The organism is Aeromicrobium sp. WCS2018Hpa-31, assembly GCF_031843905.1.
In the GTDB taxonomy this organism is placed as follows: domain Bacteria; phylum Actinomycetota; class Actinomycetes; order Propionibacteriales; family Nocardioidaceae; genus Aeromicrobium.
In genome coordinates this window covers 1-223592 of the sequence record NZ_JAVTJF010000007.1, presented here as the reverse complement: position 1 = coordinate 223592, position 223592 = coordinate 1, and the positions used below count along the sequence as shown (strand labels likewise).

Sequence of the window (223592 nt, the reverse complement as noted above, 5' to 3'; positions counted from 1 at the left end):
GCCCTCCTGGACCGCATGCCCTACGTCCGCGACCTGCCGATCCCCGGCCGCCGCAAGGTCGAGCTCACGTGGCTGCCCACCGCACTGCGTGACGCCGGGCTGCAGGTCGAGGCCACCGAGGGCTGGGCGGACCGCGGCCGCCCGTGGGCGTTCGACCCGTCGGGCGTGCTCGTGCACCACACGGCGTTCCGTGCCACCACCGCCGACCCGCACCCCGCGCTGGACACCGTGGTCGACGGCAGGACCGGACTGCGCGGCCCCCTGTGCCACCTGCTCATCGACCGCGACGCCGTGTGCCACGTGATCGCAGCAGGGCGGGCCAACCACGCGGGCGAGGCGCGCTCCAGCGGCCCCATGCCCGCCGGTGACGGCAACGCGTCCTACGTCGGCATCGAGATCGACTACGCACCTCAGGAGCCGTACGGCCAGCGACCCACCGCTCAGCAGGGTGAGGCGGCGGTGCGCGCCGCGGCGGTGATCGTGGCCCGGTTCGGCACCGGCGCCGACCACGTGCGCTACCACTCCGAGACCAGCACCGCCGGCAAGTGGGACCCCGGGAACACGGTCGATGCCGACGAGTTCCGACGCCGTGTCGCAGTCGAGCTGGGCGACCGGTCCTGAACGTCTTTCTCGGGTCCCCGCGCGCGCCGCGGTGGCAGGGGGCAGGATGTGCCCATGAGGTGGCGTGACGAGCTCGACGCGCTGACGTTCGAGTCCGTGAGCCGCATGATCGCCGGCGGCATCGTGCTGGGGGGTCTGGTCGGCGCGACCCTGGTGGGGACGGGCACGGTCGGGGAGCGGTCGTCGGTGTCCGCCGCAGCCGAGCCGGTCGTCGAGACGAAGGAACGCTCGCCCGTCTGCCTGCGGGTCGACCCGCAGGAGATCGGCCTCAGCACACCGCTCGAGGCGGCGGTCATCCAGGCGTTCCCGACCGCCGGGGACGACCTCTTCTCCGGCTGGCCGCAGCGGGTGGACGGTCGCTGGCGATGGGACCGGAGCACGCCCGACGACTCGGGCGAGGCCACGTCGGTGGACGTCGGTGCCACCGCCAAGGACTCCCGCGAGGTGGCCTGGACCTCCCTGAGCTACGACCTGGTCGACGGCACGGCGGGACTCACGAAGAACCTTCGACTGGTGGTGCCGGCCGGCTACGTGGACGACGACCCGCCCTCCTCCGGCCTGCCCGGTTCCGACGACCCGGTGCAGATCCCGCCGGGGGGCTCGCTGGTCCTCGAGGCCGACGCGTTCGAGGCGGCCGGCGACGCGTCGCCCCTGCGCGGGCTCGCCGAGGACCTGCCGGGCGGCGGGGGCGACGAGGTGGCCGTGGCGATCACGCCGATCGGCTCCGACGACGTCGTCGTGACGATCGGGACCGCGGCCGCCGTCGAGCGGACCACCGTGCTGTGGCCTGCTGTCACCGACGCGCACGCCGAGGTCGCGCCGGAGAAGGACCTGCCTACCTTCGCCCTGCGTCAGGTCGTCCTCGACCTCTCCGGCGACCCCGGGCGGGAGGCGTACGCGGCGCTGCTCGACGGCGAGCTGCCGGCCGAGGGGTCGAAGGCCGTGCGCGCGACGTCGCTGGTCACCGGTGGTGCGCCCGCCACGGCGCGGGCACGGACGCTGGACTCCGGCCGCCTCGACGTCCCGCCCTCGTTCTTCGCCGCGGGGGTCGAGCGGACGGTTCGCGAGGACGGTGACGGCGCAGTCACCCTCACCCGCTCGATCGACTCCCGCCAGGGACGGCTCCGCTTCGGCGAGGTGTTCGGAGCCGACGGGCGGGCCCGCGGCATCGAGGCCGCCATCCGCGTGCGCGACGTGAGCTCGGCCGTCGCCTCGACGTACAACCAGTCCTTCGCCGGCCGCCCGGCCGAGGTCTCGGGCTCGGTCAACCTCGTGCTCGGCCTGGACTCCGAGGACCTCGCGACCATCCGGTCCGACGCCCTCGAGGTCGCTGCCGACTGGTTCAACACCGACGGCGACGGCCGACGCTTCGCGCGTGACGTCCTGCGGCTGAAGGGTCTCGCGGAGGCCGACGACGTGGCGGCATGGATGGAGCAGGCCCAGCCCGCCCTGGTCGACCGCATCGCGGGCACGATGGCCGCCGGCGGTGGTGGCACGCCCGACCACGCGGCCGGCGAGGTGCTGCGAGCGACGTCCGCGGACGGTGAGGACCCGTGGGCGACGTACGTGGCGTTCACCGGGGCCATCGACGACGCCGCAGCCGGTGTCCCGACCGCGCTGAGCCAGTGGGGGGCCGCGGTGCAGCGGGGGAGCCGGTCGGACTACTCCGGGTTCGGCGACGCGACCTGCACGAGCGTGAGCTGACAGGACGCACGACGTCACACCGACTCGACGTGCGCCCCGTCGCGCGCTCCTGCAAGAATGTCCGGCGGAGGGGAGTATTCCTTCGCTGCAGTGTCGTCATCACGGTGGTCGTCCGACCGTCCGGTGCTGCGGACTCCGGGGGACCGCTCCCGGGGTGGAAGAGACCTCCGGTACACGTCTGTCGACCGGAGGAACCTGAGTGAACGTCTCGACCATGGAGTGGTCCATCACCGTCGGTGTGACCATCGCCATCATCCTCTTCGACGTGTTCGTCGTGGCGCGCAAGCCGCACGAGCCGTCGATGAAGGAGTGCGCCACCTACCTGAGCATCTACGTCGGCCTGGCGATCGCCTTCGGCATCTGGACGTTCACGTACCACGGGTCCCAGTACGGCGTGGAGTTCTTCGCCGGCTGGTTGACCGAGTACAGCCTGTCGATCGACAACCTGTTCATCTTCATCATCATCATGGCGAGCTTCAACGTGCCGCGGAAGTACCAGCAGGAAGCGCTGATGGTGGGCATCATCATCGCCCTGGTCTTCCGGGCGATCTTCATCGCCGTCGGCGCCGTGGCGATCAACAACTTCTCGTGGGTCTTCTACCTGTTCGGCGCGTTCCTCATCTACACGGCCATCCAGCTGATCCGCGACACCGACCACGACGACGACGCCGAGAACGCCGTCGTCCGGCTGGCCCGCCGCCGCTTCAACCTGACGGACCGCTGGGACGGCCTCAAGCTCGTCGTGAAGGAGAACGGCCGGCGCGCCCTCACGCCGATGGCCCTCGTGATCATCGCCCTCGGCACCACGGACCTGCTGTTCGCGCTGGACTCGATCCCGGCCATCTACGGCCTGACCCGCGAGCCGTACCTCGTGTTCACGGCCAACGTCTTCGCCCTGATGGGCCTGCGCCAGCTCTACTTCCTGCTGGGCGACCTGCTCAAGCGCCTGGTGTTCCTGTCGCAGGGCCTGTCGGTGCTGCTGGCCTTCATCGGCGTGAAGCTGCTGCTGCACGCCCTGCACGAGAACGAGCTGCCGTTCATCAACGGCGGCGAGCACGTCCCCGTCCCGGAGATCCCGACGCTGGCGAGCCTCGGCGCGATCATCGTCATCCTCGGCACCACCGCGGCGGCCAGCCTCTGGTACGCCAACAAGTACCCGGAGCGCGTCAAGGACCACGCGGCCCCCAAGGCCGACGGCCACGAGGCCCACGAGCAGGCCACGCCCGACGTCGACGAGACGCCGGAGAAGGACGCCCGGCGCGGCGACCAGTAGCGGCACGCAGCACGACGCGGGGAGGGTCCGGCTAGGCCGGGCCCTCCCCGCTCACGTGGTAGCGCCGCACGTGGGCGTCCAGCACGTCGGGGAGGGCGGTCCCGCCGGCCTCGCCGTCGTCGGGGAGCGCGCGGAACGCCATCAGCGAGGACTCGTCGGTCCACTGCTCGTGCACCACGACGAGGCCGGGGTCGACGCTGTCGGCCGTGACGGCGAAGGCCAAACACCCGGGTGCACGCCGGGCGAGCTCGACGGCGTGACGGCACGCGTCCACGTACGCGTCGCGGTGGGCGGCGTCGACACGGAGCCAGCCGGCGACGACGAGGGTGGTGGAGCCGTCAGCCACCCAGGCCCTCGACGTCCTCGAACGAGCTGTCGGCCGTGCCGGTGGCCTTGTTGATGAAGTACGTGACGACCCACAGGGCGATGCCGATGAGCATGAGCGCCCCGGCGATCTTGTAGACCTCGGGGTCGCGGTCGACCCACGGGCCGGCGAGGAAGAGGCACAGGAAGGCGGCCACGGCGGGCAGGACCCCCGGCGACATGAAGTGGTTCCGCTCGGCGCCGGTGGTGTCGCGCCGCAGGATGAGGCACGCGACGTTGACGATCGCGAACACGCACAGGAGCAGGAACGCGGTCACGTTCGAGAGGTTCGCGACCACGTTGCTGTCGGCGTCGCGGGTGACGTAGAAGATCAGGCCCAGAGCCAGGACCGTCGAGAACCCGACGGCGACCCACGGGGTGCGCCGTCCGGGCAGCACCGCTCCGAGCTGGCGGGGGAGCACCCCCTGCCTGGCCATGCCGTAGAGGAGCCGGCTCGCCATGAGCATGTTGATGAGCGCGGTGTTGGCCACGGCGAACACGGCCAGGAACGGGAACACCCGGTCGATCGGGAAGTCGGGTGCGCCCTTCGACACCACCTCGAGCAGCGCGCGTCCCTCGGAGTCGGCGATGTTCTTCAGCTCGGGGGCGGTGAGCACCGCCACGACCGAGACGGCGACCAGCATGTAGAGGATGACGGCGATGCCCAGACCGGTGAGCATGGTGCGGGGGAAGATCTTGTTCGGCTCCTTGACCTCCTCGACCATGTTGACCGCGTCCTCGAAGCCGACCATGGCGAAGAACGCGATCGACGTGGCGGCGGTGACGGCCAGGAAGAGCCCGCGGTCGTCGTAGTCGCGGAACGTGACGATCTCGCCGAGGTCGGCGCCGTTGCGGGTCATGGCGTAGAAGCCCACGCCGATGACGATCGACAGCGCGGCGAGCTCGACGATCGTCAGCACGACGTTGAACTTCACGCTCTCGCCGACGCCACGCAGGTTGATGATCGCGAGCAGGACCATGAAGCCCATGGCGATCGCGACGATCGTCCCGCTTCCCACCTCGGCGTCGATCCAGCCGTTGATCAGCAGACCGCCGGTGAAGTTGTCGGCGAGCGTCTTGGCCGACGTCGAGGCGCTGGTGATGCCCGAGCAGACGACCGCGAAGGCGATGAGGAACGTCACGAAGTGGATCCCGAAGGCCTTGTGTGCGTACAGCGCGGCGCCCGCGGCCTGTGGGTACTTCGTGACCAGCTCGAGGTAGGAGAGGGCCGTCATGGAGGCCACGACGAAGGCCAGGAGGAACGGCAGCCACACGAGGCCGCCGACCTTGCCGGCCATCTGTCCGGTCACCGCGTAGATGCCCGCACCCAGGATGTCGCCGACGATGAAGAGCAGCAGCAGCTTGGGTCCCATGACCCGGCGGAGCTCGGTCGGTTCCTGGACCCCAGCGGTGTCGGTGCTCATGTGGCTCCCTCGCGTCGTCACCCCCGGAGCGCTGCGCCCCGAAGCAGAGTTTGGAGGACACCTTCCTCCGGCTCCGCCTCCAGCGCAACACCAGTAGTAGGTTCTGTGGGGTGATGGACGTACGCGCACGGCTCAGCTCGTGGTTGGGGAGCGTCGTCGTCCGCCGCATACGCCGCAAGGGCATCGACCTCTCGCGCATGTCCTTCATCCCCGAGGAGACCAAGGTCCCCCTCCAGCGCGACGGCACCGACCCGCTGCCGCGGCTGGCCGAGATCCGCGGCCAGGAGCGCCTGCACAAGCTGGCCCTGCCGTTCTCCTTCAACGCCTACCTCGTCTCGGGGTACGACGAGACCCGTACCGTGCTCACCGACCGCGGGGCCTACTCCAACGACATCCGGCACCTGTTCCACGGCGACGGCCCGGCCACGTCCGACGACATCGGCGGGCTGGGCTTCACCGATCCGCCGCTGCACACCCGGTTGCGCAAGATCGTCACGCCCGAGTTCACGATGCGTCGGCTCTCCCGGCTGGGTCCGGTCATCGAGAACATCGTCGACGACGCACTCGACTCCTTCGAGGCCTCCGGCTCACCCGGCGACCTGGCGAAGCACCTCGCCTTCCCGGTGCCCTTCCAGACGATCTGTGCCCTGCTCGGTCTCGACTACGAGGACCGCGAGGCCTTCGCCGCGCTGGGCAGCGCGCGCTTCGACGCGACGAACGGAGCGGCTGCCGCCTTCGGCGCGGTGTCGGCGCAGCGGGAGTTCCTCTTCGAGGCCGTCGCCCGACAGCGGCTGGAGCCCGGCCCCGGCCTGATCGGCCAGATCATCCGCTCCGAGGGCGACGCCATCAGCGACGTCGACCTCGCCGGGCTCGCCGACGGCGTGTTCACCGGTGGCTTCGAGACCACCGCCGGCATGATCGCGCTCGGCACCATCGTGCTGATGCGCGACGAGAAGCACGCGGCTCTGGTGCGCAACGGCACGTCGCAGGACGTCGAGAAGGTGGTGGAGGAGCTGCTGCGCTACCTCGCCGTCGTGCAGGTCGCGTTCCCGCGCTTCGCCAAGGAGGACATGACGCTCTTCGGTCGGCGGATCCGCAAGGGCGACGTGCTGCTCGCGTCGCTCAGTGCGGCGAACCGCGACCCGGTCGGCGCCGGCGACGAACCGGAGGAGTTCGACCCCTTCCGCGTGCCGCGCAGCGCTCATCTCGCCTTCGGCCACGGCATCCACCGCTGCATCGGCGCCGAGCTGGCCCGCATCGAGCTGCGGACGGTGTTCCCTCGCCTGCTTCGTCGCTTCCCCGACCTCGCCCTCGCGGTGCCGGAGTCGGACCTGACGTTCCGGCAGCTGTCGTTCGTCTACGGCGTCGACGAGCTGCCGGTCACCTTCTGAGCGACCGCCGGTCCGACGTCAGGCCTCGGACTCCTGGCCGGGGGAGTCCTCCGGCTGCGCGTCGCCGCACTGGCCGAGCGTCGTCGCCTGGTGGCGCTTGAACTCCGGTGAGCTCTCGAACGCCTTGCGGTAGTCCTTCGCCGGCAGGGTCGCGTAGTACTCGACGGCCTCGAGCAGCTCGTCGGCGCGCTCGTCGTCACTGACCTCTACGAGGTCCCGGGCGGGCTCCAGCGCCGCCTCGAACCGTTCGACCGTCTCGGCGTAGTCGTTCTCGTTGAACGCCGCCACGCCCGAGCGCACGAGCGAGCACGTCCGGTCGAAGGCCTGCTGGGAGGCGTCGGGGTCGTCGGACCCACCACCGATCGAGCACGCGCTCGCGAGCACCAGGACCATGGACGCGGCGGCGATCGACCTCATCCGAGGAGCGTAGGCACCGCGGAGCGTTCCCGCAGGCGAGTGGAGGCACCACGTCAGGTCGAGGTCGTCCCGGTCGTACTGACGGACACGTACGACGCGTCAGGAACCCCACTCCTGCATCGCGTCGGCGACGAACTGCCAGCCTGCGATCTGTTCCTGCAACGAGTCGGACGGATGTCCGTGGCGCGCGGCTTCTGCCTGTTCCTGCTCCAACCACGTCGCGACGCGCTTCGCGTGCTCGCTGATGCTGCTCAGAACTGCTGGATCGAGCTCTGGCGGGTCGGGGCTGACCTCATCCATGCATCACCATCCGCGATCTCTCCACTCCGGGAGGTGTGGGCGCTCCGCGCCGAGGGTCGTGTCGTTGCCGTGGCCGGGGTAGACGTGCGTGTCGTCGGGGTGGCGGCCGAAGATCTTGGTCTCCACCTCGTCGATCAGCGTGGCGAAGTCCTCGGGCGACCAGGTCTTGCCCACACCGCCGGGGAAGAGGTCGTCGCCGACGAACAGGTGCACGACGCCGTCGGGGTCGTCGTAGGCCAGCACGATCGAGCCGGGCGTGTGCCCCACGACCTCGGTGACCTCCAGCTCGCACGAGCCGACGCGGACGCGCGCGCCGGTCGAGACCAGCCGGTCGGTGGGCACGTCGATGCCCTCGGCGTCGTTCTCGCCGGCCACCGTCTCGGATCCCGTGGCCTCGACGACGGCGGCGAGCGCCTGCCAGTGGTCGCCGTGGCGGTGGGTGGTGACGACGCGGGCCAGGCCGTCGTCACCGACCAGCTCGAGGAGCCGCTCCGGCTCGGCGGCGGCGTCGACGAGCACCTGCTCGCCGGTCAGCTCGCACCGCAGCAGGTAGGCGTTGTTGCTCATCTCGCCCACCGCGAGCTTCGTGATCCGCAGGTCACCTGCGTGCTGGACGTCGGCGGGACCGCCGACCTCGACCTCACCCGTGTACGTCATGCTGTGATCCTAGGCGGACGGGGCTCGCCCGCTCGTGGGACGAGGGGGCAGACGTGGACGGCGCAGAGCTGGCAGGACGACTGATCGGGCTCGTGCTCTTCCTCACCGTCCCGATCGCGATCATCGTCGTCGCGAGGCGCCGCAGGACGACGACGGCGGGACAGAAGGGCGGCGTTCTGCTCGCCGTCGGCATCGTGCTGCTGGTGCTCGTGGTGCTGGGCATGCTCGCGCAGGCCGGGCAGGTCAACCAGGTCTGACCCCTGGTGGGTGAGGTCACCGTCGCTCGAGGTGTTTCTGTCGGCGGTCGCCACTAGGCTCGAGACGTATGCCTACACCTGCTGCCGGAACCTCGGAGGGATGTCCGTGACGTCGGACCGCATCGTCGTGCGCGGAGCGCGCGAGCACAACCTCAAGGACGTCTCCCTCGACCTCCCACGTGACTCGCTCATCGTCTTCACCGGCCTGTCGGGCTCGGGCAAGTCGTCGCTCGCCTTCGACACGATCTTCGCCGAGGGGCAGCGTCGGTACGTCGAGTCGCTGTCGGCGTACGCGCGCCAGTTCCTCGGGCAGATGGACAAGCCCGACGTCGACTTCATCGAGGGCCTGAGCCCGGCGGTCTCGATCGACCAGAAGTCCACGTCGAAGAACCCACGGTCCACGGTCGGCACCATCACGGAGGTCTACGACTACCTCCGCCTGCTCTACGCGCGCGCCGGTCGTGCCCACTGCCCCGACTGCGGCGAGCCGATCTCGCGCCAGACGCCGCAGCAGATCGTCGACCGCATCCTCTCCCTCGAGGAGGGCAGCCGGTTCCAGGTGCTGGCGCCGGTGATCCGCGGCCGCAAGGGCGAGTACCTCGAGCTGTTCAAGCAGCTGCAGCAGCAGGGCTTCAGCCGGGCGCTCGTCGACGGCCAGGTGCACAACCTCGCCGACGAGCCGCCCAAGCTGGCCAAGCAGAAGAAGCACACGATCGAGGTCGTCGTCGACCGTCTGCAGGTCAAGGCCTCGATGCAGCAGCGGCTCACCGAGTCCGTCGAGACCGCGCTCGGCATCGCCGACGGGCTGGTCCTGGCCGACTTCGTGGACCTGCCCGAGGACGACCCGCACCGCATCCGCCGGTTCTCCGAGAAGCTGGCGTGCCCCAACGACCACCCGCTCGCGGTCGACGAGCTGGAGCCCCGCTCGTTCTCGTTCAACGCACCGTTCGGCGCGTGCCCGGAGTGCCACGGCCTGGGCACCCGCATGGAGGTCGACCCCGAGCTCGTCGTGCCCGACCCGACCGCGTCGGTGGCCGACGGCGCCATCGCGCCGTGGAGCTACAACCAGGTCTCCGAGTACTTCCTGCGCATCACCCAGGCGCTCGCCGAGGAGATGGGCTTCTCCACGTCCACCCCCTACGGCGACCTGCCGCAGAAGGTGCAGGACGTGCTCATGCACGGCCACCCCGACAAGGTGCACGTCACCTACAAGAACCGCTACGGACGTCAGCGCTCGTACTACACGGCCTTCGAGGGCGCGATCGCGTTCATCGAGCGTCGCTACGCCGAGACCGAGTCCGAGACCAACCGCGAGCGGCTCGAGGGCTTCATGCGCGAGGTCGCGTGCGGCGAGTGCGGCGGCAGCCGGCTCAAGCCGGTCATCCGCGCCGTCCTCGTCAACCACCCCGAGCTGGGCCCCAAGAACATCGCCGAGGTCAGCAACCTCTCGATCGCCGAGGCCGCCGAGTACCTCTCCGGCCTCGAGATGACCGACCGCGAGCGCCAGATCGGCGAACGGGTGCTCAAGGAGATCCACGAGCGCCTTCGCTTCCTGCTCGACGTCGGCCTCGACTACCTCAGCCTCGACCGTGCGGCCGGGTCGCTGTCCGGCGGCGAGGCCCAGCGCATCCGGCTCGCCACGCAGATCGGTGCGGGCCTGGTCGGCGTCCTGTACGTCCTCGACGAGCCGTCCATCGGCCTGCACCAGCGCGACAACCACCGGCTCATCGAGACGCTCGTGCGCCTGCGCGACATGGGCAACACGCTCATCGTCGTCGAGCACGACGAGGACACCATCCGGGCCGCCGACTGGGCCGTCGACATCGGACCGGGCGCGGGCGAGCACGGCGGTCAGGTCATCGTGTCCGGGCCCGTCAAGGACCTCTACAAGAGCAAGGACTCGATCACCGGCAAGTACCTCTCCGGACGGGAGAAGATCCCGCTCCCCGAGGTCCGTCGGCCGCGTCAGAAGGATCGCGAGATCACGATCCACGGTGCTCGCGAGCACAACCTCAAGGACATCGACGTCACGTTCCCGCTCGGCCAGCTCGTCGCGGTCACGGGCGTCTCGGGCTCGGGCAAGTCGACGCTCGTCAACGACATCCTCTACACCTCGCTGGCTCGCCAGATCTACGGCGCGCGCACCATCCCGGGCCGTCACCGCTCCATCAGCGGCGCCGAGCAGATCGACAAGATCATCCACGTCGACCAGTCGCCCATCGGTCGCACACCGCGATCGAACCCCGCCACGTACACCGGCGTGTTCGACCACGTGCGCAAACTGTTCGCGCAGACGCCCGAGGCCAAGATGCGCGGCTACCAGCAGGGTCGCTTCTCGTTCAACATCAAGGGTGGTCGCTGCGAGGCGTGCTCCGGCGACGGCACGATCAAGATCGAGATGAACTTCCTGCCCGACGTCTACGTGCCGTGCGAGGTCTGCCACGGAGCGCGGTACAACCGCGAGACGCTCGAGGTCCGCTACAAGGGCAGCACCATCGCCGAGGTCCTCGACATGCCGATCGAGGTGGCCGTCGAGTTCTTCGAGGCCATCCCTGCGATCGCCCGCCACCTGCGGACGCTCGTCGACGTCGGACTGGGCTACGTGCGACTCGGTCAGAGCGCCCCGACCCTGTCGGGCGGCGAGGCCCAGCGCGTCAAGCTGGCCTCGGAGCTGCAGAAGCGGTCCACCGGTCGCACGCTGTACGTCCTCGACGAGCCCACCACGGGCCTGCACTTCGAGGACATCCGCAAGCTCCTCCTGGTCCTGGGCCGGCTGGTCGACTCCGGCAACACGGTGGTCGTCATCGAGCACAACCTCGACGTCATCAAGACGGCCGACTGGCTCATCGACATGGGCCCCGAGGGCGGCTCCGGCGGCGGCACCCTCATCGCCGAGGGCACCCCCGAGCACGTCGCCACGGTGAAGGCCAGCCACACCGGCCAGTTCCTCGCCCCCCTCCTCACCTGATGGTGTTCGCGATTCCCATCACCTGATGGGAATCGCGAGCTCACCATGGTTCTCTCCCGCTCACCACGGGATGCACTTGAGGGTGAGCGAGGGAATCCCATGGTGAGCTCGCCGCAGTGTCAGGCGATGTGGGTGCGCGAGCGCGTGTAGAGCCGGCGGGACCGCTCGAGGTCGCGGCGAACTCGCGTGGCCGTGTCAGCAGACCACTCCGGCTGGACCTCCACCCACGTTGCGCGGCTCAGGCCGTTCCCGAGCTCGCGAATCGCGTCCTCACGTATCTTCTCCCTGACGACGACATCGCTGGCGTCCTCACCCCGTCGAAGGTCGCGCCAGTACTTGCGCAGCCCGTCGAACTCCCCTAAGTGACAGTAGAGCTCCCAGCCCAGGTCGGTGCGCGCGACGAAGGAACCATCCGGCCGAAGGATCACGACCTGCGTGTCGGGTGCAGGGAGCCCGTTCTCCCAGCAGAGGTAGCGCATCAACGTCTCGCCCGGGTTCTCCGCGCCCCCGTCTGCCAGACGCCCCATCAGGCGCGCCACACGTGATCGAGGCCATCGCTGGAAGCGATGGTCGGGATCGGAGAGGTCGTGCTTCGTCAGGAGCTGATGATGCAGTGCAGAGTCCATGATGACGAGCGCTCCTTGTCGGGTGCCGCTGCAGGCGACCTCCCACACGGCTCGCTCCGGGTCGACGACGAGTCGCCCGTCCAGCTGCACGAGCTGGTCGTCGTCGGGACGGACGTCATGGTGGATCACACCCGCCTCGCGACGACCGCAGCCTCCGTCGAGACGGACGAGGTGCACCACGCCGAGGTCCACCCCGTAGACGTCGAGGCCGTGGGTGAGGGCCGCGCTGTGGTGCGAGAGTGCGACCGAGCCGGGCTCGAACTTGTCGATGACCGACCTCGCGAGGACCACGTGCTTCTCCTCCGGTGTCAGGGCGTCGTGGACGTCACGGAAGACGTAGGTCCCGACGCGAATGCGGCGCAAGGTGCCTGTGGCGAGTGCGGAGGCGATCATCGCGTCGGTCCCGCCGAGATCGAGGATGTGCGTGCGGTGGAGGTAGCCGCCGAGAAGCGTTGCGAGGCGGCGAAGGCTGTCGTCCATGGTCCGAGGTTGGATGCAGGCGGCGGTCTTTGCGAGACCGCCTCGAGAGGTTGTGGACGGTGCTCGGTGGCACTGCCTCGCCTGTGGATGGCGCCACTCACCATGGGTCTTCCTCACTCACCTCGGAGGGTCCTCCATGGTGAGTGGAGGAATCCCGAGGTGAGCTCGCGATTCCCATCAGTTGATGGGAATCGCTGGGACGGAGGCGGACGGACGGGTGTGTCGGTGGGGGCTCGTAGGGTGGGGGCGTGGCGGATCCAGCGACCTACCGGCCGGCGCCGGGGGAGATACCGGTCGAGCCGGGGGTCTACCGCTTCCGCGACGCGCAGGGTCGGGTCATCTACGTCGGCAAGGCCAAGTCGTTGCGGGCGCGGCTCAACAGCTACTTCCAGGACGTCGCGGGGCTGCACGAGCGCACGGCTCGCATGGTCACCACGGCCGCGTCGGTCGACTGGACGGTGGTCACCACCGAGGTCGAGGCGCTCCAGCTCGAGTACACGTGGATCAAGGAGTTCGACCCACGCTTCAACGTCAAGTACCGGGACGACAAGAGCTACCCCTGGCTCGCGGTCACGGTCGGCGAGGAGGTGCCGCGCGTCCAGGTGATGCGCGGTGCCCAGCGCAAGGGCGTGCGCTACTTCGGTCCCTACGGCCACGCGTGGGCCATCCGCGACACGGTCGACACGCTGCTGCGGGTCTTCCCCATGCGCTCGTGCTCGGCCGGCGTCTACCGTCGCGCCCAGGGCATCGGTCGGCCGTGCCTGCTCGGCGACATCGGCAAGTGCGCGGCACCGTGCGTCGGGCGGGTCACGCCCGAGGAGCACCGCGGCATCGTCGACGACTTCATGGCGTTCATGGGCGGGCAGACCGCCGGGTTCACGCGCTCCATCGAGCAGCGCATGAAGGAGGCCGCGGCGAACCAGGAGTACGAGCTCGCCGCGAAGTTCCGCGACGACCTCGGTGCCCTGAGCCGCGCGCTCGAGAAGCAGACGGTCGTGCTCGGCGACGGCACCGACGCCGACGTCCTCGGCTTCGTCGACGACCCGCTCGAGGTCGCCGTGCAGATCTTCTCGGTCCGCGGCGGGCGCATCCGCGGCCAGCGCGGCTGGGTGGCCGACAAGGCCGACGAGGCGGGCTTTCCCGAGCTCGTCCAGCGTGCCGTCATGACCCTGTACGAGAACACCGCCGCCGAGGCGATCCCGCGCCAGGTGCTCGTGCCGCGGCTGCCGGCCGACGTCGAGGCGGTCACCGAGCTGCTCACCGAGCTGCGCGGGGGACCCGTCCGCATCCGCGTGCCGCAGCGGGGCGACAAGAAGCGGCTCCTCCAGACGGTGGAGCAGAACGCCCAGCAGGTCATGGCGCGCCACAAGCTCAAGCGTGCCGGCGACCTCACGGCCCGGAGCAAGGCGCTCGAGGAGATCCAGGAGTACCTCGAGCTGCCCACCGCGCCGCTGCGCATCGAGTGCTACGACATCTCCAACCTCCAGGGCACCGAGATCGTCGCCTCGATGGTCGTGTTCGAGGACGGCCTTCCGCGCAAGGCCGAGTACCGCCGGTTCACCATCCGCCACGAGGGCCAGAGCGACGTCGCCGCCATGCACGAGGTCATCACCCGACGCTTCCAGCGGCTGCTCAAGGCGCGCAAGGAGGGCGACGAGATCCCGGGCATCGACCCCGAGACCGGTCTGCCGCGCAAGTTCGCGTACGCACCGGGCCTGGTGGTCGTCGACGGTGGTCCGCCGCAGGTGGCGGCCGCCCAGGCCGCGCTCGACGAGCTCGGCATCACCGACGTCGCACTCTGCGGACTCGCCAAGCGGCTCGAGGAGGTCTGGGTGCCGCACACGGAGCACTCGGACGGGGGCGACCCGGTCATCTTCCCGCGCACGAGCGAGGCGCTGTACCTGCTGCAGCGCGTGCGCGACGAGGCCCACCGCTTCGCCATCGCCCACCACCGCCAGCGTCGGGCCAAGGCCATGACGGGCAGCGCCCTCGACGACGTCCCGGGCCTCGGCCCCACGCGGCGCAAGGCGCTCATGGCCGCGTTCGGCTCCGTCCGGAAGATCCGTGCCGCCACCGTCGACGAGGTGGCCGCGGTGCCCGGGTTCGGCCGGGCTACGGCAGAATCCGTCGTGGCGGCGCTCGCCGCCGACACCCCAGGGCCCGCCGTCGACATGGCGACGGGCGAGATCGTGGAGGACCGATGACGCCGTTGACCACGTTCGTGCTCGTGACCGGCATGACCGGCGCCGGGCGCGGCACGGCCGCCAAGGCGCTCGAGAAGCTCGGCTACTACGTCATCGACAACCTCCCGGCCAGGATGATCGAAGGCGCCGTCGACGCCGCGGAGGGCGCCGACGTCGCCCGGCTGGCCGTCGTGGTGGACTCTCGATCCGGGGCGTTCTACTCCGGGCTGGTCGATGCGCTCGAGACGCTGCGCCATCGCGGCATCCGCGCCCGGGTGCTCTACCTCGAGGCAGCCGACGAGGTCCTCGTCCGACGCCAGGAGGCTGCGCGCCGGCCCCATCCGCTCAGCATGGAGGGCCGCCTGCTCGACGGCTTCGACCGCGAGCGCGAGCTGCTCCGTGCCGTCCGTGGCCGGGCCGACATCGTCGTCGACACCTCGAACCTCAACGTCCACCAGCTCGCCCGGCGGGTGCAGGCCGCCTTCGAGGAGCCGGGGGCCACGGGGCTGCGTGCGTCCGTCATGTCGTTCGGCTTCAAGTACGGCATCCCCATCGACGCCGACATGGTGGCCGACATGCGCTTCCTGCCGAACCCCTACTGGGTCGACGAGCTGCGCCCGCTGAGCGGGCTCGACGCCCCGGTGAGCGACTACGTGCTCAGCCAGCCGAAGGCGCCGGAGTTCCTCGCCGCGTACGAGAACCTCGTGGACATGCTGACGGACGGCTTCCTCCACGAGGACAAGCGGTTCCTCACGATCGCGATCGGCTGCACGGGCGGGCGGCACCGCAGCGTGGCCATGTCGGAGGCGTTCGCGGAGCGCTTGAGGTCCCACGGGGTCCGGACCCTCGTGGTGCACCGCGACCTGGGGCGCGAGTGAGCGGGTCGACCGCACCGACGTCACCGACCGCCCCGAACGGCGGCGTGCGGGTCGTCGCCCTCGGGGGTGGTCACGGGCTGGCGGCCAGCCTGTCGGCCCTCCGCCTGCTGCACACCCGGCTGACCGGCATCGTGACGGTGGCCGACAACGGCGGTTCGTCCGGTCGGCTCCGCGAGGAGCTGGGCGTGCTGCCTCCCGGCGACCTGCGCATGGCCCTGGCGGCCCTCTGCGCCGACGACCAGTGGGGGCGCCAGTGGGCCACGGTGCTGCAGCACCGGTTCCGGAGCGGCGGCGCCCTGAACGAGCACGCCGTCGGCAACCTGCTGATCGCCGCCATCTGGGACATCCTCGACGACCACGTGGCCGGCCTCGACCTGGTCGGAGACCTGCTCGGGGCACGGGGTCGGGTGCTGCCCATGGCGGCCGTCCCCCTCGACATCGAGGCCGACGTGCGCCTGCACGCCTCCCCGGACCACGTCACGGTGGTGCGGGGCCAGTCGCAGGTCGCCTCGGTCGACGGGCAGGTCATGGCCGTGCGGCTCGACCCCCAGGACCCGCCGGCCTGCCCGGAGGCGGTGCGCGCCGTCGAGGACGCCGACTGGGTCGTGGTGGGCCCTGGCTCCTGGTTCACCAGCGTCATGCCGAACCTGCTCGTCCCGCAGCTCCGCGACGCCCTCGAGCGCACCCCGGCACGCCGTGCCCTGGTGCTCAACCTCCAGGAGCAGGAGGGCGAGACCGAGGGGCTGTCGCCCACCGACCACCTCGACGTCCTCGCCGCCCACGCGCCCGACCTGCGCATCGACGTGGTGCTGGCCGACCACTCGCTGGTCGACGACGACGGTGTGCTGGAGCGTGCGGCGCGCGCCCTCGGGGCCCGTGTGGTGGCCGCGGAGGTGGCCGCCAGGCCCGGCGCCGACCAGCACGACCCGGGCCGCCTGGCGGAGGCCTTCGAGGGGTTCTTGCACCCGGGCATACAGTGAGGGCTGACTGCCCGCGACGACGTTGGAGGACGCCCGGATGGCGATGACGGCCCAGGTCAAGTCGGAGCTCGCGAGCACGACGATCTCGAAGGCGTGCTGCCGCAAGGCCGAGGTGGCCTCGATGCTGCGGTTCGCCGGCGGCCTGCACATCGTCGCAGGACGGATCGTCGTCGAGGCCGAGCTCGACACCGGGGCGGTGGCACGTCGGCTGCGTCGTGACATCCAGGAGGTCTACGGACACGACAGCGAGGTGCTGGTCGTCCAGGGGACCAACCTGCGCAAGGGCACCCACTACGTGGTGCGGGTGGCCAAGGACGGCGAGGCGCTGGCGCGTCAGACCGGTCTGGTCGACGCCAGCGGGCGCCCCGTCCGCGGTCTGCCGCCGCAGGTCGTCTCCGGTGCGTCGTGCGACTCCGTGGCGGCCTGGCGCGGCACGTTCCTCGCGCACGGGTCCCTCACCGAGCCGGGCCGGTCGTCCGCCCTCGAGGTGAGCTGCCCCGGACCCGAGGCCGCCCTCGCCCTGGTGGGTGCTGCCCGACGCCTCGGCATCAGCGCCAAGGCGCGTGAGGTGCGTGGCGGCGACCGGGTCGTCATCCGCGACGGTGAGGCGATCGGCGCCCTGCTCACCCGCCTCGGTGCCCACGAGACGCTGCTCGCGTGGGAGGAGCGCCGCATGCGGCGCGAGGTGCGCGCCACGGCCAACCGGCTCGCCAACTTCGACGACGCCAACCTGCGCCGCTCCGCACGTGCCGCGGTCGCCGCCGGCGCACGCGCCCAGCGCGCGCTCGAGATCCTGGCCGAGGACGTGCCCGACCACCTCAAGATGGCCGGCGACCTGCGCGTGGAGCACCGCCAGGCCAGCCTCGAGGAGCTCGGCCAGCTGCACGTGCCGCCGCTCACGAAGGACGCGATCGCCGGTCGGATCCGCCGCCTCCTCGCCATGGCCGACAAGCGTGCGTCCGACCTCGGCATCCCCGACACCGAGGCCAGCGTCAACGAGGACTCCCTCCCTGAGGCCTGAGTCCGAGACCGGACCTACGGTCGAGGCGCTCGCCGCGCGGCTGCGAGCCGCAGGCTGCGTCTTCGCCGAGGACGAGGCACGCCTGATCCTGCAGGCCACCGACGACGAGGCCCTGCGCGACGAGATGGTGAGGCGACGCGCCGACGGCGCCCCGCTCGAGGTGCTGCTGGGCTGGGCCGACGTCGCCGGGGTGCGGGTGAGCCTGCGACCGGGCGTGTTCGTGCCGCGTCGGCGGTCGTCGCTGCTCGTCGCGCAGGGGCTGGGCGCGCTGGGCCCCGACGGCGCCGTGGTGGTCGACCTCTGCTGCGGGTCCGGAGCCCTGGGACTGGCCCTGGCGCGCGCCCGACCCGACGTCGAGCTCCACGCGGCCGACCTGGACGAGGTGGCGTGCAGGTGTGCGGCCGAGAACCTGCGCGGCATCGGCGAGGTGCATCGCGGCGACCTGTTCGAGGCCCTGCCGGTCGACCTGCGCGGCCGGGTGGACCTCCTGCTCGTGAACGCTCCCTACGTCCCGAGCGACGAGGTGGCGCACCTGCCCCGTGAGGCGCGCGACCACGAGCCGCGCGTCGCGCTCGACGGAGGAGCCGACGGCGTCGACGTGCACCGCCGTGTGGCCGACCGGGCAGGGGAGTGGGTGGCACGCGGTGGGACGGTCCTCGTCGAGACCTCCGAGCGCCAGGCCCCGAGCACCGCCGGGGCCTTCGACCCGGACCGATGGACCGTCGAGGTCGTGACCGACGACGAGATCGGGGCCACCGCCGTGCGGGCGACTCGCCGGTAGCCACGGCGACTCGATAGGCTGCAGACGATCATCACCTCGACCCCAGTAGGAGCAGGTTTCATCGTGACCGTTCGCGTGGGCATCAACGGCTTCGGCCGCATCGGCCGCAACTTCTTCCGGGCGGCCCGTGCCGCCGGCGCCGACATCGAGATCGTCGCCGTCAACGACCTGACCGACAACAGGACGCTCGCGACGCTCCTCAAGTACGACTCGATCCTCGGCCGCCTCGACGCCGACGTGTCCTTCGACGACACCTCGATCACCGTCGGTGACCAGAAGATCGCCGCCTTCGCCGAGCGCGACCCCGCGAACCTGGACTGGGCCTCCGTGGGCGTCGACGTCGTCGTGGAGTCCACCGGGTTCTTCACCGACGCCACCAAGGCCAAGGCCCACGTCGACGGCGGTGCGAAGAAGGTCATCATCTCCGCGCCCGCGAAGAACGAGGACGCCACGATCGTCATGGGCGTCAACCACGAGACCTACGACGCCGACGCGCACACGGTCATCTCCAACGCCTCCTGCACCACCAACTGCCTCGCGCCGATGGCCAAGGCCCTCAACGACGCGCTCGGCATCGAGCGTGGCCTGATGACCACGATCCACGCGTACACGCAGGACCAGAACCTCCAGGACGCGCCGCACAGCGACCTGCGCCGCGCGCGCGCCGCCGCGCTGAACATCGTCCCGACGTCGACGGGTGCCGCCAAGGCCGTGAGCCTCGTGCTCCCCGAGCTCAAGGGCAAGCTCGACGGCTACGCGCTGCGCGTCCCCGTGCCGACCGGCTCGGCCACCGACCTCACGTTCACCGCCTCGCGTGAGACGTCGGTCGAGGAGGTCAACCAGATCCTCAAGGACGCCGCCGAGGGGCCCCTCAAGGGCTTCCTGACGTACACCGAGGACCCGATCGTCTCCACCGACATCGTCACCGACCCCTCGTCGTGCATCTTCGACTCGGGCCTGACGAAGGTCATCGGCGACCAGGTCAAGGTCGTCGGCTGGTACGACAACGAGTGGGGCTACTCCAACCGTCTCGTCGACCTCGTCAAGCACGTCGGCGCCTCTCTCTGACGTGGCGGTCCAGACGATCGACGGCCTGCTCGACGAGCGCGGCGGGGACCTCTCCGGCACGCGGGTGCTGGTGCGCAGCGACCTGAACGTCCCGCTCGACGGCAGCACCATCACCGACGACGGCCGGGTGCGCGCCAGCGTACCCACCATCCGCTGTCTGGCCGAGGCCGGCGCGCGCGTGCTCGTGATGGCCCACCTGGGTCGTCCCAAGGGTGCGCCGGACCCGGCGTACTCCCTGGCCCCGGTGGCCGAGCGGCTGGCCGAGCTGCTCGGCAGCCCGGTGCTGTTCGCCAACGACACCGTCGACGTCGAGGCGCAGCGGATCTCCGCGGCGCTGCAGGACGGACAGGTCGCGGTGCTCGAGAACGTCCGGTTCAACGAGGGCGAGACGAGCAAGGACGACGCGGTTCGTGGCGCCTTCGCGGACCAGCTCGCGGCGCTGGCCGACGTGTTCGTCTCCGACGGCTTCGGTGTCGTGCACCGCAAGCAGGCCAGCGTCTACGACGTCGCCACGCGGCTCCCCGCCGTGGTCGGCGGGCTGGTGCAGGCCGAGGTCGAGGTCCTGCAGCGGCTGACCGAGACCCCCGAGCGGCCCTACGTGGTCGTGCTCGGCGGCTCCAAGGTGTCCGACAAGCTGGGCGTGATCGACAACCTCATCGACAAGGCCGACAGCCTGCTCATCGGGGGCGGCATGGTCTTCACGTTCCTCAAGGCCGCCGGCCACGACGTCGGCTCCTCGCTGCTCGAGGCCGACCAGCTCGACGTCGCCCGTGAGTACGTGGAGCGCGCCGAGGCGAAGGGTGTCGAGCTCGTGCTGCCGACCGACGTGGTCGTGGCGCCGGAGTTCTCCGCCGACGCGCCGGCCACCGTCGTCGCCGCCGACGCGATCCCGTCCGACCAGATGGGTCTCGACATCGGTCCCGACAGCGCGGCCCGCTTCGCCGAGGTCGTGCGGGGTGCGCACACGGTGTTCTGGAACGGCCCGATGGGGGTGTTCGAGTTCGACGCGTTCGCCGCCGGCACCAAGGCGGTCGCCCAGGCCCTCACCGAGGTGGACGGCCTGTCGGTCGTCGGCGGTGGCGACTCCGCCGCAGCCGTGCGTCGCCTCGGCTTCTCCGACGACCAGTTCGGCCACATCTCCACCGGTGGTGGAGCGAGCCTGGAGTACCTGGAGGGCAAGACGCTCCCCGGCCTGCAGATCCTGGAAGGGGATGCATGATGGCACGGACACCGCTCATGGCGGGCAACTGGAAGTCCAACCTCAACCACCAGGAGGCCGTCGTCCTGGTGCAGAAGCTGGCGTGGACCCTGCAGGACAAGAAGCACGACGGCACGCGCTCCGAGGTCGTGGTGATCCCGCCGTTCACCGACATCCGCAGCGTCCAGACCCTCGTCGACGGGGACCGGCTGTCCCTGCGCTACGGCGCGCAGGACGTCTCAGAGCACGACGGCGGTGCGTACACCGGTGAGATCACGGCGGCCATGCTGGCGAAGCTCGGCTGCTCCTACGTGGTCGTCGGGCACTCCGAGCGTCGCGAGTACCACCACGAGACCGACGCCGTCGTGAACGCCAAGACCAAGCGCGCGCTCGCCGCCGACATCACCCCGATCGTCTGCGTCGGCGAGGGACTCGAGGTCCGGCAGGCCGGCGAGCACGTGGCCCACACGCTCGCGCAGGTCGACGGATCCCTGGCGGGTCTCTCCCCGGAGCAGGTCGCTGGTCTCGTCGTCGCGTACGAGCCCGTGTGGGCCATCGGCACCGGCGAGGTCGCCACGCCCGAGGACGCCCAGGAGGTCTGCGCGGCCATTCGTGCCCGCGTGGCGGAGACCTGCTCGTCGGAGGCTGCGGACGCAGTGCGTATCCTGTACGGCGGATCGGTCAAGGCGGCCAACATCGCCGCGATCATGGCGAAGTCCGACGTGGACGGCGCCCTGGTCGGCGGTGCCAGCCTCCAGGCGGAGGAGTTCGCCGCCGTCGCCCGGTTCTACGACATGCCGGCCCTGCCCTCCTGACGGAAGACCCACACTGTGATCATCCTGTTCTCGTCCGTGCTGACGATCGCGAGCCTGCTCATGATCGTGCTGATCCTCATGCACAAGGGGCGCGGCGGCGGCTTGTCCGACATGTTCGGCGGCGGCATCTCGAGCTCGCTCGGAGGCTCCTCGGTCGCCGAGCGCAACCTCGACCGCATCACGGTCGGCATCGCCGTCATCTGGGCGATCTCGATCATCGCCCTGGGGCTGCTGCTGAAGGTGAGCAACTGACATGGCGGCAGGAGCCATCCGCGGCAGCCGCATCGGCTCGGGGCCCATGGGCGAGGCGGAGCGTGGCGAGGCCGCGCCCCGTCAGGCCGTGACGTACTTCTGCATCAACGACCACACCACGCTGCTGCACTTCGCCCTCGAGGCGACCGTGCCGGAGACCTGGGACTGCCCTCGGTGCGGCATGCCCGCGAGCCACGACTCCGCCAACCGTCCGACGGCGCCCAAGACGGAGCCCTACAAGACGCACCTGGCCTACGTGAAGGAACGTCGCAGCGAGGACGAGGCCCAGGTGATCCTCACCGAGGCCCTCGACTCCCTGCGCGCACGCCGCAAGTCCGGCGACGTCATCTTCTGACCCGCCTCCGGCACGGTCAGACCTCGACGCCCTCGTCCCACGGGACGGGGGCGTCGGCGCGTTCCGGGATCGAGCTACCGCAGGGCGCTCGCCGCAGCCTCGTCGAGGAACCAGAGCGTCTCGTCCTGCCCGTGGGCCCCACGTGCGGGGGTCTCGTCGATCGATCCCTCGTCGGCCCGGGCGCGGGCCACGGCATCGGCCTTGCCCTCGCCGGAGACGAGGAACCACGTGGCCCGAGCGTGGTTGAGGGCGCCGAAGGTGAGGCTGATGCGCTCCGGAGGTGGCTTCGGCGAGCCGAACACCTCGACGCACCGGCGCTCCTGCTCGTGCAGCTGAGTGAACCCGGGGAACAGCGAGGCCACGTGCCCGTCCGGTCCGAGACCGAGGAGCACGACGTCGAACGGCTCGTCGGGCAGCGTGGCACCGTAGGCGTCGGCCGCCTCGGCCATGGACGTGGAGCAGCCGTGCGCCGGCATCGACCGCACGTTCTCGGCCGGGACGCCGCACCGGTCGAGGAAGCTGTCGCGCGCCTGCCGGTCGTTGCGGTCCTCGTGGCCCTCCGGGACGAACCGCTCGTCACCGAACCAGTAGACGACGTCGGCCCAGCGCGCGGCGTCGACGTCGAGCCGCTCGTAGATCTCGATGGCGATGGTCCCGCCGGTGAGCACCACGTGCGGGACCCGTCCGTCCGCCTGGGCCGCGGCCACCCGCTCGGCCAGCCGGGTCGCCACCGCCTCGGCCAGGGTCGCGGCGTCGGGGTGGACGTGGGTGACGGGCTCGGGTGCCGTGGGGCTCATCAGGACTCCAGCAGGTGGGTGATCGTCTCGTGGTACACGTCGTCGGCGTCGAGCCGTCGCAGGTCCTCGGCGAGGAGCTCGGCGAGCGAGCGGGCGCCGAGCGGCACGTGGCGGGGTGCCGATCCCGGGATGGAGAACAGGCAGGACTCTGCGTCGATCCGCTCGATGGTCACGTCGCCGGTGGCCGTCTCGAGCACAACCCGCGCGATCTGCTCGGTGTCGCTGCGTCGCTGTGTGATCGGGACGCCGAGCCGGCTCTGCAGCCAGGCGGTCAGCAGCGTGGCGGCAGGGTTGCCGGACCCGGCCTCGACGACACCACGCTCCACGGTGCCGGTGGCCTGGTCGAGGGCGGCAGCCAGCAGGGCGCGCCAGGGCGTGAGTCGCGTCCAGCTCAGGTCGGTGTCGCCCGGGGCGTAGTTCCGGGCGGTGCTCTTGAGCGTGCGCACCGGGGAGTCGGTCGCCTCGGCATCGGTCAGTCGGCGCTGGGCCAGCTGACCGATCGGGTCCTGCGACGGGCAGGCCGGTGGCTTGCCCGGCCACCACACCACGACGGGGGAGTCGGGGAGCAGCAGCGGCAGCACCACGGACTCGGCATGCCGGGTGAGCGGCCCCGACAGGCGCAGCAGGATCGACTCTCCGGCGGCGTTCTCGCCCACCCGGACGGTGGCGTCGACCCGCGGGTGTCCGCGCCCGTCGCCCAGGACGATGCCGATGACGCGTGACGGGTGCTCGCGCGAGAGCACCGCGGCCGTGCGCAGCGCGTCGCCCACGGTCTCGTCGTCGGTCACGACCAGGGCCGTGAGCACCATGTCCATGGCCGGACTGCCGGAGTCGACTCGCGCGCGCACCATGGCACGCGCGATCTCCGGTGAGGTCGTGTCGTCGAGGTTGATCTGCATCAGGGTCGCCTCCAGACGCGGCCGTCACGTTCCATCATGGCGTCGGCGGTCGGTGGTCCCCACGTCCCCGACGTGTAGGTGTCGATGGAGCGCTGCCGCGTCCAGTGCTCGATGACGGGGTCGAGGATCTTCCAGGACAGCTCGACCTCCTCCTGCTGCGGGAACAGCGGTGGATCACCGAGCAGCACGTCGAGGATGAGGCGCTCGTAGGCCTCCGGGCTGCTCTCGACGAACGCGCCGCCGTAGGCGAAGTCCATGAGCACGTCACGGATCTCCATCGTGGTGCCGGGCACCTTCGCACCGAAGCGCAGCGTGACGCCCTCGTCGGGCTGGATGCGCATGACGAGGGCGTTCTTGCCGAGCTCCTCGATGTCGTTCTTGCTGAACGGCTGGTGCGGTGCCGCCTTGAACACCACGGCCACCTCGGTGACCCGACGACCGAGCCGCTTGCCGGTGCGCAGGTAGAACGGGACCCCGGCCCAGCGGCGGGTGGCCACGTCGACGCGCACGGCCGCGTAGGTCTCCGTGCGGGACTCCTGCGGGATGCCCTGCTCCTCGAGGTAGCCGACGACGTGCTCGCCGCCGGCCCAGCCGGCGGTGTACTGGGCCTGGGCCGTGTGGTCGGCCATCGGCGTGGCCGGGCGGGCGTTGGCCAGGATCTTCTGCTTCTCGATCCGCAGGCTCTCGGCGTTGAAGGAGACCGGCTCCTCCATCGCGATGAGGGCCATGAGCTGGAGCAGGTGGTTCTGGATCACGTCACGCGCGGCGCCGATGCCGTCGTAGTAGCCCGCGCGCGTGCCGATGCCGATGTCCTCGGCCATCGTGATCTGCACGTGGTCGACGTAGTGGCTGTTCCACAGCGGCTCGAACATCCCGTTCGCGAAGCGCAGCGCGAGGATGTTCTGCACCGTCTCCTTGCCGAGGTAGTGGTCGATGCGGAACACGCTCTCGCGGGGGAACACCTCCGAGACGAGGGAGTTGAGCGTCCGCGCCGACTCGAGGTCGTGGCCGAACGGCTTCTCGATGACGACTCGACGCCACCCACCCGACTGGTCGGCCAGACCGTGCTGCTTGATCTTGCCGACGACCACCGGGAAGAGGCCCGGGGGGATCGAGAGGTAGAAGGCGTGGTTCCCGCCGGTGCCCTGCTGCTCGTCGAGCTCGGCCATGGTGGCGGCCAGCTGGAGCCAGGCGGCGTCGTCGTCGAACTCACCGGGCACGAAGCGGATGCCCGCCTCCAGCTGCGCCCAGACCGTGTCGCGCCAGGGCGTGCGAGCGCCCGCCTTCGCCGAGTCCTTGAGCATGTCGGCGAACTGCTGGGTGCCGAAGTCGTGGCGGGCGAAGCCGACGAGCGCGAACCCCGGCGGCAGGAGACCGCGGTTCGCGAGGTCGTAGATCGCCGGGATCAGCTTCTTGCGGGCGAGGTCGCCCGTGACGCCGAACATGACGACGCTGCAGGGCCCGGCGATCCTCGGGAGCCGACGGTCGCGCGGGTCCCGCAGCGGGTTGGAACCGGTGCTCGTGTCGGTCATGCGAGCAGGTCGCGCACCGTGGCGGCGGCAGCCTCGGGGTCGGCGAGGTGGAGCCGGAGCACAGGTCTGCCGTGGTCCTGGAGCACCTGCGCGTCGCCGGCGGCCTGGGACGCGATGAACTCACCGAAGGTGAAGTCGCGACCGGGCACGGCGAGGTCCTGCGCGGCGTCGCTCGTGAGCTGCAGGTAGACCCCGGTGGCCGGGCCACCCTTGTGGTACTGCCCGGTGGAGTGCAGGAACCGCGGCCCCCAGCCGAACGTGACGGGGCGGCCCGTGCGCCGGGCCAGCAGCTCCCGCAGACCGGCGTAGGCGCTGAGCTCCCAGCGGTCGAGGTAGGCGTGCACGGCGACGTAGCCGTGCTCGGGGTCCAGCTGGTCGAGGAGCCCCTGGACCGCGTCGGTCAGGGAGTCGGCACTCGTGCCGAAGGCGCTGACGAGTCCGTCCGTGACGTCGGCCGCGACCTCGTCGTCCGAGCCGCCGCTGAGCTTGTCGCGGGCGGCCTGCTTGGCGCTCTCGACGTCGGGCTGGTCGAAGGGGTTGATGCCGATGAGGGCACCGGCCACGCTGACCGCGACCTCCCAGAGCAGCATCTGCGCGCCGAGTCCACCGGTCACGCCGGCGGACCAGCCCGAGGTGCTCGAGGGGGGCTGGGCCGAGCCCGTGACGACCAGGAACGAGTCGGGCGTGCTGGGGTCGACGTTGACGGCGTGCGTGCTGGGCACGACGACGGGCAGGATCCCGCGACCCTGCTTGCCCGTCGACTCGGCCACGAGCTGCTCGATCCAGTCGCCCACGCCCCACGCCCCGGAGGTGCCGGCGTCGTGGTCGAGCAGGACGAGCTTGTCGACCGCGGCCCGGTTGGCGACGCCCAGTGCCGCCCCGAGCCGCAGCGCGGGGTTGGCGGCGTCGTCGGCGAACAGCTCCGGTCCGGCCGACTCGGCCTCGTCGAGCAGGGCGCCGACGTCGGCGCCGGCGAGGCCGCTGGGCACCAGCCCGAACGCGGTGAGCGCCGAGTAGCGGCCGCCGACCTCGGGGTCGGCGTGGAAGACGCGGTACCCCGCGGCGGTGGCCTGCTCGTCGAGCGGCGAGCCCGGGTCGGTGACCACCACGAGGTGGTCGGCGGGGGAGAGACCCGCGTCGCCGAAGGCCTGCTCGTAGGCACGACGCTGGCTGTCGGTCTCCACGGTCCCGCCGGACTTGCTGGAGACGACCACGACCGTGCGCTTTAGACGGTCCGCGAGCGCGGACCGCACCATGTCGGGCTGGGAGGAGTCGAGCACGGTCAGCTCCACGCCTGCGGCGGCGCAGATGACCTCGGGCGCCAGCGACGACCCACCCATGCCGCAGAGCACGACGTGGTCGAGCCCGCGCGCGTGCAGCTCGGAGCGCAGCGCCTCGATCCGCCCGACGAGGGGCCGTGACGTCTGGGCCAGCGTGGTCCACGAGAGTCGCTTCGAGGCCTCGGACTCGGCGTCCGGGCCCCACAGGGTGGCATCACCGGCGAGCAGGCGGGACGCGAAGCGATCGGTGACCAGGTCGCCGAGCGCAGCCTCGAGGTCCCCCTCGTCGCCGACGGTCAGGGTGACGTCGGGTCGGGACACGGCTCAGGCCTTCTCGAGCTCGGCGGTGACGGTCTCGAGCAGCTCGGCCCAGGACGCGTCGAACTTCTCCAGGCCCTCGTCCTCGAGGACCTTGACCACCTGGTCGTAGGAGACGCCGGCCTCCTCGAGCGCGGCGATGACTGCCCGCGAGTCGTCGTAGGTTCCGTGCACCGTGTCGCCGGAGACCTCGCCGTGGTCGCCGAACGCCTGGAGCGTCTTTTCCGGCATGGTGTTCACCGTGCCGTCGACGACCAGCTCGCTCACGTAGAGCGTGTCGGGCAGCGCGGGGTCCTTGACGCCGGTGGAGGCCCACAGCGGCCGCTGCGGGTTGGCGCCCTTGGCGCGCAGTGCCGCGAAGCGCTCGCTGCCGAAGACCTCCTCGTACGCCTCGAACGCCAGACGGGCGTTGGCCAGGGCGGCCTTGCCGCGCAGCTCGTGTCCCTCGCCGAGCTGCTTGTCGACCTCGGAGTCGACGCGGCTGATGAAGAACGACGCCACGGAGTGGATGGCCGACAGGTCGCGGCCCTCGGCCGCCGCCGTCTCGAGACCCTCGAGGTAGGCGTCCATGACCCCGCGGTACCGCTCGAGGGAGAAGATCAGCGTGACGTTGACGCTGATGCCCTGCCCGATCGTCTTGGCGATCGCGGGCAGGCCCTCGACCGTCGCGGGGATCTTGATCAGGGTGTTGGGCCGGTCGACCCGCTCCCAGAGCTTGCGCGCCATGGCGGCGGTCGCGTCGCTGTCACGGGCCAGGCCCGGCTCGACCTCGATCGAGACCCGTCCGTCGACGCCGTTCGTCGCGTCGTAGACGTCGCGAAAGATGTCGCACGCCTGCTGCACGTCGGTGGTGGTGATCTCGAAGACCGCCTCGTCGACGTCGGCGCCGGCGGCCTTCAGCTCCTTGACCTGCTCGGCGTACTTCTCGCCCTTCGACAACGCCGAGGCGAAGATGGTCGGGTTCGTGGTGACGCCGACGACGTTCTGGTCACGGATCAGCTCGGCGAGGTTGCCGCTCTCGATCCGCTCGCGGGACAGGTCGTCCAGCCAGATGGACACTCCGGCGTCGCTGAGGTTCTGCAGTCGCTCGTTCATGGTCGTCTCCCGATCAGGGTTGAGGTCTCGTGACGTGCTCAGGACTCGCGGTGGCTGCCGCCACCGGGTGCGTCCTGGTTGTCGCCCGGTCCCACCGGTCCGGAGGGGCGGGCGAAGAACGGGACGCCGCCGGTGTGCTGCGACGCCTCGATGGACTCCTTGGCCGAGGCCACGACGGCCTCGGCGGTGATGCCGAACTTCTCGTACAGGGTCCCGGCGTCGGCCGAGGCACCGAAGTGCTCGATGCCGACGAACCGGCCGGCGTCGCCGAGGACGTCGCGCCAGCCGAAGGACACGCCGGCCTCGACGGCGACTCGGGCACGCAGCTGCGGGGGGAGCACGCTGTCGCGGTACCCCGAGTCCTGCTGCTCGAACCACTCGCGCGACGGCATCGAGACCACGCGGGCCTGGATGCCCTCGGCGGCCAGGAGGTCGCGGGCCCGAACGGCGAGCTGGACCTCCGAGCCGGTGCCGACGAGGACGACGTCGGGCTCACCGTCGGTGTCGAGCAGGACGTAGGCGCCGCGGGCGGCACCGTCGGCGGCTGCGTATCCCTCGGTCCCGCGGGGGAAGGTCGGCACGTTCTGGCGGCTGAGCGCGAGGGCGACCGGTCGGTTGGTGATGCCCATGAGCGTGCGCCACGCCACCGCGACCTCGTTGGCGTCGGCGGGTCGAACGACGTCGAGGCCGGGGATGGCGCGCAGGGCTGCCAGGTGCTCGATCGGCTGGTGGGTGGGACCGTCCTCGCCGAGGCCGATCGAGTCGTGCGTCCAGACGTAGGTGACCGGGAGCTCCTGCAGCGCCGCCAGGCGGACCGCAGGACGCATGTAGTCGCTGAACACGAGGAACGTGCCGCCGTACGGGCGGGTGAGCCCGTGCTGGACCATCCCGTTCATGATGGCGCCCATCGCGTGCTCACGGATGCCGAAGTGCAGCACGCGGCCGTACCAGCCGCCCTGGAACTTCTCGGTGGACCACTCCGGGGGCAGGAACGACGGCTCGCCCTTGGGGGTGGTGTTGTTCGAGCCGGCGAGGTCGGCCGAACCGCCCCAGAGCTCGGGCAGCTCGGGCGCGATGGCCGTGAGCACGTCGCCGGACGCCGCGCGGGTGGCCACGCCCTTCTCGCTGGCCTCGAAGGTCGGGAGAGCCGACTCCCAGCCGTCGGGCAGGACCCGGTCGGTGAGGCGCTGCAGCAGGGCGGCGCCGTCGGGGTTGGACGTGGCCCAGGTGTCGAAGGACCTCTGCCACTGCTCGCGCACCGTGGCGCCCCGGTCGCGCGCGGACTGCGTGTGGGCGATGACGTCGTCGGCGACCGCGAAGGCCTGCTCGGGATCGAAGCCCAGCAGCTCCTTCGTGGCCTTGATCTCGTCGGCGCCGAGGGCGGACCCGTGCGAGGCGCCGGTGTTCTGCGCCGACGGTGCCGGCCACGCGATGATCGTGTGCAGCTGGATGAAGGACGGCTTGTCGGTGACCGCCTCTGCGGCCTGGTAGGCGTCCCACAGCGCCTGCAGGTCCTCCTCGTAGCCCGTGCCGCCGTTGGTCCAGTCGACCGTCTGCACGTGCCAGCCGTAGGCGGCGTAGCGCGCGGCGACGTCCTCGGTGAACGCCACGTCCGTGTCGTCCTCGATCGAGATCTTGTTCGCGTCGTAGAGCACGGTCAGGTTGCCGAGCTTCTGGTGCCCGGCGAGGGAGGAGGCCTCGGCGGAGACACCCTCCTGCACGTCGCCGTCGGACGCGATCACGTAGACCTGGTGGTCGAAGGGGCTCTCGCCGGCGGCGGTGTCGGGGTCGAGCAGCCCACGCTCGCGGCGGGCGGCCATGGCCATGCCCACGGCGTTCGCGATGCCCTGGCCCAGCGGGCCGGTCGTGACCTCGACGCCCGGGGTGTGGCGGTACTCGGGATGGCCCGGCGTCTGGCTGCCCCACGTGCGCAGGCTCTTGAGGTCGTCGAGCGTCATCGGGTAGCCGGCGAGGTAGAGCTGGATGTACTGAGTCAGGCTCGAGTGGCCGCACGAGAGCACGAAACGGTCACGTCCGACCCACTGCGGATCGCTGGGGTCGTGGCGCATCAGCTTCTGGTAGAGCAGGTAGGCCGCCGGGGCGAGGCTCATGGCGGTGCCGGGGTGGCCGTTGCCGACCTTCTCGACGGCGTCCGCCGCGAGGAGTCGGGCGGTGTCCACCGCCTTGGCGTCGAGCTCGGTCCAGTCCAGGGTGGTGGAGGTGCTGGTCACGGTGTCTGGCGCTCCTGCGATCGGGTTCGGATCAGGCTGTCGGGGCCCTGCGGAGCCCTCGGTTCGACCCTACTCGCGTGCGACTAGACTCTGCTACGTGAGTGCCCCGAGGTTGAGACGACGCGACATGTCCTCGGCCACCCCTCCCACCGGAGCCCCCTCCCACGACGGATCGGCCGACGCCGGACCCGCTCTCGGCCAGGGCCCCCGGATGGTGACGTCGGCCCAGGTGACCCGGTCCGGTCCGGTCGACGTGATCAACGCGTACGTCGCGCTCATGAAGCCGCGGATCATCGAGCTGCTGCTGCTCACGACCGTCCCGGTGATGTTCCTCGCCGCGCGCGACGTCCCCTCCTTCTGGCTGATCGTGGCCACCGTGGTGGGTGGCACGCTCTCGGCCGGGAGCGCCAACGCGCTCAACAACGTCTTCGACGCCGACATCGACCAGAAGATGCGCCGCACCGCGCGACGTCCGCTCCCGCGGCACGGCGTGTCGACCGCCGGGGCGCTGTGGTTCGGTCTCGCGCTCGCCGTGGTCTCCACGCTGGGACTCGGCCTGCTGGTGAACTGGCTGTCGGCCTGGCTGGCACTGGCCGCGAACGTGTTCTACGTCGTGGGCTACACGATGATCCTCAAGCGCCGCACGCCGCAGAACATCGTGTGGGGCGGGGCCGCCGGGTGCTTCCCGGCCCTGATCGGCTGGACTGCCGTCACGAACGAGCTCGCCTGGCCTCCGGTCGTGCTGTTCCTGGTGGTCTTCTTCTGGACGCCCCCGCACTTCTGGTCGCTCGGGCTGCGCTACCGCGACGACTACGCCGCCGCAGGCGTGCCGATGCTGCCGTCCGTCGCCAGCGCCGCCGTGGTGTCCCGCCAGATCGTCGCCTACTCGTGGGTGATGGTCGCGACCTCGCTGGCCCTGTGGCCGGTCGCCGGCATGGGCTGGTTCTACCCGGGTGCGGCGATCGTGCTCGGCATCGTCTTCCTCGTCGAGGCCTACGATCTCCGCTCGCGTGCCAAGGAGTCCGAGGAGCTCTCGGTGATCAAGCCCATGCGGCTCTTCCACTTCTCCAACGCCTACCTCGCCCTGCTGTTCGTCGCCGCCGCGGCCGACCCGTTCCTGCGATGATCCCGGCGGCCTGGGAGCCGTACCACCGCCCGGACGGCGAGCTGCCGACCGATCGATCGCGGTTGCGGTGACCACGACCGTCGAGCGGCTCGGTCCCGACGACTGGGCACGGTTCCGGACCGTGCGGCAGGCCTCGCTGCGCGGCGACCCCTCCGCGTTCGCGGCCTCCGCGCACCGCTGGCTCGACGAGCTCGACGTCGAGCAGCACTGGCGGGCGCGCCTCGCCGACGTCGTGACGCTCGTGGCCACGCGGTCCGGGGTGGACGTCGGCACCGCAGGGCTCGACCGGTCCGGGCAGCTGATCGGCATGTGGGTGGACCCCGCGGTGCGGGGCACGGGGGTCGGGTGGTCGCTGGTGGATGCCGTCCTGACGCTCGCGCCGCCGGACGTGCCGGTGCACCTGCGGGTGATGGCCGACAACGGTCACGGCGTGCGGTTCTACGAGCGCTGTGGCTTCCGCCTGGTGACGGTCGACGCCGACGCCGAGGGCTGCCTGGCGATGACCTACGCGCCGTCGCCCGGTCGCGCCTGAGCTGCGGAGCTCGACGGGACCGCGGTCAGGCGGTCAGCCGCCAGCCCGCGACGTCGATCAGGAAGTGGGCGAGCACGAGCGCCCCGAGGTAGAAGGTGGAGACCGCCAGGGCGCCCGCGACCCGGTGCGGGAGAGGGCGTCCGCGGGTGAGCAGGAAGGCCGTGGCCGTGGCCCAGCCGAGCGCTGCCTCGGCGGGCAGGACGTAGAGCGCGACGCCGAGGACGCGCGTGGTCGCACCCGTCGGTTCCCACAGGCCGACCACCGGAGCGAGGAGCTCGGCGCCGGCGAACACCGCGAGCGCCGCCAGTGCCGACCTGCCGGGCCTCAGGCCTGCCAGGACCACGGCGAGGAACAACGGGGCGATCCACATCGCCGCCATCGCGAGCGGGATGACGTCGTCGACCCGCGGGCCACCGCGATCGGGGAACGCCAGCGTCCCCACGAGGTCCGCGAGCACCCAGTCGGGCAGGACCTGGAACACGGAGACCGGCACCAGGAAGATCGCCAGCGCCGCCCAGTCGCCCCGGCCGACCGCCCGGCAGACCAGCGGGAGAGCCACCGCGTACGCCACGACGACGACCAGGATGCCCCACCCCTGTGCGGGGACGGGGAGCGAGAGGGCCACGCCGCCCCCGACGAGCAGGGCTGCGTGGACGAGCAGGAGGCCACGCAGGGCCGCGGCGTCCGGGGCCATGACGTCGTCGGTCGGAGCGGGGGTGGGGGACACGCGGTCAACCTAGGGTCGACGCACCGCACCGTCAACGGTCCCGTCGGGACCTGCGTCCCTCAGGCCGAGCGGCCGACGACCGCGTCGTGCTCGAGCGGCCGCGGCGCGGACGGGGACGGGTGGACGGTCACGACGAGACGGGTGGCCACGGCCACCAGCACCGCCGCACCGACGAGGTGCACCGCCACCAGGGCGACCGGCAGGTCGGTGAAGTACTGCACGAACCCGATCACACCCTGCCCGAGCTCGGCGACGAGCAGCCAGACGGCGGCCTGCAGCGCCGGCGTCCGGGACGTCGTGTCGCGGTCTCGACGCACGAGGACGATCGTCGCCACCGTCAGTCCGACGAGCAGGTAGACCGCCCAGGCGTGCACGTGGCTCCACAGCTGGGGGTCGAGGCCGTTGCGCGGCACGTCGAGGTCACCGGCGTGCGGGCCGCTGCCGGTGACGACGGTGCCGAGGTAGACCACCACCCAGAGCGTCGCGTAGACCGCCAGCACCAGCCGCCGGACCAGGACCGAGGACATGGATGCGGCTTCGGCACGCACGCGCAGGAGCAGCCAGGTGGACCCCGCGACGAGGAACAGCGAGAGCACGAGGTGCAGCGCGACGATCCACGGGTTGAGGTCGGTGAGCACCGTGATGCCACCGATGACGCCCTGGAACGGGACGCCGGCGGCCAGCACGACCGCGTGCCGGCGGAGGCGGCGACCCTCGCTCCAGCGCCAGACGGCCACGAGGGTCCCGATCGCGATCGCTATGAGCACGTACGTCAGCAGCCGGTTGCCGAACTCGATGAGACCGTGCAGGCCCAGCTCGCTGTGCGGCACGAAGGACTCCTCGGTGCACCGCGGCCAGGTCGGGCAGCCGAGCCCCGACGCGGTGAGCCGGACGAGGCCCCCCGTCAGGATGATGACCGTGTTCGCGACAAGGCTCGCCCAGACCCACCGCTGCACGACGGCGCGATCGGGATGGCGCAGACCCAGGGTCGGGTAGCCGGACGGCGTGGAGGTCATTCCCATCGGAAGGTCCTAGCGGTGAGGGCGGTGCCCACGGCGGCCCACGCCACGAGCACCACCAGGGGGAGCAGGTCGACCGTGCCGTCCTCGAAGGCCGAGCGCATGCCCTCACCGAGGGCGCCCGAGGGAAGCAGGGCGAGCACGCCCTGCGCGCCGTCGGGGTAGCGGGACAGGGGGACCAGCAGGCCCCCGCCGACGAGGAGGAGCACGTACACCAGGTTGGCCACGGCGAGCGTGGCCTCGGCGCGCAGCGTTCCCGCGATGAGGAGACCGAGCGAGCCGAAGGCGGCGGTGCCCAGCACCGCCAGCAGGACGAGCCACGCCCACGGGGCGAGGCCACCGGCCGGGTCCCACCCGAGCAGCAGGGCGACGCACGCGAGCACGAGCAGCTGGACGAGCTCGACCACCACGACGGCCGCCGACTTGCCGGCGAGCAGTCCCCACCGGGGCAGCGGGGAGGCGCCCAGCCGCTTGAGCACGCCGTAGCGGCGCTCGAAGCCGGTGGCGATCGCGACGGAGGTGAACGACGTCGAGAGCACCGCGAGGCCGAGGACGCCGGGGGTGACGATGTCGATGGGGCGTCCTGCGCCGAGGTCGACCACGCGCCCTGACCGGGTGCCGGCGACGAGCAGGAGCAGAGGGATGACGAGCGTGATCAGCAGCTGCTCGCCGTTGCGGGCCAGCAGGCGCAGCTCCATGCGGGTCTGCGCGGCCACCATGGCCGAAGTCGAGGCCGCGCCGGGACGCGGGGTGAGGTCGAGGCTCATCGCAGGGCCCGTCCCGTCAGGTCGAGGAACCGGTCCTCGAGGGTCTGGCGCTCGACGAGCACGGACTCCGCGAGGACGCCCTGCCCGGCGAACCAGGCGGTGAGCGTGGCGAGCAGCGCCGGGTCGACGGCGCCGACGACGACGTACTGGCCCGGCGCCTGCTCGTGCACCTTGCTCTCCGGCGGCAGCGCCGACATGAGGGCGTCGACGTCGAGCGCCGGCCGTGCGGTGAACCGGACCGTGTTCTCCGCCCCGGACCGTGAGAGGTCGGCGGGGGAGCCGCTCGCGATGACACGGCCGGCGTCGACGATGTGGACGACGTCGCTCAAGGCCTCGGCCTCGTCCATGAAGTGGGTGGTGAGCACCGTCGTGACGCCACCGGACCGCAGCTCGTCGATCAGGTCCCACGTCGCTCGTCGGGCCTGCGGGTCCAGGCCGGCGGTGGGCTCGTCGAGGAACACGAGCTCAGGGCGTCCGACCACGGCCATGGCCAGCCCGAGCCGCTGCTGCTGCCCACCCGACAACCGGCGGTAGGCGGTGCGACCGCACGAGCCCAGGCCGAGCCGCTCGCTGAGGGTGTCGACGTCGAGGGGGTGGGCGTGCAGCGAGGCCATGTGGCGCAGCATCTCGTCGGCCCGCACGCCCGACCAGGCGCCACCGGCCTGGAGCATGACGCCGACGCGCGGGCGCAGGCGCACGGCGTCGCGCACCGGGTCCAGGCCGAGCACACTGACGCGCCCCGAGGTGGGTCGTCGGAAGCCCTCGCAGGTCTCGACGGTGCTGGTCTTGCCGGCGCCGTTGGGACCGAGGATCGACGTGACCGTGCCGGCCTCGACCTCGAGCGAGAGGCCGTCGACCGCGGTGACGTCGCCGTAGCGGACCACCAGGTCGGTGACGGCGACGGCGGGCTGGTTCACCAGGACAGTCTAGTGATCGTGTGCCACGCAGGCGGCCCCGACCCGGCCTAGGGTGGGCGCGTGGACCTGCCCGTCATGCCGCCGCTGCGACCGATGCTCGCCAAGTCCGTGGCGGCCGTGCCGTCGGCGGACGGGGACTACCTCTTCGAGCCCAAGTGGGACGGCTTCCGGGCCATCGTCTTCCGCGACGGCGACGAGGTCGAGATCGCGAGCCGTTCGACCAAGTCGCTGACGCGCTACTTCCCCGACGTCGTGGCGGCCGTCCTGGAGCAGCTTCCCGACCGGTGCGTCGTCGACGGCGAGATCGTCACGGCCGTCGGTGACCGGCTCGACTTCGACACGCTGTCGCAGCGCATCCACCCCGCGGGGTCGCGGGTCGACATGCTCGCCCGCGAGACGCCGGCCAGCCTGGTGGTCTTCGACCTGCTGGCCCTGGGCGACACGTCGTTCGTCGACACGCCGCTCGGCGAGCGTCGGACGGCCCTGGAACGCGCGCTCTCCGACGTCTCCGCGCCCGTCCACCTCACCCGCACCACGGGGGAGACGGCGGAGGCCACCCGCTGGTTCCACCAGTTCGAGGGGGCGGGCCTCGACGGGGTCATGGCCAAGCGCCTCGACGGCCCGTACGTGCCCAACGGCCGATCGATGCTGAAGATCAAGCACGCCCGGACGGCCGACGTGGTGGTCGCGGGATACCGGTTGCACAAGACCTCCACGCCCGAGCAGCCGCTGCTCGGCTCGATGCTGCTGGGCCTGTTCACCGAGGAGGGCCGCCTCCAGCACGTGGGTGTCTGCGCCTCCTTCTCGGCGGCCCGCCGGGCCGAGCTCGTGGACGAGCTGGACCCGTTGCGTGCGGACCTCGATCAGCACCCCTGGGGTGCCTGGCAGAGCGAGGAGGCGCACGCCGACGGACGGCTGCCCGGTGGCCAGAGCCGCTGGACGGGCACCAAGGACCTCTCGTTCGTGCCGTTGCGGCCCGAGCGGGTCGTCGAGGTCGGGTACGAGCACATGGAGGGTCGGGGCGAGCAGGGTCGCTTCCGGCACACCGCACAGTTCAAGCGGTGGCGCCCCGACCGCGAGCCCGGCTCGTGCACCTACGAGCAGCTCGAGGAGGTCGTGGCCTACGACCTCGGTGACGTCCTGACGTAGCCGAGGTCGGCTGCTGTCGTCCCGGTGTCGGGCCCGACCGGATCAGTCCGCGGCCAGACGGCGCAGCTGCTCGAGCAGCGCCTCGGACGGGACGAGCTCGTCGCCGGTCAGCAGGTCCTCGCGCACCTGACGGGGGAGCGTCTCCACCCCGTCCTCGCCCAGGTGGCGCACCTCGTCGTGGAGTGCCTCCATGCGTGCGTCGAGCGCGTGCGCGGAGTCGGCGGCGTCGCACAGTCGCTCGGCCAGGTCGTCGGGCACGGCGCCGCGGTACTTGTAGTGGATCTTGTGCTCGAGGCTGGCCCAGAAGTCCATCGCGATGGTGCGCAGCTGCACCTCCACCGTCACCGGCACCGGGCCGTCGGACAGGTAGACCGGGACCTCCAGGAGCGTGTGCAGGCTTCGGTAGCCGTTCTTCTTCGGGGCGGCGATGTAGTCGCGGACGTCGAGCACCGTGAGGTCGTCCTGGGAGGTGAGCAGGTCGTGCACGCGGTACACGTCGGAGACGAAGCTGCAGGTGACGCGGACCCCGGCAATGTCGGTGATGGTCTCGCGGATCGAGGCGTAGGTGGGGCGGGTGCCCTTGCGCCGCATCTTCTCGGCCAGGCTGTCGGGCGACTTCAGCCGCGAGGCGATGTGCTCGATCGGGTTCGTGTCGTGCATGAGGTCGAACTCGTCGCGCAGGATCGTCAGCTTGGTGACGACCTCCTCCATGCCGAAGCGGTGGCGGAGCATGAAGCGGCTGAAGTCCTGGCGGAGGAGCTTCGGGTCGCCGACGTGCAGGACGTCATCGTCCAGGGGCAGGGTGGCTCGGCTGCTCAGCTCCACCCGGCCAGCGTACGTCCCCGGTCTTGCGTCGATCCGTGGCTAACCTGTGAGTCGTGGGAGTCATGGACGACGCCGAGCGTCTCGCACCGGGGTCGAGGTCGCGCTGGGGTGCCTGGCTGGCCGACCACCACGCCGACACGCGCGGGGTCTGGCTCGCGGTGCCGGACCGGGTCGCGGACGGTGACGACGCCCTGTCCTACGAGAACGCGGTCTGCGAGGCGCTGTGCTGGGGCTGGATCGACGGCCAGGCCCGCTCCGGCGGTGGCGTCGGCGGCTCGGTCATCTGGTTCTCGCCGCGTCGGCCGGGCAGTCCGTGGGCGGCGTCGAACCGGGCGCGTGTCGAGCGGCTCGAGGCCGGAGGCCGGATGAGACCCCCGGGGCGGGCGCTGGTCGACGGGGCACGTGGCGACGGCTCGTGGTCCGTGCTCGTGGGTCCGGAGCAGGGGATCGAGCCGGACGCCCTCCGCGCCGGACTCGACGCCGACCCCTCCGCTCGCGCGTTCTGGGACGGTCTTCCCCCGAGCGCGCGCCTCTTCGCCCTCACCCAGCTCGCCACCGCCAAGCGCGAGGACACCCGGCTCGCGCGCAGCGACAGGCTGCTCGCGCAGTGCCGGGCGGGGACGCGACCCGACCGCGCCTGACACGACATGAACAAATGTCCCGATTCGCACCCCTGCGGCGCTGGAGCGGCCTAGGCTTCTGCGAGGTGCTGCGCGCGCGGCGCGCGCCGAGCGGCTCGGGGTGACCCGTGTCCCTCAGGATTCAGGGGTTGATGACATGAAGACTCGTGCCGTGGCGCTCGTCGTGGCGATACTGCTGGTCACTGGGACGTGGGCGTCGGCCGTCGCCTCGCACCAGTACGAGCCGGCACTGGAGGCGAAGGAGGGCCTGGTCTTCGTCGGTGGTCCGATCCGTCTCGGCTCGGCCTTCGCCCTGCATGCGAACTCCACGCACGCCGTGCCCGGCGTCAAGAGCGTCAAGCGACGGGCCAACTGCGACATCGAGGTCGATTTCGAGTCCAAGAAGGGCGACAAGGTCGTCTCGGTCCTCGTCGACGAGGACGAGACCATGTCGCGACTCGGCGTCAGCGCCGGCGCCAGCGGCGGCCTCTACCGCGTCACGATCCAGATGTGGCGCAATGGGAAGAAGATCTGCCCGCAGGACAAGCGATTCGGCAAGAGCGGCAACCTCTGGCTGCAGATCCTGATCCACCGTCCGTCGGCCGCGGTCGACGAGTCCGGCATGGGCATGGGCGGTCAGGTGGCTCCCCAGCGCACCGCTGAGTCCGACGACGACGTCCCGGCATCGAACGCCCCGAGCGAGGGCGGGCAGCCGACCACGCAGGACGAGGTCGTGGAGCCGGTCGCCCCGTAGCGGAGGTCAGGACCCTCGGGTGTTGCGCGTGTCCTTGCTGGGCTGCACGCGCTTCGGCTCGCCCGGCATCTTCGGGTACTCGGGCGGGTAGGGCATGTCGCCGAGGCCACGCTCGAGGTCGGCGCGCCAGAGGTCGAGCAGGGGCTCGAGGGAGTGCGGCTGGGCGTCGATGTCAGCCCAGGCGTCGCCGCCCTGGGACGTCAGCAGGTCGGGGACGGTCCGGAGCGTGAAGGCCATCGGGTCGTCCACCGCGGCGAGTCCGTCCCACGTGAGCGGGAACGAGACCGGTGCGCCCTGCTTCGGGCGCAGGCTGTAGGCCGACGCGATCGTGCGGTCGCGGGCGTTCTGGTTGACGTCGACGAAGATGCGGTCGCCGCGCTCCTCCTTCCACCAGGCGGTGGTGAGCCGGTCGCTGCGGCGCTCGAGCTCGCGGCCCAGCGCGATCGCCGCGTGGCGCACGTCGGTGAAGGTCCAGCGCGGCTCGATGCGCAGGTAGACGTGCACGCCGTTCTTCCCGCTGGTCTTGGGGAACCCGCGCAGTCCCAGCTCCTCCAGCAGGGCCCGCACGTGCTCGGCCTCGCGGACGGCGTCGGCGAAACCGGTGGCGCCGTGCGGGTCCAGGTCGATGCGCAGCTCGTCGGGTCGGTCGACGTCGCCGCGACGCACGGGCCAGGGGTGGAAGGTGACCGTGCCCATCTGTGCGGCCCAGGCGACCACCGCGACGTGGTCCGGGCACAGCTCGTCGGCGACCCGGCCGGACGGAAAGTGCACCCGGACCGAGCGGGCCCACTCGGGCATGCCGCGCATGAGGCGCTTCTGGTAGAACGCATCACCCTGCGGCCCACGGCCGTGGGTGGCGTCGCGCGCGGTGAGCGTCATGCCGGGCAGCACGCCCTTGGGCCAGCGCTCGAGCGCCGTCGGACGGTCCCGCAGTGCTCGGACGATGCCGTCGGCGACCGCGACGTAGTACTCGACGACCTCGCGCTTGGTGATCTCCGGGCCGTGGTCGGAGGCAGGGAAGATCACGCGCTCCGCGCTCGAGACGCGTACCTCGCGACCGTCCGCGTCGACCAGCACCGCGGGTGCCTTGGCAGCCATACCTGCACCCTACGGCGCACGGGTGTTCGGGGATGGCGTCAGGCGCGAGATATTTGTATGATCTTCTCAACTGTCGATCGTGGAGGGACACTCATGACTCACTCGACGTGGCGCCGGGTCGGCGTCGTCTCGGTCGCGCTCGTCGCTTTGCTCGCGCCCTCGGCCGCCCACGCCGACCGTGGCGTTGCATCAGTCAAGGTGGGATCGAGCAAGACCGTCGGGGTGACGGCGATCTTGAGGGATGCGGTGACGAAGGACACGACGGCAGTCCGCGTGATCGGCACCTTCTCCAAGCACGCCTCGAGCTCGGTGCACCTGAAGACTCTGCGTCTCTGCCTCACGGACTCGAGCGGTGGCGGCTACGTGCTGCCGACCGTCACCAAGAACGGCGCCAAGGTCTGGTCGGCGCCGAAGTCCGTGCACCTCAAGTCGGGGGACTGCACGACGACCTACACGCTGAACCGGACCTTCAAGGCGGCGTCGGGCAAGGAGCTGTTCGCGGTCCGCACGAACCTCGGCTTCATCAACAGCTACACCATCAACGGCTTCAATCGCTGAGCCACCGCCGCGTGCGGGGGTCGCGTGACCGCGCCCCCGCACGAGGGTCGGTGGGGGAGTGAGGCTCACCTTCGTTGAACGCCGGGAATCATTAACGGCACACTGTTGTTGTGAAATACATGCGTGCGGAGGAGATGTCGGCAGTCGTCGACGACGCCCCCACGCGCGAACGCGTGGCGACGTCGATCCTGGAGCACGGTCCGTCGACCGCCGCGGACCTCGCGCGGCGCCTCGGGCTCACGCCCGCAGCCGTGCGTCGCCACCTCGACCTCCTCCTTGCCGACGGGGTCGTCGCCCAGCGCCAGCCCCGTGCCACCACGGGCCGTGGACGAGGTCGTCCGGCCAAGGTCTTCATGATCACCGACGCCGGCCGCGACACGTTCGCTCACGCCTACGACGACCTCGCGGTCGACGCCCTGGGCTTCCTCGCCGAGACCGCCGGTGACGGCGCGGTCGTCGAGTTCGCCGCACGACGTCTGCGTGGTCTCACCGAGAAGTACCGCCCCCTCGTCGACGCCGCACCGGTCGACGAGCGCCCCCGCGTGCTGGCCGAGGCGCTCAGTGCCGACGGCTTCGCGGCGTCGGCCGGCACCACGCCGGCCGGCGCACAGATCTGCCAGCACCACTGCCCGGTCGCGCACGTGGCCGCGGAGTTCCCCCAGCTGTGCGAGGCCGAGACGGCGATGTTCGCCGAGCTGCTCGGCTCGCACGTGCAGCGGCTCGCCACCATCGCCCACGGCGACGGCGTGTGCACGACCCACCTGCCCCATCCCCCTTCCCAAGCCACTGGTCCCACCACAGAGAGGGTGTCGTCATGACGACCAACTCGATCGAAGAGCTCAACCCCGGGCTCAAGGACGTCGGACGCTACGAGTTCGGCTGGTCCGACGCCGACGACAAGGGCGCGAACGTCCAGCGCGGTCTGTCCGAGGAGGTCGTGCGCAACATCTCCGGCCTCAAGGACGAGCCCGAGTGGATGCTCGCGCAGCGACTCAAGGGTCTGCGCCTGTTCGGCCGCAAGCCCATGCCCGTCTGGGGCGCCGAGCTCGACGGCATCGACTTCGACAACATCAAGTACTTCGTGCGGTCCACGGAGAAGCAGGCCGCCACCTGGGACGACCTGCCCGAGGACATCAAGAACACGTACGACCGGCTCGGCATCCCCGAGGCCGAGAAGCAGCGTCTCGTCTCCGGCGTCGCCGCGCAGTACGAGTCCGAGGTCGTCTACCACTCGATCCGCGAGGACCTCGAGGAGAAGGGCGTCCTCTTCCTCGACACCGACACCGCGCTGAAGGAGCACCCCGAGCTCTTCGAGGAGTACTTCGGCACCGTCATTCCCGTCGGTGACAACAAGTTCTCGGCGCTCAACACGGCCGTGTGGTCCGGTGGCTCGTTCATCTACGTGCCCAAGGGCGTCCACGTCGACATCCCGCTGCAGGCCTACTTCCGGATCAACACCGAGAACATGGGCCAGTTCGAGCGGACGCTGATCATCGCCGACGAGGACTCCTACGTCCACTACGTCGAGGGCTGCACGGCGCCGATCTACTCCAGCGACTCGCTGCACTCGGCCGTCGTGGAGATCGTCGTCAAGAAGGGCGCCCGCGTCCGCTACACGACGATCCAGAACTGGTCGAACAACGTGTACAACCTGGTCACCAAGCGCGCGGTCTGCGAGGCCGGCGCCACGATGGAGTGGGTCGACGGCAACATCGGCTCCAAGGTCACCATGAAGTACCCGGCCGTCTACCTGATGGGCGAGCACGCCCGCGGCGAGACGCTGTCCATCGCCTTCGCCGGCGAGGGTCAGCACCAGGACGCCGGCGCCAAGATGGTGCACGCCGCGCCGCACACGTCGAGCTCGATCCTGAGCAAGTCGGTGGCACGCGGTGGCGGTCGCACCTCCTACCGCGGCCTGCTGCAGGTCATGGAGGGCGCGCACGGCTCGGCCAGCACCGTCAAGTGCGACGCGCTGCTGGTCGACCAGATCAGCCGTTCCGACACCTACCCGTACGTCGACGTCCGTGAGGACGACGTGACGCTCGGGCACGAGGCCACCGTCTCGAAGGTCAGCGACGACCAGCTCTTCTACTTCATGCAGCGTGGCATGGAGGAGGACGAGGCCATGGCGATGATCGTCCGCGGCTTCGTCGAGCCCATCGCGCGCGAGCTCCCCATGGAGTACGCGCTCGAGCTGAACCGTCTCATCGAGCTGCAGATGGAGGGAGCCGTCGGATGACCCTCACCGACACCGACCGCACGGTCGAGAACATCGAGCAGGCGCTGGAGCTCGACCACGTCGAGTCCCACCTGCACCCTGTCCCGTCCTACGACGTCGCCACGCACCCGGTGCCGACGGGTCTCGAGGAGATCTGGCGCTTCACGCCGCTCAAGCGGCTGCGCGGGCTGCTCGAGGGCTCGCCGTCCGACGCGTCGCTCACGTGGGACGAGCAGCTGCCCGCGGGCGTCACGCTCACCCGCATCAGCACGCAGGAGGCGCAGGCGCTCGCCGTGAACGCCCCGTTCGACCGTCTGGGTGCGCTGGCCGTGGCCAACGCCGGGGGAGCGGTGCTGCTCGACGTCCCCGCCAACACCGAGCTCAGCGAGCCGGTGCGTCTGCGGCTCACCGGTGACTCGGTCGAGTCCACGGTCTGGGGCCACGTCGTGGTCCGGGTCGGCGCGCACGCCCGGGCCACGGTCGTCATGGACCACGCCGGCAGCGCCACGTACGACGCGTTCACGCAGGTCGTGGTCGCCGACGGCGGGTCGCTCGACCTCGTCACGGTCAACGACTGGGCCGACGACGCCGTCCACGCCGGCCAGTACAACGTGCGGGTCGGGCGTGACGCCTCGGTGCGCGCCTTCGAGATCTCCCTCGGTGGAGACCTCGTGCGCACCAACGTCAACGTCGACTACGCCGGTCCCGGCGGCAGCGCCGAGCTGCTCGGCGTGTACTTCGCCGACGCCGGCCAGCACATCGAGCACCGCCAGTTCATCGACCACACGGCGCCCCGCACGCGCAGCAACGTCGAGTACAAGGGCGCGCTGCAGGGCCAGGACGCCCACACGGTGTGGGTCGGCAACGTGCTGATCCGCAAGGTCGCCGAGGGCATCGACACCTTCGAGCAGAACGACAACCTCGTCCTGACCGACGGCGCCAAGGCCGACTCCGTGCCGAACCTGGAGATCGAGACCGGTGACATCGCCGGTGCCGGTCACGCCAGCACCACGGGTCGCTTCGACGACAACCACCTGTTCTACCTGCAGAGCCGGGGGATCGAGGAGTCCGAGGCCCGTCGTCTCGTCGTCCACGGGTTCTTCAACGACATCATCCGTCGGATCGGTGTGCCCGAGCTGCAGGAGCGGCTCGTGGCGGCCATCGAGGACGAGCTGTCCGGTGCGGACCTGTCGAAGCTGGACCGCCGCCCGGAGGCCCCGACCGAGGCCGGTGCCTGAGCCGATGAGCGAGCAGCAGACCGACCAGCAGGTCGGCGGACCGCGGTTCGCCGCGCCCCTCGACGTCCTCGTCGAGGGGACGGCGACTCCGGTGACCGTCGACGGCGTCGACATCGCCCTCGTGCGCGACGGCGACGCCGTCTACGCCATCCGCGACGAGTGCTCGCACGCCGCCATCCCTCTCTCCGAGGGGGAGGTGGAGGGCTGTGAGATCGAGTGCTGGCTGCACGGGTCGCGGTTCGACGTGCGCACCGGCTCGCCCCTCAACCTGCCGGCCACCGAGGCCGTGCCCACCTACCCCACGACCATCACCGACGGACGCGTCCTCGTCGACGTCTCCGCCCCCACCAGGAGCTGAACCACATGAGCACCCTCGAGATCAAGAACCTGCACGTCACCGTCAAGACCGAGGAGGGCGACAAGGAGATCCTCCGCGGCGTCGACCTCACGATCAACAGCGGCGAGGTCCACGCCATCATGGGCCCGAACGGCTCGGGCAAGTCCACGCTGGCCTACTCGATCGCCGGTCACCCCAAGTACACCGTCACCGAGGGCGAGGTGCTGCTCGACGGCGAGAACATCCTCGAGCTCAGCGTCGACGAGCGTGCGCGGGCCGGGCTGTTCCTGGCCATGCAGTACCCCGTGGAGGTCCCGGGCGTGTCCGTCGCGAACTTCCTGCGTACCGCCAAGACCGCCATCGACGGCGAGGCTCCCAAGCTGCGCACGTGGGTCAAGGACGTCAACGCCGCCCTGGAGCGCGTCACGCTCGACCCGACGTTCGCGCAGCGCAGCGTCAACGAGGGCTTCTCCGGTGGTGAGAAGAAGCGCCACGAGATCGCCCAGCTGGAGCTGCTCAACCCGAAGTTCGCCGTGCTCGACGAGACCGACTCCGGACTCGACATCGACGCCCTGCGGGTCGTCTCCGACGGCGTCAACCGGTACACCGGCCAGGGCGACCGCGGGCTGCTGCTCATCACGCACTACACGCGCATCCTGCAGTACATCAAGCCCGACCACGTGCACGTCTTCGTCGCCGGCCGCCTGGCCGAGTCCGGCGGCCGCGAGCTGGCCGACCAGCTCGAGGCCGAGGGCTACGACAAGTACGTGAAGGCCGCGGCGGTCTGAGCATGACGGTGAGCACTGCCGTGTCCTCGGTGGCGAACGGTGCGGGCTACGACGTCGAGGCGGTCCGCAGGGACTTCCCGATCCTCGAGCGCACCCTCGCCGGCGGACTTCCGCTGGTGTACCTCGACAGCGCCAACACGTCGCAGAAGCCGCGCCAGGTCGTCGACGCCATCGAGCAGCACTACCTGCAGCACAACGCCAACGTCGCCCGCGCCATGCACCAGCTGGGTGCCGAGGCGAGCGAGGCGTTCGAGCTCGGCCGCACGAAGGTGGCCGACTTCATCGGTGCGCCCCGTCGCGAGGAGGTCGTGTTCACCAAGAACGCGTCCGAGGCCCTCAACCTGGTGGCGCGCGTGCTCGGCGACGCCGGTCCGGGGCACGAGCACGGTGTCGGGGAGGGCGACGAGGTCGTCATCACCGAGATGGAGCACCACTCCAACATCGTTCCGTGGCAGCAGCTCACCCAGCGCACCGGCGCCACGCTGCGCTGGTTCGGCGTCACCGACGAGGGTCGCCTCGACCTCGACGACCTCGAGTCGCTCGTCACCGAGCGCACCAAGGTCGTCTCGCTCACGTGGGTCTCGAACATGCTCGGCACCATCAACCCCGTCGAGCGCGTCGTCGCCCGCGCCCACGAGGTGGGTGCCCTCGTCGTGGTCGACGCCTCGCAGGCGGTGCCGCAGATGCCGGTCGACGTCGCCGCGCTCGGGGCCGACCTCGTGGTCTTCACCGGCCACAAGATGGTCGGGCCCACCGGCATCGGCGTGCTGTGGGGCCGCTACGACCTGCTCGCCTCGCTTCCCCCGTTCCTCGGCGGCGGCGAGATGATCGAGACGGTCACGATGGCCGGCTCGACGTTCGCCGCTCCGCCGCACCGCTTCGAGGCCGGCACGCCGCCGATCGCCCAGGCGGTCGGCCTCGGTGCCGCGGTCGACTACCTGTCGTCCCTCGGCATGGAGAACGTGGCTGCGCACGAGCAGGCGATCACCGCGTACGCGCTGCAGCGGCTGCAGGAGGTCGACGGCCTCACCGTCGTCGGTCCCACCGAGGCGGTGCAGCGTGGGGGAGCGATCAGCTTCACCCTCGACGACGTGCACCCGCACGACGTCGCCCAGCTGCTCGACTCCCGTGGCGTGGCGGTCCGCGCCGGGCACCACTGCGCCAAGCCGGCGCACCAGAGGTTCGGTGTCCAGTCGACGACCCGCGCGTCGTTCTACCTGTACACGACCGAGGCCGAGATCGACGCGCTCGTCGACGCGGTCCGGCACACCCAGCGCTACTTCGGAGGGCGGTGACCCATGAGCGACGCCACACAGGTCGACTCGCTGTACCAGGAGATCATCCTCGACCACTACAAGCAGAAGCACGGCGCAGGACTTCGTGACCCGTTCGAGTCCCAGGTGCACCACGTCAACCCCACGTGCGGTGACGAGGTCACGCTGCGGGTCCACCTCGACGGCAGCACCGTCACCGACGTGTCCTACGACGCCGTCGGCTGCTCCATCAGCCAGGCCTCGGCCTCGGTGATGAACGACCTCGTGGTCGGCAAGCCCGTCGACGACGCCCTCGCCGTGCTCGACGCGTTCCAGGCCCTCATGCAGGGCAAGGGTGCCGTCGAGCCCGACGAGGACGTGCTCGAGGACGGCATCGCCTTCGCCGGTGTCGCCCAGTTCCCGGCACGCGTCAAGTGCGCGCTGCTCTCGTGGATGGCGTTCAAGGACGCCACCAGCCAAGCTCTCATCACGCAGGAGGACGCATGAGCGACCCCGTCACCACCCCTGACCACTCCGACCTGCCCGACGTGTCCGCGCCGGCCGGTGCCACCACGGCCGAGGACGTGCTGGAGGCCATGAAGGACGTCGTCGACCCCGAGCTCGGCATCAACGTGGTCGACCTCGGCCTCGTCTACGGCGCCGACGTCGACGAGCACAGCAACACCGTGCTCTCCATGACGCTCACCTCGGCCGCCTGCCCGCTGACCGACGTGATCGAGGACCAGACGCGCGCCGCCCTCGACGGGATCGTCAACGACTTCCGCATCGAGTGGGTCTGGATGCCGCCGTGGGGTCCGGACAAGATCACCGACGACGGCCGCGAGATGCTCCGCGCCCTCGGCTTCAACGTCGGCTGAGGCGCACCGCTCGTTCCTCGCGGCACCGGCGGTTCGTTCCTCACCGCCGCCGGGCTGACGCCCGGGCGCCCGCCTCGCTTCGCTCGGCCCATGGTCGGGGTCATGCATGTCACGTCCTCACCATGCCGCCCGGCCGGGCCGACGCCGTAGACTCCTCGGGTGAGCTACTACCAGCGGGAGTGACGACCGGACCACGTCCGGCGTTCTCGCACTCCCTCTGACCTCGTAAGGCTCCCCATGATCACCGTCCACGACGTGACGCTGCGCTTCGGCGCCCGCGTCCTCATGCAGAACGTCTCCTTCCGCGTCGACAAGGGCGACAAGGTCGGTCTGGTCGGGCGCAACGGCGCCGGCAAGACCACCCTCACGCGGATGCTCTCGGGTGACGGCCAGCCCGCCGAGGGCTCCATCACCAGCTCCGGGAAGATCGGCTACCTGCCGCAGGACCCGAAGTCCGGCGACCTGTCGATCACCGCACGTGACCGCATCCTGGGTGCCCGTGGTCTCGACGAGGCGCTCTCCACGATGCGCAAGGCCGAGCTGGACATGGGCTCGGCCGACCCCGACGTCGCCGAGCGCGCCATGAAGCTCTACGGCCGTGCGCAGGACGTGTTCTCCGCCGGTGGCGGCTACGCGGCCGAGGCGGAGGCCGCGACCATCTCGAACGCGCTCGGCCTTCCCGACCGCGTCCTGGACCAGCAGCTCCAGACCTTGTCGGGCGGTCAGCGTCGACGCATCGAGCTCGCGCGGATCCTGTTCAGCGACGCCGACACCCTGCTGCTGGACGAGCCCACCAACCACCTCGACGCAGACTCCGTCACGTGGCTGCGCGGCTTCCTCAGGACGTTCTCCGGCGGCCTGGTCATCATCAGCCACGACGTCGAGCTCGTCGAGGAGACCGTGAACAAGGTGTTCTACCTCGACGCGAACCGGGCCACGATCGACATCTACAACACCGGGTGGAAGCACTACCTGCGCCAGCGCGAGGCCGACGAGGCCCGGCGCAAGCGGGAGCGCGAGATCACCACCAAGACCGCCGAGCGACTCGTCGCCCAGGGCAACCGGATGCGGGCCAAGGCCAGCAAGGCCACCGCGGCCCAGCAGATGCTGCGCCGAGCCGAGCAGATGATGTCGGGCCTCGACGACGTGCGCCAGGCCGACAAGGTCGCCAAGATCGACTTCCCGAAGCCGGCCGCGTGCGGCAAGACCCCGCTCATGGCCGAGGGGCTCAGCAAGTCCTACGGCGCGCTCGAGATCTTCGCCGGCGTCGACCTGGCGATCGACAAGGGCAGCCGCGTCGTCGTGCTCGGCCTCAACGGTGCCGGCAAGACCACGCTGCTGCGCATGCTCGCCGGGACCCTGGAGTCCGACACCGGCAAGATCCTGCCGGGCCACGGACTGAAGATCGGGTACTTCGCGCAGGAGCACGAGACGCTCGACATGGACCGCACGGTCCTCGAGAACATGCAGCGGACGGCTCCGGAGCTGACCGACACCCAGGCACGCAGCGTGCTGGGCGCCTTCCTGTTCTCCGGCGACGACACCGCGAAGCCCGCCCGGGTGCTGTCCGGTGGCGAGCGGACGCGACTGGCCCTCGCCGGCCTCATCGTCTCGAGCGCCAACGTGCTGCTGCTGGACGAGCCGACGAACAACCTCGACCCCGCGTCCCGCGAGGAGGTGCTCGACGCGATCCGCCGCTACGAGGGCGCGATCGTCCTCGTCTCGCACGACGAGGGTGCGGTCCGCGCGCTCGACCCCGACCGGGTGCTCCTGCTGCCGGACGGCGACGAGGACCTCTGGAACGACGGCTACGCCGAGCTCGTGTCCCTGGCCTGATCGTCGGTCCTGGCGTCCGGCCGGCGCCGTTCGAGCCACTCGGCGCGGGCGAACCAGACGAAGCCGCCGATCGCCAGTGCGGCGAAGAACCACCACTGCAGGCCGTAGAAGAAGTGCGGCCCGCCGCCGAGATCGGGCTCCGGCTCCAGCTCCAGGCCCCCGGTCCCACCGGTCTGGCCGCGCAGGTTCAGGTAGCCCGAGCGGACCGGGTACGGCAGCGTGCTGCCGACGCCGACGCTCGAGATCGACCGGACCTGCCCGTCCACGGGCACCACGGCCTCGTCGCCGGCGCCGTTGTCCGGACGCAGCCAGCCCTCGACCTCCACCCGGCCCGTGGGAGGAGCAGGGACGTCGTCGGGGGCGGCCGAGGTGTTCGCGGTGGGCACCCAGCCGCGGTCGACCAGGACGGCCGTCCCGTCCTCGAGCAGGAGCGGCGTGACGACCTCGGCACCCGGCCGGCCGTCGCGGGTGCGGAACTTCACCGTGACCTGGGACGTCGGGTCGTACCGGCCCTCCACGAGGACCCGGGTCCACTCCTGGTCCTTCGCGACCTTCCCACCGGCCGGGACCACGTCGTCGAGCGGGACGGGGTCGATCGCGAGGTGCTTCTCGACGAGCTCGTTGGAGGCGTGGCGCACCTCGCGCTTGTGCCACTGCCAGTCGCCCATGAGCACGCAGACGACCGCGAGAGCCAGCACGGCGAGGAAGAACCCGATCCATCGGGGGGTGAGCAGGAACCGCACGACCCGAACCTAGCCGGGCGGACCGAACGCCCACCGGCAGGGCTGGGCTGCGAACCCTAGGATGGAGCGATGGACCTCGGTGATCGGCACGGACGTGTGGCCACGGACCTGCGCGTCTCGCTCACCGACCGGTGCAACCTGCGCTGCCAGTACTGCATGCCGGCCGAGGGGCTCGACTGGATGCCCACCGCGGAGGTGCTCACCGACGACGAGGTCGTGCGCCTCATCCACGTCGCGGTGACCAGGCTCGGCGTCACCGACGTGCGCTTCACCGGCGGCGAGCCGCTGCTGCGACGCGGCCTCGCCTCGATCATCGCCGCCACCAAGGCCATGCCCGGCTCACCGCGCACCGCGATCACGACGAACGCGCTCGGCCTGACCCGCACGGCGAAGGCCCTGGCCGCCGCCGGGCTCGACCGGGTCAACGTCAGCCTCGACACCACCGACCCCGAGATGTTCTCGAGGATCACGCTGCGCGACCGGTTCCGCGACGTGGTGGCCGGCCTGGAGGCGGCGGCCGAGGCCGGTCTCGCACCGGTCAAGATCAACGCCGTGCTGCTGCGGGGCCTCAACGAGGACGAGGGTCCCGACCTGCTCCGCTGGGCCATGGAGCGGGACTACCACCTGCGCTTCATCGAGCAGATGCCGCTGGACGCCCAGCACGGCTGGGACCGCAGCCGGATGATCACGGCCGACGAGATCCTCACGCGACTGTCCGAGCACGTCACGCTCACGCCGCTCGACGGACGCGGGAGCGCTCCGGCGGAGCGCTTCCTCGTCGATGGCGGCCCTCAAACGGTCGGCATCATCGGTTCGGTCACCCGGCCGTTCTGCTCGGAGTGCAACCGCGTGCGGCTCACGGCCGACGGCCAGGTGCGCACCTGCCTGTTCGCCCGCGAGGAGTCGGACCTGCGGGGCCCGCTGCGCGACGGCGCCGACGACGAGGAGCTGGCGCGCCGGTGGTCGGAGGCCATGTGGGGCAAGCGCCCCGGGCACGGCATCGACGACCCGACCTTCCTGCAGCCGACGCGACCGATGTCGTCGATCGGCGGCTGAGCAGCACGAGCGACCTGGCGACCTGGCGACTCAGTCGAAGCCGCGGCCCTTGGTCCAGGTGATCGTGCCGCCCGACCCGTCGAAGTCCACGCGGCTGCCGTCGCCGGCCACCGTCACCGACTCGAAGTCGTCGACGTCGTCGATCGTGCGCACGTCCCACGCGTCGGTGACGCCCGCGAGCGCCGCGGCCACGACCTGCTGCGGGGGCTCGCCGTCGTAGCAGTAGAGGCCGAACCCGGCGGTCAGCGCCACCGTGCCACCGGCCTGCTGCAGCTCGACGCCCTGGCACGGGTCCTCGGCCGACTCGACGAGCGTGGCCGGTGCGCTCCAGTCGTCCTGCCCAGCGGGCCGCACCTGGACCACCAGACCGGTCCCGGCGACCAGGTAGGCAGCCACCCGCGCGCCGTCGTCCAGCGCGACCTCGGCACGGAAGTCCTGCGGGTTCTGCCCCTCGGGGACGACCGGGGAGCCGAGCGGCACTCCCGCTCCGGGGCTCGAGGTCTGCGACGGAGCGGCGGACGACGTGCCAGGCGACGTCGGCGCGGCTGCGGGATCGTCGTCGCCGCCGCACCCGGCGGCGAGGGCGGCGATCAGCAGCAGGGCCGCGGCACGGTGGGGGAGCGGACGCATGCTCCGACCCTAGGTGACGAGCAGCGGATCACCCGGGGGTGACGTCGTCCTGCAGCGGCAGCGTGTCGCGGTAGAAGTCGCGCGCCGAGAGGAACGACCTCAGCGTCGGCTCGTGCTCGTCGCACGCCAACCAGGTCTTGCGCCGGTCCGGCGTGTGGATCTTCGGGTTGTTCCACTCGATCCGGTGCACCGCTGCGGCCGTGCATCCCTTGGACGAGCAGATCAGCTCCTCACTCACGAGGGGCGCCGTCGCCGATCTCGCCGAACGGGGACGGCTTCATCAGGTCGCTCCCGTCGGCCTTGCTGCGCACGCCGGCGTTGGCGAGGATCACCGAGGTGTACGGCAGGAAGACCGCACCGACGAAGAGCAGGACGCCGAGCCACAGCACGTGGTTCCAGACCAGGACGCCGCCGATGAAGCACAGCGTGCGGAAGCCCATGCTCAGCGCGTACCGCAGCTCGCGTGCGCCGAGCTCGTCGCTGTGGCCCGTGCTCGCCGACGTGATGGAGTAGACCTGCTCACCGCGGCGCTCGGGCGCCTCGTCGCGGCGCTGGGCAGCATCACCGCGGCGCTGTCCGGGGCCTGCTGACGAGGAGTCCGACGGTGTCTGGTTCACCCCTCCAGCGTACGTCGGTCCCGGTCGTCCCGCCGGGCAGGCATGATGTCCCCATGAGCAACCGCACCTACCGCGTGACCGAGATCGTCGGCACCTCCCCGGACGGCGTCACCGAGGCCATCGAGAACGGCATCGAGCGGGCCGGAAGGACGCTGCGCCACCTCGACTGGTTCGAGGTCGAGGGCATCCGCGGCCAGATCACCGACACGTCCGTCTCCCACTACCAGGTGACGATGAAGATCGGGTTCCGGCTCGAGGACGACGAGTAAGGTCCGAGACCTCTCAGGAGCCGTCGGCGTGGTCCTCGTCCGCGTCGGCGGCCTCGACCTCCTCGCGCGTGATGCCGAGCAGGTAGACGATGGAGTCGAGGTACGGCGAGTTGACCGACGTGCGTGCCTGGTCACGCACGACGGGCTTGGCGTTGAACGCGATGCCGAGGCCCGCGGCCGCCAGCATGTCGAGGTCGTTGGCGCCGTCTCCCACGGCGACGGTGTTCTTGATGCCGATCCGCGCCTCCGCGGCGAAGCGTCGGAGTGCCTCGGCCTTCCCGGCGCGGTCGACCACCCGGCCGACGACTCGGCCGGTGAGGCGCCCGTCGACGATCTCGAGCTCGTTGGCGGCCACGTAGTCGATGCCGAGGTCCGCGGCGATCCGCTCGATGATCTGGGTGAAGCCGCCGCTCACGAGGGCGAAGCGGTAGCCCAGTCGCTTGAGGCTCCGGATCATCGTGCGGGCACCAGGCGTGTAGGTGAGCGCGGCGTGGACCTCCTCGAGCGCCGAGGCGGGCACGCCCTCCAGGCGAGCGACCCGCTGACGCAGCGACTGCTCGAAGTCGATCTCACCGCGCATGGCGGACTCGGTGACGGCGGCGACCTCGTCGGCGCACCCTGCGTGCTCGGCCAGCATCTCGATGACCTCGCCCTGGATCAGGGTGGAGTCCACGTCCATGACGACCAGCCGTTGGGCATGGCGCAGGATCCCGCGCTCCTCGACCGCGATGTCGACGCCGTGCTCGTACGCAGCGGCTGCCAGGTCGGCCTGCAGCACGTCGGGGTCGGCGCCCGAGACCTCGAGCCGCAGGGCGGTCACCGGGTAGCGGGCGAGGCGCAGGATGCGGTCGATGTTCCCGTCGGCGGCCTTGATGCGGCTGGTCAGCGCCGTCATGGCAGCCGGCCGCAGCGGGTGGCCGAGCACCGTCACCTGGCTGCGCCCGACGCGGCGCGGGCGGTTGTCACCCACCCCGTGCTCGAGCTCGACGTCCATGCCGAGCTCGGCGGCCACTTCACGCAAGGACCGCTCCATGGGAGTGGGGTCCTGCTGCACAGGCTCGCTACCGGCGGCGTCGCTCGCCAACGAGACCAGGACGCTCAGCACCAGGCGTCCTCGCACGACCAGCTGCTCGACGTCGACGACCTCGACGTCGAACGGCTCCAGGCACGCGAAGAGCCGGGTCGAGACGCCGCTGCGGTCGGGGCCGGTGAGCGTCACGAGCAGGGTCGGCGAGGTCAGGTGCACGGCTGGCACATGGGGCGTCATCGAGCACGAGGCTATCGTCCGGCCGCCGCCTCGGCGCATGGGACGTCGCGATAGGTTGGACGCATCGTGGCCGCGGACGAACGGCCGCGGTCGACCGCCGGCGAGAACAGTGCAGGAGACCCACCCATGGCCACCGCGTTCCAGCTCGACTCGGTGAGCGTGGTGAGGCCTGGCAAGGTACTGCTCGACGACGTGTCCTGGACGGTGGGCGAGGACGAGCGCTGGGTCGTCCTGGGCCCCAACGGAGCAGGCAAGAGCACGCTCCTGCAGATCGTCGGCGCCCACCTGCACCCCACCTCTGGCACCGCTGAGATCCTCGGGCAGCGTCTCGGCCAGACCGACGTGTTCGACCTGCGGACCCGCATCGGACACAGCGCCACGGCGATCGCCGACCGCATCCCTCCTGGCGAGCGCGTCGAGGACGTGGTGGTGTCCGCCGCGCACGCGGTCACCGGCCGCTGGAACGAGTCCTACGACGAGGACGACCTGACCCGCGCGCACCAGATCATGGGCGAGCTCGGGATCACCCGGCTCGCCGACCGCACCTTCGGCACGCTGTCGGAGGGTGAGCGCAAGCGCACGTTGATCGCCCGCGCGCTCATGACCGACCCCGAGCTGCTCCTGCTCGACGAGCCGGGCGCGGGCCTGGACCTCGGAGCGCGCGAGGACCTGCTGGCGAGCCTGGACCTGCTCTCCTCGATCGAGGGCGCCCCCGTGCTCGTCATGGTGTCCCACCACGTGGAGGAGATCCCGCAGGGCTTCACCCACGTGCTGCTGCTGCGCGACGGCAGGATCGTCGACGCCGGCCCGCTCGAGCAGGTCCTCACCGCCGAGTCCCTCGGACACACCTTCGGCATGCGCCTCGAGCTCGACCACGTCGACGGCCGGTACGCCGCGCGTCGCGCCCAGTACGGGCGCCGTGCGTTGCGGTGATTGCACGACGATCCGACTGGTAGCGTGACGCACCCGGTGGGGGGCCCGGTCCAGGATCGACGGGCCGCCCCGACGACAGGAGGGCACCGATGATCGAGTGGATGACGGACAACGCCTGGGTGACCTGGGTCGGGATCGCGGTGCTGCTCGCCGTGGCCGAGCTGCTCAGCCTCGACCTCGTCCTGCTGATGTTCGCCCTCGGCGCGCTGGCCGCGGCCGTCGCCGCAGCGGTGGGGGCGCCCTTCTGGGTGGCCATGCTGCTGTTCGGTGTCGTGTCCGTCGGGCTGCTCTTCCTGGCCCGGCCGCCGATCGTCGCACGTCTGCACGCCGGGCCCACCCTGACCACGGGCCATCACGCCCTCGTGGGCCGCACCGGCGTCGTGCTCGAGCCGGTCGGCCCGTTCGGCGGTCGCATCACCCTCGCCAGCGAGGTGTGGTCGGCCCGCACCACCGACGACCGGGAGCTCGAGCCGGGCGCCGAGGTCGTCGTGACCAGCATCGACGGTGCCACCGCCGTCATCACCTCGAAGGAGCCCACCGCATGACCGCCTTGACCATCTTCCTGGTCCTGCTGGCGATCCTCGCCGTCGTCGTCGTGTCGATGACGGTCAAGATCGTCCCGCAGGCCCGAGCCGGCATCGTGGAGCGGTTCGGCAAGTACCGCACCACCCTGACGGCCGGCCTCAACATCGTCATGCCCTTCATCGACAAGGTGCGCTACATGATCGACCTGCGTGAGCAGGTCGTGTCGTTCCCGCCGCAGCCGGTCATCACCGAGGACAACCTGACGGTCTCGATCGACACCGTCATCTACTTCCAGGTCACCGACCCGGTGGCCGCGACCTACGAGATCGCCCACTACATCCAGGCGATCGAGCAGCTGACCATGACGACGCTGCGCAACATCATCGGTGGCATGAGCCTGGAGCACGCCCTGACGAGCCGCGACCAGATCAACTCCGGCCTGCGCGGCGAGCTCGACGGCGCCACCGGCAAGTGGGGCATCCGCGTGAACCGCGTGGAGCTCAAGGGCATCGACCCGCCGCCGTCGATCATCGACGCCATGGAGAAGCAGATGCGCGCCGAGCGTGACAAGCGCGCCGCGATCCTGACCGCCGAGGGTGACCGCCAGAGCCGGATCCTGTCGGCCGAGGGCCAGAAGCAGGCCGCCATCCTCACGGCCGAGGGCCAGAAGCAGGCCTCGATCCTGTCGGCCGAGGGCGAGAAGCAGGCGGCCATCCTCACCGCACAGGGCGAGGGCCGGGCCATCGAGACCGTCTTCCAGGCGATCCACGACGGCAACCCCGACCAGAAGCTGCTGTCGTACCAGTACCTGCAGACCCTGCCGAAGATCGCGAGTGGCGAGAACGCCTCCACCTGGATCATCCCGGCCGAGCTCACCAAGGCGCTCGGCACCCTCGGCGGGACGGTCGGCACCGTGCCCGTCGACGGCGGCGGCAGCAAGAAGCGGGTCGACCTCGACGAGCCGATCGAGACGGGGACCTCGTCCTCGGGCACCGAGGCGGCCGTCCAGGCGGCTCTCGAGGCCGCACGGGCCGCCGAGAAGCCGGGCGTCAGCCCGTCCAAGGAGCCCGACGTCCCGACCTTCGGTGGCGACGAGCCCCCGGCGGAGCCCCCCACCCCGACGTCCTGACGGACCCGCAGCACGACGACGGCCCCGGAGCACCTCGCTCCGGGGCCGTCCTCGTCGGTGTCAGTGCTGGTACGTGCCGTGCAGGATGGCGCGACCGAGCGTCTTGAAGGCCAGGTTGAAGCCGACGACGGCGGGGGAGGCGTCGCCGTCGACGCCCAGCGTCGGCTCACCCACGGCGTGCACCACGAAGAAGTAGCGGTGCGGCTGGTCGCCCTCGGGCGGGGCCGCACCCATGAAGGCCTTGGTCCCGCCGTCGTTGCGCACGTGGAAGGCGCCCTCCGGGAGCGAGGCGTCGTCGGCGCCGGCACCGGCCGGCAGCGACGTCACGTCGGCGGGGACGTCGACGACCGTCCAGTGCCAGAAGCCCGAGACGATCGGCGCGTCGGGGTCGAAGCACGTGACGACGTACGACTGCGTCCCCTCGGGCGCACCGCTCCACGAGAGCTGGGGCGAGGTGTCGCCGTGCGCGTTGACCTGGTCGTCCTTCAGCGGGGCGCCGTCGGTCACGTCGTCACTGGTGACGGTGAACGGCGCAGCGGCCGGGAGCAGCGGGTAGGGGTCCGGGGTGACGGGGCGTTCGAGGCTCATGCCTCCACGCTAGCGACGACGCCTGAGTCGTGCAGGGCGGTCGTGCGGGGCGATCGGGGCGGGGCGCACGGCCTAGGGTGGGGCGGTGGCCAGGATCGAGCACGTCGAGGACCTCGACGACCCCCGTCTCGGCGACTACCTGGACCTGCGGGACGTGCAGATGCGGCTGGCGCACGAGAGCGAGCACGGCATCTACCTCGCGGAGGGGGAGAAGGTCGTGCGCCGAGCCCACGAGGCCGGGCACGAGGCTGCGTCGTTCCTCATGGCACCGCGCTGGCTCGACGGTCTCGGCGACGTGCTCGACGCCAGCGACGCGCCCTGCTTCGTCATGAATGAGAAGCGGATCGAGCAGGTAACCGGCTTCCACGTGCACCGCGGGGCCCTGGCCGCGATCCGTCGACCCGCGCCGCTCTCACCCGAGGTCGTGCTGGCCGAGGCCCTCCGTGTCGTGGTGCTGGAGGACCTCGTCGACCACACGAACGTGGGAGCGGTCTTCCGGGTCGCGGCCGCGCTCGGCTTCGACGCCGTGCTGCTCTCACCGCGGTGCGCGGACCCGTTCTACCGACGGGCCGTGAAGGTGGCCATGGGTGCGGTGTTCTCGGTGCCCCACGCCCGTGCAGACGACTGGTACGCGACGCCGGCCCTGCTCGCCGAGCACGGCTTCACGACCTACGCCATGACGCTCGCCGACGACGCGGTCTCGCTCGAGGACGTGCACGAGGTGCCCGACCGGCTCGCACTCGTCGTGGGCTCGGAGGGCCCGGGGCTGACGGCGCACTGGCAGCGCAGCAGCGACGTGCGCGTGACGATCCCGATGGCGGCCGGCATCGACAGCCTGAACGTGGCGACGTCCGTGGCGGTGGCGTGCTGGCACCTGCGCGGTCGGTGACGGACCGACGGGGGAGCGGTCAGTCCTCCTCGATCGACGCCGGGGTGACCGGCCAGTCGTCGGGGTAGGCGTCGGCCAGCTCGTCGTGCCGCTTGTGGAGCTTCTTGCGTGCCTTGGCCGGCACGCGGTCGCCGAAGACCGTGCCGAACAGGTGGTCGGTCTCGTGCTGCAGGCAGCGGGCCAGCAGTCCGGTGCCGTGGAACTCCACCGGCCGCCCGGTCTCGTCGAACCCGGTCACGCTCGCGACGTCGGGACGCGAGCACTCCGTGAAGGCTCCCGGGAGCGAGAGACATCCCTCGTCCGCGGTGTCGAGGTTGCGGTCCGCCGTGGCGGGCAGCGTGAGCACCGGGTTCACCACCACGCCCGTGACGCGCACGTCGTCGTCGTCCGGACAGTCGAAGACGAACACCTTGAGGTCGACGCCCACCTGGTTGGCGGCGAGACCGACGCCGTTCGCGGCGTGCATGGTCGCGGTCATGTCGCGCACGAGCGTGGCGAGGGCGTCGTCGAACTCGGTGACGTCCTTCAGCTCGTGGTGCATGACCGGCGTGCCCCACCGGGTGATCGGCAGGACGGTGCCGCCGTCGGGAAGCGGACGGGAAGAGGGGTGCGATGCCACGCGTCACAACGTATCGCGGACACGCTGGCGCCGATGCGTGGACTCCGACCTGTGACGTCGGATACGATCACTACGACGTACTGCAACTCACAGTTACAGTACGGTCGGACGCAGCACCACCGGCACGACCCCCACCAGCACCACCCCCAGCCGTCCTGGGCGGGAAACCCTCTCGACCCGATCCACCCCTTCGTCCCTGTCAAGGAGACCCCGTGGCGAACCGACCAGACCCCATGGGCATCGGTCTTGCGGTGCTCAACCGCATCGCGAGCTCACCGGCCATCGACAAGCTCGGCCTGCGCAAGGCCACCGAACGCGCCGTCTACCAGGGCGCCAAGTCCGGCTTCCAGGTCGCGGCCAACGCCAACCGCACGTTCAAGCGGGTCAAGGGCTCGGGCAAGCCGAAGCGCCTCGACGCCACGAGCGACAGCGGTCTGTTCGACCTGACGCCCACCGAGGACCAGCAGATGATGGTCGACGTCATCGGCGAGTTCGCGTCCGAGGTCCTGCGCCCCGGTGCCGAGGCCGCCGAGAACGCCGACGACACCCCGAAGGAGGTGCTCGACCAGACCACCGAGTTCGGCCTCACGCTGCTGAACGTCCCCGAGTCCCTCGGCGGGCTCTCCGAGGAGCGCTCGGCCGTCACGGGCGTGCTCGTCAACGAGGCGCTCGCCTACGGCGACATGGGCCAGGCCGTCGCCTGCCTCGCGCCCGCCTCCGTCGCCACGGCCATCTCGCTGTGGGGCACGGACGAGCAGCAGCAGACGTACCTGCCGGCCTTCACCGGCGACGACGTCCCGGCGGCCGCCCTCGCGATCGCCGAGGCGCGCACGCTGTTCGACCCGTTCGAGCTGCAGACCACGGCGACCGCGACCGACGGCGGCTACCGCCTCGACGGCATCAAGTCCGGCGTGGTGCGCGGCACCGAGGCCGAGCTGTTCGTCGTGGGGGCCGTCCTCGACGGCAGCCCGCGGCTGTTCGTCGTGGAGTCCGGCACCAGCGGGATCTCGCTGGCCGCGGACCCCTCCATGGGTCTGCGTGCGGCCGGGCTCACCCGCCTGCGCCTGGACGGCGTCGTGGTCCCCGAGACGGCGCTGCTCGGCACGACCGACGACTACCGCGAGTGCGTCCGGCTCTCCCGACTCGCGTGGGCGGCCCTGGCCGTCGGCACCGGACGCGCGGTGCTCGACTACGTCAAGGAGTACGTGAAGACCCGCGAGGCGTTCGGCGAGCCGATCGCCCACCGTCAGGCCGTCGCCTTCATGGTGGCGAACATCGCGATCGAGCTCGAGGGCATGCGCCTCGTGACGCTGAAGGCCGCCTCGCGCGCCGAGCAGGGTCGCGACGCCTCCCGCGAGATCGCCCTCGCCCGCCGACTGGCGAGCGAGTACGGCATGAAGATCGGCACCGACGGCGTCCAGCTGCTCGGTGGGCACGGCTTCGTCAAGGAGCACCCGGTGGAGCGGTGGTACCGCGACCTGCGGGCCGTCGCAGTCCTGGAAGGAGCAGTCCTCGTCTGAGGGCGGACCACATCATGATCAATCTCGACACCCCCAAGAAGTTCCGCGGGTTCGTCCAGCAGGCCCACGAGGTCGCCGACAACTTCCTGCGCGCCAACTCCCGCAAGTACGACCTCGCCGAGCACTCCTACCCCAAGGAGCTCGACCTCCTCGCCTCGTTGATCGACGGCATGGGCGACTCCGGCCAGGGCCAGGGCGCCGGTGCGGCCGGCGTCCGCCGCACCGAGGACGAGGAGATCAAGGGCAAGGGCAAGAACGCCGTCAAGAACGGCACCAACCTCTCGTCGGTCCTCTCCGTCATCGAGATGTGCTGGGGCGACGTCGGACTCCTGCTCTCGATGCCGCGCCAGGGCCTGGGCAACTCCGCGATCGCGTCGGTCGCGACCGACGAGCAGCTCGAGAAGTTCAAGGGCACCTGGGCCGCGATGGCCATCACCGAGCCGGGCTGTGGCTCGGACTCCGCAGCCATCCGCACCACGGCGATCAAGGACGGCGACGAGTACGTCCTCAACGGCGAGAAGATCTACGTGACGTCCGGCGACCGGGCCGACTCCGTGGTCGTGTGGGCCACGCTCGACCCCAAGCTCGGTCGCGCCGCGATCAAGAGCTTCGTGGTGCCGAAGACCCTGCCCGGCATCCGGGTCGAGCGTCTCGAGCACAAGCTCGGCATCCGGGCGTCCGACACGGCCGTCATCGTGCTCGACAACTGCCGTGTGCCGGCCGCGAACATCCTCGGCAACGAGGAGATCGACACCAAGCAGGGCTTCGCCGGTGCGATGGCGACGTTCGACAACACCCGGCCGCTCGTGGCCGGGATGGCCGTCGGCGTCACGCGGGCCGCGTTGGAGCTCACCCGCGAGCTCCTCGAGGACGCGGGCGTGGTCGTCGACTACGACCGTCCCGCGACGTCGCAGTCCTACGCGGCGGCGACCTTCCTGCAGATGGAGGCCGACTACGAGGCTGCGCTGCTCCTGACCCTCGAGGCGGCCTGGCTGGCGGACAACCGCAAGCCGAACTCCATGGAGGCCTCGATGTCCAAGGCCAAGGCCGGTCGGGTCGGCAACGAGATCACGCTGCGCTGCGTCGAGCTCGCCGGCACCCTGGGCTACGGCGAGACCGAGCTGCTCGAGAAGTGGTCGCGCGACTCCAAGATCCTCGACATCTTCGAGGGCACGCAGCAGATCCAGCAGCTCATCGTCGCTCGACGACTGCTGAACCTCACGTCGTCCCAGCTCCGCTGAGACCCGACGTCCCCAGGTCCGAGGCCCCGTCACCGTGGTGGCGGGGCCTCGGCGTGTGCGGGGGGAGCCGCGGTGGGACCCCCACCTAGGATGTGCGCATGGATCGGGAGCTGCCGCCGGACTTCGATGTCGACTACCAGCTGACACGGCTGGTGCGGCAGGTCCGGGCGCGCTCGCTGCGCAACCTGGCCTCGATCCACGAGGAGCTCGACTACAGCACCTTCGTGCTGCTGCTCGCCGTCGTCGACGCCGGCACGGGCGAGGGCGAGGGGGTGCGAGCCTCCGAGCTCGCGGACTCGCTGCACGTGCACAAGTCGACGGTGAGCCGCGCGGTCCGACTGCTGGAGACGATGCAGCTGGTCGACCGCACGCCGCACCCGGAGGACGGACGGGCCCACGTGCTGAAGGCGACGCCGGAGGCCACGCGGCGCGTCGACGCCTACCGCGAGAACAGCCACGCGCGCCTCGCGGCAGCGCTGGAGCACTGGGAGCCCACCGAGCTGCGCACCTTCGCACAGCTCCTGGGCCGGCTCAACGACGCCCTCGGCGCGGAGGACTGACCGTCCCGCGGGACCGGCGGGCGGCCGCGCAGCGGCGCCGGCACGGTGTGCGAGGATCGACGGCATGACCTCCAAGCCTGAAGTGGACTTCATCGAGGGCCCCGCGCCCACCGAGCTGCAGATCAAGGACCTCGTCGTCGGCGACGGCGCCGAGGCGACGCCCGGCGGCGTCGTCGACGTGCACTACGTCGGTGTCGAGTTCGACACCGGTGAGCAGTTCGACGCCTCCTGGGACCGCGGCCAGTCCGCGCGCTTCCCGCTCACGAGCCTCATCGGCGCCTGGCAGCAGGGCATCCCCGGCATGAAGGTCGGCGGACGCCGCCAGCTGGTGTGCCCGCCCGAGCTCGCCTACGGTCCCGCCGGTGGCGGCCACCGCCTGTCGGGCAAGACCCTCGTGTTCGTCATCGACCTGATGGGCGTCGGCTGACCGCCCGTCCCCACCCGATCCACCACGACGCCTCGCGACCACCTCGGTCGCGGGGCGTCGTCGTCAGACGGCGAGGTCGTCGAGCATGCGCCTCAGCCGCTTGACCGAGACGGGCCGGGACGTCCCGAGGTTCTGCGCCACGACGCTCACGCGCAGCTCCTCGAGCGCCCAGCGCACCTCCTGGACGTCGGCAGCGTGCCGACGCAGGTCGCCGAGCCCGTCGGTGCGCTCGTGGAACTCGGCCTCGAGCTCCTGCACGCGCAGCAGCTGCTCGCTCGCAGGGGTGGCCAGCCGACGCCGTGCCGCCTCGAGGTAGACGTGCAGACGCCGCACCTGGGCGACCCCGAGCTCGCGCACGAACCCCGGGTGGACGAGCCAGCTGAGCTGCACCCGCACGTCCTCCGCGGCCTCACCCGGACCCTGGGGCTGCACCTGGGCGAGCTTCTCGAGGGCGCGCAGCACGTCGCGGAGCACCGCGGCGGTCGCGTCGTGCACCTCGGACCGGGCCGCCTCGCGCAGCGCAACGAACGCGGCCTCGTCCCACACCGGGCCACCGTGCCGGGTCACCAGGTCGTCGAGGGCCGCGAGGCGGCAGTCGTCGAGCACAGCCGCGGCGTCCTGGTACGGGGAGGAGGCGAGCAACAGCTTCTGGCGAAGGTCGAGGGTGCGACCGAGCGACGGCGTGGTCGTGGGCGTGCCCAGGGCCAGGAGCCGTGCCTGGGCACGCACCATGGCCACGTGCTGCTCAGCCTCGGTGTCGAGCACCGTGAGCGTCACCGAGGCACCGGCGTCGACCAGCGCGGGGTAGCCGGTCACCTGGCCCGCGGGGACGGTGCGCTCGATCGTGCCGACGTCCCACGAGGTGATGCCCGTACGCTCGGCCGCGGCGGCCACCTGCTCGAGGTCGCGACGCACGACGTCGCTCAGCTCGGCCCGCAGCGCCTCCAGGTCACGACCCCGCGCGATCTCGGCGCCGTCGTCGACCACGCGGAACGTGACCACCAGGTGCTCGGGAACGGCCGAGAGGTCGAAGTCGTCGGGGGTGACGAGGGTGCCCGTGCGCTGTCGGATGCCACGCACCAGCTGCTCCAGGAGCGGGCCACCCGAGGGGTCCAGCACCTCGACCAACGCAGCGGCGTGGTCCGGGACCGGCACGAGCTCGCGGCGCAGACGCTTCGGCAACGAGCGGACGAGCGCGACCACCAGCTTGTCGCGGTGTCCGGGCACGTTCCACAGGAACTCGGCCGGGTCCACCGACAGCAGCGCGTCGACCGGGACGTCGACGATCACGCCGTCGGTGTCGCTGCCGGGCTCGAAGGCATAGGACACCTGGTACTCGGCCGACTGCGACGTCCACGTGGTGGGGAAGTCCCGCTCCAGGTCGCCGACGTCGACCAGGAGCGAGTCCGGGTCGAGGTCGAGCAGGTCGGGGGTCTCGCGCGACGTCTTCTTCCACCACGCGTCGAAGTGCCGCACGGAGACGACGTCGGCCGGGACCCGTTCGTCGTAGAACGCGAACAGGGTCTCGTCGTCGACCCGCAGCCCGCGCCGACGCACGCGGTCCTCGACGGCCTCCGCAGCCTCGATCCGCTCGGTGTTCCGCTGAACGAACCCGTGCTGCGTGCGCCACTCGCCCTGCACCAACGCGTGCCGGACGAACAGCTCGCGCGCCAGGACCGGGTCGTGGCGCCCGAGCGGGACCAGCCGATCGACGACGAGCGGGATCCCGTAGAGCGTGACCCGCTCCTTGGCCATGGCCGCGCCGCGGCGTGCCGACCAGTGCGGCTCCGCGTACTGGCGCTTGACCAGGTGCGGTGCGGCCTTCTCCACCCACTCCGGCTCGACGCGGGCCACGGTGCGCCCCCACAGACGTCCGGTCTCGACCAGCTCGCCGGCCACCACCCAGCGCGGGGGCTTGCGCGCGAGCGCGGAGCCCGGGAACACCATGAAGCGTGCGCCGCGTGCGCCGAGGAACTCCTTGGAGTCCTCCTGGCGCACGCCCACGTGGGACAGCAGGCCGGTGAGCAGGGCACGGTGCACGTCGGCGGGGTCGGCGCCCACCTTCCCGGGCTTCATCCCGAGGTCGCGGACGGTGCGGCGCAGCTGGGCGTGCACGTCCTGCCACTCGCGGATCCGCAGGTAGTGCAGCAGCTCGTCGCGGCACAGGCGGCGGAACGCGCTGCTGCTGAGCTCGTCACGTCGCTCGCGCACGTACTCCCAGAGCACGAGCCAGGACAGGAAGTCCGAGTCGGGGCTGCGGAAGCGGGCGTGCAGCTGGTCGGCCCGTGCCTGGTGCTCGGCCGGCCGCTCGCGCGGGTCCTGGATGGACAGCCCGGCGACGATCACCAGCACGTCGGCGAGGCAGCCCTGGCGGTCCGCGGCCAGGAGCATGCGTGCCATGCGAGGGTCGGTCGGCAGGCGCGACATCGTCCGCCCGAGCCGTGACAGGCGCGGGCGTCCGTCCCGGCCCTCCTGCAGCGCGCCCAGCTCGGCCAGCAGCGCACGTCCGTCACCGACGGCACGGCGGTCCGGCGGGTCGAGGAACGGGAAGTCCTCGACGTCGCCGAGGTCGAGGGCGGCCATCTGCAGCAGGACGGATGCGAGGTTGGTGCGCAGGATCTCGGGGTCGGTGTACTCGGGCCGCCCGTCGTGGTCGTCCTCGGCGTAGAGCCGGATGCAGATGCCGTCCGCCACACGACCGCACCGTCCGGCGCGCTGGGCCGCGCTGGCACGCGAGACCGGCTCGATCGGCAGCCGCTGGACCTTCAGCCGCTGGCTGTAGCGGGAGATGCGGGCGTAGCCGGTGTCGACCACGTAGCGGATGCCCGGCACCGTCAGCGACGTCTCCGCGACGTTCGTCGCCAGCACGATGCGACGCCCCGGGTGCGAGGCGAAGATCTTGGCCTGGTCCTGGGCCGCCAGCCGGCCGTAGAGCGGCAGGATCTCCGTCTGGCGCCAGCGCAGACCCTCGAGGTGCGCTGCGGCGTCGCGGATCTCGCGCTCCCCGGACAGGAAGACCAGCACGTCGCCCTCGCGGGGGAGCTCGGAGATGGCCGCGGTGATCCCGTCGAGCATGCCGTCGTCGGGATCGGTGAGGGGGCGGTACCGCACCTCCACCGGGTACGTGCGGCCACTGACCTCGACCACGGGCGCGTCGTCGAACATCGCCGAGAACCGACCGACGTCGATCGTCGCCGAGGTGACCACGACCTTCAGGTCGGGGCGACGGGGGAGCAGCTGCTTGAGGTATCCGAGCAGGAAGTCGATGGCGAGGCTGCGCTCGTGGGCCTCGTCGACGATGACGGTGTCGTAGCGGCGCAGGTCCCGGTCGTGGTGGATCTCGCTCAGCAGCAGGCCGTCCGTGACCAGCCGGATCTGCGTCTCGTCGCTCGTGCGGTCGTCGAACCGGACGGCGTAGCCCACCTCCTGGCCCAGCTCGACCTCGCACTCCTGCGCGATGCGTGCCGCCACCGAGCGGGCCGCGATCCGTCGGGGCTGCGTGTGCACGATGCGTTCGCGGCCGAGCAGCCGCGCGATCCTCGGCAGCTGCGTGGTCTTGCCCGACCCGGTCTCCCCGGCGACGACCACGACCTGGTGGTCACGCAGAGCCTGGGCGATGTCGTCGGCCCGGTCCGCGATCGGCAGGCCGGGTGCGACCTCGATCTTCATCCCCCCGCCCATCCCCGCGCCCATCACCGCAGTCCCAGCCGGTCGCCGAGCAGCAGGACACCGACGAAGGCGAACACGTCGAGCAGCGTGTGGGCGACCACGAGGGGTGCGAGGCGGCGGGTCCGGTGGTACCAGTAGCCGAACACCAGACCCATGACGAGGTTGCCGAGGCCCTGGCCGAAGCCCTGGTAGAGGTGGTAGCTGCCGCGGATCACGGCGCTCGTCCAGATGACGGCCCAGGGGCCCCAGCCGAGCTGGCGGAGCCGGGTGAAGAGGTAGCCGACCATGACGACCTCCTCCAGCACGCCGTTCTGGAAGGCGGCCAGGACGAGCACGATCGCCGTCCACCAGTACACGTTCTCGGGGACGGTGAGCACCTCGGCGGTCACGCCCAGCGCACGTCCTGCCAGGTAGAGCCCGATGCCGGGGAGCCCGATGACGGCCGTCAGGCCGATGCCCTCGGCCACCACGCGACGTCGGCTGCTGCCGGTGAGTCCCAGCCTGCGCAGCACGCCCGGGCCGTCACCGGCGAGCAGGAAGAGGGCGAGCGCGACGGGGACGAGCGCGAAGCCGATCCCGAGCAGCTGGTAGGTCACGTCCAGCCACTCGCGGTCGCTGCGCGAGGAGTTGAGGGTGGCGGTCGCGTCGCGGAGCGGCCCACGGGTCAGGGCGGCCACCAGGCTGAGCACCGCGTACACCGCGGACTGTCCGAGGGACAGCCCCAGGACCAGCCAGACCTCGGCCCGGATCCGCGAGCGGCCCGGGGTGTGCGCCGCGGTCACAGGTCGTCGGTGGCGAAGGTGTCGCACTGGTTGGCGGTACCGCCCTCGTAGCCCCGCAGGAACCAGCGCTGGCGCTGCTCGCTCGAGCCGTGCGTCCACGAGTCGGGGTTCACCGTGGCGCCCGAGGACTGCTGGATGTGGTCGTCACCCACGGCGGCAGCGGCCGACAGCGCCGACCGGACGTCGGCCTGCGTGAGTGGCTTCAGCAGGGTGTTGCCGTCCGCGTCCTCGGTGGTCGCGGCGTGGTTGGCCCACACCCCGGCGAGGCAGTCGGCCATGAGCTCGACCCGCACCCCGCCGCCCGTCGCGCCGCTGCCCTCCTGCGCGCGACCGAGCAGGCCGAGGACGTGCTGCACGTGGTGGCCGTACTCGTGCGCCACCACGTACTCCTGCGCCAGGGCGCCGTCGTCGGCCCCGAAGCGGCTCGAGAGCAGCTCGAAGAAGGTCGCGTCCATGTAGATGCGCTCGTCGGACGGGCAGTAGAACGGTCCGGTCTGGTTCGAGGCGGTGCCGCACGCGGACTGCGTGCTGCCGGAGTAGATGACCGTCTGCGCCGCTCGGTACTGACGGCCGACGTCGGCGGGGAGGGCGTCGTTCCAGTAGTCCTGGACGCTGTTGACGGTGCCGATGATCCGGCAGGTGTCGTCGCGGTTGGCGTCGGCGCCGGTCCGGCACTGGCTGAAGTCCTCGGTGGACTCCTCGCCCTGGGCGGCGACCTGGCTGGTGTCGAACGGGTTGCTCGAGCCGCCCGTGACGCTGCTCAGGTCGACGCCGAAGAAGAGACCGATGAGCAGGACGACGATGCCGCCGACACCCCCGCCGACGACGGCCCCGCCGCGGGCCCGGCCCCCGGTGACCTGGCTGGTGTCGAGGCGGGCGCCCTCGTTGAAGCTCATGGCAGAAGTCTACGCAGCGGGATCAGCGACTCGGTGCTCTCGACCGGCCGGCGCCCTCGCGCTCACCTACGCTCGGGCCGTGAGCACCTCCCTGACCGACTCCACCGGACCAGCGTTGTCGTCGGACCCCGCTGCCGACGAGGAGCGCCGTCGTGGCCTGCGCCGGATGCGGATCGTCGCGACGTCGCTGCTCGTGGTCGCCGCGATCGTGTTCCTGCTGACGCGGGAGCGCGACGGCGCGTGGGGCTACGTGAACGCCGCGTCCGAGGCGGCCATGGTCGGCGCGATCGCCGACTGGTTCGCCGTGACGGCGCTGTTCCGCCACCCGTTGGGGTTGCCGATCCCGCACACGGCGATCATCCCGCGACGCAAGGCGTCGCTCGGGGCGAGCCTGCAGGAGTTCGTCACGGAGAACTTCCTGCGCCCGGAGGTCGTCAAGGAACGACTCGAGTCCGCCGAGCTGACCCGACGCACGGGTGTCTGGCTGGCCGACGGCGACCACGCGGCCCGGCTGGTGCGCGAGGGGTCGAAGATCACGGCCCATGCCCTCACCCGCGTGCGACCGGAGGACGTGGCCGCGCTCGTGGAGGAGGCGATCATCCCGCGCCTCGTCGAGGAGCCGCTCGCGCCGGTCGCCGGCAAGCTGCTGGGCGACGTCCTGGCCGAGCGCGCCCACGTGGGCATGGTGGACCTCGTCCTCGACGAGCTGCACGCGTGGCTGCTCGACAACGCCGACGAGGTGAGCGCGCTGGTGGGGGAGCGGGCACCGTGGTGGACCCCGCAGTGGGTCGACGAGCGCGTGGGCGCCCGCCTGCACCTCGAGGCCGTCTCCTGGGTGAGCGAGATCCGCAGCCAGCCCGACCACCGCGCCCGCCGCGCGCTGGACGGCTGGCTCGGCCGCCTCGCCGACGACCTGGAGGACGACGTCGAGACCCAGCAGAAGTTCGAGCGGCTCAAGACCCGCATGCTCAACCAGCCGCAGGTCACCCGCACGGGCGTCGCCGTGTGGGACGCCCTGCGTCGTGCCCTCATCGACACGCTGCAGGACGAGGAGGGGATGCTGCGGCGCCGCGCTCTGCAGGAGCTGCAGAACCTCGCCGTCCGCCTCCAGGAGGACGAGGCCCTCCGGGCACGCGGCGACAGGGTCGTCTCCGAGGCCGTCGCCTACATGGTCGACCACTACGGAGGCGAGGTCGCGACGATCATCTCCGCCACCGTGGACCGCTGGGACGGTGACGAGACGGCTCGCAAGGTCGAGCTGCACGTGGGCCGCGACCTGCAGTTCATCCGGATCAACGGCACCGTCGTCGGCGGTCTCGCGGGCCTGGTCATCCACACGGTCTCCCACCTCGTCTGAGCAGGGGTGGGGGTGCTGAGCGCTCCCGGGCCGGCTGGTACAGTTCCTGACTGCACCACGGATCCTCAGGGTCCACGTCCGGGTGGCGGAATTGGTAGACGCGCTAGCTTGAGGTGCTAGTGGCCCGATAGGGCTGTGGGGGTTCAAGTCCCCCCTCGGACACAGTGGGGGTCCTGACGAAACTCAGGGCCCCAAAGTGACGAAACCCTGGTCAGACTGCGGTCTGGACAGGGTTTCGTTGTATCTGGGCGCCGCCCGTTGGCCTAGTGCGTCCTTTTCTTGCGAATCCGGACTCGACGCGTGCGGCCGGGGCGCGTGTGGTGGGTCCGTCAGTGAGTTTTGTGAAACGCCTCTGGCCCGCCGGCACGGGGCCAGCGGGCTGCAAGGTGGGGTATGAAGTTGAGGTGCCTGTGGGTCCTACACGGGCACGGGGGGCGGTACGCCTCCAATGACGTTCCCGCTCACATCGAGTTCCTCGAACCCGTGGTCAGTCAAGTCGATCAGCGTGAGTGGGTCCCTCGTGTCGCCGCACACCTTGGCCCAACGCAGGAGAGTGGTCAGGTTGTAAGCCGCGACGACGAGGATGCCGTTGAAAGCTGTCTTGACCAGTCCGACCTGTCGTGTCCAGCCCCGGGTGGACACGTTCTGCTCGGTCTTGATGAAGCCGAAAGTTCCCTCGGCGCGGGACCGGCGTCCGTAGTCGGCTTGCCAGGCCTTGCTGCCCCAGTAGTGCTTCTGGTTCAACTTAGGCGCAGCCGAGGGGTCGATCGTGATGGTCTCCTGCGCGCACGCGCGAGGCAGGTTCTCGAGGTCCTCAGGCTCGACGGCGGGCCGGTCGCCGGGAAGCATGGTGCTCAGCGGGCATCCCTCGCACAGCAGCTTGCCGGCGCGCGCGGGGCACTTGAAGCGAGTCTTGCCGGATGACGTCGTGCCGTGCTTCTCGAACTTGTACTGATCGCGCTCGGCGATCTCAGCGTTGAACCTCTCGAGGTCGGCGACCTGTCGGTCGCGGTCTGCATGCTCCTTTGACGTCGCGTTGCGTCGTAGCTTCAAGGGGCTGAAGGTCTGCGGGCGTGCAATGCGCTTCAGACGGTTCGGCGTCGACGGGCAGTGCGCCCAGCCGTCGATCATCAGGCAGCCGTCTTTCACGTTCAGCTTGGCGCCGTGGTCGTTCGGGTGAAGATCGAAGACCTGCTCGATGCAGAACTCACGAAGCTTGTCGGCCCACTTGGGAGCGACCGAGTAGCTGTAGGCGCGGTCGACCATGATCTCGTCTACACCGCCTGGCAGTCCGTTGGCGTAGGCGAGCTCTGCGACTGTCTCTTCGATGCCCTTCTTGTTGGCGGGCAGCAGGAAGAAGGTCTCGACCAGTGCAGGCTCCTCGACACCGCCGACTGTGCCGGTGCGAATTCCCATGGTCGCGTGGAAGTCAAAGACCTTCTTGGTGCGGTTGTCGTATGCCTTGGTGCGAGGACCCCATCGGGCGTCTGGGTCGGCGCAGCGGAGTCCGCGGACCTTGCCGCGCGCCGCGGAGTCCAGCGCGGTGGCGTCGATCGCCAGCCGCGTCCCTCGTCCGATGTGAGTCGTGGACGCCGCGAGGATCTTGCGCTGGAAGTCCGCGAGTGCAGCCTGCCGCTCGGCTTGTTCGGCTGGGGTCAGCGAAGTGACGTTGTCGACATCCATGCCTGCTTCGCGGCGCGCCGCTCGTTCCGTAGCCATGAGCACGGGCTTGACGGCGTCACTGGTCTCGTAGGTGTCGGTGATCGTGTTGTGGAGGTAACGCACCTGCCGCAGGGACAGGACGTGAGAGCCGGACCGGATGTTCAGGGTCTTCTGGAGGGTGCGCGACAGCCCGGTGGTCAGCAGGCGGTGCAGTTTCGTGTGGTGAACCTTGTTCAGGTCCTGCGGGACCAAGATGATGGCGGCGAGAAGGACATCGATCTCGAGGTCACGCGGTCGGCCGCCGACGCCGCTTCGGACCCGGGCCTCGACGTCGGCACCCACACCCGAGCGCCGAACGTACTGCATCGTCATGTCGAACCGCTTGGCCTCGACCCTCATCGGTCGCCTCCAGACGGGTTCTTCAGCTCGGTCAGTATTCGGGCTACGACAGTCGGGTCTTGGGGCGGGCAGTGCGGAAGCAGGTCGGTGATCGTCCTGGGCGTGGAGAAGCCAGCTGCCTTGAGAAGGTCGGCCAGCGAGATGTCCGAGCACATGGCGGCGACGAGCCACGTGTTGCGCAACCGCATGATGCTGATGGACGGAGCGGGGTCGCCGGCGGTGACCGGTACCCGGTCGTCCGTCGGCACAATGTTCGTTCTGTCCTCGACGCGTCCGAGCAGCCGAGCCGACGGGCCGTGTCCGGCGGCGGCGTGGATCCGCAAGGCTGTGCGGATCCGGTCGGCGATGTCGTGACGAACCGGGACGGTGCGTGACCTGCGACCGTTGATGACGGTGACGGTCAGCACGGGAACGCCCTCCACGTCGATGTCGTTGAAGGACGTTGGGGTGAGCGCACGCATGTCTCCGGCGTCCAGCCCGGCTCCAAGCGGCAGACCGACCAGCAGGCAGATCCTCTTGGTGGCTGCGTCGGTTGGCTGGTTCTTGGCGAGCAGGATGAAGGTCCGGCATGTCTGGTCGTCGTAGGGGCCGACCACTGGAGGACGAGAGATGCGCGCTGGGCGTCCGTCCGGGCGCAGTGAGTCGATGCAGCGACGCAGGGCCGATCGGGCGGTGCTCATCGAGCGGTCCGTCGAGCTGTGGGATGCGACGAACGCCTCGAGGACACCCTGCGCGAACAATTCATCGCGCCGGATGCTCGGGCTGTTCGTGGCACGTCCCGGCGAGGAGGCGAACCACGTGAGGAACACCGCGACGAAGGAGCACACCTTCTTGGCGTTGCACACCGATCCCGGCTCGTATGCCAGAACGAGGTCTGTCGCCAGCTGCTCGTTTTGATCCCACACCGGACGGTTGGGAAGCCGCGGCAGGAAACCCTCGATAGCTGCAAGGATCACGGCATCGGGGGCGACTGGATGGGCCTCCGCCGCTTCGGCCCGCTGCTGCGCTGCCATCGCCTTGCGCGCCTGCGCCAAGGCCGCGGTGCGTGACAGCGGCTTGACGGTCGAGGATGGATCTGTCTTCTTGCGTGAATCGGAGGTCACGGTTGCTTCTCGCGTCGGTGGGTCACCTCGGCCAGCGACTGGAGAGTTGCTGGCGCCCACACCGTGCTGGGGTTCGCCGCTGCTGCAGTGGCGCTGACCTGCGGGTTTGCGCGAGCGAAGCTGTCGAACAGGGCCTTCGGAACCGTGCCGCGATCTGCGAAGATGACCGCAGCCAGAAGGGCTGCCCCGATGGGCCGGTGGCCAGCGGCCTGGACTAGTGGGTTGACTCGCGTCAGCGCTGCGGGCGGGGATGGGTTGAGAAGCGGCACAACACCAAGGGCGCGGCCGACGGCGCGCAATGCGTGACGCTGGCGGCTCTTGCTGCCGATGCTCACGACGAAGTTCGTGTACGTCTCGACCGACTCCGGCGACAGCAGCGTTGCGATGTCCAGGCGCGTGCCAACCTTCCAGCCCACTGGGCTGGCGAGGAAGCGGACCAGCGCGTTCAGATGACCGGTGGCGATCTGCGGTGACGACGGTCGTGCAGCCGTCACGGCGGCACGCACTTCGTCGCCGACTTCGAGCCACCAGTGTTCTGAGACCTTGCGCGGCGTGTAGTTGGCGATACGTGCCGCGGCGGCGGCGTCGACATCGCGGAGCTGGGGCGGGCGGTTGTTGTAGTCCATACCTCTGGCAGTCCCGCCTGGATCTCAGGACGCAAGCGCGCACACGCGCGCTGGTGGGGCATGTCGAGTGAAGTCGTTGCCTCATCGCGTCGCGGTGGCGTTCTCCATTGCGCTAACGGCGAGCGCCGGCACGGTGCTACCCGAGGGCTTCGGCCGCTCCGCGCATGACCGAGGACATCCAGGTCCGAGGCAGCGCCCACGCCCCCTGGAGGGCCACAAATGAAGACAAACGACTGGAGTCAGGACGACCTCGCTGGGGTCGTCCAGTTGAGCGACGTGAAGGCACGTCGACGCATGGATGTCCTGTTGATGATGCGGCGCCGGGTCGCGATCACCGCGGCTGAGCACCGGTCGCACTCGCTCGACGATGTGACCGCGTTGTGGTCGCTGCAGCTGGAACTGGAGCAGACGATCCAGGACGAGTTGCCGGACCTGCATGAGGAGCAGTTCGGACTCTGGGCGGTGGAGGAGCTCTCCTACGAGCACCCGCTTGGAGTCCTGACTCCCGGGTGCAGCCTGTGCGAGGCCATCGCGGCCGAGGCGCAGATCAATCTGGAACTGCCACAGGCTGCCTAAGTCGAACGACCAAGGGTGGGGTGAGCATTCGTGCTCACCCCGCCCTTCTGGCGTCCACTGCGCCTACAGGCGGCACCGAGCGAGCCGGTAGTTCGCCCCAACCGTAGACCCACTTGACGGAACCTGTAGAGCTTCCGGCGTCTGCTTGCGGGCACCTCCGGTCGGCTTTTCGCGGGCTCTGCCCCTCGGCTACGGCTACGGCTCAGCTGCGCGTCGAGACGAGTTCGGTGTCGGCCTCCGCGGTGTGCGCGGACCGGTGCTCCCATGGGAAAACCCAGCGGAACAGGCTCAGGACGGGCTTGCGGCACCAGCAGTCCGTGGCGCAGTCGCAGCGCATCGCGCCGAGGTGCTCCGCGAGCCTGTTGCCGACTGCGATGAGGACGTAGGCGCCGACCAGCACAAGAACCGCGCGTCTCACGGCAGGGCCGCGATCAGCTGGTCGGTGGTGGGTGAGCCACTGAGCCCTGTCGGCGTGGTGTAGACCCGGCAGGCGAGCCCCACCTGCTCGGTACCGGACGCGAACGGGTCGATGCCGTCGATGCGGATGGTTGGAGACCCCAGGAACCCGGTCGCCTCTGCCTCCTCGACGGTCTCGACCCGGCGACGCTCCACGATGGCGTCCTGGTGATTGGCGGCCCGAAGTGCCTCGGAAAGCCGCTCGTCGGCGACCGTCCAGTTCGGGCATCCATCGAAGTACAGCAGCTCAACACGCATCGGATGCTCCTTCTGGCCGGCAGGGTTCACTTCCTACTGTGCCACCGCCGTCACCGGCAGACGACCCGATCGGCGTGGTCCGCAGCGCCGGGGCCGCGCCCTTGCCGGGTGCAGGCTCGGTGCGGCCCCTTCGCGTGCCCGCTCGTCGTGGTGTCTACCGCGTGCTGGCTGCCGTGGCGGCACCGTTGCGGCGTGCCAGGGCCGCGGCGACCGGGTAGCCGGTGGCCAGGCCGAGAACGATGCCGATCTGCATGAGGAACCAGAACGACCCCTCGGAGGCGGGCGGCATGTACTCGTTGAAGTGCAGCAGCAGCATCCAGCTGGCCATGCCAATGTCGAACGCCAGCACGGTCAGCACCGCTGCGCCTGCTGCGGCGCCGACGCTCACGCCTGTGGCTGCGGTTCGCTCGAACGTGAACAGCAGCACGATGGCCAGTGCGCCGATGACCAGCAGCATGACCCACAGGTCGATGCCGGCGATGGTCAGGCCGGAGGCCAGCACCAGGGGCACCCCGACGAGGTGCGCAACGGCGCTGGCCGCCCCGCCGGGCAGGCTGACGGTCGCCGCCGACGCTGCGGAGTCGCGGTCGACGTGGCCGGTGCGGGCAGGAGCTCGACCGGTCTTGGTGTACAGCCACAGTGCTGCGGGTCCGAGGTAGAGACCAGAGCACACCCAGACAATCTCGGTGGCGATGGTGCGGTGCCGTCGCCCTCGGCCGTAGATGTCGGCGGCGATGAGAGCTGCGCTGAGCACGGCAAGGGCGATGTAGGCCCAGGCCACGGGCGTGACCCAGGCGGGGACGTTGTTGGTCATGTTCATGTGAGGTTCCTCTGTCGGAAGGGGGTGTGAGTAGGCGTGCGCAAGCGCGTGTGTCCCTTGTGCCGTGGCGCGTGACGGCGCTGCTATAGGAACGCGCGCGTCAGGGCGAGCAGCGCCAGCAGCGGCGCGGCGGTGTCGCGTGCGGTCGATGACAGCACCTGCAACGGGAGCCGTGAAGGTCGGGGAAGTGTCGCGCTTGAGGTGCCTGTCAGCAGCGGATGACGGTGGTCCGTTGTCGTGGTGTCAGGGCCTCGAAGGTCCCGCGCATGCTACCTAGGTGAACGAGGGTCGGACGCGCTTGCTGCCACAGGACCCGCGTAGACGGGCCTCGACGCCAAGCGGCGAGGGCCAAAGCCGAGACCAGCAACGCCAGGCACATGATCATCAGGCCGCCGCAGTCCGGCATCCCACCGGTGCCGTGACCCATTGGGGCGTCCGCGCCGGTCGGCGACACGGCTGCGTGGGTGGCGGCGGCTGGGTGGGTCATCGCCATGGACGTCATCGAGTCGTCCATAGCGGACATGCCACCGATGGCGGGCGCGCTCATCAGGCTGTGCATGAGCACGATGCCCACGATCAACGCGGGCGCCAGAACGAGCAGCAACCACCCGTGGCGGGTGGTCGCCGGGCGGGCGGCGGAGGCGTTCGACATCGCGTTCATCGTACGTACCGCAGCGTGTTCCGGCCCGGTGGAAGTCAGAACGTCTGAGAGCCCGCCGGGGAAACCGCTTGTCTTTCAGCACGCTCACGTCATAGCATCGCCGTATGACGATGACATTGGACGCGGTCGATGCGGCAGCCGAGGAACCTCTGACCGCTGCTGCGTGCCTGTTCCACGGGTTCAGTGACCGCTCGCGCCTGGTGATCCTGCAGCACCTGTTGTCCGGAGAACACCGGGTGGTCGAGCTGACCGAGCACCTGGGACTGGCCCAGTCCACCGTCTCCAAGCACCTTGCTTGCCTGAAGGAGTGCGGTCTGGTCACCTCCCGACCGCAGGGCCGAGCGTCGGTGTTCAGTGTCACCCACCCCGAAGCGACGACCCAGCTGCTGGCAGCGGCCGAGACGTTGCTGGACCTGACCGGGTTCGCCGTCACCCTGTGCCCGACCTACGGAGTCAACCGATGAGCACCCTCGACCTGGCAACCAAGCAGCGCTTGGGTAGGCGCGCCAAGATGCTCGCCGGCCTGTCGGTGACGTACAACGTCGTCGAGGCCGTCATCGCCATCACCGCCGGCATCGTGGCCGGGTCCGTGGCCCTGGTCGGTTTCGGCCTGGACTCGGTCGTCGAGGTCTCCAGCGGCCTGATCATCCTGTGGCAGTTCTCCCACCGCATCCCGGAGTCCCGCGAGCAGCAGGCGCTGCGACTGCTGGCATTCTCGTTCTTCGCCCTGGCCGCCTACGTCGGGTTCGAGTCCGTCCGCAGCCTGCTGACCGGCGCCGAGTCCGACCCGTCGACCGTGGGCATCGTCCTGGCCGCGGTGTCGCTGGTCGTGATGCCGTTCATCTCCTACGCGCAGCGCCGCACCGGCAAGGCGCTCGGCTCGAACGCGGTCGTCGCCGACGGCACACAAACGCTGCTGTGCACGTACCTGTCCGCGGTGCTGCTGGTCGGCCTGATCCTCAACGCAACGCTGGGCTGGTCGTGGGCCGACCCCATCGCTGGGCTCATCATCGCCGGCGTCGCCGTGCGCGAAGGACTCGAGGCGTGGCGCGGCGATGGATGCTGCTCACCCATCAGCCGAGACAGCGACGACACCGCCGGGTGCGGATGCACCGACTGCCAGGACGACTGCTGCGCACCAGCCAGCGAGCCGCAGACCCTTCAGCTCGGCACGGACAGGAGCCTCTGATGGGATCCGGGCACAGCCACGGGCCCCCGGCAGGACACGCCGGTGCCAAGTACCGCGGCAAGCTGGCCATCGCGTTTGGCCTCATCGCGACGTTCTTCGTCGTCGAGCTCGTCTACGGCCTGCTCGCGGACTCCCTGGCTCTGATCTCCGATGCCGGCCACATGGCAGCCGACGTCGTCGCCCTAGGTGCTGCGCTGGCCGCGACCAAGATCGCGACCCGCAAGGACACGACCGGCCGCCGGTCGTTCGGGTCCTACCGGGCCGAGGTCTTCGCCTCAGGCCTGACCGTCCTGCTGATGCTGGCAGTGTCGGCCTACGTGGTCATCGAGGCCATCAGCCGCATCGGCAGCGACCCCGAGGTCTCCTCGGGGCCCATGGTCGTGGTCGGCGGGCTCGGCCTGGTCGTCAACATCGTCGTGATGCTCCTGCTGCGGGTCGGCTCCAAGGAGAGCCTGAACGTCAAGGGCGCCTACTTCGAGGTCGTCGCCGACACCGCCGGGTCCGTCGGTGTCATTGCCGCCGGCATCCTCATCGCGACCACCGGGCAGGCGTGGTGGGACACGGCCGTTGCCGTGGCCATCGGTGCGTTCGTCGCCGTCCGCGCCGTCATCCTCGGCCGGCAGGTCCTGGCCGTCCTGGGTCAGCACGTCCCAGAGGGGATGGCCATCGACGCGGTCGCTGACGACCTGGCCGCCATCCCCGGCGTCACCGACGTCCACGACCTGCACATCTGGGTGCTGACGTCGGGCATGAACGTGGCCACCGCCCACCTCGTCGCCGACGACACCGATGAGTTCCCCCGCATCCTCGAACACGCCCGCACCACGTTGAAGACCACCTACGCCATCGAGCACGCCACCCTCCAGGTCGAACGCACAGCAGCACGCGAGTGCCACGAGATCGACTGGTGACCCACACCCAGGAACGAGACGACCGATGAAGACCATGACCAGACAGACCAAGATCGCGATCCTGTTCGGCCTCATCGCAGTAGCCCTGTTCGGTGGTGCGTTCGTCTACCAGAACCTCGCCGGCACCGAACCCGCCGACGCTGCCGAACGACAGGACATCACCGTCCGCGCGGACAGCCACCGCCTCGACACCGCCGACGACGGCAAGGTCACGCTCGTGGAGTTCCTGGACTTCGAGTGCGAGGCCTGCCGCGCCGCTTACCCGTTCGTCGAGCAGCTTCGCGAGCAGTACGACGGCCAGGTCACGTTCGTCCTGCGCTACTTCCCGATCCCCAGCCACACCAACGCGAACAATGCCGCCTACGCGGTGGAGTCCGCCGCCCGTCAGGGCAAGCTCGAGGACATGTACAAGCGGATGTACGACACCCAGGCCGAGTGGGGAGAGTCCCAAGACTCCAAGGCCGACCTCTTCCGCAGCTACGCCCAGGAGCTCGGCCTCGACATGGCCCAGTACGACGCCGACGTCGCCAGCCCCGACGTTGCAGCGCGCGTGGCCAAGGACGTGGCCGACGGGCAGCGGCTCGGCGTCACCGGCACCCCGTCGTTCTTCCTCAATGGCGAACCCCTGACCCCGTCGACGCCCGGCGAGTTCATCAACGCCATCGACAATGCCCTGGCGAAGTAGGACGAGCGCGAGCCTTCTTCAAGGTCGCGTCCCCTCCTCGGCGCCCCGTTGCTGCCAAGACGTGAGGTGCGTCAACTGAGGGCCTCTGGATCCGCGAGCGGTGCGGGAGCACACTGGAGGCATGAGCGTCGTGCCTCGCAGGAGTGCCGCAGAGCAGGCCAAGAACATGGCCCTAGGGGAGGCGCTCGCGCGAGCGGTCGAAGAAACCCACCTCGGTGACATCCTCGCTACCGGGGGCATCACGACCGTCGCGTTGGACGAGGACGGACGCATGGTCGAGTACCGGCCCGACGGCACCACCACCGTCCTGAGTTGAGTCCGAACACCGCGGCTCTGTCGGTGGCTGGAGCCACGATGGGACGGTGACCGACCCGATCGAGAAGTGGCGCCAAGCGTTCCGCGACATGCAAGCGCGCCTGCTCGAGTCCGGGGTGCTGGATCTTGAAGCGCTCCGGTCCCAGCGACGCGACCCCAACATCGAGGCCACCGCAGACTGGGCTCGAACACAGGGGAGCGCAGTCCTGGTCCTCGCCGACGCCGAAGGCCCCGTCTACCCGACGTTCCAGTTCACCGACACCGGCGACCTGCGGCCCGAGCTGGCCACACATGTCGCAGTCCTTCAGGATGCGGGACTGTCGCCGTGGAAGATTTGGGCGTGGCTGACTGAGCCTGTCTCCCTGCTGTCCGGCGACATCCCGGAGCAGGTCGTGGCCAGCAGTCCCCGCCGCGTCGAGCGAGCTGTTCGGCGGTACGCCGACAGGTACCGCGCCGGAGGCTGACCAGCACCCGCCTCCGCAGGGATGGCTACTTCGGTGTGATGTTGACGTCGCACATCTGGTCGCCGTGCTGGAGACCGACCATCCCGTTCATCACCTCGGTAGGGACCTTCTCCGAGAACGGGACACGGACATCTTCGCCTGGACCGACTGTGACGGTCTTGGTCGCCGTGTAGGCCTCCTGCCCGACCGGGAACCACTGGGCCGTGACGTCGACTTCACCCGCGACGGTGCCGGAGTTCGAGACGTTCCCGGTCGCGACCAACGAGTAGGTGGACGGCTCGATGACCAGCGGGAACTCGTTCTCGCACGACGACGTCACCTCTAGGACGGCCTCGTCCGGGGGTGCCGGCGTCGCAGAGTCAGTGGTCGCCGTAACCGCCGCGAGCGGTGCGGGAGCTGAGTCCGACTGCGAGGTCGTGCCGCACGCGGCGAGCATCGTCGCAACGACCGCGCTGATTGCAACGCACAGCAGGGTCTTGCGTGTCACCGGCGGCATCCCTTCGGAGATGGTGTGCCCGAACAGGACTGTACGGGGCCACCTCCCCCCCGCGAGGGCTGTTCTGGCTCAGTCCACCTGGAAGTGCGCCAGGCCTTCCGTGCGCTGGATCGCATCCTGGTACCGCCGGACTGCCCACGCCGAGAACTCCAACCCCGACAGGGCGCTGGCCAAGCTGGAGTCTCTGGGGTCGTGCGAGCGAGCCCGCAATGTCAGCAGGTCATGCCGCAACGGAGCGTCCGGGTCCTCGACCGCGAGGTCGAGGTCGTTGCGCACGGCTTCCACCTCCTGCTCAACCCGCCGCATGTGCTTCTGCGCTGTTCGCAGCTCGTGCAGCAGCTGCTCACGTAAGAGCCTCAGCAGGGACTGAAACGTCGGCAGACAGTCCGCTCGTAGGTACACATGGCCGGCTCGACCACGCTCGACGCCGCGGACGAGCAGCTTGTCCTCGATCAGCATCCTCAGCGCGTCCACGTCCACGCCCGTCTGGCGGTGGACCTCGGACAATTTCAACAGCACCGGTTCGGCCTCGCCGCTATTAGATGGTGCGGGCTCGGGGGAGGGAACCGGCTGGTCTGTCATGCCCGCATGTTGCCACGTAGCGCGTGACGGAGGTGCTGATGCAGCCAGTGCTCGTGTGCTGGAAGCGCGTGCGCCGCTACGGCCGCTCCGCGCGGCACCAGTCATCGCTCGGTACAGTCGCCGGATGACCGGCGATGTTGTCATCCTTGGGGCGGGGTTCTCAAGGGCTGTGTCGAGCGCGATGCCGATGACTGCCGAGTTGGGTCAGGAGGTGCTGAACCTGCTGAGTACTCGGGGAGCAAGCGGGCTCGAGCGTCTCGAGTTCGACGGCTCGCAACTTGAACGCTGGCTATCCCGGCTGGCGGAACCCCAACCCGACCTGAGCGCGGCGAAGAACGGGCACGGTGGCCACGTTCAACTACGACACGCTCGTTGAGACGGCGGTCGGCATGGCGGGCCTGTTCGACCGAGATAGCCGGCTGGTCACCGGAGCCGAAATCATCCGGCACATGCCGCCCCTGCGAGAGCGTCCTGCCGAGGGGATGCGTTGGGGCACCCAAAGGTCCGACACGTTCAGGTACCTGAAGCTGCACGGTTCTGTGGACACGTTCTGGATACCCGGCGACGTATCCGGAGCAAGCATCGGCCGGTGGCACATGCCTGGTAGATGGGGCGAGCCGCAAGTACCGGATGACGAGGACCGCCGCCAAGTCCTGCCGGGCACGGAGGCGTACATCGTCCCGCCGGCGGCAGCGAAGTCGTCGTTCTACGCCAACCCGCTGGCCCGTGAGTTGTGGCGTACGACGGCTCAAGCGCTGACCGCGGCGGACCGCGTAACTGTTGTCGGGTACTCGCTCCCGCTCACGGACCTTGTCACCAGCGGGATGCTTGCCGACACGATCGTGAACGCGACGTGCGAGGTGGTGGTCGTAGACCCGTTTCCGGATCTCGTAGGAGGCAGGCTCGTCGAACTAGGAGTAGACCCGGGACGGATACGCCAGGTCGGCGGTGACGACTGCGTCATGCGGTATGCCCAACAGCTTGACGAAGACATGACGGTCGAGCTGCCTGCAGACCTGGACGGCGACGTGCGGCTGGTCGTCGGTTGGGGACCGCCCCGTGGGCCGCCGTGACCTCGGCCGTCGCGAGCGATGGCGACGGACTCGCTCGCGTCCAGGTGGCAGACGCAGCAAGTGCTACGTGGGGCTCAGCCACGGTCCCAGCGCGCGAACTCCTCGGACCGGCCGGGCGTCCGGACCGCATTGAGGTCGAGTACGCCACCGGTCGCCGCTCCCGAGTCGCGCATGCTGCGCAGTGGTCCGAAGATGGCAGCGGTCGGTACCTGGTGCTCACGCCGTCTGCCAGAGAGGCGCAGTGACTTAGGCGAGTCGCCGCCGGTGCTGCCGGCAATCTGACGTTCTCCTCCACGGCGTGTCTGTACAAACGTCTAAGTTCCCGACGGGACCATGGTGCCTAACCGCAGATCGAAAGGGCCGCCGTGACCATCGACGTGATGCTCAACGGCGAGCCCCTGCCTGTGGACCGCGACGTGTTCGCTTCGCTGTTCGAGAACTCGGTCGCCGCCGATCGGGCTCCGGTTCAGGCGGCCCTCGAGCGGAATCGCATTTCGTTCCGAGAGCTTGTCGAGATGGCGACAGTCGCCGAGATCCCGTACCCGCTGTTCTTCGCACCGGTGGACGTCGTCCTGGAACAAATCCGCCTGAAGAACGAGAAGTTGATGGCCGGGTTCACCAAGCCATCCTTCTCGATGAACTCCCGCAACATCGTGCGGCTGGCGGACGTAGAGCTGATCGTCAAGGACCTCCTGCGCAAGCAGATGATTCTGCGCGCCGACACGACCCTGACCCCGAACACGGTCGTCGGCTGCCTCGGCAAGCCCGGCACGTCTGTGCGGCACGACGCCGACACCCTCCGACGTCAGCTGGGTTTCACGAACGACGATCTCAAGGCCGCCAAGTCCAAGGAGGCGGCCCTGGAATTGCTCATCAGCGCGCTGGAGGCAAGGCAGATCTTGGTCGGTAGGAGCGCAAAGAACCACATGCCGCAACAGATGCCAAGACGGACACGCTTCAGCGGGATGACGATCAAGGACGCACGGGTCCCGTACATCTTCCTGGCCAGCGGAGACGAAGGCGAACGTCTCGAACCGACCGGTCGCAAGGTCTTCACACTGGTCCTGCTGACGGTCATGGTCGCGCGCGGAACCTTCGCTCCGGTCACCTATGACGGTCACACCAAGGACGAGACCACGCCTCGCGAGTTCGACACCGCCGGCGAGGTCCTTCTCCCGTCGTCAGAGATCAGCACTCTAGACCTTGAGTCGTTGGCAGCGGTCAAAGACGCCGCCAACCTCTACAAGGTCACGCCGAGTGCTCTGGCGATGAGAGCGCGGCGCCTGGACCTGCTGCCGCAGGACACCTTCCGCGAACACATGGACCAGCTTGCTGACGAGTACGCGCGTCGCGTCGACCCCCCAAAACGCAACGCCAAGCCCGTCAACGCCCTGCGCAAGTACAACGGGACGGAGTGCTCGCGCCGCATGCTGGGGCTCCTGGACGCCGGCGAGATCGGACGGCGCGACTTCTGCAGGGTCATGTTCTCCAACAAGCTGAAGCCCGCTCAGATCGATGACTTTCGGGCGGCAGTGCGATGAGTACCCAGCGGTTCATGGTGGACAACAACGCGCTGACGTTCCTGGGTGAACGCCGCCGAAGAAGCACGACGTTCAGGGAGAGGTGCCGCATCCCGGAGGATGTTCTGCGCGAGGCCGGGGGCGCCCCCGATCACGCCTCGCTCCTCAGCCTTGCCTTCGCCGTCACCCCCTCGGTCCTTCGCTACGTACGGAGGGTCATGGCGGCCGTCCCGCTCGGCAACACCGAACTCATCGATCTGTACGGGTACAAGGGCACCGCCGACCCGGTTCTGGTCGCCTCGGCGTTGGCAGCGCTCGACCAAGAGGCGTTGACCCTGCTACCCGATCGTTGGTCCATCGTGACCCTGGACAAGGCAGTGCTAGCTACGGCCGCCGCGTTCGGAGTGCCCACAACGACCCCGACCGAGCTCGCGCACTTGATTGACGCCTCCGTCTGACGCGGGCATGTTGCCGCGAAGCGCGTAGCCGCGTCGGCCGCAGACCCCCAGGTTCTCCCCGGCATCACGGCCAAACAAGGGAATGAGCTGGAACGACAGGATCTAGGACCGAAAATGTGTGATCATTTCGCCGACATCGTGTGAAGCCCTCGAATGGCGGCATTTTTCGCCCTTCAGTTCCAGGGCGTTTGAGTTTCGTCACCACCCCACAGTGAAGGGACCGGCCTACAGGCCGGTCCCTTCGTCGTTCCAGAGGCGCCGGAGACGCCGGTCAACCCTTCGGACGGGACGCGATCTCCGAGCGCTGGTCCACGATCTCGGCCGCCACCTCGCTGAGCTTGACGTTGCGGCCCTGCGAGAGACGCGTCAGGTAGGCGAACGCGGTCTCGGCGTCGATGTCGAAGACCGTCATCAGGACCCCCTGGGCCTGGCCGATGACCGTCCGGTTGTCGATCGCGCGCATGAGGTGCGCACGCTCCTGCGCCGCGGCCAGGGCCACGGACGCATGGGCACCGAGGACGCTCAACGTGTCGGCGTCGCTCGACGTGAAGGCGTCGCGGCGCCGGGCGTACACGTTCAGGGAGCCGTAGCGGCGGTCGCCGACAGCCAGGCGCACGCTCAGCGAGCTGGGGAAGCCGCGATCCTCGGCATAGGCGCCCCACTGCGGCCACCGGGGATCGCGGGCCGCGTCCCCGGTGAACAGGACGGAGGTGTCGGTGCGGACCACGTCGAGGCACGGTCCCTCGTCGAGCTCGGCCTGGCGCGCATGCGCCTCGTTCACCACGCGTGAGGTGCTGACCGGCGTCTCGATCCGTCCGCGCGCTCGCAGGAGCAGGATGCCGGAGTCGTCGGCGTCCACGGCCCGACAGGCGTACTGTCCGATGCTCTCGAGAGCCTCCGTGTCGGTCTGCGGACTCAGCTCCACCGCCATGGTGGAGAAGAGCTGCTGGAGTTCCATGGTGTCGACCTCCGCTGGCTGGGTCCAGGACACCGGGCCCGGTGCCTGACGGGCACCCGCGACCGCGGGTACCACCGGGCACGTACCCGGTGAGGACCGGAACTCACGGTGTCGAGCGCAGAAGCGTCGTCTCCGGCACCCGGAGAGCGTTTGCGGGTCCCAGGTTCGGGTACCGGTCCACGCGTGACGACCACCTCGCGCCCCGCCGCTCGCCGGAGGACGTCGTGGGGCTCCTTGCTGATGGGGATCGGGTTCGGAGGCTTCGTCGACGGCATCGTCCTGCACCAGATCCTCCAGTGGCACCACATGCTGTCCCACCGCGAGCCTGCGACGACGCTCGCCGGACTCGAGCTCAACTCGGTCGCTGACGGGTTCTTCCACGCCGTGACGTGGCTGTTCGTGCTGCTGGGGTCCTTCGTCCTCGTGCGCGAGTCGCGTCGGCACGGGCCGCCCGACCTCGCGACGCACGTGGGGCTGCTGCTGGTGGGCTGGGGTTCCTTCAACCTGGTCGAGGGCACGGTGAACCACCACCTGCTCCGCATCCACCACGTGCGTGACGACCTGGGAGGGCCGGTGTCCTGGGACGTCGGCTTCCTCGCCCTCAGCGTGCTCCTGCTCGTCCTCGGGTGGGCCGTGCACCGACGAGGCCGTGCACGACGCCAGGCTTGACCTGCCCGCCGCCGCGATCCCGTCGAGCTACACCGACAGCGCGCGGACGTCCTGGCTGACTCCCTCGTCCGTCGTGCGCAGGAACACCACGTGGCCGAACTCGAGGAGGGACCAGTCGTCCTCCTCGTCGGTCAACGGCTCGGAGGCGAAGATGGCCGACGTCGCCTCCTCGCGCGAGTACTGCCCGAACCCGTAGGTCCCGGCATCGTGCTCGAAGTCGCGTCCCGCCGACAGGTACATCGGCTCCAGCAGCATCGACAGGGCGAAGTCGTCGGTACCCGGTCCGGCCGTGCGCAGCTCGCGCCAGTCACCCTCGGGCGCGGTCTCGCCCTGGTGCCCGAGCCCGGCGTTGACGCCGATGATGCGTCCGGGCGCGACGAGCGCCATCTTCAGCTTCGTCAGAGCCGGGAGGTCGAGCGTCTCCATCGCCTTGGCCACGAGCCGCAGCAGCTCCTCCACCGCGAGCTGCACGCCGTCGTCGCTGTCGTCACCGAGCAGGGACAGCAGGAGCACGTACAGGAACTCCGTGTCGGTGGTCCCACGCATCTGGCTGAGGAACTCGTCCTTGCAGTGCTGAAGCAGCTCACGCTGCAGGAGCTGCCAGCCGGGCAGGTCGCCGTTCTGGGCGATGATCCACGGGGCGCCGCGGAACGAGAAGGGATGGCAGTTCTCGTCGGCCAGCACACAGCTCGCGTCGTAGTCGGCGGCCCGCACGTGGGCCAGCAGCGTGCTGGCCTGCAGGCTGGGGACGATGCCGGGCGCGTTGTCGTCGTAGAACGCCGCCATCGGCCGGTGGTAGAGCAGGGGCTCGTCGGGCTTCAGCAGGTGCTCGCTCCAGATGCCGAAGCCCCAGCCCGCGAGCTGCAGCTGTGGGTGACGCTCCGGGTCGAGCGACTGGTTGACCAGACTGTTCTCCGGCGTGAGCAGCAGGCTCTCGACGGGGACCTCCGGCCCGATGTAGGCGAGAACTCGGCACATGGGCGTCCCTCACTGGTGGTCGGCTCCGGCGAGAGGTCGCCGCGGATGCGGCGCGTCCGATCGGGCGCGAGCCTCCGAGCCTACGGCTCGGAGCAGATCCTGCACGTCGCTGCGCGCCGCACGCACGAGCGCCCCTGGCGACCGTGGTCGTCAGGGGCGTCCGCGCTCGCGCTCAATCCTGCGTGCGCTCGTCCTTCTTGGCCTCGACGAGGTCGTCCAGCACCTCGGCGTCGGCGTGCGCCTCGGTGGCGGCGTCCTTCGCCTTCTTCGCCTCGTCCAGGCCGGCCTTGGCCTTCGTGCGAGCCGCCTTCTTCTTGGCCTCTGCGGCGGTCGCGACACGCTTCTTGCGCTGCTCGACGGTCTCGGTGCGGCGCGCGGCGACCTCGTCGGCGGCGACCTTCTTCTCCGAGGCCTTGGCCTGGGCCTTCCGTGTGGCCTGCTTCTTGCCCTGCTCCTCCGCCTTGGTCGCCTCGGTGGCACCGGAGGCGACGCGCTCAGCGGCCGCCTGACGCTTCCGCTCGGCCTCGCGGCGACCGTCGGCGGCGACGCGCTCGGCCGCCGCGCGACGCTCGTCGGCCTGCTTCTGGAGACGGGCGGCCTCGACGAGGGCGTCGACCCGCTCGATGCGGGCGTTTCCGCGCGCGGCGAGGGCGTCGTGGTGCAGGAGCGTCCCGGCCGCGCGGTCAGCGCTGCCGATCGTGCGGTCCACCGTGAGGCGAACGGCCGACGACTCGGGCAGGCGCGACACCAGTCCCCGGTCGATCACGGTGAGGGGCAGTCGTGCTGCCGTGTAGGGCAGGGCGATGAGGGTGCTGATCATGGTCATCCTTGGCTCGGGTCCTGGTCGCGCAGCTGCGCGGCCTGTCGTGCGGCGGCGTCGGCCTCGCGCTCGAGACGCGCTCGGTCCTCGGCGGCCTGGCGCTCGGTGGTGGCGGCGTCGGCGGCCAGGGCCTCGGCGTCGCCCACGGCCCTCTCGGCCACGTCCTCGGCGCGCTGCTCGGCGGCCTGACGCCCCACCGCCTCCTGCTGCGCCGCCTCGCGCTCGGCGGCGACGTGCTGCTCCTGGCGCTCACGGTCGACGGCACGCTGGGCGGCGTCGGCCTGGTCGTTCGCGGCCTCCTGGTGCGCCGCGGCCTCCTGGTTCGACTCCCGCAGCTCCTGCGCCGCGCCGTCGCGCTTGGCGTCGGCGACGGCCTGCTCGGCCACGGCGTCCTTGCGGTGGGCTGCCTCGGCCTGCTGGAGCTGGCCCTCCTCGGCGAGGTCGTCACGGCCTGTCACCGCACCGACGACCTCCTTGGCCTTGCCGGCGATGTTGTCCAGCAGGCCCTCGCGAGCCTCGGCTGCTGTGTCGTCCTTGTCGTGGGTCATGGGAACGACGTGCCCACCCCGCCCAGAACCATGCAGTCCCTCGGGTGTGACCTCGCACTCAGGGTCGGCGGACTGCCGACGGACGGGCCGCCGGCACCGGCTCAGGGGATGATCCGGGCCCCGCGGTAGCGCTCGAGGTGGTGGAAGAAGCTCTCACGGGTGTCGCGGAACCCGAGGAAGCCGGCCGCGCGGCTCTTGTTCATGTCGGTCACGCACTCGATCGTGCGTCCCAGGTCGCCGTCGGTGTGCCACCAGGAGGCCACACGGCCGAGGTCGGGCTCCGCCAGGCCGTGCTTCTCCGCGAGGTCGCGCCATACGTCCTCCATGCCGGCCATGGCCACCTCCAGCGGGCGCGGCTCGGCCTCGAAGCCCTCCCACGGGACGCCGAAGTGCTCCGCGATGCGCGGCCACAGGGTCCGCCACCGGAAGACGTCGCCGTTGGCGATGTTGAACGCCTGGTCCCGACCCGCCTCGTGGGTCGCCGCCCAGACGATCTGCTCCGCGAGCAGGTCCGCGTCGGTCACGTCGGTGAGACCGTCCCACTGCTGCTGCGACCCGGGGAAGACGAAGGTCAGTCCCAGCTCGCGGCACAAGGCGGCGTAGGCCGCGACCGTGAGCGTGAGGTTCATGGCGTTGCCGGTGGCGAAGCCGAGGACGGTGTGCGAGCGGTGGACGCTCCACGTGAAGCCGTCGCGCTCGGCCGCCGCGAAGAGCTCGTCCTCCTGGGCGTAGTAGAAGTTGGGGTGGTCCAGACGCGGCTCCTCCTCGCGGAAGGGGGTGTCCGGGACCTCGCCCGTCCCGTAGGCCTCGAACGGGCCGAGGTAGTGCTTGAGCCCCGTCATGAGGGCCACGTGCTGCACGGAGCCGGACGGCGCGAGGGCAACCAGCAGGTGGCGCACGGCACCCGCGTTCACGCGGATGTTCTCCTCCTCGGTGTCCTGTCGCGTCCACGCCGTGATGGCGACGAGCTGCGGGTCGACGCCCTCCAGCGCTCGCGCCAGGCCGTCGGGGTCGCCGAGGTCGGCAGCCACCGGCGTGACACCGTCGGGCGCACGGCCACTGCGCGAGAGGCCGAAGGTCTGCCAGCCGTCGGCCGCCAGCGTGGCGGCGAGGGTCTGGCCGACGATGCCGGAGGCACCGACGACGAGGGCACGACGGGCGGGAGCGTCAGGGGTCACGGGGATCCTTCGGTGGGGGAGGACCCGACGCGGCGGCGGACGGGCCCACCTCCATCGTGCGTGGTCGCTCCACGCGGCGCGCGCCGCCCGTTCCCGGACACGGCGCGTCGACCCTCCCGGACCGAGAGGGTCGACGCACGCCGCCGGGCGGCGGGACCTGGGCTGCCGAGGCCGCTCAGGGGTTCATGCGGTACACCTTCACGCTGTCGACCACGTAGTCGAAGGCGTCCTTGGTGTACTGCTGGTCCGGCATGCCCCAGTAGGACGAGCCGACCTGCATGTTCAGACGGATGTTGAACGGGCTGTCGAACGCGCTCTCGGCCCAGGGCACGTCCTCGACCGGGATGGTCGACAGCACCTGGCCGTCGTAGGTGAACTGCATGCAGTCGGGCGTCCAGTTGAAGCCGTACGTGTGGAAGTCCGAGTACACGCCGGGCGACTTGGTCGCCCAGTTCGTGTGGGCCCAGGAGTACCACTCGCCCCGCTGCTTGCCGAGGTTGGTGTCCTCCCACAGGGTCGTCGTGTACGAACCCGCTGGGTTCCAGCGCTGGATGGACTCGCCTCCGTACGCCTCCATGATGTCGATCTCGCCGTTGGTCCTGTCACCGCGCAGCCAGAAGGCCGGCCAGACACCGCGCGTCATCGTGTGGGCGGTCGGCAGCTTGGCGCGCATCTCCCAGCGGCCGTACTTCTGCGAGAACTTGCCGATCGTGTCGATGTAGCCGGTGTCGTACCAGCGTTCCCTGATGCCGGTGCTCACCGTCGCGGCGCTGCTGCGACGTCGGCCCTCGATCGTCATCGTGCCGTCCGAGACGTCGATCGCGTCCTTCGTCAGGTACGCGGCGTCGAAGGACAGGTGGGTCTTGTCCCGCACCCGCCACTTGCCGGGATCGAGACTCGTGCCGGTGAACTCGTCGGAGAACGCGAGCGTCCGCTTGCTCGGGACGTTGAGGTCGTTGCACGTCTGCGTCGAGCTGCTCGGCGGAGGCGTCGGCTCAGGTGTCGGGGTCGGCGTCGGCGTCGGAGTGGGCGTCGGGGTCGGCGTCGGGGTGGGTGACGGCGTCGGGGTCGGCGTCGGAGTGGGCTCGGGTGTCGGTGACGCCGTCGGCGTGGGGGTCGGCGTCGGGGTCGGTGACGGCGTCGGCGAGGGGGTCGGCTTCGGCGTGGGTGACGCCGTCGGCGAGGGGGTCGGGGTGGGCGTCGGCGTGGTTGCCGGATCGGTGACCGTCACGGTGGCGCGCCGGAAGCGCAAGGCCTCGCCGGCCGCGAGGCCGTCGCCCCGGTACACGACGCGGATGCGGCTGCCGGCGCGCTCGGTGCGCAGCTGCGCGCCGAGCCACACCCAATCACCGGCGGAGTCGCGGACACCGGCGAACGACTGGAGGATCGAGCCGTCCGTGGCGACCTCCTGCAGCGTCATCCGCACCGGCCTCACGGACCCGGCGACGTCGACCTGGCTCGCCACGTGCACCAGGGAGCCGGCCGACCTGACCGACTCGGTCGAGGTTCGCGACGTCGCCGTCACGGCGACACCGGAGGATCGGGTCCGCACCTGGCACGCGGGTTCGGTGCCGGAGACTGCGGTGACGGCAGCATTGACCGAGGGCGTCCAACCGGTGGCACCGGACGCGCAGCCGGGGTTGGGGATCCACTCGCCCGGCTTCGCGGGCGGCTCGACGACGGTCACCCGCAGGGACCGGACGAAGAGACGCTGACGACCCTTGGCCTTGAGGTTGAACGCACGCACCGAGATCCGGCTGCCGTCGCGTCCGATCGTGAGCGTGGTCCTCAACGTCCGGTAGCGCAACGAGCTCTTCACCTTCGGGCTGGTCCGCCAGCGTGCAGCCGACGGGACCGCGCGGTGCTCCTGCGCGCGCAGAGCCAGGCGACCCCCGCTTCGGCTGGCACGCACCTGTGCCGTCACGGTGACACGCGTGCCGGCCGCGAAGGTCATCGCGCTCTGGGCGCTGCGCACGTTGATCGAGCGACTGCGGCGCGACGGGTTCGTGACGACGAGCGCCTTGGCCGATCCCGAAGCACGGATGCTCAGACGAGCTCCCTTGCCCGGGTACCAGTACGCGCGACCGTGACGGAAGTCGTGGTTGCGGACGACGTCCGCCGTCGTGGGGGTCCAGACGGTCGCCGACGTCGGCGCCTCGCTGGTCTGACCGCCCACCGCGGGGGTGCCGAGCACCCCCACGGTGACGATCCCCGAGATCAGCACGGCGCATCCCCGTCGTGCTGCGGACATCCCGGTGACGGTGCGTTCTCCCATGGCATGCCACCTCGTGTGTGTTGTTGTTCTCTCCCAGACGCGGTGCTGCGGTCTCCCATCCGCCCACCACGCTGCGCCGACTCAACCACACTTCGGGACTTTAGTCCCGACAAAGTCCAGAATTGATCGGAAAAGGACCCGGATAAACCCGGGCGAGTTTCTCGAGGTCGAGAACTCAGGCCGGAAGAAGTCGGCCGATGAAGGACTCCAGCTGCTCGATCGTGCTGCAGGCGTGCATCGGCACGACCTCGGCATACTCGGGCGCCACCGAGTCGCCGAGGCCCCAGCGCGACGGGTGCTCGGGGTTGAGCCAGAAGGTGCGTCGCGCACGGTCCACCACGGCGGCCAGGGCCGGAAGTCCCAAGGGCTGGTTGTTGTTGCGGGCGTCTCCCAGGATGAGCACGCTCGTCCGTGGTCCGACGGCCTCGAGGTGGGTCGTGGCGAAGTCGGCGAACGCCTCGCCGTAGTCGCTGGAGGTGTGCCACGAGGTCACGCGTGCCTCTTGCGCGATGCGATCGGCGAGGTCTCCGCCGTCCTTGACGATGTCGGTGACCTCCGCCGTGGCGTTCACGAAGGCGAACACCCTGATCTTGCTGAACTGGTCGCTCAGCGCGCGGACCAGCAGCATCGTGAAGGCGGAGAAGCCGGCCACCGACCCGGAGACGTCGCACAGCAGCACCAGCTCCGGACGACCCGGGTGGGGCCGCGCGTGCACGGGGACGATCGGCACGCCACCGGTGCCCATGGCGCGCCGCATGGTGCGCCGGACGTCGATCCGACCTCGGCGCGCGGCTCGGCGACGAGCGGACAGCCGGGTGGCGAGCCGCCGGGCCAGGGGGCCGACGGCCGAGCGCAGGTCCTCCAGCTGCTGGCGGTTGGCACTCAGGAAGTCGATGTGGCCGCTCGTGGCGCGCACCGCGTGCCGGGTCACGACGTCACGCCCCCGCGACTCGGCCGTGCGTCGCCGTGCCTCCGCGGCCACCATCTGGCGGAACGCCTCGACCAGTCGGCGCACCTCGTCGCGCTCGAGCCGGTCGGTGAACGGCGCCTCGGCCGGCGCCTGGGGCTGCGCCGGCGAGCCCTGACCGGTCCCGGACCCACGTGCGGACCCGCTCCCCGGCCCCCCGGACCCGCGGAGCCCGAGTGCTGCGGCGATCGCCGTCTGCGGTGCCAACCGGTCGAGGGTCTGGAACGCCGACCATCCCTCGGTCCGCGTGCCGGCGCTGCCCACGACGCCGAGCGCGTCCACCGCCAGCTCGGCCACCTGCTCCAGCGTCCGCAGGTCGCCGTCGGCCAGGGCCATGGCCAGCAGGTCGCGCAGGTCCTGGGCGTCCACGGGACCCTCGTGCTCCTCGACGGCGGCCGAGACACCCACCCCGGCGGGGAAGTACAGGTCGAAGGTCATGTCGAACACCTCGCGCTGGCCGCTGCGCCGCATCAGGGCCGCGGCGAGCCCTTCGCGCAGGAGCGTCCGGTCCTGCAGCCCCAGCACCGTGGCCACCTGGCCGGCGTCGACCACCTCGCTGGTCCCGATGCGCAGCCCCTTCGACCGCAGGGCGCCGGCGAAGGCCACCAGGCGGGCTGCCAGGTCCTCCCCGGCGGCCGGACCGGCGGTCGCTCCCGACTCGTCGTTCGACACGGCTGTCCCGGGCCCGCTCAGGCCTCGAGGACCGCGCGGACGTCGAGCGCGTCGCGCGCCTTGTCGATGTCCTCGCGATGCTTGAGCACCACGCCGAGGGTCTGGTCGACCGCCTCGTCGTCGAGCCGGCCACCGAGCGCCAGCAGCGTCTGCGCCCAGTCGATCGTCTCCGAGACCGACGGCGCCTTGCGCAGCGGCAGCGCGCGCAGGGCGTTGACGACCCGCACGAGGGACTCCGACACGGCGTCGTCGAGGCCGGGCGCCTTGAGCGCGACGATGCGCCGCTCGAGCGCGGCGTCGGGGAAGTCCACGTGCAGGAACAGGCAGCGTCGGCGCAGCGCCTCGGACAGCTCCCGGGTCGCGTTGGACGTGAGCACGACGAACGGCCGTCGCGTGGCACGGATCGTCCCGAGCTCCGGCACCGTGACCTGGAAGTCACCCAGGACCTCGAGGAGCAGACCCTCGATCTCGACGTCGGCCTTGTCGGTCTCGTCCACGAGCAGGACCGTGGGCTCCGTCCGTCGGATCGCCGTGAGCAGCGGCCGGGGGAGGAGGAACTCCTCGCTGAAGACGTCCGTGCGCGCCTCGTCCCACGACTCGTCGCGCCCGGCCGTGATGCGCAGCAGCTGCTTGGCGTGGTTCCACTCGTAGAGGGCACGCGCCTCGTCGACGCCCTCGTAGCACTGCAGGCGCACCAGCTCCGCGCCCTGCGACTCGGCCACGGCACGCGCCAGGTCGGTCTTCCCGACGCCCGCCGGACCCTCGACCAGCAGCGGCTTGCCGAGCACCGACGCGAGGTAGACGGTCGTGGACACCGCGTCCGAGGCGAGGTAGCCGACCTCGGCCAGACGTTCGGTGACGTCCTGGACCGAGCTGAAGTTCGTGGTGGCCATCGTGCCCCTTCCGGCATTGGTGCCTACCATCGTGCCGTGGGAGCTTTCGAGGTCGTCCGCGAGGTACCGATGGCACCGCCCGACGTGTTCGCGCGGCTCACCGACTGGGAACGACACGGCGAGGTCGTCCCCCTCACCCGGATCAGGCCGAGCGACACCGGGTTCGTGGCGCGCACGGCCGTGGGACCGGTCGGCTTCGACGACGTCATGGACATCGTGACGTGGGAGCCGCCGACCTTCTGCCGCATCGAGAAGCGTGGCCGGGTGGTCAAGGGCTGGGCCGAGCTGTCGGTCGAGCCGACGACGTCGGGATCGCGTGTCCGGTGGCGCGAGGAGGCGCACTGGCTCGGCGTCCCGCGGTTCGCCGCCGGCGTCGAGGAGGCCGCCGGTCGTGCGCTCTTCGGCCGCGTGGTCGACCATCTGCTGCGCACCTAGGATCGACGCATGGGGACTTCTGAAGCGCCGTACGCCGTCGACACCGAGGTGCTCGACATCTGCCGCGACCTGATCCGGCTCGACACGTCGAACTACGGCGACGGGAAGGGCCCCGGGGAGCGCAAGGCCGCCGAGCACGTCGCCGCGCTGCTCGCCGAGGTGGGCATCGAGTCCGAGATCATCGAGGCCGCGCCCGGTCGCGCCAGCGTGGTCGCCCGATGGGGCGACCAGACGTCCAGCCGCGACGGACTCCTCGTGCACGGGCACCTCGACGTCGTGCCGGCGCAGGCCGACGACTGGTCGGTCGACCCCTTCGCCGGAGAGCTCAAGGACGGCTACCTGTGGGGTCGCGGCGCCGTCGACATGAAGGACTTCGACGCCATGCTGCTGTCGGTGGTGCGGGCACGTCAGCGTGCGGGCGCCGTCCCGGACCGTCCCGTCACGCTCGTGTTCACCTCCGACGAGGAGGCCGGCGGACGGGAAGGGGCCCACTGGCTCGTGGAGCACCGCCCCGACCTGTTCGAGGGGTGCACCGAGGCCATCGGCGAGGTCGGCGGCTTCTCGATCGAGGTCGGCGGCCAGCGCCTCTACCTGATCGAGTCCGGGGAGAAGGGCATCAGCTGGATGCGCCTGACGGCCAGGGGCACGGCCGGGCACGGGTCCATGCGCCAGCCCGACAACGCGATCACCCACCTCGCCCACGCGCTCGTGGCCATCGGGGAGCACGCGTGGCCGGCGACTCCCGGACCGTCCATGGAGCTGCTCCTGGCCAAGATCGCCGAGCTCACCGGAGACGACGCGAACGACCCCGACGCGCTCCTGGCGCACGTCGGTCCGGCGATCCGCATGCTGGGCGCCGGGCTGCGCAACTCCACCAACGCCTCGATGATCCAGGCCGGTTACAAGCACAACGTGGTGCCGGGGGAGGCGGTCGCCTACGTGGACGGCCGCTACCTGCCCGGCCACGCGGAGTCCTTCATGCCCGCCGTGCAGGAGATCGTCGGCGACCGCGTCAGCGTGGAGCCCTACATCCTCGACCGCGCCCTGGAGTACCCGTTCCGCGGCGACCTGGTCGACGCCATGACGGTCGCGCTGCACGCCGAGGACCCCGACGCACACATCGCGCCCTACCTGATGTCCGGTGGGACCGACGCGAAGGCGTGGGACAAGCTTGGCATCACGTCGTACGGCTTCACGCCACTTCGTCTGCCGGGTGACCTGGACTTCACGGCCTTGTTCCACGGCGTCGACGAAAGAGTTCCGGTGGACGCGCTCGAATTCGGCTCCCGGGTCTTCGACCGCTTTCTCGACCTGGTCTGACCGCGCTCCCGGAGCGTGAAAAGAATGTGCTGATCTTGGAATATCAACGATAAATCAATTAGATGGTGGCGCGCACGCGCATGATCTTGCGCCGCAGCCTGATGGTGCGCCGCCCCGAGGGGTCCTTGCGGAGCCGGTCGAGCTCCCAGCCCTGGAACTCGGCCGCGTCGGTGAGCAGCCGACAGACCGCCGAGCGCGACTGCGTCCGCGGCAGCGCGAAGTCCCAGAACTCGTACTCCACCGTCGCGTTGCGCAGGGCCACGTCAGTCCTCCCAGGCATGGGGTGCGGAGACGTCGTCGAGGGCCGAGACGATCTCGGCGGGCAGGTCGAGGGCCTCGGACGCGAGCAGCGTGTGCAGCTGGGCCGTCGTCCGGGCGCCGAGCAGCGTGGTGGCGACCGTCGGCCGTTCCCGCACCCAGGCCAGGGCCACGTGGGCGGGGGAGACGTCGAGTCCCTCGGCGGCCCTGACGACGGACTCGACGACGGGCGCGCACTCGGGCGACAGGTACGGCGCCATGAAGTGCTCCCACTGCGGGACGGCGGCGCGGGAGTCCGAGGGGACGCCGGAGCGGTACTTGCCGGTCAGCACCCCGCGGGCCAACGGGGACCAGGCGATCGTGCCGAGCCCGAGGTGCTGTGCGGCGGGGACGACCTCGTCCTCGATCGTGCGGTTGAGCAACGAGTACTCGACCTGGTGGGAGACGAGCAGCGGACCGAGCGCCCGCGTGGCCGAGGTCCGGGCCACGCCGACCTGCCACCCGGAGAAGTTCGACACGCCGACGTATCGCACGCGACCGCTCGAGACGGCGTGCTCCAGTGCCGCGAGGGTCTCCTCCCACGGTGTGAGCGGATCCCAGGCGTGCAGCTGCCACAGGTCGAGGTGGTCGGTCCGCAGCGCACGCAGGGAGGCGTCGAGCTGGGCGAGCACGTGGCCGTGCGAGGCGTCCGAGACGACCTGGCCGCGGCGCAGGCCCACGACGGCCTTGCTGGCGAGCACCACGTCGTCGCGCACTCCACGCTTGGCGAGCAGGTCGCCCACGAGCGCCTCGGCCCGACCCTCGCCGTAGACCGGAGCGGTGTCGACGAAGGTCCCGCCGGCCTCGAGGAACGCGGTGAGCTGGTCCTCGGCCTCGAGCTCGTCGACCTGGGACCCGAAGGTCATGGTCCCCAGGCCCAGTCGCGAGACCTGCAGACCGGAGTGACCGACGTGACGCTCCTGCATGGCAGCACCCTAGTCGGGCCCCTGGCGCCCGGCGTCTAGGCTCGCAGGGTGGATGTCCTGCGATCTGTCGTGCTCGGTCTCGTCCAGGGGCTGACGGAGTTCCTGCCCATCTCGAGCAGTGCCCACCTGGCGATCATCCCGCGGTTCCTCGGGTGGGAGGATCCCGGGGCCGCCTACACCGCCGTCGTGCAGATCGGCACCGAGCTGGCGGTGGTCCTCTACTTCTGGCGCGACATCTGGACGATCGGCACGGGCTGGCTCAAGGGTCTCGTCTCGGCCGACGCGCGGGCCCTGCCGGAGTGGCGCATGGGCTGGTTCGTCATCATCGGGTCCCTGCCGATCGTGCTCGTCGGTCTCGCCCTCGAGGACCTCATCGACCGCGACTTCCGGAACCTCTGGGTCATCGCCACCATGCTCGTCGCCCTCGGCATCGTGCTCGGCATCGCCGAACGGGTCGGACGACGCACCCGGCCCATCGAGTCCCTGACCCTGACGCACGCCATCGCCCTCGGCCTGGCGCAGGCCGCTGCGGTCGTCCCAGGGGTCTCCCGCTCCGGCGCGACCATCAGCATGGGCCTGGTCCTCGGCTACGAGCGGGCCGCGGCCACGCGGTACGCCTTCCTCCTGGCCATCCCGGCCGTCGTGGGCGCCGGCCTCTACAAGCTCAAGGACGTGCCCGGCGGCGAGAACGCCTACGGGTGGGGCCCGACCCTCGTGGGCACCGTCGTCTCGTTCGTGGTGGGGCTGGCCGTCATCCACTGGCTGCTGCAGTACGTGAGCAAGCACTCCTACGCCCCGTTCGTGGCCTACCGGATCGCGCTCGGCACCCTCGTGCTCGCCCTGCTGGCCTTCGGCGTCATCGGTGCCGGCGTCTCGACCTCGGCCTGAGGTGGACCACGTGAGACGCCCCACCGCCCTCGTCACCGGAGCCTCCCGCGGCATCGGTCTCGCCGTCGCCGAGGACCTCGCCCGCACGCACGACGTCGTGCTGGTCGGCCGCAGCGGCGAGAGCCTGCAGCGGGTCGCCGACGACCTTCCGGGTGCGTCCGTGCTCGTCCTCGACGTCGCGGAAGAGCACGCGGTGGACCTCGCCGTCCTGCCGGACCGCCTGGACGTCCTCGTGCACGCGGCCGGCATCTCGGAGCACGGCACGGTCGAGGAGGTCTCGCGCGGCGACTGGCGTCAGGTGTTCGAGACCAACGTCTTCGGCGTGGCGCACCTGACGGCTCGCGCCCTCCCAGCCCTCCGTGCGGCGAGCGGCACGGTCGTGCTGGTCAACTCCGGTGCCGGCCTGTTCTCCACCCCCGGCAACAGCGTGTACTCGGCCTCGAAGTTCGCGCTGCGCACGTTCGGCGACTGCCTGCGCGAGGAGGAGCGTGAGAACGGCGTGCGGGTGGTGTCGATCCACCCCGGCATCGTCGACACCGACATGGGCCGCGCTGTCCTCGAACGTCGTGAGGGCGGCCGGCCCGAGCGGATGATCGCTCCCGAGACGATCGCCGCCGCCGTCCGCACCGCCGTCGACGCCCCGCCCGAGGCCCAGTTCGAGACCGTCTCGATCCGCCCCACGCTCGACCCGAAGGGTCCCTGAGCGCTACAGCCAGCCCGACTTCTTGAACCGGCGGTAGATGTAGAGGCAGAGGCCGCCGATGAGGGCGAGGCAGAGCGGGTAGCCGTAGGTCCACGTGAGCTCGGGCATGTGCTCGAAGTTCATGCCGTAGATCCCGGCGATCGCGGTGGGGACGGCGAAGATCGTGGCGCCCGCGGTGAGCTTGCGCATGTCCTCGTTCTGCTGGACCGAGAGCTGCGCCAGGTGGGCGTTGAGCGCGTTGTCGAGCAGGTGGTCGATCGCGTCGATCGCCTCGGCCGCCCTCGCGAGGTGGTCGGCGATGTCGCGGAAGTAGGGGCGGGCGTCCTCCGGGACGGCCACGCTCGCGAACCGCTGCACCGGTTCGCGCAGCGGCAGCACCGCGCGACGGAACTCGAGCGTCTCGCGCTTGAGCCGGTAGATGCGCGTCGAGTCGCTCGTCCGCTCGGTGGAGAAGACCGAGCTCTCGACCTCCTCCACGTCCTGCTCGAGCTCGCGGGCGACGTCCTCGTAGTGGTCGACGATGGTGTCGATGACGGCGTGGAAGGCCGCGGTCGGGCCGTGGGACATCGCGTCGCTGACGGCCTCGGCACGCTTGCGCGCCTCGCGCAGCGACTCGCCACCGTGGCGGACGGTCAGCAGGAAGTGCCCGCCGAGGAACAGGTTCACCTCGTGCGTACGGATGTCGTCGTCGCTGTAGGTGACGCTGCGCAGCGACGCGAACAGGTGGTCGGAGTACCGCTCGACCTTCGGGCGCTGGTGCGCCTCGAGGGCATCCTCCACGGCGAGCGGGTGCAGGTCGAGGGCGCTGGCGACCCGGCTCAGCTCGTCGGCACGGGGATTGGCCATGCCGATCCAGATGAACTCGCCCTCACCGAGGGTCGCGAGGGTCTCGCGCAGGGCGTCCGCGTCGTGGGAGGTGTCCTGACGGGCACCGTCGCGGTAGGTGGCGCAGTCGACGATCACGTGCTCATTCTGGCCCCACGAGGCCGATCCGCTCCGCGACGTGCCGCACGGCCCGCCGCGGATCACCTCGGGGAGGGGTCAGCGCTGGTAGCGGGGCGGGTCCTGCGGACGCTGGTGACCGAGCTCCCCGCCGATGCGTCCGCCGAACGGGCGACCGTGGTCGGCGAACTCGTCGCGCACGTAGGTCAGGCGCCACGGGCCCATCTCGATGCGACACCCCGTGCGCAACGTCTGCACGGGGAGCTCGCGACCGTTGACGAAGGTCGGCGTCTGGCGTCCGCGGGCACCGATCACGTACTCGTCGGTGTCGGTGCGCGTGATGACGGCCTGCAGGTCGCTGACACCGTCGAGGCACAGGTCGGCGTCCGCGGTCGATCCGACCGTCGTCTCGCCCAGGGCCAGGTGGTGGACCCGCACCTCGCGGCCCGTCGCCGGGACGCGGGTGTCGGAGAGGTACAGACGAGGGTGTCCGCCGCCGTACGGGTCGTGGGTGGTCGTGACGCGTCGCCGCGCCCACGGCGCCGTCGGCAGGTCGGGCCACGCGATCGGGGGCGGGAGCGCGAGAGCGTCACCGGCGCCGGTGACCGCGCGTGCCTTGAGCCGAGCCGCGGCACGCCAGCGCACGATCTGCACGTGGGAGGTGCCGGTGGCCAGCCTGTGCCAGAAGCGCTCGCGGACGGCGCCGAGACGCAGGAGCGGGCCGACCTCGTCGGCGATCTCCAGGACGACGTCGGACTCGGCCAGGCGACGTGCGACCGTCCGGAAGTCACCTCCGGTCCGCCCGGCGGCGAAGGCACCCAGGTCGGCGCTGCGGAACGAGACGCGTCGGCCCACGGCCGTGACCTGGGCCGTCACCGGCGTGCCCCCGGGCGTGGCGACCTCGACGTCGACCAGAGCGCGCAGGCCGCTCACGTCAGCCCCGCGCCGGGTCCGCGCCGGGCATCTCGTCGTCGCTCGTCGTCACCCTGACGGTGCCGTTGAACTTCCAGAGGGCACGCGGGGCGTCCGGGCCGGTGTCGCGCGGGACCTCGACCTCGAGGTCCTTGAGCTCGTAGCTCACGGCGGCGCCGCGCCCGGTCAGGTACTCCCACATCTCCCGCCCGAGGTCGGTCCAGTCGGTGACGGGCTGCGGGCCGGACGTCTGGCCACTGAGGTCACGGGGTGAGGACGGTGTACTGGTCATCGGGGGCTCCTTCGAAGCGGGTCCCTCCAGGGTGACGAGGCTCACACCCGACGGCAACTCGAACGGGGACGTCCCGCTCGAGGACGCGACGGGCAGGCCTCGTGCCCCGACGGATACGCTCGACCCATGCGTGCCTGGACCGGTCCCGAGATCCCCACGATCGATCCAGCAGCCCGGGACGAGATGCCCACCCTGCGTCTTCACGACACCCGGTCGGGCTCGCTCGTGGACTCCGCTCCCGAGGGCACGGCCCGGCTGTACGTCTGCGGCATCACGCCGTACGACGCCACCCACCTCGGGCACGCCGCCACCTACCTGACGTTCGACCTGCTGCAGCGCCAGTGGCTCGCCCGCGGGCTCGACGTCGTCTACACGCAGAACGTCACCGACGTCGACGACCCGCTGCTCGAGCGGGCCGAGGCCACCGGGGAGGACTGGCAGGCGCTGGCCGAGCGGGAGACCGAGCTGTTCCGCACCGACATGACCGCCCTGCGCATGCGGGCCCCGCAGCACTACGTGGGCGCGGTGGAGTCCATCGACCTCGTCACCGACCTGGTCGCCCGCCTCGGCGAGTCCGTCTACCGGGTCGACGACGACCTCTACTTCGACGTGCACGCCGACGCCGCCTTCGGCTCGGTCTCGAACCTCGACGAGGAGGCCATGCGGGCCGTCTTCGGCGAGCGCGGGGGAGACCCCGACCGCGCGGGCAAGCGCGACCCCCTCGACTGCCTCGTGTGGCAGGCCCCCCGCCCGGGGGAGCCGTCGTGGGAGTCCCCCCTCGGGCCGGGGCGTCCGGGCTGGCACATCGAGTGCGCCGCCATCGCCCTGCAGCACCTCGGGACGGACTTCGACGTGCAGGGCGGAGGCTCCGACCTCGCCTTCCCGCACCACGAGATGTCGGCCTCGGAGGCTCGCGTCGCCACGGGCGAGGAGTTCGCCCGCGCCTTCGTGCACGCCGGCATGGTCGGCCTCGACGGCGAGAAGATGTCCAAGAGCAAGGGCAACCTGGTGCTCGTCTCGGCCCTGCGCGAAGCCGGCACCGACCCCATGGCCGTCCGGCTCGCCCTGCTGGCCCACCACTACCGCAGCGACCGGGAGTGGTTCGACACCGACCTCACGCAGGCCGAGGACCGGCTGCGCCGCTGGCGCACGGCCGTCGAGCGTCCGACCGGGGCTCCGGCCGGCGCACTCGTCGCCGACCTGGCAGCAGCGCTGTCGGACGACCTCGACGCGCCCCGTGCCCTCGAGGCCGTCGACGCGTGGGCCGCACTCGACGGCACCGACGCCGAGGCGTCGCAGGAGGTCCGGGCCGCGGTCGACGCCCTGCTCGGCGTGGCGCTCTGAGTCCTGCGGTCAGTCGCGGGTCGTGAGCGACGTGCCGCGGCCCAGGTCGGCCCGCTCGCCGCTGGCGTAGCCGTGGTCGATGCCGGTGCCGCTCAGGCGACGACGGGGGGCCCGGCGCAACGATCCGTAGCGGTCGTGCATGACCTGCTCGACCTCGTGGCTGCGGTCGGCGAGCACCATCTCGACCGACGGCTCGCCGTCGTCGCGCCCGGCCTGTGCCTGCGCTCGTGCGTCGTCCTCGACGGTCCGCAGCCGCACGTAGACCGCCTGGGAGAACCCCTGCCACCAGGACCGCTTGAACGCGGCGACGTGCTCGCCGCGCGGGATCTCGACCCGTGCGAGCTCGTGGGCGGCCTGGAGCAGCAGGCTGGTGACCAGGATCTCGGTGCACCGGACGTCGGCCTCGAGCCCGAACACGTGCACCGAGATGCAGGGCTCGGCACCCACCAGCACCGACTGGCAGCGCATCGCGTGGGCCACGTGCACGGCGAGGGTGGCCTTGTCGCGCACGTACGGCGCGTCGAGACGGACGAAGGCGTCGACGATCCCGACGGCGCGATGCCCGTCCTTGGCCAGCAGCGCGGCGTCGATGCCGTACTGCGCCATGAGCCGCTCGGCCTTGTCTCGGCACGACTGCGCCTCGGCCGGCGTCGCCCCGGGGTCCTCGGCCAGCACCAGCAGCTGACGGATCTTGCGGAGCTTGGCGTCCTCGCTCACGCCGACGCTCCCCTGGAAAGAGCACGGTAGGGGAGCACCGGCGTGAGGCGCTCATGGTTCGTTCGCTGGCGCTCGCTCACGCCGACGCGCCTCCCAGAGCCTCGCTCACGGGCCGCCGTCGACGTTGCGCCGACGCAGGTACCGCTCGAACTCGCGCGCGATCGCGTCGCCGCTGGCCTCGGGCAGCTCGTCGGTGGTGTGCTCGCTCTCCAGCTCCGCGACGTACTCGGCGATCTCGGGATCCTGGCCCATGAGGTCGTCGGCGCCGTGCTGCCACGCCTGCGCCATCTCCTCCAACGACCCCTGGGGGAGCGCGACACCGACCGCGTCCTCCAGGGCGCCGAGCAGCGCGAGGGTGGCCTTGGGGCAGGGCGGGTCGGCCACGTAGTGCGGCACGGCCGCCCACAACGAGATGGCGGGGAGGCCCTCGGACGAGGCCACGTCGCCCAGGACCGCGTTGATGCCGACCGGTCCGACGTAGCTGGACGGGCGGAGCGAGAGACGCTCGGCGAGGACCGCGTCGGTGGTGGAGCCGCTCACCGGCACCGGCCGCGTGTGAGGCGTGTCGGCCAGCAGGGCACCGAGCGTGACCACCTCGGTGACGCCGGCCAGCCTCGCCAGGCCGAGCACGGTCGAGCAGAAGCCCTTCCAGCGGAAGTTCGGCTCGGGCGCCTTGAAGAGCAGGACGTCGCGGTCCGACGACCGGGGGCGGGCGTGGAACAGCGTCGGCGTGGGCCAGTGCAGCACCCGCGCGCCGTCCTCGTCGGGGTGGACGATCGGGCGCGAGACCTGGAAGTCGTAGTAGTCCTCCGGGTCGAGCTCGGCCAGGACCTGCGCGTCCCACTCGTCGACGAGGTGGTCGACGACGGACGACGCGGCGTCACCGGCGTCGTTCCAGCCCTCGAACGCTGCCACCATCCAGGGATCGTTCAGAGGGGGGATCGACTGCACGTCACCACCCTACGGGCCCGGCGGGGGTGCCGGGCCCGGGGCGGCATACGGCCCGGCGGGGGTGCCGGGCCGTGGGCGGCACAGCGACGCGCCCTACTCGCTGTCGGGGCGATAGCCGAGGTTCGGCGAGAGCCAGCGCTCGGCCTCCTCGACGGTCCAGCCCTTGCGCTCGGCGTAGTCGGCCACCTGGTCGCGGCCCAGTCGCCCGACCACGAAGTACTGCGACTGCGGGTGCGCGAAGTACCAGCCGCTCACCGAGGCGCCCGGCCACATGGCCATGCTCTCGGTGAGCTCGATGCCGGTGTGCTTCTCGACCTCGAGCAGGTCCCACAGGGTGCTCTTCTCGGTGTGCTCGGGGCAGGCCGGGTAGCCGGGCGCCGGGCGGATGCCGACGTACTTCTCGGCGATGAGGGCGTCGCTGTCGAGCGACTCCTGCGGCTGGTAGCCCCAGATCTCGCGACGCACCCGCTCGTGCAGGCGCTCGGCGAAGGCCTCCGCGAGACGGTCGGCGAGCGCCTCGAGCAGGATGGCGCTGTAGTCGTCGAGCGCCTCCTTGAACTCGGTGATCTTGTCGCCGATCCCGTGGCCGGCCGTCACCGCGAAGGCGCCGACGTGGTCGGGGAGACCGGTCTCCACCGGTGCCACGAAGTCGGCCAGGCTCTTGTGCGAGACGCCGGCGCGGTGCTCGGTCTGCTGGCGCAGGTGGTGCAAGGTCGCGGCGACCTCCTCACGCTGCTCGTCGGCGTACACGACGGTGTCGTCGCCCGACCCGTTCGCCGGGAAGATCCCGACGACTCCGCGCGCGGTGATCCAGCGCTCCTCGATGATCCGGTCGAGCATCTCCTGGGCGTCCGCGTACAGCTTGGAGGCCACCTCGCCCGTGGCCGGGTTGTGCAGGATGTCGGGGAAGCGTCCCTTCATCTCCCAGGCGTTGAAGAACGGCTGCCAGTCGATGTACTCGCGCAGCTCCGCGAGCGGGTAGTCGTCGAGCACGTGCGGGACGCCCACCTCCCACTGCGGCTCGGCGGGGGAGTACTCCGACCAGTCGACGACCGTGCGCGCGGCCCGGGCGTCGGCGATCGACAGGAGCTTGCGGGTGTCCTGACGGGCGGCGTGGCGCTCGCGCAGGCCGTCGTAGTCGTCCTTGAGCGCCTCGAGGAACGGCGGGCGCTGCTCGTCGGAGAGCAGCGACGCGACCACGGGCACCGAGCGGGACGCGTCCTTCACCCACACGACCGGGCCGTGGTAGCGCTCGTCGACCTTGACGGCGGTGTGCGCACGCGAGGTCGTGGCGCCCCCGATCAGCAGCGGCACGTCGAAGCCCTGCCGCTCCATCTCGCCGGCCACGGTGACCATCTCGTCGAGGGACGGCGTGATGAGGCCGGACAGGCCGATCGCGTCGGCGTCGTGCTCGCGCGCGGCGTCGAGGATCTTCTGGACCGGCACCATGACGCCGAGGTCGATCACGTCGTAGTTGTTGCACTGCAGGACCACGCCGACGATGTTCTTGCCGATGTCGTGGACGTCGCCCTTGACCGTGGCCATGATGACGGTGCCGTTGCTGCGACCCTGGTCCGCGGCGTCCTTGGTCGCCTCGATGTAGGGGATCAGGTAGGCGACGGCCTTCTTCATGACCCGGGCCGACTTGACCACCTGGGGCAGGAACATCTTGCCGGCCCCGAACAGGTCGCCGACGACGTTCATGCCGGACATCAGCGGCCCCTCGATGACCTCGATGGGCTTGCCGCCGCGCTCCTCGATGAGGGCGCGAAGCTCCTCGGTGTCGGCCTCGACGTGCGCGTCGATGCCCTTGACGAGGGCGTGGGTGATGCGCTCGCCGATGGGCAGGGAGCGCCACTCCTCGCTGGCGGCCTCGGCCTTCTCGCCGGTGCCGGCGAAGTCCTGCGCGATCTCGAGCAGGCGCTCGGTGGCGTCGTCGCGTCGGTTGAGGATCACGTCCTCGATCCGCTCACGGAGCTTCTCGTCCACCTGGTCGTAGACCACCAGGGCGCCGGCGTTGACGATGCCCATGTCCATGCCCGCCTGGATGGCGTGGAACAGGAACACGGCGTGGATGGCCTCGCGCACCGCGTTGTTGCCGCGGAACGAGAACGACACGTTGGACACGCCACCGGAGACCAGGGCCCCGGGCAGGTTCTGCTTGATCCAGCGGGTGCCCTCGATGAAGTCGATGCCGTACTCGGCGTGCTCCTCGATGCCCGTGGCGACCGCGAAGACGTTCGGGTCGAAGATGATGTCCTCGGCCGGGAAGCCGACCTCGTCGACGAGGATCCGGTACGCCCGCTCGCAGATCTGCTTGCGGCGCTCGAGGTTGTCGGCCTGACCGTCCTCGTCGAAGGCCATCACGACCACGGCCGCGCCGTACTTGCGGCACAGCCGCGCGTGCTCGCGGAACGGCTCCTCGCCCTCCTTGAGCGAGATCGAGTTCACGATCGACTTGCCCTGCAGGACCCGCAGGCCGGCCTCGATGACCTCCCACTTGGAGGAGTCGACCATGACCGGGACGCGACAGATGTCGGGCTCGGCGGCCACCAGCTTGAGGAAGCGGTCCATGGCCGCGACCCCGTCGATCATGCCCTCGTCCATGTTGACGTCGATGACCTGCGCGCCGTTCTCCACCTGCTGGAGGGCGACCGCCAGCGCCGTGTCGTAGTCACCGTCGCGGATCAGGTTGCGGAAGCGTGCCGACCCCGTGATGTTGGTGCGCTCGCCGACGTTGACGAACAGCGACTCCGGGGTCACGACGAGCGGCTCGAGCCCGGAGAGCCGCAGCGCGGGATCGACCGTCGTGGGCACCCGTGGGGGCAGGCCCTCGACCGTCGCCGCGATGTGGGCGATGTGGTCGGGCGTCGTGCCGCAGCACCCACCCACGAGGTTGTAGAGACCGGCCTCGGCGAACTCGCGCAGCACGGCGGCCGTCTGGTCCGGCGTCTCGTCGTACTCACCGAAGGCGTTGGGGAGCCCGGCGTTCGGGTAGCAGGAGACGAAGCAGTCGGCCAGACGCGAGAGCTCGGCCACGTAGGGGCGCATCTCCTCGGCGCCGAGGGCACAGTTGAGCCCGACCAGGAGCGGCTTCGCGTGCCGGACGGAGTACCAGAAGGCCTCCGTGGTCTGCCCGGACAGCGTGCGTCCCGAGGCATCGGTGATGGTGCCGGAGATGACGATGGGCCACCGGCGGTCGTACTCCTCGAACACGGTCTCGACGGCGAAGATCGCGGCACGTGCGTTCAACGTGTCGAAGATGGTCTCGATGAAGACGAGGTCGCTGCCGCCGTCGAGCAGGGCGCGGGTCGCCTCGGCGTAGGCGTCGACCAGCTCGGCGTAGGAGACGTTGCGGGCGCCGGGGTCGTTGACGTCGGGCGAGATCGACGCGGTCCGCGTGGTCGGCCCGAGGGCGCCGGCGACGTAGCGGGGCCGGCCCGTGGCCTCGGCGACGGCGTCGGCCTCGCGACGCGCGAGCGCGGCGGCCTCGTAGTTGAGCTCGTAGGCGAGCTCGACCATGTCGTAGTCACGCAACGAGATCGCGTTGGCGTTGAACGTGTTGGTCTCGATGATGTCCGCGCCGGCCTCGAGGTACTCGCGATGGATGCCGGCGACGATGTCGGGCTGGGTGAGCGTCAGGAGGTCGTTGTTGCCGACCACGTCGCTCGGCCAGTCCTTGAAGCGCTCCCCGCGGTAGCCGGCCTCGTCGGGACGGTCGCGCTGGATCGCGGTGCCCATGGCGCCGTCGAGCACCAGGATGCGCTCGCTCAGTCGAGCGGTCAGGTCCGCGGTGGCGTCGGGGCGCCACGCCTGGGGTCGGGTCACACGCTGCTCCACGGTCGGCTCTGTCCTCCACGATCGACACTGCGAGACGCCCGCGCCCCGTGCTGAGGCACGGACTCGGGCTCGTCGGGGTTGATGTGGGAATCCCCAGCCGGCGGCGGGCTCGCGTGGACCTTCGCGGAGATTCGCTCCCATCCTCCCACGAGAACGCAACGAACCGCGTCAGGTCACGGCCCGAGGGGGTGTTCCAGCTCGTCGGCGGGCATGCGGGCGGCGACGATCGCCACCGCCGCCACCACGATCGGGACGAACGCCGAGACGAGGAAGACCTCACGCAGCCCGATCCACTCGGCGGCGGGACCTGCCACGGCCATGGAGACCGGGACGAGGAGCAGCGACACGAAGAAGTCCAGGCTCGAGGCCCGTCCGAGCAGGTCTGCCGGGACACGGCGCTGGAGCAGGGTGCCCCAGATGACCATGGGCGCGGAGAGGAAGACCCCGACGACGAACATGGCGACGGCGATGGCGGGCACCGACGTGGTGAGGCCGACGACGAGCAGCGGCAGGCAGGCCACGCCCCACATGACGTTCATCACGGTCAGGTAGCGCCGTGGCAGCCGCAGCATGCTCATGCCGAGCGAGGCCACCGCGCTGCCGGCCCCGTACGCGGCGAGGATCCAGGCGTGGTCCGTGGCGCCACCTCCTGCGCCCTCGACGACGAAGGGGATGAGCACCTCCATGGGACCCACCACGACGAGGAGCATGAGGCAGGCGAACAGCAGCGTGGCCAGGAACCACGGCGTGGTCACCATGTAGTGCACCCCACCGCGCAGGTCCGCGAACGCGGCCCGGACCGGGTGGTCGCCCAGCGAGGCGGGATCGCGACGCAGGGCCACCGGTCGCAGCCGCAGGAGGGTGAGCAGGCAGCCGAGCTGGCACAGCGCCACGAGGACCATGGCCCACGCGGGCGAGGCGGCGGCGACCACGAGGCTCGCGAGGGCGGGCCCACCTGCGTGCTGGAGGGTGGGTCGCAAGAACCCCTCCACGCCGTTGGCCGCCAGGAGGTCCTCGGGCTCGACGATCGCCGGCAGGAGGGCGCTGTAGGCGGGGAAGTAGAAGCCGACGGCCATGCCGAGCACCACGCCGCCGACCGACAGGTGCCAGAGGTCCAGAGTGCCGGTCAGGGCGAGGGCGGCGATCAGGCCGAGCACGACCATCCGCACCGCGGCCGTGGTCATGAGGATCCGGCGCTGCGGCACCCGGTCGGCCGCGACACCGCCGACGAGCACCGTGAGGACCATGCCCAGCGAGTAGCCGGTGACCGCGAAGGAGAGAGCTGCCGGACCGCCGCCCAGCTCGATCACCTGCCACACGACGGCGATGATCCACACGCCCTCACCCAGCAGCTCGAAGGCCGCGGCCCCGATGAGCGGGCGGTACTGACGGTGGCGGAACGGCCGCAGCGGCCCGCGGGCCCAGCCCGTCGTGGTGACGGCCGGGCCTCCTGCGGGCGTGGTGGAGAGGTCTGGCATGACGGTCACAACCTACGTTCGGGCGACGACACCCGATCTCCTAGGCTCGTGCGGTGACCTCACCAGCCGCCGTCCTGTGGGACCTCGACGGCACCATCGTCGACACCGAGCCGCTGTGGATGGCCGCCGAGACCGCCCTGGCGGCCCGGCACGGGGCCACCTGGACCGAGGAGGACGGCCTCGCCCTCGTCGGGAGCGACCTGCTCGAGGCCGCGCACCGGATCGAGGCCCGCATCGGCTCCGGGCTCCACCCCGAGCAGATCGTCGACCACCTCGTGAACGAGCTCGGCGAGGCGATGCGGCGCGACCAGCCCTGGCGTCCGGGGGCGCCCGAGCTCGTGCGTGCCCTCGCCGCGGCCGGTGTTCCCCAGGCCCTCGTGACGATGTCGTACCGCTCGATCGCCGCACCGGTCGTCGAGGCGCTGCCCTTCGACGCCGTCGTCACCGGCGACGAGGTCAGCCGCGGCAAGCCGCACCCCGAGCCCTACCTGGCGGCCGCCCGGATGCTGGGGGTGGACCCGGCCGACTGCCTGGCCGTCGAGGACTCCGCCACCGGAGCCGCGTCGGCGGACGCCGCAGGCTGCGTCGTCCTCGTCGTGCCGCACATGGTCACGGTGCCGGACGGTCCGCGCCGCCTGGTGCGGCCCAGCCTGGCCGGCCTCGACGTCTCGATGCTCAGGGAGCTCTGGGCCACCGCGTGACGCCTGCACCGCCCGTAAGGTTGGCGTCGTGAGCATCCCGTCCAGCCCGCGTCCAGCGGGCACCGTCCGGTTCGGCCGGCTGGCGGGCGCGGACCTGCTCGCCCGGCCGTCGCTGCTGCTCATGGGCGTGGTGCTCGTGGTGCTGTTCGCGCCACGCTTCGCCGTCGAGGCCAGCACCAACGCCTACGTGGTCGCCGCGTCGTTCGTCCTGGCGCTCTACGTGTCGGTCCTCGTGCACGAGCTCGCGCACCTCGCCGTCGCCCGGTCGTTCGGCATGCGGGTCCCGACGGTCACGCTGCACCTCCTCGGCGGCGAGACCGCCATCGAGGGCGAGAGCCGCACGCCGTGGCAGGAGCTGGTCACGTCGGTCGTCGGTCCCCTCGCGTCGCTCGCGATCGGTCTGCTCGCCCACGGGATCGCGGACGGCTCCACCGGCGTCGCCCGTGACCTGTGGTGGTCGATCGGCTGGGTCAACCTGCTGGTCGCCGCCTTCAACATGCTCCCGGGTCTCCCGCTCGACGGAGGCCGGGTCCTGCGCGCGATCATCTGGCAGGTCACCGGGTCCGAACGTCGGGGCGTCGTGGTGACCGCGTGGATCGGACGTCTGGCGGCCCTCGCCCTGGGCGTCCTCGTGGTCGTGCGGGCCGTCCAGGGCGCCGCCTGGGGCGCCCGCTGGTGGATCGACGTGCTGCTCGTCGGCTTCGTCGCCTTCTTCCTCTGGACGGGAGCCACGGCTGCGCTGCGCGGTGCCGACCGCGGGGCGCGCATGAACGCGCTGCGCGCCGACGAGCTCGGCCGCCCCCTGAGTGACGACGTGTCGCCGGCGTGGCCGCGCCTCAGCGTGCGGGCCCGGGGCACCACGCTGCTGCGGGCGATGACCGCCCACCCCGCCGACGCGTACCTGCTCGTCGACGACGACGACCGCCCGGTGGGGATCCTGCTGGCGTCGGACGTCGACACCGCCTACCGAAGGGAATCATGACCACCTGGATGCGCAGTGGACCGTTCGTCGAGGGGGAGTGGGTACGACTCTCCGACGCGAAGGGGCGCAAGCACAACATCCGGCTCGAGGTCGGGCGTGAGTTCTCGACCAAGAAGGGCCAGCTCCGCCACGACGACATCATCGGCGAGCCCGAGGGCATCGTCGTCACGTCCTCGCTCGACGGGCAGTACCAGGTGTTCCGTCCGCTGCTGTCGGAGTACGTGGTCTCGATGCCCCGCGGCGCCGCGATCATCTACCCCAAGGACGCCGCCCACATCGTCACGATGGCCGACATCTTCCCGGGCGCGCGGGTCGTGGAGGCCGGTGCCGGCTCCGGCAGCCTGACCGCCTACCTCCTGAGGGCGATCGGACCCGACGGGCACCTGGGCTCGTACGAGATCCGTGAGGAGTTCGCCGAGACGGCCCGCCAGAACGTCGAGCAGATCGTCGGGCCGGACCTTCCGCAGTGGACGCTCACCGTCGGTGACGTGCGCGAGGTCATGACCGAGCCGGAGATCGACCGGCTCGTGCTCGACATGGTCGACCCGTGGTCGTGCGTCCCGCTCGCGGCCGAGCGCCTGGTCCCCGGCGGTCTCGTGTGCGCCTACGTGGCCACCACCACGCAGCTGTCGCGCTTCGTGGAGACCCTGCGTGCCGACGGTGGCTTCACCGAGCCGACGGCGTGGGAGACGATGCAGCGCGGCTGGCACCTCGAGGGGCTCGCCGTGCGCCCCGACCACCGCATGGTCGGGCACACCGCCTTCCTGGTCACCGCACGCCGCATGGCGCCCGGCCACCCGGCGCTGGAGAAGACCCGTCGCCCCGCCCCGGGGGCCTACGGACCCGACTACGACGGGCCCCGACCAGCGGGCATGTCCGACTGAGCACGTCGGGCGCCACCGGCCCGACGACATCGGATCGTCATCCGCCGCGCGCTCGGACGACCCTTGGTGCAACCTGATCTCGGCTAGGGTCGAACTCGACGAGCAGGAGGTGGCGATCGTGAACGAGAACCCCGGTGGATCGGAACACGAGCTGGCATACCTGCGCGCGGAGGTCGAGCACCTCCGGCGCCGGTTGGGCTCGGAGGGTTCCCTCGACTCCAGGCTGTCCGACCTCGAGGCCCGACTGTCCTCGACCAACGCGCAGAACGAGCGGCTCACGTCCACGCTGCGCGAGGCACGTGACCAGATCGTCACGCTCAAGGAGGAGGTCGACCGGCTCGCCCAGCCGCCGACCGGCTTCGGCACGTTCCTCCAGCTCAACGCCGACGAGACGGTCGACGTGTTCACCGGTGGCCGCAAGCTGCGCGTCACCGTGAGCCCCGCCGTGGACAAGGACGAGCTCCGCAAGGGCCAGGAGGTCATCCTCAACGAGGCCATGAACGTGGTCGCGGCGCTGGACTTCGAGACGACCGGCGAGGTCGTCATGCTCAAGGAGATCCTGGCCGACGGCGAGCGCGCCCTGGTCCTCGGCAACGCCGACGAGGAGAAGATCGTCCGGCTCGCCGACTCGCTGCTGGGGATGAAGCTGCGTGCGGGCGACTCGTTGCTGCTCGACGGCCGCGCCGGGTACGTGTACGAGCGGATCCCCAAGAGCGAGGTCGAGGAGCTCGTCCTCGAGGAGGTCCCCGACATCGACTACGAGTCGATCGGTGGCCTGCGCAGCCAGATCGAGTCGATCCGCGACGCCGTCGAGCTCCCGTACCTGCACCCCGAGGTCTTCATCGAGCACGAGCTCAAGCCGCCGAAGGGCGTGCTGCTGTACGGACCGCCCGGCTGCGGCAAGACGATGATCGCCAAGGCGGTCGCGGCGAGCCTGGCCAAGAAGGTCTCCGAGCGCACCGGCGAGGAAGGACGTTCCTTCTTCCTCAACATCAAGGGCCCCGAGCTGCTCAACAAGTACGTGGGCGAGACCGAGCGGCACATCCGGCTCGTCTTCCAGCGTGCCCGCGAGAAGGCCAGCGAGGGCACGCCGGTCATCGTCTTCTTCGACGAGATGGACTCGTTGTTCCGCACCCGCGGCTCGGGCGTCTCCTCCGACGTCGAGAACACGATCGTCCCGCAGCTGCTCAGCGAGATCGACGGTGTCGAGGGCCTCGAGAACGTGCTCGTGATCGGCGCCTCCAACCGCGAGGACATGATCGACCCGGCCATCCTGCGCCCGGGACGCCTCGACGTGAAGATCAAGATCGAGCGACCCGACGCCGAGTCCGCCCGCGACATCTTCAGCAAGTACCTGACGCCCACGCTGCCGCTGCACCCCGACGACCTGGCCGAGTGGGGCGGTGACCGCACGGCCACGACGCAGGGCATGATCCAGCGCACCGTCGAGGCGATGTACACCGAGTCCGAGGACAACCAGTTCCTCGAGGTCACGTACGCCAACGGCGACAAGGAGGTCCTGTACTTCAAGGACTTCAACTCCGGGGCGATGATCCAGAACATCGTGGACCGCGCCAAGAAGATGGCGATCAAGGACCTGCTCGAGACCGGCCAGAAGGGCCTGCGCGTCCAGCACATGCTGCAGGCCTGCCTCGACGAGTTCAAGGAGAACGAGGACCTCCCGAACACGACGAACCCCGACGACTGGGCACGCATCTCCGGCAAGAAGGGCGAGCGCATCGTCTTCATCCGCACCCTCATCACGGGCAAGGGTGGCAACGAGCCGGGTCGCTCGATCGACACGGTCGCGAACACGGGGCAGTACCTCTGAGCGCACGACCCGGGGAGCGCAGCGCGGCCGGTCCCTCGGACCGGCCGCTTCTGCGTCGTGCCCGGTACGCCGATCCCGACGTCGTCGCGATGACCACCGAGGTCCAGGCCGAGTACGGCCGGCTGTACGGCGGCAGCGGCGACATCTCGCCGATCGAGGACGAGCACTTCCTGCCCCCGCACGGGCTCTTCCTGGTGCTGGAGGTCGACGGCGCGGCGGCCGCGATGGGCGGCTGGCGTCGCGGCGGACCGCAGGGGGAGTCCGACGCGGAGATCAAGCGGATGTTCGTGCGCGAGGCGTTCCGTCGGCGGGGTCTGGCACGCCTCGTGCTGACCGAGCTGGAGCGCACCGCCGCCGAGGCGGGGCTGCGCCGGCTCGTGCTGGAGACCGGCACGCAGCAGCCCGAGGCGATCGCCCTGTACCGGTCGGCCGGGTACGTCGACGAGCCGGCGTTCGGCTTCTACGCGGCCTACGACGACAGCGTCCACCTGGCGAAGGTGCTCAGCTCCTGACCATGCGTCGGGTCGTCCAGTGCAGACGCCCGATGTCGTGCGGTCCGGTGCCGCGGTGCTGCTCGATCGCGGCAGCGTAGTGGCCGACCAGCTCGGAGCACACCGCCTGCCAGCTCCGGCCCTCCACGGAGCGACGGGCCGCCCTGCCGAACGCCGCTCGCTTGGCGTCGTCGCCGGTCAGGTCACGCACCCGCGCCGCGAGTCCGCCGAGGTCGCCCGGCTCGTAGAGCCAGCCGGTGCGGCTGTGGTCGACGAGGTCGACCGGACCTCCGACGCCGGCGGCGACGACCGGGACGCCGGAGGCGAGGCCCTCCTGGACCACCTGGCAGAAGGTCTCGGTCTCGCTCGTGCTGACCAGCACGTCCAGCCCGGCCACGGCGGTGGCCAGCGCCGTGCCGTGGAGCATGCCGGTGAAGTGGGCGCCGGGCAGCAGCCGCTCGAGGCGGGCACGCTCCGGACCGTCGCCCACCACGACGATCCGGGTGCCGGGCAGGTCCTGCAGGGCCGCGAGGTCCTGCAGGGCCGCGAGGTCCTGGACCTGCTTCTCGGGCGCGAGACGGCCCACGTATCCCACGAGACGCTCGCCCTCGGGTGCGAGCCCGCGCCGCCACGCCTCGTCACGTCGTGCAGGGGAGAAGCGGTCGGTGTCGACCCCACGCCGCCACAGGCGCAGCCGTTCCACCCCGCGCTCCTCGAGGGTCCGGATGGTGGCCGTCGACGGCGCGAGCGTGAGGTCGGCCCGGCCGTGCAGGTCGCGGACCCGCTTCCACAGCAGGTTCTCCACGCCCCGCACCCCGTACCGACCCGCGTAGGTCGGGACGTCGGTCTGGTAGACCGCGACCACGGGCAGGTCCAGCGCCGCGGCGGCCAGGGCCGCTCGCCAGCCCAGGGCGAACGGCGACGCGAGGTGCACCACGTCGGGGCCGAAGTCCCGCAGGATCGCGGTGAGCGGGGAGACCCGTCCGGTGGCGACCCGCACGTCGGCGTACCCCGGGAACGACCAGGCCGGCACGGTCACCACGCGGGCCCCGGCCACGGTGGCAGGCACGTCCGGTCCGGCGTCGGGTGCGACGACCAGCACGTCGTCCCCGCGGGCCGCGAGGTGGTCGAGGACGCGGAGCACCGAGTGCACGACGCCGTTGGTCTGGGGGAGGAAGGACTCTGCGACGATCACGATCCTCATGGCGCGAGCCTCGCGGGCGCCGACGACGCCACGGTCACCGCGAGGTGGCCGACGGTTGAAGGGTGGGCGACGAGCGTGCGCACGGCCCGGTCGACGTACGCACCGCGCGCCGGACGTCGGGGGAGTGGGGCGCGGACGCCTACGCTGGGGCCATGACGGTGAGACGCGTGCAAGGCAGCGAGGTCGAGTACGGCATCGCCGTCCAGGGACAGCCGAACGCCAACCCGATGGTGGCGTCGACGCACGTCGTGAACAGCTACGCCGCCGCCCACGGGCTCACCCGGCGTGCCCGCTGGGACTTCGAGGAGGAGAGCCCGCTGCGCGACGCGCGCGGGTTCGACCTGAGCCGGGAGGTCGCCGACCCGACCCAGCTCACCGACGAGGACCTGGGCCTGGCCAACATCATCCTGACCAACGGCGCCCGCCTGTACGTCGACCACGCGCACCCCGAGTACTCCTCGCCGGAGGTCACGTCGCCCCGCGACGTCGTCGTCTGGGAGAAGGCCGGCGAGCTCGTGATGCGGCGCGGCGCCGAGCTCGCCGCCCAGGTACCCGGCGCGGGCTCGATCGTGCTCTACAAGAACAACATCGACAACAAGGGCGCGTCGTACGGCTCGCACGAAAACTACCTCGTGGACCGGGCGGTCCCGTTCGACGCGATCGTCGCGCAGCTGACGCCGTTCTTCGTGTCGCGGCCCGTCGTCTGCGGCGCCGGCCGGGTCGGGCAGCGCCAGGACGGCAGCGTGCACGCCTACCAGCTCTCGCAGCGCGCGGACTACATGGAGGTCGGCGTGGGTCTGGAGACCACCCTCAAGCGACCGATCGTCAACACGCGCGACGAGCCGCACGCCGACCCGAAGAAGTACCGACGTCTGCACGTGATCATCGGTGACGCGAACCTGGCCGAGACGTCGATCTACCTCAAGCACGGCACCACCTCGATCGTCCTCGCCATGCTCGAGGCGGGGTTCCTGACGCCCGCCCCCGCCCTGGCGCAGCCGGTCAAGGCGCTCCACGACATCTCCCACGACACGACTCTCACCACGCTCGTCGAGCTGCAGGACGGCACCACGGCCACCGCCCTGGAGCTGCAGTGGCACTACCTCGAGCAGGCCCGGGCCTTCGTGGCCCGCGAGGGGTCCGACGAGCAGACCGACGACGTGCTGCAGCGCTGGGAGAGCGTGCTCACGCGGCTCGCGCGCGACCCGATGGAGTGCGTCCGCGAGCTCGACTGGGTGGCCAAGCTGTCGCTGCTGGAGTCCTACCGCGAGCGCGACGGCCTCGACTGGGACCACGCCAAGCTCCACCTCGTGGACCTGCAGTACCACGACGTCCGCGCCGAGCGCGGCATCTACCACCGCCTCGTGCACTCCGGCCGGATCGACCGGATCGTCAGCGATGCCGAGGTGGTGCGCGCCGTCGAGGAGCCGCCGCACGACACCCGCGCCTTCTTCCGTGGCCGCTGCCTGAGCACCTTCGCCTCCGAGGTCGCCGCCGCCTCCTGGGACTCGGTGATCCTGGACCTGCCGGGCTACGAGTCCCTCCAGCGGATCCCGACCATGGAGCCCCTCCGCGGCACGGCCGACCACGTGGGTGCGCTCTTCGAGTCCAGCGCCGACGCCACGGCGCTGTTCCGGGCGATCACCGGCCGCTGAGTCCCGCGCCCGGACACAACTGCTGCGACGCCTGGTGGGTCTCGACCCGCCTCGCGTCGGATCGGGCAGCGTGTGGGTCGCAGGGGGATAGGCTGACGGCATGGCCGAGCAGCAGCACAGGAACACGCGGAAGTCCTCCGACGACGAGGAGCAGGTCGAGACGTCGCACGTCGACGCAGCGCAGGACACCGAGCGCAAGGAGAAGCTCGACGACGACGTCGACTCGATCCTCGGCGACATCGACGACGTCCTGGAGGAGAACGCCGAGGAGTTCGTGCGCAGCTTCGTCCAGAAGGGCGGCCAGTGAGCGGCCCCGTGATGCTTCCCGCCGGCTACCGGTCCGTGGGAGGCACCTCGTTCGCCGACCTCCTGGCCTCGCAGTCGCCCGAGATGCTCCCCGGTGCGGCCGGCGCCGCCTCCGGTGAGCTCGCCGGCGTCGCGCACGGCACCACGATCGTGGCCGCCACGTTCGCGGGCGGGGTGGTCATGGCCGGCGACCGCCGCGCGACGATGGGCAACGTCATCGCGCAGCGCGACATCCAGAAGGTCTTCCCCACCGACGAGTTCTCGTGCGTCGGCATCGCCGGCACCGCGGGCATCGCCATCGAGATGACCCGCCTGTTCCAGGTCGAGCTCGAGCACTACGAGAAGATCGAGGGCGCCACGCTCTCCACCGACGGCAAGGCCAACCGGCTCGCCGCCCTCATCCGCGGCAACCTCGGCATGGCGATGCAGGGTCTGGCGGTCGTGCCGCTCTTCGCCGCCTTCGACCTGGTGCAGCAGTGCGGCCGCATCTTCGCCTTCGACGTGACGGGCAACAAGAACGAGGAGCGCACCTTCCACTCGGTCGGCTCGGGCTCGACGTTCGCCCGCGGCTCGCTCAAGAAGCTGTACTCGCCCGACATGGACGAGCGCTCCGCGGTCACCGCCGTCATCCAGGCGCTCTACGACGCCGCGGACGACGACACCGCCACGGGCGGGCCCGACCTGACCCGGCGGATCTTCCCGCTGGTCAGCGTCATCACCGCCGACGGCTACCGCGCCTGGGACGAGACCGAGACCGCCGCCGTGGCCGACGCGGTCATCGGCGGCCGCATGACGCGCCCCGACGGGCCCTCGGCCCCCCTCACCTGAACGCCCCCTCCGGAGGAGCAGCATGACCGCACCGTTCTACGTCTCGCCCGAGCAGCTGATGAAGGATCGGGCCGACTTCGCGCGCAAGGGGATCGCCCGGGGCCGCAGCGTGGTCGTCCTGCAGTACGCCGACGGCATCCTGCTCGTGGCCGAGAACCCCTCGCGCGCGCTGCACAAGATCAGCGAGATCTACGACCGGATCGGCTTCGCCGCGGTCGGGCGGTACAACGAGTTCGAGAACTTGCGCATCGCGGGCGTCCGTCTCGCCGACATGCGCGGCTACGCCTACGACCGCCGCGACGTCACCGGTCGCGGCCTGGCCAACGCCTACGCCCAGACCCTCGGCACCATCTTCTCCTCCGGCGGCGAGAAGCCCTACGAGGTGGAGATCTTCGTCGCCGAGGTGGGCGACTCCGTCGAGACCGACACCATCTACCGGCTCATGTACGACGGCTCCGTGGCCGACATCCAGGGCCACGCCGTGATGGGCGGCCAGAGCGACCAGGTCGACGAGCACCTCACCCAGCACTTCACGGCCGGGCTCGACCTCGCCGGGGCCGTGCGCCTCGCCACCCAGGCCCTGGCCTCCGACGCCGATCCCGCCCGCTCGATCGCCGCCGGCGACCTCGAGGCCGCGGTCCTCGACCGCACCCGTGCGCAGCCGCGCAAGTTCAAGCGGCTCGACGAGGCGACGATCGCCACGGCTCTCGCCGGCTGACGCCTCCGCTCCGCCGGAGGGAGGAGGCGGGATCGGCCGCGCGACCGATGCGCCGACCCGACCGCGACGCCTAGCGTCGTGAGGGTCACGTCATCGATCCCTCGGGGGAACCCATGCGACGTCTCCTGTCGTGCGTCACCGCAGCCACGCTGGCCGCCGGCCTGCTGGCCACCACCACACCCGCCCAGGCCCGCAGCGGCTCGGAGCAGAAGCGGCTCGACCGCATCGCCACGCCCTCGCTGGACTGGGGAGCCTGCAGCGCGGGCGCGCCGGCGGGCTTCGAGTGCGCCACCGTGGAGCTGCCCACCGACTACGACCGGCCGCGCGGCACCACCACCACCGTCGCGCTCACCCGCCTCCCGGCGAGCGACCCGGAGTCGCGGAAGGGCAGCCTGTTCTTCAACTTCGGCGGCCCCGGTGGCGAGGGTGTCTCGACCCTGCACCAGATCTCCGACCTCGTCGTCACGCCCGAGGTACGCGAGCGCTACGACCTCGTCGGGTTCGACCCGCGCGGTGTCGGCCTCTCCGACCCCGCGCTCTGCTACGACGACGCCGCGGACGAGGCGGCCGCGTTCGAGGGGCTCCCGGCGTTCCCGGTCACCCGGGCCGAGGAGCGCGCCTTCGTAAGCCAGTCGGCACGGATCGCCCGCGCCTGCCGCGACGAGGCCGGCGACGTCATCCGCCACGCGTCCACCGCGAACGTGGCGCGCGACCTCGAGCTCCTGCGTCGTGCCGTGGGCGACGGCACGCTCACCTACCAGGGCTACTCCTACGGCACCTACCTCGGCGCGACCTACGCCCGGCTGTTCCCGGACCGGGTCGGCTCGATGGTGCTCGACGGCACCGTCGACGTGGACGCCTACTCCGGTGCGAACCGCGACCCGCGCTCGGTCGGCGCGCGTCTCGCCCAGGGTCCGGCCGCGGAGGAGGCGTTCGACGCGTTCCTCGAGCAGTGCCGCCTGGCAGGTGAGCGCTGCTCCCTGAACGCGTTGGGTGATCCCGCGGACGTCGTCGGCGAGCTCCTGGAGCGGCTGAGGACGCAGCCAGTGACGCTCGACGTCCAGGGCACCGCGGTCGAGTACACCTACTCGCTGGCGATCTCGTCGATCTTCCTCCAGCTCTACTCGCCGAGCTCGTTCGCCGGGCTCTCGGACTTCCTCGTGCTCCTCGCCCAGGGCGGCGGCGAGCCGTCGACGACGCTGGAGCGGCAGCTGGCCCCGGCCCAGGAGCGCTACACCTCCCTCGGCAGCTCGTTGGCCCAGCTCTGCGTCGACTCCCGCTCGATCCTCCCGCCCGCCGCGTACCCCGCGCTCGCCGACCGCGAGGACCGGCTCGCGCCGCGGTTCGGACGCTTCCGCAGCTGGGTCGGCGTCCAGTGCCCGCAGATCGGCCTGCGGGACAGCGACGCCTTCACCGGGCCGTGGACGCAGACGACCGACGCGAGCGTCCTCGTGATCGGCACGCGCTTCGACCCGGCGACGCCGTACGCGAACACCCGACCCTTCGCGGAGAACTTCGCGGACGCTCGCGTGCTGACGGTCGAGGGATACGGCCACACGACGCTCGGGGTCAGCGCGTGCGCCGACTCCATCGTCGCGCGCTACCTGGTGGACGGGGACGCGCCGGCCGACGGGGCGACCTGCGCACAGGACCGTGCCCCGTTCACGGCGCAGCCCACCACCCAGCGCGCCCCGGCGCCCGCGCTGCCGGCACCGCTGCCCGGGCTCTGAGCCGCCGCCCGGCGCCGTCCACCCCCGCCAGTGCTCACCAGCGGGGGTGGACGGCCTCGCGCAGGTGGGTGTCGTAGATGCGCCGGACGCCCTCGAGCAGCTCGGGCCGGACGTCGACCGCGGCGGCGCGCGCGTTGGCGCGGGCCTGCTCGGGGGAGCGGGCACCGGGGATGACCGTGCTCACGCCCTCCTGGGCGACCACCCAGGCGACGGCGGCCTGGGCGGAGGTGACGCCCTGGGGCACCAGGTCGGTGAACTCGCGCGCAGCCTGCACACCGACCTCGTAGTCGACGCCCGAGAAGGTCTCGCCGACGTCGAACGCCTCGCCCTGGCGGTTGTACGAGCGGTGGTCGTCCTCCGCGAACGTGGTCTCGACCGTGTAGCGCCCGCTCAGCAGACCGCTGGCCAGCGGCACCCGCGCGATGATCCCGACGCCGGCCGCCCGCGCGGCGGGGAGGACCTCGTCGAGCGGCTTGAGCCGGAAGGCGTTGAGGATGATCTGCACCGTCGCGACGCCCGGTCGCGCGATCGCGGCGAGCGCCTGGTCGCACGTCTCGACGCTCACGCCATAGGCGGACATGACGCCCTCGGAGACGAGCGTGTCGAGGGCGTCGTACACCTCGTCGTCGGTCACGACCGCGCTCGGGGGGCAGTGCAGCTGGACGAGGTCCAGCGTGTCGACGCCGAGGTTGCTGCGCGACCGGTCGGTCCAGGCACGGAAGTTGTCCATGACGTAGTTCTCGGGCACCTGGTCGAGTCGGCGGCCCATCTTGGTGGCCACCGTGAGGTCGAGGTCGGGACGCGCACGCCGGAAGTCCGCGATGGCCTGCTCGCTGCGGCCGTCGCCGTACACGTCGGCCGTGTCGAGGAACGTCACGCCGGAGTCCACGGCGGCGTCCAGCACGGCCCGGGCGTCGTCACGACTCACGTCGCCCCAGTCCGCTCCGAGCTGCCACGTGCCGAGGCCGACGACCGAGGCCTTGCGGCCGGTCCTTCCGAGGGTCCTGTGCTCCATGGTCCCGACCCTACGGGCCGCCTGCGCGCCCGCGCCCCGAACGGTGCCGCGCGCCCAGCGCCTCGACCGGCGCTTCGACCGACGGGCCCGGCGTCGCCGGACTAGGCTGACGACATGGACCGGCGGATCTTCGGGATCGAGAACGAGTACGGCGTCACCTGCTCGTTCAAGGGTCAGCGTCGTCTGTCGCCCGACGAGGTCGCTCGCTACCTCTTCCGCCGGGTCGTGTCGTGGGGGCGCAGCAGCAACGTGTTCCTGCGCAACGGCGCGCGGCTCTACCTCGACGTCGGCAGCCACCCCGAGTACGCCACGCCCGAGTGCGACGACCTGGTCGACCTGGTCACGCACGACCGCGCGGGGGAGCGGATCCTCGAGGGCCTCATGCTCGACGCCCAGCAGCGCCTGGCCGACGACGGCGTGGACGGCGACATCTACCTGTTCAAGAACAACACCGACTCCGCCGGCAACTCCTACGGCTGCCACGAGAACTACCTCGTCGGACGAGGCGGCGAGTTCAGCCGGTTGGCCGACGTGCTCATCCCGTTCCTCGTCTCGCGACAGATCATCTGCGGCGCGGGCAAGGTCCAGCAGACGCCCCGCGGCACGATCTTCTCGGTCAGCCAGCGCGCCGAGCACATCTGGGAGGGCGTCTCGAGCGCCACCACCCGGTCTCGACCGATCATCAACACCCGCGACGAGCCGCACGCCGACGCCGAGCGCTTCCGCAGGCTGCACGTCATCGTCGGCGACTCCAACATGAGCGAGACCACCACCTTGCTCAAGGTCGCCACCACGGACCTGGTCCTGCGCATGATCGAGGCGGGCGTCACGATGCGCGACATGACGCTGGAGAACCCGATCCGGGCGATCCGCGAGATCTCCCACGACATGACCGGACGGCGCAAGGTCCAGCTCGCCAACGGCCGTGAGCTCTCCGCCCTGGAGATCCAGGCGGAGTACTTCGGCAAGGCCGCCGAGTTCGTCGACCGGCACGGCCTGCACACCCCCACCATCGACCGCACGATGGACCTGTGGGAGCGCACCCTCAAGGCCGTGGAGTCCGAGGACCTCTCCCTCGTCGAGCGCGAGATCGACTGGGTCATCAAGTTCCGTCTGCTCGACCGGTACCGCACGGCGCACGGCATGAGCTGGGCAGATCCGCGGATCGCGCAGCTCGACCTGGCCTACCACGACATCCGGCGTGACCGCGGCATCTTCTACCTGCTGCAGAACCGCGGAGCGGTCGCGCGGGTCACGACGGACCTGGGGGTCTTCCAGGCCAAGTCGGTGCCACCGCAGACCACCCGGGCCCGACTGCGCGGCGACTTCATCAAGCGCGCCCAGGAGCGCCGGCGCGACTTCACCGTCGACTGGGTGCACCTCAAGCTCAACGACCAGGCCCAGCGCACGGTGCTCTGCAAGGACCCGTTCCGCTCCGCCGACGACCGCGTGCAGCGGCTCATCGACGGCATGTGACGCAGCGTCGCGACCCCACGGCCGATGCACGGTCGCCGCTCAGGATCCTCTTGGGCGCCCGGGCTACGGTGATCGAGGCCATCACCCCGACGAAAGTGCTCCCGTGCGTCGAAACCTTGCGATCGTCCTGACCTCCGCCCTCGTCCTCGTCGGCTGCGGCTCCGGCTCCGGTGGGGGGCTCGACGCCGTCGAGGTCGGCTCGAGCAAGAACCCGAGCGTCACGGTGCCGGAGGACTTCACCACCGACTCCACCGAGACGCGGGTCGTCAACGAGGGCAGCGGCGACGAGGTCCAGGACGGCGACACCGTCAAGCTCAACTACGTGGCCGTGAACGGTCGCACGGGCAAGCAGTTCGACAACTCGTTCAAGGCCGAGAGCCCGCTCACGACGCAGCTCACCGAGGGGAGCGTGCTGACCGGGTTCGTCAAGGGCCTGACCGGGCAGAAGGTCGGCAGCCGCGTGCTGGTCGCCATCCCGCCGAAGGACGGCTTCGCCGAGGGCCAGGCGCGCGACCAGGCCGAGCAGACGCTCGGCGTCAAGGCCGACGACACCATGGTCTTCCTGTTCGACATCGTCGCCAAGGTCCCCACCGAGGCGAAGGGTGCGGCCGAGAAGCTGCCCAAGACCGTCCCCTCGATCACCCTGAAGGACGACAAGCCGGCCGGGTTCAAGACCAGTGGCGACGTGACGAAGGACCCCGAGAAGGCGGCTGCGTACGTCGCGATCAAGGGCGACGGCGAGAAGGTCGCCAAGGGGGCCAGCATCACGGCGCACTACGTCGGCCAGGTCTACCCCGACGGCAAGGTGTTCGACAGCAGCTGGGACCGCGGAACGCCGTCGACGTTCTCGCTCGACCAGGTCATCGCCTGCTGGAAGGACCTCCTGCCCGGCCAGACGATCGGCAGCCGCGTGGTCCTGGTGTGCCCCGCCGACTCCGCCTACGGCGACAGCCCGCAGGAGGGCAGCGGCATCGAGCCCGGCGACACGCTGACCTTCGCGATCGACCTGCTGGACGCCTCCTGACCGTCTGACATGCTGGGGGCGTGGCCGACCGCAAGACCGAGAGGTTGATGAACCTCATCTTCACCCTGCTCGTCACCCGTCAGTACCTGTCCAAGGAACAGATCCGCCAGGCGATCGCGGACTACCGCGCCTCGACCCAGGTGGCCTTCGAGCGCAAGTTCGAGCGCGACAAGGAGGAGCTGCGCGAGCTCGGCATCGCCGTCGAGACCGGCACCAACGACAAGTACTTCGACGACGAGCCCGGCTACCGGATCCGACGCGACGCCGCCGAGCTGCCCGACCTCGACCTCACCCGCGAGGAGGCCGCCGTGCTGGGGCTGGCCGCGCAGGTGTGGGAGCACGCCGGCCTGGCCACCAGCTCCACGTCGGCCCTCGTCAAGCTCAAGGCCGCGGGCGTCGCGGTCGACACCGACGTGCTGCGCATGGCCGAGCCCAAGCTGTCGGCGCACGAGCCCGCCTTCGAGGCAGCCCTCGACGCCGCCACCCGTCGGATCCCCGTGCGCTTCGAGTACCGCCGCCCCGGGGCCGAGGCCACGCAGCGGCGGGTCCTGCCGTGGCGGATCCTGTCCTGGCGTGGCCGCTGGTACCTCGTCGGCCACGACGTCGACCGCGACGCGCCGCGCATGTTCCGCCTCTCCCGCGTCGTCGGCGACCTGGAGCACGACGGCGAGCCCGGCGCGTTCGAGCGCCCGGCCGAGGAGGTCGTCTCCGCGGCCGCCACGGCCCTCTTCCCCCGTCCGTCCGACCGCACCGCGCGCCTCAGCGTCGCGACGGCCCGGGCCAACGCCCTGCGCCGCAGCGCCGCCTCCGTCACGCCGGGCGACGACGGTCGTGACGAGCTCGTCGTCCCGTTCTCCACCGGCTGGGACCTCGCTGCCGAGATCGCCTCGTACGGGCCCGACGTCGTCGTCCTCGACCCTCCGGAGCTCCGTGACCAGGTGATCGGCCGCCTGCGCGCCGTGCTCGAGGCCACGGGGGCGGCGTCGTGAGCCGACCGACGAACCGCTCCGCGCAGCAGGTCGTGCGGATGCTCGCGCTCGTGCCGTACCTGCAGGGCAACGACGGGGTGCCGGTCCACGACGTCGCCCGCGAGTTCGGTGTCCCGCCCAAGCAGATCCGTGACGACCTGCGCCTGCTCATGTTCACCGGGGTGGGGGAGTACGCCGGTGAGCTCATCGACGTCGACCTCGCCGCCCTCGAGGGCGACGACGTCATCCACATCCGCGACGCCGAGTTCTTGTCCCGACCCCTGCGCCTGACCGCCGACGAGGGCATCGCGCTCGTCGCCGCGCTGCGCACCCTGCGCGCGTCGGCCGCCGGTCCTCAGCTGCCGATCGTCGACGCCGCCCTGGCCAAGCTGGAGACCGCCGTGGCCGGCGACACCGCCGTCGAGGCCGTCGACGTGCACGTCGCCGAGGTCGATCCCGCCATCCGTGACACCGTGGCCGCCGCGCTGGCCGACGGTCGGCGGCTCGAGCTGGACTACGCCACCGACTCCCGCGACGACGTCACGACCCGCCAGGTCGACCCGCAGCAGCTGTTCGCCCGGCAGGGCCACACCTACCTCGAGGCCTACTGCCTGCGCGCCGAGGACGTCCGGTTCTTCCGGCTCGACCGCATCACGCGCGCCGTCGACACCGGCCGGGCGGTCGAGCGCCACGACACCACCGCCCGCGACCTCGGCGACGAGCTGTTCTCCGTGAGCGACCAGACCCCGTCCGCCGTCCTCGACCTCGACCCGGCTGCGCACTGGCTCACCGAGTACTACCAGGTCGAGGAGCTCGGCGAGGTCGACGGCCGTCGCCGCGTGCGCCTGTACGCGGGCGACGAGGCCTGGCTGCGTCGGCTCGTGCTGCGCAACGGCGGCACGGTGCACGTCGTCGAGCCACGCACACTTCGCGGACAGGTGATGGACACGGCACGTTCAGCACTCGCCGCGTACGATGGTTGAGACCGCACCCGACGAAAGAGACATCATGTTCAGGCAGATCGGCCCTACGGAGATCCTCCTCATCCTCGGCGTGGTCCTGCTGCTGTTCGGCGGCCGCAAGCTTCCCGAGCTCGCCCGCGGGTCCGGACGTGCCCTGCGGATCTTCAAGTCCGAGGTCAAGGAGCTGAACGACGGCGACGACAAGCGCGACGACGCCGACGTGGCCGCCGCCTCCGACCCGACGGTGCGTCCCGACCAGGTCGCCGACGACCTCACGGTGCGCCCCGAGCCGGTGCGCCGCGACTCCACGCCCGAGCAGGGCTAAGGCTTGGCCGCGATCAGCGGCACGCCGTCCGGGGCCACCGGCGGCACCATGCCGCTCGTGGAGCACCTCCGCGAGCTCCGGACGCGCCTCACGCGCGCCGTGCTCGCGATCCTCGTCTTCACCATCCTGGGGTTCGTCTTCTACGGCCCGATCCTGGACTTCCTCACCCAGCCGTACAACGACATGCGGCCGATCCTGCAGACGCAGGGCATCGAGTCCGAGCTGGTCATCACCGGCGTCGGCGGCGCGTTCCAGTTCCAGCTGAAGATCTCGCTCGTGTTCGGCCTGCTGGCCTCGAGCCCGCTGTGGCTGTGGCAGCTGTGGGCGTTCATCCTGCCGGCGATGCACCGGCACGAGAAGAAGTGGGCGGCCATCCTCGCCGGCACCGGCGCCCCGCTGTTCGTCGGTGGCGCCGCCCTGGCCTACGTCGTCCTGCCGAAGGCGATGGAGATCCTCATCGGGTTCGTGCCCGACGGGTTCGGGAGCCTCGTGACCGGGGCCGAGTACTTCGACTTCATCATCAAGATGCTGCTGGTCTTCGGCGTCGCCGCCGAGATCCCGCTCGTCGTGGTCATGCTGAACCGGCTCGGCATCGTGTCGGCGAAGCAGCTGGCGTCGGCGCGGCCCTGGACCATCATCGGCATCTTCGTGTTCGCCGCGATCGCCACGCCCACCACCGACCCGCTCACCATGCTCTTCCTGGCCGCACCCATGACGATCCTGTACCTCATCGCCGAGGTGATCACGAAGATCACGGACCGTCGCCGCGGGCGTGCCGCGATCGACGAGGTCGACGACGACGAGGCGTCCCCCCTGGACCGACCTCCGGCCGTCTGAGGTGCACGCGGTCTAGGCTGCGGCCATGCTCGTGACGCTCGTCGTGAACCCGGTCTCGGGCAAGCAGCGCGGGGAGCAGATCGCGCGGGAGGCGGGGGACCGTCTGTCCCGCGTCGGTCACGACGTGGTGCGGGTGCACAGCGCTGACGGTGCCCAGGCGCGCGCCGCCGTCGCGGCCGAGGTCGACGCGGGATCCGAGCTGGTGCTCGTCGTCGGAGGCGACGGCCTGCTGCACGACGTGCTGCCGGCGCTCACCGCGCGCGACGTCACCGTCGGCCTGCTGCCCGCCGGCACCGGCAACGACACCGCACGATCGCTCGGGATCCCCGTGGGGGACCCCGACGCCGCGCTCGACGTCGTCCTGTCGGGCCGCACGCGCACGATCGACCTCGCCGACACCGACCACGGGCCGGTCGTCACCGTCGTGGCGTCGGGCTTCGACTCCAAGGTGAACGAGCGCGCCAACGCCATGCGCTGGCCCCGCGGCAACATGCGCTACAACCTCGCGATCCTCGCCGAGCTCCGCGCGTTCTCCCCGCTGTCGTTCACGCTGACCCTCGACGGCGTCCGGCTCGACACCGAGGCCATGCTCGTGGCCGTGGGCAACGGACCGTCGTTCGGCGGGGGACTGAGGATCGCCGAGGGAGCGGTGCTCGACGACGGCCTGCTCGACGTCTGCATCATCAGGCCGGTCAGCAAGGCGAAGCTGGTCCGGGTGTTCCCGCAGCTGTACCGCGGGACGCACGTGGACCTCCCGGAGTTCGAGCGGCACCTGGTCCGCGAGGCCGTCCTGGAGTGCCCGGGCATCGTCGCGTACGGCGACGGCGAGCGTCTCGGCCCGCTTCCGATGACGACCCGTGTGCGCCCCGCCGCGTTGCGCGTCCTCGTTCCGTAGCCGCGATCCGTAGGCTGGGGAGCATGACGAGCCCGGCCGAGAAGTTCGCCCAGGCCACGGCCTCGCGTCGCCACCCCCACCTCGCCGAGTTCCGTGGTCTCTACGGCTTCACCCTCGACCCCTTCCAGGTCGAGGCGTGCCACGAGGTCGAGGACGGGCGCGGGGTCCTGGTCGCGGCTCCGACGGGCTCCGGCAAGACGCTCGTCGGTGAGTTCGCGGTGCACCTCGCCCTCGCGACCGGGCGCAAGTGCTTCTACACCACCCCGATCAAGGCGCTGTCGAACCAGAAGTTCCACGACCTCGTCGAGCGCTACGGTGCCGATCGCGTGGGGCTGCTGACCGGCGACAGCACCGTCAACGGGGAGGCTCCGGTGGTCGTCATGACCACCGAGGTGCTGCGCAACATGCTCTACGCGGGCTCACGCACCCTCGACGGCCTCGGCTTCGTCGTCATGGACGAGGTGCACTACCTCGCGGACCGGTTCCGCGGGGCGGTGTGGGAAGAGGTCATCATCGGGCTGCCCGAGTCGGTCAGCGTGATCTCGCTGTCGGCCACGGTCTCCAACGCCGAGGAGTTCGGCGACTGGCTCAGCGAGGTCCGGGGCTCCACCACCACGATCGTCGAGGAGCGGCGCCCGGTGCCTCTGCACCAGCACGTGCTGGTGGGTCGCAAGCTGTTCCCGCTGTTCGAGGACGACACGGCCGAGACCCGACCCGGTTCGAGCGGGTCGTCCGACGAGGGCCCACGCGTCAACCGCCAGCTCGAGAGCATGGCGCGCCAGGACTGGCAGCTGGACCGCGCACGCAAGGGCGGCGGCCGCGGCCGGCCGACCAAGGGCGGCAAGCGGCCGCAGAGCCGGCACCGCACGCCCAGCCGGGTGGAGGTCGTCGAGAAGCTGGCGGCCGAGGGCCTGCTGCCCGCCATCGTCTTCGTCTTCAGTCGGGCCGGGTGCGCTGCGGCCGTCCAGCAGGTGCTCGACGCGCGCATCATGCTGACCACGCCCGACGAGCGCAAGGAGATCGAGGCACGGGTCGACGAGGCGTGCGCGCACCTGCCCGACGAGGACCTGCACGTCCTCGGCTTCCACGAGCTGCGCGACGGTCTGGGGCGCGGAGTCGCCGCGCACCACGCGGGCATGCTGCCCGCGTTCAAGGAGGTCGTGGAGCAACTGTTCAGCGACGGGCTCGTCAAGGTCGTGTTCGCCACCGAGACCTTGGCGCTCGGCATCAACATGCCCGCCCGCTCGGTCGTCATCGAACGGCTGACGAAGTGGAACGGCGAGGCCCACGTGAACGTCTCGCCGGGGGAGTACACGCAGCTCACCGGCCGGGCCGGACGACGCGGGATCGACGTCGAGGGGCACGGTGTCGTGCTCTGGCAGCCCCAGCTCGACCCCCGGCAGGTCGCCGGTCTCGCCTCCACGCGCACCTACCCGCTCAACTCCTCGTTCCGGCCCTCCTACAACATGGCGGTCAACCTGGTCGACCAGATGGGCCGCCGGCCGGCACGCGAGCTGCTCGAGCAGTCGTTCGCCCAGTTCCAGGCCGATCGCGCCGTGGTGGGGATGGTCCGCCAGATCCGCAAGGCCGACGACGCGCTCGACGGCTACCGCGAGGCCGCCCAGTGCCACCTCGGCGACTTCCTGGAGTACGCGGCGCTGCGCCGCGAGCTGAGCGACGTCGAGTCCTCCGGAGCACGCCAGCGCAAGGCCGACCGCCGCCAGGAGGCCGTCGCGTCGATGGCAGCGCTCAAGGTCGGCGACGTCATCAACGTGCCCGGGGGCAAGTTCGCCGGGCTCGCCGTCGTGCTCGACCCCGGTGTCAGCGGGTCTCCGGAGGCTCCACGTCCGCTCGTGCTCACGGCGAGCCGCCACTCACGGCGTCTCGGGACGATCGACTTCCCGGTGCCGGTGGAGCCCATCACGCGGATGCGGATCCCCAAGTCGTTCAACGCTCGCAACGCCCAGGCGCGCCGCGACCTCGCGTCCTCGCTGCGGGACCGCGCCGAGGGCCTGCGCTGGCACAACGAGACCGGCTACCACGCCGACCGCCCGACCGAGCGGGTCGCGGACGAGCGCACCGACCCCCGTGTGGCCGAGCTGCGGCGGGCGATGAAGGAGCACCCGTGCCACGCGTGCCCCGATCGCGAGGCGCACGCCCGGTGGGCAGAGCGCTACACCAAGCTCGAGCGTGACACCGCCAACCAGCGGCGCCGCATCGAGCAGCGCACCAACACCGTGGCGCGCCAGTTCGACCACGTGTGCGAGGTCCTCGACGAGCTCGGCTACCTGGACGGCGACGTCGTCACCACCGACGGCCGTCGCCTGCAGCGGCTGTACAGCGAGCTGGACCTGCTGGTCAGCGAGTGCCTGCGACAAGGTGTCTGGGACGGCCTGGACGCCGGCCAGCTGGGTGCCGTGCTGTCGGGCCTCACCTTCGAGAGCCGGATCGACGACCCGCCCGCCCCTCGGTTCCCGGACCGTCGCACGCTCGACGTCTCGGAGACGATGCTCGCGCTGTGCGCCGACCTGCAGGCCCTGGAGCGTCGGCACCGGGTCCGCTTCCTGTCCGCGCCCGACTTCGGGTTCGCGGAGACCGCGTCGGCCTGGGTCGGTGGAGCACCGCTCGACGAGGTCCTGCGCACCACGGGCATGGCCGCCGGTGACTTCGTGCGCGCCATGAAGCAGCTCATCGACCTCGTCGCGCAGGTCGCCGACGCCGCCGGCCCCGGCCCGTTGCGCACGACCGCCCGGCAGACGCTCGACGGCCTGCGGCGTGGCGTGGTGGCCTACTCCTCGCTCAGCGGCTGAGCGCCTTCACGAGACGCTCCGGCACGCCGCCGAGGCCCCACCGCGCCCCGAACGCCTCGAGGGCGTCGCGCTGCTCGGGGGACAGCGGCGCCAGCGGCCGCACGACGTCGGTGCCGCACACGTCGTCGCGCACCCGCACGACCTGACGCATGACGTCGATCAGCTCGCGGGTGTCCAGCAGCGACTGCCGGACCCGCGGCTTGATCGAGGAGTCCGGGTCCTGGGCGGCCGCGACGATGCCGTCGAGGTCGTGGAACTCGCCCAGCAGCGTCGCGGCGGTCTTCTCGCCGATGCCGGCGACGCCGGGGATGCCGTCGGACGTGTCGCCGCGCATGGTCGCGAAGTCGGCGTACTGCTGCGGCTCCACGCCGTACTTGGCACGGATCCACGCGGCGTCGACCACGTCGGCCGACGAGACCCCTCGCGCGGTGTAGAGCACGCGCACCTGTGCGTCGTCGTCGACGAGCTGGAAGAGGTCGCGGTCGCCGGTGACCACGTCGACCGGCCCGTCCCACGCCTGCGCGAGCGTGCCGATGACGTCGTCGGCCTCCGCGCCCTGCCTCCCGACCACCGGGATCCCGAGGATGTCCAGCGCCTCGGCGATCAGCGGGACCTGCGGGCTCAGCAGCTCCGGCGACTCCTCCGCGACCAGCTCGCCCGACGTCGGGTCGGCGACCTCGGCCACCCGGTGGGTCTTGTAGGAGGGCAGCAGGTCGACCCGCCACTGCGGACGCCAGTCGTCGTCCCAGCACGCCACGACGGCGTCGGGGGAGTGCTGGTCGACGAGCGTCGAGACGAAGTCGAGCAGCCCGCGCAGCGCGTTCACCACCGTCCCGTCAGGCGCCTTGAACGAGTCGGGCACCCCGTAGAACGCACGGAAGTAGAGGCTGGCGGAGTCGAGGAGGAGCAGGCGTCCGGTGGTCACGTCGCCAGCGTAGGGCGTCGCCAGGGCGGCTACCGTCCCGAAGCCGAACACCATCGCCCTCCCGGTCGTGCTGGGAGAGCGATGGTGTTCAGAGACGCGAGGACCGTCAGCGCTGTGTCGTCAGCGCTGTGTGGTCAGCGCTGTGTCGTCAGCGCTGGGCCTGCGGCCCCTGGGTGACGGCCGGAGCCTTCTTGGCGCTCGTGCGGACCTTGGCCCGCGCGGCGTCGCCGTAGAGGCCCTTCTTCGACAGCGCGAGCGTCGCGGTTGCGTGCGCCGCCCCGTCGCTCAGCTGGCCGAGCACCGTCGTGTTGATGTTGGTGATGTCGTCGGCGGCCGAGTGGTAGTTCTGGTCGAGCGTCTCGCCCGCCGTCCCACCGTAGATCGCAGCCTGCTCGGGCGTCTTGACGTCGTCGGCACCGCTGAACAGGCCGCCGGCCGGGATGCCGTACTGGATGAACGGTCCGTAGTCGGACCGGCCGTCGAACGCGGTCGGATCGGTCTCGAGGCCCGAGCCGTCGAAGAAGTCGGTGAAGACCTTCTCGATCTGGCCCGACCCGGCGGGACCGGCAGCGCCGAACGCGGAGCCGTCCCCGTCGTAGACCAGGCGGACGAAGTTGGGCGAGCCCAGCATGTCGAAGTTCAGGTTCGCGTAGATCTTCGACCGGTTCGCGTCGGACAGCGTGTCGACGTAGTGCTGCGAGCCGAGCAGGCCCAGCTCCTCGGCACCCCAGAAGGCGAAGCGGACGGGGCGCTGTGCCTTCTTGGTGTAGCCGGTCCTGGCCATCTGCTCGGCGATCTCGAGGATCGCCGCGGTGCCGGTGCCGTTGTCGTTGATGCCCGCGCCCTCCGGGACGGAGTCCAGGTGGGCACCGACCACGACGACCTGGTCGTCGTTCTTCGTGCGCTTCGGCCAGTCGGCGATCAGGTTGTGCGTCTCACGCTCGAGGTCGGTCACCGTGTCCGTCGTGACGCGAGCGGTGGCGCCGCCGGAGCGTGCGTCCTGGACGAGGGCGACGGCGTCGTCGTAGGACAGGCCCACGACCGGGACGTCGATCGGGGTGCCGAGCGTGCCCACGGCGAGCTCGGTGCGCTCGGGGTTGCCCTCGTTGAAGATGATCACGGCGTCGTAGCCGGCGGCCTTCGCGTTCGCCGCCTTGACGCCGAAGTCACAGGTGCCGCGCTGGACCAGCGCGATCGCGGGATCCGCGGGGGCCGCCTCGAAGTCCGACGCCTCGCACCCGGAGGTGCTGCTCGGCTCGGGCGTGGCCGGGATGACGACGTCCTTCGTCGGCACGACCGTGCCGGTGACCGAACCCGATCCGGAGTACGTGAACACGGCCGTCTCGAGCGTCTTCTCGCCCGGCGTGAGCTGGGTCAGCGTGGCCGGGCTGTTCTCGGCGAAGAACGGGAAGGTGAACGTCTGCTTGCGCACGGTGTAGCCCGCCGCACGCAGCGTCTTGGCGACGTAGGCCGACGACGCGTCGTAGCCGGGCAGTCCGGACGCGCGGTTGCCGCCGTTGCGGTTGGCGATGGTCTGCAGCTGGCGCAGGTGCTGGAGCACCCCGTTGACCTGCACCGCCTTGGTCAGCTTCTTGGTATCGACCTCGCCCTTCGAGCCGCCGGCGATTGCCGGTGACGCGGAGACGAGCCCGGCGGACAGGACGACGGCTGCGGTGGCAGCGACGATCTTGCGCATGGGACCCCCCGATCCTTCGATGTGATGTACGCCTCACCCTAGGTGACGATGGCGGTCGGGGCACCTGTCGAAGGTCCTGCGTTGGCCCACGACGTAGGCTCGGCGGGTGACTTCTCGCTGGATCCGCGCCCAAGAGCTCGCTCGTGCCCAGTCCGTCGGAGCCGTGCTCGTCACGCCCGGCGCCGACCTGCGCTACCTGACCGGCTACCACGCCAAGCCGCTCGAGCGTCTGACCTGCCTGGTGGTGCCCGCCGACGGGCCCGCGACCCTCGTGGTGCCCGCGCTCGAGCGGGCCGCCGCCGAGGCCGCCGGGGTCGACGTGGAGATCGCCACCTGGGGCGAGACCGACGACCCCTACGCCCTCGTCGCCGCGCTCCTGCCCGCCGACGCCACCGTGGCGGTGGACAACCAGATGTGGGCCGAGCGCGTCCTGGCCCTGCAGGACCGGTTCGCCCGGGTCAGCCTCGCCGGCCCCCTGCTCACCCAGCTACGCATGCGCAAGGACACCGACGAGATCGCGGCACTGCGCGACGCGGGCGCCGCCATCGACCGCGTGCACGCCCGCATGGGGGAGTGGCTGCGTCCGGGACGCACCGAGCGGGAGGTCGGCGCCGACATCGCCCGCGCGATCGTCGACGAGGGGCACGCGCAGGTCGACTTCGTCATCGTCGGCTCCGGCCCCAACGGTGCGTCGCCCCACCACGAGGTCTCCGACCGCACGATCGAGGTGGGCGACCCCGTGGTCGTCGACATCGGCGGCACGACGGCGGCCGGCTACTGCTCGGACTCGACCCGCAACTACCTCGCCGGCGGCAGCGCCCCGGCGGAGTACCTCGAGGCGTACGCCGTGCTGGAGGAGGCCCAGCGCGTCCAGCGCGAGCACGCACGACCGGGCGTCACCGCGGAGTCCGTCGACGCGGTGGGCCGCCAGGTCCTCGTCGACGCCGGCCTCGGCGACCTGTTCATCCACCGCACCGGGCACGGCATCGGCACCGAGACGCACGAGGAGCCCTACATCGTGGAGGGCAACGACCTCGTGCTGGAGCCCGGCATGGCGTTCTCCATCGAGCCCGGCGTGTACCTCGAGGGGCGCTTCGGCGCCCGCATCGAGGACATCGCGGTCTGCACCGACGACGGCCTCGAGGTCCTCAACCACGCACCGCGCACGCTCACGGTCCTGTGAGACGGTCACCCCGATGAGGTGGTACCTGGCCGCCGTGCTGGCGGCCATCTCCGGACTGCTCAGCGCGGCAGCCTTCGACCCGTGGTCCGTGCCGTACACGATGGTCGTCGGCGTGGCCCTGCTCGTCTGGGTGCTGCGCCGCCAGGCGGAGGCTCGCGTGGTCGCGGTCATGACCACGGGCGCCGTCTACGGGCTCGCCTTCATGGCCCCGCTCATCTGGTGGATGAACGCGGTCAGCAGCGGGGCCTACGTCGCGCTCGTGGTCGCCCAGACCGTGCTGCTGGCCGTCATCGCCCTGCCGCTCCGCGCGGCGCTGCGGCTGCCCTGGTGGCCCGTGTGGGGCGCCGCTGCCTGGGTGCTGGGCGAGCAGGTGCGCGGCGGCTTCCCGTTCTCCGGGTTCCCGTGGGGACGCCTGGCCCACACGTCCATCGACACGCCGCTCGCCCCGTACGCGCGCCTCGTCGGGATGCCCGGCACCTCCGCCCTGCTCTTCGTGCTCGCGGCGATGCTGGTCGTGCTGGCCGGCTCCGGCGTCCTGCGTCGGACCGCGGCCGTCGCCGTCGTCGTCGCCGTCATCCTGGGCGGGCTGTTCCTGCCCACCGGGCTCGCGGACCCTGGTCCGGAACGGCGCATCGCCGCGATCCAGGGCAACACGCCGGGCGCCTTCCTGACCTGGCCCCGCGGCGAGATCGGCGAGCTGCACCTCGCCGAGACGAGCAGGTTGGCGGCGGCCGTGGAGTCCGGACGCACCCAGGCACCGGACCTCGTGATCTGGCCGGAGAACGCGCTCGACGTCGACCCCTTCGCCGACGAGGCCCTCGGCGCCCGCATCGAGTCCCTGGTGCAACGGATCGGTGCACCGATCCTCGTCGGCGCCATCCTCGACGGCCCCACGAACGACACCGCCTACAACGCCGGTGTGGTGTGGAACGGCGACGGCCCCGGCGAGGTCTACGTGAAGCGCAGGCTCGTGCCCTATGGCGAGTACGTGCCGTTCCGACGTGAGCTGGGTGGGCTGGTCCCGCGCTTCGACCGCGACATCCCGCGCGACATGCTGCCGGGGGACCGGGAGGGCGACCTGCAGGCCGGGTCCGTCGTCGTCGGCGACACCATCTGCTGGGACATCGCCTACGACGGCATCGTCGAGGACGCGGTGCGCGGCGGGGCCGAGATGCTCGTGGTCCAGACCAGCAACGCCAGCTTCACGGGCACGTCGCAGCCCGCGCAGCAGTTCAAGATCTCGCGGCTCCGCGCGATCGAGACCGGCCGCTGGGTCGTCGTGCCGTCGACGAACGGCATCAGCGGCATCGTCGACGCCGACGGGCGCGTGGTCCAGCAGGCACCCACCGAGGAGCCCGCCACGCTGGTCGCCGACGTCGGCACGGCCACCGGGACGACCCCGGCCACCGCCGCGGGCCGCTGGCCCGCCGTGGCTCTGGTGTCGATCGGCCTGCTGGGCTGGGTCCTCGGCATCCTGCACCGCCGTCGCGCGGTCCGGAGGACGTCGTCGTGACCGTCCTGGTGATCATGCCGACCTACGACGAGGCGGAGAGCCTGCCCGGCACCCTCGAGCGGCTCCGCAGCTGCGTCCCCGACGCCGACGTCCTCGTGGTCGACGACGCCTCGCCCGACGGCACCGGCCGGCTCGCCGACGAGAGGGCACTGCGCGACCCCGCCGTCCACGTGCTCCACCGCACGGGCAAGGACGGGCTCGGAGCCGCCTACCGGGCCGGCTTCGCCTGGGGCCTGGACCGCGGCTACGACGTCCTGGTGGAGATGGACGCCGACGGCTCCCACCTGCCCGAGGAGCTGCCCGACCTCCTGGCCGCCGTCGAGTCGGCCGACCTCGTCATCGGCTCGCGCTGGGTCCCGGGAGGCTCGGTGGTCAACTGGCCCTGGCACCGACGGATGATCTCGCGGGGCGGCACGATGTACGCCCGCCTCGCGCTCGGCCTGCCCGTGCACGACACCACCGCCGGCTTCCGTGCCTTCCGGGCCGACACGCTGCGCCGGATCGCCTTCGCAGGCGTCGCCTCGCAGGGGTACTGCTTCCAGATCGACATGACGCGCCGGGTCCACGCGGCAGGACTGCGGATCGTGGAGGTGCCGGTCACCTTCGTCGAGCGCGCTCTCGGACGGTCCAAGATGAGCTCGGCGATCGTGCGCGAGGCGCTGTGGCGCGTGACCCTCTGGGGCCTCGCCCGCCGGGTGCCCCGCCGGCTGCGGGTGGGACCCCTCGCCCGGGCCGCGCTGCCCCGCCCCAGTGACGCCGGACCCGGACAGCACGAGACCCCGGTGCAGGACCGGGGTCTCGGGGCGGGCTCGGACGGGTCGGGCTGAGCCCGACGGGCCGTCAGGCCGTCTTGCGCTTGCGACGGTGCAGGTGCGGCGGACCGATCTCGCCGGAGCGCAACAGCTCCAGGCGCTCGGTGAGGATCTCCTCGAGCTCGGACTCCGAGCGTCGCTCCAGCAGCATGTCCCAGTGGGTACGCGCCGCCTTCTCCTCCTTCTTCGCCGGCTCCGCGACGTCGGCCTGCTTGCCGATGCGGCCGGTCTTCGGGTCCTCCCACTCGTAGGGGACCTCGGCCTCGACCGACATGGTCACCGTGAAGGTGTGTCCGTCGTCGCAGACGTACTCGATCTCCTGACGAGGGGCCATCTCGACCCCGCGCTCGTCCTCGAAGCTCTGGGCACCCAGCCGGGCCCCGCGCAGTGCTCGTTCAGCCATGGGTCACTCCTCTCATCGGTACCAACGTAGGGCACCCCCTTGAGATTCCCCTGAGTACGTCCTCACCGCACCTCGAGTGCGCGATCGCGGACCTGGGTAGCGACCAGGAAGAGGGCAGCGAGCCCGGCGGCGAGGACCACGAGGATGCCGACGATGCCCCACCGGTCGTCCCCGCCGATGAAGGCGAAGAGCCCGAAGAGTGCGGGGGACAGGAACGACGCGGCGCGTCCGGTCATGGCGTAGAGCCCGAAGTTCTGGCCCTCCTTGCCGACCGCCGTGAGGCGCACCAGGTAGGTGCGGGACGCCGACTGGGCCGGACCGACGAACAGGCACAGCAGCAGCCCGAAGATCCAGAATCCCGTGCTGCCCTCGACGAACAGCAGCACCGTGCCCACGACCATCATCGACACCAGCGAGAACACCACCACGCGACGCGGCCCGCCGCGGTCGTCGTAGCGACCGGCGAGGATCGCACCTCCGGCGGCGGCCACGTTGGCCACGATGCCGAACGGGATCACGGTCTCGTCGGTGAAGCCGTACACGGACACGGCGATGACCGCACCGAACGTGAACACCCCGGCCAGCCCGTCGCGGTAGAGGGCGCTGGCGATGAGGAACTTGAGGGTCTCGCGGTCGTCGCGCCACATGGTCCGCACCTCGGCGAACAGCACCCGGTAGGAGTCGACGAAGCCGGTGCGGGGCAGCGGGCTCGCCTCGGCCGGCAGCTCGGGCACGAACAGCAGCACGGGCAGCGCGAAGACGAGGAACCAGACGGCGGACACGATCGCCACGAGCCGGATGTTCAGCCCGTCGTCGGTGGTCACGCCGAGGAGACCACCGTCGCCACTGATCAGCCCGACGAACACGATGATCAGCAGCACGATGCCGCCCAGGTAGCCGAAGCCCCAGCCGAGCCCGGACACCCGGCCCACCGTCTCGGGGGTGGACACCTGGCGGAGCATGGCGAAGTAGGGGACCTGGGCCAGCTCGAACAGCACGATGCCCAGCGAGATCAGGAGCAGGCCGAGCCACAGGTAGTGGTAGTCGTCCTTCACGAAGTACATGAGGGCCATCAGGACGACGACGGCGCCCGTGAGCAGGGCCAGGGAGCGCTTGCGCCGCCCACCCGCGTCGGACCGCTGTCCGAGGACCGGGGCGAGGACGGCGATCACGAGGGAGCCGGCCGCGATCGACCACGCCAGCCAGGAGCTGGCCGAGATCGGTCCGGGCAGGTCCTTGCCGACGCCGTCGGTCAGGTAGACCGAGAACACGAACGTGACGATCACGGCGTTGAACGCGGCCGATCCCCAGTCCCAGAACGACCACGCCAGGACCTGGCCCCGGCTGGTGCTGCGGGCGACCGCCCCGCTCCCGTCCGTGCTGCTCCCGTCTGGGCCACTCGTGCGTCCGATGCTCATCGTGGCCAGGCTCCTCGTTCGGTCAGCACGTCGCGCAGGACGTCGGGACGGTCGGTGACGATGCCGTCGACGCCGATGTCGAGCAAATATCGCATCTGGTCGGGGTCATCGACGGTCCACACGTGCACCTGCAGGCCGGTCGCGTGGGCGTGACGGACGAACCGCGGCGTCACGACGGTCACCGGACCTCGTCGTACCGGCACCTGCAGGCAGTGGACGCCGCGCCGGGCGGCGTACCGGCGGATCGCCGCGACGGGGCCCAGCCGCAGCGCCGCGACCTCCAGCGGCCCGGCCGAGCGGGCGGCCTCGGGGCAGAGCCGGCGGAGGTGAGCCAGGCGGCTGCCGGAGAACGAGGCGAGGCACACCCGCTCCTGCGCCCCCGCAGCACGGATGACCTCGACCGTCGGGACGACGGCGGCGTCGGACTTCACGTCGATGTTGAACCGCGCGTGCGGGAAGGCCTCCAGCAACGTCGCCAGGCGCGGCACAGGTTCCTTGCCGACCACCCGCACGGCGTCGACCTCCTCGGCCGTCAGGTCGGCCAGGGGCGTGTCGACCCCGGTCAGGCGACCCAGGTGCTCGTCGTGGAACGCGTAGACGACGCCGTCCTGCGAGGCGTGCACGTCGGTCTCGAGGTAGCGGTACCCGAGCGCCACCGCGTTGGTGAACGCTGCCAGCGTGTTCTCCAGGCCCCCGTTCACCGGCAGCAGGGCGCCACCGCGGTGGGCCAGGGCCAGGGGGAGGGGCGCGTCGAGGTACGGGTGGCTGGACACCACCTCACGCTAGCGCCCGCGGGGTCCGCGGGACGCCCTCGCCGTCAGATGTCGCGGAACGTCTCGATCTGCGCACCGAGGGCGTTCAGCCGCTCGGCCAGGTCCTCGTAGCCGCGGTTGATGACGTACACGCTGCGCAGCACCGAGGTGCCCTTGGCGGCGAGCATCGCCAGCAGGATGACGACGGCCGGTCGCAGCGCCGGCGGGCACACGATCTCGGTCCCGCTCCAGTGGGTCGGGCCGTCGACCAGGACCCGGTGCGGGTCGAGCAGCTTGACCCGCGCACCCAGCTTGTTCAGCTCGGTCAGGTAGATCGCGCGGTTCTCGTAGACCCAGTCGTGCAGCAGCGTCTGGCCCTCGGCCGTGGCGGCGATGACCGCGAAGAACGGCAGGTTGTCGATGTTGAGCCCCGGGAACGGCATCGGGTGCACCTTGTCGATCGGTGCCCGCAACGACGAGGGGTGGGTGGTGATGTCGACGAGCCTGGTCTGGCCGTTCTCGGCCGGGTACTCCTCGCTGCGGTCGTAGTGCAGTCCCATCTCCTCCAGGAGGGCGAGCTCGATCTCCATGAACTCGATCGGGACGCGGCGCACGGTGATGCTGGACTGCGTGACGATCGCGGCGGCGATGAGGCTCATCGCCTCGATCGGGTCCTCGCTCGGCGCGTAGTCGACGTCGGTGTTGATCTTCGGCTTGCCGGTGACCCGCAGGGTCGTCGTGCCGATGCCCTCGATGCCCACGCCGAGCTTCTCGAGGAAGAAGCAGAGGTCCTGGACCATGTAGTTGGGGCTCGCGTTGCGGATCACGGTCACGCCGTCGTGGCGGGCGGCGGCCAGCAGCGCGTTCTCGGTGACGGTGTCGCCACGCTCGGTGAGCACGATCGGACGCTCCGGCCCGACGCCGCGGGCGGCGTCGACGTGGTAGCTGCCCTCGGTGGCCACGACCTTGAGCCCGAACGGGCGCAGTGCCGTCATGTGGGGCTCGACGGTGCGCGTGCCGAGGTCGCAGCCGCCGGCGTAGGGCAGCTCGAACTGCTCCACGCGGTGCATGAGCGGACCGAGGAACATGATGATGCTGCGGGTGCGCCGGGCCGCGGTCTCGTCCATCGCGGCGAGGTCCAGCTCGGCCGGGACGACCAGCTCGAGGTCGCCGTCGTCACCCAGCCAGCGGGTGCGCACGCCGATGGAGGACAGCACCTCCAGGAGCCGGTTGACCTCCTCGATCCGCGCGACCTTGCGCAGGATCGTCGTGCCCTCGTTGAGCAGCGACGCGCAGAGCAGCGCCACACCGGCGTTCTTGCTGGACTTGACGTCGATCGAGCCCGAGAGCCGCGTGCCGCCCTTGACCCGCAGGTGGCTCGGGCCGGACGTGCCGACGCTGACGATCTCGGAGTCGAGCGCCGTGCCGATGCGCGCGATCATCTCGAGGGTCAGGTTCTGCTGGCCCTTCTCGATCCGGTTGACCGCGCTCTGGCTGGTGCGCAGCTGCGTGGCCAGCTCGGTCTGCGTGAGACCGCTGTGCTGACGCGCGTCGCGGATGAGGGTGCCGATACGGGCGAGGTAGTCGTCTCGTGAAGTCACCTGACCACACTATCTCAGTTGTGAGATAAGACAACGACGGTCAGGTCACGTCCGCGCGGACCGCCGTGCGACGAGCGCCACGACCACGCCGAGCACGGCCAGCACCCCGCCGAGCAGGCCCAGAGGAGACACCGCGACGTCGGGATCGACCACCTCGACGACCTCCGCGGCGACGACCTGGCCGGCGATCGAGCACAGCCCCAGCACGAGGACACCGTGGATCTGCACGGCCACGGCGGAGATCGCGATGAAGCCGACCCCGAGGACGCCGCCGACGTAGTACCACCACTGCGTGGGGAAGCCGTCGATCCTGCCGGGGATGGCCAGACTCACCACGAGCAGCACCAGGAGCGCGGCCGTGCCGACGACGAAGTTGTTCCACGTCGTCGCGAGAGGACCACCGATCGCCGACACCCGACCGTTCAGCGCCTGCTGCACCGCCTGCAGGCACCCGGCCACCAGCGCCAGGGACGCCAGCAGCAGGGAGAGCCCGAGCTCGGTGCCGTCGAGGTCGCCGAGCACCTTGACCGTGACCGCGGCGACGGCGAACAGGGCGGCGATCGCCCGCGGTCGGGAGGCGGCCTGACGGCCGCCCGGTCCGAGCCCCACGTGGTCGACCACGAGCGACGCCACCGACTGACCGGCCGTGAACGCCACGATGAAGAGCGCCACCCCGATGATGCCGACGGCGATGCCTTGGCTCGCCACGAAGAAGGCCCCGCCGAGGCCTCCGAGCAGCTCGACCGGCCGCAACCTGCGGAGCCGCAGGGCGTCGCGCAGCCGCAGCAGGCCGGCCCGTCGGCGCGGGTGCGACAGGACCACCAGCGTGAGCAGGAGGAGTCCACTGCCGAAGCTCACGACCGCGGCCAGGGCGCCGGCCCGCAGACCGTCACCGAGCTGGCCGGCGAGCGAGCCGTTGACGCGCGACTGCAACGTGACGAGCGCACCGACCAGCAGCATCAGCGGGACCGTCATGGCCCGCAGGAGGGGGCGTTCCACCTCAGGCGTCGAGGGTGTCGCCGGGGGCGAGGCGGTGCGCCTGCTCGGCGTCGACCCCGCCGTGGTTCACGGCGTGGTTCCAGTACAGGTCGTAGGCGACGTCGGCGATGGTCGCGTCGTGGATGGGCAGGAAGCCACGCGGCGCGACGCCGGACAGGAAGGCCACCGTGTCGCTGATCCTCGCCCAGGGTGCGCTGAGGGGCAGCGCCAGCAGGTCGACACCGGCCGGGGTGGACTCGTAGGAGTCGCCCGGGTGGAAGAGGGTGGTCGTCCCGCCGTCGCTGCTCGGGCCCTCCACGAGCACGCCGACGTTCGCGACCACCGGGATCGAGGGCAGGATCGTGGCGTGCCGGGCACCGACGCCGGTGAGGGTGATGTCGCCGACCTGCGTGACCACGCCGTCGGCGTGCGCGCGCCAGGGTCCGCCCTGCTGCTCGGCGGTCTCGGGATCGGCCAGGAAGACCGCCTCCGGGCTGGCGGCCACGACGTCGGCGGCGCGCGCCGGGTGCAGGTGGTCCGGGTGCTGGTGGGTGACGACCACGGCGTCCAGGTCGCTCAGCTCGAAGGCGGCGTCGAGGCTGAACGCGCCCGGATCGACGAGCACCCTCGCCTCCGACGTCTCGAGCAGGAGGGCGGCGTGTCCGAGTCTCGTGATCCTCACACGCCCATGATGCACCTGCGCCGATCCGGACGCAGCGCGGTGTCGAATGGCACACATGGGCTGGTACGCGGACGCCACGGCGCTCCTGATGAACCTCACCGCACCGCTGACGGTGCGCTACGGCGACGCCCTGCAGATGTCCGGCGCCGACGTCGAGGACCCGGAGACCTGGCGCGTGCCGACTCGGCACGGGACCGTCCGCTGCTACGTCTACCGACCCACGGCGGGCCGGCACGCGGCGCGCTCCGTGGACGCACCGTCGACGCCAGGCGTCTACGTGCACCTGCACGGTGGGGCCTTCCTCATGCGGCACGCGGCGATGGACGACTTCTTCGCCCGCCACGTCGTCGCCACGACCGGTGCGGCCGTGGTGAACGTGGACTACGACGTGGCACCGCGACACCGGTACCCGGTGGCGCACCACCAGGCGCACGACGTGGTCGAGTGGGTCGCCCAGAACGCCGGGACGCAGGGCCTCGACGGGCGCCGCCTGGTGGTCGGCGGCTTCAGTGCAGGCGGGAACCTCGCCGCGTCGGTCTGTCTGCAGGCCCGCGACCAGGGGCACCAGCCGGCGCGTCTGCAGCTGCTCGGCGTGCCGTCCCTCGACGTCTCGACCACCCACAAGCCCGCCACGGTCCCGCGACCGATGATCAGCGAACGGACCGTCCGGCTCGTCCGCGCGACGTACTTCAAGGACGCCTCGCGCCGCAGCGAGCCGTACGCGTCGCCCCTGCTCGCCGAAGACCTGCACGGGCTGCCACCGGCGCTCGTCGTCACCGCCGAGCACGACGCGCTGCGGGCCGAGGGGGACGCCTACGCGCGGCGTCTCGCCGACGTGGGCGTCCCGGTGGAGCACCACGTCGTGCCCGGCCAGGACCACTACTTCCTCGACCCGGCGGACCGGCGGCAGGCGCGCCACTGGATGGACCTCATGGCCGAGGCGATCGCGCGGGCGCTCGTCTAGGACGGCACCTGCGGACGGTCCTCACCGTCGATCTACCCTGGGTCCGTGACCGACGCCATCTACGCCCGCGAGGTCGGTGACACGGGGGAGCGGGTGGTCTTCCTGCACGGACTGTTCGGCCAGGGCCGCAACTTCACGCAGGCCGCCAAGGCGCTGCAGCCCGAGCTGCGCTCGCTCCTCGTGGACCTGCCCAACCACGGCCACTCCGCGTGGACCGACTCCGTCGACTACCTGGACGTGGCCGACCAGGTGGCGGCGTTCCTGCGCGAGGAGTGGGCGTCGGACGGTCGCACCCACGTCGTGGGGCACTCCATGGGCGGCAAGGTCGCCATGGTGCTGGCCCTGCGTCACCCGGACCTCGTGGACCGGCTCGTCGTGGTCGACATCGCCCCTGGTCCGAGAGACGGCGCCGGGGAGTTCGAGCACCTGCTGGACAGCCTGGCCTCGCTCGACCTCGACACGCTCGAGCGGCGCGGCGACGCCGACGAGCAGCTGCGCGAGCGGATCGACAACGACACGGTGCGCGGGTTCCTCCTGCAGAACCTGCGCTCGATCCCCCCGAGCGAGGGCGGAGGGTTCCGCTGGATGGCGAACCTCGCCCTCCTGCGCCGGGACCTGCCGGTCATCGGCGGCTTCCCCGAGGTCGACGGGACCTTCGACCGGCCCGTCCTCTGGCTCGCGGGGGAGCGGTCGGACTACGTCGGCGACGACGACGCCGACCGCATGCGCACCCTGTTCCCCCGCACCCGCCTCGTGACCGTGAAGGGCGCCGGCCACTGGGTGCACTCGGAGAAGCCGGACGCCTTCGCCTCGGCGCTGCGGACCTTCCTGCTGGCCTGAGCCGTCAGTGCCGGTCCTCGAGGCCGACCGCGTCGCGCAGGCGCTGCACCGACTCGCCCAGCCGTTCGTCGTCGCGCGCCCGTGACTCCATCAGGTCGGCCAGCGCCTCGGCCAGCACGTTGAGCTTCTCCTGCGACGCTTCCTCGGCCCGACGTCCGGCGTTCTCCAGAAGGGCGAGCAGGAACAGCGACTGGACGCTCGCGACGGTGTGGATCGCGACCTGCCACGCCTTCAGGTCGGCCCAGAGCGGCAGGCTCACCGCCCACGCCACCACGATGCCGGCGCACACCAGGAAGAACGGAGCCCGGGTGACCACCGACTCCGCCGACTCCACGAAGCGGTCGAAGACGGACCGGTCGTCGCCGCCGCGGGCGGCCTCCTCAGTACCCATGACGGCACGCTAGGGCGTGCGGCGCTCCCGCGCAGCAGGAACGACGAGCGCGGACGGGACCAGCAGGGCGGCCACCACGAGCAGCGCCTGGAGCGTGCCGGAGTGCTCGCCGACGAACCCGACCAGCGGCGGACCGGCCAGGAAGGCGGTGTACCCGATCGTGGAGACCACGCTGACCCGGGCCGCGGCGCGGCGTGGGTCGTCGGCGGCGGCGCTCATGCCGACGGGGAACCCGAGCGAGGCGCCCAGCCCCCAGAGCAGGATGCCGACGACCGCGAGCTCGGGGACGGGCGCCAGCACGGTGAGCAGCACGCCGACGAAGGCCAGCCCCATCGTCGACCAGAGCACCGTCACCCGACCGTGGCGGTCGAGCAGCGCCGGGCCCACGACCCGGCCCAGCGTCATCGCCGTGACGAAGGCCCCGAAGCCGAGCGCACCGGCCCAGTCCGGCACGTCGTAGCCGTCGACCAGGGCCACCGCCAACCAGTCGTTGGCCGTGCCCTCGGTGAAGGCGAGGGCCAGCACCATCAGGCCGATGAGCAGCGTGCGCGGCTCCGTCCAGGCCGACGCGGACCGTGCGCCCTGCGGATCCTCGCCGTGGTCCTCGTGGCCGGGCAGGAACGCCCGGACCGCCGCGAGCGCGCCCACGAGACCGATCGTGCTGGTGGCCGCGAGGTGGACGCGCAGGTCGAGGTCCAGCGCCGCGGCACCGGCGCCCAGCCCCGCACCGACCACGGTGCCGAGGCTGAAGCCGGCGTGGAAGCGGGGCATCACCGTGCGGCCCATGTGCTGCTCGACACGAGCGCCGTGCAGGTTCATCGCCACGTCCCACGCACCGATGCCGAAGCCCATGAAGGCCATCGGCACCGCGGCGGCGAGCGCGACGCCCGACTCCGCTCCGGCGGCCGCGGCGGTCTGTGCCACGGCGACGACGACCGCGGACACGGCGACCACGCGGGCGGCGCCGAACCGGTCGCACAGCGCTCCGGCGAGCGGGAGGCCGGTCAGCGACCCGGCGGAGATCGCGAGCAGGAGCAGACCGAGCTGGGCAGGGGACAGCCCGAGCGCGTCACGGACCGCGGGGAGCCGCGCCATCCAGCTGGCGAACATGAACCCGTTGAGGGCGAAGACGACGGCGACGGCGTTGCGCGCCGCTCGGACGGTGGGGGTCACGTGTCGCGCCCGGAACCGGACCGCGCCGCTCGGGGCCAGGCTCCGCAGGACCACAGCGCCCAGAGCACGAGGAGCGGCTGGAAGAGAAGGCGGACGAGCCGCGCGCGGTCCGTGTCGAGGCCGAACGCGTCGACGCCCTCCACGTACTGCGCGACGTTGCCCGGGAAGACCAGGACGAACAAGGTCGCGACGAGCAGCCCGACGAGCGCCCGTCGTGCCGCCGGGGCCAGCAGCACCGCCAGACCAAGGACCAGCTCCACCGCACCCGACGCGAGCACGGTGACGTCCTCGTCGACCGGGAACCACGACGGGACCTGCGCGCGGAACTCCTCGCGCGCCACGACGTGCGCCACCCCGGCGAGGACGAGGAAGGCGCCGAGCAGCACGCGGGCGACGTGCTGGACCACACGATGGGGAGTGCTCACCGCACGAGGATGCCAGGTGACTCGCCACGGCTCCGATGCTGGGCGCGGGCGGCGTCCGGCGGTCCTGCGGATCGCTAGCCTGGGCCCCATGGCCCACACCGCCGACACCCATGACGTCATCCGCGTGCAGGGCGCCCGCGAGAACAACCTCCAGGACGTGAGCGTCGACCTGCCCAAGCGTCGGCTCACCGTGTTCACGGGGGTGTCGGGCTCGGGCAAGAGCTCGCTCGTGTTCGGCACGATCGCCGCGGAGTCCCAGCGCCTCATCAACGAGACCTACAGCGCGTTCCTGCAGGGCTTCATGCCGTCGCTCGCGCGGCCCGAGGTGGACCACCTCGAGGGGCTGACGACGGCGATCATCGTCGACCAGGAACGCATGGGCGCCAACCCGCGATCCACCGTCGGCACCGCCACCGACGCCAACGCGATGCTTCGCATCCTGTTCAGCCGCCTCGGCGATCCCTTCGTCGGCCCGCCGACCGCCTTCGCGTTCAACGTGCCCACCCGCACCGCCAGCGGCGTGATGCAGACCGAGAAGGGGGGCCGGGTCGAGAAGCGCGTGGCGCGCAAGGAGGTGTACCTCGGCGGCATGTGCCCGCGCTGCGAGGGGATGGGGTCGGTCAACGACTTCGACCTCACGGCCATCTACGACGCCGGCAAGACCCTCGCCGACGGCGCCCTGCTCGTCCCGGGCTACAGCATGGACGGCTGGTACGGCCGCATCTTCGCCGGCGCCGGCCTGCCGATGGACACCCCGGTGGGGGAGTTCACGCAGGACCAGCTGCAGACGCTCCTCCACGGCGAGCCGACCAAGATCAAGGTCGACGGGGTGAACCTCACCTACGAGGGCGTCCTGACCAAGGTCAAGAAGTCGATGCTGAGCAAGGACCTCGAGGCCATGCAGCCGCACGTGCGTCGGTTCGTGGAGCGCGCGGTCACGTTCACGACCTGTCCCGACTGCGACGGCACCCGCCTCACGCCCGAGGCGCTCTCGTCCCGCATCCGGGGCAAGAACATCGCCGACCTGTGCTCGATGCAGGTCAGCGACCTGGCCGAGTGGCTGCGCGAGCTGGACGAGCCGTCGGTCGCACCGCTGCTCAAGGGTCTGCAGCACCTGCTCGACTCCTTCACCGACATCGGCCTGGGGTACCTCTCGCTGGAGCGCCCCGCCGGGACGCTGTCGGGCGGCGAGGCGCAGCGGACCAAGATGATCCGGCACCTCGGGTCGTCGCTGACCGACGTCACCTACGTCTTCGACGAGCCCACCATCGGCCTGCACCCCCACGACATCGAGCGGATGAACCGGCTGCTCGTGCAGCTGCGCGACAAGGGCAACACCGTGCTCGTCGTCGAGCACAAGCCCGAGACGATCGCCATCGCCGACCACGTCGTCGACCTCGGACCCGGAGCCGGCTCCGGCGGCGGGACCATCTGCTTCGAGGGCGACGTCGCGGGCCTGCGGGCCAGCGACACCGTGACGGGTCACCACCTCGACGACCGCACCCGGGTCAAGGACGCCGTCCGCCGACCCTCCGGCCACCTGGAGATCCGCGGCGCCGACACCCACAACCTGCAGGGCGTCGACGTCGACGTGCCGCTGGGCGTGCTCTGCGCGGTGACCGGCGTGGCCGGCTCGGGCAAGAGCTCGCTCGTGCACGGGTCGATCGCCGGGCGTGACGGGGTCGTCGTCATCGACCAGGGCGCCATCAAGGGGTCCCGCCGCAGCAACCCCGCCACCTACACGGGCCTGCTGGAGCCGATCCGCAAGGCGTTCGCCAAGGCCAACGGGGTGAAGCCGGCGCTGTTCAGCTCCAACTCCGAGGGCGGCTGCCCCACGTGCAACGGCGCCGGCGTGATCATCACCGAGCTGGGCGTCATGGCGACCGTCGAGTCGCCGTGCGAGGAGTGCGGCGGCCGTCGGTTCCGCGCGGAGGTGCTCGAGCACACCCTCGGGGGCAAGGACATCGCAGAGGTGCACGAGATGTCGATCATCGAGGCGGAGGCGTTCTTCGCCGAGGGGCAGGGGCGCGTCCCCGCAGCCCAGAAGATCCTCGCGCGCCTCGTCGACGTCGGCCTGGGCTACCTCACGCTCGGGCAGCCGCTCTCCACCCTCTCCGGCGGCGAGCGCCAGCGGCTGAAGCTGGCCGCGCAGATGTCGGACGCCGGCGAGGTGTACGTGCTCGACGAGCCCACCACCGGCCTGCACCTCGCCGACGTCGAGAACCTGCTCGGGCTGCTCGACCGGCTCGTCGACGACGGTCGCTCGGTCGTCGTGATCGAGCACCACCAGGCCGTGATGGCCCACGCCGACTGGATCATCGACCTCGGTCCGGGCGCGGGCCACGAAGGCGGCCGCGTGGTCTTCGAGGGGACCCCGGCCGACCTGGTCGCCGCCCGCGCCGGTCTCACCGGGGAGCACCTGGCCGACTACGTCGATGCCTGACGGCGCACCCCGCGGGCGGGCCGTCGGCGCGATCGTCCTCGCCGCGCTGTGCTTCGCGACCACCGGGACCGCGCAGGAGCTGGCCGCCGTGGCCGGTTCGCCCGTCGCCGTGGGGCTGGCCCGCATCGCCCTGGGCGGCACCCTCCTGGCCCTGGGAGCGACGTGGCTGTCCCGGGGCCGGGCGACCAGCGTCGCTCCACCGCCTCCCACGGGCGCGAGGATGCCCACCTGGGTGGTCGTCGCCGTCGGCGCCGGGGGAGTCGTGGCCTACCAGCCCACGTTCTTCGAGGGCACGGCCCGCAACGGTGTCGCCGTGGGCACCGTCGTGGCGCTCGGATCCGCACCGGTCGTGACGGGCGCGCTCGAGGCGGTGCTGCGTCGTCGCGTGCCCGGCGTCCGGTGGGGCGTGGCGACGGCCCTCGGCATCGCCGGCGTGGTGCTCGTGTCGGGCCTCGCGTCGGGGTCGGCGGTCGCGGGCTCCGCGGTCGGGTGGTCCGTCGGAGCCGGCGCCTCCTACGCGCTGTACACGCTCGCGGCGAAGGAGCTGCTCGGCCGCGGCTGGTCGTCGGGCCGCACCATGGGGGTCCTGTTCGGCACGGCCGGCGTCGTCAGCCTCCCCGCCCTCGTGCTGCTGGCCGGTCCGTGGCTCTGGAGCGGGCCCGGGCTCCTGCTGGTGCTGTGGCTCGGCGTGGTCACCACCGCGGTCGCGTACCTGCTGTTCGGCTGGGGGCTGGCACGCCTGCCCGCCGCCGACGTCGCCACGCTGACGCTCGCCGAGCCGCTCTGCGCCACGGTGCTGGGTGTCGTCGTGCTGGGGGAGCGGGTCGGCGCGGTCGCAGGCCTCGGCCTCGTGGTGCTGGCGTGCGGCCTCGCGGTGCTCGCCACCGCTCGCGCCGATCCGTCACCCCCCACCCGGGGCCGGTCCGGTCTCAGAGCGGACGCTTGAGCCCCAGGTGGCTCGCCTCGTACCCCAGGCGCTCGTAGAACCGGTGGGCGTCGACGCGCGACGCGTCGGTCGTCAGCTGGCTCAGCACGGCACCGCGGGCACGTCCGTGCTCGTGCGCCCACTCCAGCAGGGCACCACCGAGCCCTCGACCGCGCCACGCCGACGCCACCCGCACGGCCTCGATCTGCAGCCGTGTGGCCCCGCCCCGCGACAGCCCCGGGATGACAGTCAGCTGCGCGGTGGCCGCCACCGTGTCGCCGTCGCGCACGACCACGAGCAGCTGGGACGGGTCGCGCACCAGGGCGTCGTAGGCGTCCTCGTAGGCGGTCGCGTCGGCCAGCTCGCGCGTCGCGCCGATCGGGTCGTCCGCGAGCAGCGCGAGGATCGCCGGCACGTCGTGCCGCTCGGCCCGTCCCACCCGCAGCAGCGCACCGTCGACCTCCAGCGTCGCCCCGGCGTCGCGCGCCGCGCGGCGGATCTCGTCGACGACCTCGTCCAGCCACCCTCCGACGCTCGCCCGCGCCTGCTCGGTGTCGGGGTAGCGGCACCGCAGGTGCATCCCCGCCTCGTCGAGCACGAACCAGACCATGACGCCGTCGGTGCGCCCCGCCGCACTCACGTACTGCGCCTCGAGCCCGACGTGGTCGACGTGCACCGGCAGCCGCCGCAGGTCCAGCCACGAGATCGCGAACATCCCCGGCGACTGCGGCATGCCACCCCAGGGCGCGAAGACGTCCTCGAGCGGCCACGAACCGAGGCCGATGGCCTCCTTCACGGCCGCGGCGCACGCCACGGGGTCGGCGTCGGGGGAGTCGAGGACGGCGTTGGTGATGAACCACCCGACCGAGTCGTGCCACGTGTCCTCGTACCGGCTGTGGACCGGGAACACGGCACGCAGGGGAGCGTCGGCCAGGTCGCGGGTGACCTGGGTCAGGACCGAGGTCACGAGCGCGAGCGTCGACACGCTGCGGGCGCGTGCCCCTCGCGACAGCCAGGCGAGGGCGTCGACGTCGAGCACGTCGCGCAGCTCGACCCGCTCGGGAACCGGTCGATCCACGTCGCCCAGCGGGAGCGGGAAGCGCGGCATGGTGTCGCCGCACGCCTCGATGACCTCGCTCCAGCGCTCACGCACCGACTGCGGTGCGCGCTCACGCTCGACGAGCGCGGCGGTGTGGTCGGCGAACGGTCGCGCCGGAGCCGCGTCGTCGAGGGTTCCGGCGAGCGCGCGCTGCAGGTCCCGCACGACGACCAGCAACGACCACATGTCGACGTGTGCGTGGTCCGCGGCGACCACGACGGTGGGCCGGTCGTGCGACTCGACCACGCACAGCCGGTGCGAGGGCGACGAGAACGGCGTGCAGTGCTCGTCGAGCACCCCACGGATCGCGTCGCTGAGCCGCGTGCCGGGACCCACCGGGTGCTCCCGCCACCGCCCGGGCCCCAGCTCGACCTCGTGCAGCGTTGGACCGATGTCGGGCCCGTCGGAGGGGGCGGGGGAGAAGACCGTGCGGAGCGTGCCGTGGCGCCGGACCACCGACAGCCAGGCCGCCGCGAGCGTGTCGCGGTCCACGTCGGGCGGGCGGAAGGTGATCGCCATCCACGACCCGGCACGGTCGCCCAGGCCCACGTGGCGAGCCTGGTCGAACGAGATCGGCAGCTGCTCGCCGACGGGTCCGACGTCGAGGTCGTAGCCCACGATGCGACCGAACGGCAGCCGGAGGTGGGCCACATGGGTCAGCCGCATGCGGCTCACTCTAGGCCGCTCGAGCCACCGGTCAGGGCAGGTGCGTGTCGACTCGGTCACACGTGGGGTCGCGCCGGCGCTCGGAGCGTCCCGGTCGTCGTAGCCTGGGCCGTCAGGGGAGCCGAGCACGAGGAGCAGCCACCGTGTCGTCGTTCGCGGTACCAGGGGCCACGCTCGACTTCGACGTGACCGGTGCCGACGGCCCTGCGGTGGTGGCGCTGCACGGCCTCACCTCGAGCCGGCACCGCGAGGCGGTCCTGGGGCTCGACGTCGCCGGTGGGCTCGAGGGCGTGCGACTCCTTCGCTACGACGCCCGTGGGCACGGTCGGTCCACCGGGCGCGACCGCATCGGCGACTACTGCTGGCCGCAGCTGGCCGAGGACCTCCACCTGCTCGTCGAACACGTGTTCGGTGGGGAAGTGGTGCACGGGATCGGGGCCTCCATGGGCACGGGGACGCTCCTGCACGCCGCCATCGCCGACCCGGCCAGGTTCGCGACCCTCACGCTGATGATCCCGCCGACCGGCTGGCGGACCCGCGCGTCGAAGGCGTCGGAGTACGAGTGGGCGGCGCGGCTCGTCGAGTCCAGCGGCGTGGCGGCCTGGATGGCCGCCGGCGCAGGCGCTCCGCAGCCTCCGGCGACCCGTGGGCGTCCTGACACCCTGCCCGACGTGCCACCGAGCCTGCTCCCGACGGTGCTGCGCGGAGCGGCGTCGTCGGACCTGCCGTCCAGGTCGTCCCTGACGACGCTGGACGTCCCGACACTGGTGCTGGCGTGGACGGCCGACCCGGCGCACCCGCTGGAGACCGCCGACGAGCTCGGTGCCGTCCTGCCGCACTGTCGCAGCGTCGTGGCGGACGATCCGGACGACGTGCGCCGGTGGGCGGGCGAGCTGGCCGACCACGTCGGCGCAGTGGCCCCGACCGGCCCCTCTCGCCCACGCTGACATCGCTCCGATAATGCACATTATGTCAAGTAGTGGACATCGTGGCACGCCTCACGGCGCCCAGTGCTGTCAGTTGTCAGGAAAGGTGTCATTTTGCCAAGTTGGTTGTCATCTTTTGCCAACTAGTTGTCATGTGCGATTCGCTCTGAGCGTCGACGGCTGATCTCGATCAAGGATCTCGGCATGTCGAGAACATTCCGCACCGACGCTCAGCTGGCCTTGGACGTCGCGGCGCACACCGCCCGCCAGAACGCCGATCGCGGCGCGTGGTCCGATCCCCGAGCCGACGCACACATGCCCGATCCCCCGTTCCCAGATCCGGACAATCCGGTCCTGGACTACTTGGTCCGGACGGCCGAGGCATCCCTACGTCGCGGCGAGAACATTCAACTCACCCTGGTCCACCTGGCTGTGCACGCTTGGTTTGAAGGCGGTGTCGCAGGATACGACCGAGGACGCGGCGACACGGCGCACGACCCAGATAGCGCTTGACGTGGGACCGCCGCTCCCCCATCAAACCCGCCGCTATGGTTGAACCAACGACTCTCGACAGTTCTGTCTTCGACCTTTGCCCCGCATATGACGTGCCGACGATGTGGTGGAACAGCACGCCAGTGCGTGCCAGGCGCACAGGCCCTCGATCCCGACCTGCGCCGCGGTGTACCGCTCGAGCCAGTCGCGAGCCTCGTCGACGCCGGCGGTCTGGGGCACAAGCTGGATCGGCGGCCGCACATCGGCCAAAAGCTCCTTGAGCACGTGCCGGCGATCGCGCAGGATGTGCGCGCGCCGGTCGACGCCATCGCTCTGCAGGACGTCGAACGCCATGAACGTCGCTGGCGGCCGAGACCCGACACGACGGGTGGCGCCGCGTGAGGCGAGCTGGCGCTGCAGCTCGCCGAAGTCGAGCGCCCCATCACCCCACACGACGAGTTCACCGTCCAGGACCGTGCCGGCCGGCAACATCGCGGCCGCCGCGTCCGCGACGTCGGGGAAGCCGCTCGTAATGTCGTGACCGCGTCGCGACTGAATCCGGCACCGCCCGCCCGGGTACCTATCCGGTGTCGGTCGTGGCGCCGCGCTCGGTGGTCGTCTCGGGGTTCAACAGCGCAGCCTCGGGGCGGCGCTCACCCAAGTCCGTAATCGGTCCTTTGCGGCGTTCGGCACCGAAGGGAGTCGGTAACCCGCGCCAGAACCGTTCGAGGTTTCAGGGGCCGAAAGTTTCGGCGCTAGGTTTTCGGACACACCAGTGTCTTCGAATGACCATCGATGCATCGCTAGTTTCCGCTCGAGTCACTGTCGACGGATGAACAATCGCCTAGGATTTGTCCATGCCCACGCCGCTTCGGGAGTCGTACCGAGCCCATCTGCGGAGACGTGCTTTGGAGGCGGCGTACGTCGAGACCGTGGCAAAGGGCTGGGACAAGGTCCGGGTGGGACACATTGCGATCCTGATCGGTGCCCCGCGCGCCATGTTGTACAAGGAGTTCGGCGACAAGCAGGCGCTGGGTGAAGCGCTGGTCCTTCACGAGGCCGACCGTTTCCTTGCGGGGATCAAGAATCTTCTGGCGTCGTACCCGACCGACGCCGCGGGCGGCATCCAGGCGGCGGTTCAGTACACCTTGACCGAGGCGGAGAGGAGCCCGTTGTTGCGGGCAGTCCTCGTCTCACACCGCGATCCGGCGCTGGAGACCAGCGCTCTCGACGCCCGCAAGGGCATGCTGCCCCTCATCACGACCTCAGGGCGTCTGCTCGACGTCGCAAGCGATGCCCTGGCGGCTTGGATGCATCAGCAGTTTCCTCAGCTTGACGTCGTCGACGTCCAGAACGCGACCGACGCCCTCGTCCGACTTGCCGTCAGCCACCTCGCCCTCCCGGGCGCGGATGCCGAGGCCACGGGCCAGCAGATCTCCGAGGTGGCACTTCGGTACCTCGGACTGCGTCGATCGGAGCCCGCCGACGCGCCCCGACGTGTCGACCCCACCGTCACCGTCCGCTGACCAGACATATCCGGCAGGGCCCGGGTATCACCGAACTTCCTGCTCGCGCTGGAACTGACGCGGAGACTTCCCGGTCCATCGCTTGAACGCGTGCGAAAAGTTGGCAAGGTCGCTGTAGCCAAGGTCGCTGGCAATCTCGCTCACCGTCGCCGTTCGCTCCAGCAGACGCAGTACCGCCCGCTCTCGCAGGGAGGTCTCGCGCAGCTCACGGAAGGTGGTTCCCTCACCGGCAAGTCGCCGCTTGAAAGTGCTGGCCGACATCGACAGCTCATCGGCGACCGATCGGCTGCTTCTCAGGACGTCGCCCTCATCCACCAGAAGCCTCACGGTCCGTGAGAACGACAGAGGCCCATTCCGGAGCTCGAGAGCCTTCTCGAGCTCGGCGATCGCGTGCCGGTAGGCGATCGGATCGGAGAACCGACAAACCTCGCTCAGGGTCTCAGCAGGTACCCGGAGGAATGAGATCGGGGCATCGAAAGCCAGCTGGCCACTCAGCACATCCGGATGACCGGCCAGGTCTGCAGGCGCCGACCAAGCCAGGTGCAGCGTGACGGCCGACATGTCACCGACGAGCAGCTTCAGCAGTCGCACGAGTGCCGATCCGCAATAAGTGATCACCAACCGATCCAGGTCCGGATCACCGGTATGTCCGGTGAAACCGACGGTCAGACCGTGATCGGAGTGATGCAGCTGAGGACTGAGAGCGGTCGAAATCAACGGCAGGTAGGTCAGCAGCTCCACGATCTCCGCGACCGAGCCTGCACTGACCAACGGCAGGCTCAGTGGCCCGAAGGTGGTCAATTGAGCCTGCGCCGCGCACGCACGTCCGAGATGGGTGGCTTGGGCGGAGTCAAGTGCCGGATACACCTCTCGAAACCAGCGCAGCGGCGCCTGGACATCGCGTTCGACCATCGTCGACTCGCTGACTCCCTCGCGAGCCATGACGCGGCGAAACCGCGCGACGGCGTCCGGCTCCAGCGCTTCGCCCGCGAGCAGCTGCACGAATGCAAGCGGCGGCACGCACGGCTCGACCATATTCACCCTCTCGTCTCTTCGTGAGCCGAAATCACAAGGTATTGACTTCGGTGACCATAGCCACCGCTGTCGGACCCGGCAACACTCTTATGAAGTTCATCACGCCCGGGACAGTTCTTCAGGAGACTCACATGGCAGTTGTCACCTTCGTGTCGCACGACGGCGAGAAGTACGAAGCCCCGCTGGAGGAGGGCCAGTCGTTGATGCAGGTCGCGGTCAACGAGGCAATCCCGGGCATCGACGGGGACTGCGGCGGAGAGGCTGCCTGCGGGACCTGTCACGTGGTCGTCGACCCCCAGTGGTCCGAGCAGGTCGGCCTGTCCGGAGCTGAAGAAGAAGCAATGCTCGCGATGAACCCCGAGCGGCAGCCGACTTCCCGGCTCGCGTGCCAGATGTCGGTCTGCCCCTCGTGGGACGGCTTGACCGTCAAACTGCCCGAATTTCAGCTGTGACGACGAGAGAGACGGAAGCCACGCCATGAAGATCTCAGAAGCCATCTCCACCAGGGTCCAGTCGACCATCCCGGTCGACCGCCAGATCCAGGGTGCGCACCTCTACGACAAGACCCGCCGTTGGGTGACCGGCACGAACGGCCAGAAGATGTTCGTCGAGGAGCCGATCCCCCCGGTGGAGGACGTGGAGCTGACCGACATCGACGTCAGCAACCCGTTCATGTACCGCCAGGGACGCTGGCTCTCCTACTTCGAGCGGCTGCGCAAGGAGGCTCCGGTTCACTACCAGGCGAACAGCCCGTTCGGACCGTTCTGGTCCGTCACCCGCCACGCCGACATCGTGGCTGTCGACAAGAACCACGACGCCTTCTCCGCCGAGCCGTTCATCATCATCGGCACGCCGCCGCGTTTTCTCGACGTCGAGATGTTCATCGCGATGGACCCTCCCCGACACGACCTCCAGCGAGCAGCTGTCCAAGGTGTCGTCGCCCCGAAGAATCTTCGCGAGATGGAGGGGCTCATCCGATCACGCGTCCAGGAGGTCCTTGACGAGTTGCCCGTGGACCAACCGTTCGACTGGGTCAGCAACGTCTCGGTCGAGCTCACCGCGCGGATGCTTGCCACGCTGCTGGACTTTCCCTACGAGCAGCGCCACAAGCTGGTCGAATGGTCAGACCTCGCGTCCTCGATGGAGCAGGCCAACGGTGGCCCCTCCGACAACGACAAGGTGTTTCGCGGCATGCGGGACGCGGCGCTCGGTTTGAGCGCCCTCTGGCGCGACAAGGCCGCGCGGACTGCCGCTGGCGAAGCTCCCGGCTTCGACCTGATCACGATGCTGCAGAGCAACGAGGACACCAAGGACCTGATCGATCGCCCAATGGAATTCCTTGGCAACCTCACGCTGCTGATCGTCGGCGGCAACGACACCACCCGGAACTCGATGAGCGGAGGAGTCCTGGCGCTCAACCGATTCCCCGACCAGTTCGAGAAGCTGAAGGCGAATCCCGACCTGATTCCCAACATGGTCTCGGAGATCATCCGCTGGCAGACCCCGCTCGCGTACATGCGCCGTATCGCCAAGAAGGACGTCGTGCTCAACGGCCAGTTCATCCGCAAGGGCGACAAGGTCGTCATGTGGTACGCCTCCGGAAACCGCGACGAGGCGCTGTTCGACCGCGCCGACGACCTGATCATCGACCGAGCCAACGCGCGCAACCACATCTCGTTCGGCTTCGGCGTCCACCGCTGCATGGGGAACCGGTTGGCCGAGCTGCAGCTGAAGATCCTCTGGGAGGAGCTGCTGCCGCGCTTCGAGAACATCCAGGTCGTCGGCGAACCGGAATATGTGCAGTCGAACTTCGTGCGAGGCATCAGCAAGCTGATGGTCCAGCTCACACCGAAGACCAGCACATGACACTGCCCCGAGCGGTGATCGTCGGGGCGAGCCACGCCGGAGCACAGCTCGCGGCCAGTCTGCGCCAGGAGAAGTGGGACGGAGAGATCATCCTCATCGGCAACGAGTCGGCGTTGCCCTACCAACGACCCCCATTGTCGAAGGCCTACCTCTCCGGCAGGAGCACGCTCGAAGACCTAGCGATCCGAAGCTCCGAGTTCTACGCCAAGCAGGACATCAAGCTGATGGACGTCACGGTCGAGGCGATCGACCGTTCGGCGGGACAGCTTGGGCTGAGCAACGGGCAGACCCTGACCTTCGACAAGCTCGCGCTGTGCCTCGGCGCTCGCGCCCGGCGACTTCCGGCGCCAGGGGCCGATCTGGCGGGAGTCTTCTACCTGCGCACAGCCGCCGATGTCGAACTGATCCGGGACGCCGCCACCACTGCCCGTCGCGCAGTCATCGTCGGAGGCGGCTACATCGGACTCGAGACGGCCGCCTCGCTTCGGACCCTCGGTCTGGAGGTGACCGTCTTGGAGGCCACCGAGCGGGTCCTCGAGCGCGTCACGGCGCCCGCAGTCTCGGCGTTCTTCGATCGCATCCACCGCGAAGAGGGGGTCACCATCCGGACCGGAGCTCTCGTCCACGCACTCGCCGGCGACGTCCAGGTCCGCGAGGTGGTCCTGTCCACGGGCGAATCGATCCCCGCCGACCTGGTCATCGTCGGAATCGGTGTCGAACCGAACGTCGAGCTTGCCGCAGCAGCAGGCCTGACCGTGGACAACGGCATCCTGATCGACTCGCAAGCACGCACGAGCGATCCGGACATCGTGGCCGCTGGCGACTGCGCCAGCGGCGACATTGCCCGATACGGCCGCCGGATTCGTCTGGAGTCAGTGTCGAGCGCGGGCGAGCAGGCCAAGGTGGCTGCGGCGACGATGTGCGGCAAATCCAAGGAGATCGCCGCTCTGCCATGGTTCTGGTCGGATCAGTACGATCTCAAGCTCCAGATCGCCGGCCTCAACACTGGGTATGACGAGGTGATCCTGAGCGGCGACCCGGCGTGCGACCGCGACTTCGCCTGCTTCTACCTGCGCGAGGGCGAGCTCATCGCCGCCGACTGCGTCAACCGGCCGCGCGACTTCATGTTCAGCAAACGAGCCATCACTCAGCGAACTCCCGTGCATCGGGAGGAGCTCCTCGGCCTGTCCGTCGGTTGAGGTGGCGCCCCGACGTTCAGCGGCCAGACGCCCGCCAAAGGGCTTCACACGGGGCGCCGACCTCGCACGAGATCCTCGATCATGGTCGTCAGGATGTTCGTCAAGCGGCGGGTCCCGATTTGCACGACTTCCGGCCCGGATCCGCGCCTGCGAAGGTTGTCCAACCCCAGAGGCTGACCGACGTCGATCGTGACCACGGGCCGCTTGAAAAGCCGCGGCCGTCGACTGTATGCCGGGAGGACTTGCTGAGCTCCGAGCTGCGCCACCGGAATCAGCGGTGCACCTGACTCGAGCGCGAGTCGCACGGCTCCCGACTTCAGCCCCATCAGACGGCCGTCGTTGTTCTTGGTGATCGACCCCTCCGGGTACACCACGACGAGAGTGCCCGCGCGAAGCGCCTCCAGGGCGGCATCGAATCCGCCGCGACCATGGTCGCGGTCTACCTGGACGTGCCCGGCGGCTCGGAACCACCGACCCACGATCGCGCTGTCGAACAAGCTGCTCTTGGCCAGGAAAGCCGGAGTCCGTCCCGTGGCGAGCACCGCTTCAGCCACGAGCAACGGATCGAGTTCCGAGACGTGATTGACGGCGAGCACCACGCCTCCCTCTTGGGGGATGTTGTCGAGGCCGCGCCAGTCCCGACGACGCACCACCAGTAGCACGGGCTTACAGACCAGGAACGCGGTCCACCACGCTGCACCCCACCGCGGAGGGAACCGTGGACCGAACGATCGAGTCACCACAGCCCGGCCGGCGTTAATCGACTTCTCCGTCAGGCCGCTGCCCGCCTGAGGCGAAGTGACCAGCACCGACCACCACGAAGGTCGCCGTGGCCGAACCCGCCATACGTCCAACGTTGTCCCACGCTTCAGCGTGCAGGAGAAGCCGTCGACCGTTCCGCTCTCTCAACTGCGCGCGGAACGTGTACGGGTGGTGGAGACGGAAAGGCGCCTGGTACTCGACCGTGATGCTGCGGGTGACTGCAAGTGCACCGACGGTGTAGAGGGTGAAGCCGAACAGGTCGTCGAAAGCGAGCGCGACAGCGCCTCCGTGGGCGATGCCAGGTGCACCGACGTGAGCGTCAGAAAAGCTGTGGACCGCCTCAACCCCGTCCGCCGTGCGCACCACCTGCAGGCCGAGACCTGCAGGATTGGCTGGTCCGCACCCGACGCATTCCTGCGAATGAGGAGGCAGCGTCTGGCCGATAGCCACGGCCTCCTGAGCTGCGAGATGGGATGTCCACTGCGCGAAGAGCTCCGCGTCCGCTCTTCGGATCTCAGCGTCGCTACTCAGGGTCGGGTCACTGCCACCAGGGCGCCGCACGTCCATCTCGCCTGTCACCTCAACACTCAACGATCCGCAGCCGCCAAGGATTCGGCGGCCGCTTCCAGTGACTCGACCACCTTCGCCTCGAGGTCGGGCAAGGCGCTGGCTGCCTCGGCGACCGCCTCGGCGCGAGCTCGGGTGTCGACGTCGCGCTGCACTGCGGCGCGCGCAGTCTGCGTCCACGCCTGCGCGCACCGGCTGGCCGCTTCGGCAAGGTCAGCGGTTGCAGCGTCTCCGGTCAATCGGGCGACGTCCTCACAACCGTCGGCGAGCAAGCGGCGGAACAGTCCGCCCCCGGTCCCGGCCTTCTCGACGAACGCGCTCAGGCTGAACAGCAGCACCTCGAGCTCGTCGGCCGGAAGGTCGACCCAGGTCTGCACATCGGAGGCCAGCAGCGCCACCCCGGCGAGGCCTTCGGCGCCGTGGCCTGCCGCCGCGAGATCGATGATCCCCGGACCCGACGGGTGGCTCATCCGCGATGCGGACTGCTGGAACGCTTCGGCCGCGACCTCCGAAAGCTCGGGCAGCACTTCAGGCCAAGTGATCCGGTACGTGCAGTGGCGCGTCGGCTCAGGGAAGGACTTCGACGACCGCGCACGCGCCAGGGCCTCGAGTGGGACTTCTTGAACGTCGGCCCGGTCGTTGTCCACCACATACGCCACGCGCTGGCGTTCGTCGTAGCCGATCACCACGATGTCGTGACGGCTCATCTGGAGCTTGACCCGCAGGTACGGGAGCTCGGCGATGTCACCCCAGACAAGACTGGGACGGCCGGCGTCGACCTCGTCGCGGACCCACGTCCATCCCTCCTCGGGATCGTCCGTCGTCAGGACCTTGACCTTCCCTCCCAGGCGCACGGGGAGATCGACCTCGAAGTCTGAGCCCCGACCCACCAGGTAGACCGGAGGCATCAGGCCACTCGATCGCACGTACGACAAACCCAGAGCACCGCCGAGCGCAAAGACCAGGCCCTCGCGTGGCGGGCCCTCCCATCCCAGCCCGTTCCAGTGCAGCAGGTCGCGCAGAGCACCAGAGCCACAGTGGCCGCCCATCTGGTGGGGGTAGTCCTGGATGAGCGCGGTGTCTGACATGTGACGTCCTTTGGCAGATCTCGGTAGGTCAGGGGCAGAAGGAGGCGGCTCAGGCTTCGCGGCGAAGAGGTGCCGCGGGCCTCACATTCAGCTGAGCCGCGGACTGGGCATGACGGATGGGGTGGCGGGGTCCTTGCGCCGAGTGACCCGGCGGCGGTCGTGGCCGAGCAACCCGGCAGCGGTCGTGCTCATCGGCGATCTGCCGGCGAGTCAAGAGGACGTGAACTGTCATCGGACGACGCGCTCGTGGCTGGAGGATCGGTGAACTCATCCGTCACGCGCTCCGCGGAGGCGACCATCAGCGACCCGTAGGAACGACGAAGCTCCGTCAGGATGTCGGTCAGCGGCAGGTCGTCGAAGACGCCGCGATCCTGGACGTACTCCATGTGCTGGGTTCCATCGGCGGTGAAGGCGTGCATCAGCGCGTCGTGCTCGCCGTCGAACTCGACCGGGGGAACTCCGAATCGGGCGCACAGCTCGGTGTTGAACGCCGGCGTCGCCTTGACCCACCTGCCGTCGATGAACAGTGAACTGTAACCGTGATAGACGAACAAGTCCGACCCGCTCATGAGGCTGCGCAGCGAGTCAGTCTGCAGATGATTACGGACGTCGGCGAAGCCAAGCCGAGCCGGGATCCCGGCGGCCCGGCACACCGCGGTCAGCAGCACCGCCTTCGGAACGCAATAGGCACGCCCTGCTTCTAGGACGAAGCTCGCTCGGTAGTGAGCAGGGTCTTCCGACGCCGAGTAGGGGTCGTACCAAATCTGATCGCGGACTGCGGTGAAGAGGCGAACCGACTTCTCACGGTCGGTTCTCGCGCCCTCGATCGAAGCTGCAGTGAACTCGCGGACAGCTGCGTGCTCGATATCGAGGAACTCCGTCGCGTCGAGAAAGGCTGCCGGCGACTGACTCATCTGTGTTCCGCACTGCTCATGGGCCCGACGGCCGTGACGGATGAGTACGTGACCGAGGCCAGGTCATCGTCGCGCAAGCCTCGTCGACGGACAGGAGCAACGCGAACGCCGCTCACCGACGGGAGGCTCGGCATCAGGTGTCCTTTCGCCGCGGTCCAGGTCGCTGCTGCCACTCGCCCCCGGACGTCTAGCTTCCGAGAGGACAGGTCGCACCAACACGAGATTGGGTTTGACAGTGCGATGCCCAGTTGTCTGCACATCAGCACACCCTTGCCATGGTGTGACAACTTACAGTTTTTGTCAACGAAGCGACATAGCTTTGATTCTGTTCCGGTCGCAGCGGCCCGCGCCAGCGCTCCGCACAACGCGAACCGCCGCGCGTACGGCCCGCTCTCCTCTCCGCGCATGTCGGAAGACCGCGCTCGCGTCACGCTCTGGGGCAGGGCGCGTCGCAAACGGCCATGCGATCGATCGTTTCATCGGCGTCAAGGGCATCGAGTAAGCGGTGCCCCCTGCTGGGACTAGCGCGCAGCGACGCCCAGGAGCCATCGCGAGGGCTCAGGACGCGAACTATGCCGCCAAACGCGGCACCAGTCACCGGGTCCTTCATCTGCTAGACCTGACCGTTATGGAGTTGCAGATGTTGGAGGCTCGCGTCGGTGCCATCGTTGAAGCCGTAATCGCGGGCCGACAAGTCGAAGACGACCGCATCGAACTCAAGGCCCTATGGCCATCCGCTAATCATGATGTTGCTCGCCGTATCGCCGGCCACGCGAACGCTGCTGGCGGTGAATCGATTCTCTGGGTCATCGGCCTCGACGAGCGTCGTCGGCGCATCGGAAGTACCTCGGGCGTCGAACCGGCGAACTGGTGGAATGCGGTTCGAAAGCACTTTGACGGTCCATCTCCCGAGCCGACGTGGTTGCGGGTACTGGTGTCTGGCAACGCCGACGTGATGGCTCTCCAGTTCACTACCGAACGCGCTCCCTATGTTGTGAATGTCGCCAAGCCGGGGCAGGTTCATCGAGAGGTCCCGTGGCGTTCGAGTACTTCAAGTGTCGCAGTCAGCGGTCCGGGAGAACTCCGTCTTCGCGGGGAACACGTACTTGACCCCGGTGAGGGGGACCCTCTCCTTCGAGCACGGAAGATCGATCTCAATCTTCAGCTTCCTATCGACGCCAGTGCCCGAGCATCTCGGCTAGACAGCCGCCTGTCCGTCGAACCGCCTCGCGAGTTCAGCGAACGCGACATTCCCGACCAGCATGACGAGTGGCACCTCGCTAGGCGATTCACGGTTGGATCAGCGCCTCAATGGTGGTCGTAACCCAACCCTCCGTCTGGACGCGCCCAGACGCGACAAATTAAGTGACAAACTTGACCCAGACCCGCTGGTCCAGCGATCCGTGACAACCAATCTGACAATCGCGGAGTCGGGGTCTAGACGTCACTGCGGGGAACTCGGACGACAGAACCCTGGCAAAAGTGACAACCCATCTGTCAACTGTCAAGTGCGCTCCTCCACTCCCGGGCGCACCCGAACCACCCAGCGAAGCCGTGCTCGCTCCGTCCAGGCGAGCCGAGGGACGATCCGGCCTCTAGAGTCGCACGATGTTCAGGACAACGATCACCGTCGCGTTGCTGTCGCTCGCCCTCGCCGGCTGCACCGGGTCGAACGACCCGAGTGAGAGCTCCACCAACCAGCCCGCAGACGATGCGGTCGACCTGCGGTTCGCCTACTCCGGCGTCTCCGACGAGGGAACGATCGACCAGACGCTCACGATCACCAACACGTCCAGGACCCTCTCCGCAGCTCCGACCCTGTCCTTCGTGGCACTTGACTCGGACTCGGAGCCGATGACCGATGTCTCGGTGACCACGGTGTTCGGAAGCGATCGAGGTCTGGTCGTCGCGCCGGCGAACTACGAGGTGCTCGACATCCTGCGTTTCGAGGGCCCCGGGTCCGGCGACGTGGAGGACGTCGAGGTCACGGTCGAAGGGATGCGCACCGCCGAGGACGCCGGGACGGCCTATCCCGAGGTCGACTTCCTGGATGCCCAGGGAGAGCCGGTCGACCGTCCGTACGAGGCTCGCACGGCCAGGGTGAGCAATCCCGGCAGAAGCGACTACGTGGTCCGCCTCGTGGGGATCACCTGGAACCGCCCCGCCGAGGGGGAGTCGCAACAAGCTCTCACGGTCTCCCCTGTCGGCGAGCCGACACGTCTAGCGGCTCGCAGCGAGGCCGACGTGCGTCTCGCACCGACGGACGTGGCGACGTACGACAGCGTGAAGGTCTTCATCGCCGTGGAGCAGCGCGCCTCGACCTCGGCCGAGGACGCCTGAGTCGACTCCCGCGGCGACGACACCCGACGCCTCGTCTCCCCCGCGCTCGTGGCGATCCTGCGCCGCTATCCCCCGGCGCCGACGGGTCGCACTCCGGTCGCCCGACTCATGACCCGCCTCGACGTGAGCCTGAGAAGCGCGGACGGGTAGCTCCACTCCCCCCGATGCTTTTGGCACCGAGGCGAACGCGGCGAAACTCGGTGTCGGACGTCGAATCTATGTTCGTTACATGACCTCGACGGACTCTCTCCTCGGCCTCGCGACGGATGCGTCGCGGGTGCTGTGGCGGGCCGAGGCTGCGCAGGCTGCGACGGTGCTGGCGTTCGTGGAGGGTCGTCGGTCCGACGCGGTCGCGGCCGGGCGGAGCGCTGCTTCGGCCGAGGACGCCCGCCAGGTCGCGATCCTGGAGGTCGCGGTCGAGCTCGAGGTCGCGTCGGGATTCGTCGCGCACCTGGTCGCGACGACCAGGACCCTCACGGCGGGCCTGCCGACGGTGTGGGCCGCCCACAGCGACGGTGAGCTCGATCGGGCGAAGGCCCGCGCGATCGCCTCGGCCCGGTGGCGCCTGCACGAGGTCGCGTCGGTGGAGCTGCTCGACGAGTCCGTGGTCCCCTACGCCACGACCCACACGCTGTCCCAGCTCAAGGGCTGGCTGCGCCGGTTCGTGGCACGGGTCGAGGCCGAGAACGTTGCACGGCGCCGCCGCGAGGCGACCGCCCAGCGCCACGTGACCATCACGGCGATGGACGACGGGATGAGCCTGCTCCAGGCGTTCATCCCGACCCACGACGCCCTGCTGATCGAGCGCAAGCTGTCCCTGGCCGCCAAAGCGCAACGTGCCGACGACCCCGACGACGACCGACGGTTGTCCCAGGCCCGCGCCGACGTCCTGACCGACCGGCTCCTGGGTCGCACCGCGGACGCCCCCGGCCGGGGCCGGTTCCACGTCGGGATCACCGTCTCCCTGGCCACCCTGCTGGGCCTGGACGACGAACCCGCCGTCACCGGCGACGGCCAGCACGCCATCGACCCCACACTGGTCCGCGAGCTCGCCACGCAGCCCGGCACGCTGTTCAGTCGCCTCCTGACCGACGAGGCCGGCGGCATCCTCGACGTCACCGAGCTCGGCCGCTTCCCCACCGCCCCACTCCGCCGCGCCCTCGAGCTCGTCGACGGCGTCTGCGACATCCCCACCTGCGACAAACCAGCAGAAGCGTGCGACCTCGACCACCAGCAACCCTTCGACCCCGACCACCCAGACCGCGGACCCACCACCGCAGGCAACCTCCACCCACGATGTCGCCCCCACCACGGACTCAAGACCCGCGGAGCACTCCCCGTCGACCACGACGAGGACGGCACCACCCGATGGCACCTGCCCACACGCGCCGTGCCCGGACGCACCGCCTTCACCCGCGCCTGGACGAGGAGGACCGAACCCGTCGTCGTGCTCGCCGAGCACTACCCAGCCACGGGGGCCTTCGAGTACGTCGCCGCCTGACGAGGCGTCTACAGCCGACGTCAGCGCCGATGCCGACCGACGCCGCGCCGCGCCTCGGGACGTGCCGGAGGACCCTCCCCCGGCGACGCCGCGTCCACGACTGCTGGGTGAGCCGTCAGCACGTGGTGCCGAAGGACCGCGACGTCGCTCTCGTCGCACTCCAGGCGCAGCACCAGGACGCCCTCGTCACCCTCGAGCCAGCACAGCTCGACCTCGGGGGCCCGCACGAGCAGTCGCGTCGACACGCACAGGCTCGCCCCGGAGTCCGCAGGCATGTCGAAGGTCAGGACGGGCACCGACGACCTCCTCGCGACCCCCGATCGATGTCATCACCCCCAACGAGCGCGCAACCCCGGAGGTCACGACCCGACGGCTCGACTCCCTGACCTGGAACATCCTCCCGGTCCCGGCGACGCCGCACCCACACCGCGATGTGACGGGGGTCACGATAGGCTCGACCCACACCGACCGAGGCGTCTCGGGGGACGTCCGCACCGAGCGGGCTACGAGTCTGTCGGGTCGGCCGGGGGGACCACGTGCTCACAGACATCTTCCTGCCCGAGGTCATGGGCACCGCCACGCTCCTGCTGCTCGGCTGCGGCGTCGTCGCGAACGTCGCGCTGGCCAAGACGAACGGCAACGCCGGCGGCTTCCTGATGGTCAGCTTCGGCTGGGGCCTGGCGGTGTTCGCCGGCGTCTACGTCGCCTACAAGTCCGGCGCGCACATCAACCCCGCCGTGACACTGGGTCTCGTCGCGTCCGGCGACGACCTCGGCGGCAACACCGCCGTCAAGGTGCTGGTGTACCTCGCCGCCCAGCTGCTCGGCGCCTTCCTCGGCGCCACGCTGTGCTGGCTGGCCTACCGCGACCAGTTCGACGCCCCGGAGAGCGATCCGGACGACAAGCTCGGCGTCTTCTGCACCGCACCGCAGATCGCGCGCACGTCCTCCAACCTCATCACCGAGATCATCGGCACCTTCGTCCTCGTGTTCGTGATCATCGCGTTCGGCAAGACACCCACCGAGCTCGGCCCCCTGGCCGTCGCGCTGCTCGTCGTCAGCATCGGCGCCAGCCTCGGCGGTCCCACGGGCTACGCCATCAACCCGGCGCGCGACCTGGGCCCGCGCATCGCCCACTTCGTCCTGCCGATCAAGGACAAGCGCGACAGCAACTGGTCCTACTCCTGGATCCCTGTCGTCGGACCCGCCATCGGTGGCATCCTCGGAGGCCTCCTGGCCGCCGCCGCGAACTACGTCTGACCCGCACCCCGACCCCACACAGAATCGAGATTCGAGCATGGCCGACAACACGTACGTCCTCGCCATCGACCAGGGCACCACCTCGACCCGCGCGATGATCTTCGACCACGCAGGATCGGTGGTGGCCGTCGACCAGGTCGAGCACGAGCAGATCTTCCCGCGCGCCGGGTGGGTCGAGCACGACGCGCTCGAGATCTGGACCAACACGCGTGACGTCATCGGCGGAGCCCTGGCCAAGGCGAACTTCAACAGCAAGAACATCGCCGCGGTCGGCATCACCAACCAGCGCGAGACCGCCCTCGTGTGGGACAAGTCCAACGGACAGCCGATCTACAACGCGATCGTCTGGCAGGACACCCGCACCCAGAAGATCGTCGACGGGCTCGCCGCCGACGGCGGGCTCGACCGCTACAAGGAGACGGTCGGGCTGCCCCTGGCCACCTACTTCTCCGGGCCCAAGGTGCGATGGATCCTCGACCACGTCGAGGGTGCCCAGGAACGCGCCGAGGCCGGCGAGCTGCTGTTCGGCAACATGGACACCTGGGTGCTGTGGAACCTCACGGGCGGCGCGGAGAACGACGGTGTCCACGTCACCGACGTCACCAACGCGAGCCGCACCCTGCTGATGGACCTCGAGACCCTGGAGTGGGACGAGAGCATCGCCGCCGACATGGGCATCCCGCTGTCGATGCTGCCGGAGATCAGGTCGAGCTCGGAGGTGTACGGCGAGTGCAAGCCCGGCATCCTCAACGGCACCCCGGTGGCCGGCATCCTCGGCGACCAGCAGGCCGCGACCTTCGGGCAGGCCTGCCTGGAGAAGGGCGAGGCCAAGAACACCTACGGCACCGGCAACTTCATGCTGCTCAACACCGGCACCGAGGCCGTCCCGTCGGAGAACGGGCTGCTCACCACCGTCTGCTACAAGATCGGCGACGAGCCCACGGTGTACGCGCTCGAGGGCTCCATCGCGGTCACCGGGTCCCTCGTGCAGTGGGTCCGCGACAACCTCGGCCTCATCGGCAGCGCCCCCGAGATCGAGGACCTCGCGAAGCAGGTCGACGACAACGGCGGGGCGTACTTCGTGCCGGCGTTCTCGGGCCTGTTCGCCCCGCACTGGCGCCCCGACGCACGCGGCGCCCTGGTGGGCCTGACGCGCTACGTGAACCGGGGCCACATCGCCCGGGCGGTGCTGGAGTCCACGGCGTACCAGACGCGCGAGGTGCTCGACGCCATGAACGCCGACTCCGGCGTCCCGCTCACCGAGCTGCGCGTCGACGGCGGCATGGTCGTCAACGAGACCCTCATGCAGTTCCAGGCCGACATCCTCGGCGTCGACGTCGTGCGCCCGAAGGTCGCCGAGACCACCGCGCTCGGCGCTGCGTACGCCGCGGGTCTGGCCGTCGGCTACTGGGAGAACGAGGACGACATCCGCACCAACTGGGGCGAGGACAAGCGCTGGACGCCGCAGATGCCCGAGGACGAGCGCGAGAAGTACTACCGCAGCTGGAAGAAGGCCGTCACCAAGACCCTCGACTGGGTCGACGACGACGTCGACTGAGGATCGGCCGAGCGGCCGGTGTCGTTCCTCCTGCCTAGAGTGGTGGCAGGAGGAACGATGTCCGACGACCCGCGACGCCGAGCGGCGCACTACCGCCTCGGTGACGACCCGGCGCCCGACACGTCGCGCGCTCCCGACCCGGATGCCGCTGACGAGGTCGACGAGGGCGCGGCACCCGCACGCGGGCGGCGCCCCGAGGACCAGGCTCTCTACGTCGACGGCCAGATCCGCGCCGCGATCGCACGCGGCGACTTCGACGACCTGCCGCTGTCCGGCAAGCCGTTGCCGCCCCGGGTCTTCCGCCACGATCCCGACTGGTGGCTCAAGCAGCTGATCGAGCGCGAGAACGTCTCCGGCGTCCTGCCGCCCGCCCTGGCGCTGCGCAAGGAGGACGCCGAGCTCGACGACCTCCTCGACTCCACTGGCTCGGAGGAACGCGTCCGCGAGATGCTCGCGGACTTCAACCGTCGCGTCGTCGAGGCACGACGCCAGCTCCAGGGCGGTCCGCCGGTCATCACCGCGACCCGCGACGTCGACGACGAGGTGCGGGCCTGGCGCGAGCGCCTGCGCCGGCGTGCTGCGGCACGCCCCTCCCCTCCCCCGCCCCGGCGGGTGTCGTGGCGCGATCGGCTCCGGGCCCGACGCGGCGGTGCGCGTGACTGACGAAGGGCTGGGCCGCACCTGGCGCAGCACCGCACCCCTCGACGTCTGGCGCACGCTGTCGACCCTGCGTCGCGGCCCCGCCGACCCGGCCTTCCGCGGCCGGGGTGCCGAGATCTGGCGCGCCACGCGCCCGCCGTCGGGCCCGGCCACGCTCCACCTGCGCCAGCTGGACGCTCACGTCGTGGAGGCCGCGGCCTGGGGCCCGGGCGCGACAGAGGTGCTCGACGAGCTGCCCGCGTGCCTCGGCGGGGACCAGCCGCACCGCCCTCCCCTGGCCCACCCCGTGGTCGCCGACGCCCATCGACGACACCCCGGGCTCCGGGTGCCCCGCACCCGCCGGGTGGTCGAGGCGCTCGTCCCGGCGATCATCGAGCAGAAGGTCCTGGGTGCCGACGCCTTCCTCTCGTGGCGCCAGCTGCTCACACGGCACGGGGAGGTCCCGCCGGGTCCGGCGCCATCGGGCATGCGGCTGCCGCTGACGGCCGAGGCATGGGCGGCGCTGCCCTCGTGGGAGTGGCACCGCGCCGGGGTCGACCCCAAGCGGTACCGGACGGTGCAGGCCGTCACGCGTCTGGGCGAGTCCCTCGAGCGACTCGCCGACCGCGAGCCCACCGACGCCTCGGCCGCCCTGCGGTCGTTGCCAGGAGTCGGCGTGTGGACCGCGGCCGAGGTCGGCTCGCGGGCCTTCGGCGACACCGACGCGGTGCCGTTCGGCGACTACCACCTGGCCAGCACCGTCGGGACGGCCCTGCTCGGTCACCGGCTCGAGCACGACCACGAGGTGGCGGAGGTGCTGGAGCCGTTCCGGCCCCACCGCTTCCTGGCGCTGCGCCTCATGCAGCTGAGCCCGCACGTCCGGGTCGAGCGGCACGGGGCCCGCATGTCGCGCGTCGACCACCGCGCCCGCTGAGGGATCTCGCCGACGCCGCGCGTAGCGTGGCGCCGTGCCGTCCTGGTTCCGAGCCGCGCTCGCGCTCTTCGCCGTGGGATGGGGCGCGAACCAGTTCGCCGCCCTGCTGCCCGTGTACCGCGACGTCGACGGAGCCACCGCCGGTCAGGTCACCGCGCTGTTCGGCGCCTACGCGGTGGGGCTGGTCCCCGCCCTGCTGCTCGTGGCCCCGGTCTCGGACCGGATCGGACGCGGCCGCGTCCTGCGCCCGGTGCTCGTGCTGTCCTTCGTCGCCACCGTCGTCCTGATGGTGGGCGGGCACTCGCTCACCCTGCTGCTCGTCGGTCGCCTCCTGGCCGGGGTCGCGAGCGGCGCCGCGTTCGCGCCCGGCACCGCGTGGGTCAAGGAGCTGTCCGACGCCGCGCCCGGCACCGGTGCGCGCCGGGCGGCGATCGCGCTGTCGGCCGGCTTCGGCACCGGTCCGCTCGTCACCGGGGCGCTGGCGCAGTGGGCACCGGCGCCCACGCTGCTGCCGTACGTGCCGCACCTGGTGCTCACCGTCGCGGTCGCGGTGCTCCTGCGTCCGGCGCCGGAGCCCGATCCGGACGACGTCGCCACCAGCGATCCCGACGCCGCGACCCTGCGACAGGTGCTCGGCTCGCGCCGGTTCCTGACCCAGGTCGTGCCGACGGCCCCGTGGGTGTTCGGCACCGCGACCCTCGCCTTCGCCACGCTGCCGGCGGTCGTCGACGTCCCCGGCCCGGCCTACGCGCTGGTCGGGGCGCTCGTCTTCCTGACCCTCGGCACCGGGGTCGCGCTGCAGCCGTACGGCCGCAGGCTCGCCACCGGCGTCACGCTCGCGGTGGGCATGGGAGCGGGTGTGGCCGGGTTCGGCGTGGGGGCGCTCGCCGCCACCACCGGCGCGTCCTGGCTGGTCGTCCCGGCCTGCATGCTGCTGGGCACGGCCTACGGCTTCGTCCTGGTGGCCGGACTCCGGACGGTCGAGACGATCACCCCGGCACGGGACCTGGCCACCGTGAACGCGGTGTTCTACAGCCTCACGTACGTCGGCTTCGCCGCGCCGTACCTCGCGACCCTGCTGCTGTCGTGGCTGGACGGCACCCAGACGATGCTGCTGCTCGCCGGTCTCACCGCGGCCTCCGCGCTCGTCGCCCTCGCCGGCCGACGCACCTCAGCGACCCGCTGAGCGGGCGATCCTCACCAGCTCCTCGGCGAGCTGGCTCGGGCGGGTCAGGGCGTTGAGGTGACCGCCCGGCACCTCGGTCACCCCCAGGCCGAGCCGCTCCTGTGCGACGCGTCGTTGGAAGTCGGGCGGGAAGAGCCGGTCGTCGTCGGCGACGAGCACGACCGTCGGGACGTCGGGCCAGGCGTCGGCCGGCCAGACGGACCCGAAGGAGGCGTCGGACTCGTCGCGGTCCTGGTCGGCGGCCTCGGTCAGCACGTCGTCGGCGGCGTCGTGGAAGAAGACCGCGAGCGGGTCGAAAGGAGCCTGGGGATCGCGGCCGGCCGCCGCCTCGGCCTCGCGCCGAGCGCCCGAGAGGCCGACGGCCGACCACCACGCGCCACCGGACTCGCCCGGGGCCGGGATCATCGCGTTCAGCAGCACGAGCTGGTCGACCGGCTCCCGCGCGGCGGCCGCCGACGTGCTGAACCCGCCGAAGGACTGACCGACGAGCACCACGGGTCCAGGCGTCTCCCGCGCCGAGTGGATGGCGTCGACGACCAGCGCCACGTAGCCGTCGAGGTCGACCGTCGGGTCCGGACCGGGGAGGTCGACGACCACGCACCGGTGGCCGGCGGCCTCGAGCAACGGGGTGAGTCGGCTCCAGCCCCACGGTGCCCCGCCCGCGCCGGGGACGAGGACGAAGGTGGCCGGTCCGCTCATCGGAAGCGGTCGGGGTCGCCGGCGCCCTCGCGGACGATCTCGGGGACGCCGTCCACGAAGTCGACCACCGTGGTGGGCTCGGCGACCACGTCGCCGGACTCCACCACTGCGTCGACGAGGTGGTCCAGCTCCTCCTTCACCAGCCAGCCCTCGGTCATGGGCTCCTCGTGGTCGGGCAGGATCAACGTGCTCGACAGGATCGGCTCCCCCAGCGACTCCAGGAGCGCGCGCACGACCACGTGGTCGGGGATCCGCACGCCCACCGTCTTCTTCTTGGGGTGCAGCATCCGCCGGGGAACCTCGCGGGTGGCCGGCAGGATGAACGTGTACGGGCCGGGCGTCGCGCTCTTGACGGCACGGAAGATCGCGTTGTCGACGTGCACCAGCTGGCCGAGCTGGGCGAAGTCCCTGCACACGAGCGTGAAGTGGTGCTTGTCGTCGAGCCGACGGATGCTGCGGATCCGGTCCAGGGCCTCCTGGTTCCCGGGCGCTGCGCCGAGGGCGTAGCCGGAGTCGGTCGGATAGGCGATCAGCCCGCCGTCGCGCAGGATCGCGGTGGCCTGCTCGACCGCTCGGGGCTGGGGGTTCTCGGGGTGGATCTCGAGGTAGCGCGCCATGGGTCGACCCTACGAGCCCGGTGGCGTCCGGTCACCCCCCGTCATGGCGACCACGATCGCCAAGAGATCTTTGCAAAGAGTTCTTTGTGATCTAGGCTCGCATCATGATCGACGAGCACGACGCCCCGACCGCCGACAGCGTCACCCCGTCCCCGACGGGACTGCGAGCCCTCAGCCACCCGCTGCGCCTCCGACTGCTCGGCCTGCTGCGGCTCGAGGGACCCGCCACCGCGTCCGAGCTCGCCGCGCGGACCGGGACGTCGTCGGGAGCGACCTCCTACCACCTGCGCCAGCTCGCGGTGCACGGCTTCGTCGAGGACGCCGGCGACGACGTCGACGCCCGGACCCGGCGGTGGCGCGCCTCGCACCGCAGCACGTCGACCGGCAGTCCCCGCGACGCCGACGAGCTCGCAGCCGTCGACGCCTTCGCCCAGGCGGTCGCGGTCGTGCACGCCGAGCAGATGCAGCGCGCCGTCGAGGAGTTCTCTCTGCTGCCCCAGGCCTGGCGCTCGGCCTCGACCCTGAGCGACTACGTGCGGCGCCTGCGCCCCGAGACCGCCCAGCGGCTCGTCGAACGGCTGGAGGCGGTGCTCGAGGAGGTGCAGGACGAGGACCACCCCGACGCCCGCCCCGTCGTCGTGCGCCTGCACGCCAACCCCTGGCCCGGGAGCGTGACCGGGGCGTGACCGGGCGTCTGCTCACCGATCGGGGTCGAAGGGTCCTGGCAGCATGGCTGCTCGCCGACGCTCTCGCGCTCACCGGGACGCGGCTGGCGGCGGTCGCCCTCCCCTGGCTCGCCCTCACCACCACGGGCTCCCCCACCGCAGCGGGCGTGGTGGCCTTCGCCGAGCTCGCTCCCCTCGTGGTGGCGAAGGTGCTGTCGGGGCCGGCCATCGACCGCCTCGGTGCCCGACGCGTGGCGGTCGGCTGCGACGCCGCGAGCGCGTTCACGGTCGCCGCCATCCCCGCGCTGCACCATCTCGACGCGCTCTCCTTCCCCACACTCCTCGTGCTCGTCGCCGCCACCGGCGCCCTGCGCGGTCCGGCCGACGCCGCCCGGCACAGCCTCGTCCCGGTGCTCGCGGAGTCCACGCGACAGCCCATGGAACGCGTCACAGGGCTGGCGTCCACGGTCGAGCGCACCTCGAGCCTCGTGGGTGCGGCCCTGGCAGCGGGCCTGGTCGCCCTCGTGGGCGCCGCGGACGCCCTGGCGGTGAACGCCGCGGGGCTCGCGCTCGCGGCGCTCGTCCTGGGCCTCGGAGCCCGCTCGGTCGGCGGTGGCGTGCCGGCCGACGTCGACCCCGACTCCTACCTCGCGCGGCTGCGTGCGGGGTGGCAGTTCCTGCGCCGCGACCCCGTGATCCTGGCGCTCACGGTCATGATCGCGTTCACCAACCTGCTGGACGTCGCGTTCACCGCGGTCCTCCTGCCCGTCTGGGCCGTCGAGACCGGCTCCGGGGTCGGCGCGGTGGGACTGCTGCTCGCGGTCATGGCGGGGACGTCGGTCGTCGGCTCGCTCGTGGCAGCCGCGTGGGCCGACCGGATGCCGCGGTTCGCCGTCTACGTCGTCGCGTTCGTGCTGTGCGGCCTGCCCCGGTTCGCCGTGCTCGCCTGGTCCGACGTCACCTCGGCACCGGTGGTCGTCATGGCCGTGGCCGGACTCGCCTCCGGGTTCCTCAACCCGGTCGTGGGAGCCGTGTTCTTCGAGCGCATCCCGCGGCACCTCGTGGGCCGGGTCGGCGCGATGTCGACCGCCGTGGCCTGGGGCCTGATGCCGTTCGGGGGTCTCGTGGGCAGCGCGCTGCTCGCCCTGCTGGACCTGCGGGCCGCCTTCCTGGTGGCCGGCGCGCTCTACCTCGTGACCACGCTGGCACCGGTCGTGGACCGTCGTTTCCGGGCCATGGACCGCGCACCCGTCGAGGTGTCCTAGCGCACCTGTCCACGATGCGGCGACCGCTCTCACCGCTCGGGACCCCCGCCTACGCTGGGACCATGTCCGAGACCATCCCGCCCGCGGGACCGACGCTCGCCGAGCGTCGCGCCCGTCAGGTCGCCCACGACGAGGCCCGCGTGGAGCACCACCGCACCCGCGAGGCCGTGCTCGGCCCGCGACGCGACCCGGCCACCCTGCGCGCCGTCGCCGAGCAGGCCGAGGCCCGGTTCGCCGACCAGCCGGCCGGCCCGGACGGCACCCGCGCGGTGCTCGCCTGGGTCGCGGAGGAGTTCGGCTACCGCACGGCAGTCGCGTGCTCCATGGCCGACGCCGTGCTCCCCCACGTGGTCGCGCAGCACCTGCCCTGGGTCGACACGCTGTTCCTCGAGACCGGGTACCACTTCGCCGAGACGATCGGCACCCGCGACGCCGTCGAGTCGTCCATGGAGCTCACGATCGTCGACGTCATGCCGCGCCAGAGCGTGGCCGAGCAGGACGCCGAGCACGGCAAGTACCTGTTCGCCCGCGACCCGGGCCTCTGCTGCCACCTGCGCAAGGTCGAGCCGCTCACCCGCACCCTCGGCGAGTACGAGGTGTGGATCACGGGCGTCCGCCGCGACGAGGGCCCGACGCGTGCCGACACGCCGCTCGTCACCTGGGACGAGAAGAACCAGCTGGTCAAGGTCAACCCGCTCGCGGCGTGGACCTTCGACGAGGTGCTCGCCTACGCCGACGAGCACGACGTGATCGTCAACCCGCTCGTCAACGACGGCTACCCCTCCATCGGGTGCGCGCCGTGCACCCGGCGGGTCGCCCCGGGCGAGGACCCCCGCGCCGGCCGCTGGGCCGGCGTCGACAAGACCGAGTGCGGCCTGCACACGTGAGCACCCCCGCACGACCGCCGAGATCGAGAAGGAACGCATGACCGTCGTCGACGACGCGCCCGGCACGGCCGGCCGCCCGACCTACCGGCTCGACCAGCTCTCCTGGTTGGAGTCGGAGGCCATCCACATCATCCGCGAGGTGGCGGCGGAGTTCGAGCGGCCCGTGCTGCTCTTCTCCGGCGGCAAGGACTCGGTCGTGATGCTGCACCTGGCCACCAAGGCCTTCTGGCCGGCGCCGGTGCCCTTCCCGGTCATGCACGTCGACACGGGGCACAACTTCCCCGAGGTGCTCGCGTTCCGCGACGCGACGGTCGAGCGGCTCGGCCTGCGCCTCGAGGTCGCGTCGGTGCAGGACTACATCGACGACGGCCGTCTTCGCGAGCGCAGCGACGGCACCCGCAACCAGCTGCAGACCCAGCCGCTGCTCGACGGGATCACGGACCACAAGTTCGACGCGGTCTTCGGCGGCGGCCGTCGCGACGAGGAGAAGGCCCGCGCCAAGGAGCGGGTGTTCAGCCTGCGCGACGAGTTCGGCCAGTGGGACCCCCGCAACCAGCGCCCCGAGCTGTGGAACCTCTACAACGGCCGCCACCGTCCGGGTGAGCACGTGCGGGTCTTCCCGCTGAGCAACTGGACCGAGCTCGACGTCTGGCAGTACATCGCCGCCGAGGACATCGCGCTGCCGGAGCTCTACTACGCCCACGAGCGCGACGTCTTCGAGCGCGACGGGATGCTCGTCAGCGTCAGCGACGTCTCGCAGCCGCGGCCCGGCGAGACCGTCGAGCGCCGTCTGGTGCGCTACCGCACCGTCGGCGACATGTCCTGCACCGGTGCGGTCGAGAGCGACGCCGCCACCGTCGACGACGTCGTCGTCGAGGTCGCGGCCACGCGTCTGACCGAGCGCGGAGCCACCCGGGCCGACGACCGCGCGTCCGAGGCCGCCATGGAGGACCGCAAGAAGGAGGGGTACTTCTGATGCGCACGCTGCCCACCAAGACGCTGCTCAGGCTCGCCACGGCCGGCTCCGTCGACGACGGCAAGTCGACGCTCGTCGGTCGACTCCTCTACGACTCCAAGTCGGTGCTCGCCGACCAGTTCGACGCCGTCGAGCGGGTCAGCCGCGACCGCGGCCTCGCCTCCGCCGACCTGGCGCTGCTGACCGACGGCCTGCGCTCGGAGCGCGAGCAGGGCATCACGATCGACGTGGCCTACCGGTACTTCGCGACCGCCGAGCGGTCGTTCATCCTGGCCGACTGCCCCGGGCACGTGCAGTACACGCGCAACACCGTCACCGGCGCCAGCACCGCCGACGTCGTGGTGCTGCTCGTCGACGCCCGCAAGGGGCTGCAGGAGCAGACCCGTCGGCACCTCGCGGTCGCCTCGCTGCTGCGGGTGCCGCACGTGGTCGTGGTGGTCAACAAGATCGACCTGGTCGGCTTCGACGAGGCCACCTACGAGCGGGTCGCGCACGAGGTCGTCACCTCGGCGGCGTCCCTGGGCCTCACCGACGTCACCACGATCCCGGTGTCCGCCCTCGACGGCGACAACGTCGTGGAGCGGTCGGTGCGCACCCCCTGGTACGACGGACCGAGCCTCCTCACGTTCCTGGAGACGCTCTCGCCCGCGGGCGAGCCGCACTCCGAGCCCCTGCGCTTCCCCGTCCAGCTCGTCATCCGGCCCCAGGCGGCCGGCGGCGAGGAGCACCGCGACTACCGCGGGTACGCGGGGCAGATCGCGTCGGGTCTCGTCCGCCCGGGCGACCCGGTCACGGTGCTGCCGAGCGGCCGCACGAGCACCGTCGCCGGCATCGACACGGCCGACGGCGAGCTGACGGAGGCGTTCGCGCCGCAGTCGGTCACCCTGCGGCTCACCGACGACGTCGACGTCGCGCGCGGGGACCTCATCGTCACCTCCCGCAGCGTCCCGTCGCTCACCCAGGACGTGGACGGCACGATCGCCTGGCTCGCCGACCACTCGCTGGCACCGCGGACGAAGGTCCTCGTGAAGCACGGCACCAGGACGGTGCAGGCGATGGTCACCGAGATCACCGGCCGGCTCGACCTCGAGACCGCCAGCCTCGACGCGGCCGACCGCCTGGAGCTCAACGACATCGGCCACGTGCGCCTGAGGCTGGCGTCACCCATTCCGGCCGAGGAGTACCTGCACGCCCGTGCAGGAGGCTCGTTCCTGCTCGTCGACGCCCAGGACGGCACGACGCTGGCGGCCGGCATGGTCGGCGACGCGTTGCTCGCGACCGCCGCGGTCTGATCATGCCGCTGCCGCTGACCCTGCGCCCCGAGGGACGCCGTGTGGTGGTCGTCGGGGGCGGCAACGTGGCGACCCGGCGAGTCCACGCCCTGCTGGCGGCCGAGGCGGACCTCGTGGTGGTCTCCCCCACGGTGAGCGCACGCATCCGGGAGCTCGCGGTCGAGGGCCGACTGGCCTGGATCGAGCGTGGCTACCGCCCCGGCGACCTCGACGGCGCCTGGCTCGTGCAGACCGCCACCGACAGTCCGGTCGACGACCAGGTGGCCGCCGACGCCGAGCAGGCACGCGTGTGGTGCCTGAAGGGGGGCGACCCCGACGGGGCGACCGCCTGGATGCCGGCGGTCGCCGCGGTCGACGACGTGCACGTCGCGGTCAGCGGCGGTGGCGACGCCCGTCGAGCGTCCACGCTGCGCGACGCCGTCGCGGCGGCCCTGCAGTCCGGCGACCTCCCCCTGCGGCACCGGACCCACCACCCCGAGGGCTTCGTGGCCCTCGTGGGCGGGGGCCCCGGCAGCGCCGACCTCCTGACCACGCGCGGACGGCGTCTTCTCGCCGAGGCCGACGTCGTCGTGGTCGACCGGCTCGCCCCGCTCGACGTGCTCGCGGAGCTGCCTGCCGACGTCGAGGTGATCGACGTGGGCAAGCTGCCCGACCACCACCCGGTCCCGCAGGACGAGATCAACCGGCTCCTGGTCGAGCACGCCCGCGCCGGCAAGGTCGTCGTGCGGCTCAAGGGCGGGGACCCCTACGTGCTCGGTCGCGGCGGCGAGGAGCGCCTGGCCTGCGAGGCCGCCGGGGTGGCCGTGGAGGTCGTCCCCGGGGTCACGAGCGCTATCGCCGTCCCGGCTGCCGCCGGCATCCCTGTGACCCATCGCGGCGTGGCCACGGGGTTCAGCGTGGTCACGGCCCACGACGAGCTCGAGGAGCTGCCCGTGTCCCCGGGCCACACGATCGTGATGCTCATGGGCGTGCGTCGGCTCGCCGAGAGCGCACACAGCCTCGTCGCGGCGGGGCACGCGCCCGGCACACCGGTGGCGGTGGTCGAGCGTGGCTTCGCCCCCGACCAGCGCACGACCGTCGGCACCCTTGGCACGATCGCCGACCTCTGCGTCCAGCGGGGAGTACGCTCCCCCGCCGTCACCGTCGTGGGCGAGGTCGTGCGGCTCTCCCCCGACTGGCCCTCCTGACACGACCCCCACCACACGTCACGATGACGGCATGAGGTCCGCCCGCGTCGCCGTCGTCGGTGGCGTCGCGCTGCTCGCCGCGCTGCTCCCGGCCTGCAGCCCGGGCCCGCAGGACGCTCCACTGCCCGACGGTGTGAGCGCCCTCGTCGACCAGGGCCGCATGCAGCGCCAGGACCGTGGGGCGTTCGTGCGGATCAGCAACCGCAGCGACCGCGACCTGGTCGTCTCCGACCTGGTGCTGACCTCCAGCCGCTCCCGCGCCGTCGTCTGGACCGGCACCGAGAGGGTGGGAGCGGGGTACGACACCGACGTGGTCGTCACGCTCCCCCGTGGGCGGTGCGGTGCCACGACGCGCTACACCGTGACCCTGACCTACCGGGTCGGTGACGAGCGCGAACGACGATCCACCCTCGCCGTCGAGGACCGCTACGGGGCCGTGACGCGGGTCCTGGACGGCGACTGCGCCCGCGCGACGCTGGAACGAGCCGCGCGGATGGACGTCGGCCTGCCGGTGGAGGACGGTGGTGCACTGCGCGTCCCGATCACGCTCACGCCGCGCGACCGGGCGAGCGCGGTCCGGATCGTGGGCTACCGCCCCACGCCGCTCGTCCGGCCCACCCGTGGGTCCGCGACCGACGTGGCGGTCGGTGGCGCTCCGGTGCGCGCCGACCTGGTCCTCGAGCCGGCGCGCTGCGACCCGCACGCGATCGCCGAGGACAAGGTGGGTCGCCTCGTCCCCGTCGAGGTCTCCGCTCCCGGCCTGCCCGACGGGACCACCTTCGTCCTGCCGCTCGACCGGCAGCGCCGGACCGCGATCCTCGACTACGTGCGGTCGGCCTGCGGCCTGGACTGAGCCTGGCCCGCGGTGCGGTGCAGCCACCACAGGCCCACGAACGGCAGCACCAGGGGGATGTACCCGTACCCGGCACCGAAGTCGGACCACACCGTCTGGTCGGGGAACAGCGCACCGTCGACGAGCGACAGCACACCGACGCCGAGCACCCCCACCAGCTCGAAGCCCACGGCGGCGACGGCCAGCCGGTGCCGGTCCGTCGCGAGCGCCACGGTCGCCACGACGTAGACGCCGCCGGCGACGGCGGAGAGGGTGTAGGCCACCGGGGCCTCGTCCGCCTTCACGAGGAGCTGGTAGACCGACCGTGCCGTGGCCGCGACGGCGAAGACCGCGTAGACGGCGACGAGGGCGCGGCCCGGCCCGGTGGACGTGCGACCCGGCGACGGGGCGGACGACTCAGACATAGGTTCCCTTCCAGATGCCCAGGAGCCGCACCATGAGGGCGGCCACGGTCAGGAGCGCCACCACGACGACCCCCGTGCCCCAGCGACTCTTCTCGGCGATCCCCCAGAGGACGGCCGCCGGCGGGATCACCACGACGGTCACGAGGTAGGAGACGAAGAGCCCACCCGCGACGTCGCGGTCCGTGCCGGCCAGCGCCACGAAGGCCCCGACCATCACCACGAGGAGCACGGCCTCCAGCACGGCGACGGCGTAGAAGAGCGGGTTGCCGAACGGGGCGTCCCGGACCGTGTGGCCCGCCGCGAACACGGCCACCACGGTCGCGAGGAGTGCCACGCCGTAGGCGATCGTGTCGGTCACGTCAGGCTGGTCCTCTGGTGGCGTCGTCGTCGTGGTCGTGGCGGCCGTCCGCCCGTGCGCCGACGATCCGCAGGACCGAGTCTTCCACGAACGCGTTCCAGGCCCGCACCCGCCGGAACATGTAGTGCCCGGCGCCGGCGAGCGACTCCCAGGTGGCCTCGGTGGCCACCCGTCGAGCACGCTCCACGTAGTCGGCGCTGAGCCGTGCCGACGTCCACCGGTCCATCGTGCCGTGCAGGACGTGCAGGGCACGTCCGGAGAGCGCGCCCACGGGCTCACCCTGCGGCAGCCACGGCGCCAGGGCCACGACACCGACCACCGAGGGGTCGTCGGCCGCGCGGCACGCGGTGCGCCCACCCATCGAGTGCCCGACGAGGACGACCGGCAGGTCGCCGTGCCGCTCGCGGAGCTCGGAGAGAGCCGAGCGCGCGTCGGCCACGGGCCACGGGCGGGCCGCGTCGTTCCATCCGCGTGCGCGGTACTGCAGCAGGTGCACCGCCAGGTGCTCACGGCGAGCGGTGCGCGCGAACGCCTTCGACAGCAGGGCCATCCGCCACCAGCTCGCGTGCCGGTTGCGCACCGGCTCCTCGCTCTGCTGCCGGCCTCCGTGCAGCATCAGCACGACGGCCCTCGGCCGCTGGGGGACGTGCACGTCGTCCAGGCGACCCGATCGCTGCTCGGCGTCCATGCGACCACGGTGGCACAGCGGGACCACGGTCGCAGGGCGAGCAGAGGGTCCCGCCTAGGATGTTGTGAGAACTCCTCCCCTGCACCACCCATCCGACTCGAAGGCAGCCGCGAATGGCACGTAGAAGCTTGTTCGGGAAGGAGTCGCGCATGAGCCAGTCAGCAGCCGATCGGCTCGCCGCCGTTCCCGAGTCCCAGGAACCCGTCGAGCCCGACGACCTCTTGGTCCTCGTCGCACGAGGGGACGAGACGGCCTTCGCCGCTCTCTACGACGCCCTGGGTGCCACCGTGTTCGGGATGGCCCGCCGGGTCATCCGCGACCCCGCGCGGGCCGAGGAGGTCGCCCAGGAGGTCTTCCTCCAGGTCTGGCAGACCGCCGCCCGCTTCGACCCGGCCCGTGGCAGTGCCAAGAGCTGGGTGCTGACGCTGGCCCACCGCCGCGCGGTCGACGCCGTCCGGCACGACCAGGCCGCCACCAACCGCGAGAACAGCTACGACTGGTCCCCCGGCGTCGACCACGACCAGGTGCTCGAGACCGTCACGGTGCGGCTGGAGCACGAGCAGGTGCGTCGCTGCCTGGAGGGACTCACCGACCTGCAGCGCGAGGCCGTCAACCTCGCGTACTACCAGGGATACACGTACGCGGAGGTCGCCCAGGTGCTCGACGCCAACCCGGCCACCGTCAAGACCCGCATGCGCGACGGGCTGATCCGCCTGCGCGACTGCCTCGGGGTGGAGGCCTCATGACCACCGATCTGCACGGACTCGCCGCGCCGTACGCGCTCGACGCCCTCGACCCCCACGAGCGGGGCCGCTTCGAGGCCCACCTCGACCAGTGTGCCGAGTGCAGGCAGGAGCTCCGCGGCTTCCACCTGACCGCTGCACGCCTGGCCGAGGCCGAGGCCGACAGTCCGCCGCTCGCCCTGCGCGACCGGCTCCTGGCCGAGGTGGCCACCACCGCCCAGGAGCGGCCGGTGGTCACGTCGATCGCCCAGCACAGCCGGGTGCGGCGAGCCGTGCCCCGTCTGCTGGTCGCGGCATCCTTCCTGGTGGCCGCGGTGTCCGTCGGTGGGTACCTCGTCGAGCACGACCGGGCCGAGGAGCTGCGGGCCGACACCGCAGGCATCAGCGCGGTCATGGTGGCCGACGACGCGACCATGCTGGACGGGAGCGTGCGCACCGGGGGCACGATGCGCATCGTCGCCTCCCCGTCGCACGACGCGGCCGTCGTCATGGGCACCGATCTCGAGACGCTCGACGACGACCACGTCTACCAGGTCTGGGCGATGCACGACGGGATCCCGCGCTCCGTCGGCGTCCTCGGACGCGGTGCCGGGATGATGTACGCGAAGTCGATCAGCGGTGCCGACGCGTTCGCCGTCACCGTCGAGCCCGACGGAGGGTCGCCGGCCCCGACGACCGACCCGGTCGCCGAGATGGACGCCTGAGGCTCGACGCCCCTGCTCGACCCTGGCGGTCGGCCGGTCGGCGCGGTACGTCACGATGACGTTCGTGTCCGACCCGATCGTGCTCGTCTCCCCCGCCATGGCCGTGCCGTCGCGCTTCTACCGGCCCCTCGTCGCCGCCTTCGAGGACGTGGGGTGGCAGGCGCGCGCGCTCGGCCGACGAGGCTTCGAGCCGGACACCCCGGTCGCCTCCCGCTCGGCCGACTGGTCCTACGGCGACGAGATCGCCGACCTCGCCGACGCGGTCTCGGCCGCCCGTCGTGAGGACCCCGAGCGCCCCGTCCTGCTGATGGGCCACAGCCTCGGGGCGCAGCTCGCGATCGGCCTGCAGAGCAGCGCCGACCCCGGACGCACGGCCGACGGCCTCGTGCTCGTCGGCGCCTCCGTCCCGCACCACCGGTACTACCCCTACGGAGGGCTGCCGATGCTGGCGTTCGCCTCGGCCGTCCCCGTCCTCGCCCGGGTCCTCGGGCACCTGCCCAAGCCTGCGTTCGGCGCACCCGGTGCCGCCACGCTCATGCGGGAGTGGGCGCACTTCGTGCGCACCGGCGAGCCTCCGTTCGACGCCTCGTCCAAGGTGTCGACGCCGACCTTCGTCGTGCACCTCCAGGCCGACGCCTACGCCGTGTCGGCGGCCAACAAGCGCTTCATCGAGCTGTTCTGCGAGCCGTCGGCGGTCACCCGCTGGGTGTACACGCAGGACGCCACCCCCGAGGGCGGGACCACCGACCACGTGCAGTGGGTGCGTCACCCCTCCGTCGTGGTCGACCGGGTCGTCCGATGGTGGGACGACGCGGCCGACCGACGCTGAGGTCCGGGCACCGTCAGGCGAAGGCCTCGATCGGCGGGCACGAGCAGGCCAGGTTGCGGTCGCCGTAGGCCTGGTCGATGCGGCCCACCGGCGGGAAGTACTTGTCCTGGGTGCTGCCGGTCGGGAACACGCCCGTGGCGATCGGGTAGGCGTGCTGCCAGTCGAGCAGCTCACGTGCGGCGTGCGGCGCCTGGGCGAGCGGGTTGTCGCCCTCGGGCCACTCCCCTGCCGCGACCTGGTCGATCTCGGCGCGGATCGCGAGCATCGCGTCGCAGAAGCGGTCCAGCTCGGCCAGGTCCTCGGACTCGGTGGGCTCGACCATCAGGGTGCCGGCCACCGGGAAGCTCATCGTGGGGGCGTGGAAGCCGTAGTCCACGAGCCGCTTGGCCACGTCGTCCACGCTCACCCCGGTCCGCTTGGCGATGCCGCGCAGGTCGAGGATGCACTCGTGGGCCACCAGCCCGGACCGTCCGGTGTAGAGCACCGGGAAGGCGTCCTTCAGCCGGGCGGCGACGTAGTTGGCCGACAGCACGGCCACCGACGTGGCGTCGGTCAGTCCCTGCGCCCCCATCATCGACACGTATGCGAACGGGATCGGCAGGATGCCGGCCGACCCGTACGGGGCGGCACTGATGGCACCGATCCCCTCGCGGCGCGCCGCGACCGGGTGCAGCGGGTGGCTCGGCAGGAACGGGACCAGGTGCTCGGCCACCGCGACCGGGCCCACGCCCGGTCCGCCGCCGCCGTGCGGGATGCAGAAGGTCTTGTGCAGGTTCAGGTGCGACACGTCGCCACCGAACGTGCCCGGCTCGGCATGGCCCAGCAGGGCGTTGAGGTTGGCACCGTCGACGTAGACCTGGCCGCCGGCCGCGTGCACCACGTCGCACAGCTCGGTGATGCCGTCCTCGTACACCCCGTGGGTCGACGGGTAGGTGACCATGATCGCGGCGAGGTCGTCGGCGTGCTCGGCACACGTGCGGCGCAGGTCCTCGAGGTCGACCTCGCCCGCCTCGGTGGCCTTGACGATGACCACGCGCATGCCGGCCATGACGGCCGAGGCGGCGTTCGTGCCGTGGGCCGAGCTCGGGATCAGGCAGACGTCGCGGGCCTCGTCGCCGTTGCTGCGGTGCCACGCCCGGATGGCCAGCAGACCGGCCAGCTCGCCCTGGGACCCGGCGTTCGGCTGCACCGAGACCGCCGCGTAGCCGGTGACGCTCGCGAGCCAGGACTCGAGCGTCTCGACCAGCTCGATCATGCCGGCGGCGTCCTCGGCCGGCACGAAGGGGTGGAGGTCGGCGAAGCCGGGCCAGCTGATCGGCTCCATCTCGGCGGTGGCGTTGAGCTTCATGGTGCACGAGCCGAGCGGGATCATCCCGCGGTCGAGGGCGTAGTCGCGATCGCTCAGCGTGCGCAGGTAGCGCAGCAGCTGCGTCTCGCTGCGGTGCTCGGAGAACACCGGGTGCGTGAGGATCGCGTCGTCGCGCAGCAGGGCGTCGGGCAGGGCCGCCGGGGCGGGCGCCGTGTGCGACGTGTCGGCCCCGAAGGCCCGCCAGACGGTCTGCAGGTGGCCGAGAGTGGTCACCTCCGACGTGCTCACCGCCACGTGGTCGGTGTCCACGCGGCGCAGGTGCAGCCCCTCGGCGCGAGCCCGGCCCACGACGGCGTCGGCCTCGCCCGGCACACGGGCCACGACCGTGTCGAAGAACGACTCGTGGAGCACCTCGACGCCACCGGCCACCAGACCCGCCGCGAGCGTGGCAGCCGTGGTGTGCACGTGGTCGGCGATCCGCCGCAGGCCCTCCGCGCCGTGGTAGACCACGTACATCGACGCCGTGACGGCGAGCAGCACCTGGGCGGTGCAGATGTTCGACGTCGCCTTCTCCCGGCGGATGTGCTGCTCACGCGTCTGCAGGGCCAGCCGATAGGCGGGTCGGCCCGCCTTGTCGACCGAGACTCCCACGAGTCGGCCGGGCAGGTGTCGCTCCAGGCCGTCGCGCACCGCCATGAAGCCGGCGTGCGGTCCGCCGTAGAACATCGGCACGCCGAAGCGCTGGGACGACCCGACGACGACGTCGGCACCCAGCGACCCCGGCGAGCGCAGCAGGACGAGCGCGAGCGGGTCGGCGACGACGACGGCGAGCCCTCCGGCGGCGTGCACCGCCTCGATGGCACGGCTGGGATCGGTCACGGCACCGTCGGCCGCCGGGTACGCGATGATCGCGCCCGCCACGTCGGCCGGCACGTCGTCGACGCCCAGGTCGACGTCGAGCAGCTCGATGTCGAGCGCCTCGGCACGCGTGCGCACCACGGCGATCGTCTGCGGCAGCAGGCGCGAGTCGAGCACGAGGGGCCGCAGGTCCTTGCCCCGAGCGGCGCGGCGCACCAGCGTCATGGCCTCGGCGGCGGCCGTTCCCTCGTCGAGGAGGGAGGCGTTGGCCGTCGACAGACCGGTGAGATCGGCGACCATCGTCTGGAAGTTGAGCAGCGCCTCGAGCCGTCCCTGCGAGATCTCGGGCTGGTAGGGGGTGTAGGCCGTGTACCACGCGGGGTCCTCGAGGACGTTGCGGCGGATCACGGCCGGGGTGACGGTCGGGTGGTACCCGAGCCCGATCATCGAGACGCCGGGATTGTTGCGCGTCGCGAGGGCCTTGAGGGTCGCGAGCGCCTCCGGCTCCCCCAGGGCCTCGGGCAGCGCGGGCGGAGCCGAGGCGCGGATGCTCTCCGGCACCGCGGCCCGCATGAGCGAGTCGAGGGAGTCGTGGCCGATCCGGGCCAGCATGGCCTGCTGGTCGCTCGCGCGCGGTCCGATGTGACGGTCGACGAAGTGGTCGGTGTCGCGGCGCAGGGCCGCCGGGACCGACTGCGGCCGGTCGGAGGAGGGGCGGTCAGAGGACATGAGAGGGCTCCAGGGGTCGTCGACTGGGTCCCTCCCCACCTGTCACCCCCGCCGGAACGGGTGCTTCAGGGTCGCCTTGTCCGCGTGGTCCGTGGTGCCTGAGAGGTTCCGGGGAGGAATTGCCCCTTCGGCGCCGCCTGGGCGATCTCTCCCACGCGTGCTCGACAGCACGCTCACGGTACCAGCGACGGCACGCGCGAGCGGTGAGGCGGGCCCTCAGCTGGTCAGACGGGCGCGGCGCCGCGCGGCGAGCTCGTCGGCAGTGGTGTCGTCGGAGACGGAGAGCTCGCTCGGCAGCTCGTGCAGCGTGCCCTCGATCTCCTTCCAGACACCGCCGATGGCGATGCCGAAGACACCCTGGCCACCCTGGAGCAGGTCGATGACCTCGTCGGCGGAACGGCACTCGTAGACGCTCGCGCCGTCGCTCATGAGCGTGACCTGGGTGAGGTCGTCGGTCCCGCGCTCGCGCAGGTGCTCGACGGCCGTGCGGATCTGCTGCAGCGAGACACCTGCGTCGAGCAGTCGCTTGATGATCTTGAGCAGCAGGATGTCCTTGAAGGAGTACAGCCGCTGCGTGCCCGAGCCGGTGGCCGACCGCACGGTCGGCTCCACGAGCTTGGTGCGTGCCCAGTAGTCGAGCTGGCGGTAGGTGATGCCGGCGGCGCTGCAGGCCGTGGGGCCACGGAACCCGGTGTTGCGGGGCAGCGGCTCGAGGTCGTCGGTGAACAGCAGACCCTGGTCGCCGGCCTGCGCAGCGGCCTCGGCGGCCTCCGCAGCAGCCGGGGCGTCGTCGCGTCGCTCGATCATGGGTCTGGCCTTCCAGATGGGGAGAAGAAAGACCACCTCGGCGAAACTACAACGGTGTTCGCTTGCGGCAGTGGTCTCACGGTAGGCCCGCGGGTGCCCCCGGTCAATCACATCGGCGTTCACCGGCGTGTCGCAACCCTCACGCGAGGGTTGAGGGTTCAGCCGGTCGTCTGACCGCTCAGGCGAAGTCCTCGGGCTCGACGTCGTCCAGGAACGCGCGGAACCGCTCCACCTGCTGGTCCTCGTCGGTGGTCGAAGCGATGCCGGCCTCGTCCAGCACGTCCTCGGCACACACGATCCGCGCACCCGTCCGCAGGGCGAGCGCGATCGAGTCCGACGGCCTGGCGTCGACCGTCGCGCCCGAGCCGAAGACGAGCGAGGCGAAGAAGACGCCGTCCTGCACGTCGGTGATGCGCACCTCGTCGAGCTCGTCGCCCAGCACCTCCACCACCCGCTGCATCAGCTCGTGCGTCAGGGGGCGGGGCGTCGCGTCGCCCTGCTGGGCGAAGGCGATGGCCGACGCCTCGACGGCACCGATCCAGATCGGCAGGTAGCGCACGCCGTCGCTCTCGCGCAGCAGCACGAGCGGCTGGTTCGTGGGCATCTCCACCCGGACGCCGACCACGTCGAGCTCACGCACGGCGTCAGTCCCGGAGGTGGTGGCGCAGGAGAACGGTGTGCAGACGCATGGTGAGGGCGGCGAGCTCGCCGAGCTGCTCGGCGGCGGCCGCCTTGTCCTCCCGCCGACGACGCTCCGGCACCACGCGGGCCAGCAGGTCGGACTCGCGCTCGGCGGCGGTGACGACCGCGCGCAGGTGGCGCGGCTCGACCCCGAGGGCCGCCAGCCGGACCACCGCGTCGACGACGACGAGGTCGTCGCCGTCGTAGGCGCTCTGGCCGGGTCGGCGGGTGAGCAGCCCGTGCTGCTCGACCTGCTCGAGCAGCTCCTCGGTGGCGCCGGAGCTCTCGAGCACCTCCGCCCGGCTCAGCCGCACCCGGCTGCGTCCCTCCAGGAACGCCGCGGGCGTGGGCAGGCCGTCGGCGTCGCTCGAGACGTCCGGCACGCGGATGTTGCCGTCGATGTCGGTCTGCGGGACCAGACCTCGGTCCATCTCGTCGAGGGCCTGACGGATCGCGCTGAGGGGCCAGTACCGCTTCTGCTGGCGCAGCACGAAGCGCAGGCGCTCCACGTCGTCGAAGGAGAACTTGCGATAGCCCGACGGGGTCCGCTCGGGCTCCAGCAGACCCTCGCGCTCGAGGTAGCGGATCTTGCTGATCGTGAGCGACGGGAACTCCTCGCGGAGCTCGGCGAGGACCTTGCCGATGCCGAGCCGCGCGAGCTCGGGCAGCGGCTGGGTCACGCCTGGCCTCGCTGCGCGCCGGCGAAGTAGATGAGCCGGTACTTGCCGATCTGGACCTCGTCGCCGCCGCCGAGCGTGATGTCGCCGTCGATGCGGTCGCGGTTCACGTAGGTGCCGTTCAGGCTGCCGAGGTCGCTCACGACGTAGCCCTGGCCCGCGCGGGCGAACACGGCGTGACGCCGCGAGACGCTGATGTCGTCGAGGAAGATGTCGCTGTCGGGGTGACGCCCGACCGAGACCTTCTCGGTGTCGAGCAGGAACCGTGCACCGGCACCCGGACCGCGCTGGACGAGCAGCATCGCGCTGCCCAGCGGCAGGTTCTCGACCGCGGCGACGTCGGTCGAGGACATCTCCTCGGTGTCGGCGTCGATCAACGGGATGTGCGTCGTCTCGTCCGGGATGTTGCCGTGCTCGGGACCGGGCGAGGACATCGGATCACTCCTGGCTGTACGTGTGCTGGGCGTGGGCTGGACGGTCGGACCATGTCTGACCCCGAGGTCGAGGTTCAGGTGTCCAACCTAGCACCCGTGGACGGTCGCCCAGGGCCCCTCGGCGAAGGTCAGGACGAGACGAGAGCGGTGTACTGCTCGGGGCCGAGCAGGGCCTCGGTGGGGTCCTCGTCGGCGGGGCGGACCTTGAACAGCCAGCCCTCGCCGTAGGGATCGGAGTTGATGACCTCCGACGCCCCGTCGAGGCTCTCGTTGCGGGCCACCACCTCGCCGTCGACCGGGCAGAAGATGTCGCTGACCGACTTCGTGGACTCGAGCTCGCCCACGACGGACCCGGACTGGACGTCGTCACCGACGTCGGGGAGGTCGACGAACACGATGTCGCCGAGCTGGTCCTGCGCGAAGTCGGTGATCCCCACGACGAGGACGTCGCCCTCGACGCGCACCCACTCGTGCTCTTCGCTGTAGTACAGGTCCTCAGGGATCACGCGTCGCTCCTGGTCAGTGCTGTCGTGGTGGGGTGGGGTCGTGAGGGGGGCCGTGAGATCAGCTGGGGCCGGTTCACGAGCCGCCGACGTCGGGACGAGCGTACTCGGGGGTCTTCACGTCAGCCAGGGCCGTGATGGTGATGGTGTCGCGTCGGGCCACCGAGGCCTGGGCGCCGCGGGCGCGGAGGATGTCGATGATGCCGCCGCGGAACGACGCCGCCTCGTCCAGGGTGCCGGGATCACCGATCACGTCGATCACGTACGGACTGGTCACCTGGCGCCCTCCGATGCGCAGGCCGTCCTCGTCGTCGAGCACGTAGGTCTGCGCCACGACGCGGGCGGTGTCGTTCACGACGATCGCCTCGGCCCCCGCCTCACGCAGCTCCTGGAGCACGTCGAGCACCAGTCCCGCGTCGACCACGCCGTCGGCGTCGTCGATGCTGAGCCGGACGCCGGGGCCCGTGGCACCGATCGAGCCGGCGAGCACGGCGAGCTGCTCGGCCCGCTGGCGCGCCACGTCCTCGGCCTCTCCGGAGTCGCCGCGCGAGCTCAGGAGCCGGTCGCGGGTGGCGGTCAGGTCGTCGATCTGGGCCGCGAGACGCTCGTTCGCGACGTCCACCGACTTGAGCAGCTCGACGAGCTCGATCCCCCGCAGGGACCCGAAGTCGGTCGAGTCGTCCTGGCGGACCTGGACGGTGACACCGAAGGCGAGGGCGCCCACGAGCAGGGCCACCACGGCCTGCGACGCGAACCGGTTGCCGGACTCCTGGGCGACGGGCGCGGCGTCGTCGGACTCAGGCATGGAAGATCCTGCGACGGATGGCCGCCGCGTTGGCGAAGATGCGGATGCCCAGCACCACGATCACGCCGGTCGACAGCTGCGAGCCCACGCCGAGCTGGTCGCCGAGGAAGACCATGAAGCCGGCGATGAACACGTTGGAGATGAAGGAGACCACGAAGACCCGGTCGTCGAAGCGTCGTTCCCCGAGCGCGCGCAGCGCGCCGACGACGGCGTCGAGGGCGGCGACGATCGCGATGGGCAGGTACGGCTGCAGCCACAACGGCACCTCCGGCTGCAGGAACAGCCCGAGCGCCACGCCCACCACGAGTCCGAGCACCGGGATCATGCTCAGCCCTCCCCTCGCGCGTCGTCCGCCGACGCCGGCAGAGGCTCGGCGCGACGCAGGCCCGTCTGCTCCTCGGGCGCGGACGGCACCTCTTCGTCGTCCGATGGTGCCATGCCCACGGAGATGCCGGCGCTGTCGGCCCGACCCGCGAGGTACCGTCCCGCCGGGTTGGACTCCAGCCGGGAGCGCAGGGAGGCCCCGTCGCCCAGGGCGACGATGCGCACCGGGACCTCGATGCGCGAGAAGTTGACGGTGAGGTTGCCGTCGATGCTGCTGATCGCCGACTCCGACGTGAGGCGCTGGCCACCCACCGAGATCGCCTCCGCACCGGCGTACCAGAGCCCGTTCACCACGGTCAGCAGGTCCTGCACCGTCAGACGACCCGCGCGCTCGCCGTCCGGGCTGCCCGCCATGGTCACCACGAGCGCCGTGCCGCGCAGCGCCCTGCCCCCGGCGAGCACCGTGTCGGAGGCGACGTCGGTCGACGTCTCGGGACCGGCGCCGCCCTGGAGCGCGGCGACCTGGTCGCGCAACGCCTCGGCGGCACCCTGGCGGGCGGCGAGGACGTCACGCCGGTCGGCCACGTCGGCGGCGAGGGTGCGCCGCTCGAGGTCGGACCCGGGCCGGTCGTTCTGCGTCTGGACCGCCGTGATGGTCAGCAGCGCAGCGAGGACCGCCACCACGACACCGACCGCGGGCGTCGTCGCGGAGCGGTCGCCGTACGGCTCCCCCGCCCGCACGACGTAGTAGTCGTCGTCGAGCGCGTTCTCGGCCACCTGCTCCAGCAGGTTCTCGGCGGGACGGACGGCGGACACGCAGCGACCTCAGCGCGGGACGCGCTCGGTGGTGGCCAGCAGCCGGCGCACCTGGAAGGCGTACAGCACCCCGCCCCACCAGTAGAGACCCACGCCCCAGATGGCGAAGGCCCAGCCGAAGACGTCGGCGAGGTCGGCGACCGTGCCGCTGCCGTCGCCCAGCAGCAGGAGCGGGAAGGCGTAGAGCAGGCCCGCCGTGGCGGCCTTGCCGAGGAAGTGCACCGGCAGGGAGCTGTAGCCCCGGGTGCGCAGGAACGGCACGAGGCTGAACAGGAAGACGTCGCGCAGGGGCAGCATGACCGCCAGCCACCACGGGATGATGTCGCGCAGCGCGAGCCCGACGACCACGGCGAGGATGTAGAGCCGGTCGGCGACGGGGTCGAGGATCGCGCCGATCTTCGAGGTCTGGTTCAGGCGCCGGGCGAGCTTGCCGTCGAGGTAGTCGGTGATGCCGGAGACCACGAGCACGAGCAGGGCCAGCACGTCGGCCTCGGGCACGAGCACCAGCCAGAGGAAGACCGGCAGCAGGACGATCCGAACCACGCTGAGCAGGTTCGGGATCGTCAGGACCCTGTCCTCACCCACGTCGATCCTCCTGCTGCTCCGTCATCGCGGGGATCAGCCTAGGGCATCGCACCGCACGGACGGGGACGTCCCGGACCGGCGCGACGAAAGCTCCCCGCGTCCGCATGGCGGGCCGCTCTTGCGTGTGCGGGAGCGACTGACAGACTGAACGAGCACGACCAGATTCGAAACCGCGGGCACCACGTGTGCCCCGACCTAGGAGGACGCGTGGCCGACTACACCCTGCCCGAGCTGCCCTACGACTACGGCGCACTCGATCCGCACATCTCCGGCAAGATCATGGAGCTGCACCACAGCAAGCACCACCAGAACTACGTGAACGGCCTCAACACGGCCCTCGAGAAGCTCGAGGAGTCCCGCGCGGCCGGGTCGTACGACACGATCAACCTGCTCGAGAAGAACCTCGCGTTCAACCTCGGTGGTCACATCAACCACTCGATCTTCTGGAAGAACCTGTCCCCCGACGGCGGCGACAAGCCGACCGGCGAGCTCGCCGCGGCCATCGACGACAACTTCGGCTCGTTCGACGCCTACCGGGCGCAGTTCGAGGCCACGGCCCTGGGCATCCAGGGCTCGGGCTGGGCCATCACGGCCTGGGACACGCTCGGACAGAAGCTCGTCATCGTGCAGCTGTACGACCAGCAGGCCAACATCCCGGCCACGCTGATCCCGGTCTCCCAGCTCGACATGTGGGAGCACGCGTTCTACCTCGACTACCTCAACGTCAAGGGCGACTACGTCAAGGCGTTCTGGAACATCGCGAACTGGGCCGACGCCCAGGAGCGCTTCACGGCAGCCACGAGCGGCGGCCAGGTCATCTTCTGAGGACCTGTTCTCCCTCGTCACCGGGGCCCCGCACCGAGTTCGGTGCGGGGCCCCGGTGCGTGCAGGACGTGGGCGTCCGGGCCGAGGGCGGGCCGTCAGGCGTCCGGGTCGCGCCGCTTGCCGTGGGCGGCGAGGTCCTGGAGCCGGGCGTTGTACGCCGCGAGCTCGGCGTCGCCATCGCGGTCGGCCGCCCGGTCGAGGCGCCGGGCCTCCCGCTGGTCGGAGCGGAACCACTGCGCGAGCAGGGCGATCATCACCAGGATCAGCGGGACCTCGCCGAGCGCCCACGAGATGCTGCCGCCGAGGTACTGGTCGGCCAGCAGGTCGGTGCTGTAGGGCCGCTCGAGCGTCGTCCAGTACGACTGCGCGAGGACGGTCGCCGACGACATGATCGCGATCGAGAAGAACGCGTGGAACGGCAACGTCACGAGCATGACGCCGAACCGCGCGAGCGGCGGGAGGCGTCGCGGCGAGGGGTCGACGCCGATGATCACGTAGTAGAAGAGCGAGCCCACCAGCAGGAAGTGCACCTCCATCGCCGTGTGGCCCCAGTGCTCGCGCATGAGGAACCCGAACAACGGGGTGAAGTACAGCGCGTAGAGGCTGCCGACGAACAGGGCCGGACCCACGACGGGGTGGGTCAGGAACGCCATGAGCCGTGAGTGCAGGAACGACGTCAGCAGGGTGCGTGGCGAGACGTCACCCGGCTGGCGCGGGCCCGGGAGGGTGCGCAGGGCGAGGGTCACCGGCGCGGCGAGCACCAGGAAGATCGGCGCCACCATGGAGAGCAGCATGTGGGAGACCATGTGGGCGCTGAACAGCACGTGCGAGTACTCCCCCAGTCCACCGACAGTGCTCCAGGCCACGACGAGCAGCCCGACGAACCAGGAGATCGTGCGGCCCACCGGCCAGTGGACCCCACGACGGCGCAGCGTCCACAGACCACGGAGGTACAGCGCGGCGCCGAGCGCGACGATCGTCAGTCCGAGACCGTTGGCGGACCACCCCCAGGCGAGGCGCAGCGCGTCGGGAGCCGGCGGCAGCGGTCCGCCGAGCAGCTCCTGCGCCGGGGAGGTCAGCACGTCGCCGACCGGGGTCGGGGTGCGCGACAACGCCACGGCCAGCCCGATCGTCGCCGCCATCAGCAGCACCTCGGAAGCGGCGATCGGCAGGAAACCCGCGTCGCGGTCCGCGAGGCGTCGCCGCTGGACCCAGCCGAACCAGCCGAGCAGCACGAGTGCCACGACCTTGGCGATGACGAGCTGCCCGTACCCGGTGCCGACGACGTCGGAGACGCTGCGCAGGCGTACGGCGGCGTTCACCACGCCCGAGACCCCGACGATCACGAAGGCCCACAGCGCGAGGCTGGAGAAGCGACGGAGCGCGGGCGTGAGTCGCTTGCTCCCCCGCCACGCCACCCAGGTCAGGGCGACGAGGCCGCCGACCCACAGGCAGACGCCGACCAGGTGAAGCAGCAGGCTCAGGGCCGCGAGGTCGTGGGACCCCGACTGCGCCGAGTGACCCGCGAAGGAGACGGGCACGAGGGAGGCGAGGACGATGCCGAGGCCGACCGCCAGGGCACGGACGGAGATCGTCCACCGCAGGACGCCCCAGGCCACGGCACCGACCACCACCTGGAGCAGGACCACGCCGCCCGTGGACGTGGTCGCCAGCTCGGTGAGCAGAGGGAAGGTGATCGACCCGATGGTGCGGGCGAACACGTCCGCGACGGTGAGGACGTACAGCGCGACACCCACCACCGACCACGCCGCGGCTGCCCGGGCGGCCCCACGGACGGCGTCGACGCTGAGGCCCTGCACGACGTCGCTCGACGACGGCAGGAGGAACACCGCGGCGAGCAGCAGGCCGATGAGCACGACCAGCAGGGCGTCGGAGACGACGCTGAGCAGCGGCAGGCCCCACCCGACCAGCTGCCCGGGGTCGGGCAGACCCTCGGGCACGGGCTGGGGCGCGCCGCCGCCCAGGCTCAGGGCGGCGACGCAGGCCGCGGCGGCGACGAGGAACGCCGCCGCGCTCGACCGCACGACGCTCACGAGTCGACCTCGCTGCGTCGGCGGACGAGCGGCCACAGGATGAGCCCGACGGCCACCAGGCCACCACCCACGGCCCACCAGAGGTGCTCGGCGTGACGGTGCAGGAACGACTCGTCGTCCTGCGCCTGGTCCACCTGCTCGACGGCCCGGCCCGACGTGGTCTCGAACTCCGACGTCCCGGCGATCGGGTGCCCGTCGGCCGAGACCACCCGGAACGCGATCGTGTACGTGCCGCGCTGGGCCTCGGCGTCCGCGCCGACGCTGCCGGTCACCTCGCGGTCGCGCGCGGACACCTCGAGGGGCACGCGCGACCCGTCGGGCGCGGTCAGCACGAGCTCGGAGCGGGTCACCGGCTCGTTGAACTCGAGGGTGACCGACGCCGGCGCCGTCTCCAGCACGGCACCGTCGCGCGGGTCCGTGCCGACGAGCGCGGCGTGCGCGCTCGCCGGCAGGGGCGCCGCGACCACCAGTGCCGCGACGAGCACCGCAAGGAGAGGACCGACAGATCTACGCACGGCGTCGATCCTGCCGCACGACACCCAGCAGGGCGAGCGCGGCGACGGCGAGCGCTGCAGCGGAGAGCACCCTGCTCAGGGTGTCGGAGCCTCCCTGGTCGTCGCTCGCGCTCGAGGCCTCGTCGGTGTCTGCGCCCGCCCCGTGGCCACCGGAGCCGTGGCCGTCGGCGGAGGCCGCGAGGAGGGTGAGGGTCGGGGCGGGCTTCTCGGGCTCCTCGTCGCCCTGCTGCACCTGGTCCCAGTCGACGACCTCGCCGTCGTCGTACGTCTGCTCGGCGGCGAACCGGACCGAGTCGGCGTCGGGGAAGGGGCCGCCGGAGAGCGCGAACTCGTCGAACTCACCGGGTGCGATGCCGTCACCCTCGGCGGTCCAGGTGACCGTGCGGACGGCCTCGGTGATCTCGGTGCCGTCGACCTCCACGGGCTCGGGGAGCGGGCCCTCCTGCATGGAGACCTTCCACCCCGGCTTGGGCTGCGCGGTGAGGTGGAGGAACGGGGTGTCGGCGGGGAGGGTGACGACGAGCTTCGTGGTGTCGGCCGTGTCGGACTCGGTGGGGACGCGGAACACGACCTTGCCGTACCCCTCGCGCGCGGCGTCGGGCGAGGAGACGGACACGTGGGCCGAGGCCGGTCCCGCGAGGGCGAGGACGGCGGCGACGGTCAGGAGTGGAGCGGCGGTCAGCCGGGCAGGCAGACGCGAGTGGTGCATGGACATGAAGGAACCTCCGGGTGGTGCAGGAACGGGTGGTGCAGGACGGTCGGGTCGCTCACGCCGCCGAGGGCGGCGCGCGGCTCCTGACCGTCCGGACCACCCGACGACCGCGGTGGACGGTCGTCGTCACCCGGACGACGTGGTCGACGACAGGCACGGGCACGACCTGCGGGACAGCCAGCACGTCGCCGACGGCGTCGGCCAGACGCCACCAGAGGTCCTCGGCGTGGCGCAGCGCCAGCAGGCTGATGCCCGTGGCCACCACGTGCGTGAGGACCATCGAGGCGTCGTGCGGACCCGATCCGGACCCCAGGACGTGCAGACCCACCTGGCCGAGCGCCAGCAGACCGACGAGCTGGCCGGTCGTGAGCCGACGTCCGGCCAGGAGCGCGGTGGTCGCCGAGGCGACGGCCGCGACCGTGAGCAGGGCTCCTGCCCCGACCTCTCCCCCGGCACCCACGTGCGCCGTGGCGCCGCACAGGGCCACGGTCAGGCCCACCAGCACCGACCGGAGCGCACGCACGGCGGCGCCCCGCGGGCTGACGGTGGGCATCATCGACACGGCACGACCCTAGGCCAGGGGCTTCGGCGACCTGGCGGCGGCCGTTACCGTGGTGGCCATGTCCGACACGCAGACCACCGCAGGGATCATCGCGCTCGACGACCAGTGGGGGGCGCACAACTACCACCCGCTGCCCGTCGTGATCGCCGAGGCCGAGGGCGCCTGGGTCACCGACGTCGAGGGCACGCGCTACCTCGACTTCCTCTCGGGCTACTCGGCTCTCAACTTCGGTCACCGTCACCCCGACCTCGTCCGGGCCGCGCACGAGCAGATCGACCGGCTCACGCTCACCTCGCGGGCCTTCCACAACGACCAGTTCGGGGCGTTCTGTCGCGAGCTCGCCGAGCTCACCGGCACCGAGATGGTGCTCACCATGAACACGGGTGCCGAAGCGGTGGAGTCAGCCATCAAGGTGGCCCGCAAGTGGGCGTACGAGGTCAAGGGAGTGGCCTTCGACGCCGCCGAGATCATCGTGGCCACGAACAACTTCCACGGTCGCACCACCACGATCGTCTCGTTCTCCGACGACCCGGCCGCGCACGACAACTACGGTCCCTTCACCCCCGGCTTCGTCACGGTGCCCTACGGCGACGCCCAGGCGGTGCGCGACGCGATCGGCCCGAACACGGCGGCCGTGCTCATGGAGCCGATCCAGGGCGAGGCCGGCGTCGTGGTCCCGCCCGAGGGCTTCTGGGCCGACGTCCGCGAGGCGTGCACCGAGAACCAGGTGCTGCTGATCGCCGACGAGATCCAGTCGGGCCTGGCCCGCACCGGACGCCTGTTCGCGCTGGACCACGAGGACGTCCGCGCCGACCTCTACACGCTCGGCAAGGCGCTCGGCGGAGGGATCATCCCGGTCTCGGCCGTGGTCGGCCGCGCCGACGTCCTGGGAGTGCTCAAGCCCGGCCAGCACGGCTCGACCTTCGGCGGCTACCCGGTGGCCTGTGCCGTCGGGCGCGCCGTCGTGCAGCTGCTGGCGTCCGGGGAGTTCCAGGAGCGCTCCGCCGACCTCGGTCACCACCTGCACGACCGCCTGCAGGCCCTCGTCGGCCAGGGCGTCGCCGAGGTCCGGGGCCGCGGCCTCTGGGCGGGAGTCGACATCGACCCGATGGCCAAGACCGGACGCGAGGTGTCCATGGCGCTGCGCGACGAGGGCGTGCTGTGCAAGGAGACGCACGAGCGGACCCTGCGCATCGCTCCCCCGCTGGTCATCACGCGCGACGAGATCGACCACGCGGTCGACGCGCTCGAGCGCGCGCTCAAGGCCTGAGCGGGCCGGCATGGACGTCCTGCTGACGGTGCTCGGGCTGGTGGCGGGTCTCGTCCTGCTGCTGGTCGCGGCTGCCGTCGTCCGCGTGGTGCGTCTGCGCCGCCAGCACCGGCGACGGGTGGCCGAGCTCCGCCCCGAGCACGCGGAGCAGGCCGTCCTCTTCGCCGTGGCGTCGGACCGTCAGACCCAGGTCCGTGGCATCGGCTCGCTGCTGCTCGGGCCCGAGCACCTGGCGTTCGTCACCCTGGTGGCCGGCCGCGACGTGGTGGTCCCGCGGGACACCGTCACGTCCGCGTCCGTCTCGCGGACGTTCATGGGCCGCTCGTCCGGCCAGGACCTGCTGGTGGTCACGTGGGAGCGCGAAGGGCTCGGCGACGCCGCCGCCTTCCAGGTGGGCGATCCCGCTGCGTGGCGCGAGCGGCTCGTCTGAGCACTCCTCGGGGCGTCAGGAGAAGAACGTCGCCCCGCCGGGCGGTGCGGGTGAGGGCTCGGTGCGCTCGTCGGTGAAGGCCTCTCCCCCGGCGAGCCTGTCCCGGACCTGCGCAGTGTCGAGGACGCGGTAGGGGAACGGCGAGCTGGCCGCACGGCGCGAGAGCGGGCCCGGGTCGACCGGGGACCGGGACGCGACCACCAGCACGTTGCCGTGGCGTCGTCCCTTCAGGGTGGCCGGCTCGGCGCTCACGAGCAGGTGCGGGAGCGACGTCTCGATCGCCCGCAGCGCGTTGCGCACGAAGCCGAACGGCGTCCGGTCGGCGAGGTTCAGCAGGACGATCCCGCCGGAGCCCGCCACGCGCGCGACGTCGGCGTACCACTCGCGGGTCACCAGGTCGGCGGGCACGCGCGCACCGTCGAAGGCGTCCACGACCACCAGGTCGTACGCCTCGTCGCGCAGGCTGGCCACGCCGGTGCGACCGTCCTGCGGCCGCACGCGGATGCCGCTGCGCTCGGGCAGCGGAAGCTCACGGCGCACCAGCTCGGTGAGGGCGGCGTCGGGCTCGAGGACCAGCTGGCGCGAGCGGGGGCGGGTGGCGGCCACGTACCGCGCGAGCGTCATGCCCGCTCCCCCGACGTGCAGCGAGCGCACCTGCTCGCCGGCCGGCCACGAGGTGTCGACGACGTCGGCCATGCGACGCACGTAGTCGAACTCCAGGCGGGTGGGATCGTCCAGGTCGACGTACGACTGCTCCGTGCCGTCGACGCGCACGGTGGCGGCGCCGGGTCGGTCCCGGTCGGCGACGACCTCCACGGTGCGGCTCACCAGGGCACGTCGACGTCGCCGTCGCCGGAGCCCGTCTCGACACGCAGCACCCGCGCCCCCTGCGGGGTCGCGATCGTCACCACCGAACCGGCGTGCAGCTGACGTCCGCGCCGGGTCTCGACCTCGCCGTCGACGCGCACGTCGCCCGAGGCGACCAGCTCACCGGCCTGGGCCCCCGACTCGGCGACGTCGGCGAACTTCAGCAGCTGCCCGAGCCGGATCATCTCGCCGGTGATCTCGATGGTCTCCGCCTCGTCGGGTCGTGTCATGGCTCCAGCGTAGATCCCGGGATCTACGCTGGACGGGTGGAGCCGACGAGCGTGCGCGCCGACGTGTGGGTGTGGTCGGTGCGGCTGTTCGGCTCGCGGTCGGCCGCCACGACCGCCTGCAAGGGCGGCCAGGTGCACGTCAACGGCAAGCGCGCCAAGCCGTCGCAGGCCGTGCACGTCGGTGACCGCGTCGAGGCCACCACGCCCGGCGGTCCCCGTGTCGTCGTGGTCCGCAGAGTGCTGCTCAAGCGGGTCGGTGCGGCCGTCGCCGTCGAGTGCTACACCGACCACTCGCCTCCCCCTCCGCCCCGCGAGGAACGCCTCGTGATGCCCCGACGTGAGCGAGGGGCCGGTCGCCCGACCAAGCGTGAACGCCGCGAGATGGACCGCTTCCGGGGCCGGTGAGACCGACCGGCTCAGAGCCCCCGGACCAGCCACGGCAGCAGGTGGTCCGAGGCCAAGGGAGCGAGCGCGACGTCCGGGTCGGCGGGGTCGACCCACCGCGCCTCCTCGATCTCTGCGGCCGCAGCGTGCCGAGGATCGTCCAGACGCAGCGTGAAGCAGTGCGCGAGGAGGTCGTGACCGGGCTCGTTGGCCGCCACGGTGCGGATCGTGGCGAGGGGAACGAGGTCGCCGGCGGCCACGTCGAGCCCCAGCTCCTCGGCCAGCTCGCGGCGCAGTGCCGCCACGTGCGCCTCACCCGGCTCGGGCTTGCCGCCCGGGTTCATGAACAGACCCGTGCCGCGCTTGCGCACGAGCAGGGTACGACCGTCCGGACCGCTCACGAGCGCCGCGACCACCTCGATGACGGGTCGGTCGGGCGGTGACGGGGACAGGTCGCTCACGGCGTCGGGGTCGGCAGCGCGCCGCCCCACTTGTCGGTCCAGCCCGGCGGCTCGGCGAGGCGGGCGAGCAGGCGCTCCAGGTCGTCGTCGACGTCGACGATGTCCTGCTGCTCCGGGCGGACGAAGCCTTCGGCGACCATCCGGTCGAGCATCAGGCGGATCGGGGACCAGAAGCCGTTGACGTCGAGGAAGCCGCACCGCTTCGCGTGGATGGTGAGCTGGGCCCACGTCCACTGCTCGGCGATCTCCTCGAGCGTGCCGGCGCCGCCGGGGAGGGCGAGGAACGCGTCGGCCAGCTCGGACATCCGCAGCTTGCGCTCGTGCATCGTCTCGACGACGTGCAGCTCGGTGACGCCCGTGTGCGCGAGCTCTCGCGCGTGCAGCGACTGCGGGATGACGCCGACCACCCGACCACCGGCGGCCAGCGCGGCGTCGGCCACGACCCCCATGAGTCCCACCCGGCCACCGCCGTAGACCACCGTGACGTCGCGCTCGGCGAGCGTGCGGCCCACCTGGGCGGCCGCGTCGCCGTACGCCGCGTCGGACCCGAGGCTGGACCCGCAGAACACCGCGACGGCTCGCACCGCGCGGACCCCGGCCGTCACGGCGCCGCCTCCAGCGCGTCTCGGAGGGCGGTCACGCTCCGGCGCCCACCGGCCACCGACCAGGTGAGCCCGTCGACCGCCACCTGCTCCGCCACGCCACCGGCTCCCCTGACGAGCGCGGCACCGGGCAGCCAGTCCCACGCGGGGGTGCTGTGCTGGAACCAGGCCCCGAGTCGTCCGGTCACCACGCCGACGAGGTCCATCGACCCCGAGCCGTGCATGCGCAGGGTGGCCGGGAGCGCCGCGGCGCGCAGGAACGGATCGCGCACGTGCGCGTCGCCCACGTTGCCCGGGTGCAGGTAGGTGGCCGCGCCGACCAGGCGGATCTCGTCGTCGGCGACGGGTCCGACCTCGCGACCGTTCCAGGTGGTGGGCGTCCCGGGACCCCCGACGAGCACCCCGTCCCGCGCGTGGGCCACGGCTCCGAGGAGCAGCTCGTCCCCGTCGACGAGGGCGACGGCGGAGCACCAGTAGTCCGATCCACTGGCGAAGTTGTAGGTGCCGTCCACGGGATCGATCACCCAGCGGCGGCCGGACGAACCGGTCTCGTCCGTGCCCTCCTCGCCCAGCAGCCCGTCGTCCGGCCGCTCCGCCCGCAGCGCCTCGACGACGAGCGCCTCGGCGGCGTGGTCGGCCGCCGTGACGACGTCGGAGACGGAGGTCTTGCTGCGCACGTCGAGGTCGGAGCCCGCCCGCATCCGGGCGGCCAGCGCGGCGGCCTCCGTGACGAGCCTGACAGCGAGGTCTGCATCGGCGGCGAGTTCACTCACGCGACCATCCTGCCGTCCGACGCCGCCCGGACGCGGCTCGGGTCAGCCTTCGCGGGGTGCGTACATGATCACCGCGACCCCCACGAGACAGACGGCGGCGCCGATGAGATCCCAGCGGTCGGGCCGGAAGCCGTCGACGAGCATGCCCCACAGCAGCGACCCCACCACGAACACACCGCCGTACGCGGCCAGGATCCGCCCGAAGTTCGCGTCCGGCTGCAGGGTCGCCACCAGGCCGTAGATGCCGAGCGCGACGAAGCCGGCGCCGATCCACAGCAGACCGCGGTTCTCCCGGACGCCTTGCCAGACCAGCCACGCTCCGCCGATCTCGGCGACGGCGGCCAGGACGAAGAGGACGACGGACCGGACGAGGTCGACGCGCTCGGGCTCCATGCGCTCAGGCTCCCGCGGCCGCGCTCAGGCGCTCCCGCACGGTGCCGACGAGCCGCCGCAGCGTCACGAGGTCGGCCTCGCTCATGTCGAGGATCTCGGCGCCGTGGGCGTAGATGCGCGCAGCGAGGGGCCTCAGCGCGGCGCCCTCGTCGGTGAGGGTGACGAGGGTGGACCGCTCGTCGGCGGGGTTGCGCGCGCGCACCACCCGTCCGTGCGCCTCCAGCCGCTTCACCAGCGGCGACAGCGTGCCGTAGTCGAGGTGCAGGCGCGCCGCCAAGTCCTTGACGCTCTGTCCGTCCCGCTCCCACAGCGCCAGCAGGACCAGGTACTGGGGGTACGTCAGGTGGTGCTCGTCCAGGATGGGCCGGTACGCGGCCGTCATCTGGCGCGAGGTGGAGTACAGGTCGAAGCAGAGCAGGTCGGACACCGTGGGATCGGTCATCGAGCCAGATTACATCGCGGACGATGCAATATGGGCGGTGCGCGCGCTCCGTCAGTCGAGCGAGACGCGCACCAGCACCGGGTTGTGGTCGGAGACCAGCGGCGCGGCGTAGCGAGTGCCCGCCATCGGCGCGGCGTTCTCCCAGCGGCTCACGACCGACCTGCCGGGCACGACCCACACCTTGTCGACGTGGTCGCCCCAGGTCACCGACGTGGTCGGGGAGGTCTCCCAGTCGTTGTAGCTGTTGTGGTGCTGACGGCCCACGCTGCGGGCGAGGTCGAAGGCGTCGCGGTACCCCGCTGCGCGGAGCACCGACGCCTGCCAGTCGTTCGACCGGTTGCGGTGGCTGTTCCAGTCACCGGCCAGCACGACGGGCAGACCGTCGGGGTTGGCCTTCGCGACCGCGTCGACCAGCCTGGTCACCTCGGTCCGGCGCGTCCTCGCTGCCGCGTCGCTCTTGCCGCTCGTGAGGTGCACGCTCACGTAGACCACGTGCTGGCCCGTGGCCAGGTCCTCGACCTCGGCCCACACCGCGTACTTGCCTCCGCCGAGCGAGAAGCAGCCGTACCGTCCGTCGTCGGCCTCGCGGCACTCGCGCAGGGTGCCGTCGATCTCGTCGCGGGTGGTGTCGCCCTTGGTCACCACGCCGTAGACGGAGGAGTCCAGGAACAGGGACTTGCTCGAGTAGTAGGCCGCGCGGGTGTAGTCGGGCACGGCGGTCGGACGTCCGGAGGCGAGCACCTTGGACTCCTGGAGGGCGAGCACGGAGGGCCTGCGGGCCTTCACGAAGGCCTGGAAGGCCGCCTGGCGACGAGACCACGCTCCGCCGCCGGAGACGCAGCCCGACTTCTCCGTGCACAGGTTCCACGTCGTCACGCTCCGAGGCGCGTGGGCACCGGATCCCTGCGAGACGATGGTCGTCCGTCCCACCCGCGAGGCGCGGGCGCCCTTCCTCGAGCCGTTCACGCCGCGGACGGTGATGAAGTACGTCGCGCCCCGCTTCAGTCCGGCGAGGGTGATCGACGTCTTGCTGGTGCGCTTGTAGACCTTGGCCTTCAGCACGCCGCTGTAGGACGGCGAGATGAACAGCTCGTACGACCTGGCGTTGCGGGCCGCGGGCCAGCGCAGCGAGAGCGACGCCTTGGTCCCGCTGAGGCTCGCACCCGTGAAGGTGATGAGCCCGACCTTCGACGGCTTGGCGGCCGCCTCCGCGGGTGCGCCGAACAGTCCCACGACGAGCACGGCTCCCACGACGGCAGCGCTGACACGACTCCACACGATGATCTCCCGTGACGCCTCTCCCAGTGCCTCCCAGCACGACGTCGGTGCGAGCCTAGGCGATGGTCCCGGCCTCCGAAGGACTTTCGTCACTTTTCCGATCGGCTCCCACGACCCAGGCGCGCGGCGCCACCCACGCGGCGCGGCTCACCCGTCGAGGAAGTCGTCCCGGCCGCTGGCGTCTTCCACGGGCCCTCCGGGACCCCGCGGGGACGACGTCGCTGCGAGGAGTCGCGCCGGCGCAGGAACGGGCCGAGAACGAGGCAGAGGCCGCCCCCGCGACGAGCGGGAACGGCCTCTGACCTGCGGTTTCCTCGGTCGGGCTGACAGGATTTGAACCTGCGACCCCCTGACCCCCAGTCAGGTGCGCTACCAAGCTGCGCTACAGCCCGATGAACCTCCGCAACCCTACCCCACGCCGCACCGCGCACCGGCGCGAGGTCATCGGTCGTCGACGGTCAGCGGCAGGCTCCGCTGACTCGTGAAGGTCCGTGGCCGCTCGTCGACCGGGTCGACGAAGGACAGCGTGTGGGCGAGGAGCTGCAACGGCGTGCTCATGTCGTCGACGGGCAGGTCGAGCACCTCGGGGTAGAGCGGGTCGCCGACGATCGGGACACCCAGCCCGCACAGGTGCAGGCGCAGCTGGTGGGTGCGTCCCGTGGCCGGGCTCAGGCGGTAGACCGCGAGCCCGCCGCGGACCTCGTCGAGGTCGACGTGGGTCACCGCGTTCACCGCGGCGTCGGGGACGACCTCGGCACGCAGGGTGCCGCGATCCTTGCGCACGTGGTTGCTCACGGTCAGCGGGAGCGTGAGCCCGGGGTCGTGCCGCGCGAGCGCCAGGTAGGTCTTCTGCACCTCCCGGCGCGCGAACAGCGACTGGTAGGCACCCCGCCAGCGCCGGTCCTTGACCAGCACCAGGACCCCGGACGTCACGCGGTCCAGCCGGTGCGCTGGCGTCAGCTCGGGCAGGCCGAGCTGGTCGCGCAGTCGGACCACGACGCTCTGGCGCACGTGGCGCCCGCGCGGGATCGTGGCGAGGAAGGCCGGCTTGTCGACCACGAGCAGCCGGTCGTCCTCGTGGAGCACCGGCATCTCGCCAGGCACCTCGGGCTCGTCGCGCAGGTCGCGGTGGAACCAGACGAACGTGTGCGGGCGGTAGGGCTCGTCACCGACGAGCGGCGTGCCGTCGCCCAGCACGAATCGGCCCGCGGCAAGCATGCCGCCGACGTCGACCCGCTCGGGCAGCCTGTCGCGCAGCCACGCACCCAGCGTCGGCGCGGGCGCCGGACGGGTGCGGTCGTGGTCGGGCGTGCGCACCCAGGCCGCACCGAGCCCGTGGCGTGGCGGCAGGGGTGAGCGCGGCGGCACCTCGGGTCAGCGCCTGCCGCGCTTCTCGCGGGGACGCTGCTGGATGTGGATGGGCGTGCCGACGAACCCGAACTCCTCGCGCAGACGACGCTCGACGAACCGGAGGTAGCCGGCCTCGAGCTTGCCGGACGTGAAGAGGACGAACGTGGGCGGCGCCGTCGACGCCTGGGTGCCGAACAGGATCTTGGCCTGCTTGCCACCGCGCACCGGGTGCGGGTGCTCGGCCACGAGGCGGCCGAGGAACGCGTTCAGCGCACCGGTGCCGATGCGGGTCTCCCACCCCTCCAGCGCGGCGTCGAGCGCCCGCACCAGACGGTCGACGTGCCAGCCCGTGCGGGCCGCGAAGTTGATCCGCGGCGCCCACTGCACCTGCACGAGCTCACGCTCGATCTCGCGCTCCAGGTAGTAGCGCCGCTCCTCGTCGACGAGGTCCCACTTGTTGAAGGCCACGACGAGGGCCCGGCCGGTCTCCGCCACCGACGTGACGATGCGGATGTCCTGCTCGGTGAACGGCTGGCTGGCGTCGACGATCACGACGGCCACCTCGGCGCGCTCCACCGCGGTGGACGTGCGCAGGCTGGCGTAGTACTCGTGTCCGGAGGCCTCGCGGACCCGACGGCGGATGCCGGCAGTGTCGATGAAGCGCCACTCGCGACCGCCCAGCTCGACGAGCTCGTCGACCGGGTCGACCGTGGTGCCCGACGCGTCGTCCACGACGACGCGGTACTCCCCCGCCAGCTGGTTCAGCAGGCTGGACTTGCCGACGTTGGGCTTGCCGACGATCGCGACGCGCCGCGGGCCACCGAGCTCGGGATCGCGGTCCGGCGGCGCGTCGGGCAGGACGGCCAGGATGGCGTCGAGCATGTCGCCGCTGCCACGGCCGTGCAGGGCCGAGACGGGGTAGGGCTCGCCCAGGCCGAGGTTCCAGAGCGATGCGGCCTCGAGCTCGCTGCGCTGGTCGTCGACCTTGTTCGCCGCGAGCACGACGGGCTTCTTGGCCGCCCGCAGGATCTTGACGACGGCCGCGTCGGCGTCGGTGATGCCGACCGTGGCGTCGACGACGAACAGCACGGCGTCGGCGGCCTGGACGGCCACCTCGGCCTGGGCGGCGATGCGCTCGGCGAGTCCGCGTGCGTCGGGGTCCCAGCCGCCGGTGTCGACGACCGTGAAGGCCTTGCCGTTCCACTCCGCGTCGTACGGCACACGGTCGCGGGTGACGCCCGGGACGTCCTCGACGACGGCCTCGCGGCGTCCGATGATGCGGTTGACGAGGGTCGACTTGCCGACGTTCGGACGGCCGATGATCGCGAGGACGGGCAGAGCGGGGTCGACCGGCTCGCGGGCGGGGGTGTCAGACATCGGTACTTCCTCGGGGCAGGGGGCCGGGCAGCTGCAGGTGCCCGGTGGCCGCGGCCCACTCGACGTGGTGCCGCAGGTGCTCGGTGATCCGACGCCCGACCTCGGCCACGTGGGCCCGCGTGCGGGGCCACGGGACGGGCGTGATCCGTAAGGGTTCACCGTAGACGACATCGATGCGAGAACCACGCTCGGGCCTGCTCTCGGAGGGCTCACCCGGGGCTCGGGTGCCGAAGATCGCGACCGGCACCACCGGGGCGCCGCTCACCATCGCGAGCCAGGCGACGCCGTCCTTCGTCCGGGCCACGTCACCGGCCCCGCGCAGGCCCTCGGGGTACACGACGACCGACTGGCCGCTCGCGAGCGCGTCCGCCGCGGTCCGCAGGGCCCCGACGTCGCGTCGGAACCGGTCCAGCGGGATCTGCCCGGCGAACCGCAGCAGGCGTCCGGTTCGACCTTCGAACGCCTCGACCTTCACCAGCGCGTGGGCCGGCCTGGGGGTGCACAGGATGAGCAGCGGACCGTCGAGCCACCCGATGTGGTTGCTCGCGTAGATCACGGGACCGTCGTCGGGCACCCGGTGCTCACCGCGCTGACGCACGTCCCACCGGCGGTCCAGGTACCGCCGCGCGAGCGGTCGGAGCAACCGCAGCCCGGTCTCCGGGAGGCCCTGTGGAGGGCGACTCCCCCGCGCTGCGGAGAGGAGGTGCTCGGTCACGCCGTCCGGGCCTCCTCCACCAGGGCGGCGACGGCGTCGACGACCTCCTCCAGGCTCAGGTGGGTGCCGTCGATCTGGACGGCGCCGTCGGCGCGGGTCAGGGGCGACGTGGCGCGCGTGGAGTCGATCCGGTCGCGGGCCGCGAGCGAGGCGGCCGTGGCCTCCTGGTCCGCGCCGCCGCGCTCCGCGGCCCTGCGGGCCGCCCGTGCCTCGGCGTCGGCCACCAGGTAGACCTTCACGGCCGCATCGGGCGCGACGGTGGAACCGATGTCGCGTCCCTCGACGACGATGCCCTGGTCCGCCGACGCGATGACCCGGCGCTGCAGCTCGACGAGGAGCGTCCGCACCTGCGGCACTGCCGCGACGGGACTCACGTGCGCCGTGACGTCGTCCTCGCGGATGGCCTGCGACACGTCGGTCCCGTCGGCCGTGATGGTGGGGGCCTGCGGGTCGGTCCCCGAGACGATCTGGACGTCGGCCGCGTCGCGGGCGATGGCGTCGGGGTCGCCGAGGTCGGTGCCGCGCTGGAGCAGCGCCCACGTGACGGCGCGGTACATCGCCCCGGTGTCGAGGTAGGCCAGCGACAGCCGCGTCGCGACTCCCCGCGCGGTGCTCGACTTGCCCGAGCCGGACGGTCCGTCGACGGCGACGACGAGGGTGCTGCTCACAGGGGGTGACTCCTTGGGGTGCTGGTACGGGGTGAGGGACGAGGTGGGACGGGTCAACGGTAGGCCGACCAGCCCTGGTCGGCGAGGCGCTCCACCAGGGTGCCGGCCCGGTCGGCCGCGACGGAGATCTCGACGAGGCCGACCGGACGACCGAGCTCGTGGTCGATGCGCAGGTCCTCGATGTTGACGCCCGACTCCCCCACGTGCGCGAAGAGCCGTGACAGCGCCCCCGGCGTGTCGGGGATCTGGACGTTGACCACGACGAGCTCGACGGGATCCCCGCCGTGCTTGCCGGGGATGGACCGGGTCCCGGCACGACCGGCCTCGAGCACCGTGCCGACGGCGTCGCGGTCGTGCAGCGCCGCGATCATGGCGTCGAGGTCGTCGCGCACGGCACCGAGGACCTGGCCGATCTCGGCGGCGTTCGTGGAGATGATGTCGCGCCACAGCGCGGGGTCGCTGCCGGCGATGCGGGTCACGTCGCGCAGCCCCTGGCCGGCGAGTGCCAGGTGAGCCGGCGGCGCGTCGACGAGGCGTGCCGCCGCCAGCGTCGACAGCACCTGCGGCACGTGCGAGACGAGCGCGACCGCACGGTCGTGGGCGTCGGCCTCCATGACGATCGGGACCGCACCGAGCATGACGGCGACCTCCTCGACCAGCCGGACGGCGGCGTCGCTCGCGCCGTCGACGGGGGTGATCACCCACGGACGGCCCTCGAAGAGCCGCGCCGAGGCGGCCAGCGGACCGGACCGTTCGCTGCCGGCCATCGGGTGGCTCCCGACGTAGCGGTCGATCCCACCCGTCCGGTCGAGCGCGCGGACGACGCTGCCCTTGACGCTCGCCACGTCGGTGACCACGGCCTCGGGGAAGGTCTCGAGCGCCTCGCGGACCGCGGCCGCGGTGGCACCTGGCGGCACGGCCACGACCACGAGGGCGGGGTCACGCACGGGCTCCGGACTGCCTGCACCGCGCTCGACGGCGGCTGCGACGTGCTCGGGGTCGCGGTCGGTGAGGTGCACGTCGATCCCGTGCTCACGCAGCGCGAGAGCCACGGAGGTGCCGATGAGGCCACAGCCCACGACCAGGGTGGGGGGCAGCGACGTCATGGGGCCACGCTATCGAAGAGGTCCCCCAGCTCCTCGCGTGACAGCTCGCGCGACCGACCGACCGACAGACCGCCCAGACGCACCGGTCCGAAGCTGGTCCGCGTGAGCTCCACGACCGGGTGCCCGACGGCGTCGAGCAGCCGCCGCACGATGCGGTTGCGTCCCATGTGCAGGTCGAGCTCCACGAGCGAACGGCCCCGGCCGCGATCCTTCACCACGAAGCGGTCGACCGAGGCCGGACCGTCGTCGAGCTCCACCCCGGCGCGCAGGCTCCGACCCACCGCGTCACCCACGGCACCCTCGACGAGGGCCACGTAGGTCTTGGTGATCTCGAACGAGGGGTGGGCCAGCCGGTGGGCGAGGTCGCCGTCGTTGGTCAGCAGGAGCAGCCCCGACGTGTCCGTGTCGAGGCGGCCGACGTGGAACAGGCGTTCCTCGCGGCCGGCCACGAACTCCGTGAGGTCCCGGCGGCCCTGCTCGTCGGCCATGCTCGAGACGACGCCGCGCGGCTTGTTGAGCACGAGGTACACGTGGTCCGACGGCGGAGGGATGCGTCGGCCGTCGACGCGCACCACGTCGGCGAGCGGGTCGACGCGGACCCCCATCTGCGTCACGACCTCGCCGTTGACCTCCACCCGGCCGGTGGCCATGAGCTCCTCGCAGCGACGCCGACTCCCCACGCCGGCCTGCGCGAGCACCTTCTGCAGGCGCACGCCCTCGACCTCACCGCTGGTCATGCGGCACCTCGTCGGACCCGGGGGCGGGCACGCCGTCCTGCTCCTCGGGCTGCGGGTCGTCGATCGCGTCCTCGGGTCCAGGAGCGTCCGCAGGGGCCGTCACGGAAACGACCTCGTCGTCCATCTCCTCGATCTCGGGCAGCATGGGCGCGATGTCGGGGAGCTCGGCGAGGGAGGCCAGCCCCATCCGCTCGAGGAAGTAGCTGGTCGTGCGGTAGAGGAAGGCGCCGCTCTCGCTGTCGGTGCCGGCCTCCTCGAGCAGTCCGCGCGTCACGAGGGTGCGGACCACGCCGTCGACGTTCACGCCGCGGATCGCCGAGATGCGCGACCGGCTGATCGGCTGCCGGTACGCCACCACGGCCAGGGTCTCGAGCGCTGCCTGGGTGAGCCTGGCCTGCTGGCCGTCGAGCACGAAGCGCTCCACGGCGGGGGCGAACGTCTCACGGGTGAAGTAGCGCCACCCTCCGCCGACGTTGCGCAGCTCGAAGCCGCGCGCCTGCTCGTCGTACTCCGCGGCGAGCGCCCCCAGCGCCGCCTCGACCTCAGCCGGCGGGTGGCCGACGGCCTGCGCGAGCGTGAGGTGGTCGAGTGGCTGGTCGGCGACCATGAGCACGGCCTCCAGCGCAGGTCGCAGCTCCAGCAGCTCGAGCTCCAGCTCGTGCGGGCCACGGGGCAGCGACGGGTCCGAGGCCGGTGCCCCAGGCTCTGCCGCCCCACGGCCCCCGTCGTCGGTCCCGTCCTGCGTGGAGGTCTCCAGCGGGATCTCGGTCGTGTCCTCAGACATCGTCGTCCTCCGGGGTGGTCGGTACGGTGGCCTCCTCGACCGGGCCGCCGTCGAACTCGTCGCCGACGTCGATGTCGACGTCCGCGTCGTCGGTGCCGGTCCAGCGCAGGTGCAGGTCGCCGAGCGGGGTGGCCTGCTCGAAGCCGACCACACCCTCGCGGAACAGCTCCAGCAGGGCGAGGAAGCGCGCCACGGTGGTCATCAGGTCGGCGTCGGCCGTCAGCGCTCGGAAGGTGGTGCTCCGCTCGCGGCGCAGCCGGTCGACCACGAGGTGGGCCTGCTCGCGCACGCTCACGGTCGGCGCGTGCAGGTGGGCGAGCGAGACCATCGGTTCGGGCCTCGGCTCGAGCGCCCGCGCGGCCAGGGCGGCCAGCTCGTCCGGCCCGACGGACACGATCACCTCGGGCAGCAGCGCCGCGAAGCGCGGCTCGAGACCGACCTGGCGGGGGTGGCGGCGCCCCTCGGTGGCCAGCCGGTCCGCGACGAACCGCGCCACCTGCTTGAAGGCCCGGTACTGCATGAGGCGGGCGAACAGCAGGTCGCGCGCCTCCAGCAGGGCGAGGTCCTCCTCGTCCTCCACGTCGGCCTGGGGCAGGAGCCGAGCGGTCTTGAGGTCGAGCAGCGTCGCGGCGACCACCAGGAACTGCGTGGTCTGCTCGAGGTCGCCGCCCAGCTCGCGCACGTAGCCGATGAACTCGGACGTCACGGTCGAGAGCGCGACCTCGGTGATGTCGAGCTGGTGCTTGGAGATGAGCGAGAGCAGGAGGTCGAACGGTCCCTCGAAGACCCCGACGTCGACGTGGAAGCCCTTCCCCTCGTCGACCCCGTCCGTGCCGCCCCCGACCGTGCCGACCGTGTCGAGGCCGGCCTCGTCGACCGGCAGGCTCATGCGGAGCCGAGGCGACGGGCGAGGTCGCTCTCCTCGCCCCGGAGCTCGAGGTCCTCCAGGGCCAGCGCGATGGCGGCGCGCACGAGTCGGCCGCGGTCGACGTTGCGCCCCACGGTGCCGCGCAGCCCGAGCCGCGCCTGCTCGATCGCCAGCAGCTCGGCCGACGTCACGTACACCGTCATCTTCTCGTCGTGCTTGACCCGCCCGCTGTCACGCGGCGCGGCCTGCGACGCGTCGTCCCGCCCCTGTGCTGGCGTGCCGTCCGCACCGCCGCCGGTGGGCTTGCGGGCCTGGGACGCGGGGGCGGTGGGGCGGAACAGCTCGTCCGCCCCGGGCATGCTCACGCGTCGGGGCATCGATGCAGCACCTCCTGGGCCAGCTGGCGGTACGACGCGGCACCCGGAGACCCGCCCGCGAACTCGGTGATCGGCAGGCCCGCGACCGTGGCGTCGGAGAACTTGACCGTGCGCCGGATGACGGTGTGGAAGACCAGGTCGCCCCACCCCTGCACGAGCGTCTGCAGCACCTCGCGGCCGTGGAGGGTGCGCCCGTCGTACATGGTGCCGAGCAGACCGATGATCTCGAGGTCGAAGTTCGTGCGGTCGCGCACCTTCTCGATGGTCTCCTTGAGCAGCGCCACACCCCGGAGCGCGAAGTACTCGCACTCGAGCGGGATGATCACGCCGTCGGCCGCCGTGAGGGCGTTCACCGTGAGCAGGCCGAGCGACGGCTGGCAGTCGATGAGGACCACGTCGTAGTCGTGCAGCACGGGGTGCAGCGCACGGGCGAGCACCTGCTCACGACCGACCTCGGTCACCAGGCGCATCTCGGCGGCCGAGAGGTCGATGTTGGCCGGGACGAGGTCGAGGCCGGGCACCGCGGTCTCGAGGACGATGTCCTTGAGCGTGAGCTCGCGGTCCATCAGCACGTGGTAGATCGACTGCTCGAGCTCGTGGGCGTTGAAGCCGAGCCCGACGGTGAGCGACCCCTGCGGGTCGAAGTCGAGCAGCAGCACCCGTCGGCCGGCCTCGACGAGGGCGGCGCCCAGGTTGATGGTGGTCGTGGTCTTGCCCACGCCGCCCTTCTGGTTGCACATCGCGATGATCTGCGCAGGCTGCCCACCGCGGCGGGGGGACGGCTCGGGGAAGTCCGGTCGTGGGCGTCCGGTGGGCCCGAGGTCGTCGCTCATCTGTCTCCTTCACGCCGCGTTGGTCGCCTGCCCGGCGATCGTCGTGTCACTGTATCGCGATCCGTGGGTGGCTCTCGGCAGCCGGCACTCAGTAACCAGCTCTGGGGTGCGACGTCGCGTAGACCTCGCGCAGCCGGTCGACCGTCACGAGCGTGTAGATCTGCGTGGTCGTCACCGAGGCGTGCCCGAGCAGCTCCTGCACCACGCGCACGTCGGCGCCCCCGTCGAGCAGGTGGGTGGCGAAGGAGTGGCGCAGGGTGTGCGGCGAGACGTCGACCCCGACGCCGGCCGCGCGTGCGGCGCGCACCAGGACCGTCCAGGCGCTCTGCCGGCTCAGCCGTCCACCGCGCGCGTTGAGGAACAGGGCGGCGCCACCGGTGCCCGTCACCGAGACGAGCCCCGGCCGCGCCACGGTCAGGTAGTCGGTGATCGCACCTCTGGCGAAGGATCCGACGGGCACGAGCCGCTGCTTGCCACCCTTGCCGCGCAGGAGGGCGGTGCCCTCCTCGAGGTCGACGTCGTCGACGTCGAGACCGACGGCCTCGGAGATGCGGGCTCCGGTCCCGTACAGGACCTCGAGCAGGGCTCGGTCGCGCTTGGCCAGGCCGGTGCCCGCCGCACCGGAGGCCTCGAGGATCGCCTCGACGTCGGCCAGCGGGAGCGCCTTGGGAAGCCTGGAGGCCGGTCGCGGCGGCTTGACCGCGGCCGTGACGTCCTGCGCCACCAGCTGCTCACGCAGGCAGAACTTGTGGAACCCCCGGACGGCCACCACGGCGCGCGCCGCGCTGGAGGCGCCCAGGGGCGGGTGCTCGTCGTTCCCGGTGCGCAGGGCCGCCAGGAAGGCCAGCACGTCGGTCTCGGTGACGTCGGCGACGTCGTGGACGTCGGCACCGTGGAGGTGCTCGCGGTACCGCCGCAGGTCGCGGCGGTAGCTGCCGAGCGTGTTCGTGGCCAGGCCCCGCTCGACGCCGAGGTGACCGAGGTAGTCGAGGACGGCCCGGTCGAGGTCGCCGGGGCCGGTCGCCGCCCCCTCACTCATGGGGCCTCCTCATCGGGCCTCACTCACCGGGCGTCACTCACCGGGCCCGGCGGTGGGCCAGCTCGGCGAGCACCCCGGCGCAGGTCATCGCGTCGCGGACGCGGCCGTCCAGCACCGCGGAGACCACCGTCTCGAAGGGGACCCACCACTGCTGCATGTCGGCCTCCTCCGCCAGACGCTCCGTGCGTTCGTCGTCGGGGACCGGACGCAGACCGGTCGCACGGAACACCTCGAACGCCTCGCTGGAGTAGCCGGGGCTCGCCAGCAGCGTGAGCAGCGAGGCCCAGTGCTCGGCCGTCACGTCGGCCTCCTCGGCGAGCTCGCGCGCCGCCGCCTCCTGGGCCTGCTCCCCCGCCACGTCGAGGGTGCCGGCGGGCAGCTCGAGCACACGCTGCTGCACCGGGTGCCGGTACTGCCCCACGAGCAGCACGCGGTCGTCGTCGTCGATCGCCAGGACACCGACGGCACCGTGCGGGCGCACGACCACCCGGTGGTGCTCCTCGCCCCGCGGGTCCCGGATGACGTCGACGTCGACGCCCAGGTAGCCGCTCGCGAAGACCTCGCGCGACGACGTGACCGGCCAGGACGCGGCCCGGTCCGCGACGTCGGCCACGACCTCGCCGGGCAGCGTGGGATGCGGGCTCACGACGTGGTCACCTCGTCAGTCCGTCGGGAGGTCCGGGTCGGCCGCGGCCACCTCGCCGGCCGTGACCGGCACGTCGACGGGCAGCCGGGTCTCGCGCTGGCGGCGGAGCGCGGCCTTCACGAGACCGGCGAAGAGCGGGTGCGGGCGGGTGGGACGCGAGCGCAGCTCGGGGTGCGCCTGCGTGGCGACGTAGAACGGGTGCACGTCGGCCGGCAGCTCGACGAACTCCACGAGCGTGCCGTCGGGCGAGGTGCCGCTGAAGACCAGTCCGGACTGCTCGAGCTGCTCGCGGTAGCCGTTGTTGACCTCGTAGCGGTGCCGGTGGCGCTCCTCGACCTTGTCGGCGCCGTAGACGCCCGCCACGATGCTGCCGGGCGCCAGGGCGGCCTCGTACAGGCCGAGCCGCATGGTGCCGCCCAGGTCGCCGGCGCCCTCGACGAACGCGTGCTGCTCGGCCATGGTGGCGATCACCGGGTCGCTCGCGTCGGGGTCGAACTCGGTGGAGCTCGCCCCGGGGATGCCGGCCACGTTCCGGGCGTGCTCGATCACGATGCACTGCAGGCCCAGGCACAGGCCGAGGGTCGGGATGCCGCGGGTCCGGGCGAGGTGCAGCGCACCGATCTTGCCCTCGATGCCACGGATGCCGAAGCCGCCGGGCACGCAGATGCCGTCGACGTCGCCGAGGTGCCGCGCCGCACCCGACTCGGTCGCGCACTCGTCGGACGGCACCCAGCGCAGGTTCACCTTCGCGTCGTTGGCGAAGCCACCGGCCCGCAGCGCCTCCGCCACCGAGAGGTAGGCGTCGGGCAGGTCGACGTACTTGCCGACCAGCGCGATGGTCACCTCGTCGGCGGGCTGGTGGACCCGGCGCAGCAGCGCGTCCCACTCGGTCCAGTCGACGTCGCGGAACGGCAGGTCGAGACGGCGCACGACGTAGGCGTCGAGCCCCTCGCGGTGCACCACCTTGGGGATGTCGTAGATCGACGGGGCGTCGCTCGCGGTGACGACGGCCTCGGTGTCGACGTCGCACATGAGCGAGATCTTGCGCTTGACCGACTCGGGGATCTCGCGGTCGGAGCGGCAGACGATGGCGTCGGGCTGGATGCCGATGGAGCGCAGCGCCGCGACCGAGTGCTGCGTGGGCTTGGTCTTCAGCTCACCGGACGGGCCGATGAACGGCACCAGCGACACGTGCAGGAAGAACACGTGCCCGCGGCCGATCTCGTGGCGCACCTGGCGGGCCGACTCCAGGAACGGCTGGCTCTCGATGTCGCCGACCGTGCCGCCGATCTCGTGGATCACGACGTCGACGTCGGGCCCGCCCATGGCGAGCATCCGGTCCTTGATCTCGTTCGTGATGTGCGGGATGACCTGCACGGTGTCGCCGAGGTAGTCGCCGCGGCGCTCCCGGGCGATGACCTCGGAGTACACCTGCCCGGTGGTCACGTTCGCGCGACCCACGAGGTCCTCGTCGAGGAACCGCTCGTAGTGGCCGATGTCGAGGTCGGTCTCGGCTCCGTCGTCGGTGACGAACACCTCGCCGTGCTGGAACGGGTTCATCGTCCCGGGATCGACGTTGAGGTAGGGGTCGAGCTTCTGCATCGTGACCCGCAGACCGCGGGACTTCAGCAGTCGTCCGAGCGACGAGGCGGTGAGCCCCTTGCCGAGCGAGGAGGCGACCCCGCCGGTGACGAAGACGTGCTTGGTGACGGCGCTGCCCTGCAAGGTGACTCCCGTGGTCGTGGGCCTGGATGCGGCGCAGCGAGGGTGTCGGACGATCCGTGCGGGCCGGCCGGGGCCGTCACTGCTCCACGGGATTCCAGTGTAGCCGCTCCCGACCCCGCCCGTGACCAGCCCGGGCGCGACGCGCCGCGCGGGTCCGTGCTACTCGGGGACGGGTCCGTCGTTGCTGCGCGACGTGCCCCAGGAGCCCGTCTCGCCGTCGGCGGCCCGCGCCAGCGCGAGAGCCGTGACCGCGCGCCCGGCCGCGGAGTCGATCACGTCGATGGTGGAGACCTGCGAGGCCTCCCGCCGCACCACGTCGACGGCCCCGCCCTCGCGGCTCGCCGACGACGGGCCCGCGACGAGGGCACCGGAACCGGAGCCGGCGATCGAGCGGACCAGTCCCGACAGGACCTCGGCGGCGTCACCGACGCGCGACGGACCGGTGACGACGACGGCCAGGTCGGCGAAGGTGTCGGGCGCCTCCTCGGCGGCCGTGAGTCCACCTTCGTCGAAGGCGGACGCCACGGTGCGCGCCGTCTCGTCGAGCTCGCCGCCGGCATCGCCCAGCACCGAGCTGCCGAGCGCTGCGCCCACTCGCGTGTACCCCTCGCCGCTGGCGTCGGGGGCCGCCTCCCCGGCGACGCTCTCGGCGAACTGGCGGTTGCCCGGGTCGATGAGCTTGGCGGTCAGGCCCACGGTCCCGGTCACCGTGGCACCGGCCCGCTCGAGGTCACGGCGCACACCGGCGACCTCGTCGTCACGTGCGCCGGGCAGCGTCAGCACGACCACCGAACGGTCGTCCAGCGATCCGTCGATGAGGCCGGACGAGGTCCGGGCCGCGTAGCCGTCCTCGAAGGAGGCCAGCGCGGCGTCGCCGCCGGTGCTCGCGCTGCCGTCCTCGGGTGCCGAGAGCGACTCGTCGAGCACGCCCGCTCCGAGTGCGACACCGGCGGCCAGTGCGAGGAGCACGGCCGCGATGGAGACGAGGTGGTACCGGAAGGTGATCATCTACAGCAGTCCTTCGAGCCAGGTTCGGAGATCGCCCAGGCTGTCGCCCAGCGCGTCGTACCAGTCGCGACCGGTCGGGGTGACGCCGATCGCCGCGACGACGGCCAGCACCCCCGCGACCAGGACGAGCAGCACGGGCCAGGCGGGCATGGTGCGTCGGGTGAAGTGGGCCACGGCACGCGCGTCGACGAGCGTGCTCGCCGCGCGCAGCCGGGTGACGAACGAGCTGGCGACCTCGGCGGTGCCCCGCTCGAGGAACTCCACCAGCCCGCGAGGTGCGCCGACCTCGACGATGACGGGTGCGTCGTTGGAGTCGGCCAGCAGGATCGCGAGGTCGCTCGGCGCCCCCGAGGCGGTGAACGTCGCGACGTCCACACCGGCTCGCTCGAACCGCTCGTGCCCCTCGCTGCGTCCCGAGGACGTCACGACCACGACGTCGGCCCCGCTGCGCAGGGCCCGGTCGGAGAGGTCGTCGAGGTGGCCGATGACGACGTCGGGAGTGATCTTGGCGTCGATCAACGCGTCGGCTCCCGCCGTCACGCCGACGACGACGGCGCCGGAGTCCCTGATCCAGCGTCGGATCCGCTTGAGGTCGTCCTGCCATCCGTAGGTGCGCGAGACCACCACGACCGGTCGACCGCGCAGGCGGGTCGGGAGTCGCGGGATGCGCGCACCCTCGAGCAGCAGCTCGCGCTCGCGCTCGAGGTGGTCCGAGGCGTTGGCGGTGAGGGACCCCAGGCGGGTGGCGAGGTCGCGCTCGGCGACGCCGAGCCGCTGGGAGCGGGTCGCGTCGTCGACCATGTGGCCCTGCGCGACGAGCACCTCGTCCTTGAAGACCTTGCCGTCCGCGATCCGCACCGTGTCGCCGCTGCGCAGACGCGACCAGATGCCGGCGCCCACGTGGTCGATGAGGGTGACGCCGGCGTCGGCCAGGACCTGGGGGCCGAGGTTCGGGAAGCGGCCGGTCGAGGACTCCGCCGCGTTGAGGACCGCGCGGACGTTGCGTGCCACCAGCGCCTCGGCCTGGCCGCGGTCGAGGTCGGGAAGGTCGACGACGGCGATGTCGCCGTCGCGCAGCGCCTTGGAGGAGGCGTCACCGGTGCGGGCGAAGCGCACGACGCCGACGATGTCGTCGGTCGTGTCGTCGGCTGCACCTTCGGAGGGGCGGGTTCGTCGAGACATCGTCGTCCATCGTGGCACGGGGATCCGCCTCGGCCGCGCAGCGCGGGCCCGGCGCGTCCCCGACCCGCCTCCGCTCCGGCTACTGCTGCTGCGCCAGGTCCAGCAGCTCGCGTGCGTGGGCCTGGGCGGCCTCGGAGTCGTCCTGGCCGGCCAGCATCCGGGCGAGCTCGTCGACGCGCGCCTGACCGTCCAGACGCACCACGCTGCTGGACGTGACGTTGCCGTCGTCGTCCTTGGTCACGTGGAAGTGGTGGTGGGCGAAGGCCGCCACCTGGGGCAGGTGGGTGACCGCGAGCACCTGGGGGCCGCGCGAGAGACGGGCCAGCCGGCGGCCCACCTCGACCGCGGCGCGGCCGCCGATGCCCGCGTCGACCTCGTCGAAGACGAGTGTGGGGACCGTGGTCCGGTCGGCGAGCACCACCTCGAGCGCCAGCATGAGTCGCGAGAGCTCACCGCCACTGGCCCCCTTGGCGAGCGGCCGCGGCGCGGCGCCGTTGTTGGCGGCGAACAGCAGCTCGACCTCGTCGAGACCGTGCGCGGACAGGACGGCGTCGTCGGCCACGCGCACCGCCACCTCGAGCCGCGCCGACGGCATGGCGAGCTGGGCGAGCTCCTCGCACACCAGGGCGCCGAGTCGCTCCCCCGCCTCGCGCCGGACCTCGCTCATCCGGTGCGCCAGGTCGTGCACCTGCGGGGTCAGCCGCTCGATCTCGTCCTCGAGCTCGGCGATGGCCTGGTCGTCGTGGTCCAGGTCCTCCACGCTCGCGGCGGCCTTCTGCTGCCACGCGAGCACGTCGGCGACGGTCGGACCGTACTTGCGCTGCAAGGTGACGATCGCCGCCCGGCGCTCCTGCACCGCGGCGAGCCGCGCCGGGTCGACCTCCACCCCGTCGGCGTAGGCACTCAGGTCGGCGGACACCTCGTCGAGCAGGATGCCGACCTCGCGCAGCCGTGTCGTGAGCTCGTCGAGCGTCGAGTCGTGGCCGGCGACGTCCTGCAGGGCCGCCGTGGCCACGGCCACGACGTCGCGCGCGGCCGTCCCGTGGTCCCCTGCCAGACCTTCGTGCGCCGCGAGGGCGGCACGGGCGAGCGCCTCGGCGTGGGCGAGACGCCCCTCCTCGGCCACCAGCTGGTCGTTCTCACCCTCGAGCGGCTCGACCGCCTCGATCTCGGCGAGGCCGTGGCGCAGGAGGTCGAGCTCGCGAGCCCGCTCCTGGGCGTGCTCCGTGAGCTCGCGCACCCGAGCGTGCGCCGCCTTCAACCGGGCGTGCTGCGGGGTGTACTCCGCGAGCAGGTCCGCGAGCGGCTCGCCGGCGAAGGCGTCCAGAGCCGCGCGCTGGGCCGGTCCGCGCAGCAGGCGGTGCTGGTCCGACTGCCCGTGCACCGCCACCAGCTCGTCGGTGATCTCCGCCAGCAGGGCGGCAGGCACGGTCGCTCCGCCGGCGAAGGCCCGCGACCGCCCCTGCGCCGACAGCACGCGACCCAGCACGAGCACGTCGTCGTCGACCGCTCCCCCGGCGTCGTCGACGATCCGCCCCACCGTGGAGCCGGGCGCGACCTCCACGCTCGCCTCGACACGCGCCTGACGCTCTCCGTGACGCACCAGCCCGAGGTCGGCGCGACCACCACGCAGCAGGCCGAGTGCCGTGACGACCATCGTCTTGCCGGCGCCGGTCTCACCGGTGATGACGGTGAAGCCGGAGTCGAGCTCGAGCTCGGCGGACTCGATGACGCCGAGGGAGCTGAGCCGCAGGTGCTGCCACATCAGCGACCCCCGCCCCGTCGCTCGACCCCGCGCTGCTCGGCGGCGCCGCGCCAGCCCGCGACCGGGAGGTCGAACTTGCGCACCAGCCGGTCCGCGAACGGCGCCTCGTGCAGCCGGGCGAGGCGCGCCGGCGTACCGCTGCGGCGGACCTCGACCCGAGCGCCCTGCGGCAGGTCGGCGGCGCGGCGGCCGTCGCACCACAGCACCCCCGCGGTGGTCTCCCCCACGACCTCGATCGCGAGGGTCGAGGCGGGCGAGACGACGAGAGGGCGGGCGAAGAGGGCGTGGGCGCTGATCGGCACGAGCAGCAGTGCCTCCACCTCGGGCCACACGATGGGGCCCCCGGCGCTGAAGTTGTAGGCGGTCGAGCCGGTCGGGGTCGCGCAGACCACGCCGTCGCACCCCCACCGGGAGACCGGTCGGTCGTCGATCTCCACGACCAGCTCGAGCATGCGCTCCCGGGAGGCCTTCTCGACGGTGGCCTCGTTGAGGGCCCAGTTCGTGGCCACGACCTCGCCCCCGACCGTGACCTCGACCTCCACCGTCAGACGTTCCTCGACCCGGTAGGACCGATCGACGACGCCCTGCACCACGGCCTGGAGGTCCTCGACGTCGGCCTCGGCCAGGAAGCCCACGTGGCCCAGGTTCACGCCCAGGACGGGCGTGAGGGTGCCACGGCAGATCTCGGTGGCGCGCAGGATGGTGCCGTCACCACCCAGGACGATCGCGAGCTCGCACCCCGCCGCCGCGCCCTCGGTGGCCGCGATCACCCCGACCTCCCCGATCCCGGCGGCCTGCAGCTCCTCGAGGTCGGAGTCCAGCACGCAGACGGCGAGCCCGGCTCCTCGCAGGTCGGTCGCCAACCGGGCCGCGAGCGAGGTGGCCTCGGCGCGGGCGGTGTGCACGGTGAGCAGGATGCGGCGCTCGCTCATGCCTGGCCTCCCTCGTCGGGGCGGGCACCCAGGGGCCCTGTTCCGATCACGTCGAGGACGTCGCGACGCTCGAGGGGGTCACCGTCGGGGTCGTGCCGCAGCCAGCAGAAGTACTCGACGTTGCCGGCCGGACCGGGCAGCGGGCTCGCGGCGAGCCCCTGCGTTCCCCACCCCTGCTCGCGTGCCGAGGCGCTCACGCGCAGCACCGCGTCGGCGTGGAGGTCCGGGTCGCGGACGACGCCGTTCTTGCCCAGGTTCCCGCGTCCGACCTCGAACTGCGGCTTGATCATCAGCACGATGTCACCCTTCTCGTCGCACACGGCGGTCAGCGCGGGCATGACCACGGTAAGGGAGATGAACGACAGGTCCGACACGACCACGTCGACGGGGCCGTCGATGTCGTCGCGGGTCAGGGCGCGCACGTTGGTGCGGTCGTGCACCTGGACCCGTGGGTCGTCCCGCAGCCTCCAGATCAGCTGGCCGTAGCCGACGTCGACCGCCACGACCTCCCGGACGCCACGTCGCAGGAGGACGTCGGTGAAGCCGCCGGTGGAGGCACCGGCGTCCAGGCACCGGCGACCTTCGAGCCGCAGCCCCCGGGGCTCGAAGACCGCGAGCGCGCCCAGGAGCTTGTGGGCGCCGCGGGAGGCCCAGCCGGCGTCGTCGCCGTCCTTCACCACGACGGGCTGGTCCGTGCCCACCTGCGTGGCCGGCTTCGTGGCACGCTGACCGCCGACGCGCACGCGGCCGTCCTCGATCAGCTGCGCCGCGTGGTCCCGGGAGCGGGCCAGGCCGCGTCGCACGAGCTCGGAGTCGAGCCGGACGCGGCGGGTCACGATCGCGGATCCGGCCGTCCCGCGCCGGCGAGCACCTCGCGCAGCGTGCGATGCGCGGCGTCGAGCACCTCGGGCCGGCGTGACAGCTCGACCTCGTCGAGCCGGTCGAGGCGGTCCAGCTGCTCGAGGAGCTCGGGGTGGCCGGAGCACGCCTCGCGGGCCCGCGCGACGAGGTCCGCCACCGGGTCGCCGGCGGGATCGACGTCGGGTGCCTCGTCGCCGTGGGACGCGACGGTCGGGCGGTCGCTGTGCTCGCTCACCTCGTCATCCTCCCAGACCGTCGACGAGTCGGAGGTCGGCGTCGCTCCCTCGGGTGTCGCGCGTCGCCCAGGCGAGCCCGAGGAGCGCGCGGACCGACGCGGTCTCGGCGGGGTCGCCCTCGGTCAGCCGGATCACGTCGCCCTCGAGGCGGGCCGCGGCTTCACCGCACCGCGCCGCGTCGCCGTCGACGGCCACGTGCTCGTGGGTCTCCACGAGACCCCGCAGGTCCGTCGCCACGTAGGTGGGACGACGTCGTGGGTTGAGACCGGCGATCTCCTGGAGGTCGCTGACGCCGGTGAGCACGGCGAGAGACGGGATGTCGAGCGCCGTGGCGCCGTCGATGTCGGTGTCGATCCGGTCGCCGACCATGAGGGGTCGACGTGCCCCCGTCCGCCGGACCGTCTCGTCGAACAGCGGCCGCTCGGGCTTGCCGGCGACGACCGGTTCGAGGCCGGTCGCGTTGGCGACCGCCTGCACGAGCGAGCCGTTGCCCGGCGCGGTGCCGCGCGGCGTGGGGATGCTGAGGTCACGGTTGCTCGCGTACCACGGCAGGCCTCGGCCGACGGCGTAGGCGACCTCCGCGAGGTCCGACCAGCCGATGTCGGGGTGGAACCCCTGGACGACGGCGACCGGCTCGCCGTCGGGACCGTCGACCGGCACCAGACCCTCGGCCTCCAGCGACTCCCTCAGCCCGGGGCCGCCGACCACGAGGACCCGTGCTCCCGGCGCGAGATCGGCGGCCATGAGACGGGCCACCGCCTGTGCGGACGTGACCACGTCGGCGTCGTCCGGGACCGGCATGCCGATCCGTCGCAGGTGGTCGGCCACCACGGTGGCCGGCCGGGACGCGTTGTTCGTCAGGTAGGCCGGTCGGAGGCCCCGCTCGACGGCCGACTGCAGGGCCGCGGCAGCGCCGTCGACCGCGTCGGCCCCCACGTAGACCACCCCGTCGAGGTCGAGCATCACGACGTCGTGCAGGTCGCAGAGCGGGACGTCGGTGCTCCGGAGCGGCATGGCACGAGCCTACTGAGCCGCCGGCGACCGGGAGCACGTGGTCAGCTCGACGGCGTACCAGCTCTGGGCGCCGCCGGACGCGCGCTGGAATCGGCGACGCAGCTCGCCCGTGACCGAGACGACCGCGCCGTCCGGCAGCCGCGCGCAGGTCCGACGCAGGCGCGACGTCCAGGCCACGCACTCGATGGTGTCGACGGTCTGCGCCGACCGGGCCGTGCCGCGCCGCGGCCTCGTGCGACGGACGACGAGGCGGAAGGTGACGATCTCGTCGCCACTCGGCAGCGTGCGCGCCTCCGGGGTCCCCGAGACCCGACCGGTCAGGGCCACCTGGTTGTGGTGCTGTGGTTCAGTCATCCCACCAGCGTGGCCGCGTCGGCGTCGCGAGCCCAGCCATCCGGCGAGCCCTGTGGACGACGAGGGGCCGGGCACGTCGTCCCTGTGGACGACGGCCCGGCCCTGCGGTGAGCTCGCGCGCAGTGGTCACGACAGCGCGGAGAGGCGCTCCTCGGCATCGGTGATCTTGTTGCCGTCGACCGCCACCACACGGTGGAACCACTCGACGGCCTCCTCCTGGCGGCCGGCCGCCAGGAGCGTGTCCGCGTACGCGTAGCGCAGGCGAGCGACCCACTCGGAGCGGTTCTTGCTGTTCAGCGACTCGGTCTCGAGCAGACGGAGCGCAGCGTCCACCTGACCCAGGTCGCGTCGGGCGCCCGCGACCACGATGGTCAGCTCCACGCCACCGGCGTCGTCCAGTGCGGCCCGGATGTCCGGGGTGTCGTAGGCCAGCGCCTTCTCCGGTCGTCCCAGGGCACGCTCGCAGTCGGCCATCATGGGCGCGTAGAGCAGCTGTCCGTTCATGCGTCGAGCAGCGCGCAGCTCCGACAGCGCCTCGGCGAACTTGCCGGCGGCGTACGCGGTCTCGCCGCACGCCTCACGGACGAGGCCGTTGCGCTGCGCTCGGGCCCGCGCCGCGAGGGCGTGCTTGTAGGCCGTCTCGGGGTCAGTGGCGACGAGCAGCCCCGCCATCACGAGGTGGCGCGCGACCCGGTCGGCGAGCTTCGCCGGCAGGTTCTGCAGCTGGTCGCGGGCGTACCGGTCCAGGTCCGTCGCCGACACGTCGTCCGGGATCGGCGGACCGTCGTAGACGACCTGGTCGACCGTGCGCTCCTCGCGCTCGGGACGACGGCCCGTGCCGCCCGTCCCGGGTCGACCCCGGGTGTCACGACGCTCCGGGCGTCCCCCACCGTCGCCTCGCCGACCTCCGTCCGAACGCCCCTGTCCGGGACGCCCACCACGGGGGCTCTCGTCACGACCACGGCCGCCCGAGCCCGACCGACCGCCGGCACCGGGCCGACCGCTCGATCCGCCTCGACCACCGGTCGATCCACGTCGGCCGTCTCCACGACCTGCGCCCCCACCACGGGGGCCCTTCTGCTCACTCATTCCGACTCCTGCTGAAATGCAGCGAGGCCGCTCCCTGAAGGGAGCGGCCTCGCGCTAATGATTGTCCGGCGGCGTCCTACTCTCCCACGCAGTCTCCCACGCAGTACCATCGGCGCTGAAGGGCTTGACTTCCGGGTTCGGAATGTCACCGGGTATTTCCCCTTCGCCATGGCCGCCGAAACTCTATGGAGATATCAATCAAACCTGTGCAACCCCGGCGGGGGCCGCAACTGGTTCCCGACTCATATCTCGGGAACCTCACAGTGGACGCGCAGTAATCTTGTAAGAAACAAGCCCTCGGCCTATTAGTACCGGTCAGCTCCATGCATTGC

General features: G+C 71.2%; 233 protein-coding genes, 2 tRNA genes, 1 rRNA gene, 1 pseudogene and 1 riboswitch (1 of these 238 running past the window's edge). Of the genes and pseudogenes, 112 read left to right on the top strand and 125 right to left on the bottom strand.

Annotation, left to right across the window (positions count from 1 at the left end):
* From RQG84_RS11330 to RQG84_RS11320, 3 genes are all read left to right on the top strand, one after another.
* A protein-coding gene (locus RQG84_RS11330) for an N-acetylmuramoyl-L-alanine amidase (RefSeq protein WP_311210107.1) crosses the window boundary here: on the top strand, positions 1-621 show its 3' portion. It extends 114 nt beyond the left edge of the window; only the last 621 of its 735 coding nucleotides appear in the window; its start codon lies beyond the left edge, outside the window; it ends in the stop codon at positions 619-621.
* 54 nt (positions 622-675) lie between these two features.
* Positions 676-2325 carry a hypothetical protein gene (locus RQG84_RS11325; protein ID WP_311210106.1) on the top strand — a complete coding sequence of 550 codons (1650 nt, stop codon included), beginning with the start codon at positions 676-678 and terminating at the stop codon, positions 2323-2325.
* Positions 2326-2524: 199 nt separating this feature from the next.
* Positions 2525-3598, top strand: coding sequence for a TerC family protein (locus RQG84_RS11320; protein WP_396135285.1), 1074 nt, complete (start codon positions 2525-2527; stop codon positions 3596-3598).
* Between the two features lie 31 nt (positions 3599-3629).
* Here the strand turns inward: RQG84_RS11320 and RQG84_RS11315 are convergent, their stop codons facing one another.
* Positions 3630-3944, bottom strand: coding sequence for an antibiotic biosynthesis monooxygenase family protein (locus tag RQG84_RS11315; RefSeq protein WP_311210105.1), 315 nt, complete (start codon positions 3942-3944; stop codon positions 3630-3632).
* Positions 3937-5385 carry an APC family permease gene (locus tag RQG84_RS11310; RefSeq protein ID WP_311210104.1) on the bottom strand — a complete coding sequence of 483 codons (1449 nt, stop codon included), beginning with the start codon at positions 5383-5385 and terminating at the stop codon, positions 3937-3939. Before RQG84_RS11310 ends, RQG84_RS11315 begins: the two co-directional genes overlap by 8 nt.
* A 113-nt stretch (positions 5386-5498) precedes the next feature.
* On the opposite strand from RQG84_RS11310, the gene RQG84_RS11305 reads away from it, so the two are divergent.
* The gene (locus tag RQG84_RS11305; RefSeq protein ID WP_311210135.1) at positions 5499-6776 is read left to right on the top strand and encodes a cytochrome P450; all 1278 of its coding nucleotides are present in this window, start codon (positions 5499-5501) and stop codon (positions 6774-6776) included.
* Positions 6777-6794: 18 nt separating this feature from the next.
* Here the strand turns inward: RQG84_RS11305 and RQG84_RS11300 are convergent, their stop codons facing one another.
* The 3 genes from RQG84_RS11300 to RQG84_RS11290 form a co-directional block, all read right to left on the bottom strand.
* Positions 6795-7193 carry a hypothetical protein gene (locus RQG84_RS11300; RefSeq protein ID WP_311210103.1) on the bottom strand — a complete coding sequence of 133 codons (399 nt, stop codon included), beginning with the start codon at positions 7191-7193 and terminating at the stop codon, positions 6795-6797.
* A gap of 99 nt (positions 7194-7292) precedes the next feature.
* Entirely contained in the window at positions 7293-7493 is a 201-nt protein-coding gene (locus RQG84_RS11295) for a hypothetical protein (protein ID WP_311210102.1), read from the bottom strand.
* A gap of 3 nt (positions 7494-7496) precedes the next feature.
* Positions 7497-8150, bottom strand: coding sequence for an MBL fold metallo-hydrolase (locus tag RQG84_RS11290; RefSeq protein ID WP_311210101.1), 654 nt, complete (start codon positions 8148-8150; stop codon positions 7497-7499).
* 53 nt (positions 8151-8203) lie between these two features.
* On the opposite strand from RQG84_RS11290, the gene RQG84_RS11285 reads away from it, so the two are divergent.
* A complete protein-coding gene (locus tag RQG84_RS11285; protein ID WP_311210100.1) occupies positions 8204-8407 on the top strand; it encodes a hypothetical protein in 204 nt (67 codons plus the stop codon).
* A 100-nt stretch (positions 8408-8507) separates the two neighbouring features.
* Positions 8508-11375: an excinuclease ABC subunit UvrA gene (uvrA, locus tag RQG84_RS11280; RefSeq protein ID WP_311210099.1), complete on the top strand. Its 2868-nt coding sequence runs from the start codon at positions 8508-8510 to the stop codon at positions 11373-11375.
* A 119-nt stretch (positions 11376-11494) separates the two neighbouring features.
* On the opposite strand, the gene RQG84_RS11275 is transcribed toward uvrA, so the two are convergent.
* Positions 11495-12481: a hypothetical protein gene (locus RQG84_RS11275; protein ID WP_311210098.1), complete on the bottom strand. Its 987-nt coding sequence runs from the start codon at positions 12479-12481 to the stop codon at positions 11495-11497.
* Positions 12482-12729: 248 nt separating this feature from the next.
* Here RQG84_RS11275 and uvrC point away from each other — a divergent pair, with 248 nt between their 5' ends.
* The 10 genes from uvrC to RQG84_RS11225 all read left to right on the top strand — a co-directional run bounded on the left by uvrC (position 12730) and on the right by RQG84_RS11225 (position 22012).
* Positions 12730-14685 (top strand): excinuclease ABC subunit UvrC, encoded by a 1956-nt coding sequence (uvrC, locus tag RQG84_RS11270; RefSeq protein WP_311210097.1) that lies wholly within the window; start codon positions 12730-12732, stop codon positions 14683-14685.
* Positions 14682-15542, top strand: a complete 861-nt coding sequence (gene rapZ / locus RQG84_RS11265) for an RNase adapter RapZ (protein WP_311210096.1) — start codon at positions 14682-14684, stop codon at positions 15540-15542. Before uvrC ends, rapZ begins: the two co-directional genes overlap by 4 nt.
* Positions 15539-16522, top strand: a complete 984-nt coding sequence (yvcK, locus tag RQG84_RS11260; RefSeq protein WP_311210095.1) for a uridine diphosphate-N-acetylglucosamine-binding protein YvcK — start codon at positions 15539-15541, stop codon at positions 16520-16522. The genes rapZ and yvcK overlap by 4 nt, the downstream gene beginning before the upstream one ends.
* A 37-nt stretch (positions 16523-16559) precedes the next feature.
* The gene (whiA, locus tag RQG84_RS11255) at positions 16560-17543 is read left to right on the top strand and encodes a DNA-binding protein WhiA (protein WP_055967991.1); all 984 of its coding nucleotides are present in this window, start codon (positions 16560-16562) and stop codon (positions 17541-17543) included.
* The gene (locus RQG84_RS11250) at positions 17533-18324 is read left to right on the top strand and encodes a putative protein N(5)-glutamine methyltransferase (RefSeq protein WP_311210134.1); all 792 of its coding nucleotides are present in this window, start codon (positions 17533-17535) and stop codon (positions 18322-18324) included. Before whiA ends, RQG84_RS11250 begins: the two co-directional genes overlap by 11 nt.
* A 63-nt stretch (positions 18325-18387) precedes the next feature.
* Positions 18388-19392 carry a type I glyceraldehyde-3-phosphate dehydrogenase gene (gene gap, locus RQG84_RS11245; protein ID WP_311210094.1) on the top strand — a complete coding sequence of 335 codons (1005 nt, stop codon included), beginning with the start codon at positions 18388-18390 and terminating at the stop codon, positions 19390-19392.
* Between the two features lie 25 nt (positions 19393-19417).
* Positions 19418-20611, top strand: coding sequence for a phosphoglycerate kinase (locus RQG84_RS11240; protein ID WP_396135287.1), 1194 nt, complete (start codon positions 19418-19420; stop codon positions 20609-20611).
* Entirely contained in the window at positions 20611-21405 is a 795-nt protein-coding gene (gene tpiA / locus RQG84_RS11235; RefSeq protein ID WP_311210092.1) for a triose-phosphate isomerase, read from the top strand. Before RQG84_RS11240 ends, tpiA begins: the two co-directional genes overlap by 1 nt.
* Before the next feature lie 15 nt (positions 21406-21420).
* Entirely contained in the window at positions 21421-21657 is a 237-nt protein-coding gene (gene secG / locus RQG84_RS11230; RefSeq protein ID WP_055968002.1) for a preprotein translocase subunit SecG, read from the top strand.
* 1 nt (position 21658) lies between these two features.
* A complete protein-coding gene (locus tag RQG84_RS11225; protein WP_311210091.1) occupies positions 21659-22012 on the top strand; it encodes an RNA polymerase-binding protein RbpA in 354 nt (117 codons plus the stop codon).
* A 74-nt stretch (positions 22013-22086) separates the two neighbouring features.
* Here RQG84_RS11225 and pgl read toward each other — a convergent pair whose 3' ends face one another.
* The 6 genes from pgl to tkt are packed head-to-tail and all read right to left on the bottom strand — an operon-like array spanning position 22087 to position 30164.
* Complete coding sequence (pgl, locus tag RQG84_RS11220) at positions 22087-22809, bottom strand: 6-phosphogluconolactonase (RefSeq protein WP_311210090.1); 723 nt, start codon at positions 22807-22809, stop codon at positions 22087-22089.
* Complete coding sequence (locus RQG84_RS11215) at positions 22809-23708, bottom strand: glucose-6-phosphate dehydrogenase assembly protein OpcA (RefSeq protein ID WP_055968012.1); 900 nt, start codon at positions 23706-23708, stop codon at positions 22809-22811. Before RQG84_RS11215 ends, pgl begins: the two co-directional genes overlap by 1 nt.
* Positions 23708-25240: a glucose-6-phosphate dehydrogenase gene (gene zwf, locus RQG84_RS11210; RefSeq protein ID WP_055968015.1), complete on the bottom strand. Its 1533-nt coding sequence runs from the start codon at positions 25238-25240 to the stop codon at positions 23708-23710. The genes RQG84_RS11215 and zwf overlap by 1 nt, the downstream gene beginning before the upstream one ends.
* Positions 25237-26841, bottom strand: coding sequence for a glucose-6-phosphate isomerase (locus tag RQG84_RS11205; protein WP_311210089.1), 1605 nt, complete (start codon positions 26839-26841; stop codon positions 25237-25239). Before RQG84_RS11205 ends, zwf begins: the two co-directional genes overlap by 4 nt.
* Before the next feature lie 3 nt (positions 26842-26844).
* Positions 26845-27933, bottom strand: a complete 1089-nt coding sequence (gene tal / locus RQG84_RS11200; RefSeq protein WP_311210088.1) for a transaldolase — start codon at positions 27931-27933, stop codon at positions 26845-26847.
* 38 nt (positions 27934-27971) lie between these two features.
* Positions 27972-30164, bottom strand: coding sequence for a transketolase (gene tkt, locus RQG84_RS11195; RefSeq protein WP_311210087.1), 2193 nt, complete (start codon positions 30162-30164; stop codon positions 27972-27974).
* A gap of 211 nt (positions 30165-30375) precedes the next feature.
* Here tkt and RQG84_RS11190 point away from each other — a divergent pair, with 211 nt between their 5' ends.
* The gene (locus tag RQG84_RS11190) at positions 30376-31290 is read left to right on the top strand and encodes a heme o synthase (protein ID WP_311210133.1); all 915 of its coding nucleotides are present in this window, start codon (positions 30376-30378) and stop codon (positions 31288-31290) included.
* Positions 31291-31357: 67 nt separating this feature from the next.
* The gene (locus RQG84_RS11185; RefSeq protein ID WP_311210086.1) at positions 31358-31822 is read left to right on the top strand and encodes a GNAT family N-acetyltransferase; all 465 of its coding nucleotides are present in this window, start codon (positions 31358-31360) and stop codon (positions 31820-31822) included.
* 25 nt (positions 31823-31847) lie between these two features.
* Here the strand turns inward: RQG84_RS11185 and RQG84_RS11180 are convergent, their stop codons facing one another.
* The 4 genes from RQG84_RS11180 to RQG84_RS11165 are packed head-to-tail and all read right to left on the bottom strand — an operon-like array spanning position 31848 to position 35252.
* Positions 31848-32549, bottom strand: coding sequence for a DUF6989 domain-containing protein (locus RQG84_RS11180; RefSeq protein ID WP_311210085.1), 702 nt, complete (start codon positions 32547-32549; stop codon positions 31848-31850).
* 59 nt (positions 32550-32608) lie between these two features.
* On the bottom strand, positions 32609-33571 hold the full coding sequence (locus RQG84_RS11175; RefSeq protein ID WP_311210084.1) for a COX15/CtaA family protein: 963 nt from the start codon (positions 33569-33571) through the stop codon (positions 32609-32611).
* Positions 33562-34335 (bottom strand): ABC transporter permease, encoded by a 774-nt coding sequence (locus RQG84_RS11170; RefSeq protein WP_311210083.1) that lies wholly within the window; start codon positions 34333-34335, stop codon positions 33562-33564. Before RQG84_RS11170 ends, RQG84_RS11175 begins: the two co-directional genes overlap by 10 nt.
* Positions 34332-35252 carry an ABC transporter ATP-binding protein gene (locus RQG84_RS11165; protein WP_311210082.1) on the bottom strand — a complete coding sequence of 307 codons (921 nt, stop codon included), beginning with the start codon at positions 35250-35252 and terminating at the stop codon, positions 34332-34334. Before RQG84_RS11165 ends, RQG84_RS11170 begins: the two co-directional genes overlap by 4 nt.
* Positions 35253-35312: 60 nt before the next feature.
* Here RQG84_RS11165 and RQG84_RS11160 point away from each other — a divergent pair, with 60 nt between their 5' ends.
* Positions 35313-36401 (top strand): ATP-dependent DNA ligase, encoded by a 1089-nt coding sequence (locus tag RQG84_RS11160; protein WP_311210081.1) that lies wholly within the window; start codon positions 35313-35315, stop codon positions 36399-36401.
* Positions 36402-36443: 42 nt separating this feature from the next.
* Here RQG84_RS11160 and RQG84_RS11155 read toward each other — a convergent pair whose 3' ends face one another.
* The gene (locus RQG84_RS11155; protein ID WP_235492961.1) at positions 36444-37226 is read right to left on the bottom strand and encodes a GTP pyrophosphokinase family protein; all 783 of its coding nucleotides are present in this window, start codon (positions 37224-37226) and stop codon (positions 36444-36446) included.
* Between the two features lie 62 nt (positions 37227-37288).
* Between RQG84_RS11155 and RQG84_RS11150 the strand changes: the two genes are divergently transcribed.
* Positions 37289-37867, top strand: a complete 579-nt coding sequence (locus RQG84_RS11150) for a YdeI/OmpD-associated family protein (protein WP_311210132.1) — start codon at positions 37289-37291, stop codon at positions 37865-37867.
* Positions 37868-38003: 136 nt separating this feature from the next.
* Positions 38004-38600, top strand: a complete 597-nt coding sequence (locus RQG84_RS11145) for a hypothetical protein (protein WP_311210080.1) — start codon at positions 38004-38006, stop codon at positions 38598-38600.
* A 6-nt stretch (positions 38601-38606) separates the two neighbouring features.
* Here RQG84_RS11145 and RQG84_RS11140 read toward each other — a convergent pair whose 3' ends face one another.
* Complete coding sequence (locus RQG84_RS11140; protein WP_311210079.1) at positions 38607-39698, bottom strand: DNA primase small subunit domain-containing protein; 1092 nt, start codon at positions 39696-39698, stop codon at positions 38607-38609.
* Between the two features lie 93 nt (positions 39699-39791).
* On the opposite strand from RQG84_RS11140, the gene RQG84_RS11135 reads away from it, so the two are divergent.
* The 10 genes from RQG84_RS11135 to RQG84_RS11090 all read left to right on the top strand — a co-directional run bounded on the left by RQG84_RS11135 (position 39792) and on the right by RQG84_RS11090 (position 48804).
* Positions 39792-40256, top strand: coding sequence for a hypothetical protein (locus tag RQG84_RS11135; protein WP_311210078.1), 465 nt, complete (start codon positions 39792-39794; stop codon positions 40254-40256).
* A 119-nt stretch (positions 40257-40375) separates the two neighbouring features.
* Complete coding sequence (locus RQG84_RS11130; RefSeq protein WP_055968055.1) at positions 40376-41074, top strand: metalloregulator ArsR/SmtB family transcription factor; 699 nt, start codon at positions 40376-40378, stop codon at positions 41072-41074.
* Entirely contained in the window at positions 41071-42495 is a 1425-nt protein-coding gene (sufB, locus tag RQG84_RS11125) for a Fe-S cluster assembly protein SufB (protein ID WP_055968058.1), read from the top strand. Before RQG84_RS11130 ends, sufB begins: the two co-directional genes overlap by 4 nt.
* The gene (gene sufD / locus RQG84_RS11120; RefSeq protein ID WP_311210077.1) at positions 42492-43712 is read left to right on the top strand and encodes a Fe-S cluster assembly protein SufD; all 1221 of its coding nucleotides are present in this window, start codon (positions 42492-42494) and stop codon (positions 43710-43712) included. The genes sufB and sufD overlap by 4 nt, the downstream gene beginning before the upstream one ends.
* Before the next feature lie 4 nt (positions 43713-43716).
* Complete coding sequence (locus tag RQG84_RS11115) at positions 43717-44070, top strand: non-heme iron oxygenase ferredoxin subunit (protein WP_311210076.1); 354 nt, start codon at positions 43717-43719, stop codon at positions 44068-44070.
* 5 nt (positions 44071-44075) lie between these two features.
* The gene (sufC, locus tag RQG84_RS11110) at positions 44076-44837 is read left to right on the top strand and encodes a Fe-S cluster assembly ATPase SufC (protein ID WP_055968063.1); all 762 of its coding nucleotides are present in this window, start codon (positions 44076-44078) and stop codon (positions 44835-44837) included.
* 8 nt (positions 44838-44845) lie between these two features.
* Positions 44846-46132, top strand: a complete 1287-nt coding sequence (locus RQG84_RS11105; RefSeq protein WP_311210075.1) for a cysteine desulfurase — start codon at positions 44846-44848, stop codon at positions 46130-46132.
* Between the two features lie 3 nt (positions 46133-46135).
* Positions 46136-46597, top strand: a complete 462-nt coding sequence (sufU, locus tag RQG84_RS11100; RefSeq protein ID WP_055968068.1) for a Fe-S cluster assembly sulfur transfer protein SufU — start codon at positions 46136-46138, stop codon at positions 46595-46597.
* Positions 46594-46968 (top strand): metal-sulfur cluster assembly factor, encoded by a 375-nt coding sequence (locus tag RQG84_RS11095; RefSeq protein ID WP_055968071.1) that lies wholly within the window; start codon positions 46594-46596, stop codon positions 46966-46968. The genes sufU and RQG84_RS11095 overlap by 4 nt, the downstream gene beginning before the upstream one ends.
* A gap of 237 nt (positions 46969-47205) precedes the next feature.
* A complete protein-coding gene (locus RQG84_RS11090) occupies positions 47206-48804 on the top strand; it encodes an ABC-F family ATP-binding cassette domain-containing protein (protein ID WP_311210074.1) in 1599 nt (532 codons plus the stop codon).
* Here RQG84_RS11090 and RQG84_RS11085 read toward each other — a convergent pair.
* Entirely contained in the window at positions 48777-49547 is a 771-nt protein-coding gene (locus RQG84_RS11085) for an SURF1 family protein (protein WP_311210073.1), read from the bottom strand. The two genes, RQG84_RS11090 and RQG84_RS11085, sit on opposite strands and share 28 nt — an antisense overlap.
* Positions 49548-49616: 69 nt before the next feature.
* Between RQG84_RS11085 and moaA the strand changes: the two genes are divergently transcribed.
* Positions 49617-50603 carry a GTP 3',8-cyclase MoaA gene (gene moaA, locus RQG84_RS11080; RefSeq protein ID WP_311210072.1) on the top strand — a complete coding sequence of 329 codons (987 nt, stop codon included), beginning with the start codon at positions 49617-49619 and terminating at the stop codon, positions 50601-50603.
* A 30-nt stretch (positions 50604-50633) separates the two neighbouring features.
* Here the strand turns inward: moaA and RQG84_RS11075 are convergent, their stop codons facing one another.
* The 3 genes from RQG84_RS11075 to RQG84_RS11065 are packed head-to-tail and all read right to left on the bottom strand — an operon-like array spanning position 50634 to position 51850.
* Positions 50634-51233: a hypothetical protein gene (locus tag RQG84_RS11075; RefSeq protein WP_311210071.1), complete on the bottom strand. Its 600-nt coding sequence runs from the start codon at positions 51231-51233 to the stop codon at positions 50634-50636.
* A gap of 28 nt (positions 51234-51261) precedes the next feature.
* Entirely contained in the window at positions 51262-51471 is a 210-nt protein-coding gene (locus RQG84_RS11070) for a hypothetical protein (RefSeq protein ID WP_055968088.1), read from the bottom strand.
* The gene (locus RQG84_RS11065; protein ID WP_311210070.1) at positions 51464-51850 is read right to left on the bottom strand and encodes a DUF3099 domain-containing protein; all 387 of its coding nucleotides are present in this window, start codon (positions 51848-51850) and stop codon (positions 51464-51466) included. The genes RQG84_RS11070 and RQG84_RS11065 overlap by 8 nt, the downstream gene beginning before the upstream one ends.
* A 53-nt stretch (positions 51851-51903) precedes the next feature.
* On the opposite strand from RQG84_RS11065, the gene RQG84_RS11060 reads away from it, so the two are divergent.
* Positions 51904-52119: a dodecin gene (locus RQG84_RS11060; protein ID WP_055968093.1), complete on the top strand. Its 216-nt coding sequence runs from the start codon at positions 51904-51906 to the stop codon at positions 52117-52119.
* A 13-nt stretch (positions 52120-52132) separates the two neighbouring features.
* On the opposite strand, the gene serB is transcribed toward RQG84_RS11060, so the two are convergent.
* On the bottom strand, positions 52133-53386 hold the full coding sequence (gene serB, locus RQG84_RS11055; protein WP_311210069.1) for a phosphoserine phosphatase SerB: 1254 nt from the start codon (positions 53384-53386) through the stop codon (positions 52133-52135).
* 126 nt (positions 53387-53512) lie between these two features.
* On the opposite strand from serB, the gene RQG84_RS11050 reads away from it, so the two are divergent.
* The 3 genes from RQG84_RS11050 (at position 53513) to RQG84_RS11040 (ending at position 55973) form a co-directional block, all read left to right on the top strand.
* A complete protein-coding gene (locus RQG84_RS11050) occupies positions 53513-54319 on the top strand; it encodes an ABC transporter ATP-binding protein (RefSeq protein ID WP_311210068.1) in 807 nt (268 codons plus the stop codon).
* An 89-nt stretch (positions 54320-54408) separates the two neighbouring features.
* Complete coding sequence (locus tag RQG84_RS11045; RefSeq protein ID WP_235492963.1) at positions 54409-54864, top strand: NfeD family protein; 456 nt, start codon at positions 54409-54411, stop codon at positions 54862-54864.
* Positions 54861-55973, top strand: coding sequence for an SPFH domain-containing protein (locus RQG84_RS11040; RefSeq protein ID WP_257727364.1), 1113 nt, complete (start codon positions 54861-54863; stop codon positions 55971-55973). The genes RQG84_RS11045 and RQG84_RS11040 overlap by 4 nt, the downstream gene beginning before the upstream one ends.
* 60 nt (positions 55974-56033) lie before the next feature.
* Here RQG84_RS11040 and RQG84_RS11035 read toward each other — a convergent pair whose 3' ends face one another.
* Positions 56034-56561: a YbhB/YbcL family Raf kinase inhibitor-like protein gene (locus RQG84_RS11035; RefSeq protein WP_257727365.1), complete on the bottom strand. Its 528-nt coding sequence runs from the start codon at positions 56559-56561 to the stop codon at positions 56034-56036.
* A gap of 85 nt (positions 56562-56646) precedes the next feature.
* Here RQG84_RS11035 and RQG84_RS11030 point away from each other — a divergent pair, with 85 nt between their 5' ends.
* Positions 56647-57450 carry an RNA methyltransferase gene (locus tag RQG84_RS11030; RefSeq protein ID WP_311210067.1) on the top strand — a complete coding sequence of 268 codons (804 nt, stop codon included), beginning with the start codon at positions 56647-56649 and terminating at the stop codon, positions 57448-57450.
* Positions 57451-57469: 19 nt separating this feature from the next.
* On the opposite strand, the gene def is transcribed toward RQG84_RS11030, so the two are convergent.
* Positions 57470-58069, bottom strand: a complete 600-nt coding sequence (gene def / locus RQG84_RS11025) for a peptide deformylase (RefSeq protein ID WP_257727367.1) — start codon at positions 58067-58069, stop codon at positions 57470-57472.
* Positions 58070-58281: 212 nt separating this feature from the next.
* On the opposite strand from def, the gene RQG84_RS11020 reads away from it, so the two are divergent.
* The 4 genes from RQG84_RS11020 (at position 58282) to RQG84_RS11005 (ending at position 61817) form a co-directional block, all read left to right on the top strand.
* Positions 58282-59589, top strand: coding sequence for an acyl-CoA dehydrogenase family protein (locus RQG84_RS11020; RefSeq protein WP_257727368.1), 1308 nt, complete (start codon positions 58282-58284; stop codon positions 59587-59589).
* A 14-nt stretch (positions 59590-59603) separates the two neighbouring features.
* Positions 59604-60830 carry an acyl-CoA dehydrogenase family protein gene (locus RQG84_RS11015; protein ID WP_257727369.1) on the top strand — a complete coding sequence of 409 codons (1227 nt, stop codon included), beginning with the start codon at positions 59604-59606 and terminating at the stop codon, positions 60828-60830.
* A 98-nt stretch (positions 60831-60928) separates the two neighbouring features.
* Positions 60929-61390: a MarR family winged helix-turn-helix transcriptional regulator gene (locus RQG84_RS11010; protein WP_311210066.1), complete on the top strand. Its 462-nt coding sequence runs from the start codon at positions 60929-60931 to the stop codon at positions 61388-61390.
* Between the two features lie 64 nt (positions 61391-61454).
* Positions 61455-61817 carry an FKBP-type peptidyl-prolyl cis-trans isomerase gene (locus tag RQG84_RS11005; RefSeq protein ID WP_257727371.1) on the top strand — a complete coding sequence of 121 codons (363 nt, stop codon included), beginning with the start codon at positions 61455-61457 and terminating at the stop codon, positions 61815-61817.
* A 63-nt stretch (positions 61818-61880) separates the two neighbouring features.
* Here the strand turns inward: RQG84_RS11005 and hrpA are convergent, their stop codons facing one another.
* Genes hrpA through RQG84_RS10990 form a run of 3 tightly spaced genes read right to left on the bottom strand, consistent with a single transcriptional unit; the run spans position 61881 to position 67164 of the window.
* On the bottom strand, positions 61881-65486 hold the full coding sequence (hrpA, locus tag RQG84_RS11000) for an ATP-dependent RNA helicase HrpA (RefSeq protein ID WP_311210065.1): 3606 nt from the start codon (positions 65484-65486) through the stop codon (positions 61881-61883).
* 23 nt (positions 65487-65509) lie between these two features.
* Positions 65510-66268 carry a CPBP family intramembrane glutamic endopeptidase gene (locus RQG84_RS10995; RefSeq protein WP_055968129.1) on the bottom strand — a complete coding sequence of 253 codons (759 nt, stop codon included), beginning with the start codon at positions 66266-66268 and terminating at the stop codon, positions 65510-65512.
* On the bottom strand, positions 66265-67164 hold the full coding sequence (locus RQG84_RS10990) for a neutral zinc metallopeptidase (protein ID WP_311210064.1): 900 nt from the start codon (positions 67162-67164) through the stop codon (positions 66265-66267). Before RQG84_RS10990 ends, RQG84_RS10995 begins: the two co-directional genes overlap by 4 nt.
* Positions 67165-67243: 79 nt before the next feature.
* Here RQG84_RS10990 and RQG84_RS10985 point away from each other — a divergent pair, with 79 nt between their 5' ends.
* Together RQG84_RS10985 and RQG84_RS10980 are read left to right on the top strand one after the other, a co-directional pair.
* The gene (locus RQG84_RS10985; protein WP_311210063.1) at positions 67244-68521 is read left to right on the top strand and encodes a DUF445 domain-containing protein; all 1278 of its coding nucleotides are present in this window, start codon (positions 67244-67246) and stop codon (positions 68519-68521) included.
* Between the two features lie 76 nt (positions 68522-68597).
* A tRNA-Leu gene (locus RQG84_RS10980) sits at positions 68598-68683 on the top strand.
* A 255-nt stretch (positions 68684-68938) separates the two neighbouring features.
* On the opposite strand, the gene RQG84_RS10975 is transcribed toward RQG84_RS10980, so the two are convergent.
* From RQG84_RS10975 to RQG84_RS10965, 3 genes are read right to left on the bottom strand one after another with little or no spacing between them, the layout of a single operon-like run.
* Complete coding sequence (locus RQG84_RS10975) at positions 68939-70582, bottom strand: transposase (RefSeq protein ID WP_311210062.1); 1644 nt, start codon at positions 70580-70582, stop codon at positions 68939-68941.
* Positions 70579-71685: a hypothetical protein gene (locus RQG84_RS10970; protein WP_311210061.1), complete on the bottom strand. Its 1107-nt coding sequence runs from the start codon at positions 71683-71685 to the stop codon at positions 70579-70581. The genes RQG84_RS10975 and RQG84_RS10970 overlap by 4 nt, the downstream gene beginning before the upstream one ends.
* Complete coding sequence (locus RQG84_RS10965) at positions 71682-72311, bottom strand: hypothetical protein (protein WP_311210060.1); 630 nt, start codon at positions 72309-72311, stop codon at positions 71682-71684. Before RQG84_RS10965 ends, RQG84_RS10970 begins: the two co-directional genes overlap by 4 nt.
* A gap of 219 nt (positions 72312-72530) precedes the next feature.
* On the opposite strand from RQG84_RS10965, the gene RQG84_RS10960 reads away from it, so the two are divergent.
* Positions 72531-72887 (top strand): hypothetical protein, encoded by a 357-nt coding sequence (locus RQG84_RS10960; protein ID WP_311210059.1) that lies wholly within the window; start codon positions 72531-72533, stop codon positions 72885-72887.
* Between the two features lie 414 nt (positions 72888-73301).
* Here RQG84_RS10960 and RQG84_RS10955 read toward each other — a convergent pair whose 3' ends face one another.
* The 3 genes from RQG84_RS10955 to RQG84_RS10945 all read right to left on the bottom strand — a co-directional run bounded on the left by RQG84_RS10955 (position 73302) and on the right by RQG84_RS10945 (position 75073).
* Positions 73302-73601 (bottom strand): thioredoxin family protein, encoded by a 300-nt coding sequence (locus RQG84_RS10955; RefSeq protein ID WP_311210058.1) that lies wholly within the window; start codon positions 73599-73601, stop codon positions 73302-73304.
* A 154-nt stretch (positions 73602-73755) separates the two neighbouring features.
* On the bottom strand, positions 73756-74421 hold the full coding sequence (locus RQG84_RS10950) for a DUF4396 domain-containing protein (RefSeq protein ID WP_311210057.1): 666 nt from the start codon (positions 74419-74421) through the stop codon (positions 73756-73758).
* 208 nt (positions 74422-74629) lie between these two features.
* The gene (locus RQG84_RS10945) at positions 74630-75073 is read right to left on the bottom strand and encodes a hypothetical protein (RefSeq protein WP_311210056.1); all 444 of its coding nucleotides are present in this window, start codon (positions 75071-75073) and stop codon (positions 74630-74632) included.
* Positions 75074-75186: 113 nt separating this feature from the next.
* Here RQG84_RS10945 and RQG84_RS10940 point away from each other — a divergent pair, with 113 nt between their 5' ends.
* The 6 genes from RQG84_RS10940 (at position 75187) to RQG84_RS10915 (ending at position 78646) form a co-directional block, all read left to right on the top strand.
* Complete coding sequence (locus tag RQG84_RS10940) at positions 75187-75546, top strand: ArsR/SmtB family transcription factor (protein WP_396135280.1); 360 nt, start codon at positions 75187-75189, stop codon at positions 75544-75546.
* Positions 75543-76271, top strand: a complete 729-nt coding sequence (locus tag RQG84_RS10935) for a cation transporter (protein ID WP_311210055.1) — start codon at positions 75543-75545, stop codon at positions 76269-76271. Before RQG84_RS10940 ends, RQG84_RS10935 begins: the two co-directional genes overlap by 4 nt.
* Positions 76271-77182 carry a cation diffusion facilitator family transporter gene (locus tag RQG84_RS10930; protein WP_311210054.1) on the top strand — a complete coding sequence of 304 codons (912 nt, stop codon included), beginning with the start codon at positions 76271-76273 and terminating at the stop codon, positions 77180-77182. The genes RQG84_RS10935 and RQG84_RS10930 overlap by 1 nt, the downstream gene beginning before the upstream one ends.
* A 34-nt stretch (positions 77183-77216) precedes the next feature.
* Positions 77217-77867: a thioredoxin domain-containing protein gene (locus tag RQG84_RS10925; protein WP_311210053.1), complete on the top strand. Its 651-nt coding sequence runs from the start codon at positions 77217-77219 to the stop codon at positions 77865-77867.
* Positions 77868-77988: 121 nt separating this feature from the next.
* A complete protein-coding gene (locus tag RQG84_RS10920; protein WP_311210052.1) occupies positions 77989-78183 on the top strand; it encodes a hypothetical protein in 195 nt (64 codons plus the stop codon).
* A gap of 46 nt (positions 78184-78229) precedes the next feature.
* The gene (locus tag RQG84_RS10915; protein ID WP_311210051.1) at positions 78230-78646 is read left to right on the top strand and encodes a hypothetical protein; all 417 of its coding nucleotides are present in this window, start codon (positions 78230-78232) and stop codon (positions 78644-78646) included.
* Between the two features lie 25 nt (positions 78647-78671).
* On the opposite strand, the gene RQG84_RS10910 is transcribed toward RQG84_RS10915, so the two are convergent.
* The gene (locus RQG84_RS10910; protein ID WP_311210050.1) at positions 78672-79142 is read right to left on the bottom strand and encodes a hypothetical protein; all 471 of its coding nucleotides are present in this window, start codon (positions 79140-79142) and stop codon (positions 78672-78674) included.
* Positions 79143-79211: 69 nt separating this feature from the next.
* Positions 79212-79724 (bottom strand): hypothetical protein, encoded by a 513-nt coding sequence (locus RQG84_RS10905; protein WP_311210049.1) that lies wholly within the window; start codon positions 79722-79724, stop codon positions 79212-79214.
* 124 nt (positions 79725-79848) lie between these two features.
* Here RQG84_RS10905 and RQG84_RS10900 point away from each other — a divergent pair, with 124 nt between their 5' ends.
* The 4 genes from RQG84_RS10900 (at position 79849) to RQG84_RS10885 (ending at position 82775) form a co-directional block, all read left to right on the top strand.
* Entirely contained in the window at positions 79849-80100 is a 252-nt protein-coding gene (locus RQG84_RS10900) for a hypothetical protein (protein WP_311210048.1), read from the top strand.
* Positions 80069-80797 carry a hypothetical protein gene (locus RQG84_RS10895; RefSeq protein ID WP_311210047.1) on the top strand — a complete coding sequence of 243 codons (729 nt, stop codon included), beginning with the start codon at positions 80069-80071 and terminating at the stop codon, positions 80795-80797. Before RQG84_RS10900 ends, RQG84_RS10895 begins: the two co-directional genes overlap by 32 nt.
* A 365-nt stretch (positions 80798-81162) precedes the next feature.
* Entirely contained in the window at positions 81163-82338 is a 1176-nt protein-coding gene (locus RQG84_RS10890; RefSeq protein WP_311210046.1) for a hypothetical protein, read from the top strand.
* 14 nt (positions 82339-82352) lie between these two features.
* Positions 82353-82775 carry a hypothetical protein gene (locus RQG84_RS10885; RefSeq protein ID WP_311210045.1) on the top strand — a complete coding sequence of 141 codons (423 nt, stop codon included), beginning with the start codon at positions 82353-82355 and terminating at the stop codon, positions 82773-82775.
* Between the two features lie 271 nt (positions 82776-83046).
* On the opposite strand, the gene RQG84_RS10880 is transcribed toward RQG84_RS10885, so the two are convergent.
* Positions 83047-83733, bottom strand: coding sequence for a GAF and ANTAR domain-containing protein (locus tag RQG84_RS10880; protein ID WP_311210044.1), 687 nt, complete (start codon positions 83731-83733; stop codon positions 83047-83049).
* Between the two features lie 183 nt (positions 83734-83916).
* Between RQG84_RS10880 and RQG84_RS10875 the strand changes: the two genes are divergently transcribed.
* Positions 83917-84402 (top strand): DUF2243 domain-containing protein, encoded by a 486-nt coding sequence (locus RQG84_RS10875; RefSeq protein ID WP_311210043.1) that lies wholly within the window; start codon positions 83917-83919, stop codon positions 84400-84402.
* 27 nt (positions 84403-84429) lie between these two features.
* Here RQG84_RS10875 and RQG84_RS10870 read toward each other — a convergent pair whose 3' ends face one another.
* The 7 genes from RQG84_RS10870 to RQG84_RS10840 all read right to left on the bottom strand — a co-directional run bounded on the left by RQG84_RS10870 (position 84430) and on the right by RQG84_RS10840 (position 92733).
* The gene (locus RQG84_RS10870; RefSeq protein ID WP_311210042.1) at positions 84430-85380 is read right to left on the bottom strand and encodes a class II glutamine amidotransferase; all 951 of its coding nucleotides are present in this window, start codon (positions 85378-85380) and stop codon (positions 84430-84432) included.
* A 172-nt stretch (positions 85381-85552) separates the two neighbouring features.
* Positions 85553-86200, bottom strand: a complete 648-nt coding sequence (locus RQG84_RS10865) for a hypothetical protein (RefSeq protein ID WP_311210041.1) — start codon at positions 86198-86200, stop codon at positions 85553-85555.
* 2 nt (positions 86201-86202) lie between these two features.
* Entirely contained in the window at positions 86203-86748 is a 546-nt protein-coding gene (locus RQG84_RS10860; protein WP_311210040.1) for a hypothetical protein, read from the bottom strand.
* Between the two features lie 101 nt (positions 86749-86849).
* Positions 86850-87926 carry an SDR family oxidoreductase gene (locus tag RQG84_RS10855; protein ID WP_311210039.1) on the bottom strand — a complete coding sequence of 359 codons (1077 nt, stop codon included), beginning with the start codon at positions 87924-87926 and terminating at the stop codon, positions 86850-86852.
* A gap of 175 nt (positions 87927-88101) precedes the next feature.
* A complete protein-coding gene (locus RQG84_RS10850; RefSeq protein WP_311210038.1) occupies positions 88102-90201 on the bottom strand; it encodes a glycoside hydrolase family 16 protein in 2100 nt (699 codons plus the stop codon).
* A 175-nt stretch (positions 90202-90376) separates the two neighbouring features.
* The gene (locus RQG84_RS10845) at positions 90377-91840 is read right to left on the bottom strand and encodes a VWA domain-containing protein (protein ID WP_311210037.1); all 1464 of its coding nucleotides are present in this window, start codon (positions 91838-91840) and stop codon (positions 90377-90379) included.
* Positions 91841-91857: 17 nt separating this feature from the next.
* Entirely contained in the window at positions 91858-92733 is an 876-nt protein-coding gene (locus RQG84_RS10840) for a MoxR family ATPase (RefSeq protein WP_056554602.1), read from the bottom strand.
* A gap of 36 nt (positions 92734-92769) precedes the next feature.
* Between RQG84_RS10840 and RQG84_RS10835 the strand changes: the two genes are divergently transcribed.
* Together RQG84_RS10835 and RQG84_RS10830 are read left to right on the top strand one after the other, a co-directional pair.
* Complete coding sequence (locus tag RQG84_RS10835) at positions 92770-93168, top strand: SRPBCC family protein (protein WP_156364791.1); 399 nt, start codon at positions 92770-92772, stop codon at positions 93166-93168.
* 9 nt (positions 93169-93177) lie between these two features.
* Positions 93178-94488 (top strand): M20/M25/M40 family metallo-hydrolase, encoded by a 1311-nt coding sequence (locus RQG84_RS10830; RefSeq protein WP_311210036.1) that lies wholly within the window; start codon positions 93178-93180, stop codon positions 94486-94488.
* 58 nt (positions 94489-94546) lie between these two features.
* On the opposite strand, the gene RQG84_RS10825 is transcribed toward RQG84_RS10830, so the two are convergent.
* A complete protein-coding gene (locus RQG84_RS10825; protein ID WP_374625666.1) occupies positions 94547-94750 on the bottom strand; it encodes a DUF5703 family protein in 204 nt (67 codons plus the stop codon).
* A 1-nt stretch (position 94751) separates the two neighbouring features.
* A complete protein-coding gene (locus RQG84_RS10820; protein WP_311210035.1) occupies positions 94752-95711 on the bottom strand; it encodes an aldo/keto reductase in 960 nt (319 codons plus the stop codon).
* Between the two features lie 48 nt (positions 95712-95759).
* On the opposite strand from RQG84_RS10820, the gene RQG84_RS10815 reads away from it, so the two are divergent.
* Together RQG84_RS10815 and RQG84_RS10810 are read left to right on the top strand one after the other, a co-directional pair.
* Positions 95760-96599 (top strand): undecaprenyl-diphosphate phosphatase, encoded by an 840-nt coding sequence (locus RQG84_RS10815; protein ID WP_311210034.1) that lies wholly within the window; start codon positions 95760-95762, stop codon positions 96597-96599.
* A gap of 10 nt (positions 96600-96609) precedes the next feature.
* Positions 96610-97302 carry an SDR family oxidoreductase gene (locus RQG84_RS10810; protein ID WP_311210033.1) on the top strand — a complete coding sequence of 231 codons (693 nt, stop codon included), beginning with the start codon at positions 96610-96612 and terminating at the stop codon, positions 97300-97302.
* A 3-nt stretch (positions 97303-97305) separates the two neighbouring features.
* Here the strand turns inward: RQG84_RS10810 and corA are convergent, their stop codons facing one another.
* The 3 genes from corA to RQG84_RS10795 form a co-directional block, all read right to left on the bottom strand.
* Positions 97306-98265 carry a magnesium/cobalt transporter CorA gene (corA, locus tag RQG84_RS10805; protein WP_257727388.1) on the bottom strand — a complete coding sequence of 320 codons (960 nt, stop codon included), beginning with the start codon at positions 98263-98265 and terminating at the stop codon, positions 97306-97308.
* Between the two features lie 78 nt (positions 98266-98343).
* Positions 98344-99177, bottom strand: a complete 834-nt coding sequence (locus tag RQG84_RS10800; RefSeq protein WP_311210032.1) for an FHA domain-containing protein — start codon at positions 99175-99177, stop codon at positions 98344-98346.
* Between the two features lies 1 nt (position 99178).
* Positions 99179-99448 carry a hypothetical protein gene (locus tag RQG84_RS10795; protein WP_055968192.1) on the bottom strand — a complete coding sequence of 90 codons (270 nt, stop codon included), beginning with the start codon at positions 99446-99448 and terminating at the stop codon, positions 99179-99181.
* Between the two features lie 126 nt (positions 99449-99574).
* Here RQG84_RS10795 and mshC point away from each other — a divergent pair, with 126 nt between their 5' ends.
* A complete protein-coding gene (gene mshC, locus RQG84_RS10790; RefSeq protein ID WP_311210031.1) occupies positions 99575-100792 on the top strand; it encodes a cysteine--1-D-myo-inosityl 2-amino-2-deoxy-alpha-D-glucopyranoside ligase in 1218 nt (405 codons plus the stop codon).
* Between the two features lie 9 nt (positions 100793-100801).
* Here the strand turns inward: mshC and RQG84_RS10785 are convergent, their stop codons facing one another.
* The 4 genes from RQG84_RS10785 to RQG84_RS10770 all read right to left on the bottom strand — a co-directional run bounded on the left by RQG84_RS10785 (position 100802) and on the right by RQG84_RS10770 (position 107778).
* Positions 100802-101509, bottom strand: a complete 708-nt coding sequence (locus RQG84_RS10785) for a DUF2786 domain-containing protein (protein ID WP_311210030.1) — start codon at positions 101507-101509, stop codon at positions 100802-100804.
* Between the two features lie 105 nt (positions 101510-101614).
* Entirely contained in the window at positions 101615-102427 is an 813-nt protein-coding gene (locus RQG84_RS10780) for a PAC2 family protein (protein WP_311210029.1), read from the bottom strand.
* A 126-nt stretch (positions 102428-102553) separates the two neighbouring features.
* Positions 102554-106201, bottom strand: a complete 3648-nt coding sequence (metH, locus tag RQG84_RS10775) for a methionine synthase (protein WP_235497772.1) — start codon at positions 106199-106201, stop codon at positions 102554-102556.
* A gap of 272 nt (positions 106202-106473) precedes the next feature.
* The gene (locus RQG84_RS10770) at positions 106474-107778 is read right to left on the bottom strand and encodes an MFS transporter (protein WP_311210028.1); all 1305 of its coding nucleotides are present in this window, start codon (positions 107776-107778) and stop codon (positions 106474-106476) included.
* Between the two features lie 53 nt (positions 107779-107831).
* Here RQG84_RS10770 and RQG84_RS10765 point away from each other — a divergent pair, with 53 nt between their 5' ends.
* From RQG84_RS10765 to RQG84_RS10745, 5 genes are all read left to right on the top strand, one after another.
* Positions 107832-108479 (top strand): HAD family phosphatase, encoded by a 648-nt coding sequence (locus RQG84_RS10765; protein ID WP_311210027.1) that lies wholly within the window; start codon positions 107832-107834, stop codon positions 108477-108479.
* A 28-nt stretch (positions 108480-108507) separates the two neighbouring features.
* Positions 108508-109461, top strand: coding sequence for a site-2 protease family protein (locus RQG84_RS10760; protein WP_311210026.1), 954 nt, complete (start codon positions 108508-108510; stop codon positions 109459-109461).
* Entirely contained in the window at positions 109458-110345 is an 888-nt protein-coding gene (locus RQG84_RS10755; protein WP_311210025.1) for a tRNA (adenine-N1)-methyltransferase, read from the top strand. Before RQG84_RS10760 ends, RQG84_RS10755 begins: the two co-directional genes overlap by 4 nt.
* 109 nt (positions 110346-110454) lie before the next feature.
* Entirely contained in the window at positions 110455-112176 is a 1722-nt protein-coding gene (gene arc, locus RQG84_RS10750) for a proteasome ATPase (protein WP_311210024.1), read from the top strand.
* Positions 112177-112265: 89 nt separating this feature from the next.
* Positions 112266-112688 (top strand): GNAT family N-acetyltransferase, encoded by a 423-nt coding sequence (locus RQG84_RS10745; RefSeq protein ID WP_311210022.1) that lies wholly within the window; start codon positions 112266-112268, stop codon positions 112686-112688.
* Here RQG84_RS10745 and RQG84_RS10740 read toward each other — a convergent pair.
* Complete coding sequence (locus RQG84_RS10740) at positions 112678-113871, bottom strand: glycosyltransferase family 1 protein (protein WP_311210021.1); 1194 nt, start codon at positions 113869-113871, stop codon at positions 112678-112680. The genes RQG84_RS10745 and RQG84_RS10740 overlap by 11 nt on opposite strands.
* A gap of 152 nt (positions 113872-114023) precedes the next feature.
* On the opposite strand from RQG84_RS10740, the gene dop reads away from it, so the two are divergent.
* From dop to RQG84_RS10715, 5 genes are all read left to right on the top strand, one after another.
* A complete protein-coding gene (dop, locus tag RQG84_RS10735; RefSeq protein ID WP_311210020.1) occupies positions 114024-115526 on the top strand; it encodes a depupylase/deamidase Dop in 1503 nt (500 codons plus the stop codon).
* A 100-nt stretch (positions 115527-115626) separates the two neighbouring features.
* Positions 115627-115833 carry a ubiquitin-like protein Pup gene (locus tag RQG84_RS10730; protein ID WP_055968231.1) on the top strand — a complete coding sequence of 69 codons (207 nt, stop codon included), beginning with the start codon at positions 115627-115629 and terminating at the stop codon, positions 115831-115833.
* Positions 115834-115844: 11 nt separating this feature from the next.
* Entirely contained in the window at positions 115845-116660 is an 816-nt protein-coding gene (prcB, locus tag RQG84_RS10725) for a proteasome subunit beta (RefSeq protein ID WP_311210130.1), read from the top strand.
* A gap of 22 nt (positions 116661-116682) precedes the next feature.
* Positions 116683-117378 (top strand): proteasome subunit alpha, encoded by a 696-nt coding sequence (gene prcA / locus RQG84_RS10720; RefSeq protein WP_311210019.1) that lies wholly within the window; start codon positions 116683-116685, stop codon positions 117376-117378.
* A gap of 113 nt (positions 117379-117491) precedes the next feature.
* On the top strand, positions 117492-119108 hold the full coding sequence (locus RQG84_RS10715; RefSeq protein ID WP_311210018.1) for an alpha/beta hydrolase: 1617 nt from the start codon (positions 117492-117494) through the stop codon (positions 119106-119108).
* Positions 119109-119142: 34 nt separating this feature from the next.
* Here RQG84_RS10715 and RQG84_RS10710 read toward each other — a convergent pair whose 3' ends face one another.
* Positions 119143-120123: an aldo/keto reductase gene (locus RQG84_RS10710; protein ID WP_311210017.1), complete on the bottom strand. Its 981-nt coding sequence runs from the start codon at positions 120121-120123 to the stop codon at positions 119143-119145.
* 114 nt (positions 120124-120237) lie between these two features.
* Here RQG84_RS10710 and pafA point away from each other — a divergent pair, with 114 nt between their 5' ends.
* From pafA to RQG84_RS10670, 8 genes are all read left to right on the top strand, one after another.
* The gene (gene pafA / locus RQG84_RS10705; RefSeq protein ID WP_055968239.1) at positions 120238-121599 is read left to right on the top strand and encodes a Pup--protein ligase; all 1362 of its coding nucleotides are present in this window, start codon (positions 120238-120240) and stop codon (positions 121597-121599) included.
* Between the two features lie 103 nt (positions 121600-121702).
* On the top strand, positions 121703-122623 hold the full coding sequence (locus RQG84_RS10700; protein ID WP_311210016.1) for an FKBP-type peptidyl-prolyl cis-trans isomerase: 921 nt from the start codon (positions 121703-121705) through the stop codon (positions 122621-122623).
* 20 nt (positions 122624-122643) lie between these two features.
* The gene (locus tag RQG84_RS10695; protein ID WP_055968242.1) at positions 122644-123612 is read left to right on the top strand and encodes a YafY family protein; all 969 of its coding nucleotides are present in this window, start codon (positions 122644-122646) and stop codon (positions 123610-123612) included.
* Positions 123609-124574 (top strand): WYL domain-containing protein, encoded by a 966-nt coding sequence (locus tag RQG84_RS10690; RefSeq protein WP_311210015.1) that lies wholly within the window; start codon positions 123609-123611, stop codon positions 124572-124574. Before RQG84_RS10695 ends, RQG84_RS10690 begins: the two co-directional genes overlap by 4 nt.
* A gap of 25 nt (positions 124575-124599) precedes the next feature.
* Positions 124600-124878 (top strand): twin-arginine translocase TatA/TatE family subunit, encoded by a 279-nt coding sequence (gene tatA, locus RQG84_RS10685; RefSeq protein WP_055968245.1) that lies wholly within the window; start codon positions 124600-124602, stop codon positions 124876-124878.
* Positions 124879-124881: 3 nt separating this feature from the next.
* Entirely contained in the window at positions 124882-125715 is an 834-nt protein-coding gene (tatC, locus tag RQG84_RS10680; RefSeq protein ID WP_257727410.1) for a twin-arginine translocase subunit TatC, read from the top strand.
* A 25-nt stretch (positions 125716-125740) separates the two neighbouring features.
* Complete coding sequence (locus RQG84_RS10675) at positions 125741-126610, top strand: YegS/Rv2252/BmrU family lipid kinase (RefSeq protein ID WP_311210014.1); 870 nt, start codon at positions 125741-125743, stop codon at positions 126608-126610.
* A gap of 23 nt (positions 126611-126633) precedes the next feature.
* Positions 126634-129420 carry a DEAD/DEAH box helicase gene (locus tag RQG84_RS10670; protein WP_311210013.1) on the top strand — a complete coding sequence of 929 codons (2787 nt, stop codon included), beginning with the start codon at positions 126634-126636 and terminating at the stop codon, positions 129418-129420.
* On the opposite strand, the gene RQG84_RS10665 is transcribed toward RQG84_RS10670, so the two are convergent.
* Together RQG84_RS10665 and RQG84_RS10660 are read right to left on the bottom strand one after the other, a co-directional pair.
* Positions 129410-130345, bottom strand: coding sequence for a 5'-3' exonuclease (locus tag RQG84_RS10665; RefSeq protein ID WP_311210012.1), 936 nt, complete (start codon positions 130343-130345; stop codon positions 129410-129412). The genes RQG84_RS10670 and RQG84_RS10665 overlap by 11 nt on opposite strands.
* A gap of 148 nt (positions 130346-130493) precedes the next feature.
* Positions 130494-132041, bottom strand: a complete 1548-nt coding sequence (locus tag RQG84_RS10660; protein WP_311210011.1) for a M20/M25/M40 family metallo-hydrolase — start codon at positions 132039-132041, stop codon at positions 130494-130496.
* A gap of 106 nt (positions 132042-132147) precedes the next feature.
* Here RQG84_RS10660 and RQG84_RS10655 point away from each other — a divergent pair, with 106 nt between their 5' ends.
* The 3 genes from RQG84_RS10655 to RQG84_RS10645 are packed head-to-tail and all read left to right on the top strand — an operon-like array spanning position 132148 to position 135564.
* Entirely contained in the window at positions 132148-133224 is a 1077-nt protein-coding gene (locus tag RQG84_RS10655; RefSeq protein ID WP_311210010.1) for a Xaa-Pro peptidase family protein, read from the top strand.
* 13 nt (positions 133225-133237) lie between these two features.
* Positions 133238-134737, top strand: coding sequence for an apolipoprotein N-acyltransferase (gene lnt / locus RQG84_RS10650; RefSeq protein WP_311210009.1), 1500 nt, complete (start codon positions 133238-133240; stop codon positions 134735-134737).
* 14 nt (positions 134738-134751) lie between these two features.
* Positions 134752-135564 carry a polyprenol monophosphomannose synthase gene (locus tag RQG84_RS10645; protein ID WP_311210129.1) on the top strand — a complete coding sequence of 271 codons (813 nt, stop codon included), beginning with the start codon at positions 134752-134754 and terminating at the stop codon, positions 135562-135564.
* 13 nt (positions 135565-135577) lie between these two features.
* Here RQG84_RS10645 and RQG84_RS10640 read toward each other — a convergent pair whose 3' ends face one another.
* The 6 genes from RQG84_RS10640 to RQG84_RS10615 all read right to left on the bottom strand — a co-directional run bounded on the left by RQG84_RS10640 (position 135578) and on the right by RQG84_RS10615 (position 141383).
* Positions 135578-135952 carry an RNA polymerase-binding protein RbpA gene (locus tag RQG84_RS10640; protein WP_055968259.1) on the bottom strand — a complete coding sequence of 125 codons (375 nt, stop codon included), beginning with the start codon at positions 135950-135952 and terminating at the stop codon, positions 135578-135580.
* A gap of 62 nt (positions 135953-136014) precedes the next feature.
* Positions 136015-137370, bottom strand: coding sequence for an MFS transporter (locus RQG84_RS10635; RefSeq protein WP_311210008.1), 1356 nt, complete (start codon positions 137368-137370; stop codon positions 136015-136017).
* Positions 137367-138143 carry a glycerophosphodiester phosphodiesterase gene (locus RQG84_RS10630; RefSeq protein WP_311210007.1) on the bottom strand — a complete coding sequence of 259 codons (777 nt, stop codon included), beginning with the start codon at positions 138141-138143 and terminating at the stop codon, positions 137367-137369. The genes RQG84_RS10635 and RQG84_RS10630 overlap by 4 nt, the downstream gene beginning before the upstream one ends.
* Before the next feature lie 44 nt (positions 138144-138187).
* Positions 138188-139723: a UDP-N-acetylglucosamine 1-carboxyvinyltransferase gene (locus RQG84_RS10625; protein WP_311210006.1), complete on the bottom strand. Its 1536-nt coding sequence runs from the start codon at positions 139721-139723 to the stop codon at positions 138188-138190.
* Between the two features lie 45 nt (positions 139724-139768).
* Positions 139769-140722, bottom strand: coding sequence for a DMT family transporter (locus tag RQG84_RS10620; protein ID WP_311210005.1), 954 nt, complete (start codon positions 140720-140722; stop codon positions 139769-139771).
* A gap of 1 nt (position 140723) precedes the next feature.
* The gene (locus RQG84_RS10615; RefSeq protein WP_311210004.1) at positions 140724-141383 is read right to left on the bottom strand and encodes an MBL fold metallo-hydrolase; all 660 of its coding nucleotides are present in this window, start codon (positions 141381-141383) and stop codon (positions 140724-140726) included.
* Positions 141384-141438: 55 nt separating this feature from the next.
* Here RQG84_RS10615 and RQG84_RS10610 point away from each other — a divergent pair, with 55 nt between their 5' ends.
* Positions 141439-142347 carry an alpha/beta hydrolase gene (locus RQG84_RS10610; RefSeq protein ID WP_311210003.1) on the top strand — a complete coding sequence of 303 codons (909 nt, stop codon included), beginning with the start codon at positions 141439-141441 and terminating at the stop codon, positions 142345-142347.
* Positions 142348-142392: 45 nt separating this feature from the next.
* The gene (locus RQG84_RS10605) at positions 142393-143187 is read left to right on the top strand and encodes an alpha/beta fold hydrolase (RefSeq protein ID WP_311210002.1); all 795 of its coding nucleotides are present in this window, start codon (positions 142393-142395) and stop codon (positions 143185-143187) included.
* Between the two features lie 4 nt (positions 143188-143191).
* Here the strand turns inward: RQG84_RS10605 and RQG84_RS10600 are convergent, their stop codons facing one another.
* From RQG84_RS10600 to RQG84_RS10590, 3 genes are read right to left on the bottom strand one after another with little or no spacing between them, the layout of a single operon-like run.
* A complete protein-coding gene (locus tag RQG84_RS10600; RefSeq protein WP_311210001.1) occupies positions 143192-143578 on the bottom strand; it encodes a low affinity iron permease family protein in 387 nt (128 codons plus the stop codon).
* A 9-nt stretch (positions 143579-143587) separates the two neighbouring features.
* On the bottom strand, positions 143588-144751 hold the full coding sequence (locus RQG84_RS10595) for an MFS transporter (RefSeq protein ID WP_311210000.1): 1164 nt from the start codon (positions 144749-144751) through the stop codon (positions 143588-143590).
* Complete coding sequence (locus RQG84_RS10590) at positions 144748-145176, bottom strand: hypothetical protein (protein WP_311209999.1); 429 nt, start codon at positions 145174-145176, stop codon at positions 144748-144750. Before RQG84_RS10590 ends, RQG84_RS10595 begins: the two co-directional genes overlap by 4 nt.
* An 88-nt stretch (positions 145177-145264) precedes the next feature.
* On the opposite strand from RQG84_RS10590, the gene RQG84_RS10585 reads away from it, so the two are divergent.
* The gene (locus tag RQG84_RS10585) at positions 145265-147619 is read left to right on the top strand and encodes an excinuclease ABC subunit UvrA (protein WP_311209998.1); all 2355 of its coding nucleotides are present in this window, start codon (positions 145265-145267) and stop codon (positions 147617-147619) included.
* Positions 147612-148565 (top strand): DMT family transporter, encoded by a 954-nt coding sequence (locus RQG84_RS10580; protein ID WP_311209997.1) that lies wholly within the window; start codon positions 147612-147614, stop codon positions 148563-148565. Before RQG84_RS10585 ends, RQG84_RS10580 begins: the two co-directional genes overlap by 8 nt.
* Here the strand turns inward: RQG84_RS10580 and RQG84_RS10575 are convergent.
* Positions 148549-150309, bottom strand: coding sequence for a GNAT family N-acetyltransferase (locus RQG84_RS10575; protein ID WP_311209996.1), 1761 nt, complete (start codon positions 150307-150309; stop codon positions 148549-148551). The two genes, RQG84_RS10580 and RQG84_RS10575, sit on opposite strands and share 17 nt — an antisense overlap.
* A 143-nt stretch (positions 150310-150452) precedes the next feature.
* Between RQG84_RS10575 and RQG84_RS10570 the strand changes: the two genes are divergently transcribed.
* Complete coding sequence (locus tag RQG84_RS10570) at positions 150453-151256, top strand: alpha/beta hydrolase (protein ID WP_311209995.1); 804 nt, start codon at positions 150453-150455, stop codon at positions 151254-151256.
* A 183-nt stretch (positions 151257-151439) separates the two neighbouring features.
* Positions 151440-151748 (top strand): hypothetical protein, encoded by a 309-nt coding sequence (locus RQG84_RS10565; protein WP_257727431.1) that lies wholly within the window; start codon positions 151440-151442, stop codon positions 151746-151748.
* Positions 151749-151781: 33 nt separating this feature from the next.
* Here the strand turns inward: RQG84_RS10565 and RQG84_RS10560 are convergent.
* Positions 151782-152288: pseudogene (locus tag RQG84_RS10560) on the bottom strand (hypothetical protein); the annotation flags it as partial.
* A gap of 296 nt (positions 152289-152584) precedes the next feature.
* Between RQG84_RS10560 and RQG84_RS10555 the strand changes: the two are divergent.
* Positions 152585-153253: a TetR/AcrR family transcriptional regulator gene (locus RQG84_RS10555; RefSeq protein ID WP_055968287.1), complete on the top strand. Its 669-nt coding sequence runs from the start codon at positions 152585-152587 to the stop codon at positions 153251-153253.
* A 27-nt stretch (positions 153254-153280) separates the two neighbouring features.
* Here RQG84_RS10555 and RQG84_RS10550 read toward each other — a convergent pair whose 3' ends face one another.
* Positions 153281-154288 (bottom strand): AraC family transcriptional regulator, encoded by a 1008-nt coding sequence (locus RQG84_RS10550; RefSeq protein WP_257727432.1) that lies wholly within the window; start codon positions 154286-154288, stop codon positions 153281-153283.
* 131 nt (positions 154289-154419) lie between these two features.
* Here RQG84_RS10550 and RQG84_RS10545 point away from each other — a divergent pair, with 131 nt between their 5' ends.
* Genes RQG84_RS10545 through RQG84_RS10535 form a run of 3 tightly spaced genes read left to right on the top strand, consistent with a single transcriptional unit; the run spans position 154420 to position 157353 of the window.
* Positions 154420-154740: a 2Fe-2S iron-sulfur cluster-binding protein gene (locus tag RQG84_RS10545; protein ID WP_055968291.1), complete on the top strand. Its 321-nt coding sequence runs from the start codon at positions 154420-154422 to the stop codon at positions 154738-154740.
* 25 nt (positions 154741-154765) lie between these two features.
* Positions 154766-156154, top strand: a complete 1389-nt coding sequence (locus RQG84_RS10540; protein WP_055968293.1) for a cytochrome P450 — start codon at positions 154766-154768, stop codon at positions 156152-156154.
* Positions 156151-157353 carry an NAD(P)/FAD-dependent oxidoreductase gene (locus tag RQG84_RS10535; RefSeq protein ID WP_055968294.1) on the top strand — a complete coding sequence of 401 codons (1203 nt, stop codon included), beginning with the start codon at positions 156151-156153 and terminating at the stop codon, positions 157351-157353. The genes RQG84_RS10540 and RQG84_RS10535 overlap by 4 nt, the downstream gene beginning before the upstream one ends.
* A gap of 44 nt (positions 157354-157397) precedes the next feature.
* On the opposite strand, the gene RQG84_RS10530 is transcribed toward RQG84_RS10535, so the two are convergent.
* The 4 genes from RQG84_RS10530 to RQG84_RS10515 form a co-directional block, all read right to left on the bottom strand.
* Positions 157398-158003, bottom strand: coding sequence for a lysophospholipid acyltransferase family protein (locus RQG84_RS10530; RefSeq protein ID WP_311210128.1), 606 nt, complete (start codon positions 158001-158003; stop codon positions 157398-157400).
* Between the two features lie 106 nt (positions 158004-158109).
* On the bottom strand, positions 158110-158565 hold the full coding sequence (locus RQG84_RS10525) for a PaaI family thioesterase (RefSeq protein ID WP_055968624.1): 456 nt from the start codon (positions 158563-158565) through the stop codon (positions 158110-158112).
* 137 nt (positions 158566-158702) lie between these two features.
* On the bottom strand, positions 158703-159770 hold the full coding sequence (locus tag RQG84_RS10520) for a BtrH N-terminal domain-containing protein (protein WP_055968297.1): 1068 nt from the start codon (positions 159768-159770) through the stop codon (positions 158703-158705).
* A 188-nt stretch (positions 159771-159958) separates the two neighbouring features.
* The gene (locus tag RQG84_RS10515; RefSeq protein WP_055968299.1) at positions 159959-160684 is read right to left on the bottom strand and encodes a transglutaminase family protein; all 726 of its coding nucleotides are present in this window, start codon (positions 160682-160684) and stop codon (positions 159959-159961) included.
* A gap of 1608 nt (positions 160685-162292) precedes the next feature.
* Between RQG84_RS10515 and RQG84_RS10510 the strand changes: the two genes are divergently transcribed.
* Together RQG84_RS10510 and RQG84_RS10505 are read left to right on the top strand one after the other, a co-directional pair.
* The gene (locus RQG84_RS10510) at positions 162293-163024 is read left to right on the top strand and encodes a hypothetical protein (protein WP_055968301.1); all 732 of its coding nucleotides are present in this window, start codon (positions 162293-162295) and stop codon (positions 163022-163024) included.
* Between the two features lie 229 nt (positions 163025-163253).
* Complete coding sequence (locus tag RQG84_RS10505; protein WP_257727433.1) at positions 163254-164525, top strand: HNH endonuclease signature motif containing protein; 1272 nt, start codon at positions 163254-163256, stop codon at positions 164523-164525.
* A 20-nt stretch (positions 164526-164545) separates the two neighbouring features.
* Here RQG84_RS10505 and RQG84_RS10500 read toward each other — a convergent pair whose 3' ends face one another.
* Complete coding sequence (locus tag RQG84_RS10500; protein WP_156364793.1) at positions 164546-164821, bottom strand: hypothetical protein; 276 nt, start codon at positions 164819-164821, stop codon at positions 164546-164548.
* A gap of 240 nt (positions 164822-165061) precedes the next feature.
* Here RQG84_RS10500 and RQG84_RS10495 point away from each other — a divergent pair, with 240 nt between their 5' ends.
* Genes RQG84_RS10495 through RQG84_RS10475 form a run of 5 tightly spaced genes read left to right on the top strand, consistent with a single transcriptional unit; the run spans position 165062 to position 170101 of the window.
* Complete coding sequence (locus tag RQG84_RS10495; RefSeq protein WP_255353967.1) at positions 165062-165784, top strand: MIP/aquaporin family protein; 723 nt, start codon at positions 165062-165064, stop codon at positions 165782-165784.
* A 37-nt stretch (positions 165785-165821) separates the two neighbouring features.
* Complete coding sequence (glpK, locus tag RQG84_RS10490) at positions 165822-167342, top strand: glycerol kinase GlpK (RefSeq protein ID WP_311209994.1); 1521 nt, start codon at positions 165822-165824, stop codon at positions 167340-167342.
* Positions 167343-167399: 57 nt separating this feature from the next.
* Complete coding sequence (locus tag RQG84_RS10485) at positions 167400-168005, top strand: DUF1992 domain-containing protein (RefSeq protein WP_257727435.1); 606 nt, start codon at positions 167400-167402, stop codon at positions 168003-168005.
* Entirely contained in the window at positions 167998-168915 is a 918-nt protein-coding gene (locus tag RQG84_RS10480; RefSeq protein WP_311209993.1) for a DNA-3-methyladenine glycosylase 2 family protein, read from the top strand. The genes RQG84_RS10485 and RQG84_RS10480 overlap by 8 nt, the downstream gene beginning before the upstream one ends.
* 34 nt (positions 168916-168949) lie before the next feature.
* Positions 168950-170101 carry an MFS transporter gene (locus tag RQG84_RS10475; protein WP_311209992.1) on the top strand — a complete coding sequence of 384 codons (1152 nt, stop codon included), beginning with the start codon at positions 168950-168952 and terminating at the stop codon, positions 170099-170101.
* On the opposite strand, the gene RQG84_RS10470 is transcribed toward RQG84_RS10475, so the two are convergent.
* Both RQG84_RS10470 and RQG84_RS10465 read right to left on the bottom strand, forming a co-directional pair.
* Positions 170087-170800: an alpha/beta fold hydrolase gene (locus RQG84_RS10470; protein WP_311209991.1), complete on the bottom strand. Its 714-nt coding sequence runs from the start codon at positions 170798-170800 to the stop codon at positions 170087-170089. The genes RQG84_RS10475 and RQG84_RS10470 overlap by 15 nt on opposite strands.
* Positions 170797-171417 carry an L-threonylcarbamoyladenylate synthase gene (locus RQG84_RS10465; RefSeq protein ID WP_311209990.1) on the bottom strand — a complete coding sequence of 207 codons (621 nt, stop codon included), beginning with the start codon at positions 171415-171417 and terminating at the stop codon, positions 170797-170799. The genes RQG84_RS10470 and RQG84_RS10465 overlap by 4 nt, the downstream gene beginning before the upstream one ends.
* A 104-nt stretch (positions 171418-171521) precedes the next feature.
* On the opposite strand from RQG84_RS10465, the gene RQG84_RS10460 reads away from it, so the two are divergent.
* The 7 genes from RQG84_RS10460 to RQG84_RS10430 all read left to right on the top strand — a co-directional run bounded on the left by RQG84_RS10460 (position 171522) and on the right by RQG84_RS10430 (position 178542).
* Positions 171522-172103: a helix-turn-helix domain-containing protein gene (locus tag RQG84_RS10460; protein WP_311209989.1), complete on the top strand. Its 582-nt coding sequence runs from the start codon at positions 171522-171524 to the stop codon at positions 172101-172103.
* A complete protein-coding gene (locus RQG84_RS10455) occupies positions 172100-173347 on the top strand; it encodes an MFS transporter (protein WP_311209988.1) in 1248 nt (415 codons plus the stop codon). The genes RQG84_RS10460 and RQG84_RS10455 overlap by 4 nt, the downstream gene beginning before the upstream one ends.
* A 62-nt stretch (positions 173348-173409) precedes the next feature.
* The gene (locus RQG84_RS10450; protein ID WP_311209987.1) at positions 173410-174234 is read left to right on the top strand and encodes a phosphoadenylyl-sulfate reductase; all 825 of its coding nucleotides are present in this window, start codon (positions 173410-173412) and stop codon (positions 174232-174234) included.
* A gap of 37 nt (positions 174235-174271) precedes the next feature.
* A complete protein-coding gene (cysD, locus tag RQG84_RS10445) occupies positions 174272-175210 on the top strand; it encodes a sulfate adenylyltransferase subunit CysD (protein WP_056573172.1) in 939 nt (312 codons plus the stop codon).
* Positions 175210-176502, top strand: a complete 1293-nt coding sequence (locus RQG84_RS10440) for a GTP-binding protein (protein ID WP_311209986.1) — start codon at positions 175210-175212, stop codon at positions 176500-176502. Before cysD ends, RQG84_RS10440 begins: the two co-directional genes overlap by 1 nt.
* Positions 176503-176504: 2 nt before the next feature.
* The gene (gene cobA, locus RQG84_RS10435; RefSeq protein ID WP_311209985.1) at positions 176505-177689 is read left to right on the top strand and encodes a uroporphyrinogen-III C-methyltransferase; all 1185 of its coding nucleotides are present in this window, start codon (positions 176505-176507) and stop codon (positions 177687-177689) included.
* A gap of 31 nt (positions 177690-177720) precedes the next feature.
* Entirely contained in the window at positions 177721-178542 is an 822-nt protein-coding gene (locus RQG84_RS10430) for a hypothetical protein (RefSeq protein WP_311209984.1), read from the top strand.
* Here RQG84_RS10430 and RQG84_RS10425 read toward each other — a convergent pair.
* Genes RQG84_RS10425 through RQG84_RS10415 form a run of 3 tightly spaced genes read right to left on the bottom strand, consistent with a single transcriptional unit; the run spans position 178512 to position 179992 of the window.
* Positions 178512-178946, bottom strand: coding sequence for a hypothetical protein (locus RQG84_RS10425; protein ID WP_311209983.1), 435 nt, complete (start codon positions 178944-178946; stop codon positions 178512-178514). The two genes, RQG84_RS10430 and RQG84_RS10425, sit on opposite strands and share 31 nt — an antisense overlap.
* On the bottom strand, positions 178939-179304 hold the full coding sequence (locus RQG84_RS10420) for a hypothetical protein (RefSeq protein ID WP_055968332.1): 366 nt from the start codon (positions 179302-179304) through the stop codon (positions 178939-178941). Before RQG84_RS10420 ends, RQG84_RS10425 begins: the two co-directional genes overlap by 8 nt.
* Before the next feature lies 1 nt (position 179305).
* On the bottom strand, positions 179306-179992 hold the full coding sequence (locus tag RQG84_RS10415) for an alpha/beta fold hydrolase (protein ID WP_311209982.1): 687 nt from the start codon (positions 179990-179992) through the stop codon (positions 179306-179308).
* Between the two features lie 149 nt (positions 179993-180141).
* Between RQG84_RS10415 and sigK the strand changes: the two genes are divergently transcribed.
* From sigK to RQG84_RS10400, 3 genes are all read left to right on the top strand, one after another.
* Positions 180142-180738 (top strand): ECF RNA polymerase sigma factor SigK, encoded by a 597-nt coding sequence (gene sigK / locus RQG84_RS10410; RefSeq protein ID WP_055968337.1) that lies wholly within the window; start codon positions 180142-180144, stop codon positions 180736-180738.
* The gene (locus RQG84_RS10405) at positions 180735-181439 is read left to right on the top strand and encodes an anti-sigma factor domain-containing protein (RefSeq protein WP_055968339.1); all 705 of its coding nucleotides are present in this window, start codon (positions 180735-180737) and stop codon (positions 181437-181439) included. Before sigK ends, RQG84_RS10405 begins: the two co-directional genes overlap by 4 nt.
* A 64-nt stretch (positions 181440-181503) precedes the next feature.
* Positions 181504-182268 carry an alpha/beta fold hydrolase gene (locus RQG84_RS10400; protein ID WP_311209981.1) on the top strand — a complete coding sequence of 255 codons (765 nt, stop codon included), beginning with the start codon at positions 181504-181506 and terminating at the stop codon, positions 182266-182268.
* A 13-nt stretch (positions 182269-182281) separates the two neighbouring features.
* Here RQG84_RS10400 and gcvP read toward each other — a convergent pair whose 3' ends face one another.
* The 10 genes from gcvP to RQG84_RS10350 all read right to left on the bottom strand — a co-directional run bounded on the left by gcvP (position 182282) and on the right by RQG84_RS10350 (position 190796).
* Positions 182282-185164: an aminomethyl-transferring glycine dehydrogenase gene (gene gcvP, locus RQG84_RS10395; protein ID WP_311209980.1), complete on the bottom strand. Its 2883-nt coding sequence runs from the start codon at positions 185162-185164 to the stop codon at positions 182282-182284.
* 75 nt (positions 185165-185239) lie between these two features.
* A riboswitch (glycine riboswitch) is annotated at positions 185240-185328 on the bottom strand.
* 52 nt (positions 185329-185380) lie between these two features.
* Entirely contained in the window at positions 185381-185971 is a 591-nt protein-coding gene (locus RQG84_RS10390; RefSeq protein WP_311209979.1) for a MerR family transcriptional regulator, read from the bottom strand.
* 178 nt (positions 185972-186149) lie between these two features.
* Positions 186150-186611: a bifunctional nuclease family protein gene (locus tag RQG84_RS10385; protein WP_055968346.1), complete on the bottom strand. Its 462-nt coding sequence runs from the start codon at positions 186609-186611 to the stop codon at positions 186150-186152.
* A gap of 4 nt (positions 186612-186615) precedes the next feature.
* The gene (locus tag RQG84_RS10380) at positions 186616-187332 is read right to left on the bottom strand and encodes a MerR family transcriptional regulator (RefSeq protein WP_311209978.1); all 717 of its coding nucleotides are present in this window, start codon (positions 187330-187332) and stop codon (positions 186616-186618) included.
* Complete coding sequence (locus RQG84_RS10375) at positions 187329-187763, bottom strand: FHA domain-containing protein (protein ID WP_055968350.1); 435 nt, start codon at positions 187761-187763, stop codon at positions 187329-187331. The genes RQG84_RS10380 and RQG84_RS10375 overlap by 4 nt, the downstream gene beginning before the upstream one ends.
* Before the next feature lie 128 nt (positions 187764-187891).
* A complete protein-coding gene (gene gcvH / locus RQG84_RS10370; RefSeq protein ID WP_311209977.1) occupies positions 187892-188269 on the bottom strand; it encodes a glycine cleavage system protein GcvH in 378 nt (125 codons plus the stop codon).
* Between the two features lie 73 nt (positions 188270-188342).
* Positions 188343-189071, bottom strand: coding sequence for a DUF881 domain-containing protein (locus RQG84_RS10365; RefSeq protein ID WP_311209976.1), 729 nt, complete (start codon positions 189069-189071; stop codon positions 188343-188345).
* Positions 189064-189396 (bottom strand): small basic family protein, encoded by a 333-nt coding sequence (locus tag RQG84_RS10360; RefSeq protein WP_055968355.1) that lies wholly within the window; start codon positions 189394-189396, stop codon positions 189064-189066. Before RQG84_RS10360 ends, RQG84_RS10365 begins: the two co-directional genes overlap by 8 nt.
* Positions 189397-189398: 2 nt before the next feature.
* Positions 189399-190211: a DUF881 domain-containing protein gene (locus RQG84_RS10355; protein WP_311209975.1), complete on the bottom strand. Its 813-nt coding sequence runs from the start codon at positions 190209-190211 to the stop codon at positions 189399-189401.
* Between the two features lie 9 nt (positions 190212-190220).
* Positions 190221-190796 carry a CDP-alcohol phosphatidyltransferase family protein gene (locus tag RQG84_RS10350; protein WP_235492973.1) on the bottom strand — a complete coding sequence of 192 codons (576 nt, stop codon included), beginning with the start codon at positions 190794-190796 and terminating at the stop codon, positions 190221-190223.
* Between the two features lie 207 nt (positions 190797-191003).
* Here RQG84_RS10350 and RQG84_RS10345 point away from each other — a divergent pair, with 207 nt between their 5' ends.
* Complete coding sequence (locus tag RQG84_RS10345) at positions 191004-191621, top strand: superoxide dismutase (protein WP_055968361.1); 618 nt, start codon at positions 191004-191006, stop codon at positions 191619-191621.
* Positions 191622-191716: 95 nt separating this feature from the next.
* Here the strand turns inward: RQG84_RS10345 and RQG84_RS10340 are convergent, their stop codons facing one another.
* The 4 genes from RQG84_RS10340 to RQG84_RS10325 are packed head-to-tail and all read right to left on the bottom strand — an operon-like array spanning position 191717 to position 195464.
* Entirely contained in the window at positions 191717-193675 is a 1959-nt protein-coding gene (locus RQG84_RS10340) for a cytochrome c oxidase assembly protein (RefSeq protein ID WP_055968363.1), read from the bottom strand.
* Positions 193672-194190 (bottom strand): copper resistance CopC family protein, encoded by a 519-nt coding sequence (locus tag RQG84_RS10335; protein WP_162237275.1) that lies wholly within the window; start codon positions 194188-194190, stop codon positions 193672-193674. The genes RQG84_RS10340 and RQG84_RS10335 overlap by 4 nt, the downstream gene beginning before the upstream one ends.
* Positions 194183-194905 (bottom strand): YcnI family protein, encoded by a 723-nt coding sequence (locus RQG84_RS10330; RefSeq protein WP_311209974.1) that lies wholly within the window; start codon positions 194903-194905, stop codon positions 194183-194185. Before RQG84_RS10330 ends, RQG84_RS10335 begins: the two co-directional genes overlap by 8 nt.
* A 52-nt stretch (positions 194906-194957) precedes the next feature.
* On the bottom strand, positions 194958-195464 hold the full coding sequence (locus tag RQG84_RS10325; protein ID WP_311209973.1) for a hypothetical protein: 507 nt from the start codon (positions 195462-195464) through the stop codon (positions 194958-194960).
* Positions 195465-195522: 58 nt separating this feature from the next.
* Here RQG84_RS10325 and rocD point away from each other — a divergent pair, with 58 nt between their 5' ends.
* Together rocD and RQG84_RS10315 are read left to right on the top strand one after the other, a co-directional pair.
* Positions 195523-196734, top strand: coding sequence for an ornithine--oxo-acid transaminase (gene rocD, locus RQG84_RS10320; RefSeq protein ID WP_311209972.1), 1212 nt, complete (start codon positions 195523-195525; stop codon positions 196732-196734).
* Positions 196735-196744: 10 nt separating this feature from the next.
* On the top strand, positions 196745-197164 hold the full coding sequence (locus tag RQG84_RS10315; RefSeq protein WP_311209971.1) for a hypothetical protein: 420 nt from the start codon (positions 196745-196747) through the stop codon (positions 197162-197164).
* Positions 197165-197179: 15 nt separating this feature from the next.
* On the opposite strand, the gene RQG84_RS10310 is transcribed toward RQG84_RS10315, so the two are convergent.
* Entirely contained in the window at positions 197180-197992 is an 813-nt protein-coding gene (locus tag RQG84_RS10310; RefSeq protein ID WP_311209970.1) for a fused MFS/spermidine synthase, read from the bottom strand.
* Positions 197989-198261: an RNA-binding S4 domain-containing protein gene (locus RQG84_RS10305; protein ID WP_055968374.1), complete on the bottom strand. Its 273-nt coding sequence runs from the start codon at positions 198259-198261 to the stop codon at positions 197989-197991. The genes RQG84_RS10310 and RQG84_RS10305 overlap by 4 nt, the downstream gene beginning before the upstream one ends.
* Positions 198262-198297: 36 nt before the next feature.
* Here RQG84_RS10305 and RQG84_RS10300 point away from each other — a divergent pair, with 36 nt between their 5' ends.
* Complete coding sequence (locus RQG84_RS10300) at positions 198298-198666, top strand: RNA-binding S4 domain-containing protein (RefSeq protein ID WP_055968376.1); 369 nt, start codon at positions 198298-198300, stop codon at positions 198664-198666.
* 11 nt (positions 198667-198677) lie between these two features.
* Here the strand turns inward: RQG84_RS10300 and RQG84_RS10295 are convergent, their stop codons facing one another.
* The 30 genes from RQG84_RS10295 to rrf form a co-directional block, all read right to left on the bottom strand.
* On the bottom strand, positions 198678-199106 hold the full coding sequence (locus tag RQG84_RS10295) for an NUDIX domain-containing protein (protein WP_235492974.1): 429 nt from the start codon (positions 199104-199106) through the stop codon (positions 198678-198680).
* Complete coding sequence (locus RQG84_RS10290; protein WP_311209969.1) at positions 199103-199711, bottom strand: TIGR00730 family Rossman fold protein; 609 nt, start codon at positions 199709-199711, stop codon at positions 199103-199105. The genes RQG84_RS10295 and RQG84_RS10290 overlap by 4 nt, the downstream gene beginning before the upstream one ends.
* Positions 199708-200481, bottom strand: coding sequence for an inositol monophosphatase family protein (locus tag RQG84_RS10285; RefSeq protein ID WP_311209968.1), 774 nt, complete (start codon positions 200479-200481; stop codon positions 199708-199710). Before RQG84_RS10285 ends, RQG84_RS10290 begins: the two co-directional genes overlap by 4 nt.
* 42 nt (positions 200482-200523) lie before the next feature.
* Positions 200524-200874 (bottom strand): YnfA family protein, encoded by a 351-nt coding sequence (locus RQG84_RS10280; RefSeq protein WP_311209967.1) that lies wholly within the window; start codon positions 200872-200874, stop codon positions 200524-200526.
* 4 nt (positions 200875-200878) lie between these two features.
* The gene (locus RQG84_RS10275) at positions 200879-201316 is read right to left on the bottom strand and encodes a MarR family transcriptional regulator (RefSeq protein WP_311209966.1); all 438 of its coding nucleotides are present in this window, start codon (positions 201314-201316) and stop codon (positions 200879-200881) included.
* A gap of 51 nt (positions 201317-201367) precedes the next feature.
* Positions 201368-202594 (bottom strand): endonuclease/exonuclease/phosphatase family protein, encoded by a 1227-nt coding sequence (locus RQG84_RS10270; RefSeq protein WP_311209965.1) that lies wholly within the window; start codon positions 202592-202594, stop codon positions 201368-201370.
* 318 nt (positions 202595-202912) lie between these two features.
* Positions 202913-202986 (bottom strand) — tRNA-Pro (locus tag RQG84_RS10265).
* 49 nt (positions 202987-203035) lie between these two features.
* Positions 203036-203851, bottom strand: a complete 816-nt coding sequence (locus tag RQG84_RS10260; RefSeq protein ID WP_311210127.1) for a pseudouridine synthase — start codon at positions 203849-203851, stop codon at positions 203036-203038.
* A gap of 117 nt (positions 203852-203968) precedes the next feature.
* A complete protein-coding gene (gene der / locus RQG84_RS10255) occupies positions 203969-205321 on the bottom strand; it encodes a ribosome biogenesis GTPase Der (protein WP_055968413.1) in 1353 nt (450 codons plus the stop codon).
* Positions 205314-206036, bottom strand: coding sequence for a lysophospholipid acyltransferase family protein (locus RQG84_RS10250; protein ID WP_311209964.1), 723 nt, complete (start codon positions 206034-206036; stop codon positions 205314-205316). The genes der and RQG84_RS10250 overlap by 8 nt, the downstream gene beginning before the upstream one ends.
* Positions 206033-206704: a (d)CMP kinase gene (gene cmk, locus RQG84_RS10245; protein WP_055968417.1), complete on the bottom strand. Its 672-nt coding sequence runs from the start codon at positions 206702-206704 to the stop codon at positions 206033-206035. The genes RQG84_RS10250 and cmk overlap by 4 nt, the downstream gene beginning before the upstream one ends.
* Before the next feature lie 53 nt (positions 206705-206757).
* Positions 206758-207810 carry a prephenate dehydrogenase gene (locus RQG84_RS10240; RefSeq protein ID WP_311209963.1) on the bottom strand — a complete coding sequence of 351 codons (1053 nt, stop codon included), beginning with the start codon at positions 207808-207810 and terminating at the stop codon, positions 206758-206760.
* Positions 207807-208547 carry a pseudouridine synthase gene (locus RQG84_RS10235; RefSeq protein WP_311209962.1) on the bottom strand — a complete coding sequence of 247 codons (741 nt, stop codon included), beginning with the start codon at positions 208545-208547 and terminating at the stop codon, positions 207807-207809. The genes RQG84_RS10240 and RQG84_RS10235 overlap by 4 nt, the downstream gene beginning before the upstream one ends.
* On the bottom strand, positions 208534-209331 hold the full coding sequence (scpB, locus tag RQG84_RS10230; RefSeq protein ID WP_311209961.1) for an SMC-Scp complex subunit ScpB: 798 nt from the start codon (positions 209329-209331) through the stop codon (positions 208534-208536). The genes RQG84_RS10235 and scpB overlap by 14 nt, the downstream gene beginning before the upstream one ends.
* Positions 209324-210220 carry a segregation/condensation protein A gene (locus RQG84_RS10225; RefSeq protein WP_311209960.1) on the bottom strand — a complete coding sequence of 299 codons (897 nt, stop codon included), beginning with the start codon at positions 210218-210220 and terminating at the stop codon, positions 209324-209326. Before RQG84_RS10225 ends, scpB begins: the two co-directional genes overlap by 8 nt.
* Positions 210217-210558 carry a hypothetical protein gene (locus tag RQG84_RS10220; protein WP_396135272.1) on the bottom strand — a complete coding sequence of 114 codons (342 nt, stop codon included), beginning with the start codon at positions 210556-210558 and terminating at the stop codon, positions 210217-210219. The genes RQG84_RS10225 and RQG84_RS10220 overlap by 4 nt, the downstream gene beginning before the upstream one ends.
* Positions 210559-210560: 2 nt before the next feature.
* The gene (locus RQG84_RS10215) at positions 210561-211409 is read right to left on the bottom strand and encodes a ParA family protein (protein WP_311209958.1); all 849 of its coding nucleotides are present in this window, start codon (positions 211407-211409) and stop codon (positions 210561-210563) included.
* Between the two features lie 88 nt (positions 211410-211497).
* Positions 211498-212448, bottom strand: a complete 951-nt coding sequence (xerD, locus tag RQG84_RS10210) for a site-specific tyrosine recombinase XerD (RefSeq protein ID WP_311209957.1) — start codon at positions 212446-212448, stop codon at positions 211498-211500.
* Positions 212449-212485: 37 nt separating this feature from the next.
* Positions 212486-213094, bottom strand: a complete 609-nt coding sequence (locus RQG84_RS10205) for an NUDIX hydrolase (protein ID WP_311209956.1) — start codon at positions 213092-213094, stop codon at positions 212486-212488.
* A 15-nt stretch (positions 213095-213109) separates the two neighbouring features.
* Entirely contained in the window at positions 213110-214819 is a 1710-nt protein-coding gene (locus RQG84_RS10200) for a CTP synthase (protein WP_311209955.1), read from the bottom strand.
* Positions 214820-214978: 159 nt separating this feature from the next.
* The gene (locus RQG84_RS10195) at positions 214979-215827 is read right to left on the bottom strand and encodes a copper transporter (RefSeq protein WP_311209954.1); all 849 of its coding nucleotides are present in this window, start codon (positions 215825-215827) and stop codon (positions 214979-214981) included.
* The gene (gene steA, locus RQG84_RS10190) at positions 215828-217009 is read right to left on the bottom strand and encodes a putative cytokinetic ring protein SteA (RefSeq protein WP_056554771.1); all 1182 of its coding nucleotides are present in this window, start codon (positions 217007-217009) and stop codon (positions 215828-215830) included.
* 79 nt (positions 217010-217088) lie between these two features.
* On the bottom strand, positions 217089-218774 hold the full coding sequence (gene recN / locus RQG84_RS10185; protein WP_311209953.1) for a DNA repair protein RecN: 1686 nt from the start codon (positions 218772-218774) through the stop codon (positions 217089-217091).
* Positions 218774-219706, bottom strand: coding sequence for an NAD kinase (locus RQG84_RS10180; RefSeq protein WP_311209952.1), 933 nt, complete (start codon positions 219704-219706; stop codon positions 218774-218776). Before RQG84_RS10180 ends, recN begins: the two co-directional genes overlap by 1 nt.
* Positions 219703-220542 carry a TlyA family RNA methyltransferase gene (locus RQG84_RS10175; protein ID WP_311209951.1) on the bottom strand — a complete coding sequence of 280 codons (840 nt, stop codon included), beginning with the start codon at positions 220540-220542 and terminating at the stop codon, positions 219703-219705. The genes RQG84_RS10180 and RQG84_RS10175 overlap by 4 nt, the downstream gene beginning before the upstream one ends.
* Positions 220539-220802 carry a hypothetical protein gene (locus tag RQG84_RS10170; protein WP_311209950.1) on the bottom strand — a complete coding sequence of 88 codons (264 nt, stop codon included), beginning with the start codon at positions 220800-220802 and terminating at the stop codon, positions 220539-220541. Before RQG84_RS10170 ends, RQG84_RS10175 begins: the two co-directional genes overlap by 4 nt.
* 4 nt (positions 220803-220806) lie before the next feature.
* Complete coding sequence (locus RQG84_RS10165) at positions 220807-221817, bottom strand: HAD-IIA family hydrolase (protein ID WP_311209949.1); 1011 nt, start codon at positions 221815-221817, stop codon at positions 220807-220809.
* Positions 221818-221826: 9 nt separating this feature from the next.
* The gene (locus RQG84_RS10160) at positions 221827-222171 is read right to left on the bottom strand and encodes a single-stranded DNA-binding protein (RefSeq protein ID WP_311209948.1); all 345 of its coding nucleotides are present in this window, start codon (positions 222169-222171) and stop codon (positions 221827-221829) included.
* A 126-nt stretch (positions 222172-222297) separates the two neighbouring features.
* On the bottom strand, positions 222298-223260 hold the full coding sequence (locus RQG84_RS10155) for a tetratricopeptide repeat protein (protein WP_311209947.1): 963 nt from the start codon (positions 223258-223260) through the stop codon (positions 222298-222300).
* A gap of 63 nt (positions 223261-223323) precedes the next feature.
* A 5S ribosomal RNA gene (gene rrf, locus RQG84_RS10150) occupies positions 223324-223440 on the bottom strand.
* Between the last annotated feature and the right edge of the window lie 152 nt (positions 223441-223592).

What these genes read in the sequence shown, in the direction of transcription:
- RQG84_RS10520 (WP_055968297.1), bottom strand. Translation starts at nt 159,770, where the DNA reads ATGTCAGACACCGCGCTCATCCAGGACTACCCCCACCAGATGGGCGGC.
- RQG84_RS10565 (WP_257727431.1), top strand. Translation starts at nt 151,440, where the DNA reads ATGTCGAGAACATTCCGCACCGACGCTCAGCTGGCCTTGGACGTCGCG.
- RQG84_RS10215 (WP_311209958.1), bottom strand. Translation starts at nt 211,409, where the DNA reads ATGAGCGACGACCTCGGGCCCACCGGACGCCCACGACCGGACTTCCCC.
- RQG84_RS11215 (WP_055968012.1), bottom strand. Translation starts at nt 23,708, where the DNA reads ATGCAGATCAACCTCGACGACACGACCTCACCGGAGATCGCGCGTGCC.
- der (WP_055968413.1), bottom strand. Translation starts at nt 205,321, where the DNA reads ATGTCTGACACCCCCGCCCGCGAGCCGGTCGACCCCGCTCTGCCCGTC.
- whiA (WP_055967991.1), top strand. Translation starts at nt 16,560, where the DNA reads ATGGCGATGACGGCCCAGGTCAAGTCGGAGCTCGCGAGCACGACGATC.
- RQG84_RS10645 (WP_311210129.1), top strand. Translation starts at nt 134,752, where the DNA reads ATGCCGACCTACGACGAGGCGGAGAGCCTGCCCGGCACCCTCGAGCGG.
- RQG84_RS10900 (WP_311210048.1), top strand. Translation starts at nt 79,849, where the DNA reads ATGACCGGCGATGTTGTCATCCTTGGGGCGGGGTTCTCAAGGGCTGTG.
- RQG84_RS10945 (WP_311210056.1), bottom strand. Translation starts at nt 75,073, where the DNA reads ATGTCGAACGCCTCCGCCGCCCGCCCGGCGACCACCCGCCACGGGTGG.
- RQG84_RS10360 (WP_055968355.1), bottom strand. Translation starts at nt 189,396, where the DNA reads ATGATCCCGGTGCTCGGACTCGTGGTGGGCGTGGCGCTCGGGCTGTTC.
- RQG84_RS10830 (WP_311210036.1), top strand. Translation starts at nt 93,178, where the DNA reads ATGGGGACTTCTGAAGCGCCGTACGCCGTCGACACCGAGGTGCTCGAC.
- RQG84_RS10165 (WP_311209949.1), bottom strand. Translation starts at nt 221,817, where the DNA reads ATGCCGCTCCGGAGCACCGACGTCCCGCTCTGCGACCTGCACGACGTC.
- RQG84_RS11035 (WP_257727365.1), bottom strand. Translation starts at nt 56,561, where the DNA reads ATGAGCCTCGAACGCCCCGTCACCCCGGACCCCTACCCGCTGCTCCCG.
- RQG84_RS11310 (WP_311210104.1), bottom strand. Translation starts at nt 5,385, where the DNA reads ATGAGCACCGACACCGCTGGGGTCCAGGAACCGACCGAGCTCCGCCGG.
- RQG84_RS10610 (WP_311210003.1), top strand. Translation starts at nt 141,439, where the DNA reads ATGGGCTGGTACGCGGACGCCACGGCGCTCCTGATGAACCTCACCGCA.
- RQG84_RS10235 (WP_311209962.1), bottom strand. Translation starts at nt 208,547, where the DNA reads ATGACCAGCGGTGAGGTCGAGGGCGTGCGCCTGCAGAAGGTGCTCGCG.
- zwf (WP_055968015.1), bottom strand. Translation starts at nt 25,240, where the DNA reads ATGACCGACACGAGCACCGGTTCCAACCCGCTGCGGGACCCGCGCGAC.
- cysD (WP_056573172.1), top strand. Translation starts at nt 174,272, where the DNA reads ATGACCGTCGTCGACGACGCGCCCGGCACGGCCGGCCGCCCGACCTAC.
- RQG84_RS11190 (WP_311210133.1), top strand. Translation starts at nt 30,376, where the DNA reads ATGGTGACGTCGGCCCAGGTGACCCGGTCCGGTCCGGTCGACGTGATC.
- prcA (WP_311210019.1), top strand. Translation starts at nt 116,683, where the DNA reads ATGACCGCACCGTTCTACGTCTCGCCCGAGCAGCTGATGAAGGATCGG.
- RQG84_RS11050 (WP_311210068.1), top strand. Translation starts at nt 53,513, where the DNA reads ATGGCCACCGCGTTCCAGCTCGACTCGGTGAGCGTGGTGAGGCCTGGC.
- pgl (WP_311210090.1), bottom strand. Translation starts at nt 22,809, where the DNA reads ATGAGCCCCACGGCACCCGAGCCCGTCACCCACGTCCACCCCGACGCC.
- RQG84_RS10180 (WP_311209952.1), bottom strand. Translation starts at nt 219,706, where the DNA reads ATGAGCGAGCGCCGCATCCTGCTCACCGTGCACACCGCCCGCGCCGAG.
- RQG84_RS10755 (WP_311210025.1), top strand. Translation starts at nt 109,458, where the DNA reads ATGACCACCTGGATGCGCAGTGGACCGTTCGTCGAGGGGGAGTGGGTA.
- RQG84_RS10460 (WP_311209989.1), top strand. Translation starts at nt 171,522, where the DNA reads ATGATCGACGAGCACGACGCCCCGACCGCCGACAGCGTCACCCCGTCC.
- RQG84_RS10730 (WP_055968231.1), top strand. Translation starts at nt 115,627, where the DNA reads ATGGCCGAGCAGCAGCACAGGAACACGCGGAAGTCCTCCGACGACGAG.
- RQG84_RS11140 (WP_311210079.1), bottom strand. Translation starts at nt 39,698, where the DNA reads ATGGCTGCCAAGGCACCCGCGGTGCTGGTCGACGCGGACGGTCGCGAG.
- RQG84_RS10670 (WP_311210013.1), top strand. Translation starts at nt 126,634, where the DNA reads ATGACGAGCCCGGCCGAGAAGTTCGCCCAGGCCACGGCCTCGCGTCGC.
- RQG84_RS10305 (WP_055968374.1), bottom strand. Translation starts at nt 198,261, where the DNA reads ATGACACGACCCGACGAGGCGGAGACCATCGAGATCACCGGCGAGATG.
- RQG84_RS10405 (WP_055968339.1), top strand. Translation starts at nt 180,735, where the DNA reads ATGACCACCGATCTGCACGGACTCGCCGCGCCGTACGCGCTCGACGCC.
- RQG84_RS10600 (WP_311210001.1), bottom strand. Translation starts at nt 143,578, where the DNA reads ATGGGTACTGAGGAGGCCGCCCGCGGCGGCGACGACCGGTCCGTCTTC.
- cobA (WP_311209985.1), top strand. Translation starts at nt 176,505, where the DNA reads ATGCCGCTGCCGCTGACCCTGCGCCCCGAGGGACGCCGTGTGGTGGTC.
- RQG84_RS11300 (WP_311210103.1), bottom strand. Translation starts at nt 7,193, where the DNA reads ATGAGGTCGATCGCCGCCGCGTCCATGGTCCTGGTGCTCGCGAGCGCG.
- RQG84_RS10770 (WP_311210028.1), bottom strand. Translation starts at nt 107,778, where the DNA reads ATGCCAGACCTCTCCACCACGCCCGCAGGAGGCCCGGCCGTCACCACG.
- steA (WP_056554771.1), bottom strand. Translation starts at nt 217,009, where the DNA reads ATGTCTCGACGAACCCGCCCCTCCGAAGGTGCAGCCGACGACACGACC.
- RQG84_RS11135 (WP_311210078.1), top strand. Translation starts at nt 39,792, where the DNA reads ATGACTCACTCGACGTGGCGCCGGGTCGGCGTCGTCTCGGTCGCGCTC.
- RQG84_RS10315 (WP_311209971.1), top strand. Translation starts at nt 196,745, where the DNA reads ATGGACGTCCTGCTGACGGTGCTCGGGCTGGTGGCGGGTCTCGTCCTG.
- RQG84_RS10220 (WP_396135272.1), bottom strand. Translation starts at nt 210,558, where the DNA reads ATGCCCGGGGCGGACGAGCTGTTCCGCCCCACCGCCCCCGCGTCCCAG.
- RQG84_RS10415 (WP_311209982.1), bottom strand. Translation starts at nt 179,992, where the DNA reads ATGGACGCCGAGCAGCGATCGGGTCGCCTGGACGACGTGCACGTCCCC.
- RQG84_RS10910 (WP_311210050.1), bottom strand. Translation starts at nt 79,142, where the DNA reads ATGCCGCCGGTGACACGCAAGACCCTGCTGTGCGTTGCAATCAGCGCG.
- moaA (WP_311210072.1), top strand. Translation starts at nt 49,617, where the DNA reads ATGGACCTCGGTGATCGGCACGGACGTGTGGCCACGGACCTGCGCGTC.
- RQG84_RS10440 (WP_311209986.1), top strand. Translation starts at nt 175,210, where the DNA reads ATGCGCACGCTGCCCACCAAGACGCTGCTCAGGCTCGCCACGGCCGGC.
- RQG84_RS10880 (WP_311210044.1), bottom strand. Translation starts at nt 83,733, where the DNA reads ATGGAACTCCAGCAGCTCTTCTCCACCATGGCGGTGGAGCTGAGTCCG.
- RQG84_RS10195 (WP_311209954.1), bottom strand. Translation starts at nt 215,827, where the DNA reads ATGATCACCTTCCGGTACCACCTCGTCTCCATCGCGGCCGTGCTCCTC.
- RQG84_RS10515 (WP_055968299.1), bottom strand. Translation starts at nt 160,684, where the DNA reads ATGAGTCAGTCGCCGGCAGCCTTTCTCGACGCGACGGAGTTCCTCGAT.
- RQG84_RS10555 (WP_055968287.1), top strand. Translation starts at nt 152,585, where the DNA reads ATGCCCACGCCGCTTCGGGAGTCGTACCGAGCCCATCTGCGGAGACGT.
- RQG84_RS10275 (WP_311209966.1), bottom strand. Translation starts at nt 201,316, where the DNA reads ATGACCGATCCCACGGTGTCCGACCTGCTCTGCTTCGACCTGTACTCC.
- RQG84_RS10485 (WP_257727435.1), top strand. Translation starts at nt 167,400, where the DNA reads ATGTCCGACGACCCGCGACGCCGAGCGGCGCACTACCGCCTCGGTGAC.
- RQG84_RS10365 (WP_311209976.1), bottom strand. Translation starts at nt 189,071, where the DNA reads ATGCCTGAGTCCGACGACGCCGCGCCCGTCGCCCAGGAGTCCGGCAAC.
- RQG84_RS10780 (WP_311210029.1), bottom strand. Translation starts at nt 102,427, where the DNA reads ATGGTGGCAGCGTTCGAGGGCTGGAACGACGCCGGTGACGCCGCGTCG.
- RQG84_RS11295 (WP_311210102.1), bottom strand. Translation starts at nt 7,493, where the DNA reads ATGGATGAGGTCAGCCCCGACCCGCCAGAGCTCGATCCAGCAGTTCTG.
- RQG84_RS11075 (WP_311210071.1), bottom strand. Translation starts at nt 51,233, where the DNA reads ATGCGTCCGCTCCCCCACCGTGCCGCGGCCCTGCTGCTGATCGCCGCC.
- RQG84_RS10795 (WP_055968192.1), bottom strand. Translation starts at nt 99,448, where the DNA reads ATGACCAGTACACCGTCCTCACCCCGTGACCTCAGTGGCCAGACGTCC.
- sufB (WP_055968058.1), top strand. Translation starts at nt 41,071, where the DNA reads ATGACGACCAACTCGATCGAAGAGCTCAACCCCGGGCTCAAGGACGTC.
- RQG84_RS10640 (WP_055968259.1), bottom strand. Translation starts at nt 135,952, where the DNA reads ATGGCTGAACGAGCACTGCGCGGGGCCCGGCTGGGTGCCCAGAGCTTC.
- RQG84_RS10935 (WP_311210055.1), top strand. Translation starts at nt 75,543, where the DNA reads ATGAGCACCCTCGACCTGGCAACCAAGCAGCGCTTGGGTAGGCGCGCC.
- scpB (WP_311209961.1), bottom strand. Translation starts at nt 209,331, where the DNA reads ATGTCTGAGGACACGACCGAGATCCCGCTGGAGACCTCCACGCAGGAC.
- xerD (WP_311209957.1), bottom strand. Translation starts at nt 212,448, where the DNA reads ATGAGTGAGGGGGCGGCGACCGGCCCCGGCGACCTCGACCGGGCCGTC.
- tal (WP_311210088.1), bottom strand. Translation starts at nt 27,933, where the DNA reads ATGAACGAGCGACTGCAGAACCTCAGCGACGCCGGAGTGTCCATCTGG.
- RQG84_RS10840 (WP_056554602.1), bottom strand. Translation starts at nt 92,733, where the DNA reads ATGGCCACCACGAACTTCAGCTCGGTCCAGGACGTCACCGAACGTCTG.
- RQG84_RS10660 (WP_311210011.1), bottom strand. Translation starts at nt 132,041, where the DNA reads ATGCGCAAGATCGTCGCTGCCACCGCAGCCGTCGTCCTGTCCGCCGGG.
- mshC (WP_311210031.1), top strand. Translation starts at nt 99,575, where the DNA reads ATGCGTGCCTGGACCGGTCCCGAGATCCCCACGATCGATCCAGCAGCC.
- gcvP (WP_311209980.1), bottom strand. Translation starts at nt 185,164, where the DNA reads ATGTCCTCTGACCGCCCCTCCTCCGACCGGCCGCAGTCGGTCCCGGCG.
- RQG84_RS10940 (WP_396135280.1), top strand. Translation starts at nt 75,187, where the DNA reads ATGACGATGACATTGGACGCGGTCGATGCGGCAGCCGAGGAACCTCTG.
- RQG84_RS10635 (WP_311210008.1), bottom strand. Translation starts at nt 137,370, where the DNA reads ATGAGCATCGGACGCACGAGTGGCCCAGACGGGAGCAGCACGGACGGG.
- RQG84_RS10330 (WP_311209974.1), bottom strand. Translation starts at nt 194,905, where the DNA reads ATGTCCATGCACCACTCGCGTCTGCCTGCCCGGCTGACCGCCGCTCCA.
- RQG84_RS10710 (WP_311210017.1), bottom strand. Translation starts at nt 120,123, where the DNA reads ATGGAGCACAGGACCCTCGGAAGGACCGGCCGCAAGGCCTCGGTCGTC.
- RQG84_RS10870 (WP_311210042.1), bottom strand. Translation starts at nt 85,380, where the DNA reads ATGTGCCGAGTTCTCGCCTACATCGGGCCGGAGGTCCCCGTCGAGAGC.
- RQG84_RS10865 (WP_311210041.1), bottom strand. Translation starts at nt 86,200, where the DNA reads ATGATCAGCACCCTCATCGCCCTGCCCTACACGGCAGCACGACTGCCC.
- RQG84_RS11145 (WP_311210080.1), top strand. Translation starts at nt 38,004, where the DNA reads ATGAAGACTCGTGCCGTGGCGCTCGTCGTGGCGATACTGCTGGTCACT.
- uvrA (WP_311210099.1), top strand. Translation starts at nt 8,508, where the DNA reads ATGTCCGTGACGTCGGACCGCATCGTCGTGCGCGGAGCGCGCGAGCAC.
- RQG84_RS11115 (WP_311210076.1), top strand. Translation starts at nt 43,717, where the DNA reads ATGAGCGAGCAGCAGACCGACCAGCAGGTCGGCGGACCGCGGTTCGCC.
- RQG84_RS10155 (WP_311209947.1), bottom strand. Translation starts at nt 223,260, where the DNA reads ATGAGTGAGCAGAAGGGCCCCCGTGGTGGGGGCGCAGGTCGTGGAGAC.
- RQG84_RS11150 (WP_311210132.1), top strand. Translation starts at nt 37,289, where the DNA reads ATGGACGACGCCGAGCGTCTCGCACCGGGGTCGAGGTCGCGCTGGGGT.
- RQG84_RS10225 (WP_311209960.1), bottom strand. Translation starts at nt 210,220, where the DNA reads ATGAGCCTGCCGGTCGACGAGGCCGGCCTCGACACGGTCGGCACGGTC.
- RQG84_RS11045 (WP_235492963.1), top strand. Translation starts at nt 54,409, where the DNA reads ATGATCGAGTGGATGACGGACAACGCCTGGGTGACCTGGGTCGGGATC.
- RQG84_RS10580 (WP_311209997.1), top strand. Translation starts at nt 147,612, where the DNA reads ATGCCTGACGGCGCACCCCGCGGGCGGGCCGTCGGCGCGATCGTCCTC.
- RQG84_RS10860 (WP_311210040.1), bottom strand. Translation starts at nt 86,748, where the DNA reads ATGACCCACGACAAGGACGACACAGCAGCCGAGGCTCGCGAGGGCCTG.
- RQG84_RS10965 (WP_311210060.1), bottom strand. Translation starts at nt 72,311, where the DNA reads ATGGACTACAACAACCGCCCGCCCCAGCTCCGCGATGTCGACGCCGCC.
- RQG84_RS10465 (WP_311209990.1), bottom strand. Translation starts at nt 171,417, where the DNA reads ATGGCGCGCTACCTCGAGATCCACCCCGAGAACCCCCAGCCCCGAGCG.
- RQG84_RS10920 (WP_311210052.1), top strand. Translation starts at nt 77,989, where the DNA reads ATGAGCGTCGTGCCTCGCAGGAGTGCCGCAGAGCAGGCCAAGAACATG.
- lnt (WP_311210009.1), top strand. Translation starts at nt 133,238, where the DNA reads ATGAGGTGGTACCTGGCCGCCGTGCTGGCGGCCATCTCCGGACTGCTC.
- RQG84_RS10885 (WP_311210045.1), top strand. Translation starts at nt 82,353, where the DNA reads ATGGTGGACAACAACGCGCTGACGTTCCTGGGTGAACGCCGCCGAAGA.
- serB (WP_311210069.1), bottom strand. Translation starts at nt 53,386, where the DNA reads ATGACGCCCCATGTGCCAGCCGTGCACCTGACCTCGCCGACCCTGCTC.
- prcB (WP_311210130.1), top strand. Translation starts at nt 115,845, where the DNA reads ATGCTTCCCGCCGGCTACCGGTCCGTGGGAGGCACCTCGTTCGCCGAC.
- sufU (WP_055968068.1), top strand. Translation starts at nt 46,136, where the DNA reads ATGAGCGACGCCACACAGGTCGACTCGCTGTACCAGGAGATCATCCTC.
- RQG84_RS10470 (WP_311209991.1), bottom strand. Translation starts at nt 170,800, where the DNA reads ATGAGCGGACCGGCCACCTTCGTCCTCGTCCCCGGCGCGGGCGGGGCA.
- RQG84_RS10715 (WP_311210018.1), top strand. Translation starts at nt 117,492, where the DNA reads ATGCGACGTCTCCTGTCGTGCGTCACCGCAGCCACGCTGGCCGCCGGC.
- RQG84_RS10540 (WP_055968293.1), top strand. Translation starts at nt 154,766, where the DNA reads ATGAAGATCTCAGAAGCCATCTCCACCAGGGTCCAGTCGACCATCCCG.
- RQG84_RS10160 (WP_311209948.1), bottom strand. Translation starts at nt 222,171, where the DNA reads ATGACTGAACCACAGCACCACAACCAGGTGGCCCTGACCGGTCGGGTC.
- RQG84_RS10950 (WP_311210057.1), bottom strand. Translation starts at nt 74,421, where the DNA reads ATGAACATGACCAACAACGTCCCCGCCTGGGTCACGCCCGTGGCCTGG.
- RQG84_RS11090 (WP_311210074.1), top strand. Translation starts at nt 47,206, where the DNA reads ATGATCACCGTCCACGACGTGACGCTGCGCTTCGGCGCCCGCGTCCTC.
- RQG84_RS10425 (WP_311209983.1), bottom strand. Translation starts at nt 178,946, where the DNA reads ATGTCTGAGTCGTCCGCCCCGTCGCCGGGTCGCACGTCCACCGGGCCG.
- RQG84_RS10375 (WP_055968350.1), bottom strand. Translation starts at nt 187,763, where the DNA reads ATGTCCTCGCCCGGTCCCGAGCACGGCAACATCCCGGACGAGACGACG.
- tpiA (WP_311210092.1), top strand. Translation starts at nt 20,611, where the DNA reads ATGGCACGGACACCGCTCATGGCGGGCAACTGGAAGTCCAACCTCAAC.
- RQG84_RS10390 (WP_311209979.1), bottom strand. Translation starts at nt 185,971, where the DNA reads ATGATCGAGCGACGCGACGACGCCCCGGCTGCTGCGGAGGCCGCCGAG.
- RQG84_RS10975 (WP_311210062.1), bottom strand. Translation starts at nt 70,582, where the DNA reads ATGAGGGTCGAGGCCAAGCGGTTCGACATGACGATGCAGTACGTTCGG.
- RQG84_RS10510 (WP_055968301.1), top strand. Translation starts at nt 162,293, where the DNA reads ATGTTCAGGACAACGATCACCGTCGCGTTGCTGTCGCTCGCCCTCGCC.
- RQG84_RS10535 (WP_055968294.1), top strand. Translation starts at nt 156,151, where the DNA reads ATGACACTGCCCCGAGCGGTGATCGTCGGGGCGAGCCACGCCGGAGCA.
- RQG84_RS10575 (WP_311209996.1), bottom strand. Translation starts at nt 150,309, where the DNA reads ATGCGGCTGACCCATGTGGCCCACCTCCGGCTGCCGTTCGGTCGCATC.
- sufD (WP_311210077.1), top strand. Translation starts at nt 42,492, where the DNA reads ATGACCCTCACCGACACCGACCGCACGGTCGAGAACATCGAGCAGGCG.
- RQG84_RS11015 (WP_257727369.1), top strand. Translation starts at nt 59,604, where the DNA reads ATGATCAATCTCGACACCCCCAAGAAGTTCCGCGGGTTCGTCCAGCAG.
- rapZ (WP_311210096.1), top strand. Translation starts at nt 14,682, where the DNA reads ATGACGCCGTTGACCACGTTCGTGCTCGTGACCGGCATGACCGGCGCC.
- RQG84_RS10430 (WP_311209984.1), top strand. Translation starts at nt 177,721, where the DNA reads ATGAGGTCCGCCCGCGTCGCCGTCGTCGGTGGCGTCGCGCTGCTCGCC.
- RQG84_RS11225 (WP_311210091.1), top strand. Translation starts at nt 21,659, where the DNA reads ATGGCGGCAGGAGCCATCCGCGGCAGCCGCATCGGCTCGGGGCCCATG.
- recN (WP_311209953.1), bottom strand. Translation starts at nt 218,774, where the DNA reads ATGTGGCAGCACCTGCGGCTCAGCTCCCTCGGCGTCATCGAGTCCGCC.
- RQG84_RS10925 (WP_311210053.1), top strand. Translation starts at nt 77,217, where the DNA reads ATGACCAGACAGACCAAGATCGCGATCCTGTTCGGCCTCATCGCAGTA.
- RQG84_RS11010 (WP_311210066.1), top strand. Translation starts at nt 60,929, where the DNA reads ATGGATCGGGAGCTGCCGCCGGACTTCGATGTCGACTACCAGCTGACA.
- RQG84_RS11290 (WP_311210101.1), bottom strand. Translation starts at nt 8,150, where the DNA reads ATGACGTACACGGGTGAGGTCGAGGTCGGCGGTCCCGCCGACGTCCAG.
- RQG84_RS10675 (WP_311210014.1), top strand. Translation starts at nt 125,741, where the DNA reads ATGCTCGTGACGCTCGTCGTGAACCCGGTCTCGGGCAAGCAGCGCGGG.
- dop (WP_311210020.1), top strand. Translation starts at nt 114,024, where the DNA reads ATGACGGTGAGACGCGTGCAAGGCAGCGAGGTCGAGTACGGCATCGCC.
- RQG84_RS11095 (WP_055968071.1), top strand. Translation starts at nt 46,594, where the DNA reads ATGAGCGACCCCGTCACCACCCCTGACCACTCCGACCTGCCCGACGTG.
- RQG84_RS10990 (WP_311210064.1), bottom strand. Translation starts at nt 67,164, where the DNA reads ATGAGCTTCAACGAGGGCGCCCGCCTCGACACCAGCCAGGTCACCGGG.
- RQG84_RS10905 (WP_311210049.1), bottom strand. Translation starts at nt 79,724, where the DNA reads ATGACAGACCAGCCGGTTCCCTCCCCCGAGCCCGCACCATCTAATAGC.
- RQG84_RS11060 (WP_055968093.1), top strand. Translation starts at nt 51,904, where the DNA reads ATGAGCAACCGCACCTACCGCGTGACCGAGATCGTCGGCACCTCCCCG.
- RQG84_RS10955 (WP_311210058.1), bottom strand. Translation starts at nt 73,601, where the DNA reads ATGCGTGTTGAGCTGCTGTACTTCGATGGATGCCCGAACTGGACGGTC.
- RQG84_RS10960 (WP_311210059.1), top strand. Translation starts at nt 72,531, where the DNA reads ATGAAGACAAACGACTGGAGTCAGGACGACCTCGCTGGGGTCGTCCAG.
- RQG84_RS10550 (WP_257727432.1), bottom strand. Translation starts at nt 154,288, where the DNA reads ATGGTCGAGCCGTGCGTGCCGCCGCTTGCATTCGTGCAGCTGCTCGCG.
- RQG84_RS10745 (WP_311210022.1), top strand. Translation starts at nt 112,266, where the DNA reads ATGACCACCGAGGTCCAGGCCGAGTACGGCCGGCTGTACGGCGGCAGC.
- sigK (WP_055968337.1), top strand. Translation starts at nt 180,142, where the DNA reads ATGAGCCAGTCAGCAGCCGATCGGCTCGCCGCCGTTCCCGAGTCCCAG.
- RQG84_RS10240 (WP_311209963.1), bottom strand. Translation starts at nt 207,810, where the DNA reads ATGACGTCGCTGCCCCCCACCCTGGTCGTGGGCTGTGGCCTCATCGGC.
- RQG84_RS11005 (WP_257727371.1), top strand. Translation starts at nt 61,455, where the DNA reads ATGACCTCCAAGCCTGAAGTGGACTTCATCGAGGGCCCCGCGCCCACC.
- RQG84_RS10850 (WP_311210038.1), bottom strand. Translation starts at nt 90,201, where the DNA reads ATGGGAGAACGCACCGTCACCGGGATGTCCGCAGCACGACGGGGATGC.
- glpK (WP_311209994.1), top strand. Translation starts at nt 165,822, where the DNA reads ATGGCCGACAACACGTACGTCCTCGCCATCGACCAGGGCACCACCTCG.
- rocD (WP_311209972.1), top strand. Translation starts at nt 195,523, where the DNA reads ATGTCCGACACGCAGACCACCGCAGGGATCATCGCGCTCGACGACCAG.
- RQG84_RS10930 (WP_311210054.1), top strand. Translation starts at nt 76,271, where the DNA reads ATGGGATCCGGGCACAGCCACGGGCCCCCGGCAGGACACGCCGGTGCC.
- RQG84_RS11275 (WP_311210098.1), bottom strand. Translation starts at nt 12,481, where the DNA reads ATGGACGACAGCCTTCGCCGCCTCGCAACGCTTCTCGGCGGCTACCTC.
- RQG84_RS11305 (WP_311210135.1), top strand. Translation starts at nt 5,499, where the DNA reads ATGGACGTACGCGCACGGCTCAGCTCGTGGTTGGGGAGCGTCGTCGTC.
- RQG84_RS10505 (WP_257727433.1), top strand. Translation starts at nt 163,254, where the DNA reads ATGACCTCGACGGACTCTCTCCTCGGCCTCGCGACGGATGCGTCGCGG.
- RQG84_RS11040 (WP_257727364.1), top strand. Translation starts at nt 54,861, where the DNA reads ATGACCGCCTTGACCATCTTCCTGGTCCTGCTGGCGATCCTCGCCGTC.
- RQG84_RS10740 (WP_311210021.1), bottom strand. Translation starts at nt 113,871, where the DNA reads ATGAGGATCGTGATCGTCGCAGAGTCCTTCCTCCCCCAGACCAACGGC.
- RQG84_RS11175 (WP_311210084.1), bottom strand. Translation starts at nt 33,571, where the DNA reads ATGGGAATGACCTCCACGCCGTCCGGCTACCCGACCCTGGGTCTGCGC.
- RQG84_RS11325 (WP_311210106.1), top strand. Translation starts at nt 676, where the DNA reads ATGAGGTGGCGTGACGAGCTCGACGCGCTGACGTTCGAGTCCGTGAGC.
- RQG84_RS10585 (WP_311209998.1), top strand. Translation starts at nt 145,265, where the DNA reads ATGGCCCACACCGCCGACACCCATGACGTCATCCGCGTGCAGGGCGCC.
- sufC (WP_055968063.1), top strand. Translation starts at nt 44,076, where the DNA reads ATGAGCACCCTCGAGATCAAGAACCTGCACGTCACCGTCAAGACCGAG.
- pafA (WP_055968239.1), top strand. Translation starts at nt 120,238, where the DNA reads ATGGACCGGCGGATCTTCGGGATCGAGAACGAGTACGGCGTCACCTGC.
- RQG84_RS10820 (WP_311210035.1), bottom strand. Translation starts at nt 95,711, where the DNA reads ATGCAGGAGCGTCACGTCGGTCACTCCGGTCTGCAGGTCTCGCGACTG.
- RQG84_RS10545 (WP_055968291.1), top strand. Translation starts at nt 154,420, where the DNA reads ATGGCAGTTGTCACCTTCGTGTCGCACGACGGCGAGAAGTACGAAGCC.
- tatA (WP_055968245.1), top strand. Translation starts at nt 124,600, where the DNA reads ATGTTCAGGCAGATCGGCCCTACGGAGATCCTCCTCATCCTCGGCGTG.
- RQG84_RS10280 (WP_311209967.1), bottom strand. Translation starts at nt 200,874, where the DNA reads ATGGAGCCCGAGCGCGTCGACCTCGTCCGGTCCGTCGTCCTCTTCGTC.
- hrpA (WP_311210065.1), bottom strand. Translation starts at nt 65,486, where the DNA reads ATGAAGATCGAGGTCGCACCCGGCCTGCCGATCGCGGACCGGGCCGAC.
- RQG84_RS10450 (WP_311209987.1), top strand. Translation starts at nt 173,410, where the DNA reads ATGTCCGAGACCATCCCGCCCGCGGGACCGACGCTCGCCGAGCGTCGC.
- RQG84_RS11170 (WP_311210083.1), bottom strand. Translation starts at nt 34,335, where the DNA reads ATGAGCCTCGACCTCACCCCGCGTCCCGGCGCGGCCTCGACTTCGGCC.
- RQG84_RS11130 (WP_055968055.1), top strand. Translation starts at nt 40,376, where the DNA reads ATGCGTGCGGAGGAGATGTCGGCAGTCGTCGACGACGCCCCCACGCGC.
- metH (WP_235497772.1), bottom strand. Translation starts at nt 106,201, where the DNA reads ATGGGCACCGCGATCCAGCGCGACCGTCCCGACGAGGCCGGCTACCGC.